This window comes from Actinomadura geliboluensis (assembly GCF_043197915.1).
GTDB classification, from domain to species: Bacteria; Actinomycetota; Actinomycetes; order Streptosporangiales; family Streptosporangiaceae; genus Spirillospora; species Spirillospora geliboluensis.
In genome coordinates this window covers 119930-342577 of sequence record NZ_JBICUA010000005.1, presented here as the reverse complement: position 1 = coordinate 342577, position 222648 = coordinate 119930, and the positions used below count along the sequence as shown (strand labels likewise).

217 protein-coding genes, 1 tRNA gene and 1 pseudogene (1 of these 219 running past the window's edge) are annotated in these 222648 nt (G+C 71.9%); 84 read left to right on the top strand and 135 right to left on the bottom strand.

The features are described 5' to 3' along the window. The 3 genes from blaOXA to ACGFI1_RS19160 all read right to left on the bottom strand — a co-directional run. A protein-coding gene (gene blaOXA, locus ACGFI1_RS19170; RefSeq protein WP_392786745.1) for a class D beta-lactamase crosses the window boundary here: on the bottom strand, window positions 1–63 show its start. The gene continues 828 nt to the left of window position 1, outside the view; 63 of the gene's 891 nt are visible here — the first part of the coding sequence; it begins with the start codon at window positions 61–63; its stop codon lies beyond the left edge, outside the window. Window positions 64–219: 156 nt separating this feature from the next. Further along, window positions 220–2640: an ABC transporter permease gene (locus ACGFI1_RS19165; protein WP_392786743.1), complete on the bottom strand. Its 2421-nt coding sequence runs from the start codon at window positions 2638–2640 to the stop codon at window positions 220–222. Between the two features lie 14 nt (window positions 2641–2654). Next, on the bottom strand, window positions 2655–3386 hold the full coding sequence (locus ACGFI1_RS19160; protein WP_205719565.1) for an ABC transporter ATP-binding protein: 732 nt from the start codon (window positions 3384–3386) through the stop codon (window positions 2655–2657). An 87-nt stretch (window positions 3387–3473) separates the two neighbouring features. Here ACGFI1_RS19160 and ACGFI1_RS19155 point away from each other — a divergent pair, with 87 nt between their 5' ends. After that, the gene (locus ACGFI1_RS19155) at window positions 3474–4079 is read left to right on the top strand and encodes a response regulator transcription factor (protein ID WP_386870602.1); all 606 of its coding nucleotides are present in this window, start codon (window positions 3474–3476) and stop codon (window positions 4077–4079) included. Here ACGFI1_RS19155 and ACGFI1_RS19150 read toward each other — a convergent pair. The 9 genes and pseudogenes from ACGFI1_RS19150 to ACGFI1_RS19110 all read right to left on the bottom strand — a co-directional run bounded on the left by ACGFI1_RS19150 (window position 3966) and on the right by ACGFI1_RS19110 (window position 12049). Further along, window positions 3966–6158, bottom strand: coding sequence for a sensor histidine kinase (locus ACGFI1_RS19150; protein WP_392786740.1), 2193 nt, complete (start codon window positions 6156–6158; stop codon window positions 3966–3968). The genes ACGFI1_RS19155 and ACGFI1_RS19150 overlap by 114 nt on opposite strands. Before the next feature lie 132 nt (window positions 6159–6290). After that, window positions 6291–7067, bottom strand: coding sequence for a YggS family pyridoxal phosphate-dependent enzyme (locus ACGFI1_RS19145; protein WP_392786738.1), 777 nt, complete (start codon window positions 7065–7067; stop codon window positions 6291–6293). Window positions 7068–7427: 360 nt separating this feature from the next. Beyond that, the gene (locus tag ACGFI1_RS19140) at window positions 7428–8357 is read right to left on the bottom strand and encodes a hypothetical protein (protein WP_392786737.1); all 930 of its coding nucleotides are present in this window, start codon (window positions 8355–8357) and stop codon (window positions 7428–7430) included. A 93-nt stretch (window positions 8358–8450) separates the two neighbouring features. Then, entirely contained in the window at window positions 8451–9212 is a 762-nt protein-coding gene (locus ACGFI1_RS19135) for an ABC transporter permease (protein WP_392786735.1), read from the bottom strand. Further along, complete coding sequence (locus ACGFI1_RS19130) at window positions 9212–10024, bottom strand: ABC transporter ATP-binding protein (protein WP_392786733.1); 813 nt, start codon at window positions 10022–10024, stop codon at window positions 9212–9214. Before ACGFI1_RS19130 ends, ACGFI1_RS19135 begins: the two co-directional genes overlap by 1 nt. After that, window positions 10021–10461 (bottom strand): SHOCT-like domain-containing protein, encoded by a 441-nt coding sequence (locus ACGFI1_RS19125; RefSeq protein WP_138634352.1) that lies wholly within the window; start codon window positions 10459–10461, stop codon window positions 10021–10023. The genes ACGFI1_RS19130 and ACGFI1_RS19125 overlap by 4 nt, the downstream gene beginning before the upstream one ends. Window positions 10462–10480: 19 nt before the next feature. Continuing rightward, window positions 10481–10741, bottom strand: a complete 261-nt coding sequence (locus ACGFI1_RS19120; RefSeq protein WP_386870588.1) for a hypothetical protein — start codon at window positions 10739–10741, stop codon at window positions 10481–10483. After that, window positions 10738–11100: a DUF2089 domain-containing protein gene (locus tag ACGFI1_RS19115; RefSeq protein WP_138634358.1), complete on the bottom strand. Its 363-nt coding sequence runs from the start codon at window positions 11098–11100 to the stop codon at window positions 10738–10740. Before ACGFI1_RS19115 ends, ACGFI1_RS19120 begins: the two co-directional genes overlap by 4 nt. 169 nt (window positions 11101–11269) lie before the next feature. Beyond that, a pseudogene (locus ACGFI1_RS19110) lies at window positions 11270–12049 on the bottom strand (IS5 family transposase). Between ACGFI1_RS19110 and ACGFI1_RS19105 the strand changes: the two are divergent. Next, the gene (locus tag ACGFI1_RS19105) at window positions 12038–12667 is read left to right on the top strand and encodes a class I SAM-dependent methyltransferase (RefSeq protein ID WP_392786730.1); all 630 of its coding nucleotides are present in this window, start codon (window positions 12038–12040) and stop codon (window positions 12665–12667) included. The pseudogene ACGFI1_RS19110 and the gene ACGFI1_RS19105 sit on opposite strands and share 12 nt — an antisense overlap. 167 nt (window positions 12668–12834) lie before the next feature. Here the strand turns inward: ACGFI1_RS19105 and ACGFI1_RS19100 are convergent, their stop codons facing one another. Next, complete coding sequence (locus ACGFI1_RS19100; protein ID WP_387071254.1) at window positions 12835–13428, bottom strand: TetR/AcrR family transcriptional regulator; 594 nt, start codon at window positions 13426–13428, stop codon at window positions 12835–12837. Window positions 13429–13555: 127 nt separating this feature from the next. On the opposite strand from ACGFI1_RS19100, the gene ACGFI1_RS19095 reads away from it, so the two are divergent. Then, complete coding sequence (locus tag ACGFI1_RS19095) at window positions 13556–15178, top strand: TlrC/CarA/OleB/SrmB family ABC-F type ribosomal protection protein (RefSeq protein ID WP_392786970.1); 1623 nt, start codon at window positions 13556–13558, stop codon at window positions 15176–15178. On the opposite strand, the gene ACGFI1_RS19090 is transcribed toward ACGFI1_RS19095, so the two are convergent. The 7 genes from ACGFI1_RS19090 to ACGFI1_RS19060 form a co-directional block, all read right to left on the bottom strand. Then, the gene (locus ACGFI1_RS19090) at window positions 15135–16628 is read right to left on the bottom strand and encodes an ABC transporter ATP-binding protein (RefSeq protein WP_392786728.1); all 1494 of its coding nucleotides are present in this window, start codon (window positions 16626–16628) and stop codon (window positions 15135–15137) included. The two genes, ACGFI1_RS19095 and ACGFI1_RS19090, sit on opposite strands and share 44 nt — an antisense overlap. Next, entirely contained in the window at window positions 16625–17518 is an 894-nt protein-coding gene (locus tag ACGFI1_RS19085) for an ABC transporter permease (RefSeq protein ID WP_392786726.1), read from the bottom strand. Before ACGFI1_RS19085 ends, ACGFI1_RS19090 begins: the two co-directional genes overlap by 4 nt. Beyond that, window positions 17508–18491, bottom strand: a complete 984-nt coding sequence (locus ACGFI1_RS19080) for an ABC transporter permease (protein WP_392786724.1) — start codon at window positions 18489–18491, stop codon at window positions 17508–17510. Before ACGFI1_RS19080 ends, ACGFI1_RS19085 begins: the two co-directional genes overlap by 11 nt. After that, entirely contained in the window at window positions 18492–20054 is a 1563-nt protein-coding gene (locus tag ACGFI1_RS19075) for an ABC transporter substrate-binding protein (RefSeq protein ID WP_392786722.1), read from the bottom strand. 68 nt (window positions 20055–20122) lie between these two features. Further along, a complete protein-coding gene (locus ACGFI1_RS19070; RefSeq protein ID WP_392786720.1) occupies window positions 20123–21412 on the bottom strand; it encodes a glycosyltransferase in 1290 nt (429 codons plus the stop codon). Then, window positions 21405–22019 carry a TetR/AcrR family transcriptional regulator gene (locus ACGFI1_RS19065; protein ID WP_392786718.1) on the bottom strand — a complete coding sequence of 205 codons (615 nt, stop codon included), beginning with the start codon at window positions 22017–22019 and terminating at the stop codon, window positions 21405–21407. The genes ACGFI1_RS19070 and ACGFI1_RS19065 overlap by 8 nt, the downstream gene beginning before the upstream one ends. A 43-nt stretch (window positions 22020–22062) precedes the next feature. Then, on the bottom strand, window positions 22063–22533 hold the full coding sequence (locus ACGFI1_RS19060) for a GbsR/MarR family transcriptional regulator (protein ID WP_392786716.1): 471 nt from the start codon (window positions 22531–22533) through the stop codon (window positions 22063–22065). 84 nt (window positions 22534–22617) lie between these two features. Between ACGFI1_RS19060 and ACGFI1_RS19055 the strand changes: the two genes are divergently transcribed. Together ACGFI1_RS19055 and ACGFI1_RS19050 are read left to right on the top strand one after the other, a co-directional pair. Next, window positions 22618–23505, top strand: coding sequence for an ABC transporter ATP-binding protein (locus ACGFI1_RS19055; protein WP_392786714.1), 888 nt, complete (start codon window positions 22618–22620; stop codon window positions 23503–23505). Between the two features lie 2 nt (window positions 23506–23507). Beyond that, window positions 23508–24356 carry an ABC transporter permease subunit gene (locus tag ACGFI1_RS19050; protein ID WP_392786712.1) on the top strand — a complete coding sequence of 283 codons (849 nt, stop codon included), beginning with the start codon at window positions 23508–23510 and terminating at the stop codon, window positions 24354–24356. Between the two features lie 49 nt (window positions 24357–24405). Here the strand turns inward: ACGFI1_RS19050 and ACGFI1_RS19045 are convergent, their stop codons facing one another. Together ACGFI1_RS19045 and ACGFI1_RS19040 are read right to left on the bottom strand one after the other, a co-directional pair. Next, on the bottom strand, window positions 24406–24837 hold the full coding sequence (locus ACGFI1_RS19045) for a DUF6223 family protein (protein WP_386870564.1): 432 nt from the start codon (window positions 24835–24837) through the stop codon (window positions 24406–24408). Between the two features lie 172 nt (window positions 24838–25009). After that, window positions 25010–26029 carry an alpha/beta hydrolase gene (locus ACGFI1_RS19040; protein ID WP_392786710.1) on the bottom strand — a complete coding sequence of 340 codons (1020 nt, stop codon included), beginning with the start codon at window positions 26027–26029 and terminating at the stop codon, window positions 25010–25012. A 263-nt stretch (window positions 26030–26292) separates the two neighbouring features. Between ACGFI1_RS19040 and ACGFI1_RS19035 the strand changes: the two genes are divergently transcribed. Continuing rightward, the gene (locus tag ACGFI1_RS19035) at window positions 26293–26733 is read left to right on the top strand and encodes a YybH family protein (RefSeq protein ID WP_392786708.1); all 441 of its coding nucleotides are present in this window, start codon (window positions 26293–26295) and stop codon (window positions 26731–26733) included. A 26-nt stretch (window positions 26734–26759) separates the two neighbouring features. Here ACGFI1_RS19035 and ACGFI1_RS19030 read toward each other — a convergent pair whose 3' ends face one another. After that, entirely contained in the window at window positions 26760–27152 is a 393-nt protein-coding gene (locus tag ACGFI1_RS19030) for a DoxX family protein (protein WP_392786705.1), read from the bottom strand. 597 nt (window positions 27153–27749) lie between these two features. Between ACGFI1_RS19030 and ACGFI1_RS19025 the strand changes: the two genes are divergently transcribed. Continuing rightward, entirely contained in the window at window positions 27750–28268 is a 519-nt protein-coding gene (locus ACGFI1_RS19025; protein WP_386870554.1) for a hypothetical protein, read from the top strand. Window positions 28269–28280: 12 nt separating this feature from the next. Here the strand turns inward: ACGFI1_RS19025 and ACGFI1_RS19020 are convergent, their stop codons facing one another. The 7 genes from ACGFI1_RS19020 to ACGFI1_RS18990 form a co-directional block, all read right to left on the bottom strand. After that, window positions 28281–29999, bottom strand: a complete 1719-nt coding sequence (locus tag ACGFI1_RS19020; protein ID WP_392786703.1) for a CocE/NonD family hydrolase — start codon at window positions 29997–29999, stop codon at window positions 28281–28283. After that, a complete protein-coding gene (locus ACGFI1_RS19015) occupies window positions 29992–30930 on the bottom strand; it encodes an MBL fold metallo-hydrolase (RefSeq protein ID WP_392786701.1) in 939 nt (312 codons plus the stop codon). The genes ACGFI1_RS19020 and ACGFI1_RS19015 overlap by 8 nt, the downstream gene beginning before the upstream one ends. 22 nt (window positions 30931–30952) lie before the next feature. Then, window positions 30953–31873 carry an alpha/beta hydrolase gene (locus ACGFI1_RS19010; protein ID WP_392786699.1) on the bottom strand — a complete coding sequence of 307 codons (921 nt, stop codon included), beginning with the start codon at window positions 31871–31873 and terminating at the stop codon, window positions 30953–30955. A 2-nt stretch (window positions 31874–31875) separates the two neighbouring features. Beyond that, a complete protein-coding gene (locus tag ACGFI1_RS19005; protein ID WP_392786698.1) occupies window positions 31876–32994 on the bottom strand; it encodes an FAD-dependent oxidoreductase in 1119 nt (372 codons plus the stop codon). Between the two features lie 48 nt (window positions 32995–33042). Then, window positions 33043–34008, bottom strand: coding sequence for a phosphotriesterase family protein (locus ACGFI1_RS19000; protein WP_392786696.1), 966 nt, complete (start codon window positions 34006–34008; stop codon window positions 33043–33045). A 64-nt stretch (window positions 34009–34072) separates the two neighbouring features. Beyond that, window positions 34073–35062: a phosphotriesterase family protein gene (locus tag ACGFI1_RS18995; protein ID WP_392786694.1), complete on the bottom strand. Its 990-nt coding sequence runs from the start codon at window positions 35060–35062 to the stop codon at window positions 34073–34075. A gap of 164 nt (window positions 35063–35226) precedes the next feature. Further along, the gene (locus ACGFI1_RS18990) at window positions 35227–36837 is read right to left on the bottom strand and encodes an MFS transporter (protein WP_392786692.1); all 1611 of its coding nucleotides are present in this window, start codon (window positions 36835–36837) and stop codon (window positions 35227–35229) included. 192 nt (window positions 36838–37029) lie between these two features. On the opposite strand from ACGFI1_RS18990, the gene ACGFI1_RS18985 reads away from it, so the two are divergent. Continuing rightward, complete coding sequence (locus tag ACGFI1_RS18985) at window positions 37030–37644, top strand: TetR/AcrR family transcriptional regulator (RefSeq protein ID WP_387071112.1); 615 nt, start codon at window positions 37030–37032, stop codon at window positions 37642–37644. Window positions 37645–37668: 24 nt separating this feature from the next. On the opposite strand, the gene ACGFI1_RS18980 is transcribed toward ACGFI1_RS18985, so the two are convergent. From ACGFI1_RS18980 to ACGFI1_RS18960, 5 genes are all read right to left on the bottom strand, one after another. Further along, complete coding sequence (locus ACGFI1_RS18980; RefSeq protein WP_392739679.1) at window positions 37669–38589, bottom strand: LysR family transcriptional regulator; 921 nt, start codon at window positions 38587–38589, stop codon at window positions 37669–37671. Window positions 38590–38600: 11 nt separating this feature from the next. Beyond that, window positions 38601–39737, bottom strand: a complete 1137-nt coding sequence (locus tag ACGFI1_RS18975) for an NAD(P)/FAD-dependent oxidoreductase (protein ID WP_392786690.1) — start codon at window positions 39735–39737, stop codon at window positions 38601–38603. Further along, a complete protein-coding gene (locus ACGFI1_RS18970; protein ID WP_387071107.1) occupies window positions 39734–39922 on the bottom strand; it encodes a ferredoxin in 189 nt (62 codons plus the stop codon). The genes ACGFI1_RS18975 and ACGFI1_RS18970 overlap by 4 nt, the downstream gene beginning before the upstream one ends. Further along, window positions 39919–41100, bottom strand: coding sequence for a cytochrome P450 (locus ACGFI1_RS18965; protein WP_392786688.1), 1182 nt, complete (start codon window positions 41098–41100; stop codon window positions 39919–39921). Before ACGFI1_RS18965 ends, ACGFI1_RS18970 begins: the two co-directional genes overlap by 4 nt. 112 nt (window positions 41101–41212) lie before the next feature. After that, window positions 41213–42118 (bottom strand): LysR substrate-binding domain-containing protein, encoded by a 906-nt coding sequence (locus ACGFI1_RS18960; protein ID WP_392786686.1) that lies wholly within the window; start codon window positions 42116–42118, stop codon window positions 41213–41215. A gap of 71 nt (window positions 42119–42189) precedes the next feature. Here ACGFI1_RS18960 and ACGFI1_RS18955 point away from each other — a divergent pair, with 71 nt between their 5' ends. Genes ACGFI1_RS18955 through ACGFI1_RS18945 form a run of 3 tightly spaced genes read left to right on the top strand, consistent with a single transcriptional unit; the run spans window position 42190 to window position 44769 of the window. Beyond that, window positions 42190–43401: a thiolase family protein gene (locus tag ACGFI1_RS18955; protein WP_392786684.1), complete on the top strand. Its 1212-nt coding sequence runs from the start codon at window positions 42190–42192 to the stop codon at window positions 43399–43401. Next, window positions 43398–44093: a 3-oxoacid CoA-transferase subunit A gene (locus ACGFI1_RS18950; protein ID WP_138639655.1), complete on the top strand. Its 696-nt coding sequence runs from the start codon at window positions 43398–43400 to the stop codon at window positions 44091–44093. Before ACGFI1_RS18955 ends, ACGFI1_RS18950 begins: the two co-directional genes overlap by 4 nt. 1 nt (window position 44094) lies before the next feature. Next, on the top strand, window positions 44095–44769 hold the full coding sequence (locus ACGFI1_RS18945; protein ID WP_387071096.1) for a 3-oxoacid CoA-transferase subunit B: 675 nt from the start codon (window positions 44095–44097) through the stop codon (window positions 44767–44769). Here the strand turns inward: ACGFI1_RS18945 and ACGFI1_RS18940 are convergent. From ACGFI1_RS18940 to ACGFI1_RS18925, 4 genes are read right to left on the bottom strand one after another with little or no spacing between them, the layout of a single operon-like run. After that, window positions 44750–46018, bottom strand: coding sequence for an FAD-dependent oxidoreductase (locus ACGFI1_RS18940; protein WP_392786682.1), 1269 nt, complete (start codon window positions 46016–46018; stop codon window positions 44750–44752). The genes ACGFI1_RS18945 and ACGFI1_RS18940 overlap by 20 nt on opposite strands. A 59-nt stretch (window positions 46019–46077) precedes the next feature. Then, window positions 46078–46707, bottom strand: a complete 630-nt coding sequence (locus ACGFI1_RS18935; RefSeq protein WP_392786680.1) for a maleylpyruvate isomerase family mycothiol-dependent enzyme — start codon at window positions 46705–46707, stop codon at window positions 46078–46080. Then, window positions 46707–47537, bottom strand: coding sequence for a fumarylacetoacetate hydrolase family protein (locus ACGFI1_RS18930; protein ID WP_392739666.1), 831 nt, complete (start codon window positions 47535–47537; stop codon window positions 46707–46709). Before ACGFI1_RS18930 ends, ACGFI1_RS18935 begins: the two co-directional genes overlap by 1 nt. 16 nt (window positions 47538–47553) lie before the next feature. Beyond that, window positions 47554–48720 (bottom strand): cupin domain-containing protein, encoded by a 1167-nt coding sequence (locus tag ACGFI1_RS18925; protein ID WP_392786679.1) that lies wholly within the window; start codon window positions 48718–48720, stop codon window positions 47554–47556. 232 nt (window positions 48721–48952) lie between these two features. Between ACGFI1_RS18925 and ACGFI1_RS18920 the strand changes: the two genes are divergently transcribed. From ACGFI1_RS18920 to ACGFI1_RS18910, 3 genes are all read left to right on the top strand, one after another. Next, window positions 48953–49798: a peptidoglycan-binding domain-containing protein gene (locus tag ACGFI1_RS18920; RefSeq protein ID WP_392786677.1), complete on the top strand. Its 846-nt coding sequence runs from the start codon at window positions 48953–48955 to the stop codon at window positions 49796–49798. A gap of 73 nt (window positions 49799–49871) precedes the next feature. Next, window positions 49872–50759 (top strand): peptidase inhibitor family I36 protein, encoded by an 888-nt coding sequence (locus tag ACGFI1_RS18915; RefSeq protein WP_301177047.1) that lies wholly within the window; start codon window positions 49872–49874, stop codon window positions 50757–50759. A 63-nt stretch (window positions 50760–50822) separates the two neighbouring features. Next, entirely contained in the window at window positions 50823–51770 is a 948-nt protein-coding gene (locus ACGFI1_RS18910) for a SpoIID/LytB domain-containing protein (protein WP_387071081.1), read from the top strand. Between the two features lie 53 nt (window positions 51771–51823). On the opposite strand, the gene ACGFI1_RS18905 is transcribed toward ACGFI1_RS18910, so the two are convergent. The 3 genes from ACGFI1_RS18905 to ACGFI1_RS18895 form a co-directional block, all read right to left on the bottom strand. Continuing rightward, window positions 51824–52861: an NBR1-Ig-like domain-containing protein gene (locus ACGFI1_RS18905; RefSeq protein WP_392786968.1), complete on the bottom strand. Its 1038-nt coding sequence runs from the start codon at window positions 52859–52861 to the stop codon at window positions 51824–51826. A gap of 77 nt (window positions 52862–52938) precedes the next feature. Then, window positions 52939–53808 (bottom strand): TIGR03619 family F420-dependent LLM class oxidoreductase, encoded by an 870-nt coding sequence (locus ACGFI1_RS18900; RefSeq protein WP_392786674.1) that lies wholly within the window; start codon window positions 53806–53808, stop codon window positions 52939–52941. Then, a complete protein-coding gene (locus tag ACGFI1_RS18895) occupies window positions 53805–54335 on the bottom strand; it encodes a nuclear transport factor 2 family protein (protein WP_301177044.1) in 531 nt (176 codons plus the stop codon). The genes ACGFI1_RS18900 and ACGFI1_RS18895 overlap by 4 nt, the downstream gene beginning before the upstream one ends. A 225-nt stretch (window positions 54336–54560) precedes the next feature. Here ACGFI1_RS18895 and ACGFI1_RS18890 point away from each other — a divergent pair, with 225 nt between their 5' ends. The 3 genes from ACGFI1_RS18890 (at window position 54561) to ACGFI1_RS18880 (ending at window position 57644) form a co-directional block, all read left to right on the top strand. After that, entirely contained in the window at window positions 54561–55808 is a 1248-nt protein-coding gene (locus ACGFI1_RS18890; RefSeq protein ID WP_392786672.1) for an alpha/beta hydrolase family protein, read from the top strand. A gap of 121 nt (window positions 55809–55929) precedes the next feature. Further along, window positions 55930–56349 carry a YciI family protein gene (locus ACGFI1_RS18885; RefSeq protein ID WP_387071066.1) on the top strand — a complete coding sequence of 140 codons (420 nt, stop codon included), beginning with the start codon at window positions 55930–55932 and terminating at the stop codon, window positions 56347–56349. Window positions 56350–56363: 14 nt separating this feature from the next. Next, complete coding sequence (locus ACGFI1_RS18880; RefSeq protein WP_392786670.1) at window positions 56364–57644, top strand: RNA polymerase sigma factor; 1281 nt, start codon at window positions 56364–56366, stop codon at window positions 57642–57644. 87 nt (window positions 57645–57731) lie between these two features. Here the strand turns inward: ACGFI1_RS18880 and ACGFI1_RS18875 are convergent, their stop codons facing one another. Further along, on the bottom strand, window positions 57732–58490 hold the full coding sequence (locus ACGFI1_RS18875) for a DUF6928 family protein (RefSeq protein ID WP_392786668.1): 759 nt from the start codon (window positions 58488–58490) through the stop codon (window positions 57732–57734). A gap of 188 nt (window positions 58491–58678) precedes the next feature. Here ACGFI1_RS18875 and ACGFI1_RS18870 point away from each other — a divergent pair, with 188 nt between their 5' ends. After that, window positions 58679–60064 carry a B12-binding domain-containing radical SAM protein gene (locus ACGFI1_RS18870; RefSeq protein ID WP_392786666.1) on the top strand — a complete coding sequence of 462 codons (1386 nt, stop codon included), beginning with the start codon at window positions 58679–58681 and terminating at the stop codon, window positions 60062–60064. A 9-nt stretch (window positions 60065–60073) separates the two neighbouring features. Here ACGFI1_RS18870 and ACGFI1_RS18865 read toward each other — a convergent pair whose 3' ends face one another. Next, window positions 60074–60742 carry a TetR/AcrR family transcriptional regulator gene (locus ACGFI1_RS18865; RefSeq protein ID WP_138636336.1) on the bottom strand — a complete coding sequence of 223 codons (669 nt, stop codon included), beginning with the start codon at window positions 60740–60742 and terminating at the stop codon, window positions 60074–60076. A gap of 196 nt (window positions 60743–60938) precedes the next feature. Between ACGFI1_RS18865 and ACGFI1_RS18860 the strand changes: the two genes are divergently transcribed. Both ACGFI1_RS18860 and ACGFI1_RS18855 read left to right on the top strand, forming a co-directional pair. Beyond that, window positions 60939–62180, top strand: coding sequence for an oxygenase MpaB family protein (locus ACGFI1_RS18860; protein ID WP_386870504.1), 1242 nt, complete (start codon window positions 60939–60941; stop codon window positions 62178–62180). A 226-nt stretch (window positions 62181–62406) separates the two neighbouring features. Continuing rightward, on the top strand, window positions 62407–64545 hold the full coding sequence (locus ACGFI1_RS18855) for a peptidoglycan recognition protein family protein (protein ID WP_392786664.1): 2139 nt from the start codon (window positions 62407–62409) through the stop codon (window positions 64543–64545). On the opposite strand, the gene ACGFI1_RS18850 is transcribed toward ACGFI1_RS18855, so the two are convergent. Genes ACGFI1_RS18850 through ACGFI1_RS18820 form a run of 7 tightly spaced genes read right to left on the bottom strand, consistent with a single transcriptional unit; the run spans window position 64533 to window position 71898 of the window. Next, window positions 64533–65858, bottom strand: coding sequence for an FAD-dependent oxidoreductase (locus tag ACGFI1_RS18850; RefSeq protein ID WP_392786662.1), 1326 nt, complete (start codon window positions 65856–65858; stop codon window positions 64533–64535). The two genes, ACGFI1_RS18855 and ACGFI1_RS18850, sit on opposite strands and share 13 nt — an antisense overlap. Next, complete coding sequence (locus tag ACGFI1_RS18845) at window positions 65855–66658, bottom strand: aspartate/glutamate racemase family protein (protein WP_392786660.1); 804 nt, start codon at window positions 66656–66658, stop codon at window positions 65855–65857. The genes ACGFI1_RS18850 and ACGFI1_RS18845 overlap by 4 nt, the downstream gene beginning before the upstream one ends. A gap of 2 nt (window positions 66659–66660) precedes the next feature. Beyond that, complete coding sequence (locus ACGFI1_RS18840; RefSeq protein WP_392786658.1) at window positions 66661–68118, bottom strand: FAD-dependent oxidoreductase; 1458 nt, start codon at window positions 68116–68118, stop codon at window positions 66661–66663. Between the two features lie 11 nt (window positions 68119–68129). Beyond that, window positions 68130–68717, bottom strand: a complete 588-nt coding sequence (locus ACGFI1_RS18835; protein WP_392786656.1) for a cysteine hydrolase family protein — start codon at window positions 68715–68717, stop codon at window positions 68130–68132. A 24-nt stretch (window positions 68718–68741) separates the two neighbouring features. After that, on the bottom strand, window positions 68742–69515 hold the full coding sequence (locus tag ACGFI1_RS18830) for an SDR family NAD(P)-dependent oxidoreductase (RefSeq protein ID WP_392786654.1): 774 nt from the start codon (window positions 69513–69515) through the stop codon (window positions 68742–68744). Beyond that, window positions 69509–70918, bottom strand: a complete 1410-nt coding sequence (locus ACGFI1_RS18825) for an FAD-dependent oxidoreductase (protein ID WP_392786652.1) — start codon at window positions 70916–70918, stop codon at window positions 69509–69511. Before ACGFI1_RS18825 ends, ACGFI1_RS18830 begins: the two co-directional genes overlap by 7 nt. Continuing rightward, on the bottom strand, window positions 70915–71898 hold the full coding sequence (locus tag ACGFI1_RS18820; RefSeq protein WP_392786650.1) for an isocitrate lyase/PEP mutase family protein: 984 nt from the start codon (window positions 71896–71898) through the stop codon (window positions 70915–70917). Before ACGFI1_RS18820 ends, ACGFI1_RS18825 begins: the two co-directional genes overlap by 4 nt. Before the next feature lie 206 nt (window positions 71899–72104). On the opposite strand from ACGFI1_RS18820, the gene ACGFI1_RS18815 reads away from it, so the two are divergent. The 6 genes from ACGFI1_RS18815 to ACGFI1_RS18790 are packed head-to-tail and all read left to right on the top strand — an operon-like array spanning window position 72105 to window position 77926. After that, window positions 72105–73277, top strand: a complete 1173-nt coding sequence (locus tag ACGFI1_RS18815) for a hypothetical protein (RefSeq protein ID WP_392786648.1) — start codon at window positions 72105–72107, stop codon at window positions 73275–73277. After that, on the top strand, window positions 73274–74191 hold the full coding sequence (locus ACGFI1_RS18810; protein WP_392786646.1) for a VOC family protein: 918 nt from the start codon (window positions 73274–73276) through the stop codon (window positions 74189–74191). The genes ACGFI1_RS18815 and ACGFI1_RS18810 overlap by 4 nt, the downstream gene beginning before the upstream one ends. Next, a complete protein-coding gene (locus ACGFI1_RS18805; protein ID WP_392786644.1) occupies window positions 74188–75033 on the top strand; it encodes an alpha/beta fold hydrolase in 846 nt (281 codons plus the stop codon). Before ACGFI1_RS18810 ends, ACGFI1_RS18805 begins: the two co-directional genes overlap by 4 nt. A gap of 27 nt (window positions 75034–75060) precedes the next feature. Beyond that, window positions 75061–76236: an acyl-CoA dehydrogenase family protein gene (locus ACGFI1_RS18800; protein ID WP_392786643.1), complete on the top strand. Its 1176-nt coding sequence runs from the start codon at window positions 75061–75063 to the stop codon at window positions 76234–76236. Then, the gene (locus tag ACGFI1_RS18795; RefSeq protein ID WP_392786641.1) at window positions 76233–77084 is read left to right on the top strand and encodes an alpha/beta fold hydrolase; all 852 of its coding nucleotides are present in this window, start codon (window positions 76233–76235) and stop codon (window positions 77082–77084) included. Before ACGFI1_RS18800 ends, ACGFI1_RS18795 begins: the two co-directional genes overlap by 4 nt. Continuing rightward, window positions 77084–77926 (top strand): fumarylacetoacetate hydrolase family protein, encoded by an 843-nt coding sequence (locus ACGFI1_RS18790; protein ID WP_392786639.1) that lies wholly within the window; start codon window positions 77084–77086, stop codon window positions 77924–77926. The genes ACGFI1_RS18795 and ACGFI1_RS18790 overlap by 1 nt, the downstream gene beginning before the upstream one ends. 3 nt (window positions 77927–77929) lie before the next feature. Here the strand turns inward: ACGFI1_RS18790 and ACGFI1_RS18785 are convergent, their stop codons facing one another. Both ACGFI1_RS18785 and ACGFI1_RS18780 read right to left on the bottom strand, forming a co-directional pair. Continuing rightward, window positions 77930–78202: a hypothetical protein gene (locus tag ACGFI1_RS18785; RefSeq protein WP_392786637.1), complete on the bottom strand. Its 273-nt coding sequence runs from the start codon at window positions 78200–78202 to the stop codon at window positions 77930–77932. A gap of 92 nt (window positions 78203–78294) precedes the next feature. Beyond that, the gene (locus tag ACGFI1_RS18780; protein ID WP_392786635.1) at window positions 78295–78576 is read right to left on the bottom strand and encodes a hypothetical protein; all 282 of its coding nucleotides are present in this window, start codon (window positions 78574–78576) and stop codon (window positions 78295–78297) included. A gap of 213 nt (window positions 78577–78789) precedes the next feature. On the opposite strand from ACGFI1_RS18780, the gene ACGFI1_RS18775 reads away from it, so the two are divergent. Next, the gene (locus tag ACGFI1_RS18775; protein ID WP_392786633.1) at window positions 78790–79440 is read left to right on the top strand and encodes a DUF5753 domain-containing protein; all 651 of its coding nucleotides are present in this window, start codon (window positions 78790–78792) and stop codon (window positions 79438–79440) included. Next, a complete protein-coding gene (locus ACGFI1_RS18770) occupies window positions 79437–79763 on the top strand; it encodes a DUF397 domain-containing protein (RefSeq protein WP_392786631.1) in 327 nt (108 codons plus the stop codon). Before ACGFI1_RS18775 ends, ACGFI1_RS18770 begins: the two co-directional genes overlap by 4 nt. A gap of 260 nt (window positions 79764–80023) precedes the next feature. Here the strand turns inward: ACGFI1_RS18770 and ACGFI1_RS18765 are convergent, their stop codons facing one another. Beyond that, window positions 80024–80374, bottom strand: a complete 351-nt coding sequence (locus ACGFI1_RS18765; RefSeq protein ID WP_138642108.1) for a helix-turn-helix domain-containing protein — start codon at window positions 80372–80374, stop codon at window positions 80024–80026. Continuing rightward, entirely contained in the window at window positions 80371–80745 is a 375-nt protein-coding gene (locus ACGFI1_RS18760) for a type II toxin-antitoxin system RelE/ParE family toxin (protein WP_392786630.1), read from the bottom strand. Before ACGFI1_RS18760 ends, ACGFI1_RS18765 begins: the two co-directional genes overlap by 4 nt. Window positions 80746–81270: 525 nt before the next feature. Between ACGFI1_RS18760 and ACGFI1_RS18755 the strand changes: the two genes are divergently transcribed. Then, window positions 81271–81891 carry a hypothetical protein gene (locus ACGFI1_RS18755; RefSeq protein WP_392786629.1) on the top strand — a complete coding sequence of 207 codons (621 nt, stop codon included), beginning with the start codon at window positions 81271–81273 and terminating at the stop codon, window positions 81889–81891. Between the two features lie 27 nt (window positions 81892–81918). Here ACGFI1_RS18755 and ACGFI1_RS18750 read toward each other — a convergent pair whose 3' ends face one another. Genes ACGFI1_RS18750 through ACGFI1_RS18735 form a run of 4 tightly spaced genes read right to left on the bottom strand, consistent with a single transcriptional unit; the run spans window position 81919 to window position 86633 of the window. Beyond that, window positions 81919–82623, bottom strand: coding sequence for an ABC transporter ATP-binding protein (locus tag ACGFI1_RS18750; protein WP_392786628.1), 705 nt, complete (start codon window positions 82621–82623; stop codon window positions 81919–81921). Window positions 82624–82633: 10 nt separating this feature from the next. After that, on the bottom strand, window positions 82634–84343 hold the full coding sequence (locus tag ACGFI1_RS18745) for a branched-chain amino acid ABC transporter ATP-binding protein/permease (RefSeq protein ID WP_392786626.1): 1710 nt from the start codon (window positions 84341–84343) through the stop codon (window positions 82634–82636). 4 nt (window positions 84344–84347) lie between these two features. Continuing rightward, window positions 84348–85253 (bottom strand): branched-chain amino acid ABC transporter permease, encoded by a 906-nt coding sequence (locus ACGFI1_RS18740; RefSeq protein ID WP_138641120.1) that lies wholly within the window; start codon window positions 85251–85253, stop codon window positions 84348–84350. A gap of 60 nt (window positions 85254–85313) precedes the next feature. Then, complete coding sequence (locus ACGFI1_RS18735; protein WP_392786623.1) at window positions 85314–86633, bottom strand: ABC transporter substrate-binding protein; 1320 nt, start codon at window positions 86631–86633, stop codon at window positions 85314–85316. A 158-nt stretch (window positions 86634–86791) separates the two neighbouring features. On the opposite strand from ACGFI1_RS18735, the gene ACGFI1_RS18730 reads away from it, so the two are divergent. The 3 genes from ACGFI1_RS18730 (at window position 86792) to ACGFI1_RS18720 (ending at window position 88645) form a co-directional block, all read left to right on the top strand. Further along, window positions 86792–87427 carry a TetR/AcrR family transcriptional regulator gene (locus ACGFI1_RS18730; protein WP_138641122.1) on the top strand — a complete coding sequence of 212 codons (636 nt, stop codon included), beginning with the start codon at window positions 86792–86794 and terminating at the stop codon, window positions 87425–87427. 5 nt (window positions 87428–87432) lie between these two features. Further along, window positions 87433–88050: a TetR/AcrR family transcriptional regulator gene (locus tag ACGFI1_RS18725; protein WP_386870884.1), complete on the top strand. Its 618-nt coding sequence runs from the start codon at window positions 87433–87435 to the stop codon at window positions 88048–88050. 79 nt (window positions 88051–88129) lie between these two features. Continuing rightward, a complete protein-coding gene (locus ACGFI1_RS18720; protein ID WP_138641124.1) occupies window positions 88130–88645 on the top strand; it encodes a flavin reductase family protein in 516 nt (171 codons plus the stop codon). A gap of 15 nt (window positions 88646–88660) precedes the next feature. Here ACGFI1_RS18720 and ACGFI1_RS18715 read toward each other — a convergent pair whose 3' ends face one another. Next, window positions 88661–88999 carry a HEAT repeat domain-containing protein gene (locus ACGFI1_RS18715; protein WP_392786621.1) on the bottom strand — a complete coding sequence of 113 codons (339 nt, stop codon included), beginning with the start codon at window positions 88997–88999 and terminating at the stop codon, window positions 88661–88663. Between the two features lie 36 nt (window positions 89000–89035). Then, window positions 89036–89905, bottom strand: a complete 870-nt coding sequence (locus ACGFI1_RS18710) for a helix-turn-helix domain-containing protein (RefSeq protein WP_392786619.1) — start codon at window positions 89903–89905, stop codon at window positions 89036–89038. Window positions 89906–90321: 416 nt separating this feature from the next. Here ACGFI1_RS18710 and ACGFI1_RS18705 point away from each other — a divergent pair, with 416 nt between their 5' ends. Continuing rightward, complete coding sequence (locus ACGFI1_RS18705; RefSeq protein WP_392786617.1) at window positions 90322–90993, top strand: hypothetical protein; 672 nt, start codon at window positions 90322–90324, stop codon at window positions 90991–90993. A gap of 146 nt (window positions 90994–91139) precedes the next feature. Further along, entirely contained in the window at window positions 91140–91391 is a 252-nt protein-coding gene (locus tag ACGFI1_RS18700; protein WP_392786615.1) for a DUF397 domain-containing protein, read from the top strand. Between the two features lie 97 nt (window positions 91392–91488). Here the strand turns inward: ACGFI1_RS18700 and ACGFI1_RS18695 are convergent, their stop codons facing one another. Then, window positions 91489–92139: a lytic polysaccharide monooxygenase auxiliary activity family 9 protein gene (locus tag ACGFI1_RS18695; protein WP_138642156.1), complete on the bottom strand. Its 651-nt coding sequence runs from the start codon at window positions 92137–92139 to the stop codon at window positions 91489–91491. A 104-nt stretch (window positions 92140–92243) separates the two neighbouring features. Continuing rightward, a complete protein-coding gene (locus tag ACGFI1_RS18690; protein WP_392786613.1) occupies window positions 92244–92696 on the bottom strand; it encodes a MarR family winged helix-turn-helix transcriptional regulator in 453 nt (150 codons plus the stop codon). Window positions 92697–92748: 52 nt separating this feature from the next. Here ACGFI1_RS18690 and ACGFI1_RS18685 point away from each other — a divergent pair, with 52 nt between their 5' ends. The 3 genes from ACGFI1_RS18685 (at window position 92749) to ACGFI1_RS18675 (ending at window position 96377) form a co-directional block, all read left to right on the top strand. Then, window positions 92749–93867 carry an ABC transporter substrate-binding protein gene (locus tag ACGFI1_RS18685; RefSeq protein ID WP_392786611.1) on the top strand — a complete coding sequence of 373 codons (1119 nt, stop codon included), beginning with the start codon at window positions 92749–92751 and terminating at the stop codon, window positions 93865–93867. A gap of 90 nt (window positions 93868–93957) precedes the next feature. Further along, a complete protein-coding gene (locus ACGFI1_RS18680; protein ID WP_392786609.1) occupies window positions 93958–95370 on the top strand; it encodes an APC family permease in 1413 nt (470 codons plus the stop codon). After that, on the top strand, window positions 95367–96377 hold the full coding sequence (locus ACGFI1_RS18675; RefSeq protein WP_392786607.1) for an acetamidase/formamidase family protein: 1011 nt from the start codon (window positions 95367–95369) through the stop codon (window positions 96375–96377). The genes ACGFI1_RS18680 and ACGFI1_RS18675 overlap by 4 nt, the downstream gene beginning before the upstream one ends. Here ACGFI1_RS18675 and ACGFI1_RS18670 read toward each other — a convergent pair. Together ACGFI1_RS18670 and ACGFI1_RS18665 are read right to left on the bottom strand one after the other, a co-directional pair. Next, window positions 96339–97052: an ABC transporter ATP-binding protein gene (locus ACGFI1_RS18670; protein ID WP_392786605.1), complete on the bottom strand. Its 714-nt coding sequence runs from the start codon at window positions 97050–97052 to the stop codon at window positions 96339–96341. The two genes, ACGFI1_RS18675 and ACGFI1_RS18670, sit on opposite strands and share 39 nt — an antisense overlap. Beyond that, on the bottom strand, window positions 97049–98083 hold the full coding sequence (locus ACGFI1_RS18665) for an FtsX-like permease family protein (RefSeq protein WP_392786603.1): 1035 nt from the start codon (window positions 98081–98083) through the stop codon (window positions 97049–97051). Before ACGFI1_RS18665 ends, ACGFI1_RS18670 begins: the two co-directional genes overlap by 4 nt. A gap of 144 nt (window positions 98084–98227) precedes the next feature. On the opposite strand from ACGFI1_RS18665, the gene ACGFI1_RS18660 reads away from it, so the two are divergent. Together ACGFI1_RS18660 and ACGFI1_RS18655 are read left to right on the top strand one after the other, a co-directional pair. After that, window positions 98228–99400: a sensor histidine kinase gene (locus ACGFI1_RS18660; protein WP_392786602.1), complete on the top strand. Its 1173-nt coding sequence runs from the start codon at window positions 98228–98230 to the stop codon at window positions 99398–99400. Further along, window positions 99397–100029, top strand: a complete 633-nt coding sequence (locus ACGFI1_RS18655; RefSeq protein WP_392786600.1) for a response regulator — start codon at window positions 99397–99399, stop codon at window positions 100027–100029. The genes ACGFI1_RS18660 and ACGFI1_RS18655 overlap by 4 nt, the downstream gene beginning before the upstream one ends. A gap of 24 nt (window positions 100030–100053) precedes the next feature. Here ACGFI1_RS18655 and ACGFI1_RS18650 read toward each other — a convergent pair whose 3' ends face one another. After that, window positions 100054–102192 (bottom strand): MMPL family transporter, encoded by a 2139-nt coding sequence (locus tag ACGFI1_RS18650; protein ID WP_392786598.1) that lies wholly within the window; start codon window positions 102190–102192, stop codon window positions 100054–100056. Window positions 102193–102310: 118 nt separating this feature from the next. On the opposite strand from ACGFI1_RS18650, the gene ACGFI1_RS18645 reads away from it, so the two are divergent. Continuing rightward, the gene (locus tag ACGFI1_RS18645; RefSeq protein ID WP_301174870.1) at window positions 102311–102898 is read left to right on the top strand and encodes a TetR/AcrR family transcriptional regulator; all 588 of its coding nucleotides are present in this window, start codon (window positions 102311–102313) and stop codon (window positions 102896–102898) included. Here the strand turns inward: ACGFI1_RS18645 and ACGFI1_RS18640 are convergent. The 12 genes from ACGFI1_RS18640 to ACGFI1_RS18585 form a co-directional block, all read right to left on the bottom strand. After that, on the bottom strand, window positions 102895–103548 hold the full coding sequence (locus tag ACGFI1_RS18640) for a response regulator (RefSeq protein ID WP_392786597.1): 654 nt from the start codon (window positions 103546–103548) through the stop codon (window positions 102895–102897). The two genes, ACGFI1_RS18645 and ACGFI1_RS18640, sit on opposite strands and share 4 nt — an antisense overlap. After that, window positions 103541–104704, bottom strand: a complete 1164-nt coding sequence (locus ACGFI1_RS18635; protein WP_392786595.1) for a sensor histidine kinase — start codon at window positions 104702–104704, stop codon at window positions 103541–103543. The genes ACGFI1_RS18640 and ACGFI1_RS18635 overlap by 8 nt, the downstream gene beginning before the upstream one ends. Window positions 104705–104718: 14 nt before the next feature. Continuing rightward, complete coding sequence (locus ACGFI1_RS18630) at window positions 104719–105459, bottom strand: ABC transporter permease (protein ID WP_386870436.1); 741 nt, start codon at window positions 105457–105459, stop codon at window positions 104719–104721. 1 nt (window position 105460) lies between these two features. Next, entirely contained in the window at window positions 105461–106366 is a 906-nt protein-coding gene (locus ACGFI1_RS18625; protein ID WP_386870434.1) for an ABC transporter ATP-binding protein, read from the bottom strand. Window positions 106367–106466: 100 nt separating this feature from the next. Next, the gene (locus ACGFI1_RS18620) at window positions 106467–107489 is read right to left on the bottom strand and encodes a tellurite resistance/C4-dicarboxylate transporter family protein (protein ID WP_392786593.1); all 1023 of its coding nucleotides are present in this window, start codon (window positions 107487–107489) and stop codon (window positions 106467–106469) included. A 37-nt stretch (window positions 107490–107526) separates the two neighbouring features. After that, window positions 107527–108282 carry a respiratory nitrate reductase subunit gamma gene (gene narI / locus ACGFI1_RS18615; RefSeq protein WP_386870431.1) on the bottom strand — a complete coding sequence of 252 codons (756 nt, stop codon included), beginning with the start codon at window positions 108280–108282 and terminating at the stop codon, window positions 107527–107529. Then, window positions 108279–108911, bottom strand: a complete 633-nt coding sequence (narJ, locus tag ACGFI1_RS18610) for a nitrate reductase molybdenum cofactor assembly chaperone (RefSeq protein WP_392786591.1) — start codon at window positions 108909–108911, stop codon at window positions 108279–108281. Before narJ ends, narI begins: the two co-directional genes overlap by 4 nt. Continuing rightward, window positions 108908–110539 carry a nitrate reductase subunit beta gene (gene narH, locus ACGFI1_RS18605; RefSeq protein ID WP_392786590.1) on the bottom strand — a complete coding sequence of 544 codons (1632 nt, stop codon included), beginning with the start codon at window positions 110537–110539 and terminating at the stop codon, window positions 108908–108910. The genes narJ and narH overlap by 4 nt, the downstream gene beginning before the upstream one ends. Next, window positions 110539–114243: a nitrate reductase subunit alpha gene (locus tag ACGFI1_RS18600; RefSeq protein ID WP_392786589.1), complete on the bottom strand. Its 3705-nt coding sequence runs from the start codon at window positions 114241–114243 to the stop codon at window positions 110539–110541. The genes narH and ACGFI1_RS18600 overlap by 1 nt, the downstream gene beginning before the upstream one ends. A 146-nt stretch (window positions 114244–114389) precedes the next feature. Continuing rightward, window positions 114390–116453 carry an MMPL family transporter gene (locus ACGFI1_RS18595; protein WP_392786588.1) on the bottom strand — a complete coding sequence of 688 codons (2064 nt, stop codon included), beginning with the start codon at window positions 116451–116453 and terminating at the stop codon, window positions 114390–114392. 75 nt (window positions 116454–116528) lie between these two features. Then, a complete protein-coding gene (locus ACGFI1_RS18590) occupies window positions 116529–116954 on the bottom strand; it encodes a hypothetical protein (RefSeq protein WP_392739574.1) in 426 nt (141 codons plus the stop codon). A gap of 173 nt (window positions 116955–117127) precedes the next feature. After that, a complete protein-coding gene (locus tag ACGFI1_RS18585) occupies window positions 117128–118339 on the bottom strand; it encodes a hypothetical protein (RefSeq protein WP_138637065.1) in 1212 nt (403 codons plus the stop codon). A 203-nt stretch (window positions 118340–118542) separates the two neighbouring features. Here ACGFI1_RS18585 and ACGFI1_RS18580 point away from each other — a divergent pair, with 203 nt between their 5' ends. Next, on the top strand, window positions 118543–119112 hold the full coding sequence (locus ACGFI1_RS18580; protein ID WP_392739572.1) for a hemerythrin domain-containing protein: 570 nt from the start codon (window positions 118543–118545) through the stop codon (window positions 119110–119112). A gap of 10 nt (window positions 119113–119122) precedes the next feature. On the opposite strand, the gene dacB is transcribed toward ACGFI1_RS18580, so the two are convergent. After that, window positions 119123–120649: a D-alanyl-D-alanine carboxypeptidase/D-alanyl-D-alanine endopeptidase gene (gene dacB / locus ACGFI1_RS18575; RefSeq protein WP_392786586.1), complete on the bottom strand. Its 1527-nt coding sequence runs from the start codon at window positions 120647–120649 to the stop codon at window positions 119123–119125. Window positions 120650–120704: 55 nt separating this feature from the next. Beyond that, on the bottom strand, window positions 120705–121172 hold the full coding sequence (locus tag ACGFI1_RS18570; protein WP_392786584.1) for a MarR family winged helix-turn-helix transcriptional regulator: 468 nt from the start codon (window positions 121170–121172) through the stop codon (window positions 120705–120707). A 90-nt stretch (window positions 121173–121262) separates the two neighbouring features. Here ACGFI1_RS18570 and ACGFI1_RS18565 point away from each other — a divergent pair, with 90 nt between their 5' ends. Beyond that, window positions 121263–122312: an amidohydrolase family protein gene (locus ACGFI1_RS18565; RefSeq protein WP_386870413.1), complete on the top strand. Its 1050-nt coding sequence runs from the start codon at window positions 121263–121265 to the stop codon at window positions 122310–122312. On the opposite strand, the gene ACGFI1_RS18560 is transcribed toward ACGFI1_RS18565, so the two are convergent. The 5 genes from ACGFI1_RS18560 to ACGFI1_RS18540 are packed head-to-tail and all read right to left on the bottom strand — an operon-like array spanning window position 122305 to window position 125357. After that, window positions 122305–123060, bottom strand: a complete 756-nt coding sequence (locus ACGFI1_RS18560; RefSeq protein WP_392786582.1) for an aminoglycoside adenylyltransferase family protein — start codon at window positions 123058–123060, stop codon at window positions 122305–122307. The two genes, ACGFI1_RS18565 and ACGFI1_RS18560, sit on opposite strands and share 8 nt — an antisense overlap. A 28-nt stretch (window positions 123061–123088) precedes the next feature. After that, window positions 123089–123982: a zinc-binding dehydrogenase gene (locus ACGFI1_RS18555; RefSeq protein WP_392786580.1), complete on the bottom strand. Its 894-nt coding sequence runs from the start codon at window positions 123980–123982 to the stop codon at window positions 123089–123091. Between the two features lie 46 nt (window positions 123983–124028). Further along, window positions 124029–124451, bottom strand: a complete 423-nt coding sequence (locus ACGFI1_RS18550) for a hypothetical protein (protein ID WP_392786578.1) — start codon at window positions 124449–124451, stop codon at window positions 124029–124031. A gap of 7 nt (window positions 124452–124458) precedes the next feature. After that, complete coding sequence (locus ACGFI1_RS18545) at window positions 124459–124914, bottom strand: nitroreductase family deazaflavin-dependent oxidoreductase (protein WP_392786576.1); 456 nt, start codon at window positions 124912–124914, stop codon at window positions 124459–124461. Continuing rightward, the gene (locus ACGFI1_RS18540; RefSeq protein ID WP_392786574.1) at window positions 124911–125357 is read right to left on the bottom strand and encodes a DUF6069 family protein; all 447 of its coding nucleotides are present in this window, start codon (window positions 125355–125357) and stop codon (window positions 124911–124913) included. The genes ACGFI1_RS18545 and ACGFI1_RS18540 overlap by 4 nt, the downstream gene beginning before the upstream one ends. Before the next feature lie 117 nt (window positions 125358–125474). On the opposite strand from ACGFI1_RS18540, the gene ACGFI1_RS18535 reads away from it, so the two are divergent. Continuing rightward, the gene (locus ACGFI1_RS18535; RefSeq protein ID WP_386870401.1) at window positions 125475–125957 is read left to right on the top strand and encodes a MarR family winged helix-turn-helix transcriptional regulator; all 483 of its coding nucleotides are present in this window, start codon (window positions 125475–125477) and stop codon (window positions 125955–125957) included. Window positions 125958–126007: 50 nt separating this feature from the next. On the opposite strand, the gene ACGFI1_RS18530 is transcribed toward ACGFI1_RS18535, so the two are convergent. Beyond that, entirely contained in the window at window positions 126008–126847 is an 840-nt protein-coding gene (locus tag ACGFI1_RS18530; protein WP_392786572.1) for a LysR family transcriptional regulator, read from the bottom strand. Between the two features lie 81 nt (window positions 126848–126928). Between ACGFI1_RS18530 and ACGFI1_RS18525 the strand changes: the two genes are divergently transcribed. Further along, window positions 126929–127654: an SDR family oxidoreductase gene (locus ACGFI1_RS18525; RefSeq protein WP_392786571.1), complete on the top strand. Its 726-nt coding sequence runs from the start codon at window positions 126929–126931 to the stop codon at window positions 127652–127654. A gap of 16 nt (window positions 127655–127670) precedes the next feature. On the opposite strand, the gene ACGFI1_RS18520 is transcribed toward ACGFI1_RS18525, so the two are convergent. The 4 genes from ACGFI1_RS18520 to ACGFI1_RS18505 all read right to left on the bottom strand — a co-directional run bounded on the left by ACGFI1_RS18520 (window position 127671) and on the right by ACGFI1_RS18505 (window position 129855). Further along, window positions 127671–128042 (bottom strand): helix-turn-helix domain-containing protein, encoded by a 372-nt coding sequence (locus ACGFI1_RS18520; protein WP_386870395.1) that lies wholly within the window; start codon window positions 128040–128042, stop codon window positions 127671–127673. Further along, entirely contained in the window at window positions 128039–128413 is a 375-nt protein-coding gene (locus ACGFI1_RS18515) for a type II toxin-antitoxin system RelE/ParE family toxin (protein WP_386870393.1), read from the bottom strand. Before ACGFI1_RS18515 ends, ACGFI1_RS18520 begins: the two co-directional genes overlap by 4 nt. A 96-nt stretch (window positions 128414–128509) precedes the next feature. Beyond that, window positions 128510–129079: a carboxymuconolactone decarboxylase family protein gene (locus tag ACGFI1_RS18510; protein WP_392786569.1), complete on the bottom strand. Its 570-nt coding sequence runs from the start codon at window positions 129077–129079 to the stop codon at window positions 128510–128512. Further along, window positions 129076–129855, bottom strand: a complete 780-nt coding sequence (locus ACGFI1_RS18505; RefSeq protein WP_392786567.1) for an IclR family transcriptional regulator — start codon at window positions 129853–129855, stop codon at window positions 129076–129078. The genes ACGFI1_RS18510 and ACGFI1_RS18505 overlap by 4 nt, the downstream gene beginning before the upstream one ends. An 80-nt stretch (window positions 129856–129935) precedes the next feature. On the opposite strand from ACGFI1_RS18505, the gene ACGFI1_RS18500 reads away from it, so the two are divergent. The 5 genes from ACGFI1_RS18500 to ACGFI1_RS18480 are packed head-to-tail and all read left to right on the top strand — an operon-like array spanning window position 129936 to window position 134029. Continuing rightward, window positions 129936–130688: an SDR family NAD(P)-dependent oxidoreductase gene (locus ACGFI1_RS18500; protein WP_392786565.1), complete on the top strand. Its 753-nt coding sequence runs from the start codon at window positions 129936–129938 to the stop codon at window positions 130686–130688. Window positions 130689–130696: 8 nt separating this feature from the next. Continuing rightward, window positions 130697–131485, top strand: coding sequence for an SDR family NAD(P)-dependent oxidoreductase (locus tag ACGFI1_RS18495; protein ID WP_392786563.1), 789 nt, complete (start codon window positions 130697–130699; stop codon window positions 131483–131485). Further along, window positions 131485–132354 carry a fumarylacetoacetate hydrolase family protein gene (locus ACGFI1_RS18490; RefSeq protein ID WP_392786560.1) on the top strand — a complete coding sequence of 290 codons (870 nt, stop codon included), beginning with the start codon at window positions 131485–131487 and terminating at the stop codon, window positions 132352–132354. The genes ACGFI1_RS18495 and ACGFI1_RS18490 overlap by 1 nt, the downstream gene beginning before the upstream one ends. Beyond that, window positions 132351–133196: a fumarylacetoacetate hydrolase family protein gene (locus tag ACGFI1_RS18485; RefSeq protein WP_387070930.1), complete on the top strand. Its 846-nt coding sequence runs from the start codon at window positions 132351–132353 to the stop codon at window positions 133194–133196. The genes ACGFI1_RS18490 and ACGFI1_RS18485 overlap by 4 nt, the downstream gene beginning before the upstream one ends. Continuing rightward, window positions 133196–134029 (top strand): alpha/beta hydrolase fold domain-containing protein, encoded by an 834-nt coding sequence (locus ACGFI1_RS18480; protein ID WP_392786558.1) that lies wholly within the window; start codon window positions 133196–133198, stop codon window positions 134027–134029. The genes ACGFI1_RS18485 and ACGFI1_RS18480 overlap by 1 nt, the downstream gene beginning before the upstream one ends. On the opposite strand, the gene ACGFI1_RS18475 is transcribed toward ACGFI1_RS18480, so the two are convergent. Continuing rightward, complete coding sequence (locus tag ACGFI1_RS18475; RefSeq protein ID WP_138637100.1) at window positions 133977–134387, bottom strand: hypothetical protein; 411 nt, start codon at window positions 134385–134387, stop codon at window positions 133977–133979. The two genes, ACGFI1_RS18480 and ACGFI1_RS18475, sit on opposite strands and share 53 nt — an antisense overlap. A 268-nt stretch (window positions 134388–134655) precedes the next feature. Between ACGFI1_RS18475 and ACGFI1_RS18470 the strand changes: the two genes are divergently transcribed. Together ACGFI1_RS18470 and ACGFI1_RS18465 are read left to right on the top strand one after the other, a co-directional pair. Then, window positions 134656–136662 carry a glycosyltransferase family 2 protein gene (locus ACGFI1_RS18470; protein WP_392786556.1) on the top strand — a complete coding sequence of 669 codons (2007 nt, stop codon included), beginning with the start codon at window positions 134656–134658 and terminating at the stop codon, window positions 136660–136662. Further along, window positions 136659–137267: an acyltransferase gene (locus ACGFI1_RS18465; protein ID WP_387070920.1), complete on the top strand. Its 609-nt coding sequence runs from the start codon at window positions 136659–136661 to the stop codon at window positions 137265–137267. The genes ACGFI1_RS18470 and ACGFI1_RS18465 overlap by 4 nt, the downstream gene beginning before the upstream one ends. Window positions 137268–137271: 4 nt before the next feature. Here ACGFI1_RS18465 and ACGFI1_RS18460 read toward each other — a convergent pair whose 3' ends face one another. The 15 genes from ACGFI1_RS18460 to ACGFI1_RS18390 all read right to left on the bottom strand — a co-directional run bounded on the left by ACGFI1_RS18460 (window position 137272) and on the right by ACGFI1_RS18390 (window position 153322). Further along, the gene (locus ACGFI1_RS18460; RefSeq protein ID WP_392786554.1) at window positions 137272–137856 is read right to left on the bottom strand and encodes a hypothetical protein; all 585 of its coding nucleotides are present in this window, start codon (window positions 137854–137856) and stop codon (window positions 137272–137274) included. Beyond that, the gene (locus tag ACGFI1_RS18455) at window positions 137853–139307 is read right to left on the bottom strand and encodes a glycosyltransferase (RefSeq protein WP_392786552.1); all 1455 of its coding nucleotides are present in this window, start codon (window positions 139305–139307) and stop codon (window positions 137853–137855) included. Before ACGFI1_RS18455 ends, ACGFI1_RS18460 begins: the two co-directional genes overlap by 4 nt. Next, complete coding sequence (locus tag ACGFI1_RS18450; RefSeq protein WP_392786550.1) at window positions 139300–139824, bottom strand: hypothetical protein; 525 nt, start codon at window positions 139822–139824, stop codon at window positions 139300–139302. Before ACGFI1_RS18450 ends, ACGFI1_RS18455 begins: the two co-directional genes overlap by 8 nt. Next, window positions 139821–141044 carry a glycosyltransferase gene (locus ACGFI1_RS18445; protein WP_392786548.1) on the bottom strand — a complete coding sequence of 408 codons (1224 nt, stop codon included), beginning with the start codon at window positions 141042–141044 and terminating at the stop codon, window positions 139821–139823. The genes ACGFI1_RS18450 and ACGFI1_RS18445 overlap by 4 nt, the downstream gene beginning before the upstream one ends. Next, window positions 141044–142645: a glycosyltransferase family 4 protein gene (locus tag ACGFI1_RS18440; protein ID WP_392786546.1), complete on the bottom strand. Its 1602-nt coding sequence runs from the start codon at window positions 142643–142645 to the stop codon at window positions 141044–141046. Before ACGFI1_RS18440 ends, ACGFI1_RS18445 begins: the two co-directional genes overlap by 1 nt. A gap of 19 nt (window positions 142646–142664) precedes the next feature. Beyond that, window positions 142665–143957: a nucleotide sugar dehydrogenase gene (locus ACGFI1_RS18435; protein ID WP_392786544.1), complete on the bottom strand. Its 1293-nt coding sequence runs from the start codon at window positions 143955–143957 to the stop codon at window positions 142665–142667. 39 nt (window positions 143958–143996) lie between these two features. Beyond that, the gene (locus ACGFI1_RS18430; protein WP_392786542.1) at window positions 143997–145028 is read right to left on the bottom strand and encodes a Gfo/Idh/MocA family protein; all 1032 of its coding nucleotides are present in this window, start codon (window positions 145026–145028) and stop codon (window positions 143997–143999) included. Further along, window positions 145025–146158, bottom strand: a complete 1134-nt coding sequence (locus tag ACGFI1_RS18425; protein WP_392786540.1) for a DegT/DnrJ/EryC1/StrS family aminotransferase — start codon at window positions 146156–146158, stop codon at window positions 145025–145027. Before ACGFI1_RS18425 ends, ACGFI1_RS18430 begins: the two co-directional genes overlap by 4 nt. Before the next feature lie 150 nt (window positions 146159–146308). Next, window positions 146309–146713 carry a PGPGW domain-containing protein gene (locus ACGFI1_RS18420; protein ID WP_392786538.1) on the bottom strand — a complete coding sequence of 135 codons (405 nt, stop codon included), beginning with the start codon at window positions 146711–146713 and terminating at the stop codon, window positions 146309–146311. Window positions 146714–146975: 262 nt separating this feature from the next. Continuing rightward, the gene (locus tag ACGFI1_RS18415; protein ID WP_301174645.1) at window positions 146976–148586 is read right to left on the bottom strand and encodes a solute symporter family protein; all 1611 of its coding nucleotides are present in this window, start codon (window positions 148584–148586) and stop codon (window positions 146976–146978) included. After that, window positions 148583–148990 (bottom strand): DUF485 domain-containing protein, encoded by a 408-nt coding sequence (locus tag ACGFI1_RS18410; protein ID WP_392786536.1) that lies wholly within the window; start codon window positions 148988–148990, stop codon window positions 148583–148585. The genes ACGFI1_RS18415 and ACGFI1_RS18410 overlap by 4 nt, the downstream gene beginning before the upstream one ends. Window positions 148991–149177: 187 nt before the next feature. Beyond that, complete coding sequence (locus ACGFI1_RS18405) at window positions 149178–150908, bottom strand: sodium/solute symporter (protein WP_392739520.1); 1731 nt, start codon at window positions 150906–150908, stop codon at window positions 149178–149180. Further along, complete coding sequence (locus ACGFI1_RS18400; RefSeq protein ID WP_387070896.1) at window positions 150905–151273, bottom strand: hypothetical protein; 369 nt, start codon at window positions 151271–151273, stop codon at window positions 150905–150907. Before ACGFI1_RS18400 ends, ACGFI1_RS18405 begins: the two co-directional genes overlap by 4 nt. Before the next feature lie 41 nt (window positions 151274–151314). Further along, complete coding sequence (locus tag ACGFI1_RS18395; protein ID WP_138641533.1) at window positions 151315–152079, bottom strand: LytR/AlgR family response regulator transcription factor; 765 nt, start codon at window positions 152077–152079, stop codon at window positions 151315–151317. 55 nt (window positions 152080–152134) lie between these two features. Next, complete coding sequence (locus tag ACGFI1_RS18390) at window positions 152135–153322, bottom strand: sensor histidine kinase (RefSeq protein ID WP_301174641.1); 1188 nt, start codon at window positions 153320–153322, stop codon at window positions 152135–152137. A 167-nt stretch (window positions 153323–153489) separates the two neighbouring features. Between ACGFI1_RS18390 and ACGFI1_RS18385 the strand changes: the two genes are divergently transcribed. From ACGFI1_RS18385 to ACGFI1_RS18375, 3 genes are all read left to right on the top strand, one after another. Beyond that, on the top strand, window positions 153490–154800 hold the full coding sequence (locus ACGFI1_RS18385; RefSeq protein ID WP_392786534.1) for a hypothetical protein: 1311 nt from the start codon (window positions 153490–153492) through the stop codon (window positions 154798–154800). 144 nt (window positions 154801–154944) lie between these two features. Continuing rightward, a complete protein-coding gene (locus ACGFI1_RS18380; protein ID WP_392786532.1) occupies window positions 154945–155313 on the top strand; it encodes a nuclear transport factor 2 family protein in 369 nt (122 codons plus the stop codon). A gap of 62 nt (window positions 155314–155375) precedes the next feature. Further along, window positions 155376–155738, top strand: coding sequence for a DUF1330 domain-containing protein (locus ACGFI1_RS18375; protein WP_392786530.1), 363 nt, complete (start codon window positions 155376–155378; stop codon window positions 155736–155738). Here the strand turns inward: ACGFI1_RS18375 and ACGFI1_RS18370 are convergent. The 8 genes from ACGFI1_RS18370 to ACGFI1_RS18335 all read right to left on the bottom strand — a co-directional run bounded on the left by ACGFI1_RS18370 (window position 155720) and on the right by ACGFI1_RS18335 (window position 166864). Beyond that, window positions 155720–156019, bottom strand: a complete 300-nt coding sequence (locus ACGFI1_RS18370) for a cupin domain-containing protein (protein ID WP_240808633.1) — start codon at window positions 156017–156019, stop codon at window positions 155720–155722. The genes ACGFI1_RS18375 and ACGFI1_RS18370 overlap by 19 nt on opposite strands. A gap of 54 nt (window positions 156020–156073) precedes the next feature. Continuing rightward, window positions 156074–158809 (bottom strand): helix-turn-helix transcriptional regulator, encoded by a 2736-nt coding sequence (locus ACGFI1_RS18365; RefSeq protein WP_392786528.1) that lies wholly within the window; start codon window positions 158807–158809, stop codon window positions 156074–156076. Between the two features lie 155 nt (window positions 158810–158964). Then, the gene (locus ACGFI1_RS18360) at window positions 158965–160356 is read right to left on the bottom strand and encodes an HNH endonuclease signature motif containing protein (protein ID WP_392786526.1); all 1392 of its coding nucleotides are present in this window, start codon (window positions 160354–160356) and stop codon (window positions 158965–158967) included. Window positions 160357–161066: 710 nt separating this feature from the next. Next, window positions 161067–162173: an acyl-CoA dehydrogenase family protein gene (locus ACGFI1_RS18355; RefSeq protein WP_392786524.1), complete on the bottom strand. Its 1107-nt coding sequence runs from the start codon at window positions 162171–162173 to the stop codon at window positions 161067–161069. Continuing rightward, the gene (locus tag ACGFI1_RS18350) at window positions 162164–163138 is read right to left on the bottom strand and encodes a VOC family protein (protein WP_392786522.1); all 975 of its coding nucleotides are present in this window, start codon (window positions 163136–163138) and stop codon (window positions 162164–162166) included. The genes ACGFI1_RS18355 and ACGFI1_RS18350 overlap by 10 nt, the downstream gene beginning before the upstream one ends. A gap of 50 nt (window positions 163139–163188) precedes the next feature. Then, entirely contained in the window at window positions 163189–163947 is a 759-nt protein-coding gene (locus ACGFI1_RS18345) for an enoyl-CoA hydratase/isomerase family protein (protein WP_386870337.1), read from the bottom strand. Window positions 163948–163991: 44 nt separating this feature from the next. Then, complete coding sequence (locus ACGFI1_RS18340) at window positions 163992–165224, bottom strand: acyl-CoA dehydrogenase family protein (protein ID WP_392786520.1); 1233 nt, start codon at window positions 165222–165224, stop codon at window positions 163992–163994. After that, window positions 165221–166864, bottom strand: coding sequence for an AMP-binding protein (locus ACGFI1_RS18335; RefSeq protein ID WP_392786519.1), 1644 nt, complete (start codon window positions 166862–166864; stop codon window positions 165221–165223). Before ACGFI1_RS18335 ends, ACGFI1_RS18340 begins: the two co-directional genes overlap by 4 nt. Before the next feature lie 502 nt (window positions 166865–167366). Here ACGFI1_RS18335 and ACGFI1_RS18330 point away from each other — a divergent pair. Further along, window positions 167367–169265, top strand: coding sequence for a bifunctional metallophosphatase/5'-nucleotidase (locus ACGFI1_RS18330; protein ID WP_392786517.1), 1899 nt, complete (start codon window positions 167367–167369; stop codon window positions 169263–169265). A gap of 155 nt (window positions 169266–169420) precedes the next feature. Here ACGFI1_RS18330 and ACGFI1_RS18325 read toward each other — a convergent pair whose 3' ends face one another. Beyond that, a complete protein-coding gene (locus ACGFI1_RS18325; RefSeq protein ID WP_138639727.1) occupies window positions 169421–170929 on the bottom strand; it encodes an MFS transporter in 1509 nt (502 codons plus the stop codon). A gap of 196 nt (window positions 170930–171125) precedes the next feature. On the opposite strand from ACGFI1_RS18325, the gene ACGFI1_RS18320 reads away from it, so the two are divergent. Then, entirely contained in the window at window positions 171126–172025 is a 900-nt protein-coding gene (locus ACGFI1_RS18320; protein WP_138639728.1) for an RNA polymerase sigma-70 factor, read from the top strand. 93 nt (window positions 172026–172118) lie between these two features. Beyond that, window positions 172119–173558, top strand: coding sequence for a pyridoxal phosphate-dependent decarboxylase family protein (locus ACGFI1_RS18315; RefSeq protein ID WP_392786514.1), 1440 nt, complete (start codon window positions 172119–172121; stop codon window positions 173556–173558). Window positions 173559–173580: 22 nt separating this feature from the next. Here ACGFI1_RS18315 and ACGFI1_RS18310 read toward each other — a convergent pair whose 3' ends face one another. From ACGFI1_RS18310 to ACGFI1_RS18295, 4 genes are all read right to left on the bottom strand, one after another. Further along, window positions 173581–173751: a hypothetical protein gene (locus ACGFI1_RS18310; protein ID WP_176194508.1), complete on the bottom strand. Its 171-nt coding sequence runs from the start codon at window positions 173749–173751 to the stop codon at window positions 173581–173583. 43 nt (window positions 173752–173794) lie between these two features. Further along, the gene (locus ACGFI1_RS18305; RefSeq protein ID WP_392786512.1) at window positions 173795–176221 is read right to left on the bottom strand and encodes an ABC transporter permease; all 2427 of its coding nucleotides are present in this window, start codon (window positions 176219–176221) and stop codon (window positions 173795–173797) included. Further along, the gene (locus ACGFI1_RS18300; protein ID WP_138639732.1) at window positions 176218–176949 is read right to left on the bottom strand and encodes an ABC transporter ATP-binding protein; all 732 of its coding nucleotides are present in this window, start codon (window positions 176947–176949) and stop codon (window positions 176218–176220) included. Before ACGFI1_RS18300 ends, ACGFI1_RS18305 begins: the two co-directional genes overlap by 4 nt. A gap of 135 nt (window positions 176950–177084) precedes the next feature. Continuing rightward, entirely contained in the window at window positions 177085–177900 is an 816-nt protein-coding gene (locus ACGFI1_RS18295) for an SAM-dependent methyltransferase (protein WP_392786510.1), read from the bottom strand. Between the two features lie 135 nt (window positions 177901–178035). On the opposite strand from ACGFI1_RS18295, the gene ACGFI1_RS18290 reads away from it, so the two are divergent. Further along, window positions 178036–179217: a cytochrome P450 gene (locus tag ACGFI1_RS18290; protein WP_392786508.1), complete on the top strand. Its 1182-nt coding sequence runs from the start codon at window positions 178036–178038 to the stop codon at window positions 179215–179217. Between the two features lie 131 nt (window positions 179218–179348). Beyond that, window positions 179349–181076: a BCCT family transporter gene (locus ACGFI1_RS18285; protein ID WP_387070864.1), complete on the top strand. Its 1728-nt coding sequence runs from the start codon at window positions 179349–179351 to the stop codon at window positions 181074–181076. Here the strand turns inward: ACGFI1_RS18285 and ACGFI1_RS18280 are convergent. After that, entirely contained in the window at window positions 181036–181698 is a 663-nt protein-coding gene (locus ACGFI1_RS18280; RefSeq protein ID WP_392786506.1) for a hypothetical protein, read from the bottom strand. The two genes, ACGFI1_RS18285 and ACGFI1_RS18280, sit on opposite strands and share 41 nt — an antisense overlap. Window positions 181699–181848: 150 nt before the next feature. Continuing rightward, entirely contained in the window at window positions 181849–182643 is a 795-nt protein-coding gene (locus ACGFI1_RS18275) for a GntR family transcriptional regulator (protein ID WP_392786504.1), read from the bottom strand. 438 nt (window positions 182644–183081) lie between these two features. On the opposite strand from ACGFI1_RS18275, the gene ACGFI1_RS18270 reads away from it, so the two are divergent. Then, window positions 183082–184008 (top strand): hypothetical protein, encoded by a 927-nt coding sequence (locus tag ACGFI1_RS18270; RefSeq protein WP_392786502.1) that lies wholly within the window; start codon window positions 183082–183084, stop codon window positions 184006–184008. 6 nt (window positions 184009–184014) lie between these two features. Here the strand turns inward: ACGFI1_RS18270 and ACGFI1_RS18265 are convergent, their stop codons facing one another. Together ACGFI1_RS18265 and ACGFI1_RS18260 are read right to left on the bottom strand one after the other, a co-directional pair. After that, window positions 184015–184842, bottom strand: a complete 828-nt coding sequence (locus ACGFI1_RS18265) for an oxygenase MpaB family protein (RefSeq protein WP_392786500.1) — start codon at window positions 184840–184842, stop codon at window positions 184015–184017. Window positions 184843–184946: 104 nt separating this feature from the next. Continuing rightward, a complete protein-coding gene (locus tag ACGFI1_RS18260) occupies window positions 184947–185678 on the bottom strand; it encodes an isocitrate lyase/PEP mutase family protein (RefSeq protein WP_392786498.1) in 732 nt (243 codons plus the stop codon). Window positions 185679–185802: 124 nt separating this feature from the next. Here ACGFI1_RS18260 and ACGFI1_RS18255 point away from each other — a divergent pair, with 124 nt between their 5' ends. The 4 genes from ACGFI1_RS18255 (at window position 185803) to ACGFI1_RS18240 (ending at window position 191760) form a co-directional block, all read left to right on the top strand. After that, a complete protein-coding gene (locus tag ACGFI1_RS18255; RefSeq protein WP_392786496.1) occupies window positions 185803–186831 on the top strand; it encodes an alpha/beta hydrolase in 1029 nt (342 codons plus the stop codon). 337 nt (window positions 186832–187168) lie between these two features. Next, window positions 187169–189583 (top strand): M4 family metallopeptidase, encoded by a 2415-nt coding sequence (locus ACGFI1_RS18250; RefSeq protein WP_392786494.1) that lies wholly within the window; start codon window positions 187169–187171, stop codon window positions 189581–189583. A 73-nt stretch (window positions 189584–189656) separates the two neighbouring features. Next, a complete protein-coding gene (locus tag ACGFI1_RS18245) occupies window positions 189657–191195 on the top strand; it encodes a M28 family peptidase (protein ID WP_392786493.1) in 1539 nt (512 codons plus the stop codon). A gap of 346 nt (window positions 191196–191541) precedes the next feature. Beyond that, window positions 191542–191760: a DUF2277 domain-containing protein gene (locus tag ACGFI1_RS18240; RefSeq protein ID WP_089329940.1), complete on the top strand. Its 219-nt coding sequence runs from the start codon at window positions 191542–191544 to the stop codon at window positions 191758–191760. A gap of 13 nt (window positions 191761–191773) precedes the next feature. On the opposite strand, the gene ACGFI1_RS18235 is transcribed toward ACGFI1_RS18240, so the two are convergent. Next, on the bottom strand, window positions 191774–192793 hold the full coding sequence (locus tag ACGFI1_RS18235) for an aspartate-semialdehyde dehydrogenase (RefSeq protein ID WP_386870307.1): 1020 nt from the start codon (window positions 192791–192793) through the stop codon (window positions 191774–191776). A 213-nt stretch (window positions 192794–193006) separates the two neighbouring features. Here ACGFI1_RS18235 and ACGFI1_RS18230 point away from each other — a divergent pair, with 213 nt between their 5' ends. Next, a complete protein-coding gene (locus tag ACGFI1_RS18230) occupies window positions 193007–193333 on the top strand; it encodes a PspC domain-containing protein (RefSeq protein WP_386870305.1) in 327 nt (108 codons plus the stop codon). A gap of 36 nt (window positions 193334–193369) precedes the next feature. On the opposite strand, the gene ACGFI1_RS18225 is transcribed toward ACGFI1_RS18230, so the two are convergent. Then, entirely contained in the window at window positions 193370–194710 is a 1341-nt protein-coding gene (locus ACGFI1_RS18225) for an MFS transporter (protein WP_386870303.1), read from the bottom strand. A gap of 96 nt (window positions 194711–194806) precedes the next feature. Then, window positions 194807–195148, bottom strand: a complete 342-nt coding sequence (locus tag ACGFI1_RS18220; protein ID WP_301174613.1) for a metallopeptidase family protein — start codon at window positions 195146–195148, stop codon at window positions 194807–194809. Window positions 195149–195180: 32 nt separating this feature from the next. On the opposite strand from ACGFI1_RS18220, the gene ACGFI1_RS18215 reads away from it, so the two are divergent. Continuing rightward, a complete protein-coding gene (locus ACGFI1_RS18215) occupies window positions 195181–196839 on the top strand; it encodes a metallophosphoesterase family protein (RefSeq protein WP_392739479.1) in 1659 nt (552 codons plus the stop codon). Window positions 196840–196910: 71 nt separating this feature from the next. Continuing rightward, window positions 196911–196986, top strand: a tRNA-Glu gene (locus ACGFI1_RS18210). Here ACGFI1_RS18210 and ACGFI1_RS18205 read toward each other — a convergent pair. Then, window positions 196946–198076 (bottom strand): recombinase family protein, encoded by a 1131-nt coding sequence (locus ACGFI1_RS18205; RefSeq protein WP_392786964.1) that lies wholly within the window; start codon window positions 198074–198076, stop codon window positions 196946–196948. The genes ACGFI1_RS18210 and ACGFI1_RS18205 overlap by 41 nt on opposite strands. Between ACGFI1_RS18205 and ACGFI1_RS18200 the strand changes: the two genes are divergently transcribed. Then, window positions 197963–198691 carry a hypothetical protein gene (locus ACGFI1_RS18200; protein ID WP_392786489.1) on the top strand — a complete coding sequence of 243 codons (729 nt, stop codon included), beginning with the start codon at window positions 197963–197965 and terminating at the stop codon, window positions 198689–198691. The two genes, ACGFI1_RS18205 and ACGFI1_RS18200, sit on opposite strands and share 114 nt — an antisense overlap. 271 nt (window positions 198692–198962) lie before the next feature. Here the strand turns inward: ACGFI1_RS18200 and ACGFI1_RS18195 are convergent, their stop codons facing one another. The 4 genes from ACGFI1_RS18195 to ACGFI1_RS18180 form a co-directional block, all read right to left on the bottom strand. Beyond that, the gene (locus tag ACGFI1_RS18195; RefSeq protein WP_392786487.1) at window positions 198963–199949 is read right to left on the bottom strand and encodes a TRM11 family SAM-dependent methyltransferase; all 987 of its coding nucleotides are present in this window, start codon (window positions 199947–199949) and stop codon (window positions 198963–198965) included. Next, window positions 199946–200851 carry a hypothetical protein gene (locus ACGFI1_RS18190; RefSeq protein WP_392786485.1) on the bottom strand — a complete coding sequence of 302 codons (906 nt, stop codon included), beginning with the start codon at window positions 200849–200851 and terminating at the stop codon, window positions 199946–199948. The genes ACGFI1_RS18195 and ACGFI1_RS18190 overlap by 4 nt, the downstream gene beginning before the upstream one ends. Before the next feature lie 188 nt (window positions 200852–201039). Further along, window positions 201040–201366, bottom strand: coding sequence for a histone-like nucleoid-structuring protein Lsr2 (locus tag ACGFI1_RS18185; RefSeq protein ID WP_392786484.1), 327 nt, complete (start codon window positions 201364–201366; stop codon window positions 201040–201042). Between the two features lie 22 nt (window positions 201367–201388). Then, window positions 201389–202036: a hypothetical protein gene (locus ACGFI1_RS18180; protein WP_392786482.1), complete on the bottom strand. Its 648-nt coding sequence runs from the start codon at window positions 202034–202036 to the stop codon at window positions 201389–201391. Window positions 202037–202495: 459 nt separating this feature from the next. Between ACGFI1_RS18180 and ACGFI1_RS18175 the strand changes: the two genes are divergently transcribed. The 10 genes from ACGFI1_RS18175 (at window position 202496) to ACGFI1_RS18130 (ending at window position 214012) form a co-directional block, all read left to right on the top strand. Next, window positions 202496–203389, top strand: a complete 894-nt coding sequence (locus ACGFI1_RS18175) for a hypothetical protein (protein WP_392786480.1) — start codon at window positions 202496–202498, stop codon at window positions 203387–203389. A gap of 310 nt (window positions 203390–203699) precedes the next feature. Next, window positions 203700–204017 carry a pilin gene (locus ACGFI1_RS18170; RefSeq protein ID WP_392786478.1) on the top strand — a complete coding sequence of 106 codons (318 nt, stop codon included), beginning with the start codon at window positions 203700–203702 and terminating at the stop codon, window positions 204015–204017. A gap of 41 nt (window positions 204018–204058) precedes the next feature. Then, entirely contained in the window at window positions 204059–205675 is a 1617-nt protein-coding gene (locus ACGFI1_RS18165; RefSeq protein ID WP_392786476.1) for a hypothetical protein, read from the top strand. Then, window positions 205672–206637 carry a PrgI family protein gene (locus ACGFI1_RS18160; protein WP_392786474.1) on the top strand — a complete coding sequence of 322 codons (966 nt, stop codon included), beginning with the start codon at window positions 205672–205674 and terminating at the stop codon, window positions 206635–206637. The genes ACGFI1_RS18165 and ACGFI1_RS18160 overlap by 4 nt, the downstream gene beginning before the upstream one ends. Then, window positions 206634–207056 (top strand): hypothetical protein, encoded by a 423-nt coding sequence (locus ACGFI1_RS18155; protein WP_392786472.1) that lies wholly within the window; start codon window positions 206634–206636, stop codon window positions 207054–207056. Before ACGFI1_RS18160 ends, ACGFI1_RS18155 begins: the two co-directional genes overlap by 4 nt. Continuing rightward, window positions 207053–208858: a VirB4 family type IV secretion system protein gene (locus ACGFI1_RS18150; protein ID WP_392786470.1), complete on the top strand. Its 1806-nt coding sequence runs from the start codon at window positions 207053–207055 to the stop codon at window positions 208856–208858. Before ACGFI1_RS18155 ends, ACGFI1_RS18150 begins: the two co-directional genes overlap by 4 nt. Window positions 208859–209022: 164 nt before the next feature. After that, window positions 209023–211311, top strand: a complete 2289-nt coding sequence (locus ACGFI1_RS18145) for a type IV secretory system conjugative DNA transfer family protein (protein WP_392786468.1) — start codon at window positions 209023–209025, stop codon at window positions 211309–211311. Next, window positions 211308–212231 (top strand): replication-relaxation family protein, encoded by a 924-nt coding sequence (locus ACGFI1_RS18140; protein WP_392786466.1) that lies wholly within the window; start codon window positions 211308–211310, stop codon window positions 212229–212231. Before ACGFI1_RS18145 ends, ACGFI1_RS18140 begins: the two co-directional genes overlap by 4 nt. Then, on the top strand, window positions 212222–213238 hold the full coding sequence (locus ACGFI1_RS18135; RefSeq protein WP_392786464.1) for a C40 family peptidase: 1017 nt from the start codon (window positions 212222–212224) through the stop codon (window positions 213236–213238). Before ACGFI1_RS18140 ends, ACGFI1_RS18135 begins: the two co-directional genes overlap by 10 nt. 279 nt (window positions 213239–213517) lie before the next feature. Continuing rightward, window positions 213518–214012, top strand: coding sequence for a hypothetical protein (locus ACGFI1_RS18130; protein WP_392786462.1), 495 nt, complete (start codon window positions 213518–213520; stop codon window positions 214010–214012). Window positions 214013–214218: 206 nt separating this feature from the next. Here the strand turns inward: ACGFI1_RS18130 and ACGFI1_RS18125 are convergent, their stop codons facing one another. From ACGFI1_RS18125 to ACGFI1_RS18115, 3 genes are all read right to left on the bottom strand, one after another. After that, the gene (locus tag ACGFI1_RS18125; protein WP_392786460.1) at window positions 214219–216219 is read right to left on the bottom strand and encodes a serine/threonine-protein kinase; all 2001 of its coding nucleotides are present in this window, start codon (window positions 216217–216219) and stop codon (window positions 214219–214221) included. 557 nt (window positions 216220–216776) lie between these two features. Beyond that, entirely contained in the window at window positions 216777–216977 is a 201-nt protein-coding gene (locus ACGFI1_RS18120) for a DUF397 domain-containing protein (RefSeq protein ID WP_138639739.1), read from the bottom strand. Further along, on the bottom strand, window positions 216974–217858 hold the full coding sequence (locus ACGFI1_RS18115) for a helix-turn-helix domain-containing protein (RefSeq protein ID WP_392786458.1): 885 nt from the start codon (window positions 217856–217858) through the stop codon (window positions 216974–216976). The genes ACGFI1_RS18120 and ACGFI1_RS18115 overlap by 4 nt, the downstream gene beginning before the upstream one ends. 413 nt (window positions 217859–218271) lie before the next feature. On the opposite strand from ACGFI1_RS18115, the gene ACGFI1_RS18110 reads away from it, so the two are divergent. From ACGFI1_RS18110 to ACGFI1_RS18085, 6 genes are read left to right on the top strand one after another with little or no spacing between them, the layout of a single operon-like run. Then, complete coding sequence (locus ACGFI1_RS18110) at window positions 218272–218559, top strand: hypothetical protein (protein ID WP_392786456.1); 288 nt, start codon at window positions 218272–218274, stop codon at window positions 218557–218559. Next, a complete protein-coding gene (locus ACGFI1_RS18105; protein WP_392786455.1) occupies window positions 218556–219194 on the top strand; it encodes a hypothetical protein in 639 nt (212 codons plus the stop codon). Before ACGFI1_RS18110 ends, ACGFI1_RS18105 begins: the two co-directional genes overlap by 4 nt. 17 nt (window positions 219195–219211) lie before the next feature. Continuing rightward, window positions 219212–219670, top strand: coding sequence for a hypothetical protein (locus tag ACGFI1_RS18100; RefSeq protein WP_392786453.1), 459 nt, complete (start codon window positions 219212–219214; stop codon window positions 219668–219670). A gap of 60 nt (window positions 219671–219730) precedes the next feature. Next, complete coding sequence (locus tag ACGFI1_RS18095) at window positions 219731–220741, top strand: hypothetical protein (RefSeq protein WP_392786961.1); 1011 nt, start codon at window positions 219731–219733, stop codon at window positions 220739–220741. Continuing rightward, window positions 220741–221754, top strand: a complete 1014-nt coding sequence (hemC, locus tag ACGFI1_RS18090; protein ID WP_392786451.1) for a hydroxymethylbilane synthase — start codon at window positions 220741–220743, stop codon at window positions 221752–221754. The genes ACGFI1_RS18095 and hemC overlap by 1 nt, the downstream gene beginning before the upstream one ends. Window positions 221755–221759: 5 nt before the next feature. Further along, window positions 221760–222209 carry an NUDIX domain-containing protein gene (locus ACGFI1_RS18085; RefSeq protein ID WP_392786449.1) on the top strand — a complete coding sequence of 150 codons (450 nt, stop codon included), beginning with the start codon at window positions 221760–221762 and terminating at the stop codon, window positions 222207–222209. 45 nt (window positions 222210–222254) lie between these two features. Here ACGFI1_RS18085 and ACGFI1_RS18080 read toward each other — a convergent pair whose 3' ends face one another. Then, entirely contained in the window at window positions 222255–222476 is a 222-nt protein-coding gene (locus tag ACGFI1_RS18080; protein ID WP_392786447.1) for a hypothetical protein, read from the bottom strand. Window positions 222477–222648 lie beyond the last annotated feature (172 nt).

The window sequence follows — 222648 nt, the reverse complement described above, 5'->3', positions numbered from 1 at the left end:
GAGCGCGCCGAGCGCGGCGGCGCCCAGCCGGATGCGCAGATATCGGGAAGAAAGCTTGATCATGCGGTCACTCGACCACTGCCCACTGCTTTCTGTCCAATATTGATATCGATTAGTCAATGATATGAGAAATAGTATCTTCGCAGCTCAGCGCAGTTCATTCATCCGATCGGGCTGTTAGCGCGAATCTGCGCGGCCTTCTCCAGGGCGGCCTCGAACTCATTCGCGGGCCCCGATGGCGTCGGCGGGTGGGCGGCGCAGGGCCAGGCGGGCCGGGAGGGTCGTGGCCAGGACGGCCAGGGCTCCCATGCCGCCGATGATCGCGAGGAGTCCCACGATCGGGACATGCGGTCCGGCCGACCCGGTCATCCCGGTGCTGAAGGCGTTCAGCGTCGCGTAGGCGATCGCGGTGCCGAGGACGGCCGCGACCAGGACGGCGGTCAGGGTCTCCCAGCGGAGCATCCGCAGCACCTGGCGGCGGGTGCCGCCGGCGAGCCGGAACATGGCCAGTTCGCGGACGCGGCCGGCGGTCGCCATGGCCAGGGCGTTGGCGGCGGAGAGGGCGGCGAAGGCGACGATCATGGCGAGGGACAGGTAGTTGACCGCGCTGCCGCTCGGCCTGGCGGGGGCGTCCGTCCGGGCGTGCAGGCCGAGGCCGGGGTAGGCCGCCACCGCGCTCTTCAGGGCGTCGCCGCGCACGCCGGGGGCGGAGATGAGCGCGGTGCCCATCGGGACGTCGACGTGGGCGGCCACCAGGGAGTGCGGCAGGGTGAGGTCGCCGAAGCCGAGGCCGCGGTGGTAGACGGCGACGACGCGGAGCGTCACGTGCGTTCCGTCGGCCATGGCGAAGGACGCCTTGTCGCCGACCTTCATGCCGAGGCCCTCCCGGGCGGCCATGGTGCCGTCGCCGAAGTCGTTCAGGGAGCCGGAGCGCACGTCGAGGTCCATGGTGTTCGCCAGGCCGGCGGGGGTGACGCCCTGGGCGCTGTAGGGGGTATTGGCGGCGCGGACGCGGGTGTGCAGGACCTCGGTGACCGTCCGGACGCCGGGCACCTCGCGCAGCGCGTCGGCGGCCGGGCCGGGCACCGCGGGGCCGGCGGCGTAGTCGGCGACGTTGCCCGCGCCGGCCTGGGACGCGGCGGCCTCGTCGATGGTCGTCTCGGCGAACAGCAGCGTCGAGCCGAGCGCGACCATCAGGGTGAGCGGGGCGATGACGGCGGCGAGGCGGCGCGCGCCGGCGCGCAGGTTGGCGGCCGCCAGGCCGGCGACCGCGCCGGAGAACCGCAGCGGCAGGGTGACCGGAGGGATCGCCAGCCGGGTCAGGACGGGTCCGAGGAGGCCGACGGCGGTCGCGAACGCCAGCGCGGTCAAGGGCGTGAGGGGGCCCGAGCCGCGCTCGGAGTGGACGGACGCCAGCACGAAGGTGAGCACGACGGCGCCGGCCAGGACGACCAGCCCGGCGGCGAGCCGGAACCACGGTGTGCGGGGCGGTGCGAGCGCGGCCTCGCCGAGGGCCTCGACCGGGCGGAGCCGGGTGATGCGGCGGGCCGCGATCCGGGCGGCCAGCCAGCCGGCCGCGACGGTGACGGCGACGGCGACGAGCGGCGGGACCGGCCCGGTGACCGGCGGCAGGTTGCCGGGGATGGCGTCCAGGTCGGCGAAGGCGGCGTGCAGCCGGGAGCCCAGGAGCAGGCCGGCGGCGGCGCCCGGGACCGTCGCGCCGAGGCCGAGCAGGGCGGCCTCGCGGCCGATCATCCGGCGCAGTTGCCGGGGCGTCGCGGCGATGGCGCGCAGCAGGGCGAGTTCCCGCTCGCGCTGCTGGAGCATGAGGCCGAAGGTGCCGACGACGGCCAGCAGCGCCACGATCAGGGAGGTGCCGCCGAGTGCGGCGCCCATGCTGACGAGCTTGACGCGGGCGCTGCCGCTGTCGGGGAACTCGGCGCGCCCGCGGTCGGTGCCGGTGTGGACGGTGGCGCCGGTTCCGCGGACGGCCGCGCGCACCGCGTCGGCGGTGCCGGAGACGGACGCGCCGGGCGCGGGCCAGACGCCGATCGCGGTGAGGCCGGGCCGCGCGGCGGTCAGGCGGCGGGCTTCGTCGGAGCTGAAGAAGACGGACGGGTTCCCCGGCGCTTGCCCGGTGACCCCGACCACGCGGTACGTGCCCGTTCCGAGCGGGTTCAGGACGGTCACGTCCGTCCCGACGGCATAGCCCGCGGTGGCGCCAACGACGATCTCGCCTGCGGCGGCGGGAGCCCGGCCCTCCTTGAGGACGGTCCGGGCCAGCCCTGCCGACTCCCAGCCGTGCCCGTCCACGGGGCTCGCGCCGATGACGGCGGGGACGGTGACCTCCGGCACCACGGAACGGACGCCCTGTACCGCCTGCACCCGTCCGGTGAGCGACGCGGCGATCCGGCCCCGCGCGGTGTTGGGCTTGCTCTTGCGGTCGCCGTCGTCCTTGACGAGGTGCGCGTCCGGGTCACCCGACACGATGATCGGGGCGGCCGCATAGCGCTTAGGGGCGACGTGGCTGCGCAGACCGGTGTCCATCAGCATGCCGCAGGCGGTGATCAGTGCGGCGGCGAAGAACAGCGCGATGAAACCGCCGGCGAACGCGGCACGACGGTGCCGCAAGGTGCTCAAGGAGAGAGAGAACATCAGACGTACGCCCCCAGCCGGGTCATCCGCTCGGCGACGTCGCTCGCGGTGGGCGCGGTGACCGAGTCGACGATCTGCCCGTCCGCCAGGAACAGGACGCTGTCGGCGTACGACGCTGCCACCGGGTCGTGGGTGACCATCACCACCGTCTGCCCGAGGTCGTCCACGATCTCCCGGAACGCGACCAGCACCTCCTTGGCGGTCATGGTGTCCAGGGCACCGGTCGGCTCGTCGCCGAACACGACGTCCGGCCGCGCGACCAGGGCCCGCGCGATCGCGACGCGCTGCTGCTGCCCGCCCGACAGCTCGGCGGGCCGGTGCCCGGCCCGGTCCGCCAGCCCGACCCGCTCCAGGATCTCCGCCAGCCGGGCGCGGTCGGCGCGGCGCCCGGCCAGCCGCAGCGGCAGCGTCACGTTCTGCTCCACCGTCAGGGACGGGAGCAGGTTGAACGCCTGGAAGACGAACCCGACCCGCTCGCGCCGCAGGACGGTCAACTCGGTCTCGTTCATCCCGGTCAGCTCCGTACCGCCCAGCCGCACCGATCCGGCGGTGGGCCGGTCGAGCCCGGCCGCGCACTGCAGGAAGGTGCTCTTGCCCGACCCCGAAGGGCCCATCACGGCGGTGAAGCCGCCCTTCGGCAGCGAGACCGAGACCTGCCGGAGGGCCGCGACCGCGCCCGCCCCCTTGCCGTACACCCTGCTCACCGTGTCCATCACCACTGCTTCGTCCATGGACACCACTCTGCTGACCTGCGGCTTCGCCCGACAGAGCGTCCGTCATCGATCACCCATGAGATCGTCACGGGTAGGCTCGGCGGCGTGATCAAGGTGCTCATCGCCGAGGATCAGCACGTGATCCGGACCGCGCTGGCGACGCTGCTCGGTCTGGAGCCCGACCTGGAGGTGGTCGCGGACGTCGGCGACGGCGGCGCCGTCGTCCCGGCGGCGCTGGTGCACCTGCCCGACGTGGCCGTCCTCGACATCGACATGCCCGGGACGGACGGGCTGACCGCGGCCGGGCTGCTGCGCGCCGAGCTCCCCGGGTGCCGCACCCTCATGCTCACCGGGCACGGCAAGCCGGGGCTGCTGCGCCGCGCCCTGCGCGAGAGGGTGGACGGCTTCGTCCTGAAGTCCGCGCCGCCGGACCAGGTGATCGACGCGATCCGCAAGGTCCACGCGGGCGAGCGGGTCCTGGACGCGACCCTCGCGGTGACCGCCTGGGACCTTGCCGACGACCCGCTCACGCCGCGCGAGAAGGACGTCCTGCGGCTGCTGTCGGACGGGGCCGAGGTCCCCGAGATCGCGGGCCGGCTACACCTGTCGGCCGGGACCGTCCGCAACCATCTCACCGCGGTCGTCGCCAAGCTCGACGCCCGGGGGCGCACCGACGCCGTCCGCATCGCCCGCGAGGCCGGCTGGCTCTAGGTACGCGGCGAGCCGGAAGCGGCCGCCGCCGGCCGGGCGCGCCTCCAGCCGGCCGCCCGCCTCGGCGAGCCGCGTGGCGAGGTTGCCGATTCCCGCGCCCGGCGGGGTGACCTCGTCCGGACGTCCGTCGTTCACCACCGTCAGCCCCGCCGCTCCGACGGTGATCTCGCAGTGGCGGGCGGCGCTGTGCCGCAGGATGTTGGTGACCGCCTCCCGCAGCACGACGCTCAGCACTCCTTCGGCATCGCCCGGCGGGGTGCCGTCGCGGACGACCCGCACCTCGATGCCCGCCGCTGCGAGCACCGACCGCGCCGACGCCAGCTCCGGTTCGAGCTCCAGCCGCCCGGCCGCGCCGGTCACCACCCCCATGTCCCGGCGCGCGTGCTCGGCGATGCGGACCAGGTCGTCGAACTCCGCCCGCGCCCGGTCCGGGTCCGACGCCAGCAGCCGGCGCGCGATCTCGGCCTTCAGCTGGACGGCCGCGAGGCTGTGCCCGAGCAGGTCGTGCAGGTCGCGGGCGGCGCGCAGCCGCTCCTGGACGACCGCCGCCCGCGCGAGCCCGGCCGCCGCCGCCCGCAGCTCGTCCGCCAGCTGGGCGAGCCGGACCAGGCCCCACACCACCAGCCCGGTCACCAGCACGCTGATCACCGAGTTGACCACCACGTCGGCGGCCTCGCCGAGCCGCCACGCGACCACCCCCATGGCGGCCATGACCGCGCCGGTCAGCGGCCAGGCCACGGCGGCGGGCAGCGCCAGCAGCAGCGTCCCCACCAGGAAGCCCGGCACGCCGCCCCACGCCTTGCCGAGCCACAGCAGCGGCACGAAGCTCAGCACCGCCTGCGCCGCCAGCGCCCACCACGACCCCTCCGGCCGGCGCGCCCACCCGAGTTGCAGGACGGACACGGCCGCGAGGCACGGCACCGCGATGAGCAGCTCCATCGGCGATGCCAGCAGCAGAAGTCCCTTGACGCAGAAGCCGGCGAGGACCGCCGCCAGCAACACCACCGACAGCCGGTGCTCAGCGCTGGAGACCTCGGCCCGCGGCTCCGGCGCCGCCCGCACCGCCGCCTCGACGACGCAGCGGCCGTCCGGCTCCAGCGTCGTGCGCAGATGCCCGCCGACCCGCTCGACCTGCGCGGCCAGCGGCGCCAGGGCCTCGGCGGCCCAGCCGGCCGCGGCGGCTCCGTCGTCGGTGACTCGCAGCACGAGCAGCCCGCCCCGCTCACCGGTCTCGATGGCGCAGTGCCGCGCCCGGCGGCGCCGCACCACATCGGTGACCGCCTCCCGCAGGACGGTCGCCAGCAGCGCCCCGGCCCGGCCGAGCGGCTCCCGGTGGCCCACCCGCACCGTCACCTCGACGTCGGCCGCCGCCAGCATCCCGCGCGCCGCCGCGATCTCCGGGGTCAGGGAGAGGCTGCGCAGGTCCACGGCGGCCGTCCGGGCGGCGGTCAGCGACCGGCGCGCCACCCGCGACACCCGGTCGAGGTCCGCGACGCCCCGCGCGGCGGCGATCGCGTCCAGCCCGCGGCCGACCCCCGCGTTCAGCTCGGCGGCCACCCGCAGCCGCTCCTCCTCGACGGCCGCCACCGCCAATGACAGCCGGGCCGCGAACACCTCCTCGATCCGGCCGACCAGCCGCGACAGCCCGTACACGACCGTCGTCATCAGGCCCGCCGTGATCGCGGCGTCCGCCGAACCGCCGGCCCCGTCCCCGCGGAGCACCGCCAGGACGAGCACCGCGACCGCCGCCACCGCGGCCGTCACCCGGTTGCGGGCGAGCAGGAGCCCGCCCACCCACACGCCCAGCACCGCCACGGAGAACCCCAGGCACAGCACCGCGACGAAGGACAGGACTCCCTGCGCCGCCGTCCAGGCACGGGTCTGGAGGCGGCGCAGGGGCGCCAGCACGAACCGGAACTGCAGCAGCAGAATCGCACCGGCCACGGGAACGGCGGCGGCCGCGTCGGCCGGCCGGTCGATCGCGCCCACCGTGTAGACGCCGACCAGCGCGACCAGGGCCGCGACCGCCACCGCCCGCGCCGTGCGCTGCGGCACGTCGACCGCCTGCCTTCGTTCCACCCCGCCCCTCGATCAGCCCCCGGAAACCGGGTCAGATCGTATCCGCCGCGGTCCCCCGGCCCGCCTCCCGGCCGTCGAGCGGGGTCGGCTCCGCCACCGGCCGGCCGGTGCTCGTCCGGGACCGGCTCTTGCTCAGGTGGCGGGCTGGTCGCCCGGTGCGGCGCCTGGCCAGTAGTGGGCGTCCGAGAGGGGCCGGGCGCCGAAGATCGCCTGGCCGACGCGGACGACCGTGGCGCCCTCCTCGACGGCGGTCTCGTAGTCGCCGGACATCCCCATCGACAGCTCTCCCGGCCCGGCGAGCCCGAGGTCGCGGGCCTGGTCGCGGAGGCCGCGCAGCAGGCGGAAGCACTCCCGGACCCGCTCGGTGTCCCGGGTGAAGACGGCCAGGGTCATCAAACCCTGGACGCGCAATGCCCCGTAGTCCGGCAGCCGCTTCAGGAAACCGATCAGCTCGTCCGGCGGCAGGCCGTACTTGGACTCCTCGGCGGACGTGTTCACCTGCACGAAGACGTCCAGGCCCCGGCCGGCGGCCTGGAGCCGGCGGTCCAGGGCCTCGGCGGCGCGCAGGCTGTCGAGGGCCTGGAACTCGGCGGCGAAGGCCGCGACGTCCTTGGCCTTGTTGGTCTGCAGGTGGCCGATCACCGACCAGGACACGTCCAGGTCGGCGAGGTTCCGCCACTTGCGCATGGCCTCCTGGACCTTGTTCTCGCCGAGGACGCGGCAGCCCGCCTCCACGGCCAGGCGGATCCGCTCCTCGGGGACGGTCTTGCTCACCGGCAGCAGCCGCACCTCCGCGCCGCTGCGGCCGGCGCGTTCCGCCGCCGCGTCGATGCGTGCGCGGACCTCGGCGATGTTGCGCGCGAAGTCCGCGACGCTCTCCGCCTGCGGGTACTGGGCTGGACTGCTCATCGGGCCTTCCTCTGCTCGATCTCCGCTGGTGCGCGGGCACGGTGATGTTCCACTCTGGCGTGCACACCCGCAACGCCCCGCACCGGGTGGTGCTCACGGTCCACGACGACCAGTAGCAGGACGGGCGGTTGATCCGCTCGCCCGGCAGGGCGAGGACGGCCATGGATGCGTCCGCGCCGCTCCCTCGAACGCGAAACGCGGGCCCGCCGCCGGAATGGCGGCGGACCCGCGGCAGCGGAAGGAACTCGCTCTGATCAGGCGTCCTGGTCGGCCTTGTCCTCGCCCTCGGTCACGGCGGGGCGTCCGCCGACCGTGACGGCGACGCGGCGGGGCCGGGTCTCCGCGAACGCGCGGGTGGGATCAGGAGTTGGTGGTGATCTGCGGATCGCCGAGCGGGGGGCCGAAGCCGCGTCCCCAGACGGTGCCGGTGCCGGGGACGGCGACCAGCTGGTAGACCCCGCTGATGGCCGGCCCGTACTGCTTGGTCCAGGTCGTGCCGTCGAGGGAGTACACCGAGTACTCGTTGGAGATGCCGCCGGCCGCCCACAGCCTTCCGGTCGCGTCCTGGGTGATGGTGCGCGCGAGGAGCCCCGCGGGGACCGGGACCTCCGACCAGCCTCCGGCCGTCTTGCGCCACACGCGGGCGGCGATGTCGTCGAGCGGGTCGAGGTCGGCCAGGGCGTAGAGCCCGGACGGGCCGTTCGCCGCGGCGCGGACGGGCTCGGCGGCCGGAGGATCGACCGTCTCGTAGGCGTCACCCGTCCACAAGGCGTCCGGAGGCAGGGGCGAGGGGTCCCAGCCGGAGCCGTTCCACTTGTAGGCCGTCCCGTCCGACCATGCCGTGGCGTAGACGCCGCCGGCGCCCGCCTCGATGTCGGAGACGTGCGGAGGCGGCGCGACCTTCTGGAACGCGGCGCCGTCGAAGCGCGCCATGTAGCCGCCGCCCATCACCCAGACCTCGCCGGGGGCCGCGGCGACCTCGTAGATCGAGCCCTGGCCGGTCCAGCCGTTCAGCGGGTACTCCTTCCAGCCCGATCCGTCCCACCGGCGGACGACCGGGTTGCCGTAGCTGACGGGCAGCGGCAGGCCGGGGATGTAGCCCTGGACCCCGGCGATCCAGACGCTGCCGGGCCCGGCGGCGGCGATGTCCTCGATGCGGTTCTGCCACCACAGGAACGGCAGCGGCACCGAATGCCACGCGGCGGCATGAGCGGTTCCCGGAGTCAACAGGCTGAGGCCGAGGACGGCGGACAGCAGGAGCCCGCCGATGCGCCTTGGGGGGATTCTCATGGACGACCATCATCCTGACCCGACCCACTTTCCGCCAGTGTTCACTGGCATGGACGCCGTCCGGAACCGGCTGCAACGGGGGCCGGACGATGGCTAGGCGGTCTTGCGGCGGTAGACGAGCATGGCGAGGGCGTACGCGGTGACGAGGATGCCGGCGCACCAGGCGAGGGCGGTCCAGATGTCGCCGCTGACCGGCTGCTGCGCGAGCAGGGCGCGGATCGTGTCGACGATGGACGTCACCGGCTGGTTGTCGGCGAAGGCGCGCACCGGGCCGGGCATGGTGCCGGTCGGCACGAAGGCCGAGCTGATGAACGGCAGGAAGACGATCGGGTAGGCGGAGGCGCTCGCGCCGTCCATGGTCTTCGCGGTCAGGCCCGCGATGACGGCGACCCAGGTCAGCGTGAGGGTGAACAGGGCCAGGATGCCGGCGACCGCGAGCCACGCCGCCACCCCGGCGCCCGAGCGGAAGCCCATGGCGAGGACGACGAGCACCACGACCGCGAGCGACGCCATGTTGGCGACCAGCGCGGTCAGCACGTGCGCCCACAGCACGCTCGACCGGGCGGTCGGCATCGACTGGAACCGCTCGAAGATGCCGTTCTTCATGTCCGCGAAGAGGCGGAACGCCGTGTACGAGATGCCCATCGCGACCGTCAGGGGCAGGACGCCGGGCAGCAGGTAGTCCACATACGAGGCGGACCCGGTGTCGATCGCGCCGCCGAAGACGTAGACGAACAGCAGCATGAGGGCGACCGGCATGACAGCGGTCGTGATGACGGTGTCCGGGCTGCGCGCGATGTGGCGCAGGGACCGGCCCAGCAGGACGGTGGTGTCGGCGGCGAAGTGCGCGGCCATCAGCGTTCCTCACTCATCGCGCCGGCGCCGCCGACGATGGCGAAGTAGACGTCGTCGAGGGTCGGCTGCTTCTCGACGTACTCGACCTCGGCGGGCGGGAGCAGCCGCCGCAGCTCGGCGAGGGAGCCGTTCACGATGATCCGGCCCCGGTGCAGGATCGCGATGCGGTCGGCGAGCTGCTCGGCCTCGTCCAGGTACTGCGTCGTGAGCAGGATCGTCGTGCCGCGCCCGGCGAGTTCCCGGACGGTCTGCCACACCTCGGTGCGCGCCTCGGGGTCGAGGCCCGTCGTCGGCTCGTCGAGGAAGATGACCGGCGGGTCGCCGATGAGGCTCATCGCGATGTCGAGGCGGCGGCGCATGCCGCCCGAGTACGTCGCCGCCCTCCGGTCGGCCGCGTCCGCCAGCGCGAAGCGGGCGAGCAGCTCGTCCGCGATCGCGCGCGGCGCCTTCAGGTGCCGCAGCCGGGCGACGAGCTCCAGGTTCTCGCGCCCGGTGAGGATCTCGTCCACGGCCGCGAACTGCCCGGTCAGGCTGATGGACTCCCGCACGTCCGCGGCGTGGGCGGCGACGTCGAAGCCGTTGACGCGGGCGGTCCCCGCGTCGGCCTTGAGCAGCGTCGCGAGGATCTTCACGACCGTGGTCTTGCCCGCGCCGTTCGAGCCGAGCAGGGCGAAGACGCCGCCCCGCGCGACGTCGAAGTCGACGCCGCGCAGCACCTTCAGGTCCTTGTAGGACTTCTCCAGGCCCCGCACGTGGATGACCTGGTGCTCCGCCGCCGAAGGCGCCGGAGCCGCCGATGCCGCCGCTGTCATTCGCAGAACACCTGCACCTTCGCGTCGGAGTCGTCGACGTCCACGATGAGGTCGTCGAGGTGCTCGATGAGGTCCTCGACGTGCTGGGGCTTGAGCTCGGTGAGGTCGATCGGCACCCCCGACTTGGCCAGCTCGGCGTTGGCCTTGGCGAGCGCCTGCGGCGGGACGAGGGCCGCGATCCGGACCCCGGCGCGCAGCAGCTGCAGCGGGATCCGCACGTTGATCTTGCCGGGGCCGTCGGCTCCGTCGTCCGTCCAGCGCACCATCACGCGCAGGTACTTCGGACGGGCGGCCGGGCGGGCGGCCGGTGGCGGCTCGGCCGTCGGCGGCGCCTCCGGCCGGGCCCGTTCGAGGGCGTTGATCAGCCGCTCGGCCTCGTCCGCGGTGATCTTGCCCTCGGCCAGCATCTGCAGGATCTGGCGGCGTTGCTCGTTCATCGCTGCTCTCTCCTCCGCCTCATCTGATGCTCAGGAGCACGGCCATCGGGCCCTGCTCGTACTCGATCCGGGTGCCGGGCAGCGCCCGCACCAGTTGCCCGGCGCCCCGCAGCGCGGCCACCGGCCGCACCCGGAAGACGAGGCACGCGACCAGCCCGCCGATCACGGCGAGCAGCAGCAGCGGCGACAGCACCAGCACGACCGGGACGACGGGGACGTACAGCCGCAGCCGGCGGCCGCCGGTGCGGCGGTACCGCACCGTGACCAGTTGCGGGATCACTGGAGGTCCTCGAGTTCGGCCAGCGCCTCCTGAGCGCTGATCTCCCCGCGCCGCAGGCGGTCGACCACGTCGGCGCCGGTGGGCGGCGGGTCGGTGTCGACGAAGTCGAGGCGCTCGGCGATCCGGTTCAGCCGGGCCTTGACCGTCGGGTAGCTCACCCCGAAGACCCGCTCCATCTCCTTGATCGAGCCGTGCGCCCGGACGAACGCGGCGACGAACACCTGGTCGTCCACGCTGAGCTGGGCGAGCTGCGGCGGCTCGAACTGCCCCTCGACCACGACGCCGCTGCCGGCGAGGCGGACCCGCTCGACCACGAACGGCCGCCCGTGGGTCAGGTCCGTCAGTTCCTGCCACTCCACTCTCGGCCCCCTCACTCTCGACGCCACGACCGCTGTCCACTTTGTATCTTGATTATCTTAAGCAGTCAACGCGAGAACCTTGATTTTTCGAACCTGACTTTCAAGGATCTAGAGTCTGCAGAGCAGACACGTCACCAAACCGGACGACTAGGGCCTGTCTGACAAATGATCACCTGGCCGTTTCACGGAGCCAGAGGATCATGGAGGCCAGGACAACTCCCGCGCGGTAGCGGTCCGCAAGCTCGTCGAACCTGGTTGCGATCGCACGGAACTGCTTGAGGCGGGCGAAGCATCGTTCGACCACGTTGCGGTCGCGGTAGATCTCCGTGTCGAAGGCGGGTGGCCTGCCACCGCGGCGCCCTCGACGGCGGCGGTTGGCCACCTGGTCGCGGCGCTCGGGGATCGTGGCGGCGATGCCCCGACGCCGCAGCAGATGGCGGATGGCCCTGCTGGAGTATGCCTTGTCACCCAGCACACGGTCCGGTGTCGTGCGCGGGCGGCCCGTGCCGGCGCGCGGGGTGCGGATCCCGTCGAGGACGTCGGCGAACGCGGTGGCGTCGTTGGCGTTTCCGGGTGTGAGCACGATCGACAGCGGCAGCAGCCCCCGGCCGTCGACGGCGAGGTGGACCTTGGTGGTCAGCCCGCCCCGGGACCGGCCGAGGGCCTGGTGCACCTGCGAGCGGCCCGGATCTTCCAGTTCGTCCCCGTCCGCGTCCCCCTTTTACGGGCGCCCGCGGCGCTCGGGCAGGTCGCGCCGAGGAGCCCCGGTCCGCAGCCGCCACAGCACCCCGTTGACCACCTGCCGGTGATCACGCCACGGACGTCCGCGTCCGTCCACCTGCGGCAACAGGGGCTCTATTCGCTCCCATGCCGCATCCGTCAACTCACCTCGACCTGCCACAAGATCAATTATCAGACTGGCGATAGAGTCCTGCCCGTGGCGAACCATCAGGACGAGACCAGTGCGGCCTACGACGGAGTCGTCGAGCTGTACGCATCGCTGTTCGCAGACCGGCTGGAGACACAGCCGTTCACCCGGGCCATGATCGGCACCTTCGCCGAACTGGTGCGCGCGACGGGCAACCTGCGGGCAGCGGACGTCGGGTGCGGGCCCGGACATCTGACGGCCATGCTGCACGAACTGAGCCTGGACGCCTTCGGACTCGACTTCTCCCCCGGCATGGTCAACCACGCACGGCGGGCCCATCCGGCGCTGCGCTTCCAGGAGGCGCGGATGGAATCCCTTCCGATCGAGGACGGCGCGCTCGGCGGCGTACTGGCCCACTATTCGATGATCCACACCCCTCCGGGAGAACTGCCGGAGCTGCTCGCCGAGCAGGTACGCGTCCTGGCGCCGGATGGCCTGCTCCTGGTTTCCTTCTTCGGGACCGACGGACAAGAACCGGTCCGGTTCGATCACAAGGTGGCGCCTGCCTACAGCTGGCCGGCGGATCGCCTCGCTGAACTGCTGGCCGATGCCGGGCTCATTCCCTTCGCCCGGCTGCTCCACGATCCGGCCTCCGAGCGAGGCTTCCTCGACGCCCATCTGCTGGCCCGCCGATCGTAGGTCTTGCCCGGTAATACCCGCCAGCCGGTCGGCGCACCTCCGGACTGCCGGCTCGGCGGACGCTCGCTGATCCGACTGGAATTGTCAGACAGGCCCTACTCCACGCATGCCGCATCACCCGAGCGCGGTGATCCGCTCCCGGGTGGTGATGTGGAGGAAGGGGCTGCTCAGGGGGCGAAGGCGCGGAGGGTGACGTCCACGAGGGCGTCGGCGTACTCGGCGGTGAGCGGGCCAGAGCGGTGCAGCCAGCGCTGGAAGAGCGGGGCGTACAGCACTTCGAGGACGAGGTCGAGGTCGGCGTCCGGGTGCAGCTGGCCCGCCCGCTGGGCGCTGCGGAGGCGTTCCTTCTTGGCCTCGTCGACGGGGCCGGCGAGCTTCTCGCGGTACAGGGCGGCGAGGGCGGGGTCGTCGGCGATCTGCGTGTTGAGGGCTCTGAGCGGCGCCTCGAACGCCGGGTCGGCGAACTCGGCGGCGGTCGCCCGCATGACGGTCTTGAGGTCGGCTTCGAGGTCGCCGGTGTCGGGCAGCCGGACGCCGTCGGCGCCCTCGCTGAGCGCGAGGAACGCGTCGAAGATCACCGCGCCCTTGGACGGCCACCAGCGGTAGATGGTCTGCTTGCCGACTCCGGCGCGCGCGGCGATGGCCTCGATCGACATCTTGGCGTACCCCACCTCGGCGACCAGCTCGCGCGCGGCGGCGAGGACGGCCCGGCGGGAGCGCTCGCTGCGCCGGGCGGGGTTCGGCTTTCCGGTGGCGGACACGGCCCGGAGCCTAGCATCCGGCGAGACGAGACGGTCCGTCTTGACAGAACGGCGGCCGGCGCTCATCCTGAATGTCACGAGACGAACCGTCTCGTCTCAGAAATCGGCGAACGGGAGGTGGGGCCCTCTGCGCACCCATGCTCAACTGGCCCTCGACCAGGTCACCAAGCGCTACGGCACGCGCGTCGTCCTCGACCGGGTGTCGCTCAGCGTCAAGCCCGGCGAGCGGCTGGGCGTGATCGGCGACAACGGGTCGGGCAAGTCGACGCTGCTCAAGCTGATGGCGGGCGCCGAGCGTCCGGACAACGGCGAGCTCGTGGTCGCCGCGCCCGGCGGCACCGGGTACCTGCCGCAGTCGCTCGAACTGCCGTCCCACGCCACGGTCGCCGATGCCGTCGATCTCGCGCTGGCCGACCTGCGCGAGCTGGAGGCGCGGATGCGGGCGGCCGAGCGCGGTCTCGGCGGGGACGGCGCGGAGCTGGACGCCTATGCGCAGGCGGTGGCGGAGTTCGAGGCGCGGGGCGGTTACGAGGCCGACACGCGCGTGGAGGTCGCGCTGCACGGGCTCGGCCTGCCGGGGCTTGACCGGGATCGCAGGCTCGGGACGCTCTCGGGCGGTGAGCGGTCCCGGCTCGCCCTCGCCGGTGCGCTGGCGTCCGCCCCGGAGCTGCTGCTTCTCGACGAGCCGACCAACGACCTGGACGACCGGGCCACGGCCTGGCTGGAGCAGCGGCTGCGCACCCACCGGGGCACGGTCGTGGTGATCACGCACGACCGGATGTTCCTGGACCGGGTCACCACCGCCATAGTCGAGGTGGCCGACGGGCAGGTGCGCCGCTACGGCGACGGATACGCCGGTTACCTCGCCGCCAAGGCCGCCGAGCGGGCGGCGCAGGCGCGTGCCCACGAGGAGTGGCGGACGGAGCTGGACAGGCACGCCACCCTGGTCACGGCCAACGCCGGCCGGCTGGCCGCGATCCCCCGCAAGATGGCCAAGGCGGGCATGGGCACGGGGGCCTGGCGGGCGCGCTCGCGCACGCACGGGGCGGCGGGCCGCATCCGGCAGTCGCAGCAGCGGCTGCGCTGGCTCCACGACCACCCGGCCCCGCCGCCTCCCGAGCCGCTGCGCTTCACCGCCGTCCCCGTCACGGCGGGCGTCGCCGCAGGTGACGAGGTGGCGGCGCTCGACGGCGTGGTGGTGACGGGACGGCTCCGCCTGGAGTCCTTGACCGTCCGCGCGGGAGAGCGGCTGCTCGTCACCGGCCCCAATGGAGCGGGCAAGACGACGCTGATGCGCGTGCTCGCCGGAGAGCTGCGGCCGGACGCGGGCGAGGTGCGGCGAACCGGCAGGGTCGGCTTCTTCCGGCAGGACACACCGGACATCGACCCGCGAACCGCCGACATGACCGTCCTGCGGGCTTATGCACTGGGACGTCCGGGAAGCGTGGAAGAGCACGCGGACGCGCTGCTCGCCCTGGGCCTGTTCCAGCCGTCCGACCTGGGGCTGCGCCTGCGCGAGCTGTCCTACGGCCAGCGGCGCCGGATCGAGCTGGCGCGACTGGTGAGCGAACCCGTCGACCTGCTCCTGCTGGACGAGCCGACCAACCACCTGTCACCGGTTCTGGCGGAGCAGTTGGAGGAGGCGCTGGCGTTCTATGCGGGGGCGCTGGTGGTGGTCACGCACGACCGGCGGCTGCGGGCTTCGTTCACCGGGTCCCGTCTCGAACTGCCCGAAGGCTCGGCCCGGTAGCGGTCGCCTCCAGCAGTTGCCGGGTCTCGGGGTGGCGGGCGGCGTCGAGGCCGTCCGCCGGGAGGTCTTCGACGATCCGGCCGTCGCCGAGGACGACGACCCGGTCGGCGACGCGGCGGGCGACGCGCAGGTCATGGGTGACCAGGACGATGGTCAGCCCGTGGTCGCGGCGCAGGTCGTCCAGCAGGCGCAGGATGCGTTCCTGGGTGAGGACGTCCAGGCCGCTGGTGGGCTCGTCGGCGAGGAGGACGCGCGGCTCCTGCGCGAGCGCTCGGGCGATGCCCACCCGCTGGCGTTCGCCGCCCGACAGCGTCGCGGGGCGGCGCGCGGCCACGGCGGGGTCGAGGCCGACGCGGCGGAGCAGGTCGTCGTGGAAGGGGCCGGCTTCGGCGATGACCTGCCGGACGGTGTGGCGGGGGTCGAAGGAGGCGAGCGGGTCCTGGAAGATCAGCCCGGTCCGGTGCCTGACGGCTCGCCGGTCGCGGGCGCGCATGGCCCAGGCGTCCCGGCCGTCGCGCAGGACGGTGCCCTGGGCCGGACGGTCGAGCGCGGCGAGGGCTCCGATGAGGGTGGATTTGCCGGATCCGCTCCGGCCGACGACGGCGACCGCCTCCCCCGGCCGGACGTCCAGGTCGACCGCGTCCAAGGCGAGGGTCGTGCGGCGCCGGGACCGCAGCACCCGCCGCACTCCCTGAACGGCGAGGCCCTCGCCGCTAGGGGACGTGGGCTCCACCTTCGCCAGCGAGACCGGCGGTTCCGCCATCGCCGCCACCAGGTCCCGGGCGAGGTCGCTGGACGGGTCGGTCAGGATCCGCCGGGCGGGGCCGTGCTCGACTATGCGGCCGTCCCGCATGACGGCGATGTCGTCGGCCCAGCGGGCGGCGGCGGCCAGGTCGTGGGTGATCAGCAGGACGGCGCGGCCCGCGGCCTCGGCGCGGACCAGGTCGAGCACCGTCGCCTGCGTGACGGGGTCGAGGGCGGTGGTGACCTCGTCGGCGATGAGGACGGGCGGCTCGTGCACCGTCGCCAGCGCGAGCGCCACGCGCTGCGCCTGCCCGCCCGACAGTTCGAAGGGGTGCGCGGCGGCCAGCGCCGGATCGAGGCCGAAGCGGGACAGCGCGGCGGCCGGGTCTCCGGTGCGGTGCGTCCTGATGGTCTCGGCGAGGTGCCGCCCGACGGTGACGGTCGGGTTCAGCGAGGCCAGGGCGTCCTGGAAGGCGTAGCCGACGTCCCGACCGAGGACCGGCGGCCGCCCGTCCACCAGGACGGTGCCGCCGTGGGGTTGCAGGCCGGCGACGGCGCGGGCGGTGAGGGTCTTGCCGCTGCCGCTCGGGCCGACCAGTGCGAGGACGCGTCCGGCGGGGACGGCGAGGTCGACGCCGTGCACGACCCGGCGTCCGGGGACGTCGACGGTCAGGCCGGTGACGGTGAGTCCGGGGTCTCCGGTCACCACGTTCTCCCTTCGGACGGGCCGGAGATCGCGCCCGCGACCACGTTGACCGCGATGATCGTGGCGACCACGGCGGCGGCGGGGATCGCGACCGTGTACCACTCGCCGGTGAGCAGGTGGGACTGGGCCTCGGTGAGCAGGTTGCCCCAGCTCGGCCGGTTGGGCGGGACCCCGAGGCCGAGGAAGCTGAGCGTGGACTCGGTCAGGATCGCGTGCCCGACCTCGAACGCGGCGATGGACGCCACGGGCGGCAGCGCGCCCGGCAGCAGGTGCCGCCGCATGACCTGCCAGCGGGACAGCCCGAGCGCGTAGGCGGCCCGGATGTAGAGGCGCTCGCGGCGGCTGCGCAGCTCGGCGCGGACGATCAGGGCGACCGGCATCCAGCTCGTCACCGCGATCGCCGCGATGACCAGCCCGAGGGAGGGCCCGGCGACGGCGGCGAGCGCGAGCACGACGACCAGCAGCGGCAGCGCCAGCAGGATGTCGGCGGTGCGGGCGATCAGGCCGTCCAGCCAGCGCGGCGCGACGGCGGCCAGCCCGCCGACCAGCATCCCGAACCCGACCGTGATGGCGGCGGCGCTCAGCCCGACCAGCAGCGACGTGCGGGCGCCGTAGAGCATGCGGGTCCACAGGTCGCGGCCGAGCAGGTCGGTGCCGAGCGGGTGCCCGGGCGAGCCGGGCGGCAGCGAGGTCGCCGAGGTGTCGGTGGCGACCGGGTCGAGGGAGGTGAACAGCGGCGCGAACGCGGCGAGGAGCCCGAAGACGGCGAGCACGGCGGCGGCCGCCGCCAGCGCCGGGCGGCGGGGCCGCGTCCGGACGGCCATCAGCCCCCGGACGCGGCCGGGCGCGGACTGCTTGAGCGCGGGCTGCTTCAGGGAGTCAGACGGCATCGGTCAGCCCCGTCCGGACGCGCGGGTCGAGCGCCGCGACGATCAGTTCGGCGACGAGGTTGGCCGCGATCACGATCAGCCCGGTGACCAGGACGATGGCGATGAGCAGCGGGTAGTCCTGGGCGCGGGCGGCGCTGATGGCCTCGCGTCCCATCCCGGGCCAGGAGAAGATCACCTCGGTGGCGTAGACGCCGGCGATGAGCGTCCCGACGCCGACGCCGAGCCGGGCGGTGAACGGCACCAGTCCGGGCCGCATCAGGTGCCGCGCGACCACGGTGCGGCGGGGCAGCCCCCGGACGCGGGCGTTCTCCACGTGCGGCGCGTCCTTCAGCCGCCCGACGCCGTTCTCCACCAGCCGGACGTAGATGCCGAAGTGGTGGCCGAACGCCAGCGCGCACGCGGGCAGCACCAGATGGGCGAGGAGCCCGTACGCGGTGACGTCCTCGCCGGGGCGGCTCACTCCCCCGGACGGCATCAGATGGGTCGCCGCCGCGAACACGTACAGCAGCAGGAGCGCGATGACGAACCCGGGCATGCCGCCCATGACGAACAGCAGCAGGTCGATGCCGCGGCGCAGCCACGCGCGCCGCGTGAGCGCCGCGACCAGCCCGACCGCGAGGGCGGCGGTGAAGCTCAGCAGGACGGACGCGGCCGTGAGCAGCAGCGTCCACGGGACGGTGTCGCCGAGCGTCTCGGTGACGGGCCGTCCTGACATGTAGGACGTGCCGAGGTCGCCGCGCAGGGCGTCCGACGCCCAGCGCCAGTACCGGACGGGCGGCGGGTCGTCCAACCCCATCTCGGCGCGCAGTTCGGCGACCGCGGCGGGGGCCGGTGGGCGTCCGCCCGAGCGCGCCTCCAGCACCGAGGCGGCCGGGTCGCCGGGCGCGGCGGCCAGCAGCCCGAAGCACACCACCGACAGGGCGACGACGACCAGCGCCGCCGTCGCCGCCCGTCCGATCAGACGCAGCGCCATCTAGTTGTAGCGCCAGGTCTCGGCGTTCCAGAAGAACCCGTAGCCGTGGTGGCCGAGCGTGCGCTGGGCGGGTCCGGTGAGGTTCTTCGGGACGGCGTTGATGGTCTTGAGGTAGGAGATCCACACGAACGGGGGGTCGTCCTGCAGCGCCTTCTGGAACGCGGTGTAGGCGGCCTTGCGCTTCGCCGGGTCGAGTGTGGAGCGGCCCTCTTCAAGGGCCTTGTCCGCGGCGGGGTTGCTGTAGGTGCCGTAGTTGGAGCCGCCCTTGGCCAGTGCCTGGGACGAAGCGAACACCCCGTAGACCGAGGAGTCCGGGTCGTAGGGCGTCCCCCAGCCGACCACCATGCCCTGCAGGTCGCCCCAGTGCTTGCGCACCCAGTCACGCGGGCGCGGGCGCGGGTCGACGTCGAAGCCCTGCTTCCTGAGCTGGGTGGCGGACACGTTCAGGATGGCGACGCGCAGCGAGTCCTCGGCGAAGGTGGTCAGCTCGAAGTTGACCGTCTTGCCGTCCTTGGCCCACATGCCCTGCCCGTTCTTGGCGTATCCGGCCTCCTCCATCAGGGCGGACACCTTGGCGGGGTCGAAGGTGAACCCGGGCGCGGCGGCGTACGGGCCGGCGTCGAGCGGGCCCTTGGCCGGCGTCCCGTACCCGAGGACGACGCTCTTCGTGATGGCGTCGCGGTCGACGGCGTAGTTCATCGCCGTGCGGATCCGGCGGTCGGCGAACACCGGGTCCTTCATGTTGAACATCAGCGCCCGGTAGTCGGCGGTCGGGTAGACCTCCAGCCGGTGCCCGCCGGCCTTGCCCGCCTGCTGCGGCGCGAGGTGGGCGGCGTCCACCTCGCCGTTCTTCAGCTGGATCAACCGGGCGGAGTCGTCCGGGACGTACTTGACGACGATCTTCTTCAGCCCCGGCGCGCCCTCGTAGTACCCGTCGAAGGCGGTCAGCTCGGCGTACTGGCCGGGCTTGTAGGTCGTGAGCCTGAACGGGCCGGTGCCCACCGGCCGCCGCCCGAAGTCGGGGTCGGTGAGCTTCTTGCCCTTGAGCAGGTGCTCGGGCAGCATCCCCGTCGACAGCGCGTCCAGCATCGGCGCGAACGGCTCGTCCAGTTTCAGCCGGACGGTGGCCGGGTCCGGCGTCTCGACCGCCGTGACCATGGAGAAGTTCCGCGACAGCGGGGAGTCGGCGCCCGCGCCCTTGATCGCCTCGATGGTGAACTTGACGTCGCCGGACGTGAACGGCTTGCCGTCCTGCCAGGTGGTGCCCGGACGCAGGGCGAAGGTGTAGGTCCTGCCGTCCGGCGCCACCTCCCACGACTTCGCCAGCCCCGGCACGACCTTGTTGTCCCCGTCGTGCCGGGTCAGCCCGCGGAAGACCAGTTCGGTCACCGGGTCGGTGTGCTCGTCCTGCAGCCCGGGGTTGAACGTCTCGGGCTCGTCGCCGACCGCGTACGTCAGGGCGCCGTCCGCACCGGCGGCGGGCTCGCCGCCCTGCCCGCACGCCGACGCGGCCGACGCCGCCACCACCAGAGCCATCAAGGCAAGAACCGGACGTTTCACCATGATCGGCATTATTGCAAACTATGTGCAAGAGCAATCGCACCGCATCTAGGTGACGCAGATCACCCGGCTCACCCGACCGGCGCGCCCTCGTCCCGTCCGGCCGCCGGCGCGGTGAGGGCCTCCAGCTCGTCCGCCGCCCGGTCGGTGGCCGTCTCGGCGGCGATCTCGCCTGCCAGCCGCCGCGCCTCGCGCCCGTAGGACGGGTCGTCCAGCACCCGGCCGACCGCGCGGGCGATCGCGCCGGACGAGGCGTTCCGGCCCACGGTGATCCCGGCGCCGGCGAGCTCGACGTGCCGCGCCACCTCGCGCTGGTCCCGTCCGAGCGGCACGCAGACCAGGGGGACCCCGGCGGCCAGCGACTTCACGGCCGTCCCGTGGCCGGCGTGGGTGACGGTCACCGCGGCATGCCGAAGCGCGATGCCGTGCGGCGCCGCCCGGACGACCAGGACGTTGCCGGGCGCGCGGACCGTCGCCGGGTCCACGGCCGGGCCGGTGGTCACCAGCCCGCGCACCGGCAGGGACCCGAGGGCCTCGGCGATGCGCTCCAACTGCCGGTGCTGGTCCATGAAGGACGAGCTCAGCCCGGCCAGGACGAGCGGCGCGTCGCCGTCCGGCAGCTCCAGTCCCCCGGCCCAGGCCGGGTCGTCGAGCCGCGGCCCGACGTGCCGCACGTGGGCGGGGAAGTCGCGGCCGGGGTAGTCGAGCGCGCGCGGGGACAGGACGAGCAGCCGGTCGGGGCGGTGGAACGCCTCGACCACCGACGCCACCGGCGGCAGGCCGTTCGCGACACGGGCGGCGTTGAGCGCCGGCAGCCCCTTCCCCCACGGCTTGACGACCAGCCGGGTCAGCACCCGGTCGCGCAGCCGCCCCAGTGGCCCCGTCGCGGGGGCGAGGCCCGGACCGGGCGGCGGGCCCCCGTTGGTCGGGAACGGGTAGATGCTCGTCACCAGCCCGGCGACCGGGATCCCGGCCGCCTCGCCCGCGGTGAGCGCGCCGAGCAGCATGTGCTCGGCGACCAGCGCGTCGGCCGGGCGGGCGCGCAGCTCGGCCAGCGTGTCGCGGGCGTAGTCGGCCGCGGGCCCGCAGACGATCCGGTCCCGCAGCCGCGCGAGTTCGCCGAGCGGCGTGCGGGCCTCGAAGTCCTTGATGACGTCCTTGGCCGGGTCGCCGGCATCGCCCTGCGGGGCCGTCGTCCAGGCGATGTGCTCGACACCGGCTGCGGCGATCTCCCCGCGCAGCGACTCGTCGGCCAGCACCCGGACGTCGTGGCCGCGTTCGCGCAGCGCGCGGGCCACCGACAGGACGGGCGGCACGGCTCCGCCGCCGGCCCAGGTGGCGAACAGGAAACTCCTACGCATCGGATGCCCTTCGAGGGTCGATCGAGGTCAGCAGGTCGCGCATCGCGCGTTCGGCGTCCGCGCGCAGCAGGCCGAGGTCGCGCCGCCACAGCTTCCACAGGTAGACGTCGGTGGCGGCGTAGTGCAGGCGCAGCGCGTGCTCGCGGGCCGGGCCCGCGGCGGGGAGGCGGTCGGCGAAGACGCGTTCCAGCCACGCGCGGTGCTGGTGGCGGGCATGGCGCGCGGCGCGAGCGATCGCGGGGACGCGGTCCATCTGCGCCACCCAGAGCACGTTGGCGTCGCCGTTGCGCTCGTAGTCGGCGAAGAGCACCGCGACGATCGCCGCCACGTCGCCGACCGGCGCCTCGCGGGCCGCCTCCGCCTGCGCCGCCACGGCGTCGGCGACCGCGTCGGCCAGCCCGTCCTTGCCGCCGAAGCGGTTGACGATCGTCTGTACGGAGACGTCCGCCTCGTCGGCGATGTGCTGCAGCGTGACGTCGTCGTACCAGCGCCGTGCCAGCAGCCCGGCCGCCGCCTCCACCACACGGGCGCGCGTGGCCTCCATGGCCGCGGCACGGGCACCCATCCGGTACGGACGCCTGCCCTCACTTTCCGTGGAGTCGGTCATGTATTCAATTTAGCATTGAGTCAAACCAAAGCTTCGGCGGGGGTCACCCGTCCGCCGGCCGCCGCTGGTCGCGTTCGGCGCGCCATTGGTCCACCAGGGCGGGCAGCTCGCGGAACATGAAGCCGTAGAAGTCGCGCATCTCCGTCAGCCGGCGGGCGGCGGGGCTGTCGGCGCCGGCGGCGGCGATGCCCTGGTCGGCGGCCTCGAACATCACCTGCACCACGGCGTTCTGGGCCGACATCAGGGTGGCCCAGGCGCCGTCCCGCAGCCGGTAGTGCTCGCGGCGGCTGCCCGGCGCCGGGACCCGCTCGATCAGCCCGACGGTGGACAGCATCTTGATCGCGCCCGACACCGACCCGGAGCTGATGCCGAGCTGCTCGGCCAGCTCCGGCGCGGTGACGCTGGCGGCGTCGGCGAACAGCAGCGCCGCCAGCACCCGCGCGGTCGCCTTCTGCAGGCCGCCCTGGGCCAGGGCCAGCGCCATCCGCTCGGCGGCTTCGGTGGTGTCTGCCAAGGTCATCCTCCTCGTTCACGTCTCCCGGAAGTTTAACAGCTCAGAACTTTCAAAAATCTCTGAAGGTTCAGTAGCATCTCCGCCATGAACACGGTGATCGAGCTGACCGAGCTCACCAAGACCTACGGGACCCGGCGGGGGCTGAGCGGCCTGTCCCTGCGCGTCGAACCCGGCGAGGTCTTCGGCTACCTGGGCCCCAACGGCGCCGGGAAGTCCACCACGATCCGGCTGATGCTCGACCTGATCAGGCCCACCTCGGGCACCCTCCGCGTCCTCGGGCTGGACCCGCGCGCCGACGCGGTCGAGCTGCACCGCCGGATCGGCTACCTCGCCGGGGACTTCGTCGTCGACGGGCGGCAGCGCGCCGGCGAGTGCCTGGCCTTCCTGGGCGCCCTGCGCGGCGGCGTCCCCGCGACGCGCATCACCGGACTCGCCGAACGCCTGGAGCTCGACCTGTCCGCGCGGATCAAGAGCCTCTCGAAGGGCAACCGGCAGAAGGTCGGCCTGGTGCAGGCGTTCATGCACCACCCCGAACTGCTGATCCTGGACGAGCCGACGTCCGGCCTGGACCCGCTCGTCCAGCAGACGTTCCTGGAGATGGTCGCCGAGGCCAAGGCCGCCGGGCAGACGGTGTTCATGTCCAGCCACATCATGAGCGAGGTCGAGGCGATCGCCGACCGCGTCGCCATCATCCGCGAGGGCCGCCTCGTCGCCACCGACACCGTCGCCGCGCTGCGCGCCCGCTCGTTCCTGCACGTCCGGATCGACTTCGCCGCGCCGGTCCCCGCCGAGGACTTCCACACGCTCCCCGGCGTCACCGACCTGAAGGTGGACGGCCGCACGCTCACCTGCGCGGTCGACGGCACCCCCGACGCGCTGGTGAAGGCCGCCGCCCGGCACACCGTGACCGGCCTGCACGCCGACACCCAGGACCTGGAAGAGCTGTTCCGCGCCTACTACACCGGGAACTGACCATGACCACCGTCCGGCACACCGCCGACTCCCGCACCGTGCTCCCCGGCACCTCCGGCCTCGCCCGGGCGTCCGGCCGCAGCATGTTCACCAAGACGCTGTTCGACAACCGGCGCGTCCTCATCGTCTGGGCGGTCGCGACCGGCCTGCTGGCGATGATGTACGCGAGCTTCTACCCGCAGGTCACCGCCGACAGCGCCGCCAACGTGCCCGAGGCGATGAGCGGCTTCGGATTCGACGACACCGCCTCGGCCGCCGGCTACCTCCAGGGCGCCGTGTTCGGCCTGCTCGTCCCGCTGCTGGCCACCTTCTACGGCGCCGCCACCGGCGCCCGCATGGTCTCCGCCGACGAGGAGTCCGGCTACCTGGACCTGCTGCTCGCCCACCCCATCGGCCGCACCCGGCTGCTGCTGCACCGCTTCGCCGCGCTCGCCGCCGGAGCCCTGCTGATCGCCGCCGTGGTGCTGCTCGCGGTGCTGGCCGTCCGCTCCAGCGCCGAACTGGACACGATCTCCGTCGCGGGCTTCGCCGCGCAGGCCGTCAACCTGGCGCTGCTGGCCCTGGTGTTCGGGGCGCTGGCGACCGGCATCGGCGCGGCCACCGGCAAGAGCCGGGCCACGGTGTTCGGCATCGCCGCCGGGACGGGCGTCCTCGCCTACGCGCTCAACGGCTTCGCCCCGCAGATCGGGGCCGACTGGCTGCGCCACCTCACGCCGTTCCACTACTACATCGGCGGCGAGCCGCTCAAGAACGGCTTCCAGTACGCCGACGCGGGCGTCCTGGCCGCCGCGACCGCCGTCCTGCTCGGCCTGGGCGCCTGGCGCTTCGCCCGCCGCGACCTCGGCCGCTGACTCCGGGGCCCGGGCCCGGCACGTCCCCGCCGGACCCGGGCGCCGGCCGCTACGTCCGCGCGGCGGCCCGGCGCGAGCGGGCCAGCGCGAGCCCGCCGAGGCAGGCGGCGACCGCGCCCACGATCATGGCCACATAGCCCCCGCCCAGCCCGTTGCCGGTGCCGAGGCCCCCGTCGGCCGTGGCCACGACCGTCCCGCCGAGCACCACCGCGACCAGCCCCGCGGCAAGGGCCGCACTGGCGCCGCGGCGGCCTCCGGAGCGGGCCAGCGTGAACCCGCCGACGACCGCACCGGCCAACCCCAGCAAAGCGGCCACCATGGCCCCGACGCGTCCGACGCTCAGGTCGTAGGCGTCGGCGGCGACCGGCTGGACCTCGGCGTGCGCCGCCGCCGGTGCGGCGAGCACGACCATCCCCAGCAGCACGGCGCCGGACACCGCGAGCGAACGCCGGGCCGCCATCGGGACTCCTGAAGGGCGCATGTCCGTCTCCTCTTTCGTGCCGGTTCGAACACACCGATCATGTCGCCGGAACACGGCCCGGATCGTCCACCGAAAGCAGGCACTCGGCACTGCCGCCACCGCCGCATGCGCCTGCTGCGAACGCGGCAGATCCTCCGGAACTACCACGTCCGCAGCAGCCGACCAGCCGGGCTCACTTCACTGGACGGCCGTCGAGCACGCGGGCGGCGAAGGCGTCGACGGCGTTGATGACGGCGTGGAAGCGCAGCGAGTCGAAGAGGTCGAAGGCGTGCTGCCCGCCGGGCAGCTCGGCATAGAAGACCGGCTCACCGGAGACGGCGCGCAGCCGCTCGGCGAAGCGCCGGGCGTCCTCGACCGAGGCGATGACGTCGCGGTCGCCGTGCACGATGAAGAACGGCGGCGCGTCCGGCCGGACGCGGTCGATCGGCGAAGCCTGCGGATCCGTGTAGTAGGGCCCGTAGTACCCGCCCAGACCGATGACCGCCGCCACGGAGGTATCGACCTGCTCGAAACCGGGCTGGTAACCGGCCTCCCCGACAGTCAACGCGGCCATGGCTGACAGATGGGCACCGGCCGAACTGCCGGAGAGGAAGATCCGCTCGGGATCGGCGCCATAGGAGGGCCCGTGCTCGCGAACCCAGGCGATCAGCCTCTTGGCGTCCACCAGGTGGTCACGGAAGTCCGCGGCCTCGGGAAGGAGCCGGTAGTTGGCGCTGATGCACACCCATCCCTGCTCGGCCAGGTGGCGCAGCAGCGGCAACGACTGGCTGTTCTTGTGCCCGCTCTTGTAGCCACCCCCGTGCAGGTGAATCAGGACGGGCGCCCCTGTTGGCCGTGCACGGTGGCGGTAAAGGTCGAGCAGGTTGCGCTTCCCAGCCGGGCCGTACGAGAGGTTGGGAATCCGTTCCACAGCACGGTGACGGCGAAGGAAGGGACTGAACAGGACGCGTCCGTACGACGGAAGACGGCTCGCGACGGGCACCGACCCCATGGCCTCTTGGACGACCGGCAGCGCCCGGCGCCCGCGCCACGCGATCAACCCCAGGCCCGCCACGGTCACGACCACCGCGCCCATGACAACCGGCGAGTTCAGGTCACCTTGGACGAAGCAGAGAACCGTGGCGGCCAGCACCCAGGCCAATGCCGCGAACGGCAGCTCGTTGACGGCCACCCCGAGGAAGAAGGCGACCATGGCCAGCGGCCGGGGCCGGCGCGGCGCGGCCAGCGCGAAGCATGTGGGGACGGCGGCGAGGGCCAGGGTGATCAGGAATCCGTAAGGCATGGTGGTCAGCCTGGCTTCACCAGCCCGACCACCACATCCGGCGCGCGGCCGTACTCACCCCTCCGCCCGGTGAGGCCACCCCCGACTTTGGTAGGTGGCGGCGAGGGCATGTCACATCCGAGGCACCCACTTCGTCGAATGGACGAACCACACGCCAGAGGGGACGAGCAGCGATGCCCACGCAACGCGAACTGGACGAAGCCGAGCTCAAGCAGCACATCGACAAGATCATCGAAGGTCTCCGGGCGAAGGACCTCGACGCCCTGGAGAAGCTCTACACCCCCGACGTCGTCTCCTTCGACATCGAACCGCCGCTGCAACACGTGGGCGTGGCGGAGAAGCTGAAGAACTGGTTGAACGTGTTCGCCGTCTTCCAGGACGTCGACTACGAGGTCCGCGACCTGGCCCTCACCGTCGGCGACACCGTCGCCTTCGGCCACGGCTTCGGCCGCCTCAGCGGCACCCTGAAAGACGGCACGGCAACGAACGGCATGTGGGTACGCGCCACGTACTGCTTCCAGAAGATCAACGGCACCTGGCTGATCGCCCACGACCAGGTCTCCGTCCCCTTCGACATCCGGACCGGCAAGGGCCTGACCGACCTCACCCCCTGACGAGCGGACGCATTCCCTTGCCTCTATCAGCCGCTGAAGGACTCGGGGCCGAAGCGCCCCCATGCCACAAAGGCGGCCATGGCGAGGTAGACGACGTTCAGCGCGACGAATTTGTACTGCTCGTAGCGGGCGTGAGTGATCATGGCGCCGATCATGAGCAGGATCCAGCAGACGGCGGTCACCGGCACCATGACCGGTGCGATGTCGAGCGCGGCCGGGAGTGTCAGGCCGGCTGCCGCTGCTATCTCCAGGGCCCCGAGAGTTCGGACGAACCCGGTGCTCGCGTGCATCGTCCATCCCCCACCGGACTTCTCACCCAAGTCGTCCAGTTTGGCCTTGTTCATAAACGCTTTGGTGAGACCACCGGACAGGGCGACGGCGGCAAGGAGCCCGGCAACGATCCAGAGGGCGAGGTTCACGAATTTCTCCTTAAGCCATTCTCTGCTTTGCCAAATTCATTTCTGGTTCCCTCCTGAACCGGGATCTGATTTCCGCATTCGACACAAGACACCCGCAACTCGCTTTCTGTGACACCCCGGAGACATGACGTGCATCACGGATGGGCCCGACACTGGGCAGGGGGCGGACCGACACATCCCGTGCAATTGATCGCCGCCCCGCATCCGTGAGCCATTTTCAACTTCATCCGCCCTGGCGCTGAAGGGCGAGGATGGCTCGGACGATTGCGGTAAGGCGCGACGACGAGCAGCAACCCTGTCGCAGGATGCGCCGACGTTGCATGTGGCGGCGCCTTGCACAACGGTCAGCGGCGGGCGGCCCGGTGTCGAAACTGGGCGTCCGACCCTGTGAACGGGCCGACGCTCAGCCTGCTCAACCAAGCCAAGGTGGTGGCGGGGACGCCGCTCGACCAGGACCCTGGTAACGATCCCCGCATCCGTTTCTGACGGGATCCTGTCGAGAAAGGAGAGAGTGGCGTGCGACGCTGCGCTGTAGTCGCGGTAGTGCTCTTGGCTGGGGTTTCTGTCAGCTGCGGCGTAGGGAGAGGAGGACGCGGCGTGGACGAGGTGCCGGGTAACGATGAACTGCCGGTCGCACATCCGCGGATGGTCGCGGGCAAGGTCGATGGGCTGGCCGGGCAAATCAAGAAGGGGCTCGGCCTTGGCGATCCGGTCGAGAGCAAGACGGGCGGCATCAATCCACTGCCTTGCGGAAATGGGGCGGATCGCAAGGAGGTCCAGAGGACGGATCCTCCGGACACCAATCCCTACTTGCAACCTTGGTTCGTGGACTACAGCCCCTTCATGATGACGGTGAACACGTGGGTGAGCGTGCGCAGCGAGGCCGAGGCCACGGCGGCGTTGACCCGTCTCAGCGAGCGTCTTTCGGGCACGGGCTGGCGGATCACGGCGTTCAGCCGGCCTGCGGGCGGGACATGGCAGTTGCGTGTCACGGCGCCCGAGAAGGGGTACGGAGCCGTGCTCGAAGCGCCCATCGCCGGTGAAGGGACTGAGCAGCGCATTGGGCTGGACGTCTCGTCGCCGTGTTTCCGGCATCCCGATGAGGAGCGGGCTTAGCGGCTTGGCGGGTCAGGTGGTCGTGGTGAAGGGGAGGACTAGGCGGGAGGGGTGGGTGGCGTCGCGGTAGATCTTGTGGGTTACGGGGCGGCCCACCGGGAGGTGGAAGGCGTCCGGCGGGAGTAGGGCGTTGTGCGCGTCGGACAGGGGCTCGTCGTTGGAGAGTTCCGCGACCAGGCGGTGGCCGGGGCGGAACGTCGTCGCGAACGGGTAGAGGCGCAGGACGTACTCCTCGATCTTCCCTGGTTCGACGGGCACGGCGCGGGTGTGCGGGTGGTACGGGTTGCCCTCGGTGGTGCGCTCGTCCAGTTCGCGGTGGGACGCCTTGAGGTAGCCGGTCGTGATGAGCTGCCGCTTGCCGCCGGGCGCCTCGTCCCACAGGCGCAGGATGAAGTTGGTGTCGTCCTGGTCGATCTCCGCGAAGAGGTGCGCGGCGCCCGTGCCGATCAGTTCGGTGGGCTCCTCGAAGGGCTCGGTGGTCCAGGACAGGATCTCGACCTTGTCGGTGACCGTGAGCGGGGCCTGGTAGAAGCCGTCCGGGGCGGCGTGTTCGGCGCCCATGGGTTCGGGGTCGGGCGAGAGCTTGCGGCGGGGGCGCAGGTAGAGGGGCCTGTACTCGACGGGCTTGGGCGGCCACTGGTCGCCGGTGGCGTGGTGGCGGGTGCCCTCGACGAAGACGGTCACGGCGGGTTCGTCCATGACGCCGTTGTCGATGCCCTTGATCCAGTAGTCGTACCAGCGGAACATCTTGTCGTGCTCTTCGACGAAGGGGCGCGACTGCATCGGCGGGTAGGGGCCGATGTCGAGCTTCTTCGGGCCCTTGAGGGTGGTGAACAGCTCGATCGTGCCGTCCACCGTCCAGCCGCGGCCGTGGTCGATCTGCAGGTAGACGGGGATGTCGATGTTCGCGGCGAGGGTGACCGGGTTGCGCTCCTCGTACCAGTCGCCGTCGAGGTGGTTCAGCACGATGTCGAACCACGCCTCGTGGTTCTTCGGGTAGTGCAGGACGTGGACGAGGTTCGGCCAGGCGGCCACGTCCGGGTCGCGGAGCCGTTCGGCGACGCGCTCCTTGATCTCCTCGGGGGTGTGGGTCTCCAGCATGCGGGACTTGACGCGGTCGGTGAAGGCCCAGCCGGAGTCGCCGCCGCGGCCCTCGCGGGCGGCGCGGGGCATGAACCACATGACGCCGCCGTGGTAGGTGGTCTCGTAGAAGTCGTAGTGGCCGCCGCTGACGAAGATGGCCTTGAGGCTCGGTGGACGCTCGGCGGCGGCGAGGATCTGCATCGAGCCGAAGTAGGAGATGCCGATCATGCCGACGTTGCCGTCGCACCAGGGCTGCGCGGCGACCCACTCGATGAAGTCGTGGGCGTCCTGGCCTAGGGGGACTCCCCCGGCGTTGTAGTTGCCGATGTGCTCGCCCTCGGACGCGCCGGAGCCGCGCAGGTCGCCGATGACGTGGACGTAGTCCTCCTTGACGACGCGCGCGATGTCGCCCGCCTCGATGCAGCCGTCCCACATCGGGCTCGGGCGGCGCTGCGGCGGCGTGGTGAGGGCCAGTGCCTGCAGTTCCTTGCCGTACGGGCTGAGCGCCACGAGTGCCGGACGCGGCTTGTCGTCGACGCCCTGGTAGGCGTCGGCGGCGAGGGTGACGCCGTCGCGCATCGGCACGCGGAGGTCCTTGCGGACGGCGATGTCGTCCAGGCCCGCCTTGATGATGTGGAGGTCAGCCATGAGTCTCCTTGAAGCGCGTGCGGTAGCCGTGCATCGACGTGAAGAACGGCGAGGGTTCGAGGGTGGGGTCGGCGGTGTAGCCGACCTCCTGCGCCACGGGGGCGAACGGGGAGTACGCCGAGTCCGTTTCTTGAAGGCCGGCGCATAGGCAGGTGTGGGCTGCCTTGGCGACGCGGTTCTCGATGTCGAGGCTTTCGCGCAGTGCTTCCTCGGCTTGGCGGGCGTTCAGTTCGACGCCGTACGGCGTGCCGTCTGTGCGGCGGTAGGGGTGGCCCAGGTAGAGGTGCGCCGGACGTACTTCGTGGAGCAGGTACTCCAGGCTGGCGCGGTAGGCGGACGGGTCCTCGAAGCCCGGGAAGCCGTTGGCGGCGCCGTGCACCTGGACCGCGTCGCCGACGAACGCGGAGCGCTGCCCGTCGATGACGTAGGCGACCGATCCCGGAGTGTGGCCCGGGATCGAGTGGACGGAGACGGTCACGTCGCCGCCGAGGGAGATGGTCTCGCCTCCCTTGACGAGCATGGTCGGTTCCATCTCGCCGGAGATGACGGCGTTGGCGGCGGCCGTCACCTTCGTCTCGCCCTCGGGGTCGTTCAGGTACCGGCCTCGGCCGGAGAGGTACTCGTCCGCATGGGCGCGGCGCGCGCGCAGAAGCGGTGCGTCGGCTTCGTGGATGACGACCTGCGCGCGCCGTCCCGTCAGCTCCCACAGGGCGTGGGCCCCGCCGACGTGGTCGATGTGCCCGTGCGTCAGCAGGATCCAGCGGACGTCCTCGATCCTGCGGCCGAGGGCCTCCAGCGCCGGGGCCATGCCCTCGGCGGGCGAGGAGGCGATGCCGGTGTCGACGATCGCCGGCTCCGGCGCGTCGATGAAGAAGGTGTAGAGGCCGAACCGGCCCCACGGCGACACCAGGGGATGCACTTTCACGGGCATGGTTTCTCCTTCCGGGGCCGGGTCAGCGCGCAAGGAAGTCGCGGATCTCCTCGTAGGCGCGGTGGTACTCCGGGATCCACGAGAAGTGCTGGAGGAACCCGTGGCCTGCGCCGATGTAGCGGCTTACGGTCGCGGGAACGCCGGCGTCCTGAAGGCGGCGGCCGTAGAGTTCGCCCTCGTCCCGCATCGGGTCGAGTTCGCCGGTGACGACCAGCGCGGGCGGCAGCCCGGTGAGGTCGGCCCGCTTGATCGGCGAGACGCGGGGGTCGGCCGGGTCGGCGCCGCTGTCGAGGTAGAAGGCGTTGAACGGCTTCAGCCCCGCGGTTTCGAGGCCGTAGCCGACGGCGTTCTCCCGCAGCGAGGCGTAGCGGTCGACGTCGAAGTCCAGGTCGAGGGACGGGTAGAGCAGCACCTGGTGGGTGATCCGGTCGAAGCCGTCGTCGTGCGCCATGGCGGCGACGGCGGCGGCGAACGTGCCGCCGGAGCTGTCACCCGCGATCGCCAGCGTAGTGCCGTCCCAGCTCAGGGAGTCGCTGTTCTCGGCCGCCCACCGGACGGCCGCGTAGCAGTCGTCGAGCCCGGCCGGGAAGGCGTGCTCGGGCGCCCGCCGGTAGCCGACGGAGACGACCTTCAGCCCGGTCTCCTTGGCCAGGGACCGCGCGACGTGGTCGTGCGTCTCCAGGCTGCCGAGGAAGAACGCGCCGCCGTGGAAGTAGACCAGCAGGCCGTACGCGTCGGCGTCGGCCGGCGTGTAGATCCGCAGTGGCACCTCGCCGGCGGCGGTCCGCGCGGTGCGGTCCTCGACGGAGTGGAGCGGCAGGCGGTCGGCCACGGGCGGGACCTGGGCCTCCTCGCCGGCGCGCATGGCCGCCGGGACCAGCGGGCCGGGAGGCGGCGCGGGCATCTCGGCGAGGGCCTTGGCGATGTCCGGATGCAGGGGCATGGTCAGCCCTCCTGGTTCTGCGACGCGGGCTTCTGGCCGGGGAAGACGTCGTTGATCTCGTCCTCGGTCCAGCCCTGGCGCGAGATCCGCTGCAGCTCGTCGGTCACCGGCTTGCGGACGGCCTGGTACCGCGCCAGCGCCTCCGGCACCGACCCGGCCTCCTTGAGGGCGTCGGCGAGGGCGCCGGCGTCGAGGATCGCGGAGTTCGCGCCCTGCCCCTGGTGGTGCAGCATCGAGTGCGCCGCGTCGCCGACGAGGACGACGGAGTCCGAGTGCCAGGTGTCGATCGGGTCGATGTCGTAGACGGCGCGGCAGTTCACGGTGGCGAGGTCGAGGCCGCGGGTGATGTCCACGAGCCGCTCGTCGAAGCCCTCGACGCACTTCAGCAGGTCGCCGGTGGTGACCTCCGGCGCCCAAGTGCCGTCGGTGCAGAGCGCGGTGATGTCGAACGAGACCTGGCCGCGGTGGCGCAGCGGCAGCAGGTAGATCTTGGTGCCGCGGCCGATGTACATCCGGAGGTTGTCGTCGACGACCAGCCCGTGCGCGTCGTCCTGCGAGATCACGGCGCGGTAGGCGTGCTCGCCGGAGAAGACCGGCGGCTTGTTACTGAACAGCTGCTCGCGGACGACAGACTTGATGCCGTCGGCGCCGACCACGAGATCGGCGGTGGCGGTCGCGCCGTTGGCGAACGTCAGCGTGGCCCTGCCGCCCTCGTCCCGGACGGCCTCCAGCTTGTGGCCGAGCCGCACCATGCCCTCGGGGAGGACGCCGAGGAGCGCCTCGATGAAGTCGCCCCGGTGGATCAGGTGGGTCTTCTCGCCGAACGTGTCGGCCTCCGGCCACGCCTCCTTCATGATCGGCTCGGCGGTGGCGGTGAGGATCTCGAAGTAGTCGCTCGGCGAGCTGACCCGGGCGATCGCCTCGGCGATGCCCCACTCGCGGAACCGGTTCATGGTGGACGGCCGCAGGCCGATGCCGGCGCCGACCTCGCGGATCCGGCCCGCCTGCTCGTAGACGGTGACGCGGGCGCCGAGGAGGCTGAGGGCCTTGGCCGTGGCGGCGCCCCCGTACCCGGCGCCGACGACGGCGATGTCCAGGTCCTTCAGGTCTGAGGTCTTCATGGTCGTCTTACTTCCTGGAGGGGCGCAGCGGGGCGCCGAGCGTGGGAATCAGTCCTGGATCGTCAGGAATTCGGCGGGGTTGCCGACGAACAGCGCCGTGATGGCGTCCTCGGCGAGACCGGCGGCGCGCAGGTCCGGGATGAGGTCCTCGAAGATGTAGTTGACGGTGTGGCCCTTCACGCCCGGCCAGCCCAGCGGGCTGCAGTTGGCGTCGGCCGACGCGAGCGCCTTGCCGAGGTGGCCCTGGCCGATGAAGCAGAGCAGGTGGTCGAGGCGCTCCTTGCGCGGGCGGGCCCAGAACGGCGGGTCGTCGAGTTCGGTCTCGTAGCCGAAGGTGTCGAAGCCGACGCGGCCGCCCTGCTCCGCGATCCAGGTGTCGCGCGTCTTCTCGGCGTTCACGCCGTCGTCGGCGTGCCCGAACAGGACGCGGTCCAGCGGAAGCCCTTCCTCGCGGAAGATGGCGATGGCGTTCTCGGCGTCGATCGCGAGGTGGGTCAGGATCGGCACGCCCGTGCTCAGGGCGGCGCGGGCGGCGGCGCGGTAGATGCGCTTGTCGAGGTCCGTCATGCGTCCACCGCGACTCACCCCGACCTTGATAACGCCGGCGCGCGCGCCGGTGCCGCCGATGCCGACGGTGATCTCGTGGACGAACTGCCGGGTGAGGTACTCCACGCTCGCGCGGGCGAAGTGCGGCAGCGCGGTGTCGCCGCCGACGAAGCCCGTGCAGGCGACGATGTTGACGCCCGTCTTCGCCGACAGCGACCTGTAGTAGTCGACGTCACGGCCGTTGCAGATGCCGGTCGCGTCGACGAACGTCCCGCCGCCGTACTCCTGGCTGTACTCGTGGAACGCGCGCAGCTTCGGGACGGTCTCCGCGTAGCGCTCCTCGGGCGTCTTCCACCACGTGGAGTCCAGCTCGGAGCCTGGCATGCCGTACCCGATGTGCTCGTGGACGGCCACGATCCCCAGTTCTTCCGCCGGGATCGTCCCCAGGACGGTGTTCACTCTCGTCACAACACACCTCTAGAAGTTCGTGCTCGATGTTCCGGGCCGCGTCCCGCGCCGCCGGTGCGTGCGGTCAGCGCACGGCCAGCAGGTCGCGCGGGTTGCCGGCGAGGATGCGCCGGACGTCCTCATCGCCGAGGCCCTGCGCCGTGAGGAGGGGGACGAACGCCGTGAGGACGTGGCTGTACGGCAGGTCGTTGCCCGGGTGGCCCTTGGCGACGCCGACCGCGCTGCTCGACAGCAGGACGCGGTCCCCGTGCCCGGCCTTGACGAGGTCGAGCACCAGTGCGGCCCGCTCGCGGTCGGTGACGTGGGCTTCGTCCTCGACGCCGACGTTGTCGATCGCGACGTAGGCGCCGCGCCGGGCGACCTCCAGCGCGGCGCCGGCGGCGACCGCGTCCTTGCGGTCGAGGCCGCCGACGGCGACACGGTCGGCCGGGAGCTTCTCGTCCAGGACGATCTCCAGCTCGCGCACGGCGTCGGCGCCGTGGCGGAGGGACACCGGGACGCCGGTGCTCAGCGCGGTCCGCGCGGCGCCCCGGAGGAGGCTCTCGTCGGTCGCGGTCATGCCCGCGCGCGTCGCGGCCGTGGCCACGAGGCCAGCCGCGCCGCGCCGCTCGACGCGCGGGACGACCATGCCCTCGGTGACCTCCTTGGTGAAGAGGTCGGCGAACTTGTCGGCCGGCCACGGCGTCGGCGGGTTGGTCTGCGGGGTCAGGAAGTAGCCGCCGAGCATCTCCTCGGGGCCCATGCCGGTCGACGCGACGATGTGAACGCCGGTCGAGCGCGACAGGGCCTCGTACAGCCGGACGTCCCGGCCGTGGAACATGCCGGCGGCGTCGACGACCGTCCCGCCGCCGTGCGCGCGGAAGTCCGCGAGCTTCGCCGCCAGCGCCTCGAAGACCTCCGCGCGGTCGATGGTGACGTCGAACGCGTACTCCGCCCCCGGGACCACCGACAGCAGAGCCTCGTGGACGGCGACGACCCCCAGCTCGGACGCGGGGACCGACCCGAGAACCGTGGTGACGGTGCCGCTCCCGGCGGCCGTCTGCGCTCCTGTCACTGGCACTTCCTTTCGATGCCGGCGCGGTCTTGCGATGCCGGCGCGGTGTCCCGGCCGGTCGAGTGACCGCGGTCACGCCTTCAGATGTGCAGCGTGCCACTTCAGCTTACATCGTGTCAAACAAGCATCTACTGCGTAAACAATGCTGCTGACCTGTACGGAGATCACCCGGCGGCGACGAGTTCCTCGCCCGCGGCGGCCTCCTCCGCGTCGGCGCGCTTCGCGCCGAACAGGCCCGCCAGCGTCAGCACGGCCGCGGCGGCCGCGCACAGCCCGGCGACCAGGAACGCCAGGCCGTAGGCGTTCCCGAGGGACTCGAACGCCAGCGTCCGGAGGCTCTCCGGCATCGGGACGGGCGGCATGTCCGGGCCCGCGCCCGGCACCACCGGCATCGAGTTGATCGCCATCGCGCCGCCCTCGTGCGCCACGCCCCCGGCGATGCCGTTGTACGGCGGCTTCAGGCCGGACTCGCCGATCGCGGCGCCCACGCCGTCCGCCAGGGCGCCGTTGGCCCGGCTGACCGCGAACGCGGCGATGAGCACCGGCCCGAGGGCGAAGCCGAAGTCGCGCAGCAGGTTGGTGGTGGCGCTGGCCATGCCCGCGAGCCGCAGCGGGACCGTGTTGATCGCGACGGCGGTGATGGAGCCGACGGTCAGCGCGAACCCGGCGCCGAGGGCGAGCATCGGCGCGACGAACCGCGTCCAGCTCATGTCGTGGACGTCGAACGTCGAGCACCAGATCCCGGCGACGGCGATGAGCGCGAAGCCGACCGTGAGCACCCAGCGCGGCGAGAAGTTCCGGATGACGTGCGAGACGACCGGCACCAGCACGAACGCGGGCCCCTGGATGGCCAGGAACAGCAGGCCGATCTTCAGCGCGCTCTGGTGCTGGATGGCGCCGAGCCAGATGCTCATCGAGTAGCAGGTGGCGAGGAAGGCGAACATGCCGATGACCGTCGCGATCGCCACGACCGCGTAGGCCCGGTTCGCGAAGATGTCGAGGTGCAGGAGCGGGACGTCCGTCCGCAACTCGATGACGACGAACGCGCCGAGCAGCACGACGCCCGCCGCGAACGCCCCGATGATCTCGGGACGGGCGAAGCCGGCCTCCGAGCCCTGGGTGGCGGCGAACAGGATCGCGATCAGGCCGAGCGCCAGCGTGACCTGGCCCGGCAGGTCGAGCTTGCGGCCCTCCGGCGCCGCCGAGTCTGCGGCAAGCTGGGTGACGGCGATCGAGACGACCGCGGCGGCGATCACCACGAGGTACGACGTCCGCCAGTCGTGGTCGGCCGCGAGCCATCCGCCCAGCAGCGGGGAGACGGCGGCGCCGGCCGACAGGAACCCGGCCCAGGTGGCGATGGCCCGGGAGCGCGCCTCCGGCGTGGGGCTGACCGCCGCCAGCATGGCGAGCGAGATCGGGTAGAGCACCGCCGCGCCGAGCCCGGCGACGACCTGGCCCGCCCACAGGACCTGGACCGAGCCGGCGGCGTAGCAGACGACCGAGCCGCCGACGGTCAGCAGGGCGCCCGCCTGGAGCAGCCGCTTGCGGCCGAACAGGTCGCCGATCACGCCGGTGGTCAGCTCGAAGACGACCATCGGAATCGCGAAGGCGGCGGTGATCCAGGTCAGCTCGGCGCCGGTCGTGCCGAACTCCTGCTGGAAGGTGCCGTTGGGCGCGCCGGGCAGCGAGTACGCGACCTGCGCGAGGAGGACGGCGAAGCAGCCGGCGACCACCGTGGCGGTGGGGCCGTGCTTGCGCGCAGCGGTCTGTGACATGGGGTTTCTTCCTCGTCGATGCCGGGGCGGCGGGTCGCCGCCGCGCGGGGCCGGCCCGCCCGTTGTGAGCCCGGTCACCCGTTGGACGTGCAAGGTGTCACATCACTTAACATCACGTCAAGTGTCTGACCAGCACGTATCCCGAATGCTCGGCGAGTACGGAGACCGGCCGGGGTGCTCTACGCTTTCCGCATGGCAAGGCTTCGTGAGGCGCAGAAGGAGATGACGCGCAAGCTCCTGCTGGACGCCGGCCTGGAGCTGTTCGTGTCGAAGGGCTACACGGCGACGACGGTCGACGACATCGCGTCGGCGGCGGGGACGACGCGGGTGACCTTCTACGCGTACTTCCCGTCGAAGGTCGACCTGATGAAGGCGCTCATCTCCGAGCGGCTCAACGCCGCGCTCGACCGGGTCCCGTCCGCCGAGCACGGCTCGACCGAGCGGGAGCTGGTCGCCGTGGTCGAGGACGGCTCGCGCGAGCGGCTCCGCGCCTGGCTCGCCGCGACCTCGCGGCGCTGGGACGCGATCCGCCCCTACACCACGACCGCGTTCGAGGCCGCCGCCGGCGACCCCGAGATCCGCGCGCTGTTCGAGGAGTGGCTGCACGAGGCCATGAGCGACATCGAGGACGGCCTCGACCGCGCCGACCGGTTCCCGGCCGGCACCCGGCGGTTCCGCAGCGTCATCGCGATCACCGAACTCGACCATGTCGCGCGGCACTGGACCCCCGGGCACTGGGGCGTCGACCACGACGCGATGCTGGACGTCCTCACCGAGAGCTGGTTCGGCACGATCGGCCGCCGCTGACGGCCGCGCCCGGGACCCGCGCGCTCAGGGCCGCGCCGCGTCGAACAGGATCTGGCGGAGCCACGCGATGAAGCGGTGGTCGCCGAGGTGCGGGTTCCAGACCATGTCGATGCCGAGCCCGGGGAGCGGGAACGGGAACTCCTCGATCCGCAGGTCGACGAGCGTCCGCATCTCGGCGGCGACCCGGTGGCGCAGCAGGGCGACCCCGCCGGCGCGTCCGACCAGGTACGGGACGAGCAGGAAGTCGGAGCTCAGCCGGCCGACGCGGTAGCCGATCCCCTTCTCGTCGAGCACCGAGTACGGGAAGACGCGCCGCTCGGTGTCCACGACGACGTGCGGCTGCGTCGTCAGCAGTTCGAGGGCGCTCGCCTCGGGCGGCGTGTCGGCCCCGGCCACCACCACGATGCGGTCGTCGTAGAGGCGCTCCCTCGGGAACGGCGACGCGTGCCCCTCGGAGATGAGCACGACGTCGACGCCGTGCTCGGTGAAGGTCGCCTCGGTCGGGACGGTGATGGTGCGCAGGCGCAACGTCGCGTTGGGGGCTCGCTCCGCGACGAGCCGCGCCAGCCGCGCGCCCAGCACGAACGCCGTGCTGGTCGTCATCGCGACGGTGACGACGCGGCGGTCCGTCGCCGGGTCGAAGGCGGGGAACCGGACCACGTCCGCGGCCTGCTGGAGCGTCGCCCGCAGCGGCGCGATCAGCTCCATTGCGCGCGGGGTCAGCGCGGTCTCGTTCCCCTGCCGGACGAGGAGGTCGTCGCCGAACAGGCGGCGCATACGGCCCAGCGCGTGGCTCATCGCCGACTGGGAGAGGCCGACGCGCTCGGCGGCCCTGGTCACCGAGCGCTCCTCCAGCACGGCGAGCAGCGGCACCAGCAGGTTGAGGTTGACCGACGCCAGCCGGTCCAGCCCCGACCCCGCGGTGCCCGCCCCCTCGTCGCTCATCGCGACGAACTCTACGCGGCGGCCCGGCTCACCCGGCGGAGCCGGGGGATCGGGACGCGCCGGTTCAGCGCGACGGCCGTGCCGGTCCCGTCCGCGTGGGACCAGCGCATCAGGGCCGGTTCGCCGGGGCCTCCCTCGATGTAGGCGGGTTCTCCGTCCACCGGGAGGCGGCCGACGGCCTTGAGGGTGAGCCCGAACTGCTCGGTCCAGAAGTACGGCTGGAAGTTGAGCGGCGGTGCGTCGTCCCCTCTCAGGAGGGCGGCTGCGGCGACCTTCGCCTGCTCGATCGCACTGCTCCACAGCGGGTCGCGGCGCGGGCCTTGCGGCGTCGGGAACGCCGCCAGGTCGCCGACCGCCGCGATGTTGGGACGCACGAGCCCGCGCGAGTCGACCCGAAGGACTCCCTTCTCCCCCAGCCCGGAGCCCGCGAGCCATTCCGTGTTGGGCACATCGCCCACGGCAGACACGACCAGCCCGCTCGGGAGGACAGTGCCGTCGTCCAGGACGACCCGGACGTCTCCCCCATGCCGCTCGATACGGGCGGCGTCGGTCTCCACGACGGTCAGCCCGCGCTCCAGGGCCGCCTTGCCGAAGACACCGGCCAGGTACGGCCCGAGATGCGCGATCAGCGGGACGCCCTGGGACACGAGCGTGACCGGGCAGCCCGCCGCAAGGCATGCCGAGGCGATCTCCATGCCGAGCGGGCCGCCGCCGACCACGACCACCGGCGGCCGTCCGGCGAGCCGACCGCGCAGCGCCAGCGCGTCGTCCAGCCCGCGCAGGGTCAACTCCTCGGGGTGGTCGGACAGCCGCCGCGCCCGCGACCCGGTCGCGATCACCAGCCGGTCATACGGCAGGACGGTGCCGTCGGCCAGGCCGACGAGCCGGTGTTCCGCATCGAGCCCCGAAGCCCGCACGCCGAGCAGCTCGGTCGCCCCGTGCGCGGCCGGCGGCAGCTCGTGCGACGCCGTGTCGTCGCGGTCGAGCAGCAGCGCCTTCGACAGCGCCGGACGGCTGTAGGCCGCGTGCGGCTCGTCCCCGACGATGGTCAGCTCGCCGTCGAAGCCGCTGTCCCGCAGGGTGTCCGCCGCGGTGCGGCCGGCGATGCCGTTGCCGACGACGACGATGCGCTTGACGGGGATGCTCATGCCAGGCGCAGCGCCGCGACCGGGCAGACCCGGACGGCGGCGGCGGCCTGAGGCGCGTCGGCGTCGCCGACCTCCTCGCGATCGAGGACGAGTTCGCCGTCGTCGTCGAGGTGCATCAGCTCCGGCGCGGCCTCCTCGCAGAGGCCGTGGCCCTCGCAGCGGGCGCGATCGATCAGGATCTTCATGCGGGGACCACTTCCAGGACGGGGAGCTCCTCGATGCTCCGGGTGATGTTGCTCGGCACGCGCACCTCGGGCCCGGTGACGAGCCGCTCGACGCGGCGCGCCAGGGACGCGATGACGGCGTGCGCCTCCAGCCGGGCGAGGCCCTGGCCGGCGCAGCCGTGCGGGCCGTAGCCGAAGGACAGGTGGTCGACCGGGTTGCGCTCGACCAGGAACGCGTCGGGGTTCGCGAAGTGGCGCGGGTCCCGGTTGCCGGCGCCGAACAGGATCGCGACCTTCGCCCCTTCCGGGACGACGGCGCCGTCGATCTCGACGTCCCGGGTCGTCCGGCGGCCCCAGGCGTGGAGGGGAGCCCAGTAGCGGAGCACCTCGTTGAACGCGGCCGGGACCAGCGACGGGTCCTCGCGGACGAGCGCGAGCTGGCCGGGGTGCGCGGCGAAGAGCGCGACGAGGTTCCCGATGGACGCGATGGTGGTGTCCACGCCGGCGCCGAGGTACTGGTGGATGATGTGCCCGGCCGTGCCCGGCGGGATGTCGCCGCGTGCCTCGGCCTCGAAGATCCCGCGTCCGACCGAGCCGGGCGCGAGGTCGTCGGCGGTGACGGTCGAGCACCACCCGTACAGTTCCCCCGCGATCGGGAAGTTCTCCGCCGTGCGCCGGTTCATCGGCCCGATCACCTGCATCGCGGCCTGCCCCCAGCGCAGCATGCTGGCGCGGACGTGCCCGGTGAACCCGATGAGGTCGGCGACGATCTCCAGCGGGAGGGCACGGGCGAGCGCGTCGATGGCCTCGAACGAGCCCTCGGCGACGAGCTTCTCGACGAGCGCGTCCGCCTTGGCCTCGATGCCGCCCTTGAGCCCGCGCAGCGCGCGCGGCGACAGGTTCGCGGTGAGGGTCGCGCGCAGTTGCGTGTGCACCGGCGGGTCCGAGGCGAGGGACGTGCCGGTCAGCGCCTCGTTGACGGCCGGGTTGAAGCCGATGGCCCCGGCGGAGGAGAAGGTCTCCCAGTCGCCCAAGGCGCCGCGGATGGCGTCGTACCTGGTGAGCGCATAGACGTCGTTCGCCGGGAGATGGACGACGGCGCCGAGATCGCGCAGCGCCGCATACGACGGGTACGGGGCGACGAGCAGCGCGTCGTCGAACAGGTCGAGGTCGGAGACGGGCGGGGCTGAGTCGGGCATCGGTTCACCTCGGGGTCGGTCGTCGGTGCCTCAGTGAAGCCATCGGACCGGTCATCGGGCAAACACATGTTCGTCATGGCCGCGCATGAATGCCATGCATGACCCGAGGCGGTCAGCTCGCCCTGTGCCCGGCGTCCCGGACGATCTGCTGGATGACGGTGACGGCGCGGGCCAGGTGCGGTTCCGTGCGGTCGGTGCGGTGGGCGATCGCGAGCTCGACGTCCACGGCGGGCCGCACCAGCGGGCGGAAGGTGACGCCGTCCAGGGCGAGGACGGTCACCGGCTCCGGGACGACGGCCGCGCCGAGACCGCCCGCGACGAGGGTGACCAGCGTGGACGTCTCGCCGACCTCGTGGCGGATCCGGGGCTCCACGCCCGCGTCGCGCAGGAGGCCGAGCACGACGTCGTACATCACCGAGCGGCGGTCGGCGGAGTGCACGATGAGGTCGGCGTCCGCCAGGTCGGCGACCCCGACCTGCCGCAGGGCGGCCAAGGGGTGGTCGTCCGGGAGGGCGACGACGAGCCGGTCCCGGCGCAGCGGCAGGACGGTGAGCGACAGGTCCGCGATCGGGGGCCGCAGCAGCGCCACGTCGATCTCGCCGGCCCGCAGCGCCGCGGCCTGGTCGGGCACCAGCATCTCGCCGCGGAAGGAGAAGTCGACGCCGGGCAGCTCCCGGCGGAGGCCGCGGGACAGCGCGGGCAGCAGGCTGTAGGTCGCCGAGCCCACGCAGCCGAGCGCCAGGTGGCCGACCGCGCCCGCCGCGACCCGGCGGGCCTCGTGCGCGGCCTCGTCCACCTCGCCGAGGATCCGCCTCGCCCGCGCGAGGTAGCCGCGGCCCGCGTCGGTGAGGTCGACCTTGCGCGTCGTCCGGTGGAGCAGGTCGACGCCGAGCTCGCTCTCCAGCCTGCGGATCGCCTGCGACAGCGGCGGCTGGGCCATGTTGAGCCGCTCGGCGGCGCGCCCGAAGTGGAGTTCCTCGGCGACGGCGACGAAGTACCGCAGGTGACGAAGATCCATATGCAGAACGTCTCAATCGAAGCGAATATTGATACTTCACTGTATCAAGTGAGGTCATTAGCCTCGATGGCATGAGCTCCTATCTCTACTCGGCCGTCCGGACGCCGTTCGGCCGGTTCAACGGCGCACTCGCGGGCGTCCGGCCGGACGACCTCGCGGCCGGCGTCCTCACCGCGCTGCTGGACCGGGCGCCCCGGCTGGACCCGGCCGCCGTCGGCGAGGTCGTCTGGGGCAACGCGAACGGCGCCGGCGAGGAGAACCGCAACGTCGGCCGGATGGCCGCGCTGCTCGCCGGGCTGCCGACCAGCGTGCCCGGCACGACCGTCAACCGGCTGTGCGGCTCCAGCCTCGACGCCGCGATGATCGCGTCCCGGACGATCGAGTCCGGCGACGCGGACGTGGTCGTCGCGGGCGGCGTCGAGTCGATGACCCGCGCGCCCTGGGTGCTGCCGAAGCCCGCGAAGGGCTTCCCGCCCGGCGACCTCGCCGCGGTCTCGACCACGCTCGGCTGGCGGCTGGTGAACCCGCGCATGCCGAAGGAGTGGACGGTCTCGCTCGGCGAGGCGAACGAGGGGCTCCGCGAGCGGTACGGCGTCGGCCGGGAGCGGCAGGACGCGTTCGCGCTGCGCTCGCACCGGCTCGCGGCGGCGGCCTGGGACGAGGGCTTCTACGACGACCTGGTCGTCCCCGCCGGCGACCTGAAGCGGGACGAGGGCATCCGCGCCGACTCGACGGCGGAGAAGCTCGCCGGGCTCAAGCCGAGCTTCCGCGCCGACGGCACCATCACCGCGGGCAACGCCTCGCCGCTGAGCGACGGCGCCGCCGCCCTGCTGCTCGGCTCCGCCGGCGCCGCCGACCGGATCGGCCTCGACCCGCTCGCGCGCGTCGCCGGGCGCGGCGCGTTCGCGCTCGACCCGCAGGACTTCGGCTACGCCCCGGTCGAGGCGGCGAACCGCGCCCTCGCGCGCGCCGGGATCGGCTGGGACCAGGTCGGCGCGGTCGAGCTGAACGAGGCGTTCGCCGTGCAGTCGCTGATCTGCGTCGACGCCTGGGGCGTCGACCCGGAGATCGTCAACACGCGGGGCGGCGCGATCGCGATCGGCCACCCGCTGGGCGCCAGCGGCGCCCGCGTCCTCGGCACGCTCGCGAAGGTGCTCCGGGAGCGCCGCGAGCGCTGGGGCGTCGCCGCCATCTGCATCGGCGTCGGGCAGGGCCTGGCCGTCGTCCTGGAGAACACGGACACGGAGACCACGGGCACGGAGAACACGGAGGTCGGAGCGTGAGCCGGGCGGAGATCCTGGAGAGCGTCGACGAGGCCGTGCGCGGCATCGCGGACGGCAGCACCGTGCTCGTCGGCGGCTTCGGCTTCGCCGGCATGCCGTTCGACCTCATCGACGGGCTGATCCGGCAGGGCGCGACGGACCTCACCATCGTGTCCAACAACGCCGGGAACGGGGACGTCGGGCTCGCCGCACTGCTCAAGGCGGGCCGCGTCCGCAAGGTGATCTGCTCGTTCCCCCGGCAGAGCGACTCCCACGTCTTCGACGAGCTGTACCGGGCCGGGCGGATCGACCTGGAGATCGTGCCGCAGGGCAACCTCGCCGAGCGGATGCGCGCGGCCGGCGCGGGCATCGGCGCCTTCTACTGCCCGACCGGCGTCGGCACCCCGCTCGCCGAGGGCAAGGAGACCCGGACGATCGACGGGCGCGAGTACGTCCTGGAGTACCCGATCAAGGGCGATGTGGCGCTGATCAGCGCGCACCGCGCCGACGGGATGGGCAACCTCGTCTACCGCAAGACCGCCCGCAACTTCGGCCCCGTCATGGCGACGGCCGCGACCACCACCATCGCGCAGGTGGGCGGCGTCGTCGCCACGGGCGAACTCGACCCGGAGGCGGTCGTCACCCCCGGCATCTACGTCGACCGCGTCGTGCGGGTCGAGGACCGGCACTACACCGTCCAGGGAGCGCGCTGACATGTCTTCCACCACGGCTTCCACCACCGGGGCCCTGTCCCCCGACGAGATGGCCGCGATCGTCGCCCGCGACATCCCGGCCGGCTCCTACGTCAACCTCGGCATCGGCCGCCCCACCAAGGTCGCCGACCACCTGCCCGCCGACTCCGGCATCGTGCTGCACACCGAGAACGGCATGCTCAACATGGGCCCCGCCGCGACCGGCGAGCAGATCGACCCCGACCTCACCAACGCCGGGAAGGTCCCGGTGACCGAGCTTCCCGGGGCGTCCTACTTCCACCACGCCGACTCGTTCGCCATGATGCGCGGCGGCCATCTCGACGTGTGCGTGCTCGGCGCGTTCCAGGTGTCGGCGACCGGCGACCTCGCGAACTGGCACACCGGCGCCCCGGACGCCATCCCGGCGGTCGGCGGCGCGATGGACCTCGCCATCGGCGCCAAGCAGGTGTTCGTGATGATGACGCTGTTCGACAAGCAGGGCCGGTCGAAGCTCGTGCCCGAGTGCACCTACCCGCTGACCGGCGTCGGCTGCGTCAGCCGCGTCTACACCGACGTCGCCGTCATCGACGTGGGCCCGGACGGGGCGGCGGTCCGCGAGACCTTCGGCATCACGCTCGACGAGCTGCGCGACCGCCTCCCCGTCCCCCTCGAGGAGGTCAGCCGGCCGGGCTCGTGAGCGCGCCCGCGCCCGCGTCCGCCGAGGCCAGCGGGATCGTCGTGAACATCGGCGGCTCGTCGGACGGGTCGAGCGCGGTCGGGCCGTAGAGCCAGTCCACGAACGCGTAGTCGCGGGTGTCGCGGTCGCGCAGCAGGACGTTCCGCTGCCGCCGCGGCGTCCCGTCGAGGTGCCACAGCTCGCCCCAGGCGCGCGACGTGGTCAGGACGCGGCGGCAGTGCTCGGGCCGGACGGCCTGGTAGGCGGCGAGGACGGCGGGCCAGTCCACCGACCCGTCCGCGGCGAGGTGCCGGGCGACGTGCTCGCCGAGCACCCAGCCGTCCTCGATCGCCATGATGGCGCCCTGGGCGATGTACTGGAGCGGCGGGTGGGCGGCGTCGCCGAGCAGCGCGATGTCGCCGTCCACCCAGGTCATGATGGGGTCGCGGTCGTACATCCGCCACCACTTGTCGCGCCACATGTGGGGCAGGCCGTCGCGGACGAAGTCGCACGTCCGCGCGAAGGCCGCGTCCAGCTCGTCCGGGGTGCCCCAGTCCTCCTCGCCGGCGCGGGCCTTGGGCGACTCGAAGACGGCGACCTGGTTGAGCAGCTCGCCGCCGCGCAGCCCGTAGTGGACGAAGTGGCAGCCCGGCCCGACGTAGACGACGACCTCGCTGAGGTCGACGTCCGCCGCCCGGCCGTGCGAGGTCGGCACCGTGCCGCGGTAGGCGACGTACGCGGAGGAGACCGGCTCGTCGTCCGACAGCAGCTTGCGCGCCACCGAGTGCAGCCCGTCCGCCGCGATGACGACCCGCGCCTCCTCGACCCGGCCGTCCGCCAAGGTCACGCGGGCGCCGGCGCCGGTGTTGGCGTAGCCGACGACCTGCTGCGAGGTGCGCAGGTCGACGCCGGCGCGCTCGCAGGCGCGCAGCAGCATGGCGTGCAGGTCGCTGCGGTGGATGACCAGGTACGGGAAGCCGTAGCGGCGTTCCAGGTCGCGCAGGTCGAGGCGGGTCAGCTCCGCGCCGTCGACCGCGTCCCGCATGATCATCGCGTCCGGGACGACGCCGAGGGCCTTCGCCTCGTCCAGCAGTCCGTAGTCGTCGAGGATGCGGGTGCAGTTGGGGGCGAGCTGGATGCCGGCGCCGACCTCGCCGAAGTCGGCGGCCCGCTCCAGCAGCCGGACCGCGAGGCCCCGGCGGGCCAGCGCGTACGCGGCGCCCAGCCCGCCGATCCCGCCGCCGACGACGAGCACATCAGGGTTGGTCATGATCTCTTCCTTCTCGGACGCGTGTCGCGGGCCGTCGGGCGGGCGCGTCGCGCGGCGTGTCAGAGCCAGGGGCCGAGCGGCGGCGCTCCGGTGAGGGCGTGCGGCCGTCCGGCCAGCCAGGCGGCCACCTCGGGCAGCGGCCCTGCCGGCAGGGCGGCGGCGTCCAGCCCCCGCTTGGCGGTGATGTCGGTGATGAGGGCTTGCAGGAAGTCGTCCGGCAGGTCGGCGAAGGCGACGCCGCGATCCAGGTCGACGGCGTGGACCATGACCTCCCGGGACCGCATCCACGGGATCTCGGTCGCGGGCACGGTGCGGCCCTGCGCCGTCACCACCTCGGACTCCCACTGGCCCTCGGTCAGCTCGTCCATCGACGCCTGCAACGTCGCGGCGGAGCGGGCCAGCCACTCGCCCAGCTCCGGTCCGCGCATCCGGCTGCCGCGCTCGATCCCGGCCGCGCGCTCCTCCGGCGAGGCGTACATGGGGGTCTCCTCGCCCGTGGCCGCCCAGTGCACCAGGTTGCCGAGCGCCTCGGCGTTCGCGGCGACGTGCGCGACCAGGTGCTTGCGGGTCCAGCCGGGCAGCGGGCTCGCCGCGTCGTACTCGGGCTCGGTCAGTCCGGCGGCGGCGCCCAGGAACAGCGCCGTGCCCTCCCGTGTCCAGCGGCGGGCGTCGGCGAACGAGCGCGCCATCAGGCGTCCTTGACGACGCGGTTGGTGCAGGCGCCGAGCCCGTCGATCTCGGTCACGACCGTCTCGCCGCCGGTCAGGTAGACCTTCGGGTCGCGAGCGTGCCCCACCCCGGCCGGGGTGCCGGTGGCGATCAGATCGCCCGGGCGCAGCCGCACGATCGTCGAGACGTACTTGACCAGGAAGACCGGGTCGAACAGCAGCGTGCCGGTGTCGTCGGACTGCATCTCCCGGCCGTCCACCAGCGTCCGCACCTTCAGCGCCGGGCGGACGCCGCCGACCTCGTCCGGCGTGACCAGGTAGGGGCCGACCGGAGTGGAGGAGTCCCAGATCTTGCCCTGCGTCCACTCGATCGTGCGGAACTGCCAGTCCCGCACCGAGACGTCGTTCATGACCGTGAACCCGGCGATCGCCGCCTCCGCCTGAGCGTCGTCGGCGCGGCGGACCTCCTGCCCGATGACCACGGCCAGCTCCACCTCCCAGTCGAGCGCGTCGGTCTCACCGGGCTTGACGATGTCGTCGTTGGCCCCGATCAGGCTGTCGGCGAACTTCGGGAACAGCGTCGGATACGACGGAAGCTCCCGCCCCATCTCCTTGATGTGGTTGGAGTAGTTGTGACCGACGCAGATCACCTTGGACGGACCCGGCACGACCGGCGCGAAGTCCGCGCCCTCGGCGTCGTAAACGGTGCCGGAGGCGGCGGCGGCCTTCGCCCGCCAGTCCGGCTCGGCCAGCAGCGCGCCGAGGTCGGGGTAGCCGAGGTCGACGAGCGCGCCCCCGTCGAGGCGGACGGCGCGGGTGCCGCCGGAAGTGCGGATAGTGGAGAGCTTCATCAGATGTCCTTGGCGGTCACAGGTCGCGGGCGGTTCGGTCGAGCTTGAGCGCCTCGAAGACGGGCGCGTCGGAGAAGCGGAACAGGTCGAGGGCCCCGGAGTCGGAGTCGGACGCGCCGGCCTCCGACACCACGGAGAACGGCTCCCACGACGGGACGACGAACAGGTCCCCGCGCGTCACCGCCCAGGTCCGGTCGCCGACCGTGACCGTGCCGGAGCCGTCGAAGACCTGGTAGACGCTGGAGCCGGTCTCGCGGACCGGGGCCGTCTCCGCGCCCCGCGCCACCCGGTGGAACTCGGCGCGCAGGGTCGGCAGGACGTCGGTGCCGTCGACGGGGTTGCTGAAGCGCACGGCGGCGTGGCCGGGCTCCACCGTCCCCGCGTGCCCCTCCTTCTCCAGCGCGAGCTGGTCGGCGAGCGCGCGGTCGGTGTACTCCCACTTGTAGGAGAGCAGCGGCGAGCCGGGCGTGGTGTGGGCGACGCCGACGGGCCGCAGCCCGGGGTGGCCCCACAGGCGCTCGGCGCGGGAGCGGTCGGGCGTGGTGCGCTCCGCGTCGGAGATCTCGTCCCGGCCGAACTCGAAGAACTGCGCGTCGGCGGCGTACTGGAACGGGATGTCGAGCCCATCGATCCAGGCCATCGGCCGGTCGGTCGCGTTGTGGTGGGCGTGCCAGTTCCAGCCGGCCTGCGGGAGGAAGTCGCCGCGGTTCATCGGCACCGGGTCGCCGCCGACGACCGTCCACACGCCGGAGCCCTCGACGACGAACCGGAACGCGTGCTGGGTGTGCCGGTGCTCGGGCGCGTCCTCGCCCGGCATCAGGTACTGGATCGCCGCCCAGAGGGTCGGCGCGGCGAACGGGCGGCCGCCGAGCCCCGGGTTGGCGAGCGCGATCGCGCGGCGCTCCCCGCCCCGCCCCACCGGGACGATCCGCCCGGCCTGCTCGGCGAGCCGGACCAGCCGCTCCCACTTCCACACGTGCGGGACGGCCCGGGAGCGCGGATGCGCCGGCATCAGGTCACCGATCTCGGTCCACAGCGGCACGAGCAGCTCGGCCTCGAAGCCGCGGTAGAGGTCTTCGAGCTCCGGGGTGGCGTCCGGCTGCCCAGGCGCGTCCACCGCACGCAACCGGACGGGCGAGTCCGCCGGGGCGGCGGCGACGGTGTCGGCAGGAGTGCTGGTCATACCGGCAATCGTGCGGCCCGCCCGCTGTAAGGAAAAGGAAATTCTGGCTGACAGAACTCTGGACGGGCGAGATCGTCCGTGACCCGTCGGGGCGCCGCTCCACGTGTCAGATCCGCGTACGCGCTGTACGGATGTGTCCGGCGAACAACCTGACAACAACGATCTTCTTGAGAACGCCCCGGGCGATCCGTGACGTTGGTTCCGCTCCCAGCGTCCGCATCCAGGAGACCAGATGAAGTTGTCTTCGTACACCGCCGCCTTTCTGACGGCCGCGCTTCTCACCTCCATGACCGTGTCGGAGACGTCGGCGGCGGAGCCGGCCGACGCCGCGGCAGAGCTGCCGAGCGTGAACATGGAGGCGACGGTCAAGGCGGCGCAGATCGACCCGCGGCGGGCCGACGACACGCTGACGCCGGGCGCCAAGGCGAGCGTCCTCCTCGTCGAGCGGGCCCTGCGGGACCGGAACCTGCTCGACGCGCAGTGGGTGGACGGCTACTTCGGCACCACGACCGTCGCCGCCTACGCCAAGTACCAGAAGTCGCTCGGCTACACCGGTCTCGACGCCAACGGGCTGCCCGGCAAGACGTCCCTCGCCAAGCTCGGCGACGGCCGCTTCACGGTCACCCGGACCCTCGCGCCCGGCGCCCGGGTGTCGTTCGGCGGCGCCGTCGTCAACGCCCGGACGCGGGACATGCTGGCCGAGGCGGAGCGGCTGCTCGGCCGCAAGCTCGTCCTGGACCAGGGCTCCTACAACCCCGGCGGCGACCCCACCTCCGCCGGCACCCACGACGGCGGCGGCGTCGTGGACGTCTCGGTGCAGGGCATGAGCGCCGCCACCCGCACCTCGGTCGCCCGCGCGCTGCGCCGCGTCGGGTTCGCGGCCTGGGTGCGCAGCCCGCAGCAGGGCGACTGGCCGTGGCACATCCACGCCGCCGCCATCAGCGACACCGACCTGTCCGCCCAGGCCCAGCACCAGACCGGCGACTACTACCTCGGTCTCAACGGGCTGGCGAACCGCGGCCCGGACGACGGGCCGCAGGTGACCATCCGTACCTGGGAGGAGTACCGGCGCAGCTGACCTTCTTCAATCCCGGCAACGCGAACGGCAATCCCGGCAACGCGAACAGCAGGCGAAACGAAAGGGAAAGGTTATGAACACGCTGAACAAGATCCTCACGCTGACGACCGCCGCCGTGGCGGTCGGCGGCACGGCGGCCGCGCTCGCGGCGCCCGCCTCGGCGGCCGCGCGCAACGGCGTCTGCGAAAGCGGCGAGTTCTGCTACTACTACAACAGCAACAACGCCGGATCGGTCTCGGACTTCACCGGATCGGTCGCCGACTACGGCACCACCCAGCCGTCCTGCTACGACTTCAAGGGAGCGGGCAACGGCAAGGGGCTCTGCATCAAGAACGAGGCCGCCTCGGTCTGGAACCGCAGCACCAAGACCGTCCGCGTCTACTACAACAGCAACTACGGCGGCACCTACCAGGACTTCAAGGCCGGCGCCAAGGGCAACCTCAACTCCAGCCTGAAGAACCAGAACGCCTCGCACCAGTTCTCGCCGTCGTCGCGCACGAACATGTCGTACGCGCTCTACAACGCCAGCGGCGGCCGCATCACCTGCGGCTTCGACGGCTACACCACCACGCCCGGACGGCACGAGGGCATCGACATCGCCCGCAGCGTCGGCTCCGACGTCCGCGCCCTGGTCGCCGGTAAGATCATCTACATCGCGCGCGGCGCCAATGGCAGCGGCGGGCTGTCCACGATCTCCATCTACAACGCGTCGCTGAACAAGACGGTGATCTACCTGCACTCCGCGCCGCGGTCGTCGCTGGCCGTGGGCCAGTCGATCAGCAAGGGCCAGGTCATCGCCGACGAGGCGTGGCGCGGGGTGTCGTCCAGCTCGGGCGCCCACACCCACGTCGAGATGCGGCCCGGCCGCCAGACGCACGCCGCCAAGAGCGTCAACGACTCCCACCTCGACAACCCGAACCCGACCTCCTTCTGGCAGTCCCAGGGCTACAACATCCGCTAGCCGGACCGCGGCCCGCACCGGCCACACCTCTCACCAGCACCTTCACCAGAAGGGGAAGCGAACGTGTTAAGACGAACGGCGCGGCTGATCCCGCGGGTCGTCGCGGCGGCCGCCGCGATGGCGGTCGGCGGGGCGGTGCTGCTCCCGGCGTCGCCCGCCTCGGCGGCGAGCCGCAACGGCGTGTGCGAGAGCGGCGAGTTCTGCTACTACTTCAACAGCGACAACGCGGGGTCGGTCTCGGACTTCACCGGGTCGGTCGCCGACTACGGCACCACCCAGCCGTCCTGCTACGACTTCAAGGGGACGGGCAACGGCAAGGGCCAGTGCATCAAGAACCAGGCCGCCTCGGTCTGGAACCGCAGCACCAAGACCGTCCGCGTCTACTACAACAGCAACTACGGCGGCACCTACCAGGACTTCAAGGCCGGCGCCAAGGGCAACCTCAACTCCAGCCTGAAGAACCAGAACGCGTCGCACAAGTTCCTGAGCTCCACACCGCCGCCGACCGGGTGCAAGACCGACGGCACGGACAGCAAGCTGCCCACGACGATCCTCGTGTACCGGGTCTCGCTCAACCGGGTGGACCGGGTCTCGTTCAAGACCTACGTCAAGAACGTCCTGCCCAACGAGTGGGTGCCGAGCTGGCCGCAGGAGTCCCTGAAGGCGGGGGCGATGGCCGTCAAGAGCTACGGCTGGTACTGGGCGCTGCACTCGACCCGCAAGACGTCGGGCGGCCAGTGCTTCGACGTCTACGACACCACGTCGAGCCAGGTGTACAAGCCCGGGTCCGCGACGGCGGCGACGAGCGCCGCGGTGGACGCGACGTGGGGCACCAAGATGACCCGTAGCGGGAAGATCCTCCAGGCCCACTACTGCTCCACGACGACGGCGTGCGGCGGCTGGGTCACCGGGGACTGGATGTCGCAGTACGGCTCGCGCGACAAGGCCAACGCGGGCTGGGGCTACGCCCGGATCCTGAAGGCCTACTACAGCGGGATCGCCCTCTCCTGAATCCCGTGAACGGTCCCGAACCGGTTCCCCGCCGCGCCCGCCGCGGCGGGGAACTACCGTCCCTCGACGATGATCTGGAAGTTGACCGGCCGGCTCCCGGGGAAGGCCACCTTCCCCGAGGCGTCCACCATCTTGAACCGCACGTAGCACAGGCCCGGCTTGCGCGGCGTGGTGATGTCGGCCCGGATGTCGACCATCGCGCCGGGCCGGGTGTCCTTGATGGGCACGTCGGAGATGGTCTGGCACTGGTCGGCCTGCTGCGGGAGGTCGAGGCGCCGCAGCGAGTACCCCTCCCACGCCACCTTCCCGGCGTTCTTGAACCGCCACACCTTCGCGACGGTCCGGCCGGTGCCGACGCGCGTGCAGTCCGGCAGCGTGATGTCGGCGATGAACACGGCCAGGTCGCCCTTGTGGACGGGCGGGGCCGCCGGCGGGTTGGTCGGGTGCACCGGGCAGTCGGCCGGGGACAGCGCCGCCTTCGACGCGCCGACGGCGGGCTTCAGCCCGTCCCCGCCCGGCCGGGAGCCGCCGCCCGGGTTGACGGCGACCACGACGACGACCACGGTGCCTAGGCCGACCACGACCGCCGCCAGCGTGATCGCCACCGGGCGGGTCAGCCGGAACCGGCCCCGGTGCGCGGGGGCGGGCGGCGGGACGTCGTGCGCGATCTCCTCGGACGGCGGCGGCTCGGGCGGCGCGCCCGGACCGGGCGGGCCGGGCGGCGGGTCGACGGCGATGTGGACGGCATGCCGCTCCGGGGCGCTCGCGGGGGCCGCGGTTCCCCCGGGTGGACGCCCCGCCGCGGTGCCCGCGACGGCCTCGGGCCGCCCGGTCCGCGCCGAGCCGACGATCCGGTTCGCCCCTTCCCAGCGTTCGCGGTACTCGGCCGGGTCCGCACCGCACGCCTTGACGAACTCGACGGTGGTGCCCCAGCTGGGGAGCCTGTTGCCCTTCGCGGCCTCGTACAGGGTGGTGTGCGAGATCGCCCCGGACCGGGCTGACATTTCGCGGAACGGCGGATTGCCGACCGATTTCCGCAGTTCCCGCAGGGCCGCCGCAAATTCCTCGACCGCCGCCGCCTGTGCACGCATGTCGTCCACGCGGTGAAGCTAACAGCGTAGGCCGGTCGGCTCAACGTTCCAGTGCGCGGCCTCGGGTCAGCCTCGGGTCACTTCTCGGTGTCGAGACCGGCGGCGGCGGCGAACGCCTCCAACTGCTCCAGGTAGTGGGCGAGGGACTCGTGCCGGACGGTCAGGTTGATGTGGGTCGCGCCCGCCTTCTCCGCCGTCGCGATGATCTCGCCGACCCGGCCGGGCTCGGTGACCGGGTCGAGGCGCTCGCCGGGAGTGAGGAGGACGTCGAAGCCGTCCGGCAGGTCGTGCCGGTCGAGCATCTGCCGCATCAGCTCCGGGGTGGGGCCGCGGAACGACTGCGGCGCCGGCGCCCAGCCGTCCCCGAGCGTGACCGCGCGGCGCAGGGCGCGCTCGCTGTGCCCGCCGATCCACATCGGCACCCGCTCCTGGACGGCGTGCGGGTCGACCACCATGTCCTGGAACGCGTAGTACGGCCCCTCGTACGACACCACCCGGCCGGACAGCGCCGCGCGCAGCGCCCGGAGGGCGTCGTCGGCGCGCGGCCCCCGGTCCTCGAACGGGACGCCGAGCAGGTCGAACTCCTCCTTCAGGTTCCCGACCCCGAACCCGAGGACCAGCCGCCCGCCGCTCAGGTGGTCGAGCGTCCCGTACCGCTTGGCGATCTCCAGCGGGTGGTAGAAGGGCAGCACCAGCACGTACGGCAGGAACCGGAGCCGGCGCGTCCGGCCCGCCAGGAACGCGAACGTGGCCAGCGGGTCGTAGAAGCGCTCCCCGCGGTGCAGGCCGGGCGGCACGGCGACGTGGTCCCCGCAGGTCATGAACGCGTAGCCGAGCCGGTCGGCGGCCTCCGCCACCCGGACGAGCTCGGCGGTGCCCGCCGCGGCCTCCCAGGCCGGGCGGTTGCCCGCCAGCGCCACGATGGGCGAGCTGATCCCTACCTTCACGCGCCTGCCTCCGTTCCGCGCAGCCTCCGCCGCAACCGGATCAAGGGGTCGTCCCCGTCCCTGCTGCCGGACGGCCCCGCGCCCTCCTTGGGCATCAGCCGGCCGGCGTCCGACCTGGTCCACTCCCGGACGGCCCACCGCTCGGCGATCGCCCACCGGCCGTCCCGCCATGCCATGTGGTCGACGAACCGGACGCCGCTGGTGAAGTTCGCCCGCGGGTCGTCGGCGGGCTCGCCCCAGTGGACGGACGTCCCGTACGTCTCGCTGACGGCGGTGTCGCCGAGCAGCTCGACCAGGTGGTTGGCGACGATGTGCATCGTGCCGCCGCGCCGGGCGCGCAGCTTGGGCTCGACCCAGGCGAGGTACTCGTCCACGGTCCCGTCGAAGCCGGTGTGGTGGTCGAGGGCGTCCGGATGGTACGCCGACCGGACGAGCGCGAAGTCCAGCCGGTCGATGCCGCGGCAGTACCGCAGGACGACGTCGTGGATCTCCTGCCGGTCGGACCATTCGCTGCGCTGGGCGTCCATATCCCGCGAGTGTGCGGCAACGGGGCCGGGACGCTCCGCCCGCGTCCCGCTGGGCAGGACCCCCGGACCCCGAGGCCCGGACGTCAGAGCAGGCCGTCTGACCGTCAGCGCCACCCGGCACCCGTGAACACGGGCGGGCACTCGTCCCCCCTGCCGACCGGCAGGGGGGACGAGTGGCTTTCGGCCATGACGCGCAGGGGGCGCCGGTCGCGAGGGTGGGGGACCATGCGATCACGTCCAAGCCTCCGTGCGCTCACCGCTGCGGCGGTCCTGCCGCTCGCCCTGCCCCTCGCCGCCTGCGGCGCGTCCGCCGCCACCGTCCGCACCGCCGCCGCGCCGGCGACGTTCACCCTGCCGCGCCCGACCGGCCCGCACCAGGCCATCGGCACCACGGAACTGCACCTGGTGGACGAGGGCCGCCCCGACCCCTGGGTCCCCGGCCGGACCCGCGAGCTGATGGTCAGCGTCTGGTACCCGGCCGCGAAGCCGTCCGGGCGGACCGCGCCGTACCTGCGTCCCGGAGTCGCCGACGTGCTCTCCAAGGTCGACGCGCTGGGCGTGTTCAAGGCGGGGACCGTCGACTGGGCGGGCGCGCGCACGCACGCCGCCGAGTCCGCCCCGGCCGACGCGCGGCGCGGCGCGCGGCCCGTCGTCCTCTACTCCCCCGGCTTCGGCGTGCCGCGCGTGCTCGGCACGGGCGTCGCCGAGGAACTGGTCAGCCGCGGCTACGTGGTCGTCACCATGGACCACACCTACGAGACGGCCCCGGTCGAGTTCCCCGGCGGGCGCGTGGAGAGCCAGCGCCTCCCCGAGCGGCCGGACGGGGTGCTGCGGACCGCGCTCGCCACCCGGGTGCAGGACACCCGGTTCGTCCTCGACCGGCTCGCCGACCTGCGGAACGGCCGCAACCCCGACGCCGAGGGACGGCGCCTCCCGCACGGCCTCGGCCGGACCCTCGATCTGTCGAAGGTGGGCATGTTCGGGCATTCCGCGGGAGGCATCCAGGCCGCCGAGGCGATGCGCACCGACCGGCGCCTGGACGCCGGCATCAACATGGACGGCACCATGCAGTACGGAAAGGACGATTTCGTCGAGGTCGCCCGCACCGGCCTGGACCGTCCGTTCATGCTGATGGGCGCGGCGACCGGCGGGGACCCGCAGACGCACCGGACCACCCCGTCCTGGGGCGCGTTCTGGGAGAACTCCACCGGCTGGAAGCGCGACCTCAACGTGCCCACCGCGAGCCACTACTCCTACACCGACGTCCAGTCCTTCATGCCCGAGCTGGACGAGACGCTCGACATCTCCGAGCAGGACCGCGCCGCCGCCATCGGGACCGTCGACCCGGCGCGCATGACCGCGTCGAAGCGGGCCTACATCACGGCGTTCTTCGACCGGGCGCTGTCCGGCCGGCACCGCCCGATCCTCGACCGCCCCTCCCCCCGGCACCCCGACGTCCGGTTCATCGGCTGACCCGCCGAAGATCCCGGAAAAAAACTTTGGGGCGTGTGTTGATCCGCGCTGCCTCCACTCGACCTAGGAGTGAAAGGGTCCCCCGAAGGGGCCCGGACGAGCCAGAGAGAGAGGCGGAACGATGAAGTACATGCTGATCATGCGCGCCACCGACGAGGGCTTCGCGCAGATGGGCGACGTCGACTTCACGGAGATGATCGCGACCGTCGGCCGCTACAACCAGGAGATGATCGAGGCCGGGGTGCTGGTCGCGGCCGAGGGGCTCGACGACGCCGCCGAGGGCGTGGTGGTCGACTACTCGTCCGAGCCGCCGGTCGTCACCGACGGCCCGTACGGCGAGACCAAGGAGCTGTTCGGCGGCTTCTACATCCTCAACGTCGCCTCCAAGGAGGAGGCCGTCGAGTGGGCGAAGCGGTCCCCGCTGGCCGGACCCGGGTTCAAGACCGAGATCCGCCGGGTCACCACGATCGACGAGTTCCCGCAGGACAACGAGTGGATCAAGAAGGAGCGGGCCTGGCGCGAGTCCACCGGCCAGCTCTGACCGGGACCACGACGATGACCGAGCCGACCGGCCGGGAGGCCGTCGCCGCCGTGTGGCGGACCGAGTCCGCGCGGATCGTCGGCGCGCTGGCGCGCTACACCGGCGACTTCGCCCTCGCCGAGGACCTCGCCCAGGAGGCCCTCGCCGAGGCGCTCGTGACCTGGCCCCGCGACGGCGTGCCCCGGCAGCCCGCGGGCTGGCTGCTCACCGTGGCCAGGCGCCGCGCGATCGACGCGTTCCGCCGGCGGTCCGCCCTCGACGAGCGGTACGCCGTCCTCGCCCGCGACCTGGGCGAGGGCGGCGCCGCCGCCGGGGGCGCGCCCGCCGACCCGGACGCCGGGGACGTCCTGTGGGACCCGGACCGGATCGACGACGACGTCCTCGCGCTGATGTTCGTCTCCTGCCACCCGGTGCTGTCCCGGGAGGCGCGGGTGGCGCTCACGCTGCGCGTCATCGGCGGTCTGACCAGCGACGAGATCGCCACGGCGTTCCTCGTCCCGACCGCCACCGTGCAGGCCAGGATCACCCGGGCGAAGAAGACGCTCGGGGCGGCCCGGGTGCCGTTCGAGGTGCCGCCCGCCCGGCAGCGCCGGGAGCGGCTCGGATCGGTGCTGAACGTCGTCTACCTGATCTTCACGGAGGGGTCCACGGCCAGTTCCGGCGGCGCCGTGGTCCGCACCGACCTCGCGGGCGAGGCGCGCCGCCTCGCCCGCGTGCTGGGCCGGCTGATGCCGGACGAGCCGGAGGTCCACGGGTTGCTGGCGCTGCTGGAGCTGACGGCCGCGCGCTTCCCCGCCCGCACCGGCCCGGACGGCGAGGCGATCCTCCTCGAAGACCAGGACCGCACGCTCTGGGACCGCGGCGCCATCGCCCGGGGCCGGTCCGCCCTGGCCCGCGCCGGGCGGCTCGGCCGCGGCCTCGGCGCCTACGGCCTGCAGGCGGCGATCGCCGAGTGCCACGCCGCCGCCCCGTCGGTCGCGGCGACGGACTGGGAGCGGATCGTCCTGCTGTACGAGGCGCTCGGGCGGCTCGCCCCGTCCCCGGTGGTCGAGCTCAACCGGGCCGTGGCGGTGTCCATGGCCCAGGGGCCGGGGGCCGCGCTGCCGATCGTGGACGGCCTGCTGGCCGCCGGGAAGCTCACCGACTCGCACCTGCTGCCGACCGTCCGCGGCGAGCTGCTCATCCGGCTGGGCCGCACCGGCGAGGCCCGCACCGAGCTGGAACGGGCGATCGCGCTGTGCGCCAGCGAACGGCAGCGGGCCCACCTGGAGCGCAAGCTCACCGGCCTCGGCTGACCGCCGCGCCGGCCTGGCGCGGGGACGGCCCGGAAACGTAGGCGGTGACCAGCCGGGGCGGGCCGGCGTCCGGGGCGGCGTGACCGGTCAGAGGTCGTCGAAGCCGATCTCTTGCATCGTCCCGTCCGGGCCCAGCGTGAAGATCCTGGGCTCGCCCATGTTCGCGATCGCCTCGGCGTAGACGGCCTCCCGCTCGGCCTGCTCGCGGCCGGTCGGGTCGGTCACCCGGAACCCGTGCATGTGGACGTCCTCCGGCTCCAGATCGGTGCTCTCCGGCCGGCCTTCCATGATGAAGCCGAACAGGGCGCGCAGGGCGTCCTCGCCCATCTCCAGGGGGTGGAACGGCAGCGGGTACGGCTCGCCGTCGGACATGACCGGGTCGGGGTCGACGGGGTGCTCGCCCGCCCAGTACGGCCGTTCGAAGTCCAGCGGTTCGCCGATGTTCTCCAGGACGCCGCTGCCCGGGGAGAGGCTGAGCGAGCGCACCAGCTTCCCGTCCTCCCAGATCGCGAACGCCAGCCAGTCGACGACCGAGTGCATCGCGTGCAGGACGATCCGGCGCCCCGCGCCGAGCTTGAGCAGGTGCTCGGGCAGCGCGGACGGGTGGTCGCCGGCGATCCTGCGGTCGATGACGACGTCGGCTCCGGGGAACGCGGCGGCGTAGGTCACGTCGTCGGGCGGGTAGGTGTAGTCGAGGGTGCCGTCCTCGTACGCCTCGACCGCGTACCCGGGGTGGACGCGCCGGACGAGGTCCTCGGCGGCGGCCCGGTCCGAGCGCCGCGCCCGCGCGAGCACCGGCCGTATGTCGCCGTCCGCGAACCCCAGCAGCGCCGTCTTCGCTCCCATGCCACTCCTCACCCGCCTGCGGAGCGGAGGCGCCCGCCCCCGCACGTGCCGGGGACTCTAGGAGAGGCCGCCGACAGTTCCCCGCCGCGGCTCTTTACACGACACGGCATCTCCGCACGACACGGCATCTCCACACGATCGGCACAGGTCCGCCGCCACCGCGGCGGCGCGGCGGCGTCCAATGAGGCATGCGCGTGAAGATGATCCTGCCGGCCCTGACCGAGGCGACCTCGCCGTTCTTCCGCCCGATCAAGTACTCGCTGTTCCCGCCGCTCGGCCTCGCCACGCTCGCCGGCTACCTCGGCCCGGACGACGAGGTGACGGTGACCGACGAGCACGTGCAGAAGGTCGACCTGTCGGACGAGCCCGAGCTCGTGGTGATCCAGGTCTACATCACCTCGGCGCGGCGGGCCTACGAGCTGGCCGACCACTACCGCGCCCGGGGCGCGCACGTCTGTCTCGGCGGGCTGCACGTCACCTCGCTGCCGGACGAGGCCGCCCGGCACGCGGACACGGTCTTCCTCGGCCCCGGCGAGGACACCTGGCCGCGGTTCCTCGCCGACTTCCGCGCCGGGCGCCCGGCGCCCCGGTACGCCTCGTCCGAGCGGACGCTCGCGGGGCTGCCGCCGGTCCGCCGCGACCTGATCGCCCGCGAGCGGTATCTGGTGCCGAACTCGATCGTGGTGTCGCGCGGCTGCCCGCACGTGTGCGACTTCTGCTACAAGGAGGCGTTCTTCGAGGGCGGCAAGTCGTTCTACACGCAGACCGTGGACGCGGCGCTGGCGGAGATCGACCGGCTGCCGGGCCGGCACCTGTACTTCCTGGACGACCACCTGTTCGGCAACGCCCGGTTCGCGACCGCGCTGTTCGACGGGATGCGCGGCATGGGGCGGCTCTGGCAGGCGGCCGGGACGGTGCAGGCGGTGCTGCGCCCGGGGCTGCTGGAGAAGGCCGCCGAGTCCGGGCTGCGCAGCCTGTTCGTCGGCTTCGAGACCGTCAACGCCGGGAACCTGACCGAGCAGCGCAAATGGCAGAACATCGACCGCGACTACGGCGCGGTCGTCCGCCGGCTGCACGACTGCGGCGTGATGGTGAACGGCAGTTTCGTGTTCGGGATGGACGAGGACGACCCCGCCGTCTTCGACCGCACCGTGGAATGGGCGGTCGGGCAGGGAATCGAGACGGCGACCTTCCATATTCTGACCCCTTATCCGGGGACGCGCCTTTACGACCGCATGTCGGCCGCGGGCCGGCTCCTCCATTCCGACTGGGACAGGTACGACACCCGGACGGTCGTCTTCGAACCCGCCAAGATGACCGCGCGGGAACTCGAGGACGGCTACTGGCGCGCCTACCGCGACTTCTACCGCTGGGGCTCGATCGTGCGCGGCGCCGCGACGAAACCGACGCTGCGCGGCAAGGCCCGGCACGCCGCCTACGCGGCGGGCTGGAAGAAGTTCGAGCCCGTCTGGGACCTCGTCATCCGGGCGAAGCGGGCGGGTCGCGCGCTGCCGCTGCTGGAGGCGACGCTGTCCGGGTTCGGCACGCGCCCCTCCCGCCGGACGGCGGCCTAGGACGGCGGCCTAGGGGTCGTCGAGCCGCCGCGGCGGCGGGTCGAGCATCGGGACGAGGAACCGCCGGGCCAGGGCGGCGAGCTGCTCGTCGTCGTCGAGGTCGACCAGGCGGCTCGGGATGGCCAGGAAGGACGCGGAGATCCGGACCATCATCTCGGCGACGTGGTCGATGTCCAGGCCGTCGGCCACGGTGCCGGCGCGCTGCTCGCGGCGGAGCTGGCCCGCGACGAACTCCCGCACGGTGGCGACCGTCCGCCCGCCGTCGCTGATCATGGACGGGACGACGAGGTCCGGCTCGGTGGCGATCAGCCCGCCGATCAGCGGGTTGCGGCGGATGGCGCGCAGCGAGCTGACGAACCCGAGCACGACCCGGTCGGCCGCGGTCTCGGCCTGCTGGATGTCGATGAGGAACTGGTCGAAGTAGCGGCGGAACTCGCGCCGCACGACGTGCTCGACGAGCGCGTCCTTCGTCACGAACCGCCGGTAGACGGTGATGCGGGAAACGCCCGCCCGCCGGGCGACGTCCTCCATCGTGGACCGCTGGATGCCCATCCTCGAGAACTGCTCGTAGGCGGCGTCGAGAACCCGGGCGCGGGTCGCGTCCATCTCGTCGACCTGCTCCACGGCATCGGTGTACGCGCGTTCGATCAGCGATTCATGTTCGCCCGAGGACGCCATGAGAGAGGACAACACAGAATCCACGATCTCCTCCAGAGACGATCCGATTCTGCCGCAATCCCCGCCTTCCGTCACGGTGGGTCTTGTGGCGACCGACACAGGTGTGTTCTCATTGGCGCTGTCGCGATGATACACGGAGACGACTTGCGTTTCAGCGTATCCCCGCGGCGCTCTCACCCCGAGGAGGAGCGAAGGCATGGAGACTCCCACCAGACGCCATGTGTTGGTGGCGGGCGGGACGCTGGGCGCGCTCGGCGCGCTGAGCGTCGCGTCGCCCGCGCAGGCGGCGCCACTGTGGACGTGGTCGCCGAAGGGATCGGTCGCGGGCGCCGGCAAGGGCGCCGACCCGCGGTGGGTATGGGACCCCGAGAGCGATGAGCTGGTCGCCTCCCTGCAGGAGGCGGGCGCGGTTCCCGAGGTCAACAAGCTGCTGAAGACCTGGACCAAGAACGGCCAGGACCTGCCGAAGGGCCTGCCGGCCGACCTGAAGGACTTCATCGAGCGCGCCCGGCAGCTCCCGTCCTGGACAGACCGGGGCAAGCTCGCGAAGGCGTTCGAGTTCAACGAGAAGCGCGGGCTGTACCTCGGCGTCACCTACGGCTTCGCCAGCGGGATGATGAGCACGGCGATCCCGCGGGAGGCGCGCGCGGTCTACTACTCCAAGGGCGGCGCGGACATGCGCGACCGCATCACCAAGACCGCCAAGCTCGGCTACGACGTCGGCACCGAGAGGGCCTTCGAGCCCGACGGCGAGATGATCGTGACCTGCGTGAAGACCCGGCTGGCCCACTCGGGCGTCCGGTACCTGCTCCCGAAGTCGGCGTACTGGAACAAGGCCGCCGACGAGGAGATCCCGATCAGCCAGGCGGACATGATGGTCACCTGGCACAGCCTGCCCACCACGGTCATGAAGCAGCTGACCAAGTGGAAGGTTCCGATCCCCGCCGACGAGTCCGCGGCCTTCCTGCACTCCTGGCAGCTCACCGCGCACATGCTCGGGATCATGGACGAGTACATCCCCGAGTCGTGGGACGAGGCGAACTCCCAGGCCGCGCAGGTGCTCGACCCGATCCTCGCGCCCACGCCCGAGGGCATCAAGCTCGCCGACATGCTGCTCAACCTGGCGTCGTTCATCGACCTCGGCATCCTGTCGAAGCCGATCCTCGGCGCGCTCACCCGCTACGTGCTCGGCGACGAGATCGCCGGCTGGCTGAAGATCCCGCGGGAACCGCTGTGGGACCCGATCTTCGAGAACCTCTGGCCGCCGTTCGTGGCCGTCCGCGAGGGCATCCTCGACATGACCGACGCGCCCAAGGAGCTGCGGCAGGTCTACTGGGCCTTCGACGAGATCATCCGCCAGGCGGTGCTGTTCGTGCTGTCCGGGGCCAACTACCCGATCAGCATCCAGATCCCCACGACCAACAACCCCAACTACTGAGCACCCGCGGCGCGTGCCCGCCCGGGCCCCGGAATCCGCCGATTCCGGGGCTCGGGCGTGTCCGCGTCCGGCGTGTCCGCGTCCGGCCTCCTACGTGCCCGCGTTCAGCCTCCGGCGTGTCCGCTTTCAGGAAATCTTCAGAAATGTGTGACACTAACCGCGGTCGCAGCGCTCTCTGATCATGGCGCGACCCTCACCTCCCCGGCTCGGCCGTGAACGGAGAAGCATGCTCAAGCGGACGATCATCGGCGCGTCGGCGGCCGCCGTGGCGGTGGCCGGCACGGTGACCTGGACGGTCACCGCGAACTCGACCCCGGAGCCGACCGCGGCGACGGCGGCCGCGGCGAAGGGGCCGGGCGCCGGACGCGTCCACGCGCGCGGCCTCCAGGACATGGCCGGCGCCGCCACCGCCCGCAGCGGGAAGACGGCGGGGCTGCCCGCCGGGACGACGGAGCCGTTCAGCCTCGTCGGCGTCACCTGGGACCGGCCGCGCGAGGAGTTGCGCGGGACGGTCCGGGTCCGCACGCGCGACGCCGCCACCGGGAAGTGGTCGGGCTGGCAGGTGCTGGAGCCGGAGCTCGCAGACGCCCCCGACCGGGGGCAGGACGGGCGCGGCGGCACGAACGGGCTGTGGGTCGGGCCGTCCAACGGCGTCGAGGTGCGCGTGGCCGGGCAGGGCCGCACCCTCCCCGAGGGCCTGCGCGTCGACCTGGTCGACCCGGGCGCCCGGACGGCGCAGTCCCCGGGCGCGCCCACGCCGCGAGCCGCCGGGCCGGACGCGGGCACGGGCATGAAGCTGGTCGCGGCCACCACGCCCCTCAACGCGCCCGCCGCCGCACCCGTCACCGCGCCGAAGCCGGCGATCGTGGCGCGCGCCGGGTGGGGCGCGGACGAGTCCATCGTCCGGAACCCGCCGACGTACGACACGTCGGTCAAGGCGGTGTTCGTCCACCACACCGACACGGGCAACGACTACACGTGCGCCGAGTCGGCCTCGGTGATCCGGTCGGTGTTCCTGTACCACGTGAAGAGCCAGGGCTGGGACGACATCGGCTACAACTTCCTGGTCGACAAGTGCGGCACGATCTTCGAGGGACGGGCCGGGGGCGTCGAGCGTCCCGTGCACGGCGCCCACACCTACGGGTTCAACACCGACACCACCGGGATCGCCGTCCTCGGCACCCACACCGCCGCCAACGACCCGACCACGCCCGGCACCGCGCCGGCCGCGGCCGCCCTCGACGGCGTCGCCAAGACCGCCGCGTGGAAGCTCGGGCTGACCGGTGTCGACCCCACCGCGAAGACGATCCTGACCTCGGCCGCCCCGGACGGGTCGGGCGGCAAGTACCCGTTCGGGCAGAAGGTCGAGTTCAACACGATCTCCGGTCACCGCGACGGGTTCGCGACCGCGTGCCCCGGCGAGCAGCTCTACGCCAAGCTCCCCGCGATCCGGACGGCCGCGAAGCAGGTCACGGTCCCGGCCCTGACCGCCACCGTGTCCGGCGCCAAGGCCGCCGGGGGCCGCTACTACACCAAGAGCACGGCCACCCTGAACTGGACGCCGGCCGAAGGCGCCGCCTACACCGTCAGCGTGGACGGGGCGACGGTGGCGAAGCCCGCCGCCGGGGCGTCGTCGGCGACGGTCACGCTCGCGCCGGGCACGCACAGCGTCCAGCTGCACGCCGCCTTCACCGACGGCACCGCCTCCGCCTCGCCCGTCTTCACGGTCGTCGCGGACACGACCCGGCCGGTCGTCTCGTCCATGGCGCTGGCGCTGCGCAAGTCGACGATCAACGGCACCGCGGTCCCCGTCACGCTGTCCTGGAAGGCCACCGACAACGCGCTGCTCAGCTCGCTGAAGGCCACGTCGCCGTCCGCGAAGACGTTCTCCACGACCACGACGAGCTGGGCCGCGACCTCGAAGGCGGGGGCGACGCAGTCGTGGTCGCTGACCGCCGGGGACGCCGCGGGCAACACCGGCACCGCCGCGCTCAGCCGCTACACCGGCTACTACAACGAGGGCGCCGCGCGCCGCACCGGCACCTGGAAGACCACGACCACCAAGTACTACCTGGGCGGGCGCGGCCTCTACAGCAGCTCCAAGGGCGCCAGCGCGAGCTGGACGTTCACCGGCCGCACCGCGGGCCTGATCTTCAAGCGGGCGTCCAACCTCGGCGCCGTGTACGTCTACGCGGACGGCGTCAAGGTCGCGACGGTGGACACCCGCTCGTCGTCCACCCTTTACCGGCAGCTCACGTGGACGCGCAGCTGGAGCACCAGCGGCAAGCACACCATCAAGATCGTCGTCGCGGGCACGTCCGGGCGCCCGACGGTCGGGATCGACGGCATGGTCTACCTCCGCTGAGCGAGCCCGTTGCCGATGATCCAGCCCATGCCGAAGGCGGACAGCAGCCCGTTGCCTGACAGGTAGCCGTCGGAGTGCGGCCCGGCCAGTCCGCAGGCGGTTCCACCGCCCGCGTACAGGCCGGGCAGCGGCGCGCCGGCGCCGTCGAGGACGCGCCCTGACGGGTCGATCACGAGCCCGCCCTGGGTGGCGAGCAGCCCGTGGGTGACCCAGGCGAGGTGGTAGGGCGCGGTGAGGCGGCGGCGTCCCGGCAGCGGGGCCAGGGCGCGCTCGGTCTCCTCGACCGTCCGGCCGAGCGACGCCGCCAGGTCCTCGATGGCGGGACGGTCGTGGACGGCCCCCGCGGCGAGGCATTCGCGCATCATCTCCGACTCGCGGGTGGCGGCCATCGCGGTCGCGTCCCAGACCATCGCGGCGCGCTCGCCCGGCTGGCCCTGGAGGATCCCGGCCATGGACGAGTAGCCCTTGGACTCCTCGTCCACGAAGCGCTCGCCGTCGAGGTTGACCAGCACCGCGCCGTTGAACGGCAGCGCCGGGGACACCCGCGTGCCGTGGTCCACGACGACGAGCCCGGAGCGCAGCCCGGCGCCCATGTTCCGCACCCGCGCGCCGAGCCGCCGCGCCCAGCCGAGCGCGTCGCCGGTCGAGGTGGAGACGCCGCCGTAGAAGGGCGTCCCGAGGTGGGGCATGTGCTCCTTGACGAGGGCCTGGTTCCCGGCGAACCCGTCTGTGGCCAGGACGACGGTTCCGGCCCGGACGCGTTGCAGTGACCCGTTCTGCGAGACGACGACGCCGGTGACCTCGCCGCCGTCCGACACGAGGTCGACGACGGGGGCCTCGTCCACGAACGCGACGTTGTCGTGGCCTTCGAGGAGGCCGCGCAGGTGGCGCATGAGCCGCCCGCCGCCCAGCCGCCCGGTGTCGGTGTGCAGCCGCCGGGCCGTCATCCCGGCGCGCGGCATGTCGAGGCCGAGTTCGACGGGGTGGCCGGTGTCCGCGATCCACTCCACGAACTCCGGCGCCGCCGCGCACAGCGCCTCCACGACCGGGCGCCACTCCTCGTCGCCGCTCGCGCGCAGGATGTCGGCGGCGTGCCGCTCCGGCGAGTCGTCCACGCCGGCGGCGGCCTGCCAGCGGGTGCCGCCCGCCGCGAGGGAGCCCGAGGAGATCGCGGCGTTGCACCCTTCGCGGGTCGACTTCTCGAACACGGCGACGACCAGGCCGGGGTCGCGCGCCGCGCGGAGCGCGGTCATCACACCGCAGGCGCCGCCGCCCGCGATGGCGACGTCGACCTCGGCGTCCCAGCCGGTCACGCCAGCGTCCCGTTCGTGCCGTAGAAGTCGCGCGCGGCGTCGACCAGCGGGCGCGGCGGCCGGGCCCCGTAGAACCCGGTGCGGGCCGGGGCGAGCCCCGTCGCGCGGAACTGCGCGGCGCGCAGCTCCGCGACGCGCACGCACGTGCCGAGCGAGTCGAGCACCGGCACGTCGTCCACCCGCGAGAGGCCCTGGTCGGCGAGGAACACGTTGAGCGGCCCCTCGCCGGGGACGATGACGTTCGCGCCGTCCGCGACCGCCTTGCGCGCGGCCCGGGTGAACGCGTCCAGCAGCGGCTCCGGGTCGGCGTACGCGGCCATCACGTCGGTGAACTCCGCCTCGACCTGCACGATCGGGCCGACGAGCTGATCCAGCCGGTAGTTGCGCATGTTGCGGCGCAGCTGCGGTTCGAGGGCGCCGATGAAGTTGACGATCCCGACCCGGTCGCCGAGCGCGCCCGCCATCAGCACCGACGTCTGCCCGAATGCGATGACCGGGATGTCGACCAGCGTCCGGACCTCCTCGTACGCGGTGTCGGGGATCGTCGCGATGAGGAACGCGTCGTAGCCCTCGTCCTGCGCGCGGAGCGCCGCGTGCGCGAACTGCTCCCGGTGCAGCCCGGCGAGGTAGGCGTAGCCGATGTGCGTCCCCGGATAGTCGGACGGGTAGGTGCCCGGCTTCATCCCGTGGAAGTCGATCTCGGTGCCGGGTGCCGCCTGCGACCGCAGGTGGCGGGCCAGCGCGTCCCGGTAGTGCGGGACGTCGTCCAGGACCGTGAACGACTGGTGCCAGATCCGCATGGTCACGCCCCTGCCGCGCGGGCCGCGGCGTTGGTGCCCGCGATCCGGCCGAACGTCGCGCCGCGCAGCACGGACGTGGAGCCGGTGTAGTTGGAGTAGTACAGGCCGGTCAGCTCCCCCGCCGCGTACAGGCCGGGCATGGGACGGCCATCGCGGTCGACGACCTCGGCGGCGGACGTGGTCTTGAGCCCGCCGAAGCTGAACACGTTCGCCGCCATGATCGGGTAGGCGGCGAACGGCCCGTCCGCGATGGGCCGCGCCCAGTTCGACTTCGGCGGAGTGAGCCCGTCCGTCGCGAGGCCGTCCGGGCGGGTGTGGTCGAACCCGTCCGAGGGCGAGCAGGCCGCGTTGTAGGCGGCGATGGTCGCCTCCAGCTCCGCGACCGGCAGCTCCAACCGCCGCGCCAGCTCCCCGATCGTGTCGGCGGTGACGGGCGCGACGTCGGTGCGGACGCCCGCCATCAGGTTCGGGACGGCCAGCCCGCGCTGGTCCAGGATCACCCAGGCGATCCCCTCGGTCTGGGCCTGGATGGCGCGGGTCGTCCGCTCGTACCAGGCGTCGACGGTGCCGCGCGCCTCGTCCGCGAACCGCCGCCCCTCCCGGTTGACCAGCACGCCGTAGGGGAAGCAGAAGACCGCCGCCTCCGGCTCGCCGCTGCGCGGGTCGACGGGCTCGGCGTGGAACAGCGCGAAGTTCCCGGCGGTGGCGGCGCCGAGCGCCAGCGCCATCTCCAGCCCCTCGCCCTTGTTGTAGTTGCCGCCCTTGGCGACCGGGCGGCAGGTCAGCGCCCGCTCGCCGTGGTAGCGGGCCATCAGCTCGAAGTTGCCCTGGTAGCCGCCGCTGGCGAGGACGACCGCCCCCGCGAACACGGCCGGGCCGGACGGGGTGTGCGCGAACACGCCGCCGATACCGTCCCCGGCGGAGACGAGCCGGCGGGCCGTGGTCTCGAAGTGGAACTCCACGCCGAGGTCGCGCGCCGCCCTGCCCATCGTCTCCACGATCGCGAGGCCACCGCCGACCGGTGCCATCCGGGTGGTCGACTGCGTGAGGAACGGCGTCGGCATGAAGTCGAACCGGACGCCGTGCCCGGACATCCAGCGCAGCGTCGGCGGCGCCTGCTCCGCGAGCGTCGCGACGTAGTCGGGGTCGACGGTGTGGGTGGCGCGGTAGAGCGGGCTCTGCCGCCGCGCCGGGAGCGCCGCGTCGTTGACGATGGACGGGTCCGGGTGGCCCATGAAGTCGTCCACGAGGGCGTCCTCGAAGCCGTCGGCGACCTCGTCCGGCGACTTCATGCGCAGGAACGCCTCGGTGTGGCGGGTGTTGCCGCCGGTCTCGGCCTCCGTGGAGCGTTCGAGGACGGCGACGCGGGCGCCGGCCTCGGCCGCCGCGACGGCGGCCGACAGCCCGGCGACGCCGCCGCCGACCACGACGACGTCGTACCGGTGGGTTGGTTCGGTCATGCCGCGTCCCTTCAGAACCGCAGCTCGGCGGAGGTGGTCACGGTGCCGAACAGCGGCAGCATGTTCGTCACGGAGAACTCGTGGAAGTCGGGGCGGAACGAGGCGCACATGTCCTCGACGACCGTCACCTGGAGGCCGGAGTCGGAGGCGTGCCGCGCCGCCGACTCCACGACCAGGTTCGTCGCGACGCCGCCGAGGACGACCTCGGCGACCCCTTCGGCGGCGAGGACGTCGCGCAGGGCCGTCCCGACGAACGGGTCCACGCAGCCCTTGTCGACCACGGGCTCCCCCGCGACCGGCGCGAGCGCCTTGACGATCTGCGCCTCCGGCGAGCCGGCGAGCATCGCGCGCTGCTCCTCGTAGGGGTCGAAGCGCGGGAGCCGGTTGGTGCGCAGCCTGTAGGACGGGTCGAACGCGAGCCGCACGTGGACGACGAGCGTCCCGGCGGCGCGGGCGGCGGCCAGCACGCGCTCGGCGGTCGCGAGCACGCCGCGCTCGGCGATCTGCGCGGCCAGCGGCGGCATCCGCAGGTGCGGCCCCTCCTCGCACAGCGCGACCTGGTAGTCGAGCATGAGCAGGGCCTTCTTGGCGGCGGTCATCGGGTCTCCTTAGAGGGTTTCGGGCTACCAGGCGGACCAGCCGCCGTCGACGTACACGACCTGGCCGGTCATGTACGCGGCGGCGGGGCTCGCGAGCAGGAGCAGGGGTCCGGCGAAGTCGGTGGCGGGGTCGCCGAGGCGGCCGAGCATCGTGCGCTCGCCGAACCAGCGGAGCCGGTCCGGGTCGTCGCCGAGCGGGGCCGTCATCTGGGTGGGGTAGAAGACGCCGGGGGCGAGGCAGTTGACGTTGACGCCGTGCGGGCCGAGTTCGGCGGCCAGCGCCCGGGTCACGTTCACGACCCCCGCCTTGGACGAGTAGTACGCCGACTCCGGGACGGGCCCGACGCGTTCGGCATAGACGGTCGTGAGGTTGACGATGCGTCCGCCGCGCCCCTGCCGGGTGAGGGCCTTGCCGGCCTCGCGTCCGACCAGCCAGGTGCCGGTGAGGTTGACCCGGACGACCCGCTCGAACTCCTCGACCGACGTCTCGTCGTAGGGCTTGCGCAGCATGACGCCCGCCGCGTTCACCACGACGTCGAGCCCGCCGTGCCCGCCGGTGACGGCGTCGACGAGGGCGGCGACGGACGCCTCGTCGGTGACGTCCACCTCGTGCGTGCTCGCGGCGCCGCAGGCCCGTGCCGTCTCGGCGAGGTCGCCGGCCCGCGACGCGAGGTCGGCGACGGCGACCGTCGCGCCCGCGTCCGCGAGCGCCCGCGCCGCGCGCTCCCCGAGGCCGCCGGCGGCGGCACCGACCACCAGGGCGACCTGGCCGGTCAGGTCGAAGGACGGTGTCACCACTCGATCTCACTCTCCTCGCTCGCGGCGGCGCGGCCGGCGATCCGGCCGAACACGCCCGCCTTGCCGATGGAGGTGCCGGTCATGTAGCCGGCACCGTGGAAGCCGCCGGTGATCTCGCCCGCCGCGTAGAGGCGCTCGATCGGCTCGCCCCACCAGTCGAGGACCCGCATGCGGGTGTCGATGGTCAGCCCGCAGTACGTCGCGAGGACGACCGTCCCGGACGGGTGCGCGTAGAACGGCGGCCGGTCGAGGGGCGTCGGCGCGCCGACCCCGCCCGACAGGTGGGCCCGGCCGAACGGGTCGGGTCCGCCGGACTCGATCGCCGCGTTGTACTCGGCGACGGTCCGCTGCAACGACCCCTCGGGGAGGCCGATCTCGGCCTCCAGCCCGGCGATCGTGCCGGCCGTGAGCAGCATCCCGGCGCGCTCGCGGCCCGCGAACTCGTAGATCGGCACCTCGTCGTTGGCGAGCGCCATCGTCCGGGCGTCGAACACCTGCCAGGTCGTCACGCCGGGCTGGGCGAGCGCGGCGTCGCCGATCTCCTTGTAGTTGCGCGACTCGTCCACGAACCGGCGGCCCTCGCGGTTGACGGCGATGGCGCCCTTGTAGACCGCGAGGATGCCCGTGCCGTCCTCGTCCGGATGCTCGACGTGGAAATGCCCGTAGGTGCCCTTGATGTACGGGGTGTCGCGCACCCCGGCGCCGAGCGCCATCGCCATCTTCAGGCCGTCGCCCTGGTTGCCCGCGCCGCCCTGCCTCAGCGCGTGCTCCATCTGCGGCGCGAACGTGGCGAGCAGGTCCGGGTTCATCGAGAAGCCGCCGGTGGCGAGGACGACCGCGTCCGCCAGGATCTCCCGGCCCCCGGCGAGCCGGACGCCGGTCACCTGGGAGCCGTCGTGCAGCAGCCGGTCGGCCGGAGTGTCGAGCATGATCCGCGCGCCCAGCTCACCGGCCGCCTTGAGCAGCCGCTCCAGCATCCGGGTGGTGTCGGACGGGTGGCTGCGCGGCACCGACTGCCCCGACGCGGCATGGATCTCGCCGTACCGGACGCCGTGCCCCTTCAGCCACCGGTACGTCTCCAGTTGGTGCTCGCAGTACAGGTCCACGAGCGCCGGGTCGTTGCGGTGCCTGCCGACGTCGAGGAGGTCCTTGCGGAGGAGGTCGACGGAGTCGGCGATGCCCTGCTCGGCCTGCTCGTCCGTCCCGGCGAAGGCGGACAGGCCAGCGGACTTCACCGTGGAGCCGCCGATGTCGCCGGTCTTCTCCAGCAGCAGCGCGTACTGCCCGGCCTCGGCGGCGGCCAGCAGCGCGGCGCACCCGGTGAGGCCCGCGCCGAGGACGAGAACGCCCACTCGCTCGGGCGGCGCACCGGTCTCGACCGGCAGGCCGGGAAGGGCGCTCACTCGAAGCTCCCGTACTCCCGGTCGAGCGCGCTCTCGGCGGCGCTGAACGCCGGCAGGTTGAACAGCTCCTGCCGCTGCGACCAGGTGGCCATCCGGTCGGCCCGGGACGCGGTCTCGCCGTGTTCCCGCAGGTGCGCGAGCGCCTCCCGGCCCGCGAGGTGCATCGAGCGCATCAGGTAGTTGGCGAACAGCACGACGCCGAAGCCCAGGCGGGCGTACTCGGCCACGTCCAGCTGCGGGGTCTTGCCGCCCTCCACGACGTTGACGAGCAGCGGGACCCCGGCCAGCTCGCGGCCGACCAGCTCCAGCTCCTCGACCGTCCGGGGCGCCTCGACGAACAGCGCGTCCGCGCCCGCCTCGGCGTAGGCGCGGCCCCGCTCGATCGCCTCGTCGATGCCGTACGCGGAGCGGGCGTCCGTCCGGGCGATGATGACGAGCCCGCCGTCCTCCCGCGCCTCGCACGCCGCCGCGATCTTGGTCTGCATGTGCCCGGACGGGATCAGCGTGTGCGCGTCGAAGTGGCCGCACCGCTTGGGCATCTCCTGGTCCTCCAGCTGGACGCCCGCGACCCCGGCGCGCTCCAGCAGCCGGACGGTGCGCATCGCCGACAGCGGCCCGCCGTAGCCGGTGTCGGCGTCGCAGATCAGCGGGACGCGGACGGCCTCCGCGAGCCGTCCGGCGTGGTCGGCGACCTCGGCCTGCGAGACGAGCCCGATGTCGGGGAGCCCGTACCCGGCGTTGGCGAGCCCGGCGCCGGTCGCGTAGACGGCGGCGAATCCGGCCTCCTCGATGAGCCGGGCGCCGAGCGCGTCGGTCGCGCCGGGCAGCACCAGCGGCTCGATCGCCGCACCCGGCGCGGCGGGCGCGGCGGCGGCCAGCGCGGCGCGCAGCGCGGCCCGCTTGCCGCGCGCGGTCGGGCCGGGCCCGACACCGGTCAGCGACGACAGCAGGCCCGGCTCCCAGGGCGGGGTGTGCGGCACGGGAACTCCTCCATGTAGTGATTACTACAGAGCTTAACCGTGACACCAGTCACCCGGAGAACGCAACCCAGCCCAGACCTGGAGATCTACGCCGGGACACTTGCCTTCCCTGGAGTAAGCGTTCTACGGTTCCATGTAGTGAGTGTTACAGAGATGCGGGTCACGCCATCCCCCCGCGCTCTCCCCTACCGAAGGAACTGACGCCGATGACCGTCCTGGACGAGGTCCGCCGGCTGGAGCCGGAGTTTCGCGCCGAGGAGGACCTGTCGGCCGCGCAGCGTTCGCTGACCGGCCGCGCCTTCACGCACATGCAGGAGACCGGCCTCATGCGCGGCCTCCAGCCCAAGCGCTGGGGCGGCGCCGAACTGTCCCTCCGCGAGCACCTCACGAGCGTCTACGAGCTCGGCCGGATCGCGCCCTCGGCGGGCTGGGTCGCCGGCGTCATGGGCTCGCACCCGTGGCAGATCGCCCTCTTCCCCGAGGAGACGCAGGCCGAGGTCTGGGAGTCCGACCCCGACTGGAACGCCTCCTCGTCCTACGCCCCCACCGGCAAGATCGAGCCGGTCGACGGCGGCTACCGCGTCTCCGGCCGCTGGTCGTTCTCCTCCGGCTGCGACCACGCGCAGGGCGTCATCCTCGGCGGGTTCGCCGGGAAGGTCGAGGTCGCGCCCGGCGTCGAGGTGCCGAACTACGGGTCCGCGCTGCTGCACCGCGACCAGTACGCCATCGAGGACACCTGGCACGTCGGCGGCTCGCGCGGCACCGGCAGCAAGGACATCGTCGCCGACGCCTTCATCCCCGCGCGGCGCTTCCTGTCCAGCCCGCTCTACGAGTACAACCCCGACCGTCCCGCGCCCGGCATGGAGACCAACCCCTCCGCGCTCTACAAGGTGCCGTGGGCGGTCATGTTCAACCTCGTCCTCGTCGCGCCTATGCTCGGCCTCGCCCGCCGCGTCCTGGACGACTGGACGTCCGACACCGCCGTCCGCAAGGCGAACTGGGGCGGCACCTACGCCGACGACCCGCTGATGCAGATGCACCTGGCCGAGGCCGAATGGGTGCACGACGCGGCCGTCATGAAGATGTACGACGCGATCGACACGATCACCGAGGCCGCCGAGGCCGGCGTGTTCCTGGAGAAGCGGCAGCGGGCCCGGCTGCGCTGGAACATCACCAAGGGCTGCCAGGAGACCGGCTTCGCGATCAACAAGCTGATGCGGGTCGCCTCCGGCCGCACGGTCTTCGTCGACCACCCGCTGCACCGCCTCTACCAGGACGTCATCGCCGAACTCGGCCACGCGTTCCTCGTCTCCGACGGCGTCGGCCAGTACTACGGCGCCGCCCTCCTCGACTCGTCCGCACCGGAGGTCATGCTGTGATTTCGCAACTCGCCTACCTGGGGATCGCGTCGCCGAAGGCGGAGGAGTGGCGGGACTACGCCACCCGGCTGCTCGGCGCGGTCGTCGCCGAGGACGGCCCGGACGGCGCCGTCCGCGTCAAGGTCGACGACAAGGGCTACCGCATCGCCGTCCACCCCGCGGAGCAGGACGAGTTCCGCTACGCCGGGTGGGACTGCGGCAACGAGACCGACCTGCGCGCGTACGTCGCCGAGCTGCGCGGCAAGGGCGTCGATGTGCACGACGGCGGCGCCGACGAGGTCGAGGAGCGGCAGGTCGCCGAGCTGTACTGGTTCACCGACCCGTTCGGCAACCGGCACGAGCTGGTGTGGGGCCAGTTCTCCCAGCCCAACTCGTTCTTCCCCGGACGCCCCATGCGCGGCCGGTTCGTCACCGGCGACCTCGGCCTCGGGCACATCGTGCTGATCGTCCCCGACCTGGCGAAGGCGAACGCGTTCTACGCCGACACGCTCGGCTTCCGGCTGTCGGACCGGGTGAAGAGCGACATCTTCAACCTGCGCTTCTACCACTGCAACGGCCGCCACCACTCCCTCGCGGTCGCCGAGATCCCCGGCATGACCGGCATCAACCACCTGATGCTGGAGGTCGAGTCGTTCGACGACCTCGGCACCGCGATCGACCTGTTCACCGCCGACCCGGAGCGGGAGATCCTGCTGTCGCTCGGGCGGCACACCAACGACCTGATGACGTCCATCTACGTGCAGACGCCGTCCTCGATGCAGATCGAGTACGGGCACGGCGGCATCACCGTGGACGACCTCACCTGGGTCGCGGGCAACCACGACCTGCCGTCCATCTGGGGCCACCACCGCTCCCAGGCCTACCTGGACGGCCCGCCCGGGATCTTCCGCATGGTCGAAGGGGAGGGCGAATGACCGCCGCGATCCGCGTCGAGGACGTCGCGATCGGCGGCGGCCGGCACCTGCGCGTCAACCAGACCGGCACGCCGGGCGCGCCCGCGCTGCTGTTCCTGCACGGCTCCGGGCCGGGCGTGACCGCCGCGTCGAACTGGCGGGAGGTCATCGAGGGGCTCGGCGACACCTACCACTGCATCGCGCCCGACATCCTCGGCTTCGGCGACTCCAGCTACCCGGACCCGCAGCCGCAGGGCTTCACGGCGCAGGCCGAGGTCCGCATCGACGCGCTGTTCCAGCTCGTGGACGCACTCGGCCTGGAGAAGGTCGTGCTCGTCGGCAACTCGATGGGCGGCATGTACTCGCTGCGCATCGCCCAGCTCCGGCCCGACCTGGTCTCCGGGCTCGTGCTGATGGGCTCCGGCGGCATGCCGGGCCTGGAGCCGACCCCCGAGCTGATCAAGCTGATCACCTACTTCGACGACCCGACCGTCGAGGCGATGGCGGACCTGCTGATCCAGTTCGTCCACGACAAGAGCGCGTTCGGCGACACGGTCGAGAAGGTCGCCGCCGAGCGGATGCCGATGGTGCGGCGGCCCTGGATCGAGGCGGGGCACCGGGCCATGTTCGGCCCGGAGATGCTCGCCTTCGCGCCCGAGGACCTCGCGAAGATCGACAAGCCGACGCTGGTGGTGCACGGCCGCCAGGACGTCATCGTGCCGATCGAGTGCAGCTACTACCTGGCCGACCACCTGCCCCAGGCGGACCTCTACGTCATCGACAAGTGCGGCCACTGGACCCAGATCGAGCAGGCCGCGCGCTTCCAGGCGATCGTGCGGACCTTCGTCGGCGCCGGTCTCTAACATGACACCCCAGGACGGAACACCACTATGAGCATGATCGAGAAGGCGCGGGCCGCCGCGGACGCGCTCGCCGCCGCGGACGCGCCGAGCGCCGAGCAGCGCCGCCTCACCCCCGAGGCCGTCGCGGCGCTCGACGGGATCGGGGTGCTGCGCGCGCTCCAGCCCGCCCGCTGGGGCGGCGGCGAGGCCCACCTCGCCGAGTACGCCGAGACGGTGATCGAGATCGGCCGGGCGTCGGCGTCCGCCGGCTGGGTCGCCTCCGTCGTCGGCGTCCACCCGTGGCAGATCGCCCTGTTCCCCGAGGAGACGCAGGAGGAGGTCTGGGGCGCCGACCCGGCGCGGCGGATCGCCTCGTCCTACACCCCAACCGGCAAGATCGAGAAGGTGCCGGGCGGGTACCGGGTGTCGGGCCGCTGGAGCTTCTCCTCCGGCAGCGGCATCTGCTCTGGCGTCATCCTCGGCGGCATCGCCGGGACCCGCGAGGTGAACGGGACCGAGTACCCCGACTTCGTCTCCGTCATCCTCGACGAGGGCGACTACCGCATCGAGGAGACCTGGAACGTCGCGGGGCTGCGCGGCACCGGCTCCGACGACATCGTGGTGGACGGCGTCTTCGTCCCCGAGCACCGCGGCCAGTCGCACGTCTACTACACGCACGGCCTCGGCATCCCGCTGCCCGGCCAGGAGCGCAACGACGCCCCGCTGTACCGGACGCCGTGGGCGGTGACCTTCAACCTGATCATCGCGGCGGGGGCGCTCGGCGCCTGCCTCGGCTTCTACGACCAGTGGGTCACCGAGACGCGGGGCCGCCGCACCAACTACGGCCAACTGCTCCGCGAGGAGCCCGTCGTGCAGAACCACCTCGCCGAGGCCGCCTGGCAGCTCGACGCCGCCGTCCTGAAGGTGAAGCGGACCGCGTCCGAGCTGATGGAGGCCGCCGAGCGCGCCGAGGTGCCGTCGCTGGAGCAGCGCGCGTTCTGGCGGTGGGACGTCGCCCGGTCGGCGAACGCGGCGCTCGACACCGTCCAGGCGCTGATGCGGGTCTCGTCGGGCCGCTCCGCGTTCCTCGACCACCCGCTGCAGAAGAAGTTCCAGGACGCGGTCGCCGCCGGCAGCCACGCGTTCCTGTTCGACGACCCGCTCGCCAAGGCGTGGGGCGGCCGCCACCTCGGCGCCGAGAAGCTCGCGGCGGTCCACCTGTGATCACCTCTTCTGACGTCGCCGTCAAGGTTCGGGGCGGGGAGCTGACGTTCCGGCTGCACGAGACTGGCGAGCGCGGGCCCGAGGCCGTGCTGTTCCTGCACGGCTCCGGGCCAGGCGCGACCGGGCTGTCCAACTGGGAGCGGATCATCGCCGACCTCGGCGACCGGTTCTGGTGCCTCGCCCCCGACCAGATCGGCTTCGGCGACTCCTCGCACCCGCTCGACGCGCCGCGCGGCATGGGCCCGTTCAACGACCTGCGCGCCGAGGCGCTGCTGGCGCTGGTGGACGAACTGGGCCTGGAGAAGGTGCACCTGGTCGGCAACTCCATGGGCGGGCAGCTCGCCCTCCTGATGACGCTGGCCCGGCCCGCGCTCGTCGGCAAGATCCTGCTGATGGGCAGCGGCGGCGCGCCGGACATGCCGGTCAGCCCCGGCCTCAAGCACCTCCGCGAGTTCTACGCGAGCCCGAGCGCGGAGTCCCTCAAGGGGCTGCTCACCGAGTTCGTGTACGACCTGGAGCCCATGCGCGGCACCATCGACCGCGTCGTGGCGGAGCGGATGGCGTACGTGACCCGCGAGGACGTCCGCCGCTCCCACGAGGCGTCGTTCGACCCGAACGGGACGCGCCGCTTCTTCACACCCGAGGACCTCGCGGGCATCACCCACGACGTGCTGTGCGTGCACGGGCGCGACGACCGGATCATCCCGGTGGACGCGAGCAAGTACTTTGCCGACAAGCTCCCCAACGCCGACCTGTACGTCATCGGCCGGTGCGGCCACTGGACGCAGATCGAGCATCCCGAGACCTTCGAGAAGCTCCTGCTCGGGCTGATCGGCGGAGACATCTGATGCGCATCGCCAACCACGCGGGCCGGGCCGTGCTAGTCGTCTCCGACGACAAGGCCGCAGACATCGCGACCGCGTCCGCCGGACGCTTCGGCCCCGACCCGCAGAGCATCTACGACCGCTGGGACGACTTCACGGCCTGGGCGGCGACCGCCACCCCGGCACCGGACGTCGACCTCGACCGCATCCTGCTCGGCTCCCCGTCGCCCGCACCGTCCCAAGTGATCGCGATCGGGCTGAACTACGCCGACCACGCCGCCGAGACCGGCTTCGAGCCGCCGACAGACCTGCCGCCGGTCTTCACGAAGTTCGCGTCGTCCATCACCGGCCCCTACGGCGAGATCGGCCTGCCGGACGGCGGCCACACCGACTGGGAGGTCGAGGTCGTCGCGGTCATCGGCCGCCCGGCCCACCGGGTCTCCGCCGACCGGGCCTGGGACCACGTCGCCGGCCTCACGGTCGGCCAGGACCTCTCCGAGCGGATCCTGCAGTTCACCGGCGAGGCCCCGCAGTTCGGGTTCGCCAAGTCCTACCCGGGCTTCGCGCCGATCGGCCCCTGGCTCGTCACCCTCGACGAGATCCCGAACCGCGACGACCTCGCGCTCGGCTGCTCGATCGACGGCGAGACGGTGCAGGACGGCCGCACGTCCAAGCTGATCTTCTCGATCCCCCGCACGATCGCGAAGCTGTCGGAGGTGCTCACCCTCCGCCCCGGCGACGTCATCTTCACCGGCACCCCCGACGGCGTCGGCCTCGGCCGCACCCCCCAGCGCTTCCTGCGATCCGGAGAGACACTGCGCACCTGGGTGGACGGCATCGGCGAGATGCAACACACCTTCCGCTGACTCTCAGAGCCACTGCCGAAGAGCGGCTCTTGGCCGTCCCTCCACTCTCTCCGCGATCTGGGCGATGAGGGCGTCCGTGGTGGCCGCTTCCAGCAGGTGGCCCACCGGCGGGGTCGGCACGTAGGCCCACCACCGGCGTGTGTGGAGACCCCACCAACAGTGGACGCCGGGGAAGTGCTCCTCGATGTTCGCGATGGTGGACGGCCGCACGGTGTCGGCCGACTGGTGGGGCGAGCGGTGGAGCGGCGCGGCCGGTGCGCCCGGGGGGACGCTCACCGGACGCGCCGCTCTCACCTCCCCCCACGGGACCGCGCCGGGGGTCGCGGTCCCCTCCGGTGGCCGGCCCGCGTCGTGGTGCGGCCGTTCCATCACCGGAGTCCCTTGCGCGCGGCGGCCCGCTCGGCCTCAACGCGCAATGCCTTGCGAAGCGCGGCGGCGTCCGAGCAGATCACCGTCGGGTCGATCCCGGCGGACGGGTCGTGCAGGCTGGCCACCCAGTCACCCAGCCGCCCGTCCCAGCGCACCGCCCGCCAGATCCGGTGCCCCGTGAATTCATTGCGAAGACGATCAAGTTGTTGACCCTCAAGATCGTGTCGCCCATTCATGATCGCCTCCACTTCGTTGCGTTTTCCCAGGACAAGAATGAACAAGGCGAGTTATCTTCGCTACGTTCGTCCAGGAAAAACAACAACGGGGAGTGGACGGTGAGTGCCCGAGACTCGCTCGATCCAGCCGGTTCGCTATGGGACCTCATAGCGGTTCAGCTGCGGAGACACCGCGAAGAGCGCAAAATGTCCGGATCAAAGTTGGGGGAACTTCTCGATCTTGATAGGTCGAGTGTTTCGCGCCTTGAATCCGGCGGGATGAAGCTCCAACTCAAGCACGCGAAGATCCTCGACCGAGAGTGGGACACGGGCGGTTTGTTCACCTTTCTGGTGGGATTCGCCGTTACCGGACACGACACCGAATGGTTCAAAGCCCACGCCGAGATGGAGTTGCGCTCCTCGGAACTGAGGATCTGGGAACTGTCCTGGGTACCGGGCCTGTTCCAAACGGAGGACTACGCCCGAGCCATGTTCGAGGCCGCAGGACTGCTCGACGTCGACACCCACATCGCCCAACGGATGAAGCGCCAGGAGGTGTTCGGTCGGAGAACCTGCCCCATCATGCGAGTGTTCCTCGACGAGGGTGTCATCGATCAGCCGGTCGGCGGTCCTGGAATCATGCGTGCACAACTCGCCGCGATCCTGGAGCGGGCGCGGCATCCGAACATCACATTTCGGGTCGTCCCCAGGAGTGTGGGCGCGCACATAGGCCGAGATGGCTCCTTCAAGATCATGACCGTGGGCAACACCGTCGCCGCCTATACCGAGGCTTGCGGGGGTGGAAGACTGGCCATGGACCCGGAAGAGGTCCGCTCGTTCAGGCTGCGGTTCGACCGCATCAGCGATCGAGCGTTGCCGGTCGAGGCCTCGATCGAGCTGATCCAGCGAGTTATGGAGGGGCTCAAGTGACTCCCGTCTGGCGTAAGGCCAGCTACAGCGGAAGCGACCCCGCAAAGCAGAACTGCGTGGAGGTCGCGCAGCTCTGGCGCAAGTCCAGCCACAGTGGAAGTTCGTCCGGTCAGAGTGACTGCGTGGAGGTCGCGCAGCTCTGGCGCAAGTCCAGCCGGAGTGGCACGTCCGGTCATAGTGACTGTGTGGAGGTCGCGCAGCTCACTGCCAAGGTCGGTGTGCGTGATTCCAAGGCCCCCGAGGCTCCCCATCTGGTGTTCGACGTCGCCGACTGGCGCAGGTTCGCCGACCGGGTGAAGCGCGGGGAGCACGACCTGGCCTGACCTTCCCCCAGTGTTATGCGCGAGCACTCGTCCCGAAGCGGGCGAGTGCTCGTCTGCTGGAGCATGCCCGTGGCCTGCTGATCGATCCGGGGCAGGTGCCAATCACCTGAAAGTGTGGAGACTGGTTATTCTCCGTACACCAGCACGTGCGTGACCCCGCAAGGCTGGCAGCGAAGCGGCTGGCTCTGCACGCGCCGCATCCGGCCCGCTTGCCCGGCCAAGCGGGCCGGTGTGCTGGCCGAGCAACAGGTGCCGGGTCCTCATGCGGTGGCGAGTAGTTCGGTCTCCGCCGCGCCGGCGTCGCCTTCCCCGACGATGACCCGGAATCGCAAGCCGAGGGCGTGTCCGAGCCGGTTGAGAACGGCCAGGGTCGGAACGCCTCCACCGCCGGATTCGATGCGGGATACGGCGGGCTGACGCATCCCGGCGCGGCGGGCCAGTTCGGTTTGGGACATGCCCAGCTCGGTGCGCCGGGCATAGATGGCGCGGCCGAGGGCGAGCGCCAGGTGCGCCTCCTCGTGGGCGAGCCGGTACTCGTCGGTGTCTCGCTTGGCGGCCAGGCCAGGATGATCCGCGAGAAGAACGTGCGGGCTGGTCCGCTGGCTGCTCATGGCCCCTCCGGGGTCTCGATGATGCTGATGATCTGGTCGGTGTCGTGTTCGGCTTCGCAGACCTTCTGCGCTTGTTTGGCCCGTGTCACCTGAGCGTGCTCGGCGTCGCGGGTCTTGCGGAACACCGTCAACAGCACGATCCGGTCGTGCCCGGGGAACCAGTAGGTGATCCGGATGTCCTTGGGGTGGAGATTGATCCGCAGCTCCCACACGCGGTCGCCGAGAGGTCGGGACAGGGGCATGCCGAGGCCGGTGCCTTCCATCGCGAGCAAGCCGCACACGGCGTCCACCCGCGCCAGCTGAACGGGCGTGAGCGACACGAGCCAGTCGACGACTTCCGCCTCGTCTGGATCTCGAACAACCCCATGCATCTCATGTTATAACGAGTGTGCCCCTCAAGACCTGGCCGACCACGCGGATTGAGTTCGACGATGGGCCGTCCTGCCAGCCGACCGAGATGAGTCCGTTGACTGATCGGCTTGGTACAAGCAGGCCATCCCCCATGCTGACCGGAAACTAACGATGGACGCTGGCGGGAGCGGGGCCCTGGCCGGTGGCTGGATCAGGGTCTGCTTCTGCGTGTCCGGGTTCAGGCGGCGGCGAGAGAGACTGAGAAGCCGAGTGACCGTCCCCCCGTGTTGTGGGCGAGCCCTCGTCCCCAAGCGGGCGAGCGCTCGCGCCTTGTCAGAAGAGGTCACAGAAGTCGGGGCGTTGGCGCATCTGGTCTGCGGTCTCTTCCAGGATGATCTGGCCGGGTCGCCGGCTTCGCCCGCCGGGTCGTACCTCCGGGGGAAGGGATCGGCCCGTGAGGGGGATCTCGGCGGGTGGTGCCCGATCGGAGCATGGGGATCGGCCGTGCCGCTCGGGCCCGTCCGCCGACCGAACGGAGTCTCTCCATGCCCATGCCCAGGATGCTCAAGATCGCCGCCGTGATCGGGGCCGCCGCCCTCGTCACGGCCGCACCGGTCGCGGCGGAGGCGACCTCCCCGGCAGCACCGGAGGCCGCGGCCGCGCGCGTGTCCGGGGCCGCGCAGATCCGCCTCACGTACTGGCCCGACCAGGACATCCGGACCTTCACCTTCGACGCCCGCGCCGTCCCCTATTCGAAGCCCGTGCCGGGTGCCCCCGGCGGGCTGCCCACCGACGCCCGCGGGACCGTGAAGATCTCCCACCACTCTCCGACCGAGGGCTGGACCGTCCGGTCGGAGGCCAGGGTCGACTGCCTGCTGACCAGCCCCGGCAACGCCACCCTCACCGCGGTCGTCACGAAGGCCGACGAGCCGATCAAGGACCAGATCGGCAAGCGGCTCGGCTTCAGCGTCCACGACGGCGGTCCCGGCGGCAGGCATGACCGCATGGGGTTCTCCTGGTCGGTGGTCAACGGCGTCGAGAACGGGCAGGGCGGCTGGGAGGAGGGCAAGGTCGGCACCTGCATGGGCCCCGCGGCCTTCGCGCCCGTCACCAAGGGCAACTACACCGTCAGGCATGCCGACCTCCTGCCGGCTCCGACGGACTGACCACCGGCCGGGCCGCCGGGCGCGGCGTTAGAAGAGGTCCCAGAAGTCGGTGCGTTGGCGCATCTGGTCTGCGGTCTCCTCCAGGATGATCTGGCCGGAGCGCATGACGTAGGTGCGGTCGGCGATTTGGAGGGCCTGCTTGACGTTCTGCTCCAGCAGCAGGATGCCCAGGCCCTCGTCGTCGGCCAAGGCGCGGAGCCGTCCGAAGATGGTCTCCACGACGGACGGGGCCAGGCCGAGGGACGGCTCGTCCAGGAGGAGCAGCTTGGGGCGGGCCATGAGCGCCATGCCCAGGCTGACCATGCGCTGCTGCCCGCCCGACATCGAGCCCGCAGGCTGCTTCGCGCGCTCGTCCAGGATCGGGAACAGCTCCTTCACGGTCGCGAGCCGCTCGGCGGTGCCGGTGCCGGACGGGGCGTTGGCGGCGCCCAGCAGCAGGTTGTCGTGTACGGACAGGTCGGGGAAGACGAACCGCTCCGAGGGGATCATCGCCGCGCCCGCCGCCACGGCGGCGCGCACCGGGCGGCGCGCGGTGTCGCGGCCCGCGATCTGGATCGTTCCGGCGCGCGGGCGGACCGCCCCGAGCACGGCTCGGATCGTGGTCGTCTTCCCCGCGCCGTTGTGGCCCATCAGGGTCACGATCTCGCCCGCGTCGACACGGAGGCCGACGCCGTGGAGCACCTCCTTGCGGCCGTAGCCCGCCACCAGGCCGCTCACATCGAGCAGAGTCATGCGTCCTCCCTCACTGGGCGCCGAAGTACGCCTCGGCGAGGCGGGCCGAGCCGGTCAGCTCGGCGAGCGTGCCCGACGCGGTGATCTCGCCGAGCTCCATGAAGTAGGTGTGGTCGGAGAGTTCGCGCACCACGTCGAGGTTGTGCTCGACCAGGCAGACGGTGCGGCCCTCGTCGCGGACGGCGGCGACCATCGTGAGCATGGTGTCCACCCAGGTCGCGTCGACGCCGGACGCCGGTTCGTCCAGTAGGAGGACGTCAGCCTTCGTGGCCAAGGCTCGGGCCAGGGAGACCAGCTTCGACTGGCCGTAGGACAGGGCGTCGGCGGGCGTCGCGGCCTGGTCGGCCATGCCTACGAAGTCGAGCCACTGCATCGCCTGCGCGGAGACCTCGCGGTCCGCGCGGGAGACGCCGCGGCCGGGGACGAACAGCCGCGCGGCCCGCTCCCCCGGCTGCCCGGGGACGGCGAGCATGACGTTCTCCAGGCAGGTGAGCCGGCCGAGCAGCCGGACGTCCTGGAAGGTGCGGGCCAGCCCGGCGCGGACGACGCGGTCCGGGCGCATCCCGACCAGCTCCGCGCCGTTCAGCGTCACCGACCCGGTGTCCGGGACGACGGTGCCGGTGAGCAGGTTGAACGCGGTCGTCTTGCCGGCGCCGTTCGGGCCGACGAGCGCCGTGATCGTGCCGCGCCGCAGCTCCAGGCCGATGTCCTTGGCGGCGGTGATGCCGCCGAAGCGCTTGGACAGGCCCTCCGCCCGCAGCACCACCTCGGCGTCGGCGTAGGGGGTGCGGTCGGCCGACCGCTCGGGACGCGGCGACACCTCCGCGCGCGCAGCGGCCCCGGCGGCGGGCACGGCGGCGTGCCGGGAGCGCTCCGGGAACAGCCCCTGCGGCCGGACGATCATGACGAGCACCAGCAGCGCCCCGTACAGCACCACCTGGAGCAGCGCCGCCTGCGTGCTCTCCACCCCGAGGACCTCGCGCAGCACCGGCTCGATCATCGTGAGCGCGACGCCCGCCACGACCGAGCCGGCCAGGTTGGCGTTGCCGCCGACGATCACCATCGCGAAGACCGCCATGGCGAGCGGGAAGCCGAACGCCGACGGGGTCGCCTGGCCGAGCCAGCCAGAGTAGAAGCCGCCGATCAGCCCGGTCAGCCCGCTGGTGACCGCGAAGATGCCGATCTTGTAGCCGAAGGTGTTCTTGCCGAGCGCCCGGGTCGCCACCGCGTCCTCCCGGATGCCCTTGAGCACCCGGCCGTACGGCGACTCGCCGAGGCGGCGGCAGACGGCGAAGACCAGGACCAGGACCACCGCCGACGGGACCAGCCAGTCGGACGGCCCGTCCAGTTCCAGGCCGAACAGCCGCAGCCCCTCGACGCCGGTGATGCCCATGGCGCCGCCGAGCGCGTCGAAGGTGGCGAAGACGCCGATGATGCCGAGCGAGAACGCCAGCGTCATCAGGATGAGGAACTCCTCGGCGAGACCGAGCGCGATCACCCCGATCAGCACGCCGAACGCGGTCGCGACCAGCACGGCGACGGCGAGCGAGGCGAGGTAGGGCCAGCCGTGCTCGCCCGCGAGGAAGCAGACGGTGTAGCCGCCGACGCCCGCGAACGCGGCGTGCGCGACCGACACCTGCCCGGCGTAGCCGACGAGCAGGTTGACGCTGACGGCGAGCGCCGCGAGCAGCAGCGCCTGGTCCAAATAGTTGATCCACATGGCGTCAGGCCTTCCGCAACGACACGAGGGGGAGGCGGCTCCTCCCGGCGAGGAACGCGAGGTAGCCGGTGAGGACGATGAACACGGCGGTCTGCGTCCACTGGAGCGACAGCCAGTTCGACGCCCACTGCTCCAGCAGCCCGAGCCCGATGCCGATCGGCAGCGCGCGCAGCGGCGACGCGCGGGTCCCGGCGAGGAACGCGACGACGAAGCCGTAGATGACCGTCGTGTCGCCCATGGTCGGCTGGACGGTGTAGAGCAGCCCGTACCAGAGCGCGCAGGCGCCGGAGATGAGGCCCGCGACGGCGAAGCAGACGAGGTTGACCCGGCGGACGCCGATGCCGAGCACGGCGGCGAGGCCCGGGTTGCTGCGCACCGCCTTGATGGAGCGTCCGAGCGGCGTGAACGCCAGGAACGCGGCGAGCGCGGCGACGAGGACGAGGCAGGTGGCGACCTGCCCGAGGTCGAAGGTGGAGATCTGCACCCGTCCGAACTCGTGCCGCACCGCCTCGGGGCCGTAGAACGGCAGGCTGCTCGTCCCGAACTTGAGCTGGAGCAGCGCGATGCCCGCGGTGCTGACGCCGATCGACGTGACGAGCACGGCGAGCATGGCGCGGTCGGCGGCGCGGCGCGCGACGGGCTCGTACACGCCGAGTTCCAGCAGCACGCTGACCGCGACCGCCGCGGCGAGCCCGATGAGCGCGGACGGCCAGAAGGGAACGCCGAGCCCGTCCATGGCCCAGAAGGCGGCGTAGGGCGCCACCGTGTAGGTGAGCGCGTAGGCGAAGTGGAAGCGGGTCGTGACGCCGATGACGAGGGCGAGCCCCGCGCCGAGCGCCGCGTAGAAGGCACCGCGGACGAGCCCGTTGACGGTCAGCTGCCAGAGTTCTGAGTCCAGCAGGTCATGCATGGAGCCTCCGGAGACGAGGAGGAGGGGCGGCCCGCGGCGGGGCCGCCCCGGAGGAAGCCGTCAGCGGGCGAGGCGGAAGTCCCCGCCGCCCACGTCGTAGGTGGCGAGCGGCGCGACCTTGCCGTCCTTGTACTCGAAGACGCCCATCGGCCGCTTGGCGACGCCGTGCGTCTTCAGGTCGATCTCCAAGGCGCCGACGGTCGCGGTGTCGCCGCCGTAGACGGAGGCGAACTTCGGGTCCTTCTCCAGCGCGGCCTTGAGCGCGGCGCTGTCGTCCGGCTTCCCGCCCTCGGCGATGACGCGCCTGATGAGGTCCCAGACCATCAGGGTCTCCTCGTAGGCGTTGGCCGCGTAGAAGTCGGCGGGCTCGCCGTACGCCTTCTCGTACGCCTCGGCGAACAGCTTGGCCAGCGGGTTCGACGGCTTGGACGCGTCGAAGTAGTCCATGGCGAACTTGAAGCCCTCGCGGTCGAGGACGCCCTTGGACGCCTTGACCGCCTCCTGCGTGAACTCGATGCCGAGCAGCTCGCTCTTCACGCCGGCGCTCTTGGCCTGGGCGGCGAACGCACCGGGCGCCGCGCCGCCGAAGGCGACCCAGAGCAGGTCCGGCTCGTTCTTCTTCACCTTCGCGATCATGCTGGCGTAGTCCTGGGAGCTGGGCGAGAGCGTCTCCCAGAGGCCGTTGTAGGTGAGGCCCGCGGCCTCGATCTTGGCCTTCATGTCGGCCTGGATGGCCGCGTTCAGCGGGCCGAGGTCGACGCCGACCAGGCCGACCGTCCGCCCCTGCGGGTGGGCCCGCTTGAACCACTCCAGGGCGCCGGGCGCCGCGTCGGACGGCGCGACCTCGCGCGTCCCGTAGAAGTACTGCGTGCCCTTGGTGAAGACCTGGGCGCCGCCGACGCCGTCCAGGCTGAGGATCTTGCTCTTGTCGGTGTCGGCGAGCATCGCGCCGAGGCCGTCCCCCATCGAGGTGATCTTGGCCGGGACGCCCTCGGCCGCCAGCTCCGACGCGGCCTGCTTGGCGGCGACGGGGTCGGGGCCCTTGATGTCCTTGACGCTCAGCTCGATCGCCGGCCCGCCGGCCGCCTTGATCTGCTCGACAGCGAGCTCCATGGCGTTGCGCATCGACTCGCCGTTGCTCGCGGACGGCCCGGACAGGGTGAGCGCGGCGCCGAGCTTGAAGGTGACCTTGCCGCCGAGGTCCGCGCCGTCCTCGACGCCGAGCAGCTTCACGAGGTCGGCGGCCTGGGTCTTGGCGTCGGCGGCGCTGACGCCAGCGTCGCCGGAGCCGCAGGCGGTGAGGGACGCGGCCGCGGTCAGCGCGGCCAGGACGGGGGCGAGCAGCCGCCGACGGCGGGGAGCTCTGCGTGAGGTGGGCATTGTCTACTCCAGGTCACCGATCTCCGCCCGTATCGATCACTACACTGATTGGAGCGATCACTACAGGGACGTGCGGTGACCGTACCCGTGATGTGATGGTCGACACAACCCCCCACCGCGGTCGGGTTTCCGATGATCAGAGGGGAGATGATTGCCGGATGCGGAAAACGGCGCGCCGCCACCAGCAGGGCGAGGAGTCCAGGCTGCGGATCCTGGAGGCCACCCTCGCCATCGCCGCCGAACGCGGCTACGACGGCACCTCGATCGCCCTGGTCACCGAGGCCACCGGGCTGCCGGCCAGCTCGGTCTACTGGCACTTCCGCAACAAGGACGAACTGCTCGCCGAGACCCTGGAGTTCAGCTACCGGCGCTGGCGCGACACCGCGCCCACCTGGCAGGAGCGCGTCGCGGTCTCCGACCCGGCCGAGGAGATCCGCGACCGGCTGCACCGGGCGTCGCGGGCGATCACCGACCGCCCGGAGTTCTGGCGGCTCGGGCTGATGCTCGGCCTCGCGAACCGTCCGAAGGAGCCGTCCGCGCGGCGCCGCTACATCGAGGTGCGCGGCGAGACCCGCACCGCCATCCGGGACTGGTGGGAGCAGGTGCTCCCGGCCGGCGACCCGGACCGGGCGCGGGAGGTCGCCGAGCGGATGGCCCGCTTCCACCTCGCCGTGATGGACGGCCTGTACGTCGGCGTCCACTCGGGCCGCGGCTGGAACCTGGAGCGGATGGTGGACCTGATCGCCGACGGCGTGCACGCGCAGGCCCTCGCCTGGCTCGGCGAGGCGGCGTGACCGCGATGCCGACGACGCGTTCCGCCGACGACCGGGAGCTGTCCCGGGTCCGCATCCTCAAGGCCGCCGCCGAGATCGCCTCCGAGTGCGGCTACGAGGGCACCACGATCTCGCGGGTCACCAGGCGGTCCGGCCTGCCGGCCAGCTCGGTGTACTGGTTCTACCGCGACAAGGACCACCTCATGGCCGAGGTGATCCGGCACAGCTTCGAGCAGTGGATCGCCGCCCAGCCGCGCTGGGAGCGCGACCCCCGCGACGAGCGCCCGCTGGCCGAGAGCCTGCGCGCGATCCTGTCCCGCTCGGTGCGCTCGCTGCGCGACGCCCCGGACTTCCTGCGCATCGGGCACATGCTGCTGCTGGAGTCCCGCGAGGTCGAGGCGGAGGCCCGCCGGTACTTCCTCGCCACCCGCGACTCGGTCGCGAGCAGCATCGCGGCCTGGTTCACCTCGTACTTCGACACCGAGCTGCAGGCCCGCCGCCCCGAGCTGGCGATGGACCTCGCCCGCATCGTGATGGCCGCCACCGACGGCCTCTTCCTGGCCCACCAGATCCACGACGACTGGGACCCCGACGACTTCGTCGCGATCACCGTCGCCGTGGTCGAGCGGGCCGTCGCCGGCTGAGCACCGGAACGTCACGCTTGTCAGGCCGGGGTCCCGGATGGCATTCTCTGTAGCGATCGCTACAGGGAGGAGTTCCGTCATGCGCCTGACGACCAACGAGGCCATCGACCCCGCCCGCTTCCGGCAGGTGCTGGGCCACTACCCGACCGGCGTCGTCGTGGTCACCGCGCTGGACGCGGCCGGCACCGCCATCGGCATGACGGTCGGCTCGTTCACCTCCGTCTCGCTCGACCCGCCGCTGGTCGCCTTCCTCCCCGACAAGGGCTCCAGCTCGTGGCGCGCGCTGCGCGAGTCGGGCGAGCGGTTCTGCGTGAACGTCCTGTCGGCCGCGCAGGAGGACGTGTGCCGCGCCGTCGCGGTGCGCAAGACCGACAAGTTCCACGACATCGGCTGGCGCCCGTCCCCCGCCGGCAACCCGGTCATCAACGGCGCGGTCGCCTGGATCGACTGCGTCACCGAGCAACTCCACGACGCCGGCGACCACCAGATCGTCATCGGCCGCGTCGAGCACCTGCAGCTCGGCGACGGCGAGACGCCCCTGCTGTTCCACCAGGGCGCCTACGGCACCTTCGCCCCGCACGGCCCGGCCGCCTAGCCGGGCACACCCCGGCTAAGCGATCCACCCCTCATCGCGCGCCTGCTCAAGGACCTGCTCGGCCGCCCGCGTGTCGAGCATCTCCAGCCCCCGCGCGGCCCAGAACCGCAGCGACTCGTCCGGGCTCTCCAGCTGGTCGCGGAACACGTCCAGCGCCTTCCCGGACCGCGCCTCGGCCACGAGCTCCAGCAGCCAGCACCGCAACCCCGGATCCCCCTCGACCGCGAACTCGGCGATCAGCTCGTCGACGTAGGCGTCCGCATGCTCCCGCAGAAAGTCGAACGCCCCCTCCCGAACCCGCGGATCCCCGTCCCGCATACGCCCCATGGCCACTTCGAACCGCCGCCGCGACATACCCCGACCCTACGACCCCCCACCGACACCGCGAGATCAAGAGCACCACTCGCGCCCGGCGGTGCGCTGGACCACGTCGACCGACTCCGCGGGCGTGAGGCTCCGCTGCGTGAGCCAGTCGAAGACACGGTGGTGCTCGTGCGTGACGGTCTCGTCCTGGACGAGGCTCATCGGGTGGCTTTCGCTGTGCACGACCGAGGGAAAAGTGACCTCGAAGGACGGCGCGAACTCCAGCAGCGTGAACGCGTGCAGCGCGGCGCTGTGATCAGCGCCCAGCGGCAGTATCCGCAATTCGACATTCGGCAGGCCCGCAAGTTCGACCAGCCGTTCCAGTTGCCGCCGCATGATCGCGGCACCGCCGATGCGATGCAGGAGCACGGCCTCGTCCAAGATCACTGAAAGCCGCAGGGAACGCGGTGCCCGCAGAAGTTCTTGGCGTTTCATGCGCACCTGGAGATCGCGTTCGACGACCGCCGGCGGCACGGGGACGATCTCCGCCCAGCCGAGGATCAGACGGCGCGCGTAATCCTCCGTCTGCAGCAGCCCCGGCACGATCTGCGCCTCATAGGCGAGCGCGACGTCCGCCTCGTCCTCCAGCGCGCAGTAGGCGGCCTGGTCGGGCGGCAGGCCCGGGTAGCGGGTCCACCACCCCGGGTTGGCGGCCTCGCGCGCCAGGGCGAGCAGCTCGGTCAGCGCGTGGTCCTCGGCCCGGTACAGCTTGAGCATGCGCTTGACATCGGCCTCCCGCACCCCGATCCGCGCCGTCTCGATACGGGAGACCTTGGACGCCGACCAGCGCAGCCGCCGGCCGACCGTCTCGGCGCTGAGACCACTGCCCTCGCGCATGCGGCGCAGCGCGACGCCGAGGCGCCGCCGGCGCACGGACGGGGCTTGAGATGTCGGCACCGCCACTCTCCCCGAGGCCGGCCAGGAATGGCGGCGGCCACCTGGCGATGGAGATCTTGATTTGCTGGGGTAACTGGCCAACGGTCTGATGCGAAACCCGCAGTGCATGTTGCACCGCATATATTACCTCAAAAGTCGGTCCGTTCCGCGCGAGAATTCCAGAACGGCGTATCACCGCAAGGATAGACTTTCATGAACGCCCCTGTGCATCACGCCGTGCATGCTGCACGCGCATCACGGGTCGGGCATATTGGGGGCAAGGGGAGTAAGTCGCCGCGGGTTCGCCCGCCCGCGGCGGAGCGTTGCGTCAGTGCCCGTGACCGCGATGGCGCGCCACCGGGACATGCCACCTCGGCGGTGGCGGCCTCTGCGTCGCGGACGACATGTCCGCCGGACGGGGATGGGAGGACGAAACCTTGCCCCTCTGCGGCCCCCTACATCGGAGCATCCTGGCACTCGACCTGGAGAGCTCGTCGACCCGCACCGACCTCGTCAAGGTCGAACTGCGGAACCAGCTCTACCTGCTGCTGCACCGCGCGATGCGGGCGGCGGGGATCGACGAGCGGTTCTGCGAGCCCATCGAGGACCGCGGCGACGGCGTCCTCGTGCTCGTCCAGCCGACGGACGAGGTGCCGAGGTCCCGCCTGCTGGACCCGCTCATCCCCGTGCTGGCGCAGCTGCTGGGCGGCTACAACGCCGCGCTGCGGCCCGCCGACCGTCCCGACCACCGGCTGCGCATGCGGGCGGTCGTCCACGCCGGCGACCTGCTCCGCGACGACCACGGGCCGTTCGGCGCGGAGATCGACGCGGCCATCCGGCTCCTCGACGCGGACGCGGTCCGCGCGGCGCTGCGGAACACCAACGCGCCTCTCGTGCTGGTCGTGTCGCAGCAGATCTATGAAGCGACCATCGTCCACGGATACTCCGGCCTGTGCCCGCAGTCGTACCAACGCGCGGTCGAAGTCAACGTCTGCGGCTTGACCCGCTATGGCTGGATCCACGTACCGGACGCCGGGGCGAGTGGGCACGTTCAGTTGCACGTCCTACCGGAGACGCTGCAACGTGCTGAGCTTCGGACCACCATCTAATCGCGGCTTTTGCCGAACACATTCGGCGTGCCGTCTCGCATTTGCCGGCCTGGCCCCGCCATTGTTGTGTCCTACCTGCGCCCACACCCTCGCCCATTGCTGAGTGCGGGGGTTTGCGCACCTCAGCCTAGGTAAGGGACACACACATGGCAGTGGACGCCGAACGATCGACGGCACCTACCCGCCCGGCAGGGTCGGCGGACCCGGAGCGCAGTTGGCGCAAAAGCCGGTTCTGCGGGGCGAACACCGGGTGCCTTGAGGTGCGTCCTCTCGGGGCGGGGTCGACCGGCGTCCGCGACAGTGTCCTCGATGAGTCGAGCCCCGTCATCGTTCTCGACCGGGCCACGATGGCCGGGTTCCTCGGGCACATCAAAGCGGGCCGGCTCGATCTGAAATAGGAACCGGACGAACCGTCCCCCTTTTTGAGAATTGCAGAGGCCCGGAAGCAGGCGTCGCACCGCTTCCGGGCCTCCGTGTGGGAGCAGACGTGCCGATTCAGCGGAAGTTGACGTCGCTGCAGATGTAGTAGGACTGGTCCATGTGGGACGCCTGCCAGATCGTGTAGACCACGTGGCGGCCTGAGCGGCCGGGGGCGGTGACGTTGTCGATCACGTAGTTGTTGGCGGGGGCGTAGCGGCCGGTCTGGCGGACGAGTTCCAGGTCGCTCCAGCGCAGTGGCTGGGTGAGGGCGTCGTAGCCCTGGCGGGTCACGTAGACGAGGAAGTAGTCGGCGCCGTGGCTGGCCTGGTCGTACAGGTTGATGGAGAAGGTGCTGCCGATGTCGGTGGTCTTCCAGGGGCCGACGGCGTCCATGGAGCGGTAGCGGCCGCCTTCTGTCTGGCCGCCGCTGCAGAGCTGGCCGTCGGGGATGGCCCCCTGGTGGTCGCCGCCGACGTTGTTGCGGTAGAGGCCGTTCCAGTTCCACATGGCGTTGGGGTTGTCCTGCCATGCCTGCCAGCACATCGGGTCTTCCTGCTGCATGGCGGGGTTCTGGAAGTCGTCGCCCCAGCGGTCCCAGCAGCCGTAGTTGCGGGAGGCGGGGTCGATCACCGAGCCGTGGGCGGACGCCGTGTCGACCCAGAGGATCGGCAGGAGCGCCGCTCCGAGGAGGAGGGTGAGGGCACGGCGTATCCGGTCGCGTCGCATCGCGCGTTCTCCGTTCCGGTGGCGGGGGTGGCCGGACTGGAAGCGCTTCCAGTCGGCAGGCTAACCCGCGGTGCGACGGCGCGTCATGCGCGGCGTGAAAGCTTTCACGGGGCTGGGCGGCGGAGGTCCGTCCACAGGTCGGTGAGCAGGGTGGAGAGGGTCTGGACGGTCTCCGTGTCGGCGAGGGAGCGTTCGTGGGCCTCGGCGAGGGCCTCCAGGCGCGCCAGCTTGGCGAGGCCCAGGTCGGAGACGTGGACGGAGACGCGGCGGCGGTCGCGGGCGGAGTGGGAGCGGTAGAGGTAGGCCGAGTCGACCAGGGAGTCGACGAGCCGGGTCAGGGTGGGGTGCGGGATCTCGACGACGGCCGCGAGCTCGCCCATGGAGACGTCGTCGGCGCCGGCGAGGGCGCGCAGGACCCGCCACTGCTCGACGGTCGTGCCCTCCTCGTCGAGGACGGCGCCGAGGTCGCGGGTGAGGGCGCGCTGGGCGCGGGTGAGGAGGTCGACGAGGTCGGTGCGCGTGTCCCGCCGTTCGACCGTGTCCCGCCGTTCGACCACGTCCGTCTCCCCTGTTTCCGGCCGTCCGTCCACAGAGCATACTTGCCAGGTCATGACGGATTCGGTGCTGCGGGACGCCACGGAGCTGCTGGTCACCGGCCCGGACGCCGGGGTGCTGCGGCTCGGGCTGCTGCTGCCGCTGTCCGGGCCGCTCGGGCTGACCGGGCCGTCGGGGCTGAGTGCGGCGCGGCTGGCCGCGATCGAGGTCAACGCGGCGGGGCGGGGCGTCGAGCTGGTGCCGGTGGACGCCGGGCGCCGGCCGGAGGCGGTGGCGGCCGAGGCGCGGTTCCTCGCCGGGGCGGGGCTCGTCCAGGCGTTCGTGGGGTTCCATACGAGCGACGTGCACCGGGCGCTGGAGGCGGCGCTCGCCGGGGTGGTGCCGTACATCTTTACGCCGCCGCACGAGGGCGGGCCGCGGCGGGCGGGCGTGGTGCTGCTCGGCGACTCGCCGGAGCGGCAGCTCGGGCCCGCGGTGCGGCGGCTGAGCGAGCGGCGGGGCCTGCGGCGGTGGGCGCTGGTCGGCAACGACTACATCTGGCCGCGGTCGGTGCACCGGGTGGCGACGCGGCTGGTGCGGTCGCTCGGCGCCGAGGTCGTGCTGGACCGGCTCGTCCCGTTCCCGCTGGCGTCCGGCGACGATCCGGAGGCCGGTTTCGAGGAGCTGGTGGACGCGCTGGAGCGGGCGCGCGCGCAGGCGATCCTGCTCAGCCTGGTCGGCCGGGACCTCGCGGTGTTCAACCGGGTGTTCGCGGCGGCGCGGCCCGCGTCCGGGGTGGTGCGGCTGTCCGGGGCGCTGGAGGAGAACGTGCTGCTCGCGGCGGGCGGCGACGACACCGGGGAGCTGTACTCGGCGATGCGGTCGTTCGCCGGGCAGGGCGACGACCGCCGGATCGCGCTGGCGGAGCGGTACCGGGCGGCGTTCGGGGCGGCGGCGCCCGTCCTCGACACCTACGCGGAGGGCTGCTACGACGGCGTGCACCTGGCGGCGGCGCTCGCGGCGGCGGGGCTGCTGACCGCGCGGGACGGGCGGTCCGGCGCGGTGCGGCTGCTCGGCGGGGACGACCGGGCGGCCCGGCTGGCGTGGTCGGCGGCGCCGCTCGGGCCGCCGCCCGCGGCGACCTACCTGGCCAGGGCGGACGGCCTGGACCTCGCCGTGATCGCCCGGCTGTGAAGTCTTTTCGTTTGGAATCTTTTCATCTGAAAAGAAAAGCTCTAGGGTCGCTCACGGCGCGGGGCGGGTCCCCCGCGCGGAGGAGGGGCCATGAGCACCGGGCAGGCGAACACCGAGCAGGCGAAGCTCGAGCAGTACGGCTACACGCAGGAGCTGAAGCGCTCGCTCGGCTTCCGCGACCTGGTGGTCTACGGGCTGATCTTCATGGTGCCGATCGCGCCGTTCGGCATCTTCGGCAGCGTCTTCGAGGGCGCGGGCGGCATGGTCGCGCTCGCGTACGCGGTCGGCATGCTGGCCATGCTGTTCACCGCCGCGTCGTACGCGCAGATGTCGCGGGCGTTCCCGATGGCCGGGTCCGTCTACACCTACGCGGGGCGCGGGATCGCGGCGCCGGTCGGGTTCCTGGCGGGCTGGATGATCCTGCTCGACTACGTGCTGGTGCCGGGCCTGCTGTACCTGATCGCGAGCGTGGCGATGAACTCGCTGGTGCCCGGCGTCCCGGTGTGGCTGTGGCTCGCCGCGTTCGTCGTGCTGAACACGGTCGTCAACTTCTTCGGCATCGAGATGACCGCGCGGATCAACCGCGTCATGCTGCTCGCCGAGCTGGTCATCCTGCTGATCTTCCTGGCCGTGGGCGTGGTGGCGCTGGCGCAGGGCAAGGGGCACGGCGGCGGCAGTTTCACGCCGATCTACAACGCCGACACGTTCTCGTGGGGGCTGGTGTTCGGCGCGGTGTCCATCGCCGTGCTGAGCTTCCTCGGCTTCGACGGCATCTCGACGCTGGCGGAGGAGAACCGCGAGTCCGCCCGCGCCATCGGACGGTCGATGGTCGCCGCGCTGGTGCTGGTCGGGCTGCTGTTCATCGTCCAGACGTGGGTGGCGTCGCTGCTCGTCCCCGACCCGGACGCGCTGGTGAAGGACGGCGACCCCGACGGCACCGCGTTCTACGACGCCGCGCGGGTCGCGGGCGGGGCCTGGCTCGCCAAGCTCACGGCGCTCGCCACCGCGATCGCGTGGGGCTTCGCGAACTCGCTGGTCGCGCAGGCGGCGACGTCCCGGCTGCTGTACGCGATGGCGCGGGACCGGCAACTGCCCCGCTTCCTCGCCAAGGTGCACCCGACGCGGCGCGTCCCGGTCAACGCGACGCTGCTGGTCGCGGCGGTCTCGCTGGTGCTCGGCCTCTACATGGCGGAGCGGGACGACGGCATCACGCTGCTCAGTTCGCTGGTGAACTTCGGCGCCATGACGGCGTTCCTGACGCTGCACGTGTCGGTCGTCGTCCACTACGTCGTCCGCTCGGGCAGCCGGGACTGGTGGCGGCACCTGGTCGCGCCCGCGATCGGCTTCCTGATCCTGGGCTATGTGGTCATCAACGCGAAGGTCGCGGCGCAGAAGCTGGCGTTCCTGTGGCTGGCGGTCGGGGCGGCCGTGCTGGTCGCGCTGCTCGTCATGCACCGGCGCCCGGCCCTGGCCGGCATCGAAGAGGAGGAGGACGGCAAGTGACGCTCAACGTGGTCGCGCTGGACGGCGCGGAGCCCGCCTACGCGTTCGGCGGACGGGAGGCGGCCCTCACGGTCGCCCCCGGCACCGTGGTCGAACTGACCACCGAGGACTGCTTCGGCGGCGCGGTGAAAGGGGTGGACGACCTGCCGAGCCGGGTGTGCACGTTCCCCTACCTGAACCCGGTGACCGGCCCGATCGCGGTCGAGGGCGCCGAGCCCGGCGACGCGGTCGCGGTGCACTTCGTGGACATCCGTCCCGCCCGGGACTGGGCGGTCTCCACCACGTTCCCGCACTTCGGGGCGCTGACCACGACGCACGCGACGGCGATGCTGCACCCGGCCCTGGAGGAGCGGGTCTGGGTCTACGAGGTGGACGCCGCCCGCGGCGTCTGCCGCTTCCGTGCCCGGCGCAGCGACTTCGAGGTGGAGCTGCCTCTCGACCCGATGCACGGCACCGTGGGCGTCGCGCCCGCCGCCAACGAAGTGATCATGAGCATCACGCCGGGCGCGCACGGCGGCAACATGGACACCCCGGAGATGCGGGCGGGCACGACGGCCTACTTCCCCGTCAACGTGCCGGGCGCGCTGATCTCCCTCGGCGACGGCCACTGCCGGCAGGGCGAGGGCGAGGTGTGCGGGACGGCCGTCGAGGCGGCGATGAACACGGTCGTGGTCGTGGACCTCATCAAGGGCGCCGCTCCGGCGTGGCCCCGGCTGGAGGACGACCTCCACCTGATGTCGACCGGCTCGGCGCGCCCGCTGGAGGACGCCTTCCGGATCAGCCAGCACGACCTGGTCACCTGGACGTCCTCCCTCCTCAGCCTGGAGGAGCTGGACGCCTACCAGCTCGTCAGCCAGGCGGGCCTGGCCCCGGCGGGCAACGTCGTCGACACGAACTACACGATGCTCGCCAAGCTCCCCAAATCCGCCCTGCCGGGGGTGTCCGCCTACGACGGCGTCCACGCGCGCCTACGCGAGACCGCGGAGCGCTACCTCTCCGAGCGCTGACCGCTGCGCGAGGCGGCCGTCGGTCATCTCGTAGACGCGGTCGACGGCGGCCAGCTGCGCCCGGTCATGGGTGACCATCACGGTCGCCACGCAGGCGTCGCGGGTGAGGTCGGCCAGGAGCTTCACGATCTGCTCGCCCCGGTGGTGGTCCAGGGCGCTCGTGGGCTCGTCCACCAGGAGGACCCTCGGGTCGTTCATCAGGGCGCGGGCGATGTTCACGCGCTGGCGTTCGCCGCCGGAGAGCTGGTGCGGGCGCTTGTGCTCCATCCCCGCCAGGCCGACGGCGTCGAGCAGTTCGCGGGCGCGGTCGGCGGCGTTCCGGCGGCCGGCCCGGCCGCCCGACAGGTGCGCCATGACCGCGAGCTGGTCGGCGGCGGTGAGGGACGGCAGCAGGTTCGGCTGCTGGAAGACGATGCCGATGAGGTCGCGGCGCAGCCGGGTGCGCTCGGCCGGGCCGAGGCCGGTCACGTCCCGGCCCGCGATCTCGACGGTGCCGGCGGCGGGCGGGATCAGCGTCGCCGCGACGGCCAGCAGGCTCGACTTCCCGGAGCCGGACGGCCCGGCGACGGCGGCGAACTCGCCCGGCCGGACGGCCAGGCCCACGTGGTCGAGGGCGGTCAGCGTCCGGTCGCCGTCGGGGTAGGTGAGGACGACATCGGTCAGGTTCAGGCTCATCGTGCCGCTCCCAGCGCGGTCAGCGGGTCGACAGAAGTGATCTTGCGGATGGCGAGCGCGGCCCCGGCGGCGCCGAGCACGATCATGGCGGCGACGGGGAAGGCCGTGGTCCCCGCCGACACGACGAACGGCACCGAGCCGCCGAGCGCCAGCCCGGCCGCCGCGCCGATCGCGCCGCCGAGGCCCGCCCCCGCGAGCAGGACGAGCACGGCCTGCGCCAGCGCGTCGCGCAGCAGGTAGCCGGTGCTCGCGCCGAGCGCCTTGAGGACGGCGACGTCCCCGCGGCGCTGGATCGTCCAGACGGTGAAGAACGCCCCGATGACCAGCGCCGAGATCGCGAACAGGAAGCCGCGCATGAGCTGCAGCGACCCGTTCTCGGCGGCGTAGGACGGGATCTTGGAGACCGCGTCGCCCGGGGTCAGCGCGGTCGTGCCGAGCCGCCGGTCGGCGGCGCCGAGGTCCGGGTCGCCGGTGACGTGCAGCAGCAGGACGGACGAGCCCTGCGGGTCGGCGGCCTTCCAGTCGTCCATCCGCAGCCAGGCGACCGGGTTGTGGCTGTAGGACGCGGCGCCGCCGACGCCCGCGACGGTGAACGGGCGTCCGGCGATCTCCGCTGTGGCGCCCGGCTTAAGGCCGGTCTCCTCGGCGAGGTCTCGGGAGAGGGTGACCTGGCCCGGCGGCGGCGCGTCCTTGCCCGTGTCGACGCCGAAGAGGGCGACCGGAGTGCCCTCCCCCAGCCGGTTCATGCCGATGCCGAGCGGTTCGGCCCGTACGCCCGGGACGTCCTGCCAGCCCTGCAGCGTCCGCTGGTCGATGCGGCTGGTCGTGAAGGAGTCGCCGTTCAGCACGACGCGGTCTGCGGGCAGGTTCGCGATGGCCGAGCCGCTGTCGCGGGCCAGGCCCTCGGTGAGCCCGGACAGCATCGTCACGAGCAGGGTGATGAGCAGGACGACCGCCCCCATCAGCGCGAACCGCCCCTTGGCGAAGCGCAGGTCCCGTAGCGCCACGAACACCGTGAATCCCCCGTCCACCTCGGTTCCAGTACCTCCAGCCTCGCCGCGCGGGAGAGGCGGCACATCGTGCGGCGGCACCGCCGGACCGCCTCCTTCCGGACGGCCGGAATCAACCTTTCGATCGATGTGACCTGGGGGTTCCTCGCTTACGCTGGGTGAGAAATGAGGAACGATCCGTTCTCCCCGGCGATGCGCCTGCTCGCCTGGGCCATGCACGGCACCTTCGTGGTCCTGCTCGCGATCGCCCTGGCGCGCAGCCTGCGGGACGGCCCGGTGCTGGCGGGCGGGCTCCTGCTGGGCGCGGTGTACGCGAGCGGGATCGTCCAGGGCACGCGGCACCGTCCCCGGCTCGGGCCGGCGCGGGCGTGGTTGGCGGTGCTCACCGCCGGGTGGGCGGCGCTGGCGCTCACGTCCCCCGCCTTCGTGTGGCTGGCCTTCCCGCTGTTCTTCCTGTACGTCCACCTGCTGCGGCTCGCCTGGGCGCTGCCCGGCGTGGTGCTGCTGACGGCGGCCGCGATCGGCGCGGTCGCCTGGCACGGCGACGGGGTCACGCTCGCGGAGGTCGTCGGGCCGAGCGTCGGAGCGGCCGTCGCGACCCTGATGGCGCTCGCCTACCAGGCGCTCTACCGGGAGAGCGAGGAGCGCCGGCTGCTGATCGACGACCTCGTGCGGACCCGGGAGCGGCTCGTCCGGGCGGAGTCGGACGCGGCGCGGCTCACCGAGCGGGAACGGCTGGCGCGGGAGATCCACGACACGCTCGCGCAGGGCATGTCGAGCATCATCCTGCTGCTGCGCGCCGCGCAGCGCGACCTCGACTCCGACCGCGACACCGCCCGGGGCCGGCTCGCGGAGGCCGAGGAGGCGGCGGCGGAGAACCTCGCGGAGGCCCGCAACTTCGTGCGGGAGCTGGCGCCGCCCGTGCTGGAGCGGTCGTCGCTCACCGACGCGCTCCGCCGGATCACCGAGTCGGCGGCGGCGCGGTCGGCGTCCCGGATGCGGTTCGAGACATCCGGCGAGCCGCTGGAGCTGCCCACCGAGTACGAGGTGGCGCTGGTCCGCATCGCGCAGGGCGCGCTCGGCAACGCCGCGCAGCACTCCGGCGCCGGCAACGTCGGCGTCACGCTGACCTACCTCGACGACATGGTGGTGCTGGACGTCTACGACGACGGCCGCGGCTTCGACCCGGCGGCGCCGGTCGACGGCTACGGCCTGCGGGCGATGCGGGAGCGGGCCCGCGCGCTCGGCGGCACGCTGGAGGTCGAGTCCGCGGAGGACGAGGGCACCGCCGTCGTGGCGTCCCTCCCGGTACCGGCCGGCGACGGGGGCGGCGCATGAGCCCGATCAGGATCCTGCTCGTGGACGACCACCCGGTGGTGCGCTCCGGCATCCGCGCGATGCTCGCCGACCAGCCCGACTTCGAGCTGGTCGGCGAGGCGGCGACGGGCGAGGAGGGCGTCGCGGAGGCGCGGCGGCTGAAGCCGTCGGTCGTCCTGATGGACCTGCGGCTCGGCGCGGGCATCCACGGCGGCGAGGCCACCCGCCGCATCACCGCCGGGCCGGACGCGCCGCGCGTCCTCGTGCTGACCACGTTCGACACCGACTCCGACATCCTCGCCGCGATCGAGGCGGGCGCCACCGGCTACCTGCTCAAGGACGCCCCGCCGGACCGGCTGTTCGCCGCGATCCGGTCGGCCGCCGCCGGGGACAGCGCGCTCGCGCCGAGCGTCGCGTCCCGGCTGCTCGGCCGCATGCGGACCCCGGCGGCCACCCTCACCGCGCGGGAGCTGGACGTCCTCGGCCTGGTCACCGAGGGGCTGTCGAACCGGCAGATCAGCAAGCGGCTGTTCCTCAGCGAGACCACGATCAAGACGCATCTGGTGCACATCTACGCCAAGCTCGGCGTCGACTCCCGCACCGCGGCGGTCGCCGCCGCGACCCGCCGCGGGCTGATCCGCCCGTCCTGATCCCTCCTGATCAGCCCCTCCCGATCAGCTCTGGACGGCGGGGCGGCGCGGCCACAGCGCCCGGTCGCCGAGCAGCCGCACGATCGCCGGGACCAGCAGCGGCCGGACGACGAACGTGTCCAGCAGGATGCCGATCGCCATCGCCATGCCGAACTGGTACAGCTCGCGGATCGGCTGCGTCATCAGCACCGCGAACGTCCCGGCGAGGATCAGCCCGGCCGAGGACACCACGCCGCCCGTCCGGGTGATCGCCGCGCGCAGCGCCTCCACCGGCGGCTTGTGCGCGGCCTCCTGCCGGTACCGGCTCATGATGAAGATGTTGTAGTCGACGCCGAGCGACACCAGGAAGATGAACACGTAGGCGGTGACCCGGTTGCCGATGCCGAGGTCCCCGCCCAGCCAGACGGTGATCGCGACGGTCAGCCCGAGCGTGGCCAGGAACGACAGGACGAGCGTGGCGAGCAGGTACAGCGGCGCGAGCACCGACCGCAGCAGCCCGGCCAGCACCGCCCCGACGATCAGCAGCACCAGCGGGACGAGGACCAGCATGTCCCGGTCGAGCGCCGACTTGATGTCGGCGGTATCGGCGGTGGGCCCGGCGACGAGCACCCGGGCCCGCGCGATCCCGGCGTCCCGGGCGGCTGCGGCGGCCGTCGACCTGAGCGGGTCGACGGCGTCCATCGCGGCGGGCGAGTAGGGGTTGTCCTTCAGGACGACCGTGATCCGCGCGGCCCCGCCGCCGGGCGCGATGTCACGGGACGGGTCGAACGCCGTCCGCGCCGCCTGCGGGGCGATCTTCGCCCGGACGGCCTCAGCCTGGCCGGGGGTGATGCCCGTGCCGCGCACGAGCAGGGTGGACGGCGCGATCTCCCCCGGGCCGAGGTCCCGGTCGATGATGCGCTGCCCGGCGGCCGAGTCGGTGCCGACCCGGAACCCGCTGACGAAGTCGAAGCTCTCCTTGTAGCCGGTCATGCCGAGGCAGAGCACGGCCAGCAGGACGAGGGTGCCCGCGAGGACGCGGCGCGGCGCGACGACGACCAGGTCCGCGGCGCGCCGCCAGATACCCCCGCCGGTCGCGCGCCGCACCATCGCCGCCTCGGAGAACGGCCAGAACACCGCGCGCCCGAGCAGCAGGACGGCCGCCGGGATGAAGGTGAAGGCGACGACCGCCATCACCGCGACGCCGAGCGCCAGGTAGGGCCCGAACCCGCGCAGCGCCGGGGACACCAGGGCCAGCAGCGCGAACATGGCGAGGACGATGGTGGACGCGCTGGCCAGCACCGACTCCGCCGTCCCGCGCAGCGCCGCCCGCATGGCGGCGAACCGGTCGGGGGCGTCGGCGAGCGCCTCCCGGTACCGGCTGGTGATGATCAGGGCGTAGTCGGTGCCGACCCCGAACAGCAGCACGGTCATGATCGACGCGGTCTGCGAGCTGACGGTGATGGCGCCCGCGTCGGCGAGCAGGGCGCCGAGCGTCTCGGTGACGCGCATGGCCACGCCCACCGCGAGCAGCGGCACGAGGGCCAGCAGCGGCGACCGGTAGACGACCAGCAGGATCACCAGGACGAGCAGGACGGTGCCGAGCAGCAGCACCTTGTCCCCGCTGGAGAAGACCTTCACGGTGTCGACGATGATCCCGGCGGGGCCGGTCACCGCGACCGTCGCCGCCGGGGCGGCGTCCTTGACGGCCGTCCGGAGACCGGCGACGGCGTCCTCGAACGCGTCACCGGTCGGGTCGCCGGTGACGGGGACGATCACGACGCGCGTCTTGCCGTCCGCCGAGGTCAGGCCGTCGCCGCCGGGGACGCAGTCGGTGCCGGGCTTCGTCCCGTCCTGGCCGCACACCGGGGACACCGGCATGCCGAACCCCTCCCCCGCCGCACCGGCGGCGCGGGTCACGGCGGCGGTGGCGGCCGGGCCGTCCTCGGCTTTCACGACCACGACGGCCGGGAGGGCGTCGCTGCCGGGGAAGGCCCGCTCCAGCTCCCGCTGCGCGACCGACGAGTCGCTGGCCGCCGGGGCGCTGTTCGCCGACGAGTTGTCCTGCACCGATTTCAGGTCGGGGGCCAGCCCGGCCAGGGCACCGGTCAGGACGATCCAGAGCGCGACCGTGAGGGCCGCCGAGCGTTTGGAGGCGAGCATCGCCCGCAGCAGAGCCGACATGGGCACCTTCATCATGGGGACGGGGAGTTTTGGAAACAGGGTGTCGCTATAACTGCGGATACCATATCCGGGCCCGGTCGATGGGCCGTCCGGGGGTGGGGGAAGCGGAGGCGACGGGGTGCCGAAGATCAACGCGCCGACCGTCCGGGAGCACCGCAGCCGGATGGAGGCGGCGCTGGTCGACGCGGCCGAGGAGATCCTGCGCGAGGGCGCCGGGCTCACCGTGGGCGCCGTGGCGCGCCGGGTCGGCATCGCCCGGTCCAGCGTCTACAAGTACGTCGACACGGTCGACGAGCTGATCGAGGCCGTCGTCGCCCGCGACTTCCCGCGCTGGACCGAGGCCGTCCGGCGGGCGGTCGACGCGGCGCCCACCCCGGCGGAGCGGGTCCTCGCCTACGCCCGCGCCAACATCGCCGAGGGCTCCGGCGGCGACCACAAATGGCGCGTCGGCCTGGCCCGCGCGTCGCTCTCTCCCGAGGGCACGGCCCGCATCATGGCGCTGCACCGCGACCTGGAGGCCCTGCTCAGCGGGTCCGTCGAGGAACTGGACGTCCGGCACCCCGACCTGCTGCAAAGCGCCGTCCAGTCACTGGTCGACACCGCCGTCCGCGCCATCGACGCGGGCAAGGACCCCGCAGCCGTCACCGACTTCACCATCAGCGCGATCAAGGCCATCATCGACGGCCCGCCCGAGGAGCCCGGTTAGGGCAGCAGGTGCCTCTCGTAGGCGGTGGCCACGGCCGCGGCCCGGTCGTTGACGTCCAGCTTCGCGTAGATGTGCGTGAGGTGGGTCTTGACCGTGGCCTCGCTGATGAACAGCTCGGCGGCGATCTCCCGGTTGCCGGTGCCGCGCGCCACCAGCCGCAGCACCTCCAGCTCGCGGGCGCTCAGCGAGCCGCCGCCGCGCGGGTCGCGCACCCGCGAGACCAGCCGGGCCGCGATGGCCGGGGACAGCACGGTCCGGCCCTCGGCGGCGGCGCGGACGGCGTCGAACAGCTCGTCGCGCGGGGCGTCCTTCAGCAGGTAGCCGGTCGCGCCCGCCTCGATCGCCGGGATCGTGTCGGTGTCGGTGTCGTAGGTGGTGAGGACGAGCACCTTGCAGGGCAGCCCGCGCCGGGTGAGCTCGGAGATGGCCTCGACGCCGCCTCCGCCGGGCATCCGCAGGTCCATGAGGACGACGTCGGGCCGGAGTTCCGCGGCGAGCGCCACGGCCTCGCGGCCGTCGGCGGCCTCGGCCAGCACCGCGAACCCGGGGGCGGCGGCGAACATGCCGCGCAGGCCGTCCCGCACGACCGGGTGGTCATCCACGATCAGCAAGGTGATGTCAGCGGTGTTCTCGGCGGCGGCGTCAGGCATGGCGGATCAACGGTACGCGGGCGGACACGGCCGTGCCCCGGCCGGGCTCGGACTCGACCTCCAGGGTGCCGGCGACGCGCTCGGCGCGCTCGCGCATGGCGGTCAGCCCGAAGCCGCCGGACGGGCGGGCGGCGACGGTGAAGCCGCGGCCGTCGTCGCGGACGTCCAGGGTCACCTCGTCATCCATGTAGGAGAGGGTCACGCCGACGCGTTCGGCGTGAGCGTGGCGGGCGGCGTTGGCGAGGGCCTCCTGGGCGATGCGCAGCAGCGCGGCCTCCAGTTCGTCGTGCAGCGGCTCGACCGTGCCGGTGACGGTGAACCGGGCCCGGCCCTCGGTGGCCTTCTTCAGCGCCTCGGGGAGCGTGCCGTGCTCCAGGTCGGCGGGCGCGAGGTCCTGCACGGACCGGCGGGCCTCGCGCAGGCTCGCGCGGGCGAGGTCGGTGGCGCGGCGGACGTGCTCGCTGTCCTCGGCGGCCTGGAGCTGGGTGATGATGCCCGCGAGGCCCTGCGCGATGGTGTCGTGGATCTCGGCGGCCAGCCGGCGGCGCTCGTCGCTGACGCCGGCCTCGCGGGCCTGGACGAGGAGCTGGGCCTGGAGGCCGGCGTTCTCGGCGAGGGCCTGCTCCAGCCGGGCGTTGGTCCGTTCGAGTTCGGCGATCGTCTCGTCCTGGACGCGGGTGCGCTCGGCCTCCCGGTCGGCGAGGGCGCCGAAGACGACGATCAGCCCGCTGTTCAGGACGAGGAGCCCGGCGAACCCGGCCGCCTGGCCGGGGCTCTGCGGCGGCAGCCCGCCCGACTGCGCGCCCGCCATGGTGACCGCGGTGACGAACGCCCCGGCCATGGCCCAGCGCCGGCTCAGGAAGTGCTGGGAGTCGAAGTACCCGAGCACGGCGTAGACGGAGAAGAACGGGTTCAGCCAGGACATGGCGAAGGCGAGGGCGGTCCGCGTCCAGAAGTAGACGGGCCCCGGGATCTTCCGCCCGGCGTGCAGGATCTGGAGCGCCAGCGCGGTGACCAGGAGGGCCGCCGCCGCCCGCTCCTCCGCCACCGACATGACCATGTCGCGGATGAGCAGGGCCAGGAAGGTCGCGAGCGGCAGCAGGGCGAACGGTCCCCAGCGATAGAACCGTTCCCATTGCTCCTGGATTGTCGCCATTGCCCCAGTTTTCCCTACTCCCAGCGGAACCAGCGAACGGCGGCGGCGATCAGGACGGCGGCCCACCCCGCGGTGACGCCCAGGTGCGCCCAGTCGGGCCAGCCGCCCTCGGCGGCCTGGTTGAGGGCCTGCGACGCGGCCCCGAACGGGAAGTACTCTACGACGTCCTGCAGCAGGTCGGGCATGGCCTGGACCGGCACCCACACCCCCGCGAGGAACATCGCCGGGAAGAACACGACCGAGCCGACGACGGTGGTGGCCTTGGTGGTCGGCGTGACCGCCGTGACCGCCGCGCCCAGCGCGAGGGCGCTGAGGGCGCCGAGCAGCAGCGCCAGCAGATAGCCGGGCACCTGGCCGGGCAGCGCCACGCCGAAGGCGATCCGGCCGACGGCGACGACCAGCAGCGCCGACCCCAGCGCGGCGGCGAAGTGCAGGACGATCTGCGCGGCCAGCAGCGAGCCCGGCCGCACCGGCGTGGTCGACATGCGGCGCAGGATGCCGCGCTCCCGGTACCCGGACAGGACGGGCGGCAGCGCCTGGATCCCCGCCATGATCAGCGCGAGCAGCACGTTGACCGGGACGTACAGGTCGATGACCCGGTTGCCGCCGAGCGAGGGGTCCGGCTCCCGGAACGACGGGATCAGCCCGAGGATCGTCAGCAGCACGGTCGGGAAGGCGACGATCCAGAACAGGCTGAACGGCTCGCGGGAGAAGAGCCGGGCTTCGGCCCTGAGGACGGCGGTGGACGCGGACACGTCAGTTCTCCTGCTCTGCGGTGAGTTCGAGGAAGGCGTCGTCCAGCGTGGAATCGGTGATCCGCAGCTGGTGGGCGGTGATCTGGCGGCGGGCGAGCAGCGAGATGACCGCGTTGACGGTCGCGTCGGTGCCGTGCACGGTGACCCGGCCGTCCCGCAGCTCGAAGGTCGTGGCCTCGGGCAGCCCGGTCAGCTCGCCGTCGTCGAGGGGCCGGGACGGGGTGAAGGAGAGCACGGTGCCGCCGGCGCTGCGCCGGATCAGCCCGGCGGGGGTGTCGAGCGCCGCGACGCGGCCCTGTTTGAACACCGCGATCCGGTCGCAGAGGCGCTGGGCCTCCTCCATGAAGTGCGTGACGAGCAGGACGGTGACGCCGGAGCCCCGGACGTCCTCGATCAGCTGCCAGGTGTCGCGGCGGGCGCGCGGGTCGAGTCCGGTGGTCAGCTCGTCCAGGACGACGATCCGGGGGCGGCCGATGAGGGCGAGGGCGATGAACAGGCGCTGCTTCTGGCCGCCGGACAGCTTGCCGAAGCGGCCGGCGAGCTTGCCGGTGATGCCGAGGCGCTCGGCGAGTTCGCGCCAGTCCGCCGGGTCCGGGTAGAAGGCGCTGTAGAGCTCCAGCGCCTCGCGCACGGTCAGCTTCTCCTGGAGTTCGCTCTCCTGGAGCTGGACGCCGAGGATCCGGGTCAGCTCCCCGCGCTCGGTGCGCGGGTCGAGCCCGGCGACGCGGACGGCGCCCGCGTCGGGCTCGCGCAGCCCCTCCAGGCACTCGACGGTCGTCGTCTTCCCGGCGCCGTTGGGGCCGAGGATCCCGAAGATCTCCCCTTCCTCGACGGCGAACGTGACGTCGTCCACCACGGGACGGCCGCCGTAGACCTTGCGCAGGCCGTTGACTTCGATGATCGGCATGCTTCGAGCATCCCGGCGGGCGCCGCCCGCGCACATCGCCCGGCCCGCTCGTCCCGGCATCAGCCGATCGGATGATGCCGGGCTACGACCTTCCCGAGGGCTACGACTCGGCGGCCGCCGGTCGGGGCCAGACCAGCGTCCGGCCCAGGTGGACGATCATCGCGGCGAACGCGAGCGTCCACGCCGCGACCGCCACCCACATCTCGTGCCTGCCGATCCACTCGACCGCGGGGAGGTCGTCGGCGACGCCGAGGTACTGGCCCGCGACGCCGTACATGCCGAGGGGGAACACGATGCTCCACAGCGTCGCCTCGTACCGGAGCGGGACGCGGTGGACGGCGTGCCGCCACACCCCGGCCGCGACCAGCGGGACGATCAGCCAGCTGCCGAACGCCCAGAAGACGACGCTGGTCCCGGCGATCAGGCCGCGGGTGGCGTTCACCATCGGCGCGTCGGCCATCTCCACGATCCGGGCCCCGGCCACGACGGTGATGGCGGTGGCGCCCATGGCGACCCAGTAGGGCGGGGTCAGGTCCTTCGGGCTCAGCGGGTACATCAGCATCCGCGCGGCGACGAACACGCCCGCGGCGGCGTACAGGATCGCGCCGACCGACCAGGAGCAGACGGCGACGAGCGCGAGTTCGGAGCGCACCGAGCTGACCGGCTCCAGTGCCGCCGCGAGCACCGCGACGGACTGGCTGGCGACCACCCAGATGAACCAGGTGCCGTTGGCGCCGGCGATGACGGGCCGGTCCTCGCGGCCGAGCACCGCCGTCCACGGCACGACGTAGCCGAGCACGATCCAGCCGATGCCGCCGACGGCGAGCAGCGCGAACGCGATGCCGTGCTCGCCCGTCCCGGCGATGCGGGTGCCGAGCACGTCGGTGCCCGCGACGAAGGTGAAGAACCCGAAGCCGCGGGCCGGGTCGGTGAAGTCGGCGCGCAGCTCGGCGCGGTACGCGACGGCCCGCCACGCGGTCGCCGCGACGAGCACGGCATAGCACGCGATGGCCAGCCACATCAGCGCGTGGGAGAGCGTCTCCAGCCCGTTCGTGTGGACGCCGATCGAGACGATCCCGGTCCCCATCACCAGCGCGAAGTACCCCGGATTGAGACTCGCCACCGCCTGTCTCACAGCCGCCCGGCGCACGCCTTTCACATCAGTACGGTACGCCGATCTTGCGCCACTTCCGTCCCCCGGTCCCCGGTTCGGGGGGTGGGGCGGCGCGGCGGTCGCGGTACACGACGTAGGGGCGCCACAGGTACCACAGCGGGATGCTCCACGCGTGGACGAGCCGGCTGAACGGCCACACCGCGAAGATCATCCAGGCGGCGGTGGCGTGCACCTGGTACATGATCGGCGCCGCGCCGATCGCGCGGTGGTCCGGCGAGCCGACGAACAGGCTGCGGAACCACGGGGACACCGTGTTGCGGTAGTCGTAGCCGCCCCCGAACTGCTGCACGCCGAGCGTCAGGTAGATGCCGAGGACGCTGATGATGCCGAGCAGGATCAGCGCGAGGTAGTCGACCGCGCTGGTCGTCGCCCGGACGCGCGGCACCCCCATCCGGCGGAAGATCAGGATGCCGGCGCCGACGAGCACGCCGATCGCCGCGACCGACCCGGCGATGCCGGAGAACAGCGTGTACGCGCGCTCGGGGATGCCGAGCCACTCGGTGAACGACTTCGGGATGAGGATGCCGATGACGTGCCCCGCGATGGCGGCGAACGTGGCGTAGTGGAACAGCGGCGCGCCCCATTTGAGGAGGCGGCGCTCCTGCAGCTGCGTGGAGCGGCTCGTCCAGCCGAACTGGTCGTAGCGCCACCGCCAGATGTGCCCCACCACGAAGACGATCATCGCCGCGTAGGGCAGGATCACCCACCACCACAGGTCGCCGCTGGTCATCGCGTCGGTCATCGCCGAGCCCCCGCTCCGGTTCCGTCCAGGTACTCCGGCGGGGCGAACGGCGCGAGCCCCACCTCCTCCTCGGGGGGACCCTGCTCCCGCGCCCGCCGGACGAGCGCGAGGTCGCGGCGGCCGGGGCGCGGCAGCCGCGCGCACACCGCCTCGACGAGGTCGGCGTAGGGGGTGCCCGCGTCGTGCAGGGCGGTGCGCAGCAGCTCCAGGTCGGCGCGGTGCCGGCGGAGCAGCTTCTCGCCGTCCGGGGCGAGCGCCGCGAAGTCGAGGACGAGCGGCAGGTAGTCCGGCAGCTCGTCGTCGGACGGCGCGAACCCCGCGACCCGGTACGCGGTTTTGAACGCCAGCAGCGCCATCCCGCGCTTGCGGGTGTCGCCGTGCCGGGCGTAGGTGAGGTAGAGGGCGCAGCGGCGCCGCAGGTCGAACGTCTCGACGTAGTGCTGCGCGACCTCGGTCGGCTCGGTGGCGCGCAGCCAGCCGAGGAACCGCGCGAACGCCTCGCGGGACGCCTTCGGCCGGGTCCCGGACGCGGCGGCGTCGAGCCGGTCGAGCCCCTCGAACAGCGCCACGGTCGGGTACTGGAGCAGCACGGAGGCGAGCTTGTACGCCTGGCCCGCCCTCTCGCTCACCGGGCGTCCCCTTCCGGGAAGAGGTGGGGGGCGTCGCCGCGGCCGTCCCAGCCGAGCAGGTTGAAGTGCGTCCTGCCGTCATCGGCCCGGAACGTGCCCGCGCCGCCGCGCACCTCGCCCGGATGGAAGCTCTCCACGTCGGACGCCGGCCCGTGCCCGCCCATGCCGGGGCCGCCGTCGCCGTCGAGGCTGCAGAACAGCTGCTCGTGCTGGGCCATGAGCCGTCCGGCGTCCTCGGCGTGCGCCTTCGGGATGACGTAGCGGTCCTCGTACTTGGCGATGGCGAGGAGGCGGTACAGGTCGTCCAGGTCGTCCGGGGTGGATCCGACGGACGCGGGCAGGTCCTCGGCGAGGTCGAGCCCGAGCTGCCCGGCGCGCTGCACGGCGCGGACGGCGGCGAGCTTGCGCAGCACGTTCCGGACGGTCCCCGTCTCCCCCGCCGTGAACAGGTTGGCGAGGTACTCGATGGGGATGCGCAGCTCGTCGATGGTGGCGAACACCCGGTCGGGGTCGGCGTCGCCGTACCCGGCGGAGTGCGCGACGTCGGCGACCGGGGACAGCGGCGGGATGTACCAGACCATCGGCAGCGTCCGGTACTCCGGATGCAGCGGCAGCGCCACCCGGTGCCGGACGGCCAGCGAGTAGACCGGGGAGCGCCGCGCGGCGTCGATCCAGTCGGCGGGGATGCCCGCGTCGGCCGCCGCCCTCCGCACCTCCGGGTCGGACGGGTCGAGGAACACCGACAGCTGCGCCTCGTACAGGTCCTGCTCGTTCGGCGTCGCCGCGGCCTCGGTGACCTTGTCGGCGTCGTACAGGAACAGCCCGAGGTAGCGGAGCCGTCCGACGCAGGTCTCGGCGCAGATGGTGGGCTGCCCGCCCTCGATGCGCGGGAAGCACAGCGTGCACTTCTCCGCCTTGCCGGTGCGGTGGTTGAAGTAGACCTTCTTGTACGGGCAGCCGGACACGCAGAACCGCCAGCCCCGGCACCGGTCCTGGTCGACGAGGACGATGCCGTCCTCCGCCCGCTTGTACATCGCGCCGGACGGGCAGGACGCCACGCAGGACGGGTTGAGGCAGTGCTCGCAGATGCGCGGCAGGTAGAACATGAAGACCTGCTCGAACTCCATCCGGACCCGGTCCTCGATGCCGGCGAGGTCGGGGTCGCCGAGGGCGTGCTCGGGGGCGCCCGCGAGGTCGTCGTCCCAGTTGCTGCCCCAGCGCGGCGACATGTCGCGGCCGGTGAGCGCGGAGATGGAGTGCGCGCTCGGGTTCTGCGTGCCGAGCGGGGCGTCGATCACCGTCTGGTAGTCGTACGTCCACGGGTCGCCGTAGTCGTCGATCGTCGGCAGGTCGGGGTTGTAGAAGATGGACAGCAGCCTGCGCAGCCGCCCGCCCGCCTTGAGCTGGAGCCGGCCCTTGCCGTCGAGCGTCCAGCCGCCCTTCCACTGGTGCTGGTCCTCGTACCGGCGCGGGTAGCCGAGGCCGGGCTTGGTCTCGACGTTGTTGAAGTACACGTACTCGGTGCCGGGACGGTTGGTCCAGGTCTGCTTGCAGGTGACCGAGCAGGTGTGGCAGCCGATGCACTTGTCGAGGTTCATCACCATCGCGACCTGCGCCATGGGACGCATCAGAACCGCACCTCCTGGGACCTCCTGCGGATGACGGCGACCTCGTCGCGCTGGCTGCCGGTGGGGCCGTAGTAGTTGAACCCGTAGCTGAACTGGCCGTAGCCGCCGATCAGGTGCGTCGGCTTCACCACGAGCCGGGTGAGGGAGTTGTCGGAGCCGCCGTGCCAGCCGGAGATCTCCGATTTCGGGGTCATCAGGTGCCGGTCCATGGCGTGGTACATGAAGACCGTGCCGCGCGGCATCCGGTGGGTGACGACGGCCCGGCAGGCGACCACGCCGTTGCGGTTGTACGCCTCGATCCAGTCGTTGTCGCGCACGTCGATCGTCGCGGCGTCGGCGGGGCTCATCCAGATGACCGGTCCGCCCCGGAACAGCCGCAGCATGTGCAGGTTGTCCTGGTACTCGGAGTGGATCGACCATTTGGAGTGCGGCGTGAGGTACCGGACGGTGACCTCGGGCCGGCCCTCGTCCCGCAGCCCCAGCTCGCCGGAGTAGTGGCGGGCGTAGGTGAGCGGCGGCCGGTACGTCGGCAGCGCCTCGCCGTACTCGTGGATCCAGTCGTGGTCGAGGAAGAAGTGCATGCGGCCGGTCAGCGTGTGCCAGGGCTTCTTGCGTTCGACGTTGACGGTGAACGGCGAGTACCGGCGTCCGCCCGATTCGATCCCGGACCACTCCGGGCTGGCGAAGACCGGGCGCGGCTGCACCACCGTGTCGCTGAAGGAGATGCGCTCCCCGGCGCGCTCCTCGCCGAGGTCGGCGAGGGCGACGCCCGTCCGTTTCTCCAGGTCGCGCCAGCCCTGCATGGCGACGTGCCCGTTCGTGGTGCCCGACAGCGCGAGGATCGCCTCGGCCATGTGCAGGTCCAGCGCCAGGGAGGGACGCCCGTCGGCCACACCGCCGCGCACGACGCCGTTCGTCTCGCGCAGGTAGGCGACCGCCTCCGACGGCACCAGCGAGACGCCCTTGGTGGACGTGCCGAGCGTCTCGACCAGCGGGCCGAGCGCGGCCATCTTCTCCGCCACTGCCGCGTAGTCGCGCTCGATCGTCACCAGGCGCGGCATGCTCACGCCGGGGACGGGCTCGCACTCGCCCGCCTTCCAGTCGAGGACGCGGCCGCCCGGCTGCGCGGTCTCGTCCGCGCTGTCGTGCATCAGCGGCACCGGGACCACGTCGGTGCGGGTGCCGAGGCGCCCGGCGGCGAGCCGGGAGAACTCCTCCGCGATGAGCCGGAACGCGTCGAAGTCGGTGCGCGACTCCCACGGCGGCGCGATCGCCGGGTTGAACGAGTGCACGAACGGGTGCATGTCGGTGCTGGACAGGTCGTGCTTCTCGTACCAGGTGGCGGCCGGGAGCACGACGTCCGCGTACGTGCACGAACTCGTCATCCGGAAGTCGATGGTGGTGAGCAGGTCGAGCTTGCCGCGCGGCGCCTCGTCCCGCCAGGCCACCTCGGCGGGGCGCAGGCCGGGCGGCGACTCCTCGGCCCGGACGGCGTCGTCCGTGCCGAGCAGGTGCCGCATGAAGTACTCCATGCCCTTGCCGGACGAGCCGAGGACGTTCGCCCGCCAGATCGTCATCACGCGGGGCCAGTTCCGCGGCGCGTCGGGGTCCTCGCAGGCGAACTTCAGCCGGCCGGCCTTCAGCTCGTCGACCACGTGCTCCGCGACGGGACGTCCCGCCGCCGCGGCCTCGTCGGCGAGGTCGAGCGGGTTGCGGTCGAACCCCGGATGCGACGGCGTCCAGCCGAGCCGGGACGCCTGCGCGACGCAGTCGGCGAACGTCCGGCCCCGGAACAGGCCCCGGCTCAGCGGGCCGGACATCTCCCCCGGCCCGAACGTCTCGTACCGCCACTGGTCGGTGTGCAGGTAGAAGAACGACGTGCCGGTCATGTGCCGGGTCGGGCGCTGCCAGTCCAGCGCGAACGCCGCCTGCTGCCAGCCGGTCAGCGGCCGCACCTTCTCCTGCCCGACGTAGTGCGCCCAGCCGCCGCCGTTCACGCCCTGGCAGCCGCACAGCATCGTCAGCGTGAAGAACGCCCGGTAGATCTGGTCGGAGTGGTACCAGTGGTTCGTCCCGCCGCCCATGCAGATCATCGACCGGCCCCGCGACAGCTCGGCGTTGCGCGCGAACTCCCGCGCCACCCTGGCCGCCGCCGCGGCCGGGACGGACGTGACCTCCTCCTGCCACGCGGGCGTGTACGGGTGCGCGGCGTCGCCGTAGCCGTCCGGCCACTCGCCGGGGAGCCCGTCGCGCGGCACCGCGTACTGCGCCATCAGCAGGTCGAACACCGTCGCGACCAGCCGCCCGCCGACCCGCGCCACCGGCACCCCGCGCCGGACGACCGTCCCGCCCTCGGTCTCGCCGGTGTCGAAGCGCGGCAGGTCGACCGGCCGCGCGTCCTCGTGCCGCCCGTACAGGGTCAGCACCGGATCGACGTCGCCCAGCTCCAGGTTCCAGCGGCCCTGCCCGGACTCGGTGTACCGGAAGCCGAGCGTCCCGTTCGGCGCCACCGGCTCTCCGGTGCGCGCGTCGAGCAGGACGGGCTTGTGCGCGGCGCCCTCACCGGCGTCCCCCAGCTCGCCGGCGGTGAGGAACTTGCCCGGACGGACGGCGTCCCCGTGCTCCTCCAGCGTCACCAGGAACGGCAGGTCGGTGTAGGTCTTCACGTACTCGGTGAAGTACGGCACCTGCCGGTCGCGGAAGAACTCGGTGAGCACCACGTGGCCCATCGCCATCGCCAGCGCGCCGTCCGTTCCGGGCGCCGCCGCGAGCCAGTCGTCCGCGAACTTGGTGTGGTCGGAGAAGTCCGGCGAGACGACCACGACCTTCTGCCCCCGGTACCGGGCCTCGGTCATGAAGTGCGCGTCGGGCGTCCGGGTGATCGGCAGGTTCGTACCCCAGATGACGAGGTAGGACGCGTTCCACCAGTCGCCGGACTCGGGGACGTCGGTCTGGTCCCCGTACACCTGGGGCGACGCGATCGGCAGGTCGGCGTACCAGTCGTAGAACGACAGCACCGTCCCGCCGATCATGGACAGGAACCGGGTGCCGGCCGCGTACGACACCATCGACATCGCCGGGATCGGGGAGAACCCCACGACCCGGTCCGGCCCGTACTCCTTGATCGTGTGCACGTGGGCGGCGGCGATCAGCTCGGTGACCTCCGGCCACGACGACCGCACGAACCCGCCCTTGCCCCGCGCCCCCTTGTAGGCGGCCGTCCGCTCCGGGTCGCCGGTGATCTCCGCCCAGGCGGCCACGGGGTCGCTCGTCCGCCGCCGCGCCTCCCGCCACAGCGCGAGGAGCGGCCCGCGCACGTACGGGTACCGCACCCGCGACGGCGAGTAGGTGTACCAGGAGAACGCGGCCCCGCGCGGGCAGCCGCGCGGCTCGTACTCCGGCGAGTCGGGCCCGACCGACGGGTAGTCGGTCTCCTGGGTCTCCCACGTGATGATGCCGTCCTTGACGTACACCTTCCACGAGCACGAGCCCGTGCAGTTCACGCCGTGCGTGGACCGCACCTCCTTGTCGTGCCGCCACCGCTCCCGGTAGAACTCCTCGGCGCCGCGCCCGCCCTCCCGGTGCACCTCCCGGTAGTCCGCGGACGGCGTCCCCGGCACGAAGAACTGCGCGCCCCGCAGGAGCCCCTCGACCGGCTCGCCCTTGGGCAGCAAGGGCGCAAGCAACCTGCGGTCCGATGACATGCCGACCACCTCGCCTCGCGGCCCCTGGAGTGCGTGCGCGATCACGCCTACCCGCGCCCGCGCCGTCCCCAACCGCCGGGCCGCCCCCTATACCGAACCTCGACGCAAACATGCCCCGGTGGGTACGCGACGGTCGCGGGCACCCGTCAGGGGCGCCACCGGTACAGGGCGCCCGGCCACCACGCGTACGGGCCCGCGTCGCGGACGAGGGCCGGCACCAGCAGCGACCGGACGACGAGCGTGTCCATCAGCACGCCGAACGCGACGATGAACGCGATCTGCACGAGGAACGCCAGCGGGATCACGACGAGGGCGGCGAAGGTGGCGGCGAGGACCACGCCCGCCGAGGTGATGACGCCGCCGGTCACGGTGAGGCCGCGCAGGACGCCCTCGCGCGGCCCGTGCTGCAGCGACTCCTCGCGCGCGCGGGTCATCAGGAAGATGTTGTAGTCGACGCCGAGCGCGACGAGGAACACGAACCCGTAGAGCGGCACCGACGGGTCGGTGGCGGTGAAGCCGAGCAGGTGCTGGAAGACCAGCGCGGCGATGCCGAGGGTCGCCAGGTAGTTGAGCGCGACCGTCGCGACCAGCAGCAGCGGCATCGCGAGGGAGCGCAGCAGCAGCACCAGGATGACCACGATGATGGCGAGGACGACCGGCAGGATGACGGTGCGGTCGCGCTCGGCGGCGGCGAGGGTGTCGGCCTGCTGCGCGGTGTAGCCGCCGACGATGGCGTCCGCGCCGGGCACCGCGTGCAGGCCGTCCCGGAGGCGTCCGACGGCGTCGCGGGCGGCGGCGGTGTCGGCGGCGGCCGTGAGCGTGACGTCCACGAGGGCGCGGCCGTCCACGACGAGCGGCGCCCCTCCCTCGGTGCGCGGCATGACGTTCGAGACGCCCTCCGTCCGGTCCGCCGTGCGGACGACCTGCGGCAGCGCCCCGGCATTGGTGAGGACGACCGCCGGGTTGCCCGCCCCGCCGGGGTAGTGCGCGTTGAGGACGTCCTGCGCCGTGACCGACGACGCCTCGCCGACGAACGTCTCGCTCAGCGGCACCCCTTCCGTGCGCAGCGTCGGCATGAACGCGGCGAACGCGATCAGCACGAGCAGGGAGGCGGCCCACACGCGGCGCGGGTGGCGGGCCAGCAGGCGCGCGATCCGCTCCCACACCGGATGCCCGGTCCCGCGGGCGCGGTCGGGATGCGGGCGGGCGGGCCAGTAGACCGACCGTCCCAGCAGGACCAGAACGGCGGGTAGGAAGGTGAGCGCGCTCAGCAGCGCGCAGGCGATGCCGATGGCGCCGACCGGTCCCAGTGCCCGGTTGTTCGACAGGTCGCTGAGCAGCAGGGCGATGAGGCCGAGGGCCACCGTGCAGGCGCTGGCGGCGATGGCCCCGGCGGAGCGGCGCCACGCGGCCAGCATCGCGTCGGCCCGGTCGTGGCCGCGGGCGAGCTCCTCGCGGAACCGGGCCGACAGCAGCAGCGCGTAGTCGGTGCAGGCGCCGATGACGAGGATCGACAGGATGCCCTGCACCTGGCCGTCCACCGTCACCGTGCCGCGTTTCGCCAGGTAGTAGACGATCCCGCTGGCGAGCCCGAGGGCGAACACCGATCCGAAGATGATCAGGAAGGGCAGCAGGACGCTGCGGTAGACCAGCAGCAGGATCAGCAGGACGACGATGACGGCCACCCCGATGAGCAGGGTGTCGATGCCGGAGAACGCGTCCGCGAGGTCGGCCTGGGTGGCGGCGGGCCCGGCGACGTAGGCGCGGCTGCCCGGGACCTGCGCGGCGGTGCCGCGGATGCGGTCGATGGTGTCGACGCTGTGCTCGCCGACGTCGGACTCGACCTGGACGACGCCGGTCAGCGCCGCGCCGTCCTCCGACGGCACCACCGGCGACGGCGCGCCCGTGACGAACGGGACGCCGCCCAGCGAGCCGAGCGCGCGCTGCGCCGCCGCGACCTGCTCGGGCGAGATCCTGCCGTCATTGGCCGTCCACACGACGATGGCGGGGATGGTCCGGTCATTCTCGAACGCGGCCTCCTCGTCGAGCACCCGCGTCGACTCGGCGCTCTGCGGCAGGAACGACGACTGCTCGTTGGTGGCGACCTGGCCGAGCTTGCCCGCGTACGGGCCGAGCGTGCCGCCGATCAGCAGCCAGACCAGCAGCAGCACCGCCGGCAGGACCCAGCGGACGGCACGCGATGCGGACATGATCGCGTCCCTTCCCCGGAGGGTACGGCGAAACATGGTCCGCGCCGGGCCGCCGCCCCCGGCCGGGCGCGCCGGTCAGGCACCGCCCGCGGGGGCGGGGACGGTCGGCCACACGAAGGCGTGCGTGTACCAGGCGGCCGAGCCGCCGCGGCCGAGCCGCCTGCCGTAGGTGACCGCGATAGCGGCGAGATGCGCTCCGGGGCCGGACCGGTCGGCGGCGGAGTCGTGGATCTCACCCAGCAGCAGCCGGGCCGGCTGGTGCAGCTCCAGCCGCAGGACGAGCGGGCCGCGGCAGCGGGTCGCCGCCCGCGCGACGACGTCCTGGACCAGCGGCGCCACGCGGTCGCTGAGGCTCCCCGCGGCCGGGCCGAGACCCCACGACTGCAGCGCGCCCCGGACGATGCCCCGGACGTTGCCCGCCGCGATCCGCCCGCCCGGCAGCTGCCAGCGGCCGATGTGCAGCGCCGGCTCCGGAATGGTGGGCGCGGGAACGGTGCTCATGTGCCTCTCCGATCATGAACATGCTCCAGGCCGGTGACCCTCCCGGCCGATGGGCCCGGGCCGGAACACGGGTCGTTGCGTCATGTGCCCGGTCTGCCGGCGCCCATGCGCCAGAGTACGGCCGTTCCCGCGGCCAGGGGCGGTCAGGGTGGATCGGAGGCGGTCAGGCTCGGTCAGGGGCGCGGAGCGGGCTTGTCGCGGAGCCGCTGGACGGGGTGCGGGCCCTCGGTCTCCAGCCGGTACTCGTCGCCGAACTTGTCGCGGTGCTCGTCGATGACGCGCTCCTGCGCGCCCCGCTCGGCGTTGATCCTGTCCTGGTACGCCTCGAACCGCTGGTGCGCCTCCTGGACGAAGCCGGTGCCGAGCGTCGTCCAGTCGATCTGGGTGGCGAGCAGCTCGCGGACCAGCTCCTTGTTCGGCTCGAACGTGACCGGCTCCGGCAGCGCCGGCGCCAGCACCGACTCGGGGTCGCGGCCGTCGTGGCGGCGCATCAGGTCGCACGCGATCCGCAGGTGCTCCAGCTCCATGTTCAGGTGGAGCTCCCAGATGTTCTTGATCCGCGGGTCGGTCTCGGTCTGCATGAAGGAGTAGTACAGGTAGCACTCGTTGTACTCGTGGTTGACGAGCCGCTCCCACCACGTCTCGCCCGGGTCGACCAGCGACTCGTAGTGCGTGACGTGCTCCTCCTCCACCAGCCCGATCTCCTGGTAGAGCTGCCGGGCGATCGGCTCCATGTAGAGCGGGCCCATGTTCATGTAGAAGTTCATCGTCTGCTGCTCGGCCGACATGATGGTCAGCGCGTGCAGCTTGGAGATCGGCGCGGCGGCCTCGCGGTCGTAGGGCTGCCGGACGTTGTCGACCGGGTCGCGGTGCTGCTGGTAGCCGGGCCGTCCCGGCATGACCTCGGTGAGCTGGTCGATGACCTTCTCGGCCTTGCGGTGCTCGATGATCTCGTACAGGTTCGCGTACCGGTACAGGTGGTCGAAGTCCTCCAGCAGCCCGAAGTTGTACGACTGCTTGAGGTAGGGGTCGGGCTCCATCCGCGCGACCCAGCCGGTCAGGTCGACGGCGACCTGCTCGTAGGACAGGGTCGTCTCCAGCACCGACGCCTGGCCGGGCAGCAGCCAGTTGACGACCTTCTGCTGCTGCGCCTCGATGTAGCGGACGCTCGCGAGCTGCTGCTTGACCTCGATGTCGGGGCAGACCCGGGCGAAGTGGTGGCTGAACATGATCGCCTCCACCTCGATGCCGTTCATCGTGATGATGCGGCACTTGGTGTAGGGATCGGACTCGTCGGGGTCGATCGGGGCGACGTCGAGCTGCGCCCAGTTGCGCAGCTGGTCGTCCAGCGGGATGCCGCGGTGTTCGAGCGGGTTGAAGGCCAAGAGGCTCACCTTTCCTGCGGATGTTTCGGGTGGTCCGGCGGTCGGCCCCTACCCGCGCGATCCGGTTCCGCACGGCTCTCCCCGTCGCCCGACAATTCTTTGCCCAGGCTTCGCCGCGAGTCGCTTACCGGGCCCGGCCGGGGGTACCCGCACCGGACGGCCGCCGTCCGGGCGGCCGTTCACCGAGGGACCGGGGAAGACAGATGCAGACCACACCCGCCGATGCCGAGACCACCGAGGACGTCGTCGACCTGCTGCGCGCCCAGCACGGCCGGATCAGGGACCTGTTCGACGAGGTGATGCACAGCGAGGGGAGCGCCCGCGAGGAGGCGTTCCGGCAGCTGGTGCGGCTGCTGGCGATCCACGAGACGGCCGAGGAGGAGATCGTCCACCCGGCGGCGCGGAGCCTGCCGGGCGGCGACGGGATCGTGGACGACCGGCTGGCCGAGGAGCGCGAGGCCAAGGAGCTGCTCGCGGAGCTGGACGGCATGTCCCTCGACGACCCGCGGTTCATGAAGTCGATCGACAAGCTGCGCATGGACGTGCTGACGCACGCCCGCGCCGAGGAGCGCTACGAGTTCGACCGGCTCAAGGTCCAGTTCAGCCCCGCGCAGCTCAAGGGCTTCGCCGCCGCCGTCCGCGCGGCCGAGGCGACCGCGCCGACGCATCCGCGTCCGGGCACCGAGTCGGCGGCCAAGAACATGCTCGTCGGCCCGATGGCGGCCGTGGTGGACCGCGTCCGCGACATGATCCGCGACGCCCGCAAGGGCTGACGCGCGGCGCTCAGCAGCTCCCGGCCCACGAGCATTCGAGCCGCTGGCCCGTGCCGGAGCGCCGCCGTGCGGGCGGCGGGGTGCCGCCGGCGAGGCGGACGGCGATCCGGTCCTCGACGTCCTTGGGCGCGCCGCCCGGGTAGCCGTTGAGGATCACCGAGAACACCAGCGGGCGCCCGGCGGGGCCGGTCACGTAGCCCGACAGCGCCGTGGCGCCGGTGAGGGTGCCGGTCTTGGCGTGCACGTTCCCGGCGGCGGGCGTGCCGCGCATGCGCGAGGCGAGGGTGCCGCCGGCCGTCCGGTCGGGGTCGCCGGCGACGGGCAGCGCCCGATACCAGGACGGGAACCACGGCGCCGTCCGCACCCGTTCGAGGAGGGTGCTGACGTCCCCGGCGGTGGTGCGGTCGCGCCGGGACAGCCCCGACCCGTCGGCCATCTCCAGCCGGTCGGACGGGACGCCGAGGGAGCGCGCGTACCGCTCGATCACCGGGAGCCCCGCGTCCCAGCTGCCCTGGCCCGCGGCCTTCCGCCCGATCGCCTTGACCAGGATCTCGGCGATCATGTTGTTGCTGAGCTTGAGGAACGGGACCATCAGCCGCGACAGCGGCATGGACGCGCGGGACGCGAGCACGGTGGCGCCCGCGGGCGTCCGGCCGCGCTCGACGTCGCCCTTCACCTGGACGCCGTGGGCCCGCAGCGCCCGCCGGAAGACGTCCGCCGCGTACATGGTCGGCTTCCTGACCGTCCGCAGCTCGGTGAGGGGCGCGGCATCCGCCGGATACGAGCCGCTCACCACGATGGTGTCGCTCCCCACGGCACGGTTGATCTCCAGCGTGGACGGCGAGCCGGCCCGTCCCGTCACCGCCCTGTTCGCGATCTTGACGGCGCCGGTGGCGGGGCTGAGCCCGACCCGGACGGGCTTGCCCACCGCACCGGGCCGCACCGCCACGTCGACCGTCCCCGCGTCGAAGTCGTCGTTCGGCGAGACCGTCAGCGCGGAGATCGGCGCGGCGTAGTAGTACTGGAGGTCGTCCGGGTCCCAGTGGGACGGGGTCCGGACGGCGTCGAACCAGGTGTCGTCAGCGACCAGGTCGCCCTCCACCCGCCGGACGCCCTTCGCGGCGACCTGGGCCGCGAGCCGGTCGTAGTCGGCGGCCCGCGTCGTCGGGTCACCGGTCCCCTTCAGGTACAGGTCCCCCTTGACGGACGAACCGGACACGGCGGTGGCGTGCACGCTCGTCCGGAACCGGTACCCGGTGCCGAGCAGCGACAGCGCCGCGCTGGAGGTGTAGAGCTTCAGGTTCGAGGCGGGCAGCACGGGCGTGCCGGCGCCGCGCGCGTACCGGACCGCGCCGCTGCGGGCGTCGCGCACCACCACGCCGACGGCCGCGCCGTCGAGCCGCGGGTCGGCGAGGATGGCGTCGAGGTCGGTGCGCAGGTCGCCCGGCGCGGCCGCCCGCGCGGGCACTGCGGGCGCGGTGAGCGCCACGACTCCGGCGATGACGACCGACGGGATTCGCGCATGGTGACCGAGCATGAGCCGAGCGTAAGGCCCCGTCGCCGGGGACGGCCACCCGCAGGGCCGGGCGCGGCTAACCGGCGTATTCGCTGACCTTGCGCAGCAGGGCGACGAGCTGGTCGCGCTCATCGGCGGCCAGCCGTCCGAAGAGGCGCTCGCCCACCTCGGCGCCGACGCGGCGTGCGCGGGCAAGGGTCTGGGTTCCGGTTTGCGTCAGTGTGATCGCGTAGGCGCGCCGGTCCTCCGGGGTCCGCTCGCGGCGGACCAGGTCGGCGCGCTCCAGCTCGTCCACGCTGCGCACCATCGTGGACTTGTCGATGCCGGTCAGGTCGATGAGGCGGCGCTGGCTGGACGGCCCGTACATCTCCAGGGCGAGCAGCAGCGCGTACTGGCGCACGTCGATGCCCAGCGGGCGCAGCTCGTCGTTCATGCTCTGCCGGCTCCGGTTGTGCGCGGCCGCCAGGAGCATGCCGACGCCGACATGCCGGATGTCGGGGTCGTCGTCCGCGGCCAGGATCCGTTCGAGCAGCTCGTCGAGCATGGACCCATGATAGGGCGGTCTGATATCGTCTCATCTGAGACTTTCTCATTAGAGAATGTGGTGGGCGGCGCATCATCGAGGGAGAAGCGCATGCCCGAACTGACCCGCCGCCGCGCCCTGCAGGCGACCGGCCTGACCGCGGCGATGGCCGCCGTCCCGGCCCGCGCGGCCGCCGCCCCGCACCGGCCCGCCCGCGGCAGGATCGACACCCACCACCACGCCGTCCCGCCGAAGATGCGGGAATGGGCGGTCGAGCAGGGCATCATCCCGCCGGAGGGCGGCCCCGCCTGGGCTCAGTGGACGCTGAAGAGCACGCTGCGGGTCATGAACGCCAACGGCATCGCCGCCGGCGTCGCGTCCGCGCCCGTCCCGGCCGAGATCTTCCAGGACCGCGCGACCGCCGTCTCGGGCGTCCGGGCGTGCAACGAGTCGCTGGCCGAACTGGTGCACGACCACCCCACGCGCTTCGGCTTCTTCGCCAACGTCGCGATGCTCCACCCCGACCTGGCCATTCGGCAGGCCGCCCACGCACTGGACGACCTCGGCGCGGACGGTGTCCTGCTCAACACCTCCGCCGACGGCCACTACCTCGGCGACCCGATGTTCGAGCCGCTGTTCGCCGAACTCGACCGCCGCCGCGCGGTCGTGTTCACCCACCCGGTCGCGCCCAAGGGCATCGTCGAGGTGCCCCTGGTCGGCGACTGGCTCGCCGACTTCCTGCTCGACACGACCCGCACCGCGCTCAGCCTCATCGCCGCCGGCACCCTCGACCGGCACCCCAACGTGTCGATCATCCTGTCCCACGGCGGCGGGTTCCTGCCGTACATGGCGGGCCGCGCCGAACGCTGGGGCCGCGAGGACAACGGCCCGAATCCGGCGAAGATCCGTCCCGCGCTCCGCCGCTTCTACTACGACACCGCGCTGCCGACGTCCCCGTACGCCAGCCCGACCCTGCTCAACGCCGTGGGCGCCGACCGCGTCCTGTTCGGCACCGACTGGCCCGCCAACTCCGCCCGCGAGGTCACCCTCAACACGAGGGACTTCGACCGCGACCCGGCCCTGAGCCGCCGCGCCCACCAGGCCGTCACCAGGGACAACGCCCTCCGCCTCCTGCCGAAGCTGGCCGCCCGCCTCAGGTGACCAACCGGTCGATCTCGTTGAGGACGAACTCCGCGTGCGGACGCACCCGTCCTCGCAACGCCTCGGTCCAGGTCTCGTCGGCGTAGTGGCTGCCGAGATACAACCGCCGGGCGTGCGCGAGGACGGGCCGGTGTTCTGGCGGGAGCCGATCGAGGGCCCACTCAGCGGCGGCGTCCTTCGACTTGATCTCACCGGTGGCGAGCGTCGTCCAGATGCGCGCCAAGGTCAGCAGGACGTTGCGGGTGTCGTCGTCCAGCTCGCCGAGCAGCTCGGGGATGCCCTCGACGCTGGCCCGGACCAGGTCGGAGTGCGGGACGGGCGCGAGAACCTGACCCGGCCGGGGACCGATCAATGGACGGTCCCCGGCCAGCACCATCGTGATCAGCAGCGCCAGATCGGGCATCGGCTCCGGCTGGGGGACCTTCCCCGCCTCGTACTCATCGCGCAGCCACTCGCCGTACAGGAAGTCGCAGACGGGCGGGTAGCGCCAAGGCCGCACCTCGGACTGGACGACCACGACGAGCTCGACCGGCCGGACGTCGTCCCCGATGCCGGAGATGCCGAGCAGACCGTCCAGCAGCGCCCGCCGCTCCTGCTCGTCCAGCGACCGCCGCGAGACGACCAGCACGTCCACATCACTGGCCGGCTTGAGCCCGCCGAGCACAGACGACCCGTGAAGGTAAGCGCCGACGACGTCCCCGCCCAGCACACTCTCAGCGAGTTCCACAACACCCCGAAGCTGACTCACCGCACGCGCCCTTTCCTCTGCACAGCTTCTAATGCTGCACGCGTACGACGAGCTTGCCCGTAGCGCGGTTGTGCTCCATGTCGTCGTGGGCCTGCCTCACCTGCTCCAGGCCGTCGTAGACGCGATCGACGGGGAAGTTCAGCCGACCCTCCGCCACCGCGTCGAGGATCTCCTGGAAGACCTCGCGGGGCAGGTCCCCGACATCACCGAAGTAGCCCGCCAGGCGCACGCCCCTCGGCAGGTACTCGTTCGGCGAGAAGTCCCGCACCGTCCACTGGTTGGAGAGACTGCCGCCGAAGCACGCCGTGCCGTGCACACGCACCGCGCGCAGGGTGTCGGGCAGGGTCGGGGTCCCGACGAGATCGAGCGCGGCATCGACACCGTCCGGAAAGAGCTCACGGACGGCCACCGCGACCTCGCCGGTGTCGAGCACGGGATGGTCGACCCCGCGCTCCGCCAGGAAGGCAAGACGATCGGCCCGCCGGGTGGTGGACAACACCGTGGCACCACGCCAGCCCGCAAGCGCAGCCGCGGCCAGCCCCACCGACGAGGTGCCCCCGCGTATCAAGACGGTCTGCCCCGGCTGCAAGTCCAAGCCCGTGGTGAGCGAACCGTAGGCGGTCTGCACCATCTCCGGCAGCGCACCCAACACCTCCCAGGGCAGGTCGGTCTCCACAGGAAGGACCTGGGCCAGCGGCACCGACGTGTACTCGGCATAGCCGCCGTCGTAGGTGCGCCCCATGTCGCCCATCATCGCGACGACCTTCTGCCCGACGCTCAGCCCACTCCCGTCCGGCGCCGCGTCAACCGTCCCGACGGCCTCGATACCCGGCACGCGAGGAAAGGTGACACCCTCGCTCACCCCCAGCCGAAGCTTCAGTTCCGAGCGATTGAGCCCGAACGCCTCGACCCGAATGCGCACCCACCCGTCCCGGGCCAGGGCGTTGGCGGGCCGCGTCGGTAGGTGTTCAGTTCTGCGGCGGTGGTTCGCCGATGGGGGTGTTCTGTGCCGCCGCGAGCCACCATCGCCCGGCGCGTTCGACGAGGACGTACAGTGCCATCTCGGAGAATCCGCCGGTGTCGGCCGCCTGCCGGCGGATGTGCGTCACCACCACGCCGGGTGCGGGGGTGAGTGCGGTGACCACCTCGAACCGTGACGGCGGTGCGGCATTCGCCCTCATCAGCCGTCGGTGGATGGCGTTCAGTTCGGCGTAGCCTGCCACAGTCGCTCCGTAGGGGCTGCCCCACAGCACGTCCGCCGCGAAGGCCGAGTCGTAGAGGTCGGCGTCGCGGGTCTCACCGGCCCGCTGCAGTATCGCGGCGAAGTCGGCCGCCACCGTCCGCGCGTCCACGGGCGCTTCGGGGTCGTTCAGGGCGGGTCGAGTCTTCATGGTTCGTCTATCCGTTTCCGTGCGGGACCTGCGGCGTGAGGATCACCAGGGGCAGTTCGCGCGCTGATTCCTCTTGGTACTTGGCGTATTGGGGGAACAAGTCGGCCATGATCTGCCACAGCCGAGGCTTCTCCTCTGCCGTGGCGGTGCGGGCGGTGGCGCTGAGATGGTCCGGTCCGACCTGGAGCGACACCGTCGGGGTGTCGGTGAGGTTGAGATACCAGGCCGGGTGGTGGTCCGCGCCGCCGTTCGAGGCGACCAGCAGGTAGCGGTCCTGGTCCCGGCCGTAGATGAGCGCGGTGCGGCGCAGCCTGCCGGACCTGCGGCCTCGCGTGGTGAGCAGCAGTGTCGGCCAGCCTATGAAGAGGTGGCCTTCGACGCCGCCGGTGTCGAGGTAGGCGCGGATGTGGTCCGCGACCCAGGGGGTGGGGCTGTCGAGGATCTCGTCGTCAGGCGCCGTCATTGCCCGCCCCTCGCGCCGCGGCGGGCCGTGGCCGTCCGGTGGAAGACGGGGATCAGCACGGCTCCGACGGCCACGTGGGCGAGAGCGAGCACCGCCTTGCTGCCGCCGGTGGCCTCCACGCCGGTGACGGGCAGGAACGACACCGCGAGCAGCGCCAGGGCGGCGGCCGTCCAGATCCGGCCCGCCAGCGGCGTCACCCGCTCCAGCACGGCCAGCAGCGCCCAGCCGAGCAGCGAGGGGACCAGGGCGAAGACGCCGACGGCGGCCGCCCCCAGGTCCCGCGGCTCTTGCCCTTCCTGCTGGACGACCAGGTCATGGCCGAGCAGCGGTTCCCCCACCGCCCAGACCGCCAGCGCGGCCGCGACCGCACCCGCCACGGCCAGTGCCCGTGCACGTCGCGTGCTCCGAAGGCCCGCGCGCCCGCTCGCGCTCACTTGCGTCATCACGACATCTCCTTCAGCTGCTCCACAGTTCAGTTTCTGAAGCTTTTGCCGGGAAGCGTAGCATTTACTTCAGGAGCTGAACAGTTCAGTGGCTTAAGCGGCGGCTATGCTGGCCGCATGAGCTCCGATGCCGACGCCGCCGCCGAAACCGGTACCGGTGGCGATGCGGATGCGGTCGTGGCCGAGCTGAGCGGCCTGGTCTTCGAGGTCACCGGGCGGCTGCGCGCGCAGTTCAACGCCGCCGCGGCGCAGCTCGACCTTCCCCCCGCCCAGGCGCTCGTCCTGACCAACCTGTCCGGCCCCGCCCCGATGCGCCGGCTGGCCGACTGGCTGTCATGCGAGCCGTCGAACGTCACCGGCATCGTCGACGGCCTGGAACGCCGCGGCCTGGTGACCCGCCGCCCCGCCCCGGACGACCGCCGCGTCAAACACGTGGTGCTCACCGAGGCCGGCGAGCACAAACGCCGTCAGCTGCGCTCCAGCACCCACTCGCTGGCCCGGACCTTCTTCGAACTCCCCGGCTCCGACCAGCAGCACCTCCGCGACCTGCTGGCACGCCTCCTGGCCGGCCCGGCGAGCACAGACGCCGCATCAGACTGACCCCCCGAAGCCACGCCCCCATGACCGGGAGCGCGGCCCACGCTGGACGCTCAGAGAGCGGTGGCGGTTCGGATCAAGGTGGCCAGGGGCTGGGAGCGGCTGTGGGGCGGCCACGCGATCACCGTGGTCACCCTCGGGGCGTCCAAGACGGGCACAGTGACCAGGTCGTCCCGCAGGTGGCTGCGGCACGTCTCCGGCAGGATCGCGGCGGTACGCCCGAGGGCGATCAGTTGAAGCAACTGCACCTGGTCGTGCACCTCGGGGCCGGGGCCGTCCGGGTACGCGCCGTCAGCACGGGGCCAGCGCGGGAGGGGCAGATCGGATAGCTCGGTGACGTCGGCCATGTGCAGGTGGGGCCGGGTGCTGAGGGGGTGGCCCGCCGGGAGGACGGCGACCTGGCCCTCCGTCCGCAGCTCCTCGGTGTCGAACCCGGCCGTCGAGTCGAACGGCAGGTGCAGCAGCGCCACGTCGGCCCGGCCGTCGCGCAGTAGCCGCTCCTGCTCGCCGGGCGCGCACAGCTGGACGTCGACGGCGACCGCGCCGGGTTCGGCGGCGTAGGCGTCGAGCAGTTTCGCCAGCAGCTCGCTGGTCGCTCCGGCCTTCGTGACGAGAACCAGGCTGGGCTCGGTGTGCGCGGCGCGGCGGGTGCGGCGGTCGGCGGCGGCGACCGCGTCGAGGGCTGCGCGTCCCTCTTGCAGGAGGACGCGGCCGGGCTCGGTCAGCGCGATGGTGCGGTTGGTGCGGTCGATCAGCGTCACGCCGAGCCGGCGTTCGAGCTGCTGGATGGCCCGGGAGAGGGGCGGCTGCGCGATGCCGAGGCGTTCCGCGGCCCGGCCGAAGTGCAGTTCCTCGGCGACGGCGACGAAATACCGCAGCTCCCGCGTCTCCATGCGTCCACGATACCCGCGAGGTATCACAGCTCACCCAAACGGTGTTGGAAGGACGGCCTGGGACGCGTCCAGCATGGGGGCATGAGCGAACAGACGATCGCGCTGGTCACCGGCGCGAACAAGGGAATCGGGTACGAGATCGCGGCCGGGCTCGGCGCCCTCGGCTGGAGCGTCGGCGTCGGAGCCCGGGACGACGCGCGCCGGGAGGCCGCCGTCGAGAAGCTGCGGGCGGAGGGCGTCGACGCCTTCGGAGTGCCGCTCGACGTCACCGACGACGCGAGCGTGCAGGCCGCCGCCGCGCTGATCGAGGAGCGGGCCGGACGGCTGGACGTCCTCGTCAACAACGCGGGCGTGACGGGCGGCGGCCCGCAGGAGCCCACGAGGGTGACTCCCGAGATCATGCGGACGGCCGTGGAGACCAACGTGATCGGCGTCATCCGCGTCACGAACACGATGCTGCCGCTGCTGCGCCGGTCGGCGTCCCCGCGCATCGTGAACATGTCGAGCACGGTCGGCTCCCTGACGCGGCAGTCCATGCCCGACGGGGAGACGGGCCCGATCTCCGCCGCGTACGCGCCGTCGAAGACGTTCCTCAACGCAGTCACCGTCCAGTACGCCAAGGAGCTGCGCGGCACCGGCATCCTGATCAACGCCGCCTGCCCCGGCTTCTGCGCGACCGACCTCAACGGCTTCCGCGGCGTCCGCACCCCCGAGCAGGGCGCCGCGACCGCGATCCGCCTCGCCCGACTCCCCGACGACGGCCCGACCGGCGCCTTCTACGACGACAACGGCGAAATCCCCTGGTAACCGACCCCCTGATGGATCACGCCGCCGACGAGGTGTCGTCCTTACTGCACGACGTGCCGGGAGCGGGGCCCTGATGGGGGGCGAAGATGAAGGTGGAGTCGCCATCGTCCAGCCGGATGGTCAGCGAGGCGTCCAGTGCGATGGCAAGCCGAGTGAGGAGCGGCAGGGTGGGGACCGAGTCACCGCCCTCGATGTTGGAGATCTGGGGCTGGGTCATGCCGGCGCGGCGGGCGAGCTCGGCCTGGGAAATGCCCAGCGCGACGCGACGATCATGAACGGCTTGACCGAGCGCCAGAGCGTGTCCGGCCTCGATGTAGGAGGGGGTCTCCTTGACCGTCTCACCCAAGAGCTTCTTAGTCCGGCGGGTCTTCCACTGGGAGTGGTTCACCTCGTGTCCTCCTTACCCCGATCGTAGGTGTGCTCGGCGGGACCATGATCGGCCTCGCAGACCTTCTGCGCCTGCCGGGCCCGTTCGATCTCCGCCTCCTCGCGTTGCCGGGTCTTGCGGAAGACCGTGAGGAGCACGATCCTCCGCTGCGGGGCGAGCCAGTAGGTGATCCGGACTGAATTCCCGTCCAACACGAAGCGTAACTCGCGAACCTTGCCGCCGAGGTGGCGCGAGTACGGTTCGCCGAGCGTGCTCGGCTGCGAGGCGAGCATGTCGGCGGCTCGTTCAACCTTGTCGTAGTGCCGGTCGGTGAGAAGTTCCAACCATTGCCGGACCTCCGGCTCGATCTCGATCTGCCACGGCACGCTCACGCACTGATTATATAGAAATCTATATCACCGGGGGTGCGGATCGTTGTCCGAGCACGTGCGGACGACCGTCTCGCCGTGGGTGAGTGCGCGGCGGGGCTAGACGCGGAAGGTGCGCATTTGGAGGGCGAGGGTGGCGTAGTAGCCGACGAGGGTGGTCAGTTCGAATACCGTCTCGCGGTCTAGGGGTGGGACGCAGGCTGACCAGGTTTCGTCGTCTACGTCGCCGGTCGTTAGGGCGCGGGTCAGGCGGAGGACGGCGGCCTCGTGCGGGTCGGCTAGGGCTAGCGGGGCGCCGGCGGCTATGGCGGCTAGTTCCTCCTCGGTGAGGCCCGCTGCGCGGCCTACGGCCTCGTGGGCGGTGCGTTCGAACTCGCTGTCCCAGGCGGCGGCCACGACCAGGATCGCCATCTCGCGGGACCGTCCGCTGAGCGCGCCCTCATAGCGGATGGCCGCGCCGAGGCGTTGCAGGGCGTCGCCGAGGGCGGGACGCAGCAGGAACTCGTTGAAGGGGCCGGCCAGGACGCCCGAGTCCGAGACGAGGTCGAACAGGCGGGGGCCCTTGGCGCGCGGGCCCTCGGTGATCGACCGGTAGACGGCCAGGCGGTCGGCGTCCAGTTCGTCCGGTGTGAAGGGGTGCTGCCGCGCGGTGGCTTCGGTGTCCTTCAATGTGTCCTCAGTCTGGTGCTGATGTCGTCGGCGGTCTCGCGCAGGCGGTCGAGGATCTCGCCGTGCAGGTCGGCGTTGGAGCGGCGCATCGCGGAGACGGCGACGTTCACCGCGGCGGCCGGGGCGTCGTCCGAGCCGAACACCGGGACCGAGACCGAGCGGAGGCCCTGCGCTAGTTCCTCGTCCTGTACCGCGTAGCCGTCGCGGCGGATCTGTTCTAGCTGGGCGCGTAGCGCGGCCACGTCGGGTACCGCGTTGGGGCCTGCGCCCGGCGGTAGGGACACGTCGGTGATACGCCGCTCTAGGTCGTCTTGCGAGAGGTAGGCGAGTAGCACCTTGCCCATGGACGTGTAGGGCGCGGGCAGCGTCGAACCCACGTGCACGTTGGCGGTGACCAGGTCGGCGTTGCGCAGCCGCGCGAGGTACAGGACGCGGTCCTCGACCAGGACGCCGAGGTTGACCGTCTCGCCGGTCGCCTCCGCCAGCAGGCGCAGGGGGCGGTCGCTGAGCTGCACCAGGCTCGACCCGCGCATCGCCGCCGAGCCGAGCGTCAGCACCTTCACCCCCGGCTGGACGGACCCGTCGTGCCGCCGCTCCAGGTAGCCGAGGTCCTCCAGCGTGGAGACGATCCGGAACGCCGTGGGCATCGGGATGCCGGTCATCGCGGCGATGTCGCTCGTGCGCAGGGAGAGCGTCGGACCGTCGAACAGGCTCAGCACCTGCAGCCCCTTGGCCAGGGCCGCGATGTGGTACCGCGACCGGTCGCTTGACGTCATGACCGGTCCCGCCGATACTCTTGGATCGTGAAATCAACTTTCACACAATGAAAGTACCTGAGAGAGGCGAGGGACCGCAAGTGGACGATTGGCTGGGCCTGCGCGGCTCCCGCGTGCTCGTGCTCGGCGCGGGCGGGATCGGCGCGGAGTGCGTCCGCGGCTATCTGGACGCGGGCGCCGCCGTCACCGCCGTCGACCGCGACCCCGCGCGGCTCGACGCCCTGCCCCCGGGCCCCGGCGGGACGAAGCCGCACACGCTCGCCGCCGACCTGACCGAGCCGGGCGCGGGAGCCGCCGCCGTCCGGCACGCGGTGGAGGCGATGGGCGGCCTGGACGTCCTGCTGCACTGCGTCGGCGTCAACGACCGGCGGCCGATCCTGGAGTTCACCGAGGACGAGTGGGACGGCATGCTCCGCACCAACCTGTCCACCGCGTTCGGCGCGGCGCAGGCGGCCGGCCGGCACATGATCGAAGCCGGTGGCGGGCGGCTGGTCTTCCTGTCGTCGGTGTCGGGGCATCTGGCGCACAAGAAGCACGGGCCCTACGCCGCGTCCAAGGGCGGCATGAACCAGATGATGCGGGTGATGGCGGCCGAATGGGCGTCCCACGGGGTGACGGTGAACGCGGTCGCGCCCGGCTACGTCGAGACGCCGCTCACCGCCGAGTACCTCGCGCGGCCCGGCGTCCGCGATGATCTGGTGCGCCTGGTCCCCGCCGGGCGGCTGGGCACGGCGGCCGAGGTCGTCGGCCCGATCCTGTTCCTTTCCTCGCCGCACGCGTCGTTCATGACCGGTCACGTCATGTACGTCGACGGTGGCCGCACGCTGGTCTAGGAGGACCCATGAGCACGGAGCAGAAGATCTTCCCGCGGTTCGCCGGGAAGACGGTGCTGGTCACGGGGGCCGGCACCGGGTTCGGCGCCGAGATCGCCGTCCGCGCGGCGCAGGAGGGCGCCAAGGTCGGCGTCCACTACAACAGCTCCAAGCAGGGCGCGGAGCGGACGGCCGAGCGCGTCCGGGAGGCGGGCGGCGAGGCGTTCGTCGTGCAGGCCGACATCGCGTCGTGGGACGCGATCCGCGGGCTCGCCGACGAGGTGTTCGCGCAGGCGGGCACGCTGGACGTGCTCGTCAACAACGTCGGGGACGTGGCGACCGAGCAGATGTCGTGGCGGCAGCTGACGCAGGAGTCCCTCGACCGCGTCATCGACGTGGACGTCAAGGGCACGCTGCTGATGACGCACGAGTTCGGCTCCCGGATGCTGGAGCAGGGCCACGGCTGCATCGTGAACATCGGCTCGACGGTGGTCGTGCGGGGCAGCGCGCGGGCCCCGCAGTACGCGGCCGCCAAGTACGGGCTGCTCGGCATCACCAAGTCCTACGCGGCGGCGTTCGCGCCGTCCGTCCGCGTGAACACGTTCGCGCCCGGGTTTATGGAGACCGGCGCCACGCTGGAGCGCGAGGACTGGAAGTCGGGACGCCGCGAGAAGCTCATCGCGCAGACGCCGATGGGCACGATCCCGCCGCCCGAGGTGGTCGCGGGCACGGCCCTGTTCCTCGCCACCGAGGACGCGTCCCACATCACCGGCGCGTACATGCTCGCCGACGGCGGCTTCAACATGGTGGGCGCCTGATGAAGCTGATCACCTTCGACGAGGGACGGGTCGGCCGGCTGGACGGCGACGACGTCATCGAATTGGACGTCCCGTCCACGCGGGCGTTCTTCGAGCGCGGCGGGACGGCCGCCGAGACCGGGGAGCGGCTGAAGCTCGCGGACGTGCGGCTCCGCGCGCCCATCCGCCCGAAGAAGTTCTTCCACACGGCAGGCAACTTCGCCGACCACCACGAGGAGCTGCAGGCGGTCAACTGGTCGCACCCGGTGCACAAGGGCATCGTGTTCTTCCAGAACGTGGACGCGATCATCGGCCCGGACGACCCGATCGTCTACCCCGAGCACCTCACCCGGGAGCTGGACTACGAGCTGGAGCTGGCCGTCATCATCGGCAAGCCCGGCAAGTTCTTCGGGCCTGACGAGGCCCTGGAGCACATCGCGGGGTTCACGGTGTTCAACGACATCACGGCCCGCGACATCCAGCGCCGCGAGATGGAGTCGGGCGTCTTCTCGTTCAGCAAGGCGATCGACACGTTCTGCCCGATCGGGCCGTGGATCGTCACCGCCGACGAGATCGACGACATGCAGAACCTCGCGATGCAGTTGCGGGTGAACGGCGAGACCCGGCAGACGGGGCACACCAAGCAGATGCGCGTGTCGATCCCGCACCTGGTGGCGTACCACTCGCCGCAGACCTACAGCGCGGGCGACATCATCACCACCGGCACGGTCTCGGGCGTCGCCGCCGTCCAGCCGGACCCGTTCGACTTCTACCTGCGTCCCGGGGACGTCGTGGAGGCCGAGATCGAGGGCGTCGGGACGCTGCGCAACCCGGTCGTCTCCTGGCGGGACGCCTACGGCGAGCCCGCGCCGGAGAGGGTCGACTGGTGAGGCTGGCGAACCTGGCCGGGCGTGCCGCGGTCGTCGTCGGGGACGTCGCGGTCGACGTCGCCGACGCCGCGGACGGCCGGTTCTCCGCCGACCCCCAGGAGGCGTTCGCCGACTGGGACGCGTTCCGCTCCTGGGCCGCGTCGCTCGACTCGGCGCGAGGCAGGCCGTTCGACCGGGCGGACCTCGGCCCGCCGGTGCCCCGGCCGCGCCAGGTGTTCGCGATCGGCGTCAACTACGCGGCGCACGCCAGCGAGGCCGGGTACCCGCCCGACACCGCGCCCGTGACGTTCACGAAGTTCCCGAGCTGCCTCGCCGGGCCGGTGTGCGAGGTCGCGCTGCCGTCCGACACGGTGGACTGGGAGGTCGAGATGGTGGTGGCGGTGTCGCGGGAGACCGCCGCCGTCCGCCGCGAGGACGCCTGGGACCACGTCGCCGGGATCATGCTCGGCCAGGACCTGTCCGAGCGGACGTCGCAGCTCGCCGGGGCGAAGCCGCAGTTCAGCCTGGCCAAGTCGTACCCGAACTTCGGCCCGACCGGCCCGTGGCTCGTCACCCCGGACGAGTTCGCCGACCCGTCCGACCTGGCGATCTGGTGCAGCCTGTCCGGGGAGACGGTGCAGGAGGCGCGCACCTCCTCGATGATCTACGACGTGCCGGAGCTGCTCGTCCGGCTGTCGCGGGTCTGCCGGCTGTTCCCCGGCGACCTGGTGTTCACCGGGACGCCCGCCGGGGTCGGCAACGCCCGCTCGCCGAAGCGCTTCATCCGTCCGGGCGAGGTGCTGGTGAGCCAGCTGGAGGGCGTGGGCGGCCTCACCCAGCGGTTCGTCGCGGGCGGGACGTGATGGAGGTCCGCGCGGGCATCGAGTACGCCGACCGGGTCGGCTACCGGCCGCTGCTGCTGGACCTGTACCTCCCGGCGGCGGGCCCGGCGCCGGTGGTGCTGTTCCTGCACGGCGGCGGCTGGCGGCGCGGGTCGCGCCGCGACTTCGGGCACGCGTTCGCCGGATGGCGGCCGTCCCCGTTCGAGCGCCTCGCCCGCGCCGGGTTCGCGGTGGCGGCCGCGGACTACCGGCTGTCGGGCGAGGCGCGCCACCCCGCGCAGCTGGAGGACGTCCGCTCCGCCGTCGGCTGGCTGCGCTGCAACGGCGGCGAGTACGGCTTCGACGGCGCGACGGTCGTGGCGTGGGGCGAGTCGGCGGGCGCGCACCTGGCGGCGCTCGCCGCGCTCACCGGGCCCGGGATCGCCGCCGTGGTCGGCTGGCACGGCGTGTACGACCTGGCCGCGATGCCGGCCGGCGGCGCCCCCGGCTCGCGCGAGTCGCTGCTGCTCGGCGCCCCGGTGCGGGACGCGCCGTCCCTCGCGGCGGAGGCCAGCCCGGTCGCGCACGTCCACGGCGGCGCCCCGCCGTTCCAGCTCTGGCACGGCACCGCCGACCGGATGGTGCCGTGCGCGCAGAGCGAGCGGATGGCCGCGGCCCTCCGCGCGGCGGGCGCGCAGGCCGAGTACCGCCCGGTGGACGGCGCCGGCCACCTCTGGCAGAACGTCCAGGACGTGACGGCGATCTTCGAGGAGTCCCTAGCATTCGCCCAGCGCGCCCAGCGCGCCCAGCGCGCCCGGCGGGTCAGCGCACCCCGAGCTGGCGCGACGGCGACGCCGGCTCCCGGTCCCGCCTGACGGTGAGGAAGCCGATGAGCGCGGCGAGTGCCGCGACCAGTTCACCGGCCAGGCTGATCGTCTTGTCGGCGTACCACTGCGGGTCGTACATGCGGGGGATCGGCCCGAGCTGCCCGAAGTCGACGAAGTAGTACAGCAGGACGGCGCCGGCGGCGCTCGCGGCGACGAGGAACGCGATCGCGTACGTCCATCGCCGTGCCCACGCCAGCACCAGGACGGCGGCGACGGCCGCGGCGATCGCCTGCGCGCGGAAGAGGTCGTCCCCGGGGATCACGTCGTCCGGGGTGTTCGGCCCGGGGGCCATGTCGGGCGCGAAGCGCCAGTGCACGACTGCGTCGGCCGCGAGTCCGGCGGCCACGAGTAGACGAAGAACAATGCCCATAACCATGGCACGGTGATACCGCGCCGCCGGATCAACGGGATGACACCTTTTCTCCAGGGATTTCTCCCTGGTTCTCGCGGCCCCGGTAACGGACGGGTGGCAATACCGCTAACGGACATGGCCCGGCCGGTGAACTGTGCAAGGCAAGGTCCCGCAGCGCCGTCCGGGAGATCACGACGGCGGGATCCGCGCCATAGAGTTGCCTGGTAAACGCGTTCCGAAGGCGTCCGACGGTAGAGGGCCCATGAGGCAACCCCTGGTCAGTGTGATCGTGCCGGTGTACGACTGCCGGGGCACGGTGGGCCGGGCGCTGGAGTCGGTCTTCACGCAGAGCCTCCCCGCCGGGCGCGTCGAGATCATCGCGGTGGACGACGGCTCCACCGACGGCGGCGCCGAGCTGCTGGACGGCCTCGCCCGCGACCACGAGCAGCTGACGGTGGTCCACCAGGCGAACTCGGGCGGCCCCGGCGCGCCGCGCAACCGGGGGCTGGAGCGGGCGTCCGGCGAGTACGTGTTCTTCCTGGACGCCGACGACCGGCTGGGCCCGGAGGCGCTGGAGCGGATGACGGCGATGGCCGAGCGCAACGGCACCGACATCGTGCTCGGCCGGCAGGTCGGGACGGGCGGCCGCAAGGTGCCGAGGGTGTTCGGCCGGACGATCGAGCGCACCCACGTCCTCGACCCCGGGTGCGACCTGTTCCCGCGCATGTCGCTCGCCGCGCTCCAGCTGTTCCGCCGGTCGCTGGTCGAGCGGGCGGGGCTGCGGTTCACCGAGGGCCTGCTGTCGCACGAGGACCAGCTGTTCACCACCGGCGCCTACCTGCACGCGAGCGGGGTTTCCGTCCTCGCCGACTACGACTGCTACTACTGGGCCGCCCGGGAGGACGGCACCAGCAGCACGCAGGTCGGCGGCGCGCCCACCGCCGCCGTCCACGAGATCGCGGGGCGGGCGATGGCGCTGGTCGCCGCGCACACCGAGCCCGGCGAGACGCGGGAGCGGCTGCACTACCGCTTCCTGCAACTGGAGGTGTTCGGGCGGCTCGAACGCGGCTACCTCGGCGCGTCCGCCGAAGAGCGCGCGACCGCGCTGGCCGGGGCCCGCGAGCTGCTCGACGCCTGGCTCACACCGGGGCTGGCGGCCCGCTACGAACCGCACCGCCGGGTGCTCGCGCACTGCGTCCGGCACGGCCTCACCGAGGAGATGGAAGAGGTCCTGCGGTTCCACCGGAGCGGGGAGCGGCCGAGCGTCCTGCTGGAGGCGGGGCGCGCGTTCGCCCGCTACCCCTACTTCCGGGACGCCGCCCTAGACGTCCCCGACGCCTGCTACGAGACGGTCCCGGTACTGCGGTCCGCGCTGGACGGCATCGCCTGGGAGGGGCCCCACCTGACGGTCACCGGGACGGTCGTGATCCGCGACGCCGACCAGGGGACGCCGGACGTCCACCTGGTCGTGGAGAACGGCGACGGCGTCCGCCACCGCATCCCGTGCACGACCCGGCCGGGCGAGCCGGCCGGCGACGGCGGCGCCACCGCGTTCACCGCCGCGTTCCGCCCCGCGCCCGCCTCCTGGCCGGACGGCCACTGGACCCTCGGCGTCGAGGCCGCCCTCGAAGGCCATGTGCTGACCGACGCGCTGACCAAGCCGAGCGGGATGGCGGTGCCGCGCGCCGGGCTCGTCGAGGCGGCGGGCCGGTGGCGGCTCGTCCGGCCGCGCCCCGGCGGCGGGCGCGGCCCGCTCGCGCTGGACGTCGGCGGCGGCCTCACCGTCGCCGACCTGGGCGGCGTCGAGCTGGTCCAGCGGTCGGGGCGGCGGCTGCGGGTGCTGTGCGAGCCGCCGCCGGTGCTGGCCTCCGCCCCGCCGCCGGGGATGAGCGTGCTGCTCCGCCGGGCCGGCGACGACGGCGTGCTCCGCACCCCGCTGGTGACCGACCCCGGCCGGCCCGACCGCCGGTTCGCCGACCTGCCGCTCACCGGCGTCCGGCCCGGACGCTGGCGCGCGTCCATCGAGATCGACGGCGTGGGCGGGCCCGTGAAGGTCCGCGTCCCGGACGGCGGCGGCCCGCTCCGGCCGATGACCGCGTCCCTGCTCCCCCCGCGCCGCGCGCACGTGCGGCTCGACCTGGACCCGGTGACCGTGCACGTCACGGTGCCGCTCGCGGCGCGGCTGCGGCGGCTGCGGCGCAGGGCGGCGGCACCGTCTCCGCCCGAGGCACCGGGCATCGACCAGAACCTTGAGGAGGGCAGCGCATGACACCCCGCATCACGCCGAGCGCCCAGGTCGATCCGAGCGCGAAGCTCGGCGACGGCACCACCGTGTGGGACCTCGCCCAGATCCGCGAGAACGCCCGGCTGGGCTCGGGCTGCATCGTGTCGCGCGGCGCCTACGTCGGCGCGGGCGTCCAGATCGGCGACAACGTGAAGCTGCAGAACCACGCGCTTGTCTACGAGCCCGCCGTGCTGGAGGACGGCGTGTTCGTCGGCCCGGCCGTCGTCCTCACCAACGACCGGGAGCCCCGCTCGGTGGACCCGGACGGCACGCTGAAGCGCGGCGGCGACTGGGACGCGGTCGGCGTGCACGTCGCCGAAGGCGCCTCGCTCGGCGCCCGCAGCGTGTGCGTCGCGCCGGTCCGGATCGGCCGGTGGGCGATGGTCGCGGCGGGCGCTGTCGTCACCCGGGACGTCCCCGACTTCGGCCTGGTCGCGGGCGTGCCCGCGCGGCGCGTCGGCTGGGTCGGCCGGGCCGGAGCGCGCCTGACCGAGGGCCCGGACGGGACGTGGGAGTGCCCGCGCACCGGCGAGCGCTACGTCGAGAAGCCCGCAGCGGACGGCGCGACCGTCCTCACCGAGGCGCCCTGAGCGGTCAGGGCTTCGCGTCCAGGGCCCGGTCCTGCCGGGTCGTCACGACGATGTCCGGGTGCAGGCGGGCGAGCCGGCGGCCGAGCGGCACCGACGTGCGGTCCATCACGACGACGCGGGTGAGCCGGGCGGGGTCGAGGCCGCGCAGCACCCGCCGCCGCGCGATGCGGGCCAGCAGCATCGGCCGGACGTGCCGGTAGAACGGCACGAACAGCCGCCGGTGGACGCCGACGGACAGCCGAGTCCGGGCGGTGTCGAGCCGGGCGCCGGGGCGGCCGAGCCCCGCCACCGGCCGGACGATGACGCGCGGCATCCGGGTGACGATCGTGTGCTCCAGCCAGGGCAGCGGATGCCGGGCCTCCGCCCGGTCGAGCCGGTGCAGCCGCACCCGCCCGTCCAGTTCGTCCCAGCCGTCCGGTTCCGCCGTCACCAGGTCGACCTGCGCGCCTTCCTCGTCCACGAAGTGGCCGGCCAGGCCGATGATGCGCTTGTACTGGCGCCGGGCGGGGACGCTCGGCTTCGGGTCCATGGCGAGCCGAGGATCCAGGGCCAGGACGAGCACCCGCGGAGCCCGCGCGTCGCCGTTCACCGCGAACCACCCCGTCCCGCCATGCCGCGCCTGCGCGCGGCCAGTTCGGTGAGCCGCGCGATGAGCGGCTCCAAGGTCACGTTCCGGGAGAAGCGGCCCGCGTACTCGCGGGCCTCGGCGACCTGCGGCCCGTCCAGCCCGGCCGCGGCCTTCGCCGCCGCCGCCATCGACACGGCGATGTCCGCCGGGTCGAGCCCACCCGGGTTGAACCAGAGCGGGTAGCCGCGGAGCAGCTCCTCCGCCGCCGACCCCGGGGTGTGGACGGACACGATCGGCCGTCCCGCCGCCATGTACTCGAAGATCTTCCCGGAGGTGACGTAGCGGCCGCCGCCGTTGAGGAACACCAGGACGTCGGAGTCCCGGTAGACGCCGGCGAGGTCGGTCTTGGAGACCGGCCCCCGGTAGCGCACTCCCGGCGCGAGCACCGCGTCGTCCTCGGCCGCCTCCCCGCCGCCGCCCGCATCGCCGCGCCCGGCGACGGCGGCGGCGAAGCGGTTGCGGAGCACCTTGACGGAGCCCTTGAAGAAGCCGAAGTACCCGTAGAAGTCGAGGGACGCGTCCACCATGTCGGGGTGTTCCCGGGCGCGGCAGAACCCCTCGACCAGCTGCTCGATGGGCTGCTGGTCGGTGACGGTGCCGACGTAGGTGAACCGGGGCGCGTGCCGCCCCGCCGCCGCCCCGGCCGCGTCGCGCGCCGCCGGGGGCGGCTCGGCGATGCTCGGCAGCGTGTCGGCGTCCCACCCGTTCAGGACGGTCATCATCCGGTCGGCCGCGTGCGGGTGCCGCTCCGCGTGCCAGGCGCGCTGCGCGTCGTTGACGAACAGCGAGTTCGCCGCCGACCCCAGCACCCGGCTCTCCCACCGCCAGGCGGGATGCCCGTCCTCGAACCTCGGCTCCTCGGAGAACTGGTCGAGGGTCCAGGAGTCGCGGTAGTCGATGATGTAGGGGGTGCGGGTCAGCTTGTGGAACAGCCAGGCCGCACCGAACGAGGCGAACGGGTTGCCGGTCGCGAGCACGACGTCGAACCTGCGCCGCGCGTGCATCCGCAGCGCCCGCCGGACACTGGCCCGCGCCCAGGACGCGTAGTGCTCCGGAAAGACGTGCTCCTGCCCCCACGTATAGAGCGACTGCGCCAGGTACGGAAACCTCGCCCGGAACCCGCTGTACTCGCGCAGGTCCGTCTCCCAGACGAATCGGTTCAGGCTGGGCCGCACCAGCCTGACGCGCGGGTCGACGGTGTCCATCAGCTTGTCGTCGACCGAGCCGATCGTGTCGTAGAGGAACGGCAGCGGCGCCGCGAACACCGTGACGTCCCAGCCCAGCTCGACGAGCCGGTTCGCGGTCGCCCGCGGCCGGTACACGCCGCTCGCGCGGGACGGCGGGAAGTAGAAGGCGAGGTACAGCAGGCGCGGGCGCCGCTCGCTCGGGCGTCCGGCCGGGCGTTCAGTCATGGGATCGTCCTCCGGCGATGGTGTAGGCGGGCCGCGCTCCCGCGTCCGCGATCACGTCCGCCAGCTCGGACACGGCCGCCAGCGACTGCGGGTCGCCGATGACGACGAGGTCCACGGACCGGCCGCGCAGCAGCTCGCGGTCGACGATCCGGCGGCGGATCACCGCGGGGTCGCGCCGGGGGCGGCGGGCCAGCCACCGGTCGACGGGACGGGCCACGCGGGCGCGGAACCCGGCGTTGAGCCGGTCGCCGACCCCGCGCAGCGGGCCGGGAAAGCCCACCCGCAGCACCAGCCGCGGCAGCCGGTACAGCAGCAACCGCTCCGGCGCCGGTCGGTAGCGGCGTTCGAGCGCGGGCAGGTCGACGGTCTCGACGCCGTCCGGGAGCGGCTCCTCCGCCCACGCGGACGCCCTCCCGACGACCACGGTCGCGGTGCCGCCGTCCGCGCGGACCCGCGCGCACTCCCGGACGACCGCGGGCCGCCGGGTGCCCCCCAGGGCCACGAACACGACGTTCACCGTCCCCCTCCCTCGCCGGGGTCCTCCCCGAACCAGTGCCGGTGGTGCGCCCCGGCCACCGCGCCGTACCCGAACCGCTCGTCCAGGACGGCGCGGGCCTTCGGCAGGTCGAGGCCGTCCGGGAAGCGGCCGCGCAGGCGGCGGTAGCCGGCGGCGATCGAGCCGGGGTCGTCCTCGACGGCGATCATTTCCCCGGCGGCGTCCGCTATGCCGGCGAGCGTGCGCTCGGGGCCGCCGCAGCGCGTGACGAGCACCGGCGTCCCGGCCGCGACCGCCTCGATGACCGTCATGCCGAACGTCTCCCACCGGGCCGGGTGGACGAGCAGGTCGTGCTCGCGCATCAGCCGCGCGGCCTCGTCCGGGGCGACCGCGCCGGGGAACGCCACCGCGTCCTCGACGCCGAGTTCGGCGGCCCGTTCCGCGAGCCGCGCGCCGAGCACGCCCGTCCCCGCCATCGTGAGCGTGAGCGCGGAATCCTCGGCGCGGCACACGGCGAACGCCTCAAGCAGCGGCTCGACGCCCTTGCGCTCGATCAGGGCGCCCACGTACAGCCAGCGGCGCAGTTCCGTGGCGGGACGCGGCCGGGGCGCCGCGAACGACACCGGGTTCGGGAGGGTCTCGATCTTGCGGGCGGCGTCCGGGAAGGCGGCGGCGAGCTTGTCGCGCAGCACGTCCGTCACCGCGAAGAAGCCGGTGCACCGGTCGAGGACCTGCGCGTACAGGTCCCGCGAGTCCGGCTGGGCGAGGACCTTGTCGATGAAGGACGCGTGCTCGGTGACGAACACCCGCGCGTCCGGCCGGGCGTTCTCCAGGGCCGTCCAGCCGCCGCGCAGCCCGACGTGCGCGTGGACGACCGGCGCCGGGATCGGCTCCCCGCGCAGCGCCTCCCGCAGCCACCGCGCGTGCTCGCGGGCCAGGTCCGCGAAGGTGTACTCGGGGACCGTCGGCACCGGGACGCGCAGCAGCCGGGCGCCCGCGACCGTCGGCTGCGGGCGCAGCGCGACGGGCAGGAGCCGCCGGTGCGCCGCCCGCGCCGCCTCCACCTCCGCCGCCGGCTCCCGCATCAGCCACGCCTCGGTGTGGTAGACGGTGACGTCGCCGCAGCCGGGCGCCGTGGCCTCCACCATCATCTGGACGAACGTTCCGGCCCACTCCTGCAGCGGGTTGGGGTACCAGGGGGTGACGACGGCGACGTCCGCGCCGTCCGCTCGCTGCGCCATCAATCCTGGCTGGCCACGAGGCGGTCGGCGGGCGGCTCCGCGGCGGCGGCCGGGGACGGGCCGCGCCGCGCGGCGGACGGCAGCAGCCCGGTGTAGACGGCGTCGAGGATCTCGGCCTGCGCCTCCCACGTCCAGTCGCGGAGCAGGTCGGGCCGCTCGCCGTACACGTCGCGGTACCGCCCCGGGTCGGCGAGCACCGCCTTCACGGCCCGCACGTAGTCGTCCAGGTCCTCGGCGCGGAAGACCTCGCCCTGCCCGGTCTCCCGCACCATGCCGCCCATGGCCCGGACGTCGCTGACGACGATCGGCAGCCGCGCGTGCGAGTACTCGAAGAACTTCGTGATCAGCGCGATCTCGTGGTTCGGCCAGTGGTGGATAGGGATGACGCCGAGGTCGGCCGCCGACAGGAACTCCACGACCTGGTCGAACGGCACGTACGGCAGGACGTGCAGCCGGTCGGCGACGCCGAGCCCGGTGGCGCGGGCGAGCAGCCCCCGCATGTACTCGGACCGCGGCGTGGCGACGACCAGCGCGACGTGCAGCCGCGGCAGCCGCGGCAGCGCCTCGATCACGATGTCCAGGCCGCGCTGCACGGACGCGCTGCCGCTGTAGACGGCGATCGGGACGTCCGGCCCGACGCCGCACAGCTCCCGCATGTCCGGAACCGGGCCGGCGCTCGTCGGCTCCCCGCCCGTGATCGGGGCGTTGAGGACCACGGTCGGCTCGTCCCGGAGCCCGTGCCGCTCGACGAGCAGTTCGCCGAGGGCCGCCGAGACGGTCACCACCGCGTCCGCGTCGCCCGCGTACTCGCGCTCGTGCGCGCACATCGCGGGATGCCAGCGCGGCCCGGCGCCCCAGGGCCGGATGCCGGGCAGGAACTCGTGCGCGTCCCACACGAGCTTCGCGGCCCGGCCCTTCGCCCGCGCCCGCCGCACGGCCCGCGCGCCGACCCCGAGCATCCGGAAGTCGTTCGCGTGGACGATGTCGGGTTCGAGCGCGTCGATGATCTTCCCGTACGCGCTGTCCCAGTCCCACAGGTTGCGGTCGAGGACGCGCCAGGCCCGGTCGCCGAGGACCGCCTGCCAGAACCTGATCGGGAGCCGCTCCAGCGGCGCGTGCGGGTTCTCGCGCGCCGCGCTGAGCGAACCGGTCTGCCGCACGCGCAGCGCGACCCACCGCGACTGCGTCTTCGCCGTGACGCGCCGCGCCATCAGCCACGCCTTGCGCACCGGGCCGCCGCCGGGCGCGAGCCTGGACGCGGCGAGGTCGGCGCGGCGGGACTGGACGAGCCGCCGCCGGTAGTCCGCCACGCTCGGATGCCCGTACGCGAGCGGGCGGCGGAGCGTGGCGCGCAGCACGCCGTGCCGGTCCCGCAGGAGCGTGTGCTGCAGCGGGACGAGCCGCACGTGCGCGCCGCCCAGCGTCCAGGAGCGCCGCCGCCTGCTCGGCGCGGCGCAGCCGAGCAGGTGCACCTCCCAGCCGGCCCCGGCGGCCGACGCCGCCGCCTTCTGCACCCGGGAGTCCCGCTCGACGTCGTTGTCGACGAGCATGACGATGCGGCCGCGCGACTCCCCGGCCGCCGTGTCGTCTTCGTTCTGCATGCGATGCTCCAGTCGGTGGTCAGCGGGACGAGCCGCCGATGACGACGCGTTCCACGCCGTGCCAGCGCGCCGGGTCGGTGACGCGGCGGCCGTCCACGAGAGCCTTGACGCCCGGCAGGTCGTCGGCGCCGAGGTCCCGGTAGGCGGCGTGGTCGGCCTGCACGATCGCGGCGGTGACCGCCTCCCCCCGGTGCGGAGGGAGCCCCAGGTCCGCCAGCTCCTCGGCCGTGTACATCGGGTCCGACACGTACGGGACGGCGCCGCGCGCCCGCAGCGCCTCGACCGTGGGGAAGACGCCGGAGAACGCCGTCTCCTTCACGCCGCCCCGGTAGGCGGCGCCGAGCACCAGCACCCCGGCGCCGGCCAAGTCGCCGTAGGCGTCCGCGAGGAGGCCCACGGCATAGTCGGGCATGCCCGCGTTGGCGTCGCGGGCGGCCCGCACGACCGTCGCGGACGGGTCGTTCCACAGGTACATCCGCGGATAGACGGGGATGCAGTGGCCGCCGACCGCGATGCCCGGCCGGTGGATGTGGCTGTACGGCTGGGTGTTGCAGGCGTCGACGACCTTCATGACGTCCACCCCGATCGCGTCGGCGTAGCGGGCGAACTGGTTCGCCAGGCCGATGTTGACGTCGCGGTAGGTCGTCTCGGCGAGCTTGGCGAGTTCGGCGGCCTCCGCCGACCCGAGGTCCCAGACGCCGTTCGGCCGGTCCAGGTCGGGCCGCTCGTCGAAGTCGAGGACCCGCTCGTAGAAGTCGGCGCCGCGCCGGGCGGACGCCGCGTCGATGCCGCCGACCAGCTTCGGGTAGCGGCGCAGGTCGGCGAAGACCCGCCCGGTCAGCACCCGCTCCGGGCTGAACACCAGGTGGAAGCCGTCGCCCGGCGCGAGGCCCGACCCGTCCGCCAGCATCGGCGCCCAGCGGCCCCGGGTGGTGCCGACCGGCAGCGTCGTCTCGTAGCTGACGAGCGTGCCGGGCCGCAGCCCCGCGGCGATCGACCGGGTCGCCGCGTCCATCCAGCCGAAGTCGGGCGTGCCGTGCTCGTCCACGAACAGCGGGACGACCACGACGACCGCCTCCGACTCGGCGACCGCCGCCGCCGTGTCGGTCGTCGCGATCAGCCGCCCGTCGCGGACCGCCGCGTCCAGGTGGACGTCCAGGTCCGCTTCGCCGGGGAACGGCTCGCGGCCGGCGTTCACGTCCGCGACGACCCGCTCGTCCACGTCCGCGCCGATCACCCGGTGCCCCTTGCGGGCGAACTGCACCGCGAGCGGAAGACCGATCTTGCCCAGCGCGACCACGCAGATCCGCATCAGCCACCCACCTCCCCAGGAAACAGCCCCCGCCGCAGATCAGACGGCACCCAGCACCTCCGTCGGCCCGAGGCTCACCGTCGTGCCGAGCCGCGCCGACTCCAGCACGGCCACCGACACCTCGACCGTCCGCAGGCCCTGCCGCAGCGTGACGATCCCCGGCTCGTCGCCGCCGCCCGCGCGCGCGCGGACCGCGTCCCGGAACCGCTCGTGCTCGACCAGCAGCGGCTCCCGCTTCGGGATCGCGTACCGGACCATGTCGCCCTCGGACACGCCGCGGAACGTCCGCAGCGCCTCCCACTCGGTGCTCATCTCGCCGTTCGCGTAGAACGTCAGGTCGGCGGTCAGCGTGTCGGCGACGAAGCAGCCGCGCTCCCCGGTGACCGCGGTCGTCCGCTCCTTGAGCGGGCTCAGCCAGTTCACGAGGTGGTTGACCATCGCGCCGTCGGCGAGGCGGCCGACGGCGGCGACCATGTCCTCGTGGGGACGGCCGGTGCGCGCCACCGTGTGCGCGCAGATCGACACGTAGTCCTGCCCGGTCACCCAGGCGGCGAGGTCGATGTCGTGGGTGGCGAGGTCCTTGACGACCCCGACGTCGGCGATCCGGTTGGGGAACGGCCCCTGCCGCCGCGTCACGACCTGGAACACCTCGCCCAGCTCGCCCGCCTCCAGCCGCGCCCGCAGGCTCTGCAGCGCCGGGTTGTAGCGCTCGATGTGCCCGACGCCGGCGACCAGGCCGCGCGGCTCGAACGCCTTCACCAGCCGCTCGGCGGCCTCCACCGACTCGGCGAGCGGCTTCTCGATCAGCGCCCCGGCCCCGGCCTCGGCGAGCGCCAGGCCGACCTCCTCGTGCAGCGCCGTCGGGCAGGCGACCACCGCGTAGTCGACGCCGAGGTCCAGCAGGTCCTGCACCGTGGCCAGCAGCGGCACCCCGGGCGGGACGCCCACGGGGCGGTCCGCCGGGTCGACGACCCCGACGAGGTCGACGCCGTCCAGCTCGTTCAGGACCCGCGCGTGGTTGCGTCCCATGACACCGAGCCCGATCAGCCCGGCCCGCAGCGGCACGCTCATGACGTCCCCCTCCCCCTGATGGCCGTGAACCCTCCGGCGACCTCGTTGACGGCGTCGGCGACCCGCGCGAGTTCGTCGTCGCCCACCCCGGGATGCACCGGCAGCGACAGCACCTCGGCCGCCGCCCGCTCCGTCTCCGGCAGGTCCCAGCGCGGGTCGGGACGGCCGTCCAGCAGGAACGGCCGCAGCCGGTGGACGGGCGTCGGGTAGTAGACGGCGCTGCCGATCCCGCGCTCGGCCAGCCCCCGCTGGACCGCGTCGCGCTCCGCGACCCGGACGGTGTACTGGTGGTAGACGTGCCGCGCGCCGTCCGCGACAGGCGGGACGGCCGCGGCGGTGATCTTCGCGTCCAGGAACCGCGCGTTGGCGATGCGGCGCTCGGTCCACTCGGGCAGCCGCTTCAGCTGCTCGCGCCCGATCGCGGCCGCGACGTCGGTGAGCCGCATGTTGGCGCCGACGATCTCGTTGGCGTAGCGCTGCTCCATGCCCTGGTTGCGCAGCAGCCGCAGCGTCCGGGCGGTCTCCGCGTCGGCCGTGGTGACCATGCCGCCTTCGAGCGCGTGCATGTTCTTGGTCGGGTAGAAGCTGAAGCAGCCGGCCGTCCCGAGCGCGCCCGCCGGGGTCCCGCCGAGGGCTGCGCCGTGCGCCTGGCAGGCGTCCTCGACGACGGCGAGGCCGTGCCGCTCGGCGAGCGGGCCGATGCGGTCCATCGCGGCCGGGTGCCCGTACAGGTGCACCGGCATGATCGCGGCGGTGCGGGGGCCGACGGCGGCGGCGACGGCGTCCGGGTCGACGCAGAACGTGGCGGGGTCGATGTCGGCGAAGACGGGCTCGGCGCCGGCCAGCCGGACGACGTTGGCGGTGGCCGCGAACGTGAACGACGGGACGACGACCTCGTCCCCGGGGCCGATGCCGAGCGCGATCAGGCTCAGCTGCAGCGCCGACGTCCCCGAGTTCACCGCGACGCAGTGGCGGCCCCCGGCGAGCGCGGAGAACTCGTCCTCGAACGCGGCGACCTCGGGCCCCTGCACGACCCGCCCGCTGCGCAGCACGCGCACGGCCGCCGCGATCTCCGCCTCCCCGATCACCGGACTCGCCGCGGGAACGGCCTTCTCCGTTTCCACGGGCATGCTCGGACTCCTCAGGCGAATGGTGGGATCGACGCACGATGATGCGTGCTCAGCAAGATCCCCCCGCCGGAGGGCCGGACGCCCACCGCCCGCGGACCAGCAGCGGAAGCCTGGCTTAACGGAAAGTGTCCAGACCGCCGCATGGCCGACTCATTGCGCTTTTCCGGCTTTGACCCGCCGATAGCTCCAGTAGAGCAGTCCGAAAAGGATGAACCCGGACAGAATTAGACCCGACCCGGTGCTCCATCCCGAGAACGGCAGTTCCTCCACGAGCCCCCACGCGACCCCCGCCCCGAACAGCGCCAGCCCCGTCAGGATCGACCCGGTCAGCCGCCACCAGGAGGTCACGCTGTCCTCCGCCGCCTGGATCGCCCGCTCCCGGACCGGCTCGACGTAGCGGTCCACCGCCGGGAACTCCCGCGCGAGGATGAGCAGCCCCGCCAGCACCAGCAGCAGCCCCGGCCCGGGCAGCACCAGCAGCGCGGCGCCGGTCAGCAGCACCAGCCCCCCGCCGACCAGCACCATGCCGCGCTTGGCCGACCTTCCGTACCCCATCGCCCCTCCCGCCCGGACGGGGCCCGGACCGTTCCCCCGCCACGTCGCCGTGTCGTCCAACGGTAGATCTTGCACACGGCGCCCTCGCCAAACCCCGCCCACCCCGCCGAAAAGACTTGCCCGCCGAAGGACTCGGCGGGCATGGAGCGGCCCCGTCCCAAGGGGGCGTGGGGCGGGACGGGGCCGCGAGCCGCGCGGGACCGGGCGACGGTCGCCCGCGCGGCGGGCAGGGCGGGGGGCGGCGGGGGCGCCCCCCGCGGATCTAGTGCTCGGCCGCCTGCTCGGCGCCGGCTCCGGTCAGCGAGCGGACCTCGATCTCGGCGTACTTCTCGGCGTTGAACTCCTTGCTGAGGACGGTCCCGAGGAAGCCGCACAGGAAGCCGATCGGGATGGACACGATGCCCGGGTTCTCCAGCGGGAACCAGCTCCAGTCGTGGTCGGTGAACAGCGCCTTCTCCGAGCCGGACACCACCGGGGAGAACGCCACGAAGAAGATCGCCGAGCCGAGGCCGCCGTAGATGGCGGAGACGGCGCCGGAGGTGTTGAACCGCTTCCAGAACAGGCTGTAGAGGATCGCGGGCAGGTTGCCGGACGCGGCGACCGCGAACGCGAGCGCGACGAGGAACGCGACGTTGAGGCGCTGCGCGTAGATGCCCAGCACGATCGACACGGCGCCGATCACGAAGGCGGCGATGCGGGCGACGCGGACCTCGTCCCGCTCGGTGGCCTTGCCCTTGCGGAACACGTGCGCGTACAGGTCGTGCGAGAACGACGAGGACGAGGCCAGGGTGAGGCCGGAGACGACCGCGAGGATCGTCGCGAACGCCACCGCCGCGATGACCGCGAGCAGGATCGTGCCGCCCGCGTCGCCGAACATGATCTCGCCGATGCGTTCGGCGAGCTGCGGCGCCGCGGTGTTGCCCGCCGCGTTGACCGCGGAGATCTCCTTGGAGCCGACGAGCGCGGCGGCGCCGAAGCCGAGCACCAGGGTGAACAGGTAGAACACCCCGATGAGCCCGATGCCCCACATGACGGACTTGCGGGCGTCGCGGGAGGTCGGCACCGTGTAGAAGCGGATCAGGATGTGCGGCAGCCCGGCGGTGCCGAGGACGAGCGCGAGGCCGAGGCTGATCAGGTCGAGCTTGCCGGTGAGGCCGGACTCCTCGGTGGCGTAGCGCAGGCCGGGCTCCAGGAACGCGTCGGGCTTGCCGCTCTCGGTGGCGGCGTCCTTCAGCAGCGACGACAGGTTGAAGCCGAACTCGCCCAGCACCAGCACCGTGATCAGGGCCGCGCCGGTCATCAGCAGGACGGCCTTCACGATCTGCACCCAGGTGGTGCCCTTCATCCCGCCGAACACCACGTAGATGATCATCAGCACGCCGACCATCGCGATCGTGGCGCCCTTGGCGAACTCGCTGGTGAAGCCGAACAGCAGCGCGACGAGCGCGCCCGCGCCGACCATCTGCGCCAGTAGATAGAAGATCGACACCACGATGGTGGAGACGCCGGCGGCGGTGCGCACCGGGCGCGGGCTCATCCGGAACGCCAGCACGTCCGCCATCGTGAAGCGGCCGGAGTTGCGCAGGAGTTCGGCGACCAGCAGCAGCGCCACGAGCCAGGCGACGAGGAACCCGATCGAGTAGAGGAAGCCGTCATAGCCGTACAGCGCGATGAGCCCGGCGATGCCGAGGAACGACGCGGCGGACATGTAGTCGCCGCCGATCGCGAGGCCGTTCTGCGCGCCGGAGAACGAGCGTCCGCCGGCGTAGAAGTCGGTCGCGCTCTTGGTGTTGCGGCTCGCCCACACGGTGATCCCGAGGGTGGCGGCCACGAACACCAGGAACAGGATGATCGACAGGGTCTCGTTGCTCATCGGGCGTCCTCCGCGGTCTCGGCGGTCCCGGCCCCGGTGGTCTTGGTGGTGTCGACGGCCTTGGCGGTGCCGCCGGCCTGCGCCGCCTCGACCTCCCCGCGCACCTTGTCGGCGAGCGGGTCGAGGCGCCGCTCGGCATGCCGCGAGTACATGTACGCGATGCCGAACGTGGACACGAACTGCAGCAGCCCGAAGACCAGCGCGACGTTGATGGACCCGAACAGCTCGTGGCCCATGAAGCCGCGCGCCCACCCGGACAGGACGACGTAGAGCAGGTACCAGCTGAGGAACGCGACGGTCATGGGGAATGCGAATCGGCGGAACCTGCGGCGGAGTTCCTGGAACTCCTCGGTGCCCTGGAACCGTTCATAGACGGTGCCGGGGGCGCTCTTATCGACGGACACGACCGCCCTCCTCTGTTGTGACGCCAATCACGCGCCACGGTAAAGATCCAGCTCGGAGGGGACGAGGGGGCGGCGCCGGGGCTGCGGCAAGGTGCCGGTCATCGTCGCCGGAATGTCGTCCCCGTCGATGAACGGTCGCTTTCGCACGACGAACGGTCACCCCCCGACGGGGTCGCAAGGCGCGCAGTCACACCCTGCGGGGACGCCAGGTGCCGCGATCGACGTTGAGCGACTCCGGAGTGTGCAGGCGGACCATCATGCGGGCGACGCCCGGCGGCACCCGGCGCTGGCTGCACAGCGACACCAGGATCATGACGGTGAACGCGATCGGCACCGTCCAGGCGGCGGGCTGCGCGAGCAGCGCCCCGGCGAGCCCGGACGGCGGCCCCGCCGCGATCGTCACGATGACGGCGCTGCCCGCGAGCACCCCGCCCGTGACGAGCCCGGCGAGCGCGCCCGGGACGGTCAGCCGCCGCCACCACACCCCGAGGACGAGCAGCGGGCAGAACGTGGACGCGGCGACGGCGAACGCGAGCCCCACCACGTCCGCGACCGCGAGGGACCGGGCCGCGATCGCCAGCGCCAGCGGCACCGTGAGCGCGAGCAGCGTCCCCACCCGGAACGACCGGACGCCGCCGCGCAGGATGTCCTGCGCGAGCACCCCGGCCACCGACACGGTGATGCCGGACGACGTCGACAGGAACGCCGCGACCGCGCCGCCGGTCACCAGCGCGCCGAGGAGGTCGCCGCCGACCCCGCCGATCAGCCGTCCGGGCAGGGTCAGGACGACGGCGTCGGCCCGCCCGGTCATCAGCAGCTCGGGCGTGTAGAGGCGGCCGAGCACCCCGTACAGGGCGGGCAGCAGGTAGAACGCGCCGAGCAGCGACAGCACCATCACGGTCGTGCGCCGCGCGGCCCGCCCGTCCGGGTTGGTGTAGAAGCGGACGAGGACGTGCGGGAGCCCCATCGTCCCGAGGAACGTGGCGAGGATCAGCGAGTACGTCGCGTACAGCGAGTGGTCGCGCCCGTCGAGCGGCATCGCCCATTCCCGGTCGGTGGTGACGGGCCGCCCGCTGACGTGCGGGACGTCGGCGCCGGCAGGGAAGGTGACGGACGTGTCCTGGTCGATGTGGTGCCGCCCCGGGTTCAGGGTCAGCGGCACGTTCGCGTGGTACCGCCCGTCGACGCGGCCGTCCGCCACGACCTGCACGGGCGCGGTCACGTCGACGGTGACGGCGACGCCGACCGCGACGGTCGTCCGGTCGGCGAAGCGCGGCGGGACGTCCGACGACAGGCCGGGCGCGCCGTCGCCCCGCCACGCCAGCAGCAGGAAGATCAGCGGGACGGCGAGCGCGGTCAGCTTCATCCAGTACTGGAACGCCTGGACGAGCGTGACGCTGCGCATGCCGCCGCCCAGCACGTTCACCGCGACGACGACCGCGACGAGGACCCCGCCCGTCCACACCGGGGCGCCCGTCACCGTCCGCAGCACCAGCCCGGCGCTCTGGAACTGCGGCAGCAAGTAGAGCCAGCTGATCAGCACCACCAGGACGCTCGCGACGCGGCGCACGGCCATCGACTCCAGCCGCGCCTCGGCGAAGTCGGGCAGCGTGTAGGCGCCGGACCGGCGCAGCGGCGCCGACACCAGCACGAGCAGGACGAGGTACCCGCCCGTCCAGCCGACCGGCAGCCACAGCATGTCGGCGCCGTAGGCGAGGATCAGCCCCGCGATGCCGAGGAAGGACGCCGCCGACAGGTACTCGCCGCCGATCGCGGACGCGTTCCGCAGCGGCGTCACCGTCCGCGACGCCACGTAGAAGTCGGACGTCGTCCGCGAGATGCGCACGCCGAGCACGCCGATCAGCACCGTGGCGACCACCACGAGCAGCACCCCGGCGAGCCCGTACGCAGCGTTCACTTGGGGTCGCCCGGTGGGCGGTCGGCGCGGTCGACGAGGTCGGCGAAGTCGTCCTCGTTGCGCTCGGCCAGCCGGACGTACCACCAGCCGCACGCCACGAACCACGGGTAGATCAGCCCGCCGAGCACCACCCACGGCAGCGGCAGCCCGAACAGCTCCCGCTCGCGGACCTCGGGGACGAGCGCGAACAGCAGCGGCAGCCCGAGCACCACGACCGCGAGCACCAGGCACAGCCGGACGGCGAGCCGCAGCTGGGTGCGCAGCAGCGAGCGCATGTACGCCTCGCCGAGCCCCGTCTGCTCGTCGATCTCCCGGGTCACCGGGTAGCGCGGCCGCCGGACGGTCCGGGCCCGGGGCCCGGTCACCAGCGTCCGCCCCGGCGCGATCTCGCGCCGCTCCCCCGCGCTCAGCGAGCTCTCCTCGCCCGCCGCACGAGCAGGTCGCGCAGCTCCCGGACGTGCCGCCGGGCCACCGGCAGCTCGGTGCCGCCGACCACGATCGTGCAGCGTCCCGAGTCCAGGCGCAGCTCCTCGATCGCCGACAGCGCGACGAGGTGGCTGCGGTGCACCCGGACGAACCCGGCGCCGCTCCACCGCTCGCTCAGCGCGTTCAGCGGGATGCGGACCAGATGGCTGCCGCCGGACGTGTGCAGCCGCGCGTAGTCGCCCTGCGCCTCCACGTACAGCACCTCGGCGGGCGTGACGAACCGGGTGACTCCGCCCAGCTCGACGGGCATCGGCTCCGGCTCGGCCGGCGCGGCGTCGGGGACGGCGTCCGCCCAGCCGGCCTCCTCGGCGGCCTCCGTCACCCGCGTGATCGCCAGCCCGAGCCGCTCCGGCCGCACCGGCTTGAGGATGTAGTCGGTCGCCTTGATCTCGAACGCGTCCACCGCGTGCCCCTCGTAGGCGGTGACGAACACGATCTGCGGGGCGCGGGCGAACTGGGCGAGGACGCGGCCGAGCACGGTGCCGTCCAGGCCGGGCATCCGGATGTCGAGGAACACGGCGGCGACGGGGCGCCCGTCGGCGAGGGCCCGGTCGAGCTTGCGCAGCGCGGCGGCGCCGTCCCGCGCGGTGTGGATCTCCCCGATCCGCGGGTCGGCGCGCAGCAGATGGACGAGATCGTCCAGCGCGGGGGGCTCGTCGTCCACCGCAAGGACACGCAGGCCCACCGCATCGTCCCTTCCCTCGTCGTGCGCCACATTCCAGTCAACCCCGCCGGCACAGTCAAGAGGCGGTGACGCCCGGACGGTACTTCGGCACCCGCACGATGACCTTCGTCCCGGCGCCGGGGCCCGTCTCGACCGCGAGCCCGTACTCGTCCCCGTACACCTGGCGGAGCCGGTCGTCCACGTTCGCCAGCCCGATCCCGGACTCGTCCGCGCCGGGCATGCGGCGCTCGCCCGCGAGCAGCCGCCGCACCTCCTCGGGGTCCATGCCGATGCCGTCGTCCTCGACGCTGATCACGCAGTCGGACCCGGCGTCCTCCGCCACGATCGTGATGAGGCCCGGCTCGGACCTGTCCTGGAGCCCGTGCCGGACGGCGTTCTCCACCAGCGGCTGCAGGCACAGGAAGGGCACGGCGACCGGCAGCACCTCGGGCGCGATCCGCAGCGTCACCCGCAGCTCCTCGCCGAACCGGGCCCGCTGCAGCAGCAGGTACCGGTCGATCGACCGCAGCTCCTCCGCCAGCGTCGTGAAGTCGCCGTGCCGCCGGAACGAGTACCGGGTGAAGCCGGCGAACTCCAGCAGCAGCTCCCGGGCCCGCTCCGGGTCGGACCGGACGAACGACGCGATCGTGGTCAGCGAGTTGTAGATGAAGTGCGGCGAGATCTGCGCCCGCAGCGCCCGCATCTCCGCCTCCATCAGCAGCGCCCGCGAATGGTCCAGCTCGGCGAGCTCCAGCTGGGCGTCGACCCACTGCGCGACCTCCTCGGCCGCCCGGATCAGCCCGGCCGGGACGTCCTCGCCGTACGCCGCCAGGGTCCCGACCACCCGGTCGTCGGTGGCGAGCGGGACGACCACGACCCGCCGGATGGGGCAGTCGATCCGGTCGCACGTCACGTCGTGCACCTGCGTGCGCCCGTTGCCGAGCGTGACCTCGGCGTGCGAGAGCCCCTCGTCCGCGTGGTGCCCGTGCTCCCCGTCCCAGGCCAGCAGCCGCTCCCCGTCGGTGATCGCGAGCGCCCGGCAGTCGAGCAGGGCCCGCAGGTGCCGCGCGGCCTTCTGCGCGCCCTGCTCGGTCAGCCCGGCCCGGAACGCGGGCGCCGCGCGGGACGCGGTGTGCAGCATCTCGAACGTCGCCCGCCGCGCGGGCCCGCCCAGATCACCGCCCCGCCCCTGCCGCCGCCACCACAGCAGCACGGGGACCCAGGTCACCACCAGGGTCGCGGCCACGGCTACGGCAACGTCCATCCCGCAAACTTATGCCGGGTCCGCCCCGGAAAGTGAAGCTGATCACTTTTCCTGCTAGCACAAACCAGACATTCGTGACATGTTGCTCAAGCCGACATCGTCGATCTTGGCCGGAGCCCGCCCACTCCCCCCAGATTCACGGCCGGGCCCGGCCGTGAGGAGTGCGCATGCGCCGAAGTCTGGCCGCCCTTGCCGCCCTGGCCCTGTCCGTCCCCCTGCTCACCGCGTTACAGGCCCCCGCCCACGCGGACGAACTCTCCCTCTCCAACTTCCAGCTCCGCCCGAACTCCTACGGCACCGACCTGCAGACCCGCGCCGACAACCTGCCCCTGGTCAAGGGCACCGTCACCGACATCATGAACGACCTGAACCGGCGGGACGACAATCCCACCGGCAACGGCACCGCCTGCGAGCCCGCCGCCATCGCGGAGAGCGGCCCCCGTCCCACGATCGGCCGGAGCATGTGCTTCCAGGACGACGACAGGGACACCGGCCAGTGGTACCCGCAAGGCGTCACGACCGTGGCCGACATGCAGGCCGACCAGGAGTGGGGCAACGGCTACCAGCCCGTCCTCGTCAGCTGGTACGACCACAACGACAACGGCGACGGCATGGTCAAGGGCGTCCGCATCAGCTTCATGGACCCGAACACGGGCGCCTACCGGCACGTCCTGCTCGTGTACCCGCGGGCCGACGGCGACTACGACACGGTCAGGGTGTCGGAGGACCCCGCCACCAGCGACTACAACAAGGCGCTGCACGCCGGCGGCATCCTCTGGTACGGCAACTACCTGTTCGTCGCGGACACCGCCCGCGGCTTCCGCATGTTCGACATGCGCCGCATCTACGACCTCGGCGCGTCCCCGAACGGAACCACGAGCGGCGCCGACAAGGTCGGCCTCCACGGCGACACCTACTACGGCTACGGCTACCGCTACGTCATGCCGCAGGTCGGCTCCTGGACGCGGACGGCCCCGACCGGCACCACGTGCACCTTCTCCGACCAGTCGCCGCAGTTCTCCTACGTCTCCCTCGACCGCAGCGGCACCGATCACCTCATCGCGGGCGAGTACTGCGCCGGGGACCAGGAGGCCAACGGACGCGTCGCCGCCTGGCCGATCTCGGGGGCGTTCGACGCGAACAACAACCTGATCATGGACACGGCCTACCGGTGGAACGCCGACGTCGCGCACAAGCTGCCGGACAGCAACGTCCAGGGCGCGACCCGCTTCAACGGCCGCTGGTACCTGAGCCGCAGCCACGGCGAGAACACGGCCGGAGACCTCATCACCACCGAGCCGGCGAACTCCTCCACCGTCAACCTGGTGATCGACAGGAAGCAGCCGCTGAGCATCGGCCCCGAGGACCTCTCCCACTGGCAGAGCGGTACCGACCCCGCCAACCCGCTGCTCGGCACGTTCTGGACCGTGGGCGAGCACCCCGGCAAGCGCATGGTCTACTCCGTCTACCCGACCTGACCCGCCCCGCGCCCGGCCGGGGGCACTCTCCGGCCGGGCGCGGCACGCCTCGCACGAAAAGTACTTAAGCACGTCAGATTCCCCGCTTCTCCGGCGTCCCTAGCGTGGTGGTCACAAGCAAGGGCACGCACTAAGGAGAAGCACATGAGCGACGTCACCGAGCTGGTCCAGCGCTACCTCGCCGCGTGGAACGAGACCGACGCGGCCGCGCGGCGGGCCGTCCTGGCGGACGTCTTCGCCGAGGACGCCGTCTACACCGACCCGCTGGCGTCCGTCCGGGGCAGGGACGGGCTCGACGCCACCATCGCGGCCGTCCAGGCGCAGTTCGGCGGGCTGGTCTTCAGCCTCGGCGGCGCGGTGGACGCCCACCACGACATCGCGCGGTTCACCTGGCACCTGGGCCCGGAGGGCGGCGAGCCCGTCGTCATCGGCTTCGACGTCGCGGTGATCGGCGAGGACGGGCGCATCCGCCAAGTGCTCGGCTTCCTCGACAAGGTGCCCGCCGGAGCCTGACCGCCCCGGGGGCGGGCTCGCGACGGTCCGCCCCCGCCGTCCACGCACCCCGAGGAGGACTCATGACCGCCTACGTCATCGCCCATCTGCAGGACGCCCCGCCGCACCCGGAGATCGCGGACTACATCGAGCGCCTGCCCGGCACCTTCGCGCCGCACGGCGGCCGCTACCTCGTGCACGTCACCGCGCACGAGGTGCTGGAGGGCGGCTGGCCCGGAGCCGTCGTGATGATCGGCTTCCCCGGGACCGCCGAGGCGCGGGCCTGGTGGGACTCGCCCGCGTACCGGGAGATCGCACCGCTGCGCTCGCGGCACATCGAGGGCGACATCATCATGGTCGAGGGCGTCCCCGACGGCTACGACCCGTCCCCCGCCGTGCGGGCCATGCGGGACGCGCTCGCCGCCGGTCAGGCGGGGACGTCGTAGTTGAACCCGAAGGCGCGCACACCGGTCTCCGTGCGGGGCCGGTGGCTCGTCCCGGGACCGAACGCCACATACGTACCGGGCCCGTGGACGAGGTCCCCCTCGATGAGTTCGCCGCGTACGACGAAGTACGCCTCCCCGTAGGTCTCGTGCACGTCCAGCCCCGGCCACTCGGCGCCCGGTGCCAGGTCGATCACCCACGTCCGGATGCCCGGCATGCCCGGCAGCATCCGGACGTGGACGCCGGGACCGAGCTCGACCGCGGGGACCCCATCGACGTCCACGGGCAGGATTTGCCCGGAAAGTACCTGTTCAGGAGCCGTCACGGGGGCAGCCTCTCACAGTCCGAGCAGGTCGGCGACGCCCTTCAGCTCGCCCCGGGAGGCGACGCCGAGCTTGGGATACGCCTTGTAGAGGTGGTAGCCGACCGTCCGGTGGCTGAGGAAGAGCTGCGCCGCGATGTCGCGGTTGGACAGGCCCCGCGCGGCGAGCCGGACGATCTGGAGTTCCTGCGGGGTGAGCGTGACGGCCGCGCCACCGCCCCGGGGGCCTCGGTCCGGGACACCGGTGGCGGTCAGTTCGCCGCGGGCGCGCTCGGCCCACGGACGCATGCCGAGCCGCTCGAAGACGTCCAGCGCGTCCTCCAGCCGCCCGCGCGCCTCCGCCTTGCGCCGCGCCCGGCGCAGCCATTCGCCGTAGAGCAGCGCGGTCCTGGCGTACTCCAGCGCGCGGTCGTCCCGGTCGTGCAGGCTCAGGGCCTCGGTGTAGAACGACTCGGCCCGATCGTCGGCGGCGAGCAGCCCGCGGCAGCGCAGCACCAGCGCGTCCGCCCACGGCTGCCGCACCGACTCCGCCCACCGCTCGAACCGCTCCAGCGGCTCCACGGCACGTTCCGGCGCCCCGACCCGGACGGCCGACTCGACCAGGTCGGGGGTGGAACGGGTGGCGCAGATGTGGTGGCGCATCGGCTCGCGGGTCAGCCGCTCGAAACGGGCGAGCGCGGCCTCGGCACGGCCGAGCCCGAGGTCCAGCAGCCCCAGCGACCAGTGCGCCCACGGCGCGCCGGGCGAGACACCCCCGACGGCGGCACCGGCGAGCCCCTCCTCGGCGTTGCGCCGGCAGTCGGCCTCCCGTCCCCGCGCCGCGTCGAGGTAGGCGAGCACGCTGCTGAACTGGCCCACCCACTGCCGCTGCCCGGTGTCGCGGGCGAGCTCCAGGGCCTCCGACGCCGTGGCGAGCGCGTCCAGATGCCGCCCGGTGAACACCTCGCCCTCGGCCACGAAGAACAGCACGGTCGGCAGCCGTCCGGCACCGCCCCGAGCACGCTGCTCGGCGGCCAACTCCGTCGCCAACGCGTGCGCGTCGGCATCCTGCCCCAACGCAAGCGCCGCACCACAAAGAATCATCAACACCCGATCAGGCACCCCACCCCGCCGCCGCACAGCATCCAGCGTCTCCCCCAACGAGGGAGGCCGACCGGCACGCTCCCGATCAAGGTGAGCAAGATAAGGACCAACAGGCGCGAACGGGCTCTCCCCGTCCAACCGCAGCGCGGACAACCCGCCCAACGTCTCCGCCAGCACCCGCTCCCCCAAATACCAAGACGGGTGGACGGCCTGAACCAACAGCGCAGCAGCCCGCTCCGGATCCACGTCGCCGACAACCGCAGCACCCTCAACAAGCGCCCGATGCGCAGCGGCATAAGACCCCTGCCAGAAGTCCACGTGCGCCCGCACCGCCGCAATCCGCGCATTCCCAACCGGATCCTGCTCCAGCCGCCGGAACGCACTCACCCCCAAGGCCCGAGCACGTTCCAGATCCCCAGCCTCCAACGCCGCCTCCGCCGCCAGAGCCTCACGCCGAGCCCGAGCGTCCGCCCCGGTGCTCAACCGAGCGGCCTGCTCGTACGCGGCCGCGGCCGCCTTGTGCCCGCTGCGCTCCCCGGCGCGGACGGCCGCACGTTCCAGCGCACCGGCGACCTCGTCATCGGGCCCGGTGGCGGCGGCCGCCAGATGCCACGCCCGCCGATCACCCTGCTCGGGCGTGTCGAGAACCTCGGCGAGCGCACGGTGAACAGCGAGCCGCTGCCCAAGCGGCGCCCGCTGGTAAACCGCGGCGCGGACCAGAGGATGACGAAACCGGATCGTCCCCTCGGCCTCCCCGCGCAGCACCAGGCCGGCCTGCTCAGCAGGCGCCAGAGCCTCGACACTCGCCCCCAGCACCCCGGCAGCGCGCAGGATCACGGCCACCTCACCGGACTCCTCGGCCGCCGCCGTCAGCAGCACGCTCTGGCACGCCTCCGGCATTCGGCTGACCTGCCCGTGAAACGCCAGCCGCAGCCGGTCGGTCAACGGCAGAGCGCGCGGCGCGAACGCCCCACCACCTTCGGCGGCCAGAGCGACCGGCAACTCCAACAGAGCCAGCGGATTCCCGCCCGCCTCGGACAGCAGGCGGTAGCGCAGAGCAGGAGCAAGCGGCGACCGATCAAGCAGGGCCGCAGCGGCCTCCGGCGACAGCCCGTCCAGCCGCAACTCGGGAAGCCCTGCCGCCGGAAAGGCGCCCTCACCCTCCCGAACGGCGAAAATCATCACCACACCCTCGGCCCGCAGACGCCGAGCGGCGAACAGCAGCGCGTCCCGCGAGGCCCGGTCGAGCCACTGCGCGTCGTCGACCAGGCAGAGCGCCCCGTCCGCGCCCGCGTAGTCCGTGAGCAGGGACAACACCGCAAGCCCCACCAGCATCGGGTCGGCCCCGTCCCCCTCCCGCAGCCCGCACGCCGCCTCCAGCGCCTCACGCTGCGGACCGGGCAACGCGGAGAGACCTCCCAGGGCCGGACGCAGGAGCAACTGAAGCCCCGAGTACGGCAACTCCGCTTCGAACTCGACACCCGTACCGCGAACCGTCCGCATGTCCCCGGCCGCCCCAGCGGCATGGTCGAGCAGCGCCGTCTTGCCGATACCGGGCTCCCCCCGCAGCACCAGCACCGCACTCTCACCCCGCCGCGCCCCCTCAAGCAGCCCCGCGACCGCCGCGACCTCCGCGTCTCTCCCGCACAGCTCGACCAACCCCGCCACGATCGCCCCTCGCACCCCTTGTCCCCTTCAACCCCTCTAGAGATACAGGCTCCCCACCTCCATCCGCCCACCACGCCTAACCAGCGCTCCAGGTCGCGGTGCCGGAGGGCTGGCTCGGTGTGGTCGTGGTGGTGTGGATTGGATGGTGGTCGCGGCTACAACCTGTCCGGGCGGACGATGTGCCAGTTGCCGGACGGGGTTGTCCACAGCATGAGTCCTGGCCAGATCTGGTGGAGCGTCCAGCCGGGGCTTTGTTTGAGGCGGTGGTGTCGTCTGCAGAGCGGGGCGAGGTTGCAGCGGCAGGTGGTTCCGGGACGCCACGGGATGGTGTGGTCGAGGTCGCATCGCTGCGCGTCTCGGTTGCAGCTTGGAAACACGCAAATGGTGTGGCGGGCCAGCACTTCGCGGCGCATTCCGGCCGACGGCCGGTAGCCGGGGCGTCCGTGGACTTCGTCTCCCGCCTGGCAGGCCGCGTCCCGCGCGTCGGCGAGCTGGTCGTGGATACGCTGCACGGCGTCCGCGATCGCGGCGGGGAGTGCACGCCGAGAGACACGATCGCGGACGTGGGTGAGCTTCTGCTCGACCATGGCCGCGAGGTCGCAAACGACCGGGTTCTCCACTCCCTCGGCAACAGCGCCGACCACCGCCACTGCGGGGTTGCGGGCGGCCTCGGCCGTGGGGTGACTGCCGGGCTGGGCGAGAAGGGTCTTGACCGCGACGGGGAGTTCGGTGCCGGAGAGGAGAAACGTGGCCAGGTCGGCGCGGATCTGAGGGAGGGTGCGCGTGTCACCTTCCTGCTGCACACCGTGGGCGGCAGCGGTGATCTTGTTGTAGATGGCGTGGGCGTCCTCGGGGGCGAGGTCGCACAGGGCCAGGTCCGCCGTTCCGGACGGGTTGTCCCAGAGTTCGAGCCGACGGTTGCGGACGGCTTCTCGCTTGCGCTCTTCGACGGCGGCCGGGGCCAGCCGGTCGGCGATCCGCTTGATGCGGCGGCGGAGTTGACCGGTGGTCTGCTCGGACGCCTTCTCCAGCGCGGCGGCTTCGAGTTGCTCGGCGACCTCGTCCGGCACGTTGTCGGCGGCGTCGCAGATGACTCGGGCCTTTGCCATGTCGATCCGGCCGGTCTCCAGGGCGCTGCCTGTGGCGGCCAAGGGCCCGGTGAGCCGTTCGGCCAGGTGGACCAAGGTCGCCGCGGTGTTGCCCGTGACGGTCAGCGCGGCAGCGACCTCTTCAGTGACCGACTCGTGCGCGGACAGGATGCGGTAGTCGGAGTCGCCGTCATCTTCGGCGTCGGTGCGCCGCCGTGACAGTTCGGCGAGGGCGGCCAGTTCCCGAGCCTGTGCCCAGGAGGTCTGGCGGCGCGCGGCGGCGGCCACCTGAAGCAGTTCGTCATCGGTCAGATCCGCCAGGCGCTCTTTTCCGCCGGACAGGCAGACGGCGAGCTGCGGGCCAGGAGGAAACCACTCTCGGTCCTCCCACTCACGTTGACCGCCAACGATTTCGACTTCGACAATCTCGGCAGTCTCCGCATCCACCAACACGGCCATTCACCTCCCCCCTCAATCTCCATTCGATTATATGGCATCCCCCGAGTTGCATTGCAGACATTTTGGACACACCCAAGAATTCAATCAAGATTTTTTCCGATGCACGCACACCGGACAAACAAAAGGACGCCCCTACCGCTTTACGATCATCCAACGGTCGCCGGTGGCTGAGCACGGCTTTATCGGATAAGTGTGGTTGCTGCAGGTGGACAGTTGCGGCGGCCCCTGCGGACACGTGCACACACCCCCGCCAGATCCCAACTGAGGTCACGTTGCTTGCGGTAGTGGGGTTGAGGATTTGCGCTATCGGAAGGGCAAGCACGTAGTCCGGCCACACCCGCCCCAGCCGCCACCATCTGCGCGAAGCGCGACCAGACCGCACCAAACCCGACACGTAAAAGACATCCCCCAGCCCACTACCGCAACCAACGTGACAGCAACCGGCGAAAACAGAAACGGACGCGACCGCCTTCGGAAGGCCACCTCAGCCGCCCACCTACCCGAGCCACCCTAATACCGGCAGAAAAAGGACCTAAGCCACGCACACGCCCCGAGCGACCCAACCAGAGCGCAACCAACTAGACGTGAAGCCAAACGAATAGATCAGCCACCGAGAGCACACCAGAACGTCCACCAGTAGAGCGCACGCAAGAGCAAAGACCCGCACAGAGAAAGCCCGGCCGGAAGCAGATCCGGCCGGGCTTCTCACATCAGTCGAGGCGCAGGTCTGCGGCCAGACTCTCGTAATGCAGGTCAGCATCACCGAACGCCAGCGACGCCGACATTGCATGCTCGGAGAACAAGTGCAGATCATGTTCATGCGTGAAGCCGATGGCCCCATGCACCTGATGACCGAGCCCGCACACCCGTTCGTATGCCTCGCTCACCCACGCCTTCGCCATCGCCACTTCCTGCGCGGCCTCCCAGTTCGCCAACAGCCGCCAGATGGCTTCATACGCGATGAACCGCGACCCCAGCACGTCGATCGCCATGTTCGCGCAGTGGTGCTGGACGGCCTGGAACGACCCGATGGCCTGCCCGAACTGCTCCCGTTCCGTCGCGTACTGCACCGTCATGTCCAGGACGTGTTGCGCCGCGCCCACCATTTCCGCGCACGTCGCGGCCGCCCCGAACAACGAGACGGCCTCCGCCGCGCCGGCCCCCGCCGCGCCGGTCCCCGCTGCGTCGGCCCCGAGAACGTCCAAAGCGCGAACGCCGTCCAACTCCACGTGGCACGGACGGTCGGCGCCGATCGTCTCCACCGGGTGCAGCGTGACGTCCGAGGCGTCCACCCAGAAGGCATGCGGCTCATCGTCGAGCCGCGCCACCACCAGGATGTTCTCAGCGGACGCCGCGTACGGCACGAACATCGCCGTCCCGCTGACCACGAAGGCGTCGCCGTCCCGCACCGCAGTGGGCCCGTCCCCCGGACGGTCCCACGGCAAGGGTGCAGCAGTGACGACCCGGCCGTCCGCGATGGCGCGCAGCCAGCGCTCCTTCTGCTCCGGCGTCCCGAACCGGGCAACGGGCATCCCGCAGCAGGCGACCGAGACCAGCAATGGGCTCGGGACCTGCGCGTACCCAAGTTGCTCGAACAGCAGGCACACGTCCAGGAAGTCGCCGCCGACGCCGCCGTGCTCCTCGGGGAAGGCGAGGCCCGTCCAGCCGAGCTCCACCATCTCCTTCCACAGCGCGGCCGAGTAGCCGGCGGGGTCGCCGTCCATCGCCCGCGCCCCGGCGGTCTCGGCGCGGGACGTCAGGACCTCGCGGGCGGTGGAGGCGATCAGCTCCTGGTCCTCGGTCAGGCTCAGGTCCATGGCGGCGGCACCTTGTCCGAGCGGACCCACACCCCGGGCCGCTCCTCCCAGAACAGCTGGACGAGGACGCCGCCGGTGTGCTTCGGGTGGATGAACGTGTGCTTCCAGGCCGCCCCGTCGGTGACGCCGTCCTCGTCGTCGAAGGTGGGCGTGCCGTGGTGCTCGCAGGCGGCCATCGCCTTGTCCCAGTCGTCCACCTCGAAGGTGACGTGGTGGGCGCCGGGGCCGCCCTTCGCGAGGAACCGCTCGATGAACGAGTCCTCCCCGCGCGGCATGATGACCTCCCAGCAGATGGCCGAGCCGGGGATGTTCAGGACGAGGTCGGCCATGTCGGGGTGCTCGTCGTCCGGCGTCCGCCACACCTGCACGAACCCGGCCAGCTCGCGGTACCAGCGGGCCAGCGCGTCACGGTCGTGGAACGCCTGGCAGATGTGGTCGAGCGCCACGACGCCGAGCGACGGCCCTTCCGAAGACCCCGCCCCCGGAGACGCCGCCCCCGAAGCTCCCGCCCCTTCGACCACCTCCGCGTCGGACGAGTCGCCGCACATGTCGAGGCTGCCCGGCCCGCGAAGCCGCCACAGAACGCCCGTCCCCTGCTCGGGCGGGCTCAGCGACGCCTCCAGCCACCGCCCGCGCGCCCCGTCCGTCGGTTTGATGCCGCGTACTTCGAGCTCCGCCCGGACGGCTTCGAGGTCGGGGACCTCGGCGCCGACATGGTGCAGCCCGGGACGCCCGCCGTGCTCGTCCAGCCATGTCCGCAAGGACGAACCGTCGCCGGACGGCGCGACGACCTCCCATGCCTGCCCCCGGCTCCCGGGGATCTCCAGCCGCGCGCCGCGCACGCCCTCGCCCGGGTTGTCCCAGCTCCGGACGCGCCGGAACCCGAACAGCCCCTCCAGCAGCCCCACCTGCGCGTCGAGGTCGGGCGTCACCTGCGCGACATGATCGATGCGATAGATCTGCACTGGCCCTCCTAGCCCTGCCTAGCCGAAACCCTTCCCCAGCACAGCCCGGCTCAGCTCGGGTGCGGCTCGATCCAGTCGTAGCCGTACGTGACGAGTTCCTTGACGAGACGCAGGTTGTAGCGGTTCATCGCGGCGATGCGCTCGGCCAGCTCGCCGATCCGCTTGTCGAACTCGTCCGCCGGGTACACGTCGTTGACCAGGCCCAGCTGGAGCGCGCGGTCGGCGTCGATGCGGGCGCCGGTGAACAGCAGCTCCTTGGCGCGGGCCTTGCCGATCCGGTCCGGGAGCCGCTTCACGCCGCCCCATCCGGGCGCGGACCCGCCGAACTCAGGCTGGTCGGGGTCGCCGTCCTCGGTCATCTTCGGCCGGTACGGCGGGCGCGCCGACAGCGTGATCTCGACGAGGCCCATCTTCGCGTCGCTGGAGGCGATGATGAAGTCGGCCGCGAGCGCCAGTTCCAGGCCGCCGCCGACCGCGTACCCGTGCACGGCCGCGATCACGGGCACCGACAGCCGCTCCATCATCGCGAACGTCTTCTCGCCGAGCCGCCCCTGCTCGATCCGCTCGCGCGGGGTCAGCTTCTCCGACCAGGCCAGGTCCATCCCGGCGCAGAACGCGCGCTCGCCGGCGCCGCGCAGCACCACCACGCAGACGTCCTCGTCGTCGTCGACGCTCCGGAAGATGTCGCGCAGCTCCGTCATGGTGGTGGGCGTCAGCGCGTTGAGCTTGTCCGGCCGGTTCAGCGTCAGCCAGGCGACGCGTTCCTCGATCCGCAGGTCGACGGTCTCGTAGTCGTTCTCGTCGGGCATATCGGTGGATCTCCTCCCGGGTGGGGTGGATAGATGGGTGAATGTCAGCTGCGGGGCAGGTTCAGGCCCCGGGTGGCGATGACGTTGCGCTGGATCTCGGTGGTGCCGCCGAGGAAGGTGGACGCCACCGAGTCGCGGCACATGTGCGTGAAGACGGCGTCGAGTGGGGCGTCCTCACGGCCCCACAGCGCGGCCGAACGTCCGAACGCGCGCGCGCCGGTGCGGGCCAGACGCTGGTGCAGCTCGGCCCCGAACAGCTGGTTGATGGACGCCTCGAAGTCGGGTTCGTCGCCCGCCGCCTGCCGCGACACGGTGTAGCGGGCCAGGTTGTACAGGACGCGGATCTCCGTCCGCCGCCGCGCGATCTCCTGCCGCAGCGCCGGCGTCGTGCGGGCGAACCGGCGCCCTTCCGGCGACCGCAGGTAGGCGACCAGGTCCTCCAGGGCCTGCTCGTACTTGATGGTGGCGCCGATCCCGGCGCGCTCGAAGCCGAGCGCGCTCATCGCCACGTACCAGCCGCGGTTCTCCTCGCCGACCCGGTTCGCGACCGGCACCCGCACACCCTCGAAGAAGATCTCGCAGAACGGCGCCGCGCCCCGGATATCGGTGATGGGACGGACGGTCACCCCGGGCGCGTCCGCCTCGATGAGCAGGAATGTGATGCCCCGGTGTGGTTTCTCCGCGTCCGGGTCAGTTCGGACGAGCACGAACAACCAGTCGGCGTACTGGCCGAGGGACGTCCACACCTTCTGGCCGTCCACGACATACACGTCCCCATCGCGGACGGCGCGCGTCCGCAGCGAGGCCAGGTCGGAGCCCGATCCCGGTTCGGAGAAGCCCTGCGCCCATGTCGCCTCGCCCGACGCGATCGCGGGCAGATGCCGCGCCTTCTGCTCCTCCGTGCCGTGCACCAGCAGCGTCGGCCCGAGGAGGAACGCGCCGATGCCGTTCACCGTCGGCACCCGCGCCCGCATCATCTCCTCGTGCAGGACGAACTCCTCCAGCGGCGACAGCCCGGCTCCGCCGTACTCGGCCGGCCAGTGCGGCGCGATCCAGCCGCGCTCCGCCAGCGCCGCCGCCCACGCCCGCGCGCCCTCGCGCCGCCCCGGATCGTCCGACACCCGGTCGACGGGCCAGTTGTAGCCCGCGACGTCCTCGGGTTCGAGGCTCTGCTCCTCGTCCCCGGCCGGACGGTACGACGCGGGGAACCGCTCCTCGATGAACGTCCGCACCTCCGCGCGGAACGCGGCCTGCTCCGGCGTGTCCTCCCAGTTCACCGGCCACCCACCTCCCCGACCCCGGCGCCGCCGGCCGCCCGGCCGCCCGCCGCCCGCCCCGCCGACTCCCGGTCCCAGGTCGTCTCGGTGATGCCCGATTCGCCCTGAGCGCGCAGCTTGTACTTGGCGACCTTGTCGGTGGGCGTGCGCGGCAGGGCGTCCACGAACTCGACGTAGCGGGGCACCATCGAGCGCGGCAGCCGCTCCTCGCAGTAGGCGACCAGCTCCTCCGGGTCGAGCCCGGTATCGGGTTGCACCACGATCGACACCTTGATGTCCTCGTCCTCCAGTTCCGAGGGCACGCCGATCGCGGCGCACTCCAGGACGGCCGGGTGCTGGTTGATCTCCGTCTCCAGGTCGAAGGCCGAGATGTTCTCCCCGCGCCGGCGGATGGCGTCCTTCATCCGGTCGAGGAAGTAGAAGTACCCGTCCTCATCGCGCCATACCCGGTCACCGGTGTGGAACCACATGTTCCTGAAGCAGTGGGTGGTCGCCTCCCAGTTGCCGTAGTAGCCGGTCGTCAGGACGAACGGCTGCTTCGGCCGCAGCACCAGCTCGCCGGGCTCACCGGGCCCGACCTCGCGGTCCTGCTCGTCCACCACGGCGACGTGGAACCGCTCCTCGTGCGCCTGCCCGCACGACCCGACCCGCCACTCCCCGTACGGGCTGCCGGTCGCGATGCCCGCCTCGGTGCTGGTGTAGGTCTCCACCGACCGGACGCCGAACCGCTCCCGCATCGGCTCGTCGAGGTTCGACTTGCCCATGTAGAACGTCTCCAGCCGGTGGTCGCGGTCCCGCGACGTCGGCGGCCGGTTCAGCAGGATCGGGATCATCGAGAACACGCTCATGCAGACCTGCGCGTCGAAGCGGCGCACGTCGTCCCAGAACCGGGACGCGCTGAACCGCTCGACGATCGCGATGGAGCCGCCGCCGAGCAGGGCCGACAGCATGCCGTCCCAGAGTGCCGCCGCGTGGAACAGCGGCAGCGGGCAGTAGACCGTCTTGCCCCACCGGTCGAGGAAGTCGAGTGAGTCGTACGCGCAGGTCAGCGCCAGCGCGTGCGGAACCATCGCGCCTTTGGACGGCCCGGTGGTCCCGGACGTGTACATGATCGCCTGAAGGTCGCCGAAGCCGACCTTCACGTCCACGGTGCCGCCCTCGTCGTGCAGGGAGCCCAGGTCGCGGGCGGGCTTGCCGAGCCGGTCGAGCAGCACGCCCGCCGCGGCGGCGTCGCGGACGAGGACCCCGCCGAGCTTCGGCAGCCGCTCGGCGATGTCCGGAATGCGCTCGGCGTACGGGCCGTCGATGATGAGCCAGCCGGAGTCGGAGCTGTCCAGGACGTGCCGGAGCAGTTCGTGCTTGTAGGCGATGTTGATCGGCACGGCGACCGCGCCCAGCCGCGCCAGCGCGAACACGATGTGGACGAAGTCGGCGCAGTTGGGCAGCATCACGCCCACGTGGTCGCCGCGCCGGATCCCGGCGCCGGACAGGGACCGGGCGAGCCGGTCGGCGGCGGCGTCGACCTCGCCGTAGGTGACCTCCCCGTCCCGGAACTTCAGGAACGGCCGTCTTCGATGTACCTGCGCCTGTGACCGGAGTACGTCCCCGAGGACGAAGCTCTCCAGCGTCTCCTTGCGCATCCGGACCCTCCGCTGTCGCTGCGTTGGCGTAGTGCCTGCGTTGGCGTGCGTGCGTTGGCGTGCGTGCGTGCGTCGTCGGTGGCTGGGCGGCTGATGTGGCTGGTGGCGGCTGGCTGGCGGGCGGTCGCACGGCGGCGGACGGGCGGCGGCCGCGAAATCGGCCGGCGACTTCACACAACCGGACAACGTCCTAAATAGAGGAACACGAATCCTCATACCCGGCAACAGTGACGAAACAGCAAGAAACTGGTTTTAGAGTGATCTACTGGGACATTGGACTTCTTCTGTGACCCAGACCACACCGGCGCCGCCCCCAGCCTCCGTTCCCCCCTCAGAGCCCTCTCAGAGCTCCCTCAGAGCCCCCTCTGATCCCCCTGAGAAGCGCCCGGCTTGTCGTTGAGTGCCAACGAATGTCCCCCAGGATCGGAAGATCTCACCGAACGCGGAGCCGAGTGACGGGCCTATCGTTCTGCCGTCCCCCTGCGGAAGGAACGGGTGCGCCATGGAGAATCCACAGCCGCGCTGGTGCTCGTGCCGGGTACCGGACGACGCGAACCCCGACCATGGCCACGGCCACGACACCGCCCGGGGCGTCACCCGCAGGCAGGTCCTCGGCGGGCTGACGGCCGCGAGCGCCCTCACCCTCGCGGGCTGGCCCGGCACCGCCTCCGCCTCCGACACCGCCTCCGGCACCGCCTCCGCCGCCACGGAGAGCACCCGCCACGGCAAGTCCGTCACGATCACCGTGATGGGCACGTCCGACATCCACAGCCACGCGGTCAACTGGGACTACTACAAGGACGCCGAGTACAGCGACCGCGACGGCAACGTGGTCGGCCTGGCCCGCGTCTCCAGCCTGGTCAACGAGATCCGCGCCGCCCGGGGACGCGACCGCACCCTGCTGTTCGACGCGGGCGACACCATCCAGGGCACCCCGCTCGGCTTCTACTACGCCACCGTCGAGCCGATCACCGAGACCGGCCGGACGCACCCGATCGCCGACCAGATGAACGCCATCGGCTACGACGCTGTGGCCCTCGGCAACCACGAGTTCAACTACGGCATCCCGTTCCTGGACGCGTGGATCCGCCAGATGGACGCCCCGGTCCTCGCCGCCAACGCCGTCCGGGCGGGCACCCGCCGCCCCGCCTACCGCCCGTACATGATCAAGAAGATGCACGTCCGGGGGTACCCGCCGATCCGCGTCGGCCTGCTCGGCCTGACGAACCCCGGCATCGCGATCTGGGACAAGGCGAACGTCTCCGGCAAGCTCGACTTCCTCGACCTTGTCGAGACGGCCCACCGCTGGGTGCCGGTCATCCGCGCGCAGGGGGCCGACGTCGTGATCGTCAGCGCCCACTCGGGCGACAGCGGCACCTCGTCCTACGGCGACGCGCTGCCCGTCGAGAACGCGTCCGCCCTGGTGGCCGAGCAGGTCCCCGGCATCGACGCCATCCTGTTCGGGCACGCGCACCTGGAGATCCCGGAGCGCTTCGTCACGAACACGACCACCGGCGAGACCGTCGTGATGAGCGAGCCGAAGTGCTGGGGCGAGCGCCTGTCGGTCTTCGACCTGACCCTGCGCCACGAGCGCGGCCGCTGGAAGGTCACCGGCAAGTCGGCGACGGCGGTGAACACGAACACCGTCCTGGAGGACCCGGCGCTCGTCACCCTGGTCAAGAAGCAGCACGACGCGGTCGTGGCGTACGTGAACAAGGAGGTGGCGACCTCCACCGAGGAGATGTCGGCGGCGGAGTCCTGCTGGAAGGACACCGCGATCCTCGACTACGTCCACCTCGTCCAGACGGCGAAGGTGAAGGACGCCCTGGCCGGCTCGGAGCACGCGTCGCTCCCCGTGGTGTCGATCGCGGCGCCCTTCAGCCGCGCCGCCACGTTCCCCGCCGGGAAGGTCACCATCCGGGACATCGCGGGCCTCTACATCTACGACAACACCCTCATGGCGAGCGTCCTCACCGGCGCCCAGATCAAGGACTACCTGGAGTACTCCGCGCAGTACTTCAAGCAGGTCGCGGCGAACGCCCCCGTCGAGCCGGCCTCGTGGACGAACGCCAACAGCCGTCCCGACTACAACTACGACCAGTTCTCCGGCGTCACCTACGACGTCGACATCGCCAAGCCGGAGGGCTCCCGCATCACCGGCCTCACCTACGACGGCACAGCCGTCACCCCTGACCAGCGGTTCGTGGTCGCGGTTAACAACTACCGCCAGTCGGGCGGCGGCGGCTTCCCGCACATCACCGCCGCCGAGGTCGTCTACAACGCCCAGGTGGCGATCCGCGAGGCGATCGTCGAGTACGCCTCCGCCGCCGGGACCATCGACCCAGCGGCGTTCCACACCGAGAACTGGCGCCTGACCAGGGACGGCACGCCGGTCTTCTAGCCATGCCGGTCTTCCAGCCATGCCGGTCTTCCAGCCATGCCGGTCTTCCAGCCTCGCCGGTCTTCTAATTCCGCCCGTCCCCCACGAGCCAAGGCGGTGCGCCGCCGCAACGTCGCGGCGGCGCAGGCCCCCCATCGACCAGGCGCACCCCGGGGTCAGGTGTGCGCGGGCAGCGGCTCGACGCCCTCGGCGCCGTCCGCCGGGGTGGCGGTGGCGGCCGGTGCCTTCCCTCCCGGACGCGGGGTGTTCATCAGGAGCGCGACGATCAGCGCGCCGCCGATGAGGATGCCCGCCGCCCAGAGGCCGGCCGCCGCGAAGCCCTCCACCAGGGCCAGCTTGGCGACGGCGGGGCTCGGGCCGTGCTCGGCCAGGTAGTCGGCGGTCGCGGTGGTGGCGATGGTGTTGAGCAGCGCGATGCCGATCGAGCTGCCGACCTGCTGCGCGGTGTTGACGCTCGCCGACGCCACGCCCGCGTCGCCCTGGTCGACGCCGTGGGTGGCGTAGTTCATGGCCACCGGCATGATCATGCCGGCGCCGAAGCCGAACACGAGCTGGGAGACGAGCACACCGGACGCGTAGGACGTCCCGGGGTCCAGCCGCATCAGCCACAGCATGCCGACGGCGCCGAGGAGCATGCCGGGGACGATCAGCGTCCGCGGCGCGACCTTGGGCAGCAGCCGCGAGGCGAGCCCGCCCGCCGACGCCAGCACCGCCGCGGTCATCGGGAGGAAGGCCACGCCCGTCCTGATCGGCGAGTACCCCTTCACGACCTGCAGGTAGTAGGTCATGAACAGGAACGCGGCGAACATGCCGGCGCCGGCGACGGCCACGGCCAGGTAGGCGGCGCCCCGGGTGCGGTCGGCGACCACGCGCAGCGGCAGCAGCGGCCGCGCCACCAGGGCCTCGACGACCGCGAACGCGGCGAGCAGCACGGCGCCGGCGACCAGCAGGCCGATGATCGTCGCCGAGCCCCAGCCGTCCGACTCGGCGCGGCCCGTGGCGTACACGATCGCGACCAGGCCGCCGGTCACCAGCAGCACGCCGGGGACGTCGAACCGCGCCCTGCCCTCGCTCCGCGACTCGGACAGCATCACGTACCCGCCGACCGCGGCGGCCAGGGCGATCGGGATGTTGATGTACAGGCACCAGCGCCAGTCCAGGTAGTCGGTCAGCGCCCCGCCGGCCAGCAGCCCGAACGCGCCGCCCGCGCCGGCGATCCCGCCCCAGATGCCGAACGCCTTGGCGCGCTCCTTCGGCTCGGTGAACATCACCGTCAGCAGCGACAGCGCTGTCGGCCCGAGCAGCGCGCCGAAGGCGCCCTGAAGGGCACGGGCGACCAGCAGCATCTCGAAGTTGCCCGCCGCCCCGCCGAGCGCGGACGCGGCCGTGAACCCGAACAGGGCGATCAGGAACGCCCGCTTGCGTCCGGTGTAGTCCGCGATGCGGCCGCCGAGCAGCAGCAGCCCGCCGAACGCCAGCGTGTAGGCGGTGATGATCCACTGCCGGTCGCCGTCGGAGATCCCGAGGTCCCGCTGGATGGACGGCAGCGCGATGTTCACCACGGTGGCGTCCAGCATGAGCATGAGCTGGGCCAGCCCGATGAAGACCAGCGCCCCCCAGCGGCGCGGGAAGGCCGCCGGGAGCGGCGCCTTCGTGTTTGCCATGGCTTCCTCACTCGTCTGCGTCGCGCGCCGCGCGGATCGTCGCGCGGCGTCCTGACGACCACGAGATGTCGGTGGGCGGCCCGCTGTGACAGCCCGGCCGTGTGACGTGTCCCACGGGACGCCGATGTCACAAAATGGCGGGGACGGGCGTCTCGTGCGTATAGCTCTGTTGGAGACAGGCAGGTGGGAGCCAGAGATGACCGAGCGGACCGAGCGGATCGACCCGGCCACAGAGGCGTTCGTCGCCCATCGGAACCTGCTGTTCACCGTCGCCTACGAGATGCTCGGCTCGGCCGTCGACGCCGAGGACGTCCTGCAGGAGACCTGGCTGCGGTGGGCGGGCGTCGACCTCGCCACCGTCCGGGACAAGCGCGCCTACCTCGTGCGGATCACCACCCGCCAGGCGCTGTCCCGGCTGCGCGTGCTCGGCCGCCGCAAGGAGAACTACGTCGGCTCGTGGCTGCCCGAGCCGCTGCTGACCACGCCCGACGTCGCCGAGGACGTCGAACTCGCCGACAACGTCTCGATGGCGATGCTGCTGGTCCTGGAGACGCTGACGCCGACCGAGCGCGCGGTGTTCGTGCTGCGCGAGGTGTTCGACCTGCCGTACGACGAGATCGCCGAAGCCGTCGGCAAGACCTCGGCGGCGGTCCGGCAGATCGCCCACCGGGCGCGCTCGCACGTCGCGGCGCGCCGCCCGCGCGACGCCGTGTCGGTGGGCGAGACGCAGGCGGCGCTCAACGCCTTCCAGCGCGCGGTCGAGACCGGCGACCTGCAGCACCTGTTCGACATCCTCGCGCCGGACGTCGTCGTGCTGAGCGACGGCGGCGGCATCCGCCGGACCGTGCCGCGGCCCGTCGTGGGGTCCGACAAGGTGAGCCGCCTGCTCGGCCTCGGCCTGAGGCGGCTCCACGCCGAGGCGTCGTTCGTGCCGGTCCAGGTCAACGGCCTGCCGGGGCTCGTCATCCGGCTGGACGGGCAGACCGACACCGTCATGACGATCCGGGTCGAGAAGGGCCTCATCAAGGGGTTCTACTTCGTGCGCAACCCCGAGAAGCTGTCGCGCCTGGAGCAGGAGACCACCCTGAGCCGCTGAGCGTGGGCAGGCCAGGCACCCTGTCACTTATTCAGCGGTAATGGTCCTTGCTGCCACTTTGCCTGGTCGCCACCCAGGCGCGAAGGTCGGGTCATGCATGGATTTCCTCTGGGACGCGCCTCCCTCGCCCCTTCCCGCGCGGACGCCGAGGCGATGTGGCGGCACGTCGTGGACCTTCTGGAAGACGAGCGCGAGCAGGTCGCCGAGCGGGAGGTGAGCGCGCCGGTCGGCGACCGGGACCTGAAGGCGCTCAGGGACGCGATCGGCGCGTACGACTTCGGCCGTCCGGCGCCCGCCGAGGGCGTGGTCGAGGACGTGGCCCGGATGCTGCGGGCGGCCACCGTCCACACGACCCACCCGCGCTACTTCGGCCTGTTCAACCCGACGCCGGCGCTGATGGGCGTCGTCGGGGAGACGCTCGCCGCCGCGTTCAACCCGCAGCTCGCCGCCTGGTCGCACGCGCCCGCGGCCGTCGAGATCGAGGCGCACCTGCTGCGCTTCCTGGGCGGACGGCTCGGCTACCCGCCCGCGGCGGTGGCCGGGTCGTTCACCAGCGGCGGCGCCGAGGCGAACATGACCGCCGTGCTGCTGGCGCTCACGCGGACCTGGCCCCGCTACGGCGAGGAGGGGCTGCGGGCGCTGCCGGGCCGTCCGGTGATGTACGCGTCGGCGGAGAGCCACCTCGCCTGGCTCAAGATCGCGCACGCGGCGGGCCTCGGGCGGGACGCCGTCCGGCTCGTCCCGGTCGGGCCGGACCTGCGCATGGACACCGGCGCCCTCGCCGACCGGGTGGCCGCCGACCGGGCGGACGGCGACCTGCCGTTCCTCGTCGTCGCGACCGCCGGGACCACGGCCGCCGGGGTCGTCGACCCGCTGCACGACCTCGCCGACCTGTGCCGCGACCTGGGCCTGCGGCTCCACGCCGACGCCGCGTACGGGGGCGCGGCGGCGCTGTCGGACCGGCTGCGGCCCGCCCTGGCGGGCATCGAGCGCGCCGACTCGATCACGGTGGACGCGCACAAGTGGCTGAGCGTCCCGATGGGCGCCGGGGCCTTCCTGTGCACGGACGCGGAGGGCCTCGCGGAGACGTTCCGGGTCACCACGTCCTACATGCCGGCCGAGGTCCCCGGCACCGCGGACCCGTACACGTCCAGCCAGCAGTGGTCGCGCCGGTTCATGGGCCTCAAGCTGTTCCTCGGCCTCGCCGTCGCGGGCCGCGCCGGGTACGCCGAGCAGCTCGAACGCGACGCCGCCCTCGCGGACGCGCTCCGCCGCGGGCTCGCCGCGGCCGGCTGGGACATCGTCAACGACACCCCGCTGCCCGTCGTCTGCTTCGCCGACCCCGGCGCCGCGACGTGGGAGCACCACGAGGCGCTCGCCCGCCGGGTCGTCGAGGGCGGACGCGCGTGGATCAGCCCCGTGCGGCTGGCCGGGCGCGCCGCGCTGCGCGCCTGCGTGATCAGCCACCGCACCGCGCCCGCCGACGTCGACGAGCTCGTCCGGGCCGTCGGCGAGGCGCGCGCGGCGTCCTGACGCGGGCCCGCCCGCCGCGCGGTCAGGTGCGGCGGCGGCCCCGGACGAAGTAGTCGACGACCAGGGCGATGGCGCCGAGGCCGGTGACGGCGTTGACGGTGATCGACAGCCAGGTGTCGGCGAACGCGACGCTCACCACCACGTTGATCGCGAGGAGGACGGCGACGATGGTCCAGCGCAGGCTGTTGCCCATGGGAGTGCCTTTCAGGTTGGGGGGTCTACTCAGGGACGGGTCTTCAGTGGACGGACGGGGAGGTGCGGCGGCGCAGCATCGCCCGTGCCGGGAGGAGGATCGCGGCGGTGCCGGAGCCGGCGACGCCGAGGAGGACGGCCGCGCAGGCGGCCGGTGAGACGGCGGGCAGCGGCACGCCGGTGACCGCCGTCGCGAAGGCCATGAGGGTTACGGCCGCGATGGCGACGCCGATCGCGGTTCCGGTGCCGAGGATGATGGCGGCCTCCAGCCGCAGCATCCGCAGCACCTGCCGGCGGGTCGTGCCGACCAGGCGCAGCAGCCCGAACTCGCGGCGGCGCGCGGCGGTGGCGAGGGCGAGGGTGGTGACGAGCCCGATCGCGATGAACCCGCCGATCGCGGCGACGACGACCTGGTTGACGAAGCCCTGGAGCCGGATCTCCTCCGAGAGGGCCTCGTCGAAGGCGTCGCGGTCGATCGCCTGGACTCCGGTGTAGGCGGACGTGGCGGCGCCCAGGTCGGCCTTGCCGCGCACGAGGACGTGGTCGTCCAGCCCGGTGGACGTGTGGGCGGCGACCAGGTCGCGCGGCAGCAGGACGTCGCCGAAGCCGAGGTCGCGGTCGTAGACCGCGACGACGCGGGCGTCGATCCGGGTGCCGTCGCCCAGCCACAGCGGTGCGGTGGAGCCGACGCGCCGGCCGCCCGCCGCGTTGCGGCTGAGCGCGACGGTGGTGCCGCGCAGGTCGCGGAGGCGGCCGGAGGTGACCTTCGGGTCCATGGTGGCCTCGGCGTCCGCGCCGACGCCGCGCGCGGGCAGCGAGGTCAGCTCCTCGTCGCCCATCTCCTTGATCTTCATGACCACGGTGGTGCGGTTGACGGGGGTGGCGGCGGTGACGCCGGGGACGCGGCGGACGGCCTCGGCGGCGCCCGGTGGGAGGCCCGGCCCGGCCGAGACGACGACCTGGTCGGCGCGGCTCCCGGCCGCCGCCTGCTCGGTCGTCGCGTGGACGATCGTGGTCTGCGCGAACAGCTGGGTGCCGGCGAACGCGACGGCCAGCGCGACCGGCGTGATGACGGAGCCGGCGCGCAGCGCGGCGGCGGCGCTGCCGTGCCGGGCGAGGCGTCCGGTGACCGGGGCGAGCGCCTGGGCGATGCCGCCGAGGAGGCGGGCGCCGTGCCGGGCGAGCAGCGGCCCGAGGAACGCGGTCGCGACGATCAGCGACATCACCAGCCCGCCGACCGCGGCGACCGCCGCGGCGCCGGAGGTGGAGCCGGAGAAGCCGAGCGCGCCCAGGCCGATGATCAGGAAGACGACGCCGGTGCCGATCCGCCAGCCGGGCAGGTCGGCGGGCTCGACGGCCGCCTCGCCCAGCGCCTCGACGGGCCGGATCCGGGTGACCCTCAGGGACGCGAGGAGCGCCGTCACCACCGCCGCGAGCAGCGTGACGGCGACCGCGGCGAGGGCGGGCAGCGGGCTGAGCGCGGGGCCGAACCCGTCCGGCAGGACGTCCTTGCGCCCCATCGCGGTGAGCATCGCGGCGCCGAGGCCGAGCGACAGCGCGCCGCCGATCAGCGCGGCGGGCACCCCGGCGCGCAGCGTCTCCCGGACGAGCCGCCCCTGCACCTGCCACGGGGTCGCGCCGATCGCGCGGAGCATCGCGAACTCGCGGGCCCGCTCCCGTACCGACAGGACGATCAGCCCGCCCACGACGACCAGCGCGGTCATCACGGCGACGCCGGCGAACGAGGCGCCCATCTCCAGGATGTCGGGACGCGCGGCGGCCACGGCCGGGGACTCGACGTCGCCGCGCGCCTTCCCGGTGGAGACGGTGAGGCCGGGCGCGGCCTTCCGGAGGTCGTCCGTGTCGGGGTCCCCGAGGACGGCGAGCGCGTCGGCGTGTCCTGGATGCCCGTAGAGCGCCGTCGCCGTGGCCGGGGTGAAGAACGCAGCGGCGGGGCCGTCGCCCACGACGCCGGAGACCCGGTAGGGGCGCGGCGTGCCGTTGGTCTGCACCTTGACGGTCGTGCCGGGCGCGACTCCGGCGGAGCGGCTCAGCACGACCTCGTCGGCGGCCCGCGGGGCGCGTCCGGCGCTCAGCTCGTAGGGGCGGAGGGCCGCCGAGTCCCAGCCGTGGCCGGTCAGCGTCCGGCCCGAGGGCAGCAGGACGGGGAACGACACGTCCGCGACGACGGACCGCACGCCGGGCACGGCCCGCAGCCGGTCCGCGGCAGCCGCCGGGACCCGGGACGGCTCGGTCACCGGCCGGGTCGCCTTCGCCGGCGGGTCGCCGAGCTTCTTGATCGTGGTGGACACGCTGCGCGGCCCGGTGACGACCGCCGCGGCGGCTCCGTACCGCTCCACCGGGCCGTGCGCCCGCCACGCCGACTCGATCAGTACCCCGCAGGCGCCGACCAGCGCGGCGGCGAACAGCAGCGCCGCGAAGATCCCGGTGAACGCGCCCCTGTTCCTCACAGCGACTCCCAGCGGTTCATGATCGCGGCGGCGGACGGGTCGGCGACCTCGTCGACGATCCGGCCGCGGTCGAGGAACAGCACCGAGTCGGCCCACGCGGCCGCCATCGGGTCGTGCGTCACCAGCACCAGCGTCTGGCCGGTCTGGTCGACGGCCTCGCGCAGCAGCCGCATCACGTCGCGGGCGGTGCGCGGGTCGAGCGCGCCGGTCGGCTCGTCGGCGAACACGACCTCCGGGCGGGTGATCAGCGCGCGGGCGATGGCGGCGCGCTGCTGCTGCCCGCCGGACAGCTCCGACGGCCGGTGCGCCAGCCGGTCGGCGAGCCCGACCCGCCCGACGACCTCGCGCAGCCAGGCCGGGTCGGCGGCGGCGCCGGCGAGCCGGAGCGGCAGCGTGACGTTCTGCTCGACGTCCATGGACGGGATCAGGTTGAACGACTGGAACACGAACCCGATCCGCTCCCGGCGCAGCCGGGTCCGCTTGGTCTCGCTGAGCCGGCCGATGTCCGCGTCGCCGATCCGGACGGTGCCCTCGGTCGGGCGGTCGAGCCCGGACGCGCAGTGCAGGAACGTGCTCTTGCCCGAGCCGGACGGCCCCATCACCGCGGTGAACCCGCCGCGCGGGAACGTCCACGTGACGCCGTCCAGTGCCCGGACCGAGCCGTAGGTCTTGGTGACCGACTCCAGTCCCACGGCCCGCGCGGTCGCCTCGGCCGTCATCGTCGTCATGATCCCCTCCGGGTGAAATCCCCCTCTGACCTTGACGAATCTAGGTTCGAGAGGGCACCCGGCACATGGGCCCGCGCTCCCGAATCGATGGTGTAGCGGGCTACACCATCGAGTGCGGGAAGGAGCGTTCCAGAGTCAGGGAACGCGCGCGACGGCGCAGAGCATCGAGACGTCCTCGATGCGGGGACGGTCCGCCGGGGGGACGTCCGAGCGCCACTCGACGACGGAGCCGACGCCGGGCGGGAGCACTTCCAGCCCGTCGAAGAAGCGAGCGAACTCGTCCCGGCTGCGGAGCCGGAACGGGACGCCGCTGCGCTCGTTCGCCACCTCGTTCTCCGCGTACTCCTCGGCGGTGAGGTGGTCGCCGGTCGCGTGCGTCATCACGAGGTGGCTGCCGGACGGGAGCACCGACAGCAGCCGCGAGACGATCCCGTACGGGTCGTGGTCGTCGGTGACGAAGTGCATGGTCGCGACCAGCATCAGCGCCATCGGGCGCGTCATGTCCAGGGTGCCGGCGAGGGCGGGGCTCGCGAGGATCGCCTCCGGGTCGCGCAGGTCGGCCTCGATGTAGGCGGTCCGGCCCGTGGGGGCGCTGTTCAGCAGCGCGCGGGCGTGGACGAGCACCACCGGGTCGTTGTCGACGTACACGATGCGGGACGTCGGCTCGATCGACTGCGCGATCTCGTGCACGTTCCCCGCCGACGGCAGCCCGGTGCCGATGTCGAAGAACTGGTGGATTCCCGCCTCCCCGGCCAGGTAGGTCACCACCCGCTTCAAGAACGCGCGGTTCTCCACGGCGGCCAGCCGGACGGTCGGAAAAGCGGAGGCGACCACCTCCGCGGACTCCCGGTCGACCGCGAAATTGTCCTTGCCGCCGAGCCAGTAGTTGTACCGCCGGGAGGGGTGCGCCTTCGTCGGGTCGATCCCCGCCGGAACCCGCTCATCACCCAACGCAGCCCTCGATTCGGTGTTCCGCCGCGCCGGCGCGGCGGACGGGCAGATCGCAGTCTCCCATTGTGCAGGTCGCGGCGGGAAACCGCACCGCCAGGGCCCCCGAAACGGCGCGCGTTGTGCCATGGTTGCGAGGTGGATCTCTTCTACAGTCCGTTCGACTTCGCCATTCAGGACGACCCCTACCCGGTGTATTCGGAACTGCGCGAGAAGTCACCGGTCTACCGGAACGACAATGACGACTTCTGGGCGCTGTCCCGGCATGCCGACGTCGTCGCCGCGCTGAAGGACTCGGCCCGTTTCTCCAGCCGGAACGGACTGCGGATCGAACCGGCCTTCTGGGGCCCGGACGCGGAGAAGTTCTTCTCCTTCGTCGCGATGGACCCGCCCAAGCACACCCGGATGCGCGGGCTCGTCTCCCGGGCGTTCACCGCGAAGCGCGTCCAGGCGCTGGAGCCGCGGATCCGCGAGATCGCGCGGGAGTGCGCGGCGCCGCTGCTGGACGGCGCCGAGTTCGACCTGATGCGCGATTTCGCCGGCCGGTTCCCCACCGATGTGATCTCCGAGCTGGTGGGCGTCCCGGAGGCCGACCGCGGCATGGTCCGCGACCTCGGGATGGCCGTGATGTACCGGGACGAGGCGGGCACCGACATGCCGCCGGAGGCGCTCCAGGCCATCGGTACGCTCGTCGGCTACTACACCGAGCTGACGATCGAGCGGTCCAAGGAGCGGCGGGACGACCTGCTGTCCGGCCTGATCGACGCGGCCGAGGACGAGGACAGACTCACCCCCGAAGAGATCGTCGGTGTGCTGATCCTGCTCGTCGGCGCCGGCATCGAGACGACGATGCTGACGCTCGGCAACGCCTGGCACGCCGCCTGGCTGCACCCGGAGCAGCGCGCGAAGGCGTTCGGCGGGCGCATCGCGGACTGGGTGGAGGAGACGCTCCGCTGGGACCCGCCGTCGCAGGCGCTCGCCCGCACCACCACCGAGGACGTCGAACTGCACGGCGTGACGATCCCGGCGGACTCCCGCGTCCTGCTGCTCGCCGGCGCCGCCAACCACGACCCCGCCGTGTTCACCGACCCGGAGCGGTTCGACCTGGACCGCGACACCGGCCAGTCCCTCGCGTTCGGGAACGGCCGCCACCACTGCCTCGGCATGAACCTCGGCCGGATGGAGGCGCGGCTCGCGCTCGGCGAGATCACCGGCACGGTCGCCGACTTCGAGATCGACATCGACCGGGCGGTGCGGGTCCGCTCGTCCAACGACCGCGGCTTCGCCTCGCTGCCGACCCGCGTCACCGCCCGCCGCTGACGCTCGCCGACCGCACCATCGGCGGCCGGTCCGGCCGCCGATGGACGCCTTCGCCCGCCGGCCGTGCCACTCATGAACGAATTACTCTCCCCGATCACTGAGAAGTGAATATCCGGGCAAGAGTCCAGATCATGAAGGGCAAGCGCGAGCCCGGGGCCGAGTTCCCCGGCACGGAACCGGCGGGCCTCGCCCAGCATGGCCGCGCGCACACCGACTGGATCGTCTACGGCGTCACGGCCGTGCTGTCGGTGGCGTTCGTGATCTGGGGCGGGGCGTCCACCGGCACCCTCAGCTCCGCCGCGCAGAGCACGCTGAACTGGCTCCTCGGCAACGTCGGCTGGCTGTTCGTCCTCGCCTCGACCGGCTTCGTCGTCTTCTCGCTGTGGCTGGCGGTCAGCCGGTACGGGCGCATCCCCCTCGGCCAGGAGGGCGACGAGCCCGAGTTCCGCACCGTCTCCTGGATCGCGATGATGTTCAGCGCCGGCATGGGCATCGGGCTGATGTTCTTCGGCGCCGCCGAGCCGCTCACCCACTTCGTCATGCCGCCGCCCGGCACCGACGCGCCGCAGAGCGAGGCGGCGATCGAGACGGCCATGGCCACCACGATGTTCCACTGGACGCTGCACCCGTGGTCGATCTACGCCGTGCTGGGCCTCGCGATCGGGTACGGGCACTACCGGCGGGGCCGCGACCAGCTGATCAGCTCGGCGTTCGCGCCGCTGCTCGGCCACCGGCGCACCCAGGGCCCGCTGAGCAAGCTGATCGACATCCTCGCCCTGTTCGCGACGCTGTTCGGGTCGGCGGCCTCGCTCGGCATCGGCGCCCTCCAGATCCAGACGGGCATGCGGGAGGCCGGCTGGATCGAGAGCCTCGGCACCAGCGTCCTCGTGCTGACCATCGTGGTGCTGACGATCTGCTTCATCCTGTCGGCCGTGTCCGGCATCGCCCGCGGCATCCAGTGGCTGTCGAACATCAACATGGTGCTCGCGGCCGTCCTCGCCCTGTTCGTGTTCGTGGTGGGGCCGACGGTCTTCATCCTGGAACTGCTGCCCACCTCCATCGGCGTCTACATCCAGGACTTCGGCGAGATGGCGTCCCGCTCCGGCGCGACCGGCGGCGCGGCGATGAAGAAGTTCCTCGCCAACTGGACGATCTTCTACTGGGCGTGGTGGATCTCCTGGGCCCCGTTCGTCGGCATGTTCCTGGCCCGGATCAGCCGCGGCCGCACCATCCGCCAGTTCGTCGCCGGCGTGATCATCGTGCCGAGCACCGTCAGCCTGGTCTGGTTCGCGATCTTCGGTGGGACGGCGATCAACCAGCAGCACCGCGGCCTGAACCCGTACGGGAACGGCTCGGAGGAGCAGATCACCTTCAACGTCCTGAGCGACCTGCCGTGGGAGTCCATCACCGGCGTCATCGTGATGCTGCTGGTCGCGATCTTCTTCGTGTCCGGCGCGGACGCCGCGTCGATCGTCATGGGCACCCTGTCGCAGCGCGGCTCCACCCGTCCCGCCCGCTGGATCGTCATCTTCTGGGGCGCCCTGACCGGCGGCGTCGCCGCCATCATGCTGGTGATCGGCGGCGACGAGGCCCTCAACGGCATCCAGAACATCACCTTCATCGGCGCGCTGCCGTTCACGATCGTCCTGATCCTGCTGTGCTTCTCCCTCTGGAAGGACGTCCGCGACGACCCGATGATGCGCCGCCAGAACAAGGGCGCCGAGGTCCTGGAGGACGCCGTCATCACCGGCGTCCGCCGCCACAAGGGCGACTTCGAACTCCAGATCCGCCCCTCCGCCCCCGACGACCCGGGGCCCCTCAAGAAGGACGGTACTGAACGATCTGATCCAACCGACTGATCAACGCCGCCAGCAGCACGGTGAGCTGGTCGGCCTGCGCCGGCGGCTCGACCGGCACCGGCGCCCCGGCCGCCGGACCGGGCGGCAGCCAGACCCACCCCCGGTCATGGGTCTCCTTGACCAGGACCGGGACGCACAGGAACGCGGACGGCTCGATCACCCCGACGCTGTAGGCGACGACCTCCTCGAACAGGTGGTGCGACACGATCAGCGCGAAGTCGCCCGACGCCTCGGCGAGCCGGTACTTCAGCGGCCCCGCGTCCAGCAGCCGGAACAGGTGGTTGAGCGCGACACCCGTGGCGCCGTGCTCGTCGAGGTGCAGGTACCCGGCATGGACGGCCACCCGCAGTTGGATCCTGGCCTCCCGGCCGGCGAGCTTGTTGTGCCGCCGGACGCCCGCGAGCAGGCGCACCACCAGCGGCTCCAGCAGCACGTCGATACCGGCGGCGGGGTCGGCGATGACGAACAGGCCGTCCCCGCGGTCCTCGTGGTGGCAGGCGTCCCAGCTGAGCCCGGCGTCCCGGCACGCCTCCCGCACGATCCGGTGCACGGCCGCCCGCAAGCACCGCTGGACGTCCGGGTCCCGCCGCGCGCTGAAGGAGGCGATGTCGACGGCGAACATGCCCCGGTGCAGCGTCCGGAACGCCCCGCGCCGTTCGGGCCTGGTCGGCGGGCCGGAGCCGGGGAACGATGGAATGTCCGGTGTGGGAATCCGAACCACCTGCCTCGTGCCGGGACGGACGGTGCTCCGCCCCCGGGGACGCGGAGACCGCTACCCGACGATGGAGATCTGCCCCGTGGCCATGGGCCGTTCGGGAACGTCCCCGATGTCGTAGGACGGCCGGTTGCGATCCGCCGCGTACGTGGTGACCGTCAGGCGGATCGGCGTGGAAGCGCTGGTGTAGGCGACCCGGTACACCACGACGACGGGGATACCGGGGCCGATCTTGAAGAACCTCTTCTCCTCCGGGGTGGGCATCCGCGCGAGGATCTCGTCCCGGTACCCGGACTGCTCGTACCCGAGTTCGGCGAGCACCCGGATCGTGCCCCGGGAGATCTTGTCCTTGCCGTCGATCTCGCTGCCGCGCACGAGGTCCATGGAGTAGTACGACTTCTGCAGCGAGTACGGCGTGTCGTCGATGAACCGCTTCGAGGCGCGCACCACGACCTGGGCGTCCTCGTCGATCTCCAGCCGTCCGGCGACCTCCCGGTCCGGGTACTCGATCCGCGTCTCGAAGTCGCGGATGCCCGGGCTGCGCCCCGCCGCGCGGACGCCGGAGCTGTAGGAGTCCAGACCGGCGGCGGCCCGGTCGCCGCCCTCCTCGCGCGAAAGGATCACGAAGAACGGGATCGGCCCTTTCGGAACGAACATTCCGCGCCCCGGCTGGATCTGGATCAGCCCCTCGTGCACGAGCGTGGTGACGGCGACCCTGATCGTGTTCCTGGACGCTCCGAATATCCGTTCCAATTCCGGTTCCGTCGGCAACCGCTCCCCCGCCGAGAACTCCCCGGATCTGATCTTCTCCCGCAGCTCGTCGGCGATCTCCCGGTGCAGCGCATTGGCCATCGGAAATCCTTCCCAGCCGGTTGACCGCCATTGTCGGCGCCGTCGCGCGCCCGGTCCCTCCCCGCGCGGGACATAGGTACCTCACCTACCTGTCGACCGGGTCGCCCGGCCCCCTTCTGCGCAGCTCCGGCCTGGCAGATCTCGCTCGCCGGCGGTGGAGGGCGGGATTTACGGACACCTAGGGAGCTCAATACGGGTGGCCGAGTATGGGGCAACCGGGAGACTCGCTGACAGCGGTCGCGGGGAGGTGAGACGCTCTGGCCCCCTTACTCCGAGAGAGGGACGCCGGCGCATGACGGTCGCGGCCCGGTCATCCGGGAGCCAACACGCGGCAAGAAGATCGGCGGCCGCGCCCGGTTGTTTTCGGGACGTCACTGGCCGGGGCTCTAGTGGGTAGGGGGCGCGACGCGCACGCCGCATGATCTCCGAGGGGGGACGATGACTTTCGCGAACCAGGCCGACGTCCAGCACACGGCCATCGAGCTGCTGGGCGATCGCACGTTGGTCGCGGAGGGCCGAAACCTGCCCGTGTTCGCGTCCTCGCCGCTGGACGAACCGCGGCCGGGGCTGACCGAGGCGGTCGTGGTCGTGCACGGCGCCCTGCGCAATGCCGGCGACTACTTCCGCTCCATCGAGGCGGCGCCGCACCGGCTGGTCGTCGCGCCGCAGTTCCTCACCCAGGACGATGTGCGCGGCCGCAGTGAGCGCGCGCATTTCCTGAGCTGGAGCACCGAGGGCTGGAAAGGCGGGTTCGGGGAGGTCAGTTCGTTCGCGGTAATGGACGAGCTGCTGGGCAGGCTGAGCGCGTTCCCCGAGCTGCGCAGGGTGACCGTCGTCGGCAATTCGGCGGGCGGCCAGTTCGTGAACCGGTACGCGGCCGTGGGGCGCGGCCCTGACGGTCTCGCGGTTCCGGTCCGGTTCGTGGTCGCCAATCCGTCGACCTACCTGTACTTCGACACGTGCCGGCCGAAGGGCGGCTCGTTCGTCCCGCACGGGAACCTCGAAGTCGACCAGTGGCGCTACGGTTTCGGCGGTCCGCTGCCCGGCTACCTGGGCCTTCCGGCCGGGCAGCGGCGGGAGGCGGCGATCGCGGAGTACTTCCGGCGCTACACCGAGCGGGACGTCGTCTATCTCCTCGGCGAGGAGGACGCCGACCGCGGGGCGCTTCTGCTGGAGGTCCATCCCGCCGCCGAGGCCCAGGGCGGCACCCGGCGGGAGCGCGGCGAGAACTACCACCGGTATCTGGCCTTCAAGGCCGGGCGGGTCGTCCACCGCCTGGTCCACGTGCCGGGCGTCGGGCACGATGCGGCGGCAATGTTCGGCTCGCCGCAGGGCCGCCGGTGCCTGTTCGGCGACCCCGCGTAGGGCGGGTCAGACGACGGGGCGGCCGGTGCGGACGCGGCGGCGGAAGTCGTAGAGGTAGGCGTTGAACGGGAACTCGCGGGCCGGGCGGGGCAGGGCGCGGTTGGCGGTGCGCATGACGCGCAGGAGGCGGTCGAAGCGGCGCTGGTCGCGGGGCGTCCAGGGGTAGCCGAGCTCGTCGCGGAAGGGCTGCGGGAGGAAGCCCAGGGTGAGGAAGGTGTGGGAGCGGCCGAGGGCGAGGCGCACCGGGGCGTGCAGGAAGCGGAGTTCGGTCAGGTCGCGCAGGTAGCGGCGGGTGACGTCGTCCATCTGGATCTTGCTCATGCCGTCCTCCCAGTACTCCTGGAAGGCGGCGCGGTCGGGCGGCCACAGTTCGGGCTTCACCTGCAGCGTCGTGCCGAAGCGGGCGCCGTAGTGGTACAGCTCCTCGGCCTCGGCGGGGGACGGCTTCCCGTACAGGATCTCGTAGATCATTTCGAGGCCGAAGTAGAGGCAGGCGGCGACCCAGAGCTGGAGTTCGGGGTCGAAGGCGTTGTAGGCGACGGGCTCCTTGGCGCGGACCTGCCGGTGCGCCCGGTTGACCTCCAGGCGCATCGCCTTGCGCTCGTCCTCGGTGCCGAGCATCGCGACGGCGATGTAGGTGAGGGTGGTGCGGGCGCGCTTGACCGGGTGCTTGTCGACGCGGCCGCTCTCGACGGTGCTCTCGGCCACGCCGTGGCCGATGGGGAGGCGGGCGAGCTGCATGACGACGTTCGCCGCGGCACCCGCGAGCGCCAGGCCGCTGATGGAGTCGAGGACGACCTTCGGGGTCTCGGCCTCCGCCGCGATCGCTGTCATACCGGCCTCACTTCCTGAGACATAGAGGCGAATTTCGTCTCACTGTGCCAGTGTAAGTGATTGCTTGCAAGGGCGCCCCGGCGTGGGCGCCCTCACACGGCGCGTCAGGTGTGCGGGTCCTCCTTCGCCAGGACGCGGGTGGCGAACTCCTTCACGGCGTCGAGCGCGCGCAGGTACGGCATGGGGCCGTACGACACGCGGGCCACCCCGGCCGCGGCCAGGTCGGCGAGGGACGTGCCGGGCATGTTGTTCGCGTTCACCGGCCCCGGCAGCCCCTTGACCAGGGCGAGCACGGCGTCCATCGGCGCCATGATCGGGTAGACGCAGTCGGCCCCCGCCTCCAGGTAGAGCCGGCCCCGCTCGATCGCCGCGTCCACCGGGTCGGGCACCCCCTTGACGAACGTGTCGGCCCGCGCGTTGATCACCAGCGCGTCGCCCGCGGCGTCCCGGACGGCGGCCAGGTAGTCGGCCTGCTTCGCGGGCTCGGCCAGCTCGCCGCCGTAGGTGTCCTCCAGGTTGCAGCCGGCGGCGCCGATGGCGAGCAGCCGCTCGACGAGCTCGGCGGGCGGCAGCCCGTACCCGGCCTCGGCGTCCACCGTCACCGGGACGGTCGCGGCCCGGATCACCCGCCCGGCGGCGGCGAGCATCTCGTCCACGGGCGCGCCCTCGTGGTCGGGGTAGCCGAGCATGGCGGCCACCGCGGCGCTGGCGGTGGCGAGCGCCGGGAACCCCGCCTCCTGGACGACCTGCGCGCTGCCGGCGTCCCACACGTTCGGCAGCAGCAGCGGATCGCCGGGCCGGTGCAGCTCGCGCAGTCGTGCGGCATTTTCGGACATCCTGTCTCCCTTCCCTTTCCCAGGTGGACGGAACGGCTCGCCGCATTGTGACATCGGCGTCGGACGGCACGCCGCGCCCTGGGTTAGCGTCGTGGTGATCACCACCCGCGATGAGGGAGTGCCCATGCTGCCCTGGTCCGCCGAGTTCGCCGGACGCCTGGAAGAGCACGTCGTGCACAGCGAGCTGCTGCGCGGCAACCCGCTGAACGACCCGCACGAGCGGCCCGTGCTCATCTACCTCCCGCCCGGCTACGACGACGAGCCGGAGCGCCGCTACCCCAGCGTCTACGTGATCACCGGGTTCACCGGGCACGTCGGGATCTGGCGCAACCGGATGCCGTACCGGCAGCCGTTCCCCGAGACGGCGGACGCGGTGTTCGCCTCCGGCGAGGCCCCGCCCGCGATCGTCGTGTTCGTCGACGCCTGGACGGCGCACGGCGGCAGCCAGTTCGTCGACTCGCCCGGCACCGGCCGCTACCACTCCTACCTGTGCGACGAGATCGTCCCGTGGGTGGACGGCCGCTACCGGACGCTGGACGCGCCCGAGCACCGGGCGATCAGCGGCAAGTCCAGCGGCGGCTACGGCGCGATGATCACGCCGATGCTGCGGCCCGACCTGTTCGGCGCGCTCGCGACGCACGCCGGCGACGCGCTGTTCGAGTACTGCTACCTGCCCGAGTTCCCGAAATGCGTGCGGCACCTGCGCAAGTACGACGGCGACATCTGGCGCTGGTGGCACGACTTCACCTCGCGCACGTCCTTCACCAAGCCCGAGGACATGGAACTGCTCAACATCCTCGGCATGGCGCTGTGCTATTCGGCCCGCGAGGACGGCACGCCCGAGCTGCCGTTCGACCCGGTCACCGGGGTGATCCGGCAGGACGTGTGGGAGCGCTGGCTCGCCTTCGACCCGGTCCGGATGGTGCCGGAGCACGCCGAGGCGATGCGGTCGCAGCGGGCGATCTGGATCGACGGCGGGACGCGCGACGAGTGGTTCCTCGACGTCGGCGCACAGGCGTTCCACCAGGCACTTCTCGACGCGGGCGTCAAGGAGGACGCGATCCGGTTCGAGCTGTTCGACGCGGGCCACGGCGGCATCGACTACCGCTACCCGCTGGCGCTCTCCTGGCTCTGCGGGCGCATCGCCCCCTGAGCCGGAGCGGCCCCGGGCCGCGGCGCCGATTCAACGCTCACTTCACGACAAAGGTTCCCGGACGGACGGGCCGGGCCGGTCTTCCCGGCCCGGCCCGTTCGCGCTGCAAGGAACGTTGCATTCAGCCTTTCCATTAACTTCCTCCCCGAACTTGAAAATCCAGTAACAAATGGATTCATTGACACTTTTCACAATTCGGGGTGCACTTCGGGGCAGCTCATCCGGATGAGTCCCCCATCCCTACCCCCCGCCGGGCGGGCGGCGACCCCACGGAGCGCTCCCACAAGGACCTCCAGGTGTCCTCCCGCGCCGTCCGGCATGTGGAAGGAGCACCCCCGTGAGACACCAGACCGCGATCGGGGCGACGGTGCTGTCCGTCGGCCTCGCCGTGGCGATGTCCTCCCCCGCCACAGGTGCGACCACCCGCACCGCCCCCGCGGCCCCGGCCAAGCCGGACCCCCGCACCGTCGCCGCCGCCTCGGCCGACCGCCTGGTCGCGGCGAAGCCCGCCGAGTTCAAGAAGGCCCCGCAGGACAGGATCGTCCGGCGCGGCGTCGTCTCGGGCCTGCGCGGCCTCCAGCACGTCCAGTACGAGCGCACCTATGACGGCCTGCCCGTCTACGGCGGCGACTTCGTCGTCACCACGAACGCGAGCGGCGGCGTCCTGAGCACGTCCGTCGACCAGACCAAGAAGCTCGACGTGTCGACCAAGGCGACGGTCAGCGCGGCGCAGGCCGCGAAGACCTCCCGCGCCAAGGTCGCCAAGGTCGAGAGCGCGTCCACCCCGCGCCTGATGGTGGTCGCCGAAGGGTCGGGACGGCTCGTCTACGAGACCGTCGTCACCGGCACGCAGAAGAACGCCCCGACGAAGCTGCACGTGCTCGTCGACGCCAAGACCGGCAAGGTCGCCAAGTCCTGGGACGAGGTCCGCGACGCGGCCGACGACCAGAGCTACTACCACGGCACCGTCGACCTCAGCACCGCCGCGACGTCCATGACGGACCCGCAGCGGTCCGGCATCCGGTGCGGCGGCCAGAACGGCTCCACCTACACCGGCACCGACAGCGCCTGGGGCAACGGCAGCGGCACCAACCTGGAGACCGCCTGCGTCGACGCCCTCTACGCCGTCCAGAAGGAATGGGACATGCTGAGCCAGTGGCTCGGCCGCAACGGCATCAACGGCAGCGGCGGCGGGTTCCCGCTCCGGGTCGGCCTGAACCAGGCCAACGCCTACTGGAACGGCAGCTACACCAACTTCGGCCACAACCAGGCCGGCACCAAGCAGGCGACGTCCGTGGACGTCGTCGGGCACGAGAACGGCCACGCCATCTTCACCACGACGCCCGGCGGTGACAGCGGCGGCAACGGCAACGAGAAGGGCGGCATGAACGAGTCGGCCGGCGACATCTTCGGCGCGCTGACCGAGCACTACATGAACGAGCCGGCCAACCTCGACCCGCCGGACTACCTGGTCGGCGAGGAGGTCGACCTGGTCGGCTCCGGCCCGATCCGCAACATGTACAACCCGCAGGCGCTCGGCGACCCGAACTGCTACTCGTCGCAGATCCCGAACACCGAGGTGCACGCGGCGGCCGGCCCCCAGAACCACTGGTTCTACCTCCTGGCCGAGGGTTCGAACCCGACCAACGGCAACCCGGCCAGCCCGACCTGCAACGGCTCCACCGTCACCGGCATCGGCGTCAAGAAGGCCGGGCAGATCTTCATGGGCGGGCTGAACCGCAAGGTCACCAGCTGGAGCCACGCCCGCGCCCGCGTCGAGACCGTCAACGCGGCGCTGCAGCTGTTCCCCGGCTCGCCGGCCGAGTGCAACGCGGTCAAGGCGGCCTGGAGCGCGATCGACGTCCCCGCGCAGAGCGGTGAGGCGTCCTGCGGCACCCAGCAGAACGACTTCTCGCTGTCGCTGAACCCCGGCTCGGGCAGCGCCCAGGCCGGCGGCACCGCCACCGTGACCGTGAACACCACCGTCACCGGCGGCAGCGCCCAGCAGGTGGCGCTGTCGGCGACGAGCAGCCCGTCCGGCCCGACCGCGTCGTTCTCGCCGAGCACGGTCACCGCGGGCCAGTCGGCCACGATGACCGTCAGCGTCCCCGCGGGCACCGCCGACGGGACGTACCGGATCACGGTGCTCGGTGACGGCGCGTCCGTCGACCGCACCGCGACCTACACGCTCACGGTCGGCAACGGCTCGCCCGGCGGGACCGTCTTCGCCGACGACTTCGAGAGCAGCCAGGGCTGGACGACCAACCCGAACGGCACCGACTCCGCGACCGCGGGCGCCTGGGAGCGCGGCACCCCGCAGCCGACGAACTGGTCCGGCACCAACCTGCAGCTCGCGGCGGCCGGCGGCGGCGCCGACCTCGTCACCGGCGCCCCCGCCGGGACGGACGCGGGCACCTATGACGTCGACGGCGGCGTCACCACCGCCCAGTCGCCGGCGATCAGCCTGCCCAGCGGGACCCTCTCGCTGAGCTTCAACTGGTACCTCGCCCACCTCAACAACAGCTCGACGGACGACTACCTGCGCGTCCGCGTCGTCGGCTCGTCCGGCACCAGCACGGTGCTGAACCAGAGCGGCGCGATGGCCAACAAGGCCGGGACGTGGCAGACGGCGACGTACGACCTGTCCGCGTACGCCGGCCAGTCCGTCCGCATCGTGGTCGAGGCGGCCGACAACGGCACCGGCAGCCTCGTCGAGGCCGGCTTCGACAACCTCAAGATCACCAAGTCCTGACCGCCCCCCGCACGCGGCCCGTGACGGGGCCCGCTCCCCCGTCACGGGCCGTTCCTTCCCCTCTGGAGGACCCATGAGATCCCGCACCCTGGCGGTGCTCGGGGCGGCGGCCCTGACCGCGTCCGCCCTCCTGCCCGGCGCCGCGGCGTCGGCCGCCCCGGCCGCCCCGGCAGCACCGGCGGCCCTGGCCGCCCCCGACATCCCGCTCACCAACGTCAAGGCGCACCTGTCGCAGCTGCAGAGCATCGCGACCGCCAACGGCGGCAACCGCGCCCACGGCCGTCCCGGGTACCGCGCGTCGCTCGACTACGTGAAGGCCAAGCTGGACGCGGCCGGCTACCAGACCACCATCCAGTCGTTCTCGCGCAACGGCGCGACCGGCTACAACCTGATCGCCGACTGGCCGGGCGGCGACACCAGCGACATCCTGATGACGGGCGCGCACCTCGACAGCGTCACCGCCGGGCCCGGCATCAACGACAACGGCTCCGGCACCGCCGCCATCCTGGAGACGGCGCTCGCCGTAGCCCGCGCGAACTACCAGCCCTCCCGGCACCTGCGGTTCGCCTGGTGGGGCGCCGAGGAGCTCGGGCTCGTCGGGTCGACGTACTACGTCAACAACCTGCCCGCGAGCGAGCGGTCGAAGATCACCGGCTATCTCAACTTCGACATGGTCGGCTCCCCGAACCCCGGCTACTTCGCCTACGACGGGGACGGGTCGTCCGGCAGCGGCGGCCCGGCCGGGTCCGCCCGGATCGAGCAGGTGCTCCGCGCCTACTTCGCGACGATCAACGTGCCCGTCCAGGACACGGCGTTCGACGGGCGGTCCGACTACGGGCCGTTCATCCGCGTCGGCATCCCCGCCGGCGGGCTGTTCACCGGCGCCGAGGGACGCAAGACCACCCAGCAGGCGCAGCTGTGGGGCGGCCAGGCGGGCGTCGCGTTCGACCGCTGCTACCACTCGTCCTGCGACACCACGTCCAACATCAGCGACACCGCGCTGGACCGGAACTCCGACGCCATCGCGTACGCCGTCTGGACGCTCGGCGGCGACGGCGGGTCGCAGGAGCCGCCCGGCGGCACCGTCTACAGCGACGACCTGGAGACCGACACGGGCTGGACGGTGAACCCGGACGGCGCCGACACCGCCACCGCGGGCGCCTGGGAGCGCGGCACCCCGCAGCCGACGAGCTGGTCCGGCACCACCCTGCAGCTCGCCGCCGCGGGCGGCAGCGGCGCGCTCGTGACCGGCGCGGCGGCCGGGGCCGACGCGGGCGCGTACGACCTCGACGGCGGGACGAGCACCGCCCAGTCGGCGCCGATCGCGCTCCCGGCCGGGGCGAAGACGCTGTCGTTCTCCTGGTTCTTCGCCCACCTCAACAACAGCTCGGCCGACGACCGGTACCGGGTGCGGGTCGTGGGCCCGAACGGGTCCACGACCGTGCTGGACCAGGCGGGCGCGGCCGTGAACCGCGCCGGGTCGTGGCAGACGCAGACGGCGGACGTCTCGGCCTATGCCGGGCAGACCGTCCGCATCCTGGTGGAGGCCGCCGACGCGGGCTCCGGCAGCCTCGTCGAGGCCGGGCTCGACAACCTCAAGATCACCGAGTAGGCGCAGGCAGGCGGCCGGTTTCAGTGTTTTCCACGATGCCGTTCACACAATTGAAAATCCAGTGCGGAATGGATCCGTTGACACCCCACCGGCCGCCGCGATGCACTGCTGAACAGCCCGTCCCCCACCCCCAGGGCTGACAGTCGGCGGACCGCACGGGACGAATCTCGGCCCGGCCCGTGCCTCCGCCACCGGGGTCCCCGCCCCCCGCCCGGCCCCCGGGCGGCCCTGCTTCAGTTCCCAGGCAGGACCGCCCGGGGGCCATTGCCGTTCCCGGGCCCATCGTTCCCGGGCCCGCCCTTCGAGGGGGGCGTGGATGTCGGGGTCGGGGAGTAAGAATGGGGGCATGTGCCGCAGCATCAAGACGCTCCGCCCGCCGTACGCCGAGGACGTCACCGACGAGGACGTCCGCGCGGCGGCGCTCCAGTACGTCCGCAAGATCTCCGGGTTCCGCGCGCCCGCGGCCCACAACGCCGAGGCGTTCGAGCGGGCCGTCGCGGAGATCGCCCAGAGCACCGCCGCCCTCCTCGAAACCCTGGAGGTCCGGGGAGGGCGGGCGAGCTGAGGCCGGGCCGGGGCTACTCGGCGGCGACGAGCTCGGCGATCTGGACGGTGTTCAGGGCGGCCCCCTTGCGGAGGTTGTCGCCGGAGCAGAACAGGGCGAGGCCGTTGTCCACGGTCTCGTCGCGGCGGATGCGGCCCACGTAGGTCGGGTCCTGGCCGGCCGCCTGCAGCGGGTTCGGGACGTCCGCCAGGGCGACGCCGGGCGCGCCCGCGAGCAGCTCGCTCGCGCGCTCCGGGCTGATCGGCCGCTCGAAGCGGGCGTTGACCTGCAGCGAGTGCCCGGTGAACACCGGGACGCGGACGCAGGTGCCGGAGACCTTCAGGTCCGGGATCTCCAGGATCTTGCGGCTCTCGTTGCGGAGCTTCTGCTCTTCGTCGGTCTCGGCGAGGCCGTCGTCCACGATCGAACCCGCCATCGGCAGGACGTTGAACGCGATCGGCCGGACGTAGACCGACGGCTCCGGGAAGTCGACGGCGGAGCCGGAGTGGGTGAGCGCGTCCGCGCCCTGCACGACCTTGGTCGCCTGGTCGTGCAGCTCGGCGACGCCCGCGAGGCCGCTGCCGGACACGGCCTGGTAGGTGGACACGACGAGCGCGGCCAGCCCGGCCTCCGCGTGCAGCGGCCGCAGCACCGGCATCGCCGCCATCGTGGTGCAGTTCGGGTTCGCGATGATGCCCTTCGGCCGGTTCGCCGCGGCGTGCGGGTTGACCTCGGCGACGACGAGCGGGACGTCCGGGTCCATCCGCCAGCCGGAGGAGTTGTCGATCACGACGGCGCCGGCGGCGGCGACCTTCGGCGCGAGCGCCTTGGACGTGGTCTTCCCCGCGGAGAACAGCACGATGTCGAGGCCGGTGTAGTCGGCGGCGGCCGCGTCCTCGACGGTGATCTCGGTGCCGTCCCACGGGAGCGTGCGCCCCGCGGACCGCGCCGAGGCGAACAGCCGCAGCTCGTCCACCGGGAATCCGCGCTCGGCCAGGATTTCGAGCATCTTGGCCCCGACCTGTCCGGTGGCCCCGACGATGCCGACTCTCATGCCGCTCCCTCTGGTAGATCGCTTGACCCGGGCGAGTCTGCCCAGGTCGATGGCAGGACGTCCAGGCAACAACCCTACGTGGAAGGGTCAACCTGTTCTTAACGGAGCTCCTTCCCCCCAGGGACGGCCCCTGACCGGGCATGGGGACTCTCAGGGGTGAATCAGGGCGAATCCGGATGTCGTACCGGCGGCCGGGTGGGCATGATCCTAGGCATGGACATGGACAAGAACACCACCTCGACCCCGACCAAGCAGCTCCGCCGGACCCACGACGGCCGGATGGTCGCGGGCGTCTGCTCGGGCGCCGCCGAGTACCTCGGCGTCGACGCCACCATCCTGCGGGTCGCGCTCGCCGTCTTCACGATCTTCGGCGGTGCCGGGCTCGCCCTCTACATCATCGGGTGGGTGCTGATCCCCGAGGAGGGCGCGCCGACGTCGATCGCCGAGGACCTGTTCAAGAAGGCCGGCGACTCCCCGACCGTCCAGGACGCCGTCCAGAAGACCAAGGACGCGGTCAACAAGAACCGCACCACGGTCTGAGGCGCCCCGGGCAGCGGCCCCACGGGCCGAGCGGCCCTACGGCGCCGGGGCGGAGCGCCGCGCCCCGGCGGCCAGCTCATCGCCGTCCGCGTCCGGTGGCGGGGCGACGGCGACGGGGTTGCCGCGCGTCCCGGCGATCACGGCGCCGCGGAGCTGGTTCCAGCCGAGCGTCAGCATCGCCGCGGCGGACAGGCCGAGCAGGCCCGCGAGCGCGACCACCGTCTCCGGCCCGAGGACCTGCGCGGCGGCGCCGCCGGCGAGGATCCCGAGGCCCTGGCCGGCGAGGATGCCGGACTGCGCGAGCCCGAACGCCTGCCCCCGCCCGGCCGCCGGCACGGCGGCCACGAACGCGGTGTTCGCCACCAGCTGGTAGGCGCTGCCGACGCCCGACAGCGCCCACAGGGCGACCACCCACCACAGCGGCGGATGGACGCCCGCGCCGACCAGCGGCAGGCAGGCCAGCATCGACATCCACCCCATGACGTGCAGCCGGTTCGCCGGACGGACGAACCGGCTGAACAGCACCGAGCCGACCACCATCCCGGTCGGCATCGCCGCCAGCAGCAGCCCGGCGGTGACGGCACCTCCGCCGAACGTCGCCGCGTACGGCACGGCCAGCCCCTCGGGGATCACGTAGAACGCGCACAGCCACGCGAACAGCACCAGCGACCGCAGCACCGGGTCGCCGAACACGAGCCGCGCGCCGTCCCGCGTGCCGCGCAGCAGGCCCAGCGCCTGGCGCTCCCGGCGGCGCGGCGCCTCCCGCCGCCGGAGCCCGCCGATCAGGATCACGGCGGACGCGCCGAAGGTCAGCGCGTCCAGGGCGAGGGCCTCGTACGTCCCGACGACGGCGACGATCGCGCCGCCCGCCAGGAAGCCGACGACCTGGGTGATCTGGTGGGTGACGTTCGCGATCGCGGAGCCCGCCACATATCTGTCACCTTCCAGGACGTCCGGCATGACGGCGGCGCGGGCGGCGGAGAACGGCGTCCCCAGGAGCACGATCAGGAACACCAGGCCCGACAGCGCTCCGACGGGCATCGCCACCAGCGCCATCACCGCGACCAGGCCCGCCCGCAGCACGTCGCAGACGACCATGACGGTGCGGCGCGGGAACAGGTCGGCCAGCCCGGAGAGCACGGGGCCGCCCAGGATCGGCGGCAGATAGGTCAGGGCGTACACCAGCGCGGTCAGCAGCGTCGACTTCGTGTGGTCGTACACGAGGACGGCCAGCGCGACCTGCGCCAACTGGTCACCGATGTACGACAGCGCCTGCGCCAGCCAGAGGGCACGGAACTCCTTGACCGCGAACACCTCGCGGTAGGTCGCCTGCTCCTCGGGCGGCCGACGATGCCGGCCCGTCTGCCTTCCCGCCACGCGCGCTCCAGTTCAGTCCGCCCAGTACCGGGCGCCCTCCCCTATTAACTCACGCTGCGTTGCAGTCGCGTGACCTACAGTGCGCAATTCCTTGCGTCAGTATCCGAGTTCGTGCAACTTCCCGTCATCGATGCCGAAGTGGTGGGCGATCTCGTGTACAACCGTTATCCGGACTTCTTCCACCACGTCATCCGGGGTGTCGCAAATCCGGAGGATCTCCCTGCGGTAGATCGAAATGTGATCGGGCAGGACGCCTGCGTACCAGTCCCCCCGCTCCGTCAGGGGTACCCCCTGGTACAGGCCGAGCAGGCCGCGCTCGGGCGCGTCGTCCTCCACGACGATGACGACATTGCGCATGTGGGCGGTCAGCTCGGGTGGGATGGTGTCGAGGGCCTCGGCCACGAGGTCCTCGAACTCATCGCGCGACAACTCCATCACACCGTCGATTCTGCTCGATAGAAGGGAAACCCGTGCCCGAGGTCCGGTTGACCAAGGCCCTGGCGACACTCCGCACCTTCGGCTCCGCCACCGCCCACCGCGCCCGCAGACTCGGCTCCCCCGTCGTCCCGTTCCTCACCAACCGGTGGACGCGCGTCGCGCTCGTCGCCGTCATCGGCCTCACCGCCGGCTACCTCGGCCTCATCTTCGGCGGCCGCTACGTCACCCCGGTCGGCCCCACCGACGTCCAGCTCAGCCTCCAGCCGTCCCTGAACGGCGGGACGACCCTGAAGCTCCCGCCCCTCGGCTCGCTCCGCCTCGACACCCACGAGGGCCCCGTCACCCTGGAGGCCCGCCTCACCGACCTGCGCCCCGACCAGGCCAAGAAGCTGATCGAGGACGACACCGAGATCGACCGCCTCACCGACCGGATCGCCGACCAGATCCGGCACGGCGTCATCGAACTGCTCGTCCGGGCCGTCCTGATCGCCCTCGCCGCGAGCTTCCTGGCGTCCCTCGCCCTCTTCCGCTCCTGGCGCCGCGCCCTGCTCGGCCTGTCCTCCGCCGCCGCCGGCCTCGCCGCCCTCACCCTCCTCACCTGGACGACCTTCAACCCGCAGTCGATCGCCGAGCCCCGCTACACCGGCCTCCTCGCCAACGCCCCCCAGATCGTCGGCGACGCCCGCAGCATCGTCGAGCGCTTCTCCGCCTACCGCGCCCAGCTCGCCCGCCTCGTCGGCAACGTCTCCGAGCTCTACACCACCACCTCGACCCTCCCGACCTACGAGCCCGACCCGTCCACCATCCGCGTCCTGGACGTCTCCGACATCCACCTCAACCCCGCCGCGTGGAACGTCATCAAGTCCGTCTCCACCCAGTTCAAGGTCGACCTCGTCATCGACAGCGGCGACCTCATGGACCACGGCAGCAAGGCCGAGGACAAGTTCGCCGACTCCATCTCCGACCTGAAGGTCCCCTACGTCTACGTCCGCGGCAACCACGACTCCAAGGAGACCCAGCGCGCCGTCGCCCGGCAGAAGAACGCCATCGTCCTCGACGGCGGCACCCGCGAGGTCAAGGGCCTGCGCATCTACGGCGTCGGCGACCCCCGCTTCACCCCCGACAAGAGCACCCGCGACGACTTCGTCGGCGCCGACCAGCTCCGCGCCGAGGGCCTCCGCTACGCGAACGAGCTCCGCGCCTCCGGCACCACCCCCGACCTCGTCGTCACCCACGACCCCAGCGAGGGCGAGGCGTTCTCCGGCGTGACGCCCCTCGTCCTCGCCGGCCACACCCACACCCGCTCCACCAAGATCCTCCCGACCGGCACCCGCCTGTTCGTCCAGGGCTCCACCGGCGGCGCCGGCCTCCGCGGCCTCGAACACGAGCAGCCCACCCCGATCGAGCTGTCCGTCCTGTACTTCAGCCGCGCCACCCACCGCCTCCAGGGCTGGGACGACCTGCGCCTCGGCGGCCTCGGCCTCACCTCCGCCCAGATCGAACGCCACCTGGAACCCGACCCCGACCGCACCATCAACCCCCAGCCCCCGGCGTCCTCCCCGCCCGCCTCCCCGACCTCCCCGTTCCCGTCCGAATTCCCCTCGGACTGGCCGTCGCGCAGCCCGTCCCCTACCGAGAGCGCCCCGGGCGGACGCCTCCCGTCCCCCACCCGACCCAGCACCCCCGGGTAACCGTTTGCGCGCCGCCCCGCCCCGTCCTCTACACTTGACGAGTCGAGTGGCGACCATCACCGCCACCCAGGGCCCCCTTCGTCTAGCGGCCTAGGACGCCGCCCTTTCAAGGCGGTAGCGCCGGTTCGAATCCGGTAGGGGGTACCACGCGCATGGCTGCAAGATCACCATGCGGCCCGCCGTCGTCCCCCATGATCGCCGCGTTGGCGGCCCGTAGTTGCGTGTCCGCCGTTTCGGGCGTGATCGTGACCTGAACGTCGACCTGGTTGCTCTGCTTGTCGTGGCGCATCTGGACGGCGAAGGCGTCCAGCAGGCGCCGCAGGGTGGGCTCAGGTAGCAGGTCTAGGTTGACCGCCCCGGTCGGGTAGTGGTCCAGGAGTTCGGGACACGGTGCCACCGGAGTCTCCTCTCGCAGTTCGCGCAGCGTGGTCTGTTTGGCCTCAAGGTCCGCGCCGATGCGTGTGGTGCGTTCGTTGATGGAGTTGACGAAGGCGGGCGTGGGGTCGTCGGCGGTCTCCAATGAGTCAAGGACACGTTCCTTGCGACGCTTCAACTCCGCGATCTGCCGCTCGACAGCCATCAGGCGTTCCCGGTGCTCGTGGAGATGGCTGTCATCGACCCGGGCGAGCAGCACGCGCAGGCGTTCACGGCGGTGCGGGCCGAAGATCTCGCGGTTGAAGAACTCGGTCAGGCCCGCCATGAGCGGTTCCTCGCGGACCCAGATGCTCGCCGGGTGCCCTTCGGGACGGTACGCACGAGCGGGGCGGCAGATGTAGTAGATCCGGCCCCGGCTCTCCTTGCCGAACATCCGGCGTCCGCACAGTCCGCAGGTCATGTAGGAGCGGAGCGCGTAGGAGCGGCGGGTGTCAGCGTGCGCGATGTTGGGCCCCGGACGGCTGCGTGAACCCTCCCGGTCACGGGCGACCTTCTGGGCACCAGTGAAGGCTTCGACGCTCACCAAAGCGGGATGGGTGGGTGCGCTGGACCAGATCCACGCCTCGGGAGGATTGTTCCGGCCCCCTGCCGATGTGGTCGCCTTGCGGTTCCACACCATGTAGCCGGTGTACTTGGGATTGGTCAGCACCTCTCGGACCGATGAGTAGGTCCACCTGCCCACACTGCGGTGCTTCGCAGTTGCGACGGGTGGCGGGTAGCGATCCAGATCGCGGTTGAGCCGGTCGGCGATGGCCTGGTAGCCGAGGCGCTCACTGACGCGGATCTCGAAGATGGTCCGCACTACGGGGCCGCGCACCGGGTCGGGAGCCAGGACATGCTTGGTGGCTCCCTGTTCGCGGCGAGCGGCGACGGGGTGGGGAACCTTGTCTGCCAGGTACCCGTACGGAGGCCGCCCGACGTTGAAGCCTTGCTCGGTGTGGGCTTCGAACCCGCCCCAGGCTTTCTCCAGCATCTCCAGGACGTACCACTCGGCCACGCCTTGCTTCACCCGGCGTGTGAGCACCTGGGAGGAGCGTTTCCCGTTCAGGGTGATCGGTTCGTCGGACGCCCACAGGGGGATGCCGAGCTTCTCCAGGGTGTTCTCGATCTGGGTGCCGATGTAGGTCCGACGTGCGATCCGGTCGACCGACTCGCAGATCACCGCATCGAATCGGCGATCGGCCTGGGTCGCTTCCGACAGCAGGTCTCGGATGCCGCCGTCACGCGGAACTGGGATGTTGAACCGCTCGTGCCCGCGTCCGAACCCGCGGACGGCGAGGTCCTTGCGTCCGGACTCGATGTCGTAGAAATGCGCGACGATCACCGCACGTCCCGGCAGGGATGTGTGCAGGGCGGTCTGGCTGTTGGCGAGCTGACGCGGAAGCGACAGTGTCGGGTCCTGCTTGTCCTCGGTTGAGGTCCGGCCCGCGAACGCCACCTTGAGCGGACCATCCAGCTGAACCCCTCCACCGGGTCCAGTCAGTCCTGCGGATCGGCTGCTGTGGGTTCCTCGGGTGAAGACGTCGAGTGGGATCGGGCTGCGTACCTGGTCCACCACGTGAGTGCCTCCTTGATCGCGTGTGCCTGCACCCGGGTGAGCTGCGCCTGAACGGACGGCTCCGCCTGGACCAGTCGCCAGGTCATCGTCAGCTCCTCGTTGCCACTCCGGGTTTGCTTGTCCGGCCTGGTCACCGCGTCCCCATCCGCCGGGTGTCGGCGTCGGTGGTCCCGATGTCAAGCCGGTCCGGGGATGACGGCACACCTCTGCCGTCAAGGTCAAGGCGGGATGCCTCTCCGGCCGTGCGGCGGCCCTTCTCCACAGGCACGAAAACCAGGAGGTCTTCGTGGGCTGTGGCCATGGCTGGGATGCCGTGTTCGCGGAGGCGGCGGGATTCGATCATCTGGAAGAACGACGCGCGGGTGATGATCTGGCCGTCGCGCAGGCCGCACAGCAGGGCGGCGAACCGGTCGGCCAGGACCAAGCCGCTGTTCTCGGCAACGGTGATGACCTGGCCCGGCAGGTCGACGAGTTCGCCGGCGACGCGGAAGGGGCGAACGGTGACGGCTACGACTCCGCCGGGGCGGAGTAGGGCCGCGCATCCGGTGAGGATCTGCCCGAACCCTGCGACGAGTTCGGCGGTCGGGCGGTGGGCGAGGTTGCGGCGGTCGGTGGAGTAGCGGTTGTGGGACTTGTCGATCCTTCCGCCGCCGTTGTCCCGGCCGGTGCATACGTGCCCGTGGGTGGTCGCCCCGTAGGGCGGGGAGGTCAGCACGAGCGCGGCGGCTCCAGTGAGGTCGGCGAGGGCGGTGGCGATATTACGGGCGTCGCCGTGGACGACCTGGCCGGCCCCGGTGGCTCCATGGGCGCGGGCGTGGCGGAGGTTCCCTGCGGCCATCTGCGCGAAGTGCGCTTCGTACTCCATACCGGTGGCCTCACGTCCCTGGTGGACGGCTTCGACCAGGGTGGTTCCGATGCCGCACATGGGGTCGATCACCAGGTCGCCGGGCTCGGTGTAGGCGGCGATGACCTGGGCAGCGATCGCGGGGAGCATCTTGGCCGGGTGCGTCATCGACTCGGGCGTGTAGCGGCCCTTGCGCTGGAGGCGTGAGGGCTGCTGCCCGGTGAGCAGCACGGACGCGAGCATGCGGGTCTCGGCGTGAGAGCGCGTGTTCATCGGTCGCCTTCCTGGCCGCTGTCGCCCGGTCGCGTGAGGATGCAGACGTCGGCGTGCACTCGGGCCGCCGGTGGCAGGGCGCGGGAGCGGATGTCGCGGAGTTGCCCGAGGCTGCCGGGGCCGGCCTGGATAAGAAGGGTGTCGCCCTCGACCGGGACGCGGACGGCGATGATGTGCTGGCTGTAGCGGAACCCGGCCTTGCGGGCCTCGCGGATGATCGCAGGTGCGGGGTCGATGAGGTGTCCGTTGTGATGCCTGGCGGTGGTCACGACGGCGAGGTGGCCTCCGGGCCGCAGCACCCTGTAGGCGGCCGGCAGGAACGATCGAGCGTGGAAGGCACTGTCGGTCAAGACGTCTGACAGGCACGCCGGGCACGCTCCCCGCGTCCGTCTCGGCTTCGGTTCGGCGGTGCGGCTGCCGACCGTGGGCGGGGCCGCGATGACCAGCGCGACCTGTCCGGACTGGTCGGCGATCCCCAGGTGCATCTGGTCGGCGCGGCACGGCCGCATCGCCACTCGTCCGAGGTGTTCGTGCGGCAGCTGGGCGCGTAGCTGCGCGCCGATGTGCTGGGCGAGCGGGAAGTGCGGGACGCAGCCGACGGCGAGCCGGTCGAGTTCGGCCGCCGTGCGCAGGACGGCGGAGTTGGTGGTGAACGCCTCGGCGATGACATCGCCCTCGCCGGTGGCGGTGGTGATGAGGTGGCGCGCGAGCCCGGAGCTGACGGCGCCCAAGTGCCGCTCGCAGATCCAGGTGCGCGGCGCCCGGTGGGCGGAGCCCTGGCAGGACTGCGCGTCGTGGGCGGGCCGGTCGATCGTGTCGTCCGGGCAGAGCCAGACGCTGAGCGGCAGGAGCTGCCGTGCGCCGCTGGCGGGTGTCGGGTTCGGCTTGTTGGTGCTGGTCATGTCGGGTGACCCGTGATGGTCGCCCGGTCCCCTGTCTCTCACTAAGTAACTGGACGGCGGCCTGCTTGATTTTGGACACGTCCGGCCCGGGTTTCTGCTCCGGTGCTGGCCGCTCCGCCGAGGTGTCCTCTTCGGATACGCGTAGAGGGACCCACCCGGCTTAGGTGGGTCCCTCTACGCGTGTTCGGCTAGTGAGCCGCTTCGTACTGCTCGATGACGTTGGCGGGGATGCGCCCGCGATCGTTCACCTTGATTCCGGCGGACCTCGCCCACTCGCGAATCTCGGCGCTGCGCTCCCGGTTTCCGGTGCCGCGAGCGGTGGCCTTGCCGCCTCGGATGGCCTTGAGCCGACGCCCGCTGTCCATGTATGGGTGCAGAGCGCTGCGAAGCTTGTCGGCGTTCTTCTCGCTGAGGTCGATCTCGTACGCCTTGCCGTCGATGGCGAACGACACCGTCTCGTGGGCCTCGTCCCCGTCGAGGTCATCTGTCATCTGAACTATGACCTTCTGAGCCATGCGTGTTCCCCTCCCCATCGTGTTACTGAGTGACTTTTACGGTAGCCGATTCCGGTGCGTAGTCGATCCGGAAGAGCAGCATTCCGTTTCGGTCCTCGACGGCGATCGCGCCTGGTTGGTCGGTTGGTACGTCGTAGCTGATCGTTCCTGATATGTACTGTCCGGGTCCAGGGCTGTCCTGGCCGAGAATGCTATCGGGGAGGCCCTTGGCCTCACAGACTCCGCCGATGGTGTCAATGCTAGATACCACCTTGCCGTCTGCGCCTACCCAGTGTGCAGAGGTGTAGGTGTCACCCTCAGCCGTGCCCACGTTCTTGATATCGAGTACGAGGCATACGAACTCGCCGTTCTGGGCTCGCTGTGTCTCGTCGGTAAACCTGTCGGCGTAGGTCTTGAACCTGTCGATCTCCTTGAGGGTGAACTGTTCGCTGGCCGTGCTCGACTCGTCGGTTCCGCTGTTGCTCAGGTTCACAGGCAGGGGCTTGCCGACTTCCAGCGTGGGCAACACCTCGCCGGACTGAGTGGGCGAGGAGGTTTGAACTGGGCTTCGGCTGGTGGCCTCTTCACCGGCTCCGGTGCGTCCGGCTTCCTTCTCGTTGCCTCCGCAGCCGGTAAGCGCCACGAATGCGATCGCCCCCACCGTGAACACGGTTCCGAACTTCGTCACCATTCCCCGATTGTCGGCTTGCGTGGACCACTCCCCTTCGCACTTGCCTATATACCCCCGCCTCACTTCACGGACCACTCCTATGCAATTGGCAGGAGATACGGCTAAAGGCACGCATGTCCAGAAGCAACGCAGTTCGCCCGTTCCGCATCGTTCTCCGCTGTCGGCGCTTCCGCTGCCGACGAGTCGTTTTGGCGGCCGCGACTTCTCACTTTCTCCGCAGGCAGCAGGGGTGCAACGGCTCGCCTCGGAGTTTTGATCTTTCTTGGTGCGGCACTCTGGTGTGCAGGTGTTCATGCTGGTCAGCGGCGATCTCAACGCATGTGCGCGCTTGACCTCAGAGCGCCGACAGCATGTGCAGATGATGAGCGGATCACGTTTCCGCAGGTCACAGCGATTATGAACAGATCATGAGCACATCGGGTCGAGGGTGCTTGCCGAGCATCTGCTCATGATCTGCTCATGGGCTCTGCCGAGATGTCGGTGACCGATTCACCGACCGACCTCTCGGGGGTTCTCATGACCATGACCAGCACCGGCACCGCCGCCCGTCCGGCCGACCGCTCCAACCGCCCGACCCGCCGCACCAGCGCTGAGGCAAGGCACGTCTTGGACGTCGCGGAGACGACGTTCGATCTGCTGACGCGCGGCCCGGCTCCGCTGTCGGTGGACGGCGCGGCGCTCGGGTACGGGCTGCCCGCCCGCGTGATCGCGCTGGACGAGGTCCGGGCGATCCTGCTGCACCCGTCCACCGGGCCGGAGGCCCGTGACGCCGTGTGGAGGGAGCTGGTGCTGCGCGCCCGCCACCAGGGCTCGTCCTGGGTCATGGGGTGCGTCGGGGTCGCGCTGCCCGGTCTGAAGGGGATCGTGCGGAACAGGCTGCGCGGTCTGGAGGGCGACCCGGGGGCCGGCACCTCGCGTGTGGCCGGTGACCTGCTGTCGGCGTTCTGCCAGGCGCTGCACGAGATCGACTTGGAGCAGCCCCGGATCTCCCAGCGGCTGGTGGGGCGGTCGGCCAAGGCCGTCCAGCGCGCCTACCACTGGCACGCGCAGGTGATCCCGGTGGACCCGTCCACCCTGGCGCGGGTCAACCCCGCCGACTCGTCGGAGGGGCACGTGGACCTGCTCCTGGAGTCGGCTGTCCAGCAGGACGTCATCACCTCGTTCGAGGCCGAGATCATCACCTTGACCCGGCTGGAGGGCATGGACCTGGCCGACCTCGGCGAACGGCTCGGGATGTCGTATGCGGCGCTGGCGAAGCGCCGCAGCCGCGCCGAGAAGCGTCTGGTCGCCGCGATGCGCGACGGGGGTCTGCGGGACGACTTCGCATCGCTGATGTCCAAAACCGGGGTGTGAGCGGTCCAGTTACTTAGTGAAAGCAACCCGGGGTTGAAGACGGGCTCGGGCCGGGTGGTCACCCGGTCCCCATCCGTCAGACCGTCCGCCGAGTGCCCTTGCTGAAGGAGGACACCCGCAAGGCCCGGCCCGTCTTCACCCCGTGGTTCTCACCTTCCGCGCGGCGGCCATCGCCGCTGTTCCTGTTCGCTGCCTCGTCGCATGCCTGGAGGGCTGCCCGTTGAGCATCCGTCCGTTGTCCGATCTTCTTCCGTCTCGTCGGCCACAGGTGAGCCGGGGCCGTCTCGCCGCCGCGGTTGTGCTGTGGTGCGTGGGCATTCTGGTGTGCGGCCTGGTGCTCGCCGCGACACTGGCCTCAGCGGCCGAGGCGCACGTCATTTCCGCTCCGCCGGACAATGCGCGTCTTCAGGAGGTCATTTCCAACCTGCGCAATGTCATTGTCGGTCTGCTGGTCGCGCTGGCCACGCTGTTCGCCACGATCGGCGGAGTCCGGTATCTGCTGGCCGGTGGCGACCCCGGCGAGGCCGAGGCGGGGAAACGCACGCTGCGCAATGCCGCCATCGGTTACGGCATCGCCGCGCTCGCCCCGATCCTGGTGCAGATCCTCAAGTACATCGTCGGGTCCTGAAGATGCGGGTCTGGATTCGCAGGGTTCGGCGGAGACGTACCTTGATCGCACTCGCCCTTTTGGTGGGAACGACGGTGTCAAGCCTGCTCTTGCACGCCACCGCTGACGCGCCTTCCTCCGTTCAGCACGCGAGCGCCGTGTCCGCCGTCGCCCCATTCGATCCTGAGGACGACGGCGACTCCGGAGACGCTCAAGAGGAAGAGGACGAATGCGGCTGGGTTGACATGGGCTGCCACACCAAGGAGGCGATCACCGGCTGGTTCCGGTCGCTGGCCAAGAGCGCCCTGACGCCGGTGCTGGGGTTCTTGGGCAGTACCCAGCTCGGTACGCCGGAGATCGGGTCGCCGCCGATGAATCAGGCCGAGCAGATCTGGGCGACGTCCCGCGTGATCGCCAACACCTGCTTCGTGCTCCTGGTGCTGGTCGCCGGTGTGCTGGTGATGGCCGGTCAGACCTTCTCCGGCGTCGCCGGCCCCGGACAGGCGATCGTGCGGCTGGTGGCGGCGTTCGCCGCGATGAACATCAGCCTGGTCGTGATCGGGTACGGCATACAGCTCGCCAACGGGCTCGCCCGCTCGATCCTCATGAGCGGCGCCGACGAGATCAACGCGGATGAGGCCGGGCGGATCTTCGCCGAGGGCATCGGCGCCTCGGTCAACACCGGCGGGGCCTTCCTCGTCCTCGTCACGCTCGTGGTCGTCATCCTGGCCTGCGTCCTGGCGTTCATCTACGTGATGCGGCTGGCGATCATCATGATCCTTATCGGCGTCGCGCCGATCGCGTTGATGTTCCACGCGCTGGCGCTCACCGACGGCCTCGCCCGGCTGTGGTGGCGCGGGATTACCGGCGCTCTGGCGATCCAGGTGTGCCAGTCGTTCGTGTTCATCAACGCGCTGCAGTTGCTGCTGTCGCAGCACAACGACAACAACCACGCCTTCTTCGGGGTCCCGACCGAGCAGGCCGAACTGGTCGACCTGCTGCTGGTGATCGCCCTGCTGTACATCCTGATCTGTATCCCTCGTTGGGTCGCGCGCACTGTCTGGCAGCCCGCCCAGCCGCGCATGCTCAGCCAGCTCGTGCGGACGTTCGTGGTCTACAAGGGCGTCGGCGCCGTGCTGGGTGCCTTTGGGAAGGCGACCCGGGGTGGCCGTGGCGCGCGCGCCGCGCGTACCGCCTCCGCCGGGGCCGCCCGTCCCGGCCCCGGCGGCGGGTCACGCGGGCGTGGCGGCCCGAACGGTCCCCGTGGTGGGCCGTCCGGTGGCCCGCATGGCGGCCCGGCACCGCGCCCCAATCGCGGACCCGGCCATGGCCCCCAATGCCACCAACCGCGTGGCGCTGACCGGCGGCACCGTCCCCGCCCCGGTCCAGCGAACGGGGCCCGTAGCGGCGCGTACAGCGCCGCACACGGCGGCACCGGAACCCACCATCACCGGGCCGGACACGGCGCGGCGCCCAGGGGCGCACCGCACCGGCCGCACGTCCCGCCCGTCCCCGGTCGGACGGGTGCGGGCGGACCGGCCCGGCCGCACCCGCGCATCCCGACGCAGCCGCCGACACGCCCCTACCGGCGTGCCGAGGTCCCGCGTCGTCCGGCACCGCGCAGGTTCGTGCGGCTTGATCCGCCCCACTACCGGCGCCATGGCAGGAGGAACCGTTGAACGACGACCACGAGCCCTTGTCCGCGCGTATCCCGGCCGATGTGGAGCAGCCAGACAAGATCATGTACGGGCTCACCACGCGTCAACTCGCCATCCTCGCCACAACCGCGGTGATCACGGCGTCGGTCTTCGTCGGCGTCTCGCCGTTGCTGCCGGCCGCGGTCACAGCGGGACTGTGCTTCCCGCTGGTGACAGCCGGATGCGCGATGGCGCTCGGCCGCCGGGACGGCATGGGACTGGACCGATTCGTCCTGGCCGCCCTGGACCATTTTCGCCGACGACGGGCGCTCGTCGCCGCGCCCGAGCCGATTCCCCAGGCCCCGGCCTGGTGCAGAGTACGAGGCCAACTGCCGGGCGCCCTGCGGTTCCCGGTCCGTGCCGTCCGCCAAGACGGCGTCATGGACCTGGGTGGTGAGGGGACGGCCGCGCTGGTGCGGGCGGGGACGATCTCGTTCGGGTTGCGCACGTCCGCCGAGCAGGCCGCGCTGGTCGGGTTCTTCGGGCGGTGGCTGAACTCACTTGAGGCCCCGGTGCAGATCTTGATCCGGGCCCGTCCGGTCGATCTGTCCGACCTCGCCGCACAGGTTGCGGAGGCCGCGCCCGATCTTCCGCACCCAGCGTTGCGGCGAGCGGCCGAGGACCATGCCGCCTATCTCGACGAACTCGGCGACTCGCGCACGCTGCTGGTGCGCGAGGTGCTCATCGTCGTGCGTGACCAGCCCGTCCCTGGCGCGGGACGTCGAGGGCGCGCACGTCAGGCGAGCGCCGTCATCGTCTCCCGCCGCGCCGTTGAAGCCGTCCGTGCCTTGACCGGGTTCGGCGTCACAGCCGAAGTCCTGGACGCCGATGCCTGCGTGCGCGTGCTGTCGGACACGTTCTCGCCCGGCTACCAGCGGCCTGCTCCGCCCGCCGACATCGACCAGCCCACCACCGCCCACATCACCGAAGGAGCCTCGCAATGACGCACACCTATCGGCGCTCGCAGCGGCCAGCCATCAACGAGCTGCCCGAGGGACTGCGCCGCTACGCGCAAGGCACCTGCGGGGAACTCGCGGCCGTAGAGCTGCTGATCGCTCATCGGTTCTGGCTGACCCGTGCCGATTTCCGTTCACAGTTCATCGAGCGCGACGTCGCCACGGACGCCGGCGAAGACGTGCTCGCCTGGGTGAAGTGGGACCGGGCCGCCGCAGCGCTGGTCGGCGGGCGCCTGGTGTGCTCCGCGGGTGAGGCCGCAGTCCTGCAGATCGCCGCCGCGCTGGCCACCGGCGGCGCGTTCCTCGCCTCGACATTGAGCAGCCTGGACCGCGAGAACTTCGCCCACGTCCTGACCGCGACCGTGCGGGCCAGCGGCCAATCGGCTGTCCAGGTGGTGGTCCGATGAAGCTGCGCGCTCTCGCCCGCGCTGCCGTCACCCCGGACGCGTCAGCCGAGGGAAATGACCGGGACCAGCGGGTCGGGCTGGGTGATCTCCTCGCACCGGCCGCGCTCCGCGTGAACGCGTCGTCGCTGCAGATGCCGGACGGCTGCTGCGCGTCGTTCGCCGTCACCGGATACCCGCGCGAGGTCGGCGCGGGCTGGCTGGAGCCGCTGCTCACCTATCCCGGGCGCCTGGACGTCTCCCTGCACCTGGAGCCGATCCCTCCGATGGTCGCCGCGCAGCGGCTCCGGCGGCAGCTCGCCCGCCTGGAGTCCAGCGCGCGCGCTAACGCCGAGGCGGGCCGGCTGGCCGACTTCAGCGTCGAGGCCGCCGCCGACGATGCCGCCGATCTGGCTTCGTCGCTGGCGCGCGGAGACGGCCGCCTGTTCCGCGTCGGCCTTTACCTCACCGTGCACGCCTGGACGACCGAGGAACTGGACGGCGAGGTTCAGCAAGTGCGGGCTCTGGCAGCGTCCCTACTACTGGACGCGCAGCCGACCACGTTCCGCGCCATGCAGGGCTGGGTCTCGACGCTCCCGCTCGGAACGGACGCCATCCGGCAGCGCCGCACATTCGACACCAGCGCGCTGGCCGCGTCGTTCCCGTTCGCGTCCCCGGACCTGAACACGCCGACCGGCTCCAACGAAGTGCTGTACGGGGTCAACGTCGCCAGCTCCGGCGTCGTCGTGTGGGACCGGTTCGCCCAGGACAACCACAATTCCGTCGTCCTGGCCCGGTCCGGCGCGGGCAAGAGCTACTTCACCAAACTCGAAGCGCTGCGGCTGCTGTACCACGGCGTCGAGGTATCGGTGATCGATCCGGAGGACGAGTACCGGGCCCTGGCTGAGACGACCGGCGGCACCCATCTGGGCCTCGGGGCGAAGGGCGTGGCGTTCAACCCGTTCGACCTGCCCACCGACCAGGGCGACGACACGCTGATCCGCCGCGCCCTGTTCACCCAGACGCTCGTCGCCGCCATGCTCGGCGAGGCCCTGACACCAGCTGCGCGGCCCGTCCTGGACCGCGCCGTCCTGGCCGCATACGCCGCGAAGGGCATCAACTCGGCCCCCACTACCTGGACGCGTCCCGCGCCTTTGTTGGCCGACCTGGTCGAACAACTCGCCATCAGTTCCCATCCCGAGGGCGAGGCGATCGCCGAACGCCTCACGCCGTACGTCGCCGGGTCCTACAAGGAACTGTTCGCGCAGGCCACGACGACCCGTCCGGACGGGCATCTGGTGGTGTTCTCCCTGCGGGATCTGCCCGAGGAGGTCAAGTCCGTCGGGGTGCTGCTCGCGCTGGACGCCATCTGGCGCAAGGTCGCCAACCCCGCCGACCGCCGCCCCCGCCTCGTCATCGTCGACGAGGCGTGGATGCTGATGAAGGAGGCCGAGGGCGCCCGCTTCCTCTACCGGCTCGCCAAGTCCGCCCGAAAGCACTGGGCGGGGCTGACCGTCGTCACCCAGGACGCCGCCGACCTGCTGGCGTCCGATCTCGGCCGCGCCGTCGTCGCCAACTCCGCGACTCAGATTCTGCTCCGTCAGGCGCCCCAGGCCATCGCCGCCGTTGGCGACGCGTTCGGCCTGTCCGAAGGCGAACGGGCGTTCTTGCTATCGGCCGAACGGGGCGAGGGCCTCTTGTGCGGCGGAAGCGCCGGCGACCGGGCAGCCTTCGCCGCCATCTCCTCACCCGCCGAACACAAAGTGATCACCACCGACCCTGCCGAGTTGCTGGACAACGACGGCCAGGAGACCGACCCGCTATGACCTCTCCCAGCGATGTCCCCGAGTGGACGCACATCTTCGACCAAGCCGAGCGCATCCCCGCACTGGTCGCCCACTATGGGCCGACAGCCGCTCTCGCGACCGGCCTCGCCGTCCTCGCCTTCAAGATCGCGCGGGCAACCCTGCGGCGCTGGCAGACACAACGGTTGGCACGCGACGCCCGCCTGATCACCGTGTCCGTACCGCCCCAAGTCGATCCGGCCAGTGCGCCCTCTTGGTGGGCCCACCAGACCGGCCTGCTCGCCCCGGCATGGAAGCGCTGGATCTTCGGGCAGCCGTACTTGGCCTTCGAGTACATCGCGGGTGCTGCCGGGGTCCGAGTACAGATCTGGGTGCCCGGGACAGTGCCGCCCGGGATGGTCGAGGAGACCATCCGGGCTGCCTGGCCCGGCGCCACCACCACGACCCGTTCCTCCGCGCCACCCATCCCGCCGTCCATCCCGGCAGCCGGAGGCCGTCTCGTGTTGTCGCGCGAGGACTCCTACCCGCTGAAAACCGATCACCACGCCGACCCGATCCGCTCCCTCCTCGGCGCGGTTTCCGGACTCGACCAGGGCCAATGCGCCGCCGTCCAAATCCTCGCCCGACCCGTGACAGGCCGACGTCTTTCGCGCGCCCACCGCGTCGCGTCCAGACTCAAAGGCGGAAACCCGGCCACGTCGCGAGGCTTCTTCTTCGACCTGCTCACACCCGGGACACGCACCGGTCGCCCCGGCCACCCAACCGGTGCCGCTCATGCCAGCGTGCACCCGGAACGGGCTGAGCAGGTCCGCGCGATCCTGGCCAAGGCGACGCAACCGCGGTTCGAAGCCGACATCCGTTACGCCGTCGCCACACCCGACGCCGGCAACGCAGACAAGTGGCTGCGCGGACGAGCCCACGCCCTGGCATCGGTAGCCGCGCTGTTCGCGTCCGGCCACCAGCACCTACGCCGCCGCAGGCTTCAAGACCCGGTCCTCACCTTGGCCAAGCGCCACTTGGGACGCGGCTACCTGCTGGGCGCCGCCGAACTGGCCGCTCTCGCGCACCTGCCGCTAGATCCCGACGCACCCGCGATCACGCGCGCCGGAGCCCGACCGGTCGCCCCGTCCCCGGACGTGCCCACCGGCCCCGACACCGCGCACGGCGCCGCGCGGGTGCTAGGCGACGCCGACGCAGGCCACGCCCGCCCCGTTGCGATGCCGGTCGTCGGGGCACGCCAACATGTCCACGTCCTCGGACAGACCGGCGTCGGTAAATCCACCCTGCTCGCCTCGCTCATCCTGGGCGATGCTCGTGAGGGCCGCGGCGCGCTGGTCATCGACCCCAAGGGCGACTTGATCGCCGACGTCCTGGACAGACTCCCGAGCCGCATGGCAGGGCGGACGGTGGTGTTCGACCCGTCCGATCCGGCACCGCCGCCCTCGGTCGGGATCCTGTCCGGCCCTGATCCGGCGTTCGCGGTGGACTCGGTCGTGTCGATCTTCCATCGCTGCTTCCGCTCGTCTTGGGGGCCGCGCCTGGACGATCTGTTGCGGTCGGCCTGCCTGAGCCTCATGCGCGCCCACGGCTCCCGCGCCACCCTCGCCCAAGTCCCGCAACTCCTCACCGATTCGGCCTTCCGGGCCCGCGTGGTCGGAAGGCTGTCGGACGATCTTCTACGCGGCTTCTGGGCCGGTTACGACGAGCTGTCACCGGCCGGACGAGCCGCCGCGATCGGTCCCGTGATGAACAAGCTCCGCGCCGTCCTGCTCCGCCCCTTCGTCCATCAAGCCCTGTCGGCGACCGGATCCACCGTGGACCTGGCCGGGCATCTCGACCACGGCGGCCTCGTCCTGGCCCGCCTTCCCAAGGGCGTCCTCGGCGAGGATGCCGCCCGCCTCATGGGGTCGCTCCTGCTCGCGCACACCTGGCAAGGCGTCACCCGCCGCGCCGACCTTCCCGAGGACGAGCGACCGGACTCGGCCGCCTACATCGACGAGTGCCACAACTTCCTCAACCTGCCCGGCTCGGTGTCCGACATCTTGGCCGAGGCCCGCGGGTACCGCCTCTCGCTCGTCCTGGCCCACCAGCACCTGTCCCAGCTACCCAAGGACCTGCGCGACGCGGTCTCCGCCGATGCCCGCAACAAGATCTACTTCGCCGCCTCACCCGAAGACGCCAGCGACCTCGCCCGGCACGCCGGCCCCGTCCTGTCCGCGCACGACCTCGCCCACCTGGGCGCCTACCAAGCCGCCGGACGCCTCGTCACCGCCGGCCAGCCGACCCAGGCATTCACCTTCCGCACGCGCCCGCTTCGCGACCCGATCCCCGGCCGCGCCGACCACATCCGCGTGGCCTCCCGCCAACGCTTCGCACCACGCGTGACGACGACCAAACCCACCACCAGAAAAAGCGGGCCGCCGTCCGACCCGCGCGCCGAGAGCCCAACCAGCGAGGGGAACCAGCCGCAGTGAAAGAAGTGATCCGCCAGCGCCGGACGACCAGCACACTCAGACGAGCGACACCCGAACTGTTCCTCGAACTCCGCGCACGGCTCACCGACCGCGACCAGGCAATCCTGGAGCTGGTCTGGGAACACCGCGTCCTCACCACGCACCAAATCGCCGCCATCTTCTTCACCACGCCCGGCAAGGCCCGCGACCGGCTCCTGCAACTGTTCCGCCTCAAAGCCCTCGAACGCTTCCAGCCCTGGGTCCCCGTCGGAGCGGCGCCCTACCACTGGGTTCTCGGTCCCCTCGGCGCCCAGCACCTGGCTGCCCACCGCGACACCACCCTGTCCGGACTCGGCTACCGCCGCACCACCGCACTCCAGATCAGCCATTCCCGGCACTTGGCCCACCAGGTCGGCGTCAACGAGTTCTTCGCCCAACTCCACGCCCACGCCCGCCGCACGCCCGCCGCCCACCTCGACAAGTGGTGGCCCGAGCGCCGCTGCACCCAACTCTGGGGAGACCTCACCCGCCCCGACGCCTACGGCCGATGGACCGAAACCATCCCCGGAGCCCAGGGGCCGGCAACGGTCGACTTCTTCCTCGAACACGACACCGGCAGCGTCACCCTCGCCAAAGTCGCCGCCAAACTCAACGGCTACGAGGCCCTCACCGAGGCCACCGGCATCACCACCCCAGTCCTGTTCTGGCTACCCAACGCCCGCCGCGAAGCCCACCTCCGCGCCCTGCTGGGCACACCACCAGTCCCGGTCGCCACAGCCGTCCACACACCCGCCAACGCCACCACCGGCGGCCCTGCCGGGCCCGTATGGCTACCCGCAGGACAGGACGGCCCCCGGCGCCGATTGACCGACCTGGCCACCGCAGCGCCGCCACCGTCCGCCACTGGCCCCTCTGAGACGGAGGACACCGGTTGCCGGTAATCGCGCTCCTGGTCGCCCTCGTCGTCCTGGCCGTCGTCCTCATCGGCGCCGTCACCGGCTCAACGCCCCCACCCGACGCATGTCGACAGCAGGCCACCGGACCGCCAGTCGCCGGCATCCCCGCCACCTACCTCGCCCTCTATCGCAAAGCCGCCACCGACTACGGCATCCCCTGGGAGATCCTCGCCGCCGTCGGATCCATCGAGTCCGACCACGGACGCTCCAAAGACCCAGGCGTCCAGTCCGGCGAGAACCACGCCGGAGCTGGGGGCCCGATGCAGTTTCTATCCGGCACCTGGACCAACTACGGCGTCGACGGCAACCACGACGGCAAGAAGAACCGGTACGACCCGACCGACGCCATCCCCGCCGCAGCCAACTACCTCCGCCACAACGGCGCACCACCCAAGATGCGCGCCGCGCTCTTCGCCTACAACCACAGCAACACCTACGTCGACGACGTCCTCAACCGCGCCCGCAACTACAAGAAGACGCCCACCACCCCGAGCGCACCGACCGAGGTCACGCCTCCAGCCGAGTGCGCCGAAGCCGCCGCCATCGCCGCACCCAACGAGACCATCGCAAAGATCATCGCCTTCGCGATGGCCCAACGCGGCAAGCCCTACGTCTTCGGCGCCACCGGCCCCGACGCCTGGGACTGCTCAAGCCTCGTACAAGCCGCCTACGCAGCCGCCGGCCTCACCATCCCGCGCACCACCTTCACCCAATGGCCCTTCGGCGTCCGCGTACCCAACAACCAAGCTCAACCCGGCGACCTCGTCTTCTTCAACTCCGGCCCCGGCACCTCCACCAACAACCCCGGCCACGTCGGCCTGGTCATCGGCCACGGCCAAATGATCGCCGCCCGCTGCTCCACCTGCCGCCCGGCCATCGGCGTAGAGACCTACCACCGACCCGACTGGACAGGCACCACCCGCCCCCTTCTACGCCTGCCAAACACTTCCGGCCGAAACCAGCCGCTCCCCACGGATGACCATCAGCCCTGAAATATCTACGTCTTCGGGTAGACGGGCTAGCGAGTCCGGGCGAGACGGCCGCCACCTTCCCACCCGGCCTCCTCATGAGCAGGGCCGTTGCCCAGGGCGAACGCGCCGCCGCACGGAGAAGGTTCCCCGGCCGCGGGGATACAGCGGCGAGCTCACGCCGACCTTGCCCTTGATACGCGAGGTGGCAGTCAATGACGCCCGGTTCCGTCCGGAACCGGACCACCGGCACGCGGGGGCACCCCGTCCCCCGCACCGCCTAGCCGAAGGAGCACAACGCCCATGAAGCGCACCGACCGCCCTCACGACACCCAGAAGACACCGACCGCGCCCGACCACCTCGCCCGGGAGGTCGCACGGCTGGTCGAACCGCTGGCCCAGGCCAGCCTGATCAGCCCCGAGGACGCCGAGGTCACCCTCGACCTGGACCTCGGACAGGTCGGCGTCCGGCCCTTCCGCCCCGGCCTGACGCCCGGGTACCGAGCCTGGTCCGGACGCCTCTCCTGGGCTGTGCTCATCCTCTACCCCCACACCCCGCCCTCCGTGGAGTTCCCGGTTACTGAGGAACGCCTCGCCCGCGACACCGCAGACGCCAAGGCGTACGCCTTCCACGCGGCGCTCTTCACCACCCAGGCATGGCGCGAAGGCGGCACATTCCAGCTCGTCGACCATGTCGGCCCAGACGAACCGGGCGTCTTCTGGATCAACCTCGCTGACGCGTCCGTACACGAAGACCTCGAGCCCTACCGCGTCCCTCTTACAAACATGACCAGCTGAACAAGTAGGGAACAGTACCCAAAAGTGGGGGCGGGGACCTGTCCACCAGGTCCCCACCCCCTCGCTCCTCGCGCCGCCTGACAGCGCTTGCACCTTGCCAGGTGCCTCGACCGTCCAGGCCGTGCCCGGATACCGACCCGGCGGATGGGGCCGCACGCCCGGCGGCGCACAGCTTCGCGGTTGGACGTGACACCGGTCGGCGGGGCTCATGGTGACACCTGTGGCGACTCCTTGGGCAGTCGATCAACACAAGAGTACTTTTCGATCAATTTCACATCCGGCCTATAACGATCCTCATCCAGGCCTTCAAAATTCTCCTTGAAGGCCCGATTCCACTCGCCGTTCTCGATGTATTTTCGGAGCGCCGATTTTATTTGCATGCACTCTTTTCGATGTCCCCGAGGCAGCGCAATCCCCCACCTTTGCTTCTTGTCTGGAAAATCCTTCACTGAAGCGCTCGGGATGGCGACCAGATTCGAGCCGGGCTGAAGGGCGAATCCCTGCATGATCAGTTCGTCTGAAAAGACCGCTTCGACTTTGCCTTTATTGAGCTGATCCACACACTCGCCGGCACTCTCCGGCGGGTTGGGGAGTTCTAGGCTCCGTCCCGAATCTTCGATGATCTCTGCTACCTTTTCGAGGATCTCCTTTGACGTGGTGCCGCCCCACGTGCACACCTTCATTCCCCTGAGGTCGTAGATGCTCTGCGGACGGGGATGGTCCGATTTCAGCAGGAACCCGGTGCCTGTCACGGCGTATGGACCGATGAAGTCTTTTTCCTCACCGTCCATCCGGTCTTGGGTGATCGAGTACGTGGAGACGATGAAGTCTACCTTGCCCCCATTTTTTCCAAGGAACGCAGTCCGGCGCTGTTCGGAACTCAGAGGCTCGAACTTGGCTTCCTTGCCAAGCGCGCCAGCGGCCACACCCGCGATGGCAATGTCCAACCCGGAGAGTTTCGAGTAAGAGGGACCGAAGCCTGTACCGGGTTGGTCATTTTTTATGCCGAAGCGCGCGGTTTTATTGGGCGGCCAGAATGACTCCTGCTTCAGCAGGAAGCCTGCCGCCAGGGCAAATAATACGAGAGCAGATACAGTGACCAGGGCATTCCGGCGACCGTACCGAACGACCCGTGAGCCGATCTCACTGGCGAGCGACGGGGCTGCTTTCGCATGTTTCGGTGCACGCGGTCCCGCCTTCTCCCGACGGCTTCCTGATGCGCCGCCGGACGGTGCCTCCGCTGAAGAGCCGGGGGGGCCGTCCTCGGGCGGGCGTGCGGCCGTCGCCGCAGGGGATGGCCCGGTAAGCCAACACCGCCGGATGAGTTCGGTGGTCGCCTCGCGCGGAGTCGACTCGCCCACAAGCTGGACGAGCAGGTTCTTGGCAGTCGGTCGCCGAGCCGGGTCGGGATCCAGCGCCGATTCGACAATGGGCACAAACTCGTGCGGCACACCTGTCAGATCGTATTGGGCCTGTTTCGCCCGGACGGCCAGTTCCTGCAGCGTGCCGGAACCGAACGGGTTGTGCCCGGACGCAGCGTAAGCGACGAGGGCCCCCCAGGCGAAGATGTCACCGGCGGCACCGACCCGTCCCTCGAACGCGAACTCGGGCGCGACATAGCCGGCGGTGCCGATGACGTTGCCCGGCTGGGTGATGGGGATATGCGCATCCAAGGCCCGCGCGATACCGAAGTCGATCACGCGTGGTCCGTCGACCGCGAGCAGGACGTTGCCCGGCTTGAGGTCCCGGTGGACCAGGCTGACCGCGTGGATCTCGACCAAGGCGGCCGCCACTCCCGCCGCGAGACTGCGGAGCGCATGCGACGGGAACACGCCGTGCGCTTTGATGTATCCGGACAGGGACGGCCCCTCGATATACTCGGTGACCAGGTAAGCGAGCCCGCCGGTATTTCCCTGATCGAGCACCCGCGCGGTGCAGAAGGACGCGACGCGCCCCGCGTAGGCCACCTCCGAGTCGAAACGCACAGAATAACCCGGGTCATCGGTCAGTTGCGGGTTGATCACCTTGACAGCGCCTCGCTGCCCGTCCGGATCCCGACCCAGATAGACCACGCCCATGCCGCCCTGGCCGAGCCGGCCAAGGAGTTCCCAACTGCCGATGGAGGTGGGGTCGAGCGGGTCGAGCCGGTCGAGACGGTTCGAGAAAGGGGCCGCGTCCGACCACCCGTCAGGGCCCGATGAGCTCACCAAGCCGAACTCCTCCAGATGAAGTATCCACGGCACCCTTACGAATCACCGAGATCACCGCTTGCGACAAGCCGTCCGTGCCCTCCTGCCCACGCGCCGACCTCGCACCGGCCACACCTATCATGGTCGCGGCCGAGGCAGCCGAATTCCGTCCGATCTCCAGGTAGAGACATCGTACGGTCGGAAGCCCCTTCCGCAAGGGGCGAGGTCTTCCTATGAGACGCCATGCGGTTGCCCATAGTTCCAACGATGAGAAAGACGGGGCGTAAGGTTTTCCGGAATGGGCGATTCGGACATTCGGGCTTACCTACCCACACACCAGGACCATGCCCGTCGTGGCCGACGTCGGCGCCCGGCGGCGCGCACGGGGCCGCACGCCCGGCGGCGCGCACGGGGACCGGCCACCGGGACGGTGCGCACAGGCCCCGGGGTGGCATTCCGCCTACCCGGGGCCCAGGTCTGTCCCCTTAACTCCTGAAGGTCGTCAGAGGTGGAGTGGCCCCACCTGCAGAGAAACACACAACGTCACGAGTGGGATATGCAGCGTCGTGGGCGGGTTACAGGTCCAGGTCGCCAGCTCTCGCACGGTTGAGGATGCCAGCGAACGAGTCACGATTCAGCGTGAGGTGACCGCCACCGGGATTCTTGCTGTCGCGGATGGCGATGGCAGTCGCCAACGGCGCAACCTCCACGCACTCCTGTTGCGAGTTGCTGTGGCTGCTCTTGCGCCACTTGGCCGCAGCGAAACCAGCACTCATGGTCCGTTCATCTCCCTTGCTATCTGCCGGAACAGTGCCGAGCTCTCCTCCTGCGACAAGGCGTCGGCCCAGATGAGCGCGAATGCTTCGGCGTAGCGGTCGATCTCGTGGGGTTTGTCCAGGTACAGGGCTCCGGTGAAGCCTTGCACATACACCGTGGGAGGTTCGTGGTTGCGTCCGTCGCCGGTAGTCGGGAACCGCATGAGGATGAACGGCCCGGTCTCAAGTCCTTGGTGCGCGCCGACCGAGAAGGGTACGACGCGGATGCAGACGTTGTTGCGTTCGTTCAGCTCTGCGAGCCGCTCCAACTGGGCCGCCATGACTGCGGCCCCGCCGATGGCCCGCCTCAAGACTGCTTCGTTCAGAGCGACGTTGAGCATCGGCGGCGCAGTCGGGCGAGTCACCAGCGTCTGGCGTTGCATTCGCAGCTGCACCCGGCGGTCGATCTCTTCATCCTGAAGGCCGGTGTTGTTCCTGATGACCGCACGCGCGTAGTCGGGGGTTTGGAACAGGCCTGGGATCAGCTCAGGCGAGTACTCCTCACGGCTGACCGCTGCCCCCTCTAGGCCGATGAACAGGTCGAAGCCATCCGGAATGACGTCGCCGTAGGCATGCCACCAACCTTTCCCCTTGGTCTCCTTGGCGAGGCCCATCAGGGCCACTTTCAGCTCGTCGGGCGCCCCGTAGACGCGACACATGGTCTCGACGTCGTGTGACCGCAGGGACGTTTGTCCTGTCTCGATCCGCCACATCTTCGCCTCGGACCATTCGAGCGCTTTCGCAGCGGCCTGCACCGTTAGACGCGCGTTTGTCCGAAGTTCGCGCAGGTAGCGGCCGAGCTGCCTCCGGGGGACGGTCGACCCCGTCGCGATCTCCGTCATCCCGCGTCACCTCCATCCCGGGGCGGTCTTTCACTCGAAATGAAAGCATCCCCCCGCACGATTCGCAATGAGCCTCCGACCTGCGGAAATTCGGTGCGGAGATTCACTCTGAAACCTTGCAGTCCTGGTTTTCATGGTGCTCTACTCAGAGTCAGCACGGAGGTGGTTCGCAACAATCCGTGATCTCGGCGAGCCGGTCAGGGCGCCCGTTCCGCGCTTCGCCACCGCAGAGGAACAACAGCCCCCACGCACTGAAGAGGCCGATCATGAAGATCATCGACGCACACGGGAGCACGGACGGCACCGGCTACACCCTCGGGACCTGACCCATGGGAGCACATGTGCGGACTCCCGAAGCGCGCTACTTCCCTCCACCGCCGCCGGAGCCGAGTCGGGCGAGCAGCCCCACCACCGTGATCCCTCAACGCGAGCGAGTCGCGTTCCTCGTCGGCCTCTCCGCGGCTTTCGCCCACATGGAGGGCATCATCACCGCCTTTGCCGAGGTCCAGGGATACCTGGTCCTCAACGTGATCCCCCTGGGCATGCCAGGTCGAGCGGTCACGGTCGGCTGCCACTACTGCCGCGACGGGGCGTGGTGGTTCTACGACACCCGCACAGGCGACTCCATCCGGCCGGCGAACGAGACAAGGCCGGCGGCCCACCAGATCAGGACCAAGATAGAAAAGGCAGCAGCGGCATGACCTTGGTCGTATCGGACTACCCCCGCAAGCACGTCGGCAAGGTCGCCGAGGTCAACGGCATAACCATCGCCGACGGGCCGTGGATCGCCGTCCGCGAGGCATTCGCCATCACTGGTCTCAGGCCCGGTGTGCTCATGCGTTGGGAAGAAGAGGGCCTCATTTCGGCCGCCCAGGACTCCGAGCGGTCGCCGCGGCGCTACCTCAAGCCCGAACTGGAGATCGTCGCCGAGCTGGGCACCAACGGCCCGCCGAGCCTGCGGGCCCTGCGCCGCTACCTCACGTCCCACCCCCGAGACAAGAGTGACGACTACCTGCCGAACGGCTCCACCGACACCGGCACGCAACAGGCCGACACGCTCACCCCGGACGGTTCAGAGAGTGCGGCGTTCCTGGCCGTGCTGGCGAACCTGCTACGCGGGCAGAAACTCTCGCCCGAGGCGGTCAATGAGCGGCGGATACATGTCACCCGGGACGCGGCCTCGCGAGGGGTCGCGATCGAGTGCCGGCGACGCGCGAGCGACGGTGATCGCTGGTGGTTCAGCTGGGGCGGCGGCGTCTGGCTGTGCGAGGCCGACAACCCGACCGAGGCCGTGGTTCAGGTGAAGGCGGCGCTGCGCACGGTGGGAGGGCCCTGATGACGGCGAGTGGACCCATGGGCTACACAGCCCGTCCAGCGGCCATGGGGGCGCTGATCTCCACCCTGTTCTCCGACCGGTTGTTCGAGCACGGCATCCCATTCCTGCGCGTCGGCCTGATGACCGTCTACGTGGAGGACCGCGTGGCGGCGGAGCTGGCGAGCATGAAGCGCCGTCCCGCAGACCAGGCGATCGGAGCGGCCCTCGGCGTCGTCGCGAAGGCGTGGGACGAGGCGATGACCATGCACGGGATGTTCCGCCGGACGATCGATGAGTGCCAGCGGCAAGTCCGTCTGGAGCTGGAAGAGATCGTGGACGAGCACATCACGCTCGTGAGGAAGGCGGGCATGACAAGGGAACACGAGCCGAACCCGCGTGAGCCCGAACAGACCAAGGCCCGCTGGCACGAGCCGTTGCCTGCCCACGTGCGCACCTTGGGTGCGGACCTCATCCCACAACGCTCAGGACCGCCGTAAAAGTCACGCCCCGCAGCGCAGGGACGGGTGCGCTTCGGGGCGCGGGCCCTGGAATCACCGATGGTCGGGCGGTTCCAGGGCCCATCCAGCCGCCACACGAACGACCCTGCCCTCACCAGCATCGGTCAGTCGTTCAACAACTCCTCTGTGAAAGTGAGGTGGGACGTGTTCAAGGGGGCATACCCCCAGCTCTCTGCGGATCGTCTCGTCATGGTCGTACTCGTCCGTGAAGACGGCAGGGAAAGCGGCCCAGTCCCGACCTACCGCCTGGAGCAACTGCCGCGCTTGACGGCACGGGCCCACAAGGCCGGCGTGACCGCGTTGAAGGTCTTCGCCACCGACCGGCGCGACGCCTCGGGGTCAACAGCCACAGTGGGCGCCTCCGTGATGACGCGTGCGATCCGCGCTATCAAGTCGACGCGCCTCGGTATCCAAGTGATGACGGAGACCTGTCTCTGCGGCTATCTGTCCAGCGGGGATTGCCATCTCACCGCGCGAAATGGACGGCCCGACCAGGCGGCGACCATCGCGGCGCTCGCCCAGCAAGCGGTGGCGCAGGCCAAAGCCGGGGCCGACGTGATCGGTCCCGCAGCGATGGTCCCCGGCTCGATCGCGGCATGTCGGAGCGCGCTCGACTCCGCCGGATACAGCCGCGTCGGCATCATGCCGCACCTGATCGTGAACTCACGCCTCTACTCCGGTTACCGCGCCGCGATGGGCATCCGGCCCCAGAACGAGCAGCGGCCCTTTCAACTCCCGGCCTCGGGCTCCACCGCCACGGCCGTCGAGCGGGGGCTGCTGATGCTGTCCGAAGGCGCCGACTCACTGCTGATCGAGCCCGCCCTGTTCTCAACCGACATCCTTTGCGCCCTGTACGCCAGATCCGGCGTGCCACTGTTGCCCTTCTCCGTCTCCGGAGAATGCGTCCTTCCGCCCGCGCTTCTGGCCGAGGAGTACGCCATGCTCCTGCGCGCCGGAGCGTCGCGGGTGGTCAGCCATGTCGCTCTCACGCTCGTGGCTACGCTCAGTGATGCGCCGTCCACCGTCCCGACGTCCCGAAAGCCTTCGTGATGACCGTCGTTCGCACCGAATCAAGTACGTCCCTCGCTCCGGCCGCCGCCTACTTCCGCGACGCGCTGCCTGCGAGGGCATTCCGGCTGGGTGGACGCACCAGCCACCTCGCTCGCGCCTACGCCAGTCGCGTCATCGACGGCCTCGCGGCGGTCGTGCCCAGCCTGGAGATCGAGTACGTCCCCATCGAGACCTCCGCGGACCGCTACAAGGGCGACCTGTCGGAGCTGGGCGGCAAGGGCCTGTTCATGAAGGAGATCGACAAGGCCCTGATGATGGGGCACATCGATGCCGCCGTGCACTGCATGAAGGACGTCCCCGGCGACGTCCCCCTGCCCAAGGAGTTCGTCTTCGCCGCCTACCTCCAGCGCGACGACGTGCGCGACGCTGTGGTCTTCCCGGACGGCTCGAAGTACAGCGCCATCAGCGACCTCCCGCCGGGAGCGCGTATCGGGACGTCCGCCGTCCGGCGCAAGGCGCAGCTCCTACGCAGGCGCCCCGACCTCAACGTTCAGCGGTTCCGCGGCAACGTCGTCCCGCGGCTCACCCGGCTCGACGAGGAGCAGGAAGTGGACGCCCTGGTCCTGGCGGGCTGCGGCCTGGCCAAGGTCGGCATGGAACACCGCATCTCGCAGCTTCTCAGCCTGGACGAGATGTGCCCCGCCATCGGGGCGGGAGTCGTCGGCGTCCAGTGCCGCAAGGCCGACGAGGGGATAGTGGAGCTCCTCCAGGTCATCGACGACGCACAGACCCGCACCCACATCCTCGCCGAGCGGACAATGCTGCACGCGCTCCAGGGCCACTGCAACAGCCCGATAGCGGGACACTGCCACACCACCGACGATGGCCAGCTCAGCCTCATCGGCATGGTGTTCAGCCGCGACGGCGCGACGTTCGCCTACGCCCACGAGTGGGACACCCCCGACCACGCCTACGAACTGGGCGCCTTCGTCGCCGCGAGCCTGACCCGCAAGAACGCCCGAAGCATCATCGCCGGCACCCGGCTGCACTGACGCCGATGATGACCAATATCGCCGCTCCCCAGACAGCGGCCCACTCGGTACTGACCGACTCGCGCGGGCTCGTCCTGCTGGTCCATCCGGCCTACAAAAGCAGATGGCACCTACCGGGCGGATACGTGCACGAAGGCGAACTGCCGTCCACCGGCATCGCGCGCGAGGTACGCGAGGAACTCTCCATCGCGCCGGCGTTCCCCCCGAGTCCCGCCCTCGTCGCGTGGGCCCCGAACGCCGGCGACCGGCTGCTGCTGTACTACTCGGCCCGACTATCCGTTCAGCAAGTGCGGGACGTGCGCACCGACGGCCACGAGATCATCGGGTACCAGTGGTGCGACCAAAACGCCCTCAACGATTGGCTCCACCCGGCCATCGCCGACCGGACCCGCCTCACCCTTGAAGCCTCTCGACGAGGCCAGACCCTCTTCACGGAACGCGGCAGAGACCTCTAGTCGGTAGCGAGAGTGCGTTCCAGGGCTACAGGGGTAGGGGCGCGATCAGAGATACTGCCTCAGCCAGTCGGGCATGCTCGGCTCGTCAAGTCCCCAGGACTCCTGGAACGATTCGTCCTCCTGCCAGGTGTTCTCATCGCCGTCGAAAAACTTCTGCCGGTGGCACTTGTACTTGACGACAGTGTCGCCTTCGAGCCTGTACTCGTTCCAGTAGTAGTTCTGCCTCCCGTGGCCTTTCCACTCCTGGGTCGTGTAGATCGTCGTCATGAAGTCGGAGTGTAGCCGGGGGCACTGAGGCGGCATTGTGCCTTGGCTACGGCGCGCACGGGGCCGCACGCCCGGCGGCGCGCACGGGGCCGCACGCCCGGCGGCGCGCACGGGGCCGCACGCCCGGCGGCGCGCACGGGGCCGCACGCCCGGCGGCGCGCACGGGGCCGCA

What these genes read in the sequence shown, in the direction of transcription:
- ACGFI1_RS19160 (WP_205719565.1), bottom strand. Translation starts at nt 3,386, where the DNA reads ATGGACGAAGCAGTGGTGATGGACACGGTGAGCAGGGTGTACGGCAAG.
- ACGFI1_RS19145 (WP_392786738.1), bottom strand. Translation starts at nt 7,067, where the DNA reads ATGAGCAGTCCAGCCCAGTACCCGCAGGCGGAGAGCGTCGCGGACTTC.
- ACGFI1_RS19140 (WP_392786737.1), bottom strand. Translation starts at nt 8,357, where the DNA reads ATGAGAATCCCCCCAAGGCGCATCGGCGGGCTCCTGCTGTCCGCCGTC.
- ACGFI1_RS19135 (WP_392786735.1), bottom strand. Translation starts at nt 9,212, where the DNA reads ATGGCCGCGCACTTCGCCGCCGACACCACCGTCCTGCTGGGCCGGTCC.
- ACGFI1_RS19130 (WP_392786733.1), bottom strand. Translation starts at nt 10,024, where the DNA reads ATGACAGCGGCGGCATCGGCGGCTCCGGCGCCTTCGGCGGCGGAGCAC.
- ACGFI1_RS19125 (WP_138634352.1), bottom strand. Translation starts at nt 10,461, where the DNA reads ATGAACGAGCAACGCCGCCAGATCCTGCAGATGCTGGCCGAGGGCAAG.
- ACGFI1_RS19085 (WP_392786726.1), bottom strand. Translation starts at nt 17,518, where the DNA reads ATGCCGTCTGACTCCCTGAAGCAGCCCGCGCTCAAGCAGTCCGCGCCC.
- ACGFI1_RS19080 (WP_392786724.1), bottom strand. Translation starts at nt 18,491, where the DNA reads ATGGCGCTGCGTCTGATCGGACGGGCGGCGACGGCGGCGCTGGTCGTC.
- ACGFI1_RS19075 (WP_392786722.1), bottom strand. Translation starts at nt 20,054, where the DNA reads ATGGTGAAACGTCCGGTTCTTGCCTTGATGGCTCTGGTGGTGGCGGCG.
- ACGFI1_RS19070 (WP_392786720.1), bottom strand. Translation starts at nt 21,412, where the DNA reads ATGCGTAGGAGTTTCCTGTTCGCCACCTGGGCCGGCGGCGGAGCCGTG.
- ACGFI1_RS19065 (WP_392786718.1), bottom strand. Translation starts at nt 22,019, where the DNA reads ATGACCGACTCCACGGAAAGTGAGGGCAGGCGTCCGTACCGGATGGGT.
- ACGFI1_RS19055 (WP_392786714.1), top strand. Translation starts at nt 22,618, where the DNA reads ATGAACACGGTGATCGAGCTGACCGAGCTCACCAAGACCTACGGGACC.
- ACGFI1_RS19050 (WP_392786712.1), top strand. Translation starts at nt 23,508, where the DNA reads ATGACCACCGTCCGGCACACCGCCGACTCCCGCACCGTGCTCCCCGGC.
- ACGFI1_RS19045 (WP_386870564.1), bottom strand. Translation starts at nt 24,837, where the DNA reads ATGCGCCCTTCAGGAGTCCCGATGGCGGCCCGGCGTTCGCTCGCGGTG.
- ACGFI1_RS19040 (WP_392786710.1), bottom strand. Translation starts at nt 26,029, where the DNA reads ATGGTCGCCTTCTTCCTCGGGGTGGCCGTCAACGAGCTGCCGTTCGCG.
- ACGFI1_RS19035 (WP_392786708.1), top strand. Translation starts at nt 26,293, where the DNA reads ATGCCCACGCAACGCGAACTGGACGAAGCCGAGCTCAAGCAGCACATC.
- ACGFI1_RS19020 (WP_392786703.1), bottom strand. Translation starts at nt 29,999, where the DNA reads ATGGCTGACCTCCACATCATCAAGGCGGGCCTGGACGACATCGCCGTC.
- ACGFI1_RS19015 (WP_392786701.1), bottom strand. Translation starts at nt 30,930, where the DNA reads ATGCCCGTGAAAGTGCATCCCCTGGTGTCGCCGTGGGGCCGGTTCGGC.
- ACGFI1_RS19010 (WP_392786699.1), bottom strand. Translation starts at nt 31,873, where the DNA reads ATGCCCCTGCATCCGGACATCGCCAAGGCCCTCGCCGAGATGCCCGCG.
- ACGFI1_RS19005 (WP_392786698.1), bottom strand. Translation starts at nt 32,994, where the DNA reads ATGAAGACCTCAGACCTGAAGGACCTGGACATCGCCGTCGTCGGCGCC.
- ACGFI1_RS18990 (WP_392786692.1), bottom strand. Translation starts at nt 36,837, where the DNA reads ATGTCACAGACCGCTGCGCGCAAGCACGGCCCCACCGCCACGGTGGTC.
- ACGFI1_RS18985 (WP_387071112.1), top strand. Translation starts at nt 37,030, where the DNA reads ATGGCAAGGCTTCGTGAGGCGCAGAAGGAGATGACGCGCAAGCTCCTG.
- ACGFI1_RS18980 (WP_392739679.1), bottom strand. Translation starts at nt 38,589, where the DNA reads ATGAGCGACGAGGGGGCGGGCACCGCGGGGTCGGGGCTGGACCGGCTG.
- ACGFI1_RS18975 (WP_392786690.1), bottom strand. Translation starts at nt 39,737, where the DNA reads ATGAGCATCCCCGTCAAGCGCATCGTCGTCGTCGGCAACGGCATCGCC.
- ACGFI1_RS18970 (WP_387071107.1), bottom strand. Translation starts at nt 39,922, where the DNA reads ATGAAGATCCTGATCGATCGCGCCCGCTGCGAGGGCCACGGCCTCTGC.
- ACGFI1_RS18965 (WP_392786688.1), bottom strand. Translation starts at nt 41,100, where the DNA reads ATGCCCGACTCAGCCCCGCCCGTCTCCGACCTCGACCTGTTCGACGAC.
- ACGFI1_RS18960 (WP_392786686.1), bottom strand. Translation starts at nt 42,118, where the DNA reads ATGGATCTTCGTCACCTGCGGTACTTCGTCGCCGTCGCCGAGGAACTC.
- ACGFI1_RS18955 (WP_392786684.1), top strand. Translation starts at nt 42,190, where the DNA reads ATGAGCTCCTATCTCTACTCGGCCGTCCGGACGCCGTTCGGCCGGTTC.
- ACGFI1_RS18945 (WP_387071096.1), top strand. Translation starts at nt 44,095, where the DNA reads ATGTCTTCCACCACGGCTTCCACCACCGGGGCCCTGTCCCCCGACGAG.
- ACGFI1_RS18940 (WP_392786682.1), bottom strand. Translation starts at nt 46,018, where the DNA reads ATGACCAACCCTGATGTGCTCGTCGTCGGCGGCGGGATCGGCGGGCTG.
- ACGFI1_RS18935 (WP_392786680.1), bottom strand. Translation starts at nt 46,707, where the DNA reads ATGGCGCGCTCGTTCGCCGACGCCCGCCGCTGGACACGGGAGGGCACG.
- ACGFI1_RS18930 (WP_392739666.1), bottom strand. Translation starts at nt 47,537, where the DNA reads ATGAAGCTCTCCACTATCCGCACTTCCGGCGGCACCCGCGCCGTCCGC.
- ACGFI1_RS18925 (WP_392786679.1), bottom strand. Translation starts at nt 48,720, where the DNA reads ATGACCAGCACTCCTGCCGACACCGTCGCCGCCGCCCCGGCGGACTCG.
- ACGFI1_RS18920 (WP_392786677.1), top strand. Translation starts at nt 48,953, where the DNA reads ATGAAGTTGTCTTCGTACACCGCCGCCTTTCTGACGGCCGCGCTTCTC.
- ACGFI1_RS18915 (WP_301177047.1), top strand. Translation starts at nt 49,872, where the DNA reads ATGAACACGCTGAACAAGATCCTCACGCTGACGACCGCCGCCGTGGCG.
- ACGFI1_RS18905 (WP_392786968.1), bottom strand. Translation starts at nt 52,861, where the DNA reads ATGCGTGCACAGGCGGCGGCGGTCGAGGAATTTGCGGCGGCCCTGCGG.
- ACGFI1_RS18895 (WP_301177044.1), bottom strand. Translation starts at nt 54,335, where the DNA reads ATGGACGCCCAGCGCAGCGAATGGTCCGACCGGCAGGAGATCCACGAC.
- ACGFI1_RS18890 (WP_392786672.1), top strand. Translation starts at nt 54,561, where the DNA reads ATGCGATCACGTCCAAGCCTCCGTGCGCTCACCGCTGCGGCGGTCCTG.
- ACGFI1_RS18885 (WP_387071066.1), top strand. Translation starts at nt 55,930, where the DNA reads ATGAAGTACATGCTGATCATGCGCGCCACCGACGAGGGCTTCGCGCAG.
- ACGFI1_RS18880 (WP_392786670.1), top strand. Translation starts at nt 56,364, where the DNA reads ATGACCGAGCCGACCGGCCGGGAGGCCGTCGCCGCCGTGTGGCGGACC.
- ACGFI1_RS18875 (WP_392786668.1), bottom strand. Translation starts at nt 58,490, where the DNA reads ATGGGAGCGAAGACGGCGCTGCTGGGGTTCGCGGACGGCGACATACGG.
- ACGFI1_RS18870 (WP_392786666.1), top strand. Translation starts at nt 58,679, where the DNA reads ATGCGCGTGAAGATGATCCTGCCGGCCCTGACCGAGGCGACCTCGCCG.
- ACGFI1_RS18865 (WP_138636336.1), bottom strand. Translation starts at nt 60,742, where the DNA reads ATGGCGTCCTCGGGCGAACATGAATCGCTGATCGAACGCGCGTACACC.
- ACGFI1_RS18860 (WP_386870504.1), top strand. Translation starts at nt 60,939, where the DNA reads ATGGAGACTCCCACCAGACGCCATGTGTTGGTGGCGGGCGGGACGCTG.
- ACGFI1_RS18855 (WP_392786664.1), top strand. Translation starts at nt 62,407, where the DNA reads ATGCTCAAGCGGACGATCATCGGCGCGTCGGCGGCCGCCGTGGCGGTG.
- ACGFI1_RS18845 (WP_392786660.1), bottom strand. Translation starts at nt 66,658, where the DNA reads ATGCGGATCTGGCACCAGTCGTTCACGGTCCTGGACGACGTCCCGCAC.
- ACGFI1_RS18840 (WP_392786658.1), bottom strand. Translation starts at nt 68,118, where the DNA reads ATGACCGAACCAACCCACCGGTACGACGTCGTCGTGGTCGGCGGCGGC.
- ACGFI1_RS18835 (WP_392786656.1), bottom strand. Translation starts at nt 68,717, where the DNA reads ATGACCGCCGCCAAGAAGGCCCTGCTCATGCTCGACTACCAGGTCGCG.
- ACGFI1_RS18815 (WP_392786648.1), top strand. Translation starts at nt 72,105, where the DNA reads ATGACCGTCCTGGACGAGGTCCGCCGGCTGGAGCCGGAGTTTCGCGCC.
- ACGFI1_RS18805 (WP_392786644.1), top strand. Translation starts at nt 74,188, where the DNA reads ATGACCGCCGCGATCCGCGTCGAGGACGTCGCGATCGGCGGCGGCCGG.
- ACGFI1_RS18800 (WP_392786643.1), top strand. Translation starts at nt 75,061, where the DNA reads ATGAGCATGATCGAGAAGGCGCGGGCCGCCGCGGACGCGCTCGCCGCC.
- ACGFI1_RS18790 (WP_392786639.1), top strand. Translation starts at nt 77,084, where the DNA reads ATGCGCATCGCCAACCACGCGGGCCGGGCCGTGCTAGTCGTCTCCGAC.
- ACGFI1_RS18775 (WP_392786633.1), top strand. Translation starts at nt 78,790, where the DNA reads ATGAAGCTCCAACTCAAGCACGCGAAGATCCTCGACCGAGAGTGGGAC.
- ACGFI1_RS18765 (WP_138642108.1), bottom strand. Translation starts at nt 80,374, where the DNA reads ATGAGCAGCCAGCGGACCAGCCCGCACGTTCTTCTCGCGGATCATCCT.
- ACGFI1_RS18760 (WP_392786630.1), bottom strand. Translation starts at nt 80,745, where the DNA reads ATGCATGGGGTTGTTCGAGATCCAGACGAGGCGGAAGTCGTCGACTGG.
- ACGFI1_RS18755 (WP_392786629.1), top strand. Translation starts at nt 81,271, where the DNA reads ATGCCCATGCCCAGGATGCTCAAGATCGCCGCCGTGATCGGGGCCGCC.
- ACGFI1_RS18750 (WP_392786628.1), bottom strand. Translation starts at nt 82,623, where the DNA reads ATGACTCTGCTCGATGTGAGCGGCCTGGTGGCGGGCTACGGCCGCAAG.
- ACGFI1_RS18745 (WP_392786626.1), bottom strand. Translation starts at nt 84,343, where the DNA reads ATGTGGATCAACTATTTGGACCAGGCGCTGCTGCTCGCGGCGCTCGCC.
- ACGFI1_RS18740 (WP_138641120.1), bottom strand. Translation starts at nt 85,253, where the DNA reads ATGCATGACCTGCTGGACTCAGAACTCTGGCAGCTGACCGTCAACGGG.
- ACGFI1_RS18735 (WP_392786623.1), bottom strand. Translation starts at nt 86,633, where the DNA reads ATGCCCACCTCACGCAGAGCTCCCCGCCGTCGGCGGCTGCTCGCCCCC.
- ACGFI1_RS18730 (WP_138641122.1), top strand. Translation starts at nt 86,792, where the DNA reads ATGCGGAAAACGGCGCGCCGCCACCAGCAGGGCGAGGAGTCCAGGCTG.
- ACGFI1_RS18725 (WP_386870884.1), top strand. Translation starts at nt 87,433, where the DNA reads ATGCCGACGACGCGTTCCGCCGACGACCGGGAGCTGTCCCGGGTCCGC.
- ACGFI1_RS18720 (WP_138641124.1), top strand. Translation starts at nt 88,130, where the DNA reads ATGCGCCTGACGACCAACGAGGCCATCGACCCCGCCCGCTTCCGGCAG.
- ACGFI1_RS18715 (WP_392786621.1), bottom strand. Translation starts at nt 88,999, where the DNA reads ATGTCGCGGCGGCGGTTCGAAGTGGCCATGGGGCGTATGCGGGACGGG.
- ACGFI1_RS18700 (WP_392786615.1), top strand. Translation starts at nt 91,140, where the DNA reads ATGGCAGTGGACGCCGAACGATCGACGGCACCTACCCGCCCGGCAGGG.
- ACGFI1_RS18695 (WP_138642156.1), bottom strand. Translation starts at nt 92,139, where the DNA reads ATGCGACGCGACCGGATACGCCGTGCCCTCACCCTCCTCCTCGGAGCG.
- ACGFI1_RS18685 (WP_392786611.1), top strand. Translation starts at nt 92,749, where the DNA reads ATGACGGATTCGGTGCTGCGGGACGCCACGGAGCTGCTGGTCACCGGC.
- ACGFI1_RS18680 (WP_392786609.1), top strand. Translation starts at nt 93,958, where the DNA reads ATGAGCACCGGGCAGGCGAACACCGAGCAGGCGAAGCTCGAGCAGTAC.
- ACGFI1_RS18670 (WP_392786605.1), bottom strand. Translation starts at nt 97,052, where the DNA reads ATGAGCCTGAACCTGACCGATGTCGTCCTCACCTACCCCGACGGCGAC.
- ACGFI1_RS18660 (WP_392786602.1), top strand. Translation starts at nt 98,228, where the DNA reads ATGAGGAACGATCCGTTCTCCCCGGCGATGCGCCTGCTCGCCTGGGCC.
- ACGFI1_RS18655 (WP_392786600.1), top strand. Translation starts at nt 99,397, where the DNA reads ATGAGCCCGATCAGGATCCTGCTCGTGGACGACCACCCGGTGGTGCGC.
- ACGFI1_RS18650 (WP_392786598.1), bottom strand. Translation starts at nt 102,192, where the DNA reads ATGTCGGCTCTGCTGCGGGCGATGCTCGCCTCCAAACGCTCGGCGGCC.
- ACGFI1_RS18640 (WP_392786597.1), bottom strand. Translation starts at nt 103,548, where the DNA reads ATGCCTGACGCCGCCGCCGAGAACACCGCTGACATCACCTTGCTGATC.
- ACGFI1_RS18635 (WP_392786595.1), bottom strand. Translation starts at nt 104,704, where the DNA reads ATGGCGACAATCCAGGAGCAATGGGAACGGTTCTATCGCTGGGGACCG.
- ACGFI1_RS18625 (WP_386870434.1), bottom strand. Translation starts at nt 106,366, where the DNA reads ATGCCGATCATCGAAGTCAACGGCCTGCGCAAGGTCTACGGCGGCCGT.
- narI (WP_386870431.1), bottom strand. Translation starts at nt 108,282, where the DNA reads ATGACCGACGCGATGACCAGCGGCGACCTGTGGTGGTGGGTGATCCTG.
- narH (WP_392786590.1), bottom strand. Translation starts at nt 110,539, where the DNA reads ATGCGTCCCATGGCGCAGGTCGCGATGGTGATGAACCTCGACAAGTGC.
- ACGFI1_RS18600 (WP_392786589.1), bottom strand. Translation starts at nt 114,243, where the DNA reads ATGTCATCGGACCGCAGGTTGCTTGCGCCCTTGCTGCCCAAGGGCGAG.
- ACGFI1_RS18595 (WP_392786588.1), bottom strand. Translation starts at nt 116,453, where the DNA reads ATGTCCGCATCGCGTGCCGTCCGCTGGGTCCTGCCGGCGGTGCTGCTG.
- ACGFI1_RS18590 (WP_392739574.1), bottom strand. Translation starts at nt 116,954, where the DNA reads ATGAGCACCGTTCCCGCGCCCACCATTCCGGAGCCGGCGCTGCACATC.
- ACGFI1_RS18580 (WP_392739572.1), top strand. Translation starts at nt 118,543, where the DNA reads ATGCAGACCACACCCGCCGATGCCGAGACCACCGAGGACGTCGTCGAC.
- dacB (WP_392786586.1), bottom strand. Translation starts at nt 120,649, where the DNA reads ATGCTCGGTCACCATGCGCGAATCCCGTCGGTCGTCATCGCCGGAGTC.
- ACGFI1_RS18570 (WP_392786584.1), bottom strand. Translation starts at nt 121,172, where the DNA reads ATGCTCGACGAGCTGCTCGAACGGATCCTGGCCGCGGACGACGACCCC.
- ACGFI1_RS18565 (WP_386870413.1), top strand. Translation starts at nt 121,263, where the DNA reads ATGCCCGAACTGACCCGCCGCCGCGCCCTGCAGGCGACCGGCCTGACC.
- ACGFI1_RS18550 (WP_392786578.1), bottom strand. Translation starts at nt 124,451, where the DNA reads ATGAAGACTCGACCCGCCCTGAACGACCCCGAAGCGCCCGTGGACGCG.
- ACGFI1_RS18545 (WP_392786576.1), bottom strand. Translation starts at nt 124,914, where the DNA reads ATGACGGCGCCTGACGACGAGATCCTCGACAGCCCCACCCCCTGGGTC.
- ACGFI1_RS18540 (WP_392786574.1), bottom strand. Translation starts at nt 125,357, where the DNA reads ATGACGCAAGTGAGCGCGAGCGGGCGCGCGGGCCTTCGGAGCACGCGA.
- ACGFI1_RS18535 (WP_386870401.1), top strand. Translation starts at nt 125,475, where the DNA reads ATGAGCTCCGATGCCGACGCCGCCGCCGAAACCGGTACCGGTGGCGAT.
- ACGFI1_RS18530 (WP_392786572.1), bottom strand. Translation starts at nt 126,847, where the DNA reads ATGGAGACGCGGGAGCTGCGGTATTTCGTCGCCGTCGCCGAGGAACTG.
- ACGFI1_RS18525 (WP_392786571.1), top strand. Translation starts at nt 126,929, where the DNA reads ATGAGCGAACAGACGATCGCGCTGGTCACCGGCGCGAACAAGGGAATC.
- ACGFI1_RS18505 (WP_392786567.1), bottom strand. Translation starts at nt 129,855, where the DNA reads ATGACGTCAAGCGACCGGTCGCGGTACCACATCGCGGCCCTGGCCAAG.
- ACGFI1_RS18495 (WP_392786563.1), top strand. Translation starts at nt 130,697, where the DNA reads ATGAGCACGGAGCAGAAGATCTTCCCGCGGTTCGCCGGGAAGACGGTG.
- ACGFI1_RS18490 (WP_392786560.1), top strand. Translation starts at nt 131,485, where the DNA reads ATGAAGCTGATCACCTTCGACGAGGGACGGGTCGGCCGGCTGGACGGC.
- ACGFI1_RS18480 (WP_392786558.1), top strand. Translation starts at nt 133,196, where the DNA reads ATGGAGGTCCGCGCGGGCATCGAGTACGCCGACCGGGTCGGCTACCGG.
- ACGFI1_RS18470 (WP_392786556.1), top strand. Translation starts at nt 134,656, where the DNA reads ATGAGGCAACCCCTGGTCAGTGTGATCGTGCCGGTGTACGACTGCCGG.
- ACGFI1_RS18465 (WP_387070920.1), top strand. Translation starts at nt 136,659, where the DNA reads ATGACACCCCGCATCACGCCGAGCGCCCAGGTCGATCCGAGCGCGAAG.
- ACGFI1_RS18455 (WP_392786552.1), bottom strand. Translation starts at nt 139,307, where the DNA reads ATGACTGAACGCCCGGCCGGACGCCCGAGCGAGCGGCGCCCGCGCCTG.
- ACGFI1_RS18445 (WP_392786548.1), bottom strand. Translation starts at nt 141,044, where the DNA reads ATGGCGCAGCGAGCGGACGGCGCGGACGTCGCCGTCGTCACCCCCTGG.
- ACGFI1_RS18440 (WP_392786546.1), bottom strand. Translation starts at nt 142,645, where the DNA reads ATGCAGAACGAAGACGACACGGCGGCCGGGGAGTCGCGCGGCCGCATC.
- ACGFI1_RS18435 (WP_392786544.1), bottom strand. Translation starts at nt 143,957, where the DNA reads ATGCGGATCTGCGTGGTCGCGCTGGGCAAGATCGGTCTTCCGCTCGCG.
- ACGFI1_RS18430 (WP_392786542.1), bottom strand. Translation starts at nt 145,028, where the DNA reads ATGAGCGTGCCGCTGCGGGCCGGGCTGATCGGGCTCGGTGTCATGGGA.
- ACGFI1_RS18425 (WP_392786540.1), bottom strand. Translation starts at nt 146,158, where the DNA reads ATGCCCGTGGAAACGGAGAAGGCCGTTCCCGCGGCGAGTCCGGTGATC.
- ACGFI1_RS18420 (WP_392786538.1), bottom strand. Translation starts at nt 146,713, where the DNA reads ATGGGGTACGGAAGGTCGGCCAAGCGCGGCATGGTGCTGGTCGGCGGG.
- ACGFI1_RS18415 (WP_301174645.1), bottom strand. Translation starts at nt 148,586, where the DNA reads ATGAGCAACGAGACCCTGTCGATCATCCTGTTCCTGGTGTTCGTGGCC.
- ACGFI1_RS18390 (WP_301174641.1), bottom strand. Translation starts at nt 153,322, where the DNA reads ATGGACGTTGCCGTAGCCGTGGCCGCGACCCTGGTGGTGACCTGGGTC.
- ACGFI1_RS18385 (WP_392786534.1), top strand. Translation starts at nt 153,490, where the DNA reads ATGCGCCGAAGTCTGGCCGCCCTTGCCGCCCTGGCCCTGTCCGTCCCC.
- ACGFI1_RS18380 (WP_392786532.1), top strand. Translation starts at nt 154,945, where the DNA reads ATGAGCGACGTCACCGAGCTGGTCCAGCGCTACCTCGCCGCGTGGAAC.
- ACGFI1_RS18375 (WP_392786530.1), top strand. Translation starts at nt 155,376, where the DNA reads ATGACCGCCTACGTCATCGCCCATCTGCAGGACGCCCCGCCGCACCCG.
- ACGFI1_RS18360 (WP_392786526.1), bottom strand. Translation starts at nt 160,356, where the DNA reads ATGGCCGTGTTGGTGGATGCGGAGACTGCCGAGATTGTCGAAGTCGAA.
- ACGFI1_RS18355 (WP_392786524.1), bottom strand. Translation starts at nt 162,173, where the DNA reads ATGGACCTGAGCCTGACCGAGGACCAGGAGCTGATCGCCTCCACCGCC.
- ACGFI1_RS18345 (WP_386870337.1), bottom strand. Translation starts at nt 163,947, where the DNA reads ATGCCCGACGAGAACGACTACGAGACCGTCGACCTGCGGATCGAGGAA.
- ACGFI1_RS18335 (WP_392786519.1), bottom strand. Translation starts at nt 166,864, where the DNA reads ATGCGCAAGGAGACGCTGGAGAGCTTCGTCCTCGGGGACGTACTCCGG.
- ACGFI1_RS18330 (WP_392786517.1), top strand. Translation starts at nt 167,367, where the DNA reads ATGGAGAATCCACAGCCGCGCTGGTGCTCGTGCCGGGTACCGGACGAC.
- ACGFI1_RS18325 (WP_138639727.1), bottom strand. Translation starts at nt 170,929, where the DNA reads ATGGCAAACACGAAGGCGCCGCTCCCGGCGGCCTTCCCGCGCCGCTGG.
- ACGFI1_RS18320 (WP_138639728.1), top strand. Translation starts at nt 171,126, where the DNA reads ATGACCGAGCGGACCGAGCGGATCGACCCGGCCACAGAGGCGTTCGTC.
- ACGFI1_RS18315 (WP_392786514.1), top strand. Translation starts at nt 172,119, where the DNA reads ATGCATGGATTTCCTCTGGGACGCGCCTCCCTCGCCCCTTCCCGCGCG.
- ACGFI1_RS18310 (WP_176194508.1), bottom strand. Translation starts at nt 173,751, where the DNA reads ATGGGCAACAGCCTGCGCTGGACCATCGTCGCCGTCCTCCTCGCGATC.
- ACGFI1_RS18300 (WP_138639732.1), bottom strand. Translation starts at nt 176,949, where the DNA reads ATGACGACGATGACGGCCGAGGCGACCGCGCGGGCCGTGGGACTGGAG.
- ACGFI1_RS18285 (WP_387070864.1), top strand. Translation starts at nt 179,349, where the DNA reads ATGAAGGGCAAGCGCGAGCCCGGGGCCGAGTTCCCCGGCACGGAACCG.
- ACGFI1_RS18280 (WP_392786506.1), bottom strand. Translation starts at nt 181,698, where the DNA reads ATGTTCGCCGTCGACATCGCCTCCTTCAGCGCGCGGCGGGACCCGGAC.
- ACGFI1_RS18275 (WP_392786504.1), bottom strand. Translation starts at nt 182,643, where the DNA reads ATGGCCAATGCGCTGCACCGGGAGATCGCCGACGAGCTGCGGGAGAAG.
- ACGFI1_RS18270 (WP_392786502.1), top strand. Translation starts at nt 183,082, where the DNA reads ATGACTTTCGCGAACCAGGCCGACGTCCAGCACACGGCCATCGAGCTG.
- ACGFI1_RS18265 (WP_392786500.1), bottom strand. Translation starts at nt 184,842, where the DNA reads ATGACAGCGATCGCGGCGGAGGCCGAGACCCCGAAGGTCGTCCTCGAC.
- ACGFI1_RS18260 (WP_392786498.1), bottom strand. Translation starts at nt 185,678, where the DNA reads ATGTCCGAAAATGCCGCACGACTGCGCGAGCTGCACCGGCCCGGCGAT.
- ACGFI1_RS18255 (WP_392786496.1), top strand. Translation starts at nt 185,803, where the DNA reads ATGCTGCCCTGGTCCGCCGAGTTCGCCGGACGCCTGGAAGAGCACGTC.
- ACGFI1_RS18245 (WP_392786493.1), top strand. Translation starts at nt 189,657, where the DNA reads ATGAGATCCCGCACCCTGGCGGTGCTCGGGGCGGCGGCCCTGACCGCG.
- ACGFI1_RS18240 (WP_089329940.1), top strand. Translation starts at nt 191,542, where the DNA reads ATGTGCCGCAGCATCAAGACGCTCCGCCCGCCGTACGCCGAGGACGTC.
- ACGFI1_RS18235 (WP_386870307.1), bottom strand. Translation starts at nt 192,793, where the DNA reads ATGAGAGTCGGCATCGTCGGGGCCACCGGACAGGTCGGGGCCAAGATG.
- ACGFI1_RS18230 (WP_386870305.1), top strand. Translation starts at nt 193,007, where the DNA reads ATGGACATGGACAAGAACACCACCTCGACCCCGACCAAGCAGCTCCGC.
- ACGFI1_RS18195 (WP_392786487.1), bottom strand. Translation starts at nt 199,949, where the DNA reads ATGAACACGCGCTCTCACGCCGAGACCCGCATGCTCGCGTCCGTGCTG.
- ACGFI1_RS18190 (WP_392786485.1), bottom strand. Translation starts at nt 200,851, where the DNA reads ATGACCAGCACCAACAAGCCGAACCCGACACCCGCCAGCGGCGCACGG.
- ACGFI1_RS18185 (WP_392786484.1), bottom strand. Translation starts at nt 201,366, where the DNA reads ATGGCTCAGAAGGTCATAGTTCAGATGACAGATGACCTCGACGGGGAC.
- ACGFI1_RS18180 (WP_392786482.1), bottom strand. Translation starts at nt 202,036, where the DNA reads ATGGTGACGAAGTTCGGAACCGTGTTCACGGTGGGGGCGATCGCATTC.
- ACGFI1_RS18175 (WP_392786480.1), top strand. Translation starts at nt 202,496, where the DNA reads ATGGGCTCTGCCGAGATGTCGGTGACCGATTCACCGACCGACCTCTCG.
- ACGFI1_RS18155 (WP_392786472.1), top strand. Translation starts at nt 206,634, where the DNA reads ATGACGCACACCTATCGGCGCTCGCAGCGGCCAGCCATCAACGAGCTG.
- ACGFI1_RS18150 (WP_392786470.1), top strand. Translation starts at nt 207,053, where the DNA reads ATGAAGCTGCGCGCTCTCGCCCGCGCTGCCGTCACCCCGGACGCGTCA.
- ACGFI1_RS18130 (WP_392786462.1), top strand. Translation starts at nt 213,518, where the DNA reads ATGAAGCGCACCGACCGCCCTCACGACACCCAGAAGACACCGACCGCG.
- ACGFI1_RS18120 (WP_138639739.1), bottom strand. Translation starts at nt 216,977, where the DNA reads ATGAGTGCTGGTTTCGCTGCGGCCAAGTGGCGCAAGAGCAGCCACAGC.
- ACGFI1_RS18115 (WP_392786458.1), bottom strand. Translation starts at nt 217,858, where the DNA reads ATGACGGAGATCGCGACGGGGTCGACCGTCCCCCGGAGGCAGCTCGGC.
- ACGFI1_RS18105 (WP_392786455.1), top strand. Translation starts at nt 218,556, where the DNA reads ATGACCTTGGTCGTATCGGACTACCCCCGCAAGCACGTCGGCAAGGTC.
- ACGFI1_RS18100 (WP_392786453.1), top strand. Translation starts at nt 219,212, where the DNA reads ATGGGCTACACAGCCCGTCCAGCGGCCATGGGGGCGCTGATCTCCACC.
- ACGFI1_RS18095 (WP_392786961.1), top strand. Translation starts at nt 219,731, where the DNA reads ATGGTCGGGCGGTTCCAGGGCCCATCCAGCCGCCACACGAACGACCCT.
- hemC (WP_392786451.1), top strand. Translation starts at nt 220,741, where the DNA reads ATGACCGTCGTTCGCACCGAATCAAGTACGTCCCTCGCTCCGGCCGCC.
- ACGFI1_RS18085 (WP_392786449.1), top strand. Translation starts at nt 221,760, where the DNA reads ATGATGACCAATATCGCCGCTCCCCAGACAGCGGCCCACTCGGTACTG.
- ACGFI1_RS18080 (WP_392786447.1), bottom strand. Translation starts at nt 222,476, where the DNA reads ATGACGACGATCTACACGACCCAGGAGTGGAAAGGCCACGGGAGGCAG.